This is a genomic window from Thioclava sp. SK-1 (assembly GCF_001705665.1).
Classification (GTDB): Bacteria; Pseudomonadota; Alphaproteobacteria; order Rhodobacterales; family Rhodobacteraceae; genus Thioclava.
Genome location: NZ_MDHA01000032.1, coordinates 1 through 229030, shown reverse-complemented (window position 1 = coordinate 229030; position 229030 = coordinate 1). Strand labels below are relative to the sequence as shown.

Here is a 229030-nt window from a genome sequence, read left to right as displayed (position 1 = left end):
CGCGACGATGTTCAAGGCGCTTGCCGCTGAAAACGTCAACATCAAGGTGATTGCGACTTCGGAAATCAAAATTTCCGTGCTGATCGACCGGAAATATATGGAACTCGCGGTCCAAGCCCTCCATGATGCGTTTGAACTGGAGAAGGCAGGCTAAACCTGCCACCCCAGCTCTGGGGAGAAGGAACAACCGGGATGGCCGAGCGCCGCGATAGCAACAGCCGCAGTCTTTTGCGACGTCTGCGCGACACATTGGCGTTGCAGGGCGATGGCCAGCATCGCCTTGACCGGATCACGCATCTGATCGCGGATTCCATGGGAACCGCGGTCTGCTCTATCTATCTGTTCCGCGATCCAGAGACGCTTGAACTATGCGCGACCGAAGGGTTGAACCCACAGGCCGTGCATCACACCCGCTTGCGTATCGGTGAAGGGCTCGTGGGCCGGGTTGCGCGCATGGGCGCTGCGGTCAACACGGGCAACGCCCCCTCCGAACCCGGCTTCCGTTATATGGCTGAAACCGGAGAAGAGATTTACTCCAGCTTCCTTGGCGTGCCGATCCAACGCGTAGGCGAAAAGATGGGCGTTTTGGTTGTGCAATCCAAAGCACAACGTCAATTCAGCGATGATGAGGTCTATGGCCTTGAGGTCGTAGCGATGGTTTTGGCAGAGATGACCGAATTGGGCGCCTTTGTAGGCGACCATGAAGGCATGGGCCAATCCCACCGTTTCCCGGTACTGTTTCGCGGCACCAGCGGCCAAGAAGGTGCCTGCGAAGGCAATGTCTGGCTGCATGAACCGCGGGTGGTTGTTACCAATCCCGTCGGCGATGATCCCGACGCTGAACAGGCGCGCCTGTCGGAAGCGGTTGAAGAGTTGCAGGCCCAGATCAATGATATGGTCTTGGGGGCCGCAGGGTTGGATGTCGATCATCGGCAGGTAATGGAAACCTATCGTATGCTGGCCAATTCGCGCGGCTGGATGCGGCGGATGTCTGAAGATATCGAAGCGGGCCTATCCGCCGAAGCCGCCGTCGAAAAAGAACAGTCCACCAATCGCGCCCGGCTGGAACAATCCGGCGATGCCTATCTGCGCGAACGCCTGTCCGATCTGGATGACCTGTCCAACCGCCTGCTGCGTCTGCTGACTGGCCAGGGCCGTGATACTGGCGCCGATTTACCCGAAAACCCGGTCCTTGTGGCGCGCAATATCGGCCCGGCAGAGCTGCTGGAATATGGTCGTAGCCTGCGCGGCGTGGTGCTTGAAGAGGGCTCTGTGGGCAGTCATGCCGCGATTGTCGCCCGGGCTTTGGCAATCCCCTTGGTGATCCACACGAAACGGGTCACGACCGAGGCGCTGAACGGCGATCCTATCCTGGTGGATGGGGATCAGGGCGTGGTGCATCTGCGCCCTGAAGACAGCGTGGCCTCCGCCTTCCGTGACAAGATCGCCATGCAAGCCGAGGCGCAAAAACGCTACGCCGATCTGCGGGATCTGCCCGCCACAGATCGCGCCGGGTTGACCATTGGGCTGGATATGAACGCCGGGCTTATGGCTGACCTTCCATCTTTGGCCAATTCTGGTGCCGATGGCGTGGGGCTGTTCCGGACAGAGCTGCAATTCCTTATCCGCACAAGCGTGCCCCGCCGCGATGAGCTGGCACTGACCTATAAACGCGTGATCGATGCCGCCCAGGGCAAGCCGGTCAAATTCCGCACGCTTGATATCGGATCGGACAAAGTGCTGCCCTATATGAAGCCCCAAGACGAGCCCAACCCCGCAATGGGCTGGCGCGCGATCCGTGTGGGGCTCGACAAACCCGGCGTTTTGCGGATGCAACTGCAGGCGCTTTTGCGCGCCGCTCAGGGTCGACCGCTGCAAGTGATGTTCCCCTTTATCGCATGTCCTGAAGAATTTTACGATGCCCGCGATGCATTGCTGCGCCAACGCGACCGCGAAGCCGCAATGGGCCGCCCCGTGCCCGAAGACCTGAAAATAGGTGCAATGCTGGAAACCCCATCTTTGGGATTCGCCCCCGACAGCTTTTATGAAACCTGCGATTTCATTTCGATCGGCGGAAATGACCTGAAGCAATTCTTTTTCGCAGCAGACCGCGAAAACGAACGGGTGCGCCGCCGCTATGATACGCTCGACACCAGCTTCCTGACGTTCCTTGAACGGATTATCGTGCGTTCCGCCGCGTATAATACCAAACTCAGCTTCTGCGGCGAAGATGCCGGTCGACCTGTCGAAGCTCTGACCTTCGCCGCCCTTGGCATCCGCACATTGTCGATGCGCCCCGCCTCCATCGGCCCGGTCAAACACCTGATCCGAAGGGCCGATCTTGCACAGCTACGCCAGATCATTCACCGCGCCCGTAACGAAGGACACAAATCCGTCCGCAACGCAGTCACCTCATATCTGGCGCAACTGTAACGGCCACCACAGCCCGACAATGTGAAACGCTGCGCTTTCATCTTGCCGATAAATATCCCGGGGGATCGCCTTATCCGGGGCATCGAGCCCCGGATAAGGCGGTCGGGGCAGAGCCCCTCCTAGCCGCGCCACCCTGGCACCACATCTTAAAAATGGGCACAGAAAAATTCGTTCAGCAAAATCGCTCTGGTCCGAAATTTTGCCCCTCAGAGTAACGATCACCCGCGGCCCATCCTACTGGCAAAACCGTCTCAATCTGCGCGAGCTCTTCTGCGCTTAACACACGCCCCGCGCCACGCGCCAATTCGTGCAAATGTTGAACCGACCGCGTCCCCGGAATTGCCAATATATGCTGGCCCTGCGCCAGAACCCAGGCAATCGCCAAACCAGATGCCGACATCCCCATCTGCGCAGCCAATCGGCGGAACCCATCTGTCATTGCCATATTATCTGCGTGGTTTTTTCCCACAAAACGCGGATTGACCGACAGAAATGAATTGCCCGAAATACGCTCACCTATCGGTGGGCTGTCCGTCAACATACCGCGCCCGACCGGCGAAAACGCCACAAACGCAGTGCCTTGGCGCGCGCATTCCTGCACCATCCCCAATTCAGGCAGCCGCGTTGCCAGCGAATATTCATTTTGCACCGCATCCACTGGTGCCACAGCACAGGCCCGGCGCAGCGACGCTGGCGCGATCTCAGAGAACCCAAAGCCACCGATTTTCCCTTCGGCCTTCAGATCCACAAGCGTCTGCATCACCTCTTCGATCGGGCGCCACGCGTCACGGCGGTGAATATAAAACAGATCCACCTGCTCCACCCCCAAACGGCGCAGACTGCCCTCTAGCTGCAAACGCAAATGGGCGTCCGAATTGTCGTAGCACCGCGCGCCGGTCTGCGGGTCACTGGTGATCCCGGCCTTAGTTGCAATGGCAAACGGGTTGCTGCCATAGGCTTTGATAAACGCACCAATCGCAGTCTCGGATCGGCCCATCCCGTAGATATTTGACGTGTCAATGTGATCGACGCCAAGCTCCAGCGCGGCTTCCATCACCGCGAAGGAGTCTGCCTGCGTCGTCGCACCGTAAAAATCGGCAAAGCTCATACCGCCCAAGCCAAGGCTAGACACGGTCTTACCCATGGTTCCAAACCGTCGATGTTCCATCGGCAATCTCCTGAAACTTACACTATGTTCTATACAAAATGTTCTATACAAATCCGCGTTGCCGCTTGGTCCGGCGCAGCACTACTGCAATGCGGTAATCCGCGTCACAAGCTCCTCACGCAGATGCCCCTCATCCGCGCCACTGTCTTGTGCCAATTGCTTAAGGCCGAAATGCACATGCGCGATCTCTTGATAGTAATTGGTAAAGGCATAATTGACCGCAGCGCCCGCCACCGCACCCAAGACAGGCGCCGCCTGTGCCGCAAGCTTTTGTCCCAGCACAGCGGCCAATCGCGGGGCTACTTTGGCAATCATGCCATGCAGGCTGGGCCCGGTCAGGGTCACACGCGCAGCAATCAGCGCCAAATCGGCCCCATCATCATCTTTCAACGGACCCGCAGAGGCCAGGATACGCAGGCATTCAAGCTTGACCGCATCAGAGGCCGGGTCGAACCCATGCCCTGCCGCAATCGCCTGAATAGAGCGCAGCAACATCGTCACTGTGAAGGGCAGCTCGGCCGTGGCCCCGGCCAGACCGCCAAATCCACCTGCGGCCCCCATCGCCGTGGTCAGCGCCCGATTCACCCAATCAGAGCGATCATCCACCACCCCGCGCGACCGCTCTGCAGCATCAAACGCAATTTCCAGCGCCCGCGCGGTGGCCCCATCCAGACCGTCACGCAACGGCCCAGGAAATTTCGCCATCAGATTTTCTGCCGATCCCCCCACCCGGTTCAGCAATTGCATCCCAGGTCCTGATGCTGCCCGGTGCCGCGCGGCCAACGCATCAAGGCGGGCAAGCAGCATCGGATCCTTCAATGGTTCAAGAATATCGGTTTGCATCACTTCGGTCCTTTATCAGGCGGCGGCCCCAACCTATGCACGGGCCTGCCCTTAATATGGTCCGTCTGAGCGGATCTGCCAATGCGTCAGCAGAACTTCTCGACAGGGCCGCGCACATCCTCCCAGCCGCCTTGGATCAGCTCTAGCGCCAATATCCGATCAGGGTTTGTCGGTGGCGGCATCTCTACCCCCGTAATTTTTGCAAAACCAAACCGGCGGTAATAGGGTTCATCCCCCACCAACAGCACGCGCGGCCAGCCCAGACGACGCCCCTCGTTCAGGCTTTCAAGCATCAAGATACCGCCCAAACCTTCGCCCTGCCGGGTCGGGTGAACCGCCACTGGACCAAGCAGCAGCACTTCGGCTCCGCCGACCAACACTGGCCAATATCGGATCGCCGCCGCCAGAACGCCATCCTGGCGCAGGTTCAGGCACAGATCACGCACCGGTTTCACCCCATCGCGCAAACGATAGGAGCTTAGCGCTGTGCGGCCCGGGGCGAAGCACAGATCATACAGTGCCTCCACTTCCCACCAATCCGCTTCGGTTTCTTTTGCAACCTGATACATCTGGACCCGCCCTCTTCCCTTTGCGCCTAGCACGCGTCAAGATCAGGTTCAAACCGATCCCAACGGGAGTTTCCAATGTTTTATCGCCCCGCCGATGGCCACGGCCTGCCCCATAACCCGTTCAATGCCATCGTCGCCCCCCGGCCCATCGGTTGGATATCCACGCGCGGCACATTGGGGGATAATCTGGCCCCCTATTCATTCTTTAATGCGGTCGCTTATGTGCCGCCACAGGTTATGTTTGCCTCTACCTCAGCCAAGCCCGACCGGGACGGCACAAAAGACAGCGTCGCGCAGATCCATGAAACCGGAGTGTTTTGCGTAAACTTGCTTGGGTCCGATCAGAAAGACGTGATGAATGCCAGCTGTGCGCCCTTCCCCGCAGGCACTGATGAATTTACCCAAGCCGGGATCGCAAAAGCCGAAGCTGAGACAATTGACTGCCCGCGTGTGGCACAGGCGCAGGCCACACTGGAATGCCGCGTGGTACAGGTCATCGCACTGTTGGGAGAGGCCAATTTCATGGTCCACGGAGAGGTCACGGGCGTTCATATCCGGCCCGATTGCCTACGCGATGGGCGCTATGCTCCCACCGATTGGCTGACACGGATGGGCTACCGCGATTATGCGGCGGTGAAAGACCTGTTTGAACTGGAGCGCCCTGACTAGGTCCGCCGCCCGCCTATCACGCCCCGCGCCGTAATGTATAAACGCCGGAGACCACAATCAGCGCAGCGCCCACGATCATCAGTGCATCGGGGCGTTCGCCGAACACCAATGCGCCAAGAATAATCGCGAATAATAACCGGGTATAGCGAAACGGCGTCACAACCGAAATATCACCCATCCGCATCGCCGCCGTCAGCGCCCAATAGGCCAGCACACCAAAAACCGACGCTGCCAACACCAGCCCGATCACCGCTCCAGACATTGCGCGCGGCTCTCCTTGCACCAGCAAAATCAGCGCGCCTGCCGGGATCAACGCAGCAAAGCCATATATCCCCAGCTGAAAATTCGTCAGGACTTTGGGTGCGCCGCGTGTCGCCAGATCTCGTCCGGCAAAGCCCAACATCCCCATCAGGGTAAATAGCGCCGCCGGCCGAAACCCATCAAGCCCCGGACGCAAGATCAACAATACGGCCAGGAACCCAACACCAATGGCCGCCCAACGCCGTGGGCCCACTTTTTCTCCAAAGAACATAGCGGCTCCAGCCACCACCACCAGCGGCGTGGCCTGTAAGATCGCGGATGCATTGGACAAAGGTGTCAGCGCAATGCCCAGCGTATAGCCCACCCGGCCGATGATCTCAAACGTGGCTTTCATCAGCATGAACCGAGAACCAATAGCGCGGTGCCACAGGGCTTGCCCACGCGAACGCGCCAGCGCCATAAAACCCAACATGCCGACGAAACCAAAGGCCATCAGCACCTCGCCAATCGGCGCCTGCTGACTGGCGGCTTTGATGAACATATCTTCCATCGCAAAGGCCGCCATCGCGGCCACCATCAAGATCGCGCCCCGTGTATTTTCCATGCTGGCCTCCGGTTTTGTCGCAGCTAGCCTGAATCTCTGCGCCCCCACCACGAGATTTTTGTACCCGTATCATTTTTTCCACCCCACAGGCGCCGCGCATCCGGGGGTTTTCCTTTGACGACGGTCGTCCTAGGCTTGCGCAAAATCAGATGGGGGCACGAATGCAGCAGAAAATAGGAATTATCGGCGGGTCGGGCGTCTATCAGATCGATGGCCTAGAAGCCGCGCAATGGATCACCGTGGACACACCCTGGGGCGCGCCCTCCGATCAGCTTTTGACCGGGACCTTAAATGGTAGCCAAATGGTGTTTTTGCCACGTCACGGGCGCGGCCATGTGCAAACCCCGTCTACCGTGAATTACCGCGCCAATATTGCGGCGATGAAACAGCTGGGTGTAACAGATCTGGTAGCCGTTTCTGCCGTTGGATCGTTAAAAGAGGATTATGCGCCGGGTGATTTCCTGATTGTCGACCAGTATATCGACCGCACATTTGCGCGCGAAAAGACGTTTTTTGGACCCGGCTGTGTTGGTCATGTCTCGGTCGCGCATCCAATTTGTGCGCGACTTGCCGACGCCTGCGCACAGGCTGCGCAAACCACCGGGGTCACCGTGCATAAGGGCGGAACCTATGTCGCAATGGAGGGGCCGCAGTTTTCCACCTTGGCAGAAAGTCGGTTGTATCGCAGCTGGGGTGCGGACGTGATCGGGATGACAGGGATGCCAGAAGCCAAGCTCGCCCGCGAAGCCGAGCTATGCTATGCTTGCATCGCAATGATCACCGATTACGATTGCTGGCATCCTGACCATGATGCAGTGGATGTGGCACAGGTCGTGGCAACAGCCACGGCGAATGCAGATAAAGCCCGCGCATTGATTGCTGCATTGCCAAAAATGCTCCCTGCGCGCGACATCCCATGTAACGCCGGGTGCGAGCGGGCATTGGACAGTGCAATCATGACAGCACCTGCCAAACGCAGCACTGAAATGATTGATAAATTATCCGGCATCGCAGGGCGCGTGCTGTAATGCCATCGCGGCAGCACAGGCAAGGACAGCGCACAACTTTGAGTTTTCACCCGCAGAATAAAATCACGAAAAACGCGCAAATAGGTAAATTGACGTAACGCTTCGGAAAGAATTACCATGCTATCCCAACCTTGCTGGTTGGTTCGGCTGCTTGCAAAACACGTGAACCCCAAGCAGGGCGCTCTGTCGTGCATCGACAGGGCGTCCCCCTTTTATTGCAAGAATGTCATGGCCTGTTCAGATGATCTTAGGCGCGCAAGACCGCACCGGGGTTCATGATGCCCTGTGGATCCAGCGCAGTTTTGATCAGCCTCATTGCGTTCAGCTTCCCCGGATCGCTATAGCGTTCCAGATCACCGACCTTAAGCCGGCCGATCCCATGTTCAGCAGATACCGAACCACCCAGCTGGTCGACCACCTCATAAACGCAGTCTTTCACGGCAATACGCAGATCGTCATAGGCATCGCGGCTGCGCCCTTGGGCCGGGAACACATTGTAATGCAAGTTTCCGTCGCCCACATGACCAAAACAATTGATCCGCATATCGCCCAGCCGGGCCAATGCTGCTTGCGCACGCGCGATGAACTCTGGCAACAATGGCAAAGGCACCGAAATATCGTGGCTGGAAATCGCGCCGATCCGCTTATTCGCCTCTGGCAGATGTTCGCGCAACGCCCACATTTCATCGCGCTGGCGTTCAGATTGTGCGATCACACCGTCGATAACCAAATCCTCGGCGGCTTCAAACAGGCCCGCAAGCGCATCCTCTGCCTCCATCCCCTCGGGCAAGCCGATTTCACACAGAACCATCCATCCTGGACGATCTGCGAAGGGCTGACGCAAATCCATGCCCAGCTCATCAATAAACAGCAGCCCTTGCTGTGCGATCAATTCAAAGGCGGACACACAGCCCGGCATCCGCGTCTCTGCCACGCTTAACAGCTGCAAAGCCGCCTCGGGCGAGGGCACGACAAACATCGCCGTGCCCTGCGCCGCAGGCTGAGGGAATAGGCGCAAACTGGCAGCGGTGATGATCCCCAAAGACCCCTCAGAGCCGATCAACAGATCTTTCAGATCATATCCGGTATTGTCTTTGCGCAACCGCTTCAGCCCCGAAGCAACAGAGCCATCTGCCAAAACCGCTTCGACGCCCAGGCACAGCTCACGGGCATTGCCATAGCGCAACACATTGACCCCGCCGGCATTGGTCGCAAGACAGCCGCCGATCCGGGCAGACCCCTGAGAGGCCAGCGATAATGGAAACAACCGCCCCTGCCCTGCGGCGACCGCCTGAACATCTGCCAACGTCATACCGGCTTCGACGATCATGCCATGACTGTCGGCGTCGCGTACCCGTGTCATTTTCTCAAGGCTCAAGATCACCGGTGCAGCGCCGTCTTGCGTGGACATCACCTGCCCGGCCACAAGCCCAGTGCCCCCACCATAAGGCACAATCCCCACACCATTGTGACCGCAAAATTGCACAACCTGCGCGACCTGCTCCACCGTTTCAGGCTTTACCAACACACCACCGGTGCCAAACCAACGTCCACGCGGCTCTTCCAGATAAGACGGGCTGGGCGCACCGATCCACAGATCCGGATTGGCTGCGCGCAAGGCGGTCGAAAAGGCATCATCCGCAGGGTTAAGCATGGTATCTCCCATAAATGGCTACATAAAACGGCCAGGCGCACCAATGCCCTTAGCCAACATCCGTCCGGCCCCGGCGATCTGGTCGCAGATTGGAATATAAAACATGGTTGCGCCAGCGGCCGTTGATCTGCAGATAGCTTTGCGCCACGCCTTCATATTTGAAGCCCGAGCGTTCCAATACGCCACGAGACGCAGCGTTTTCAGGCAGGCAGGCTGCCTCAATCCGGCTGAGGTCCAGAACGGAAAACGCGTAATTCACCACGCCGTCGATCGCCTCGCGCATGAACCCTTGTCGAGCATGGCGCAACCCCACCCAATAGCCCAGCGTGCCGGCCTGTGCCGGACCACGCCGGATATTGTCCAATGTGATAGCCCCCACGACCAGATCATCAGAGCGACGGGTCAAAAAGAACGGCAATGCCGTGCCCGCGCTTTCTGCCCGGGCCGACCAATACACCCGGTTCGCAAAGCTTTTGCGTGACAGGTGGTCGTCTGCCCAAGTGGGTTCCCAGGGCGTCAGGAAGTCCTGGCTTTCTTCGCGCAAATGCGCCCAGTCACGATAGTCGGAATGCTGCGGCAAACGAAGCGTCAAGCGTTCCGTCTCAATCTTGGGCTTCCGACGTCGGCTGAGCATTATACAGTCAGCCTTTCACGCAGCGCCGCGAGTGTCGGCGCGGTTTTCACCGGGCCATAAAGCGCCAGTGCCGTGCGCCCATCACTGGCCAAATGGCCGGCAAAATCGCGCACACCCTGGCGGGTCACGGCATCGATTTTCTCTGCCGTTTCCTCTAGATCAGGCACCCGGCCCCAAATCGCCAAATGGCGGGCCATACGTTCCGCCCGCGCCGAAGGGCTTTCCAGCCCCATCAACATCCCGGCCTTGATTTGCGCCCGCGCCCGCGCGATTTCCACATCCGACATATCATCCGCCGCGCGCTTCATCTCATCCATTGTCAGGTTACACAGATCTGCAATCTCTTCCCCCGATGTCCCGGCATATAGGGTGATCATCCCGGTATCTTCATAGGCCCCAGCCTGCGCGAAAATCGTATAGCACAGCCCGCGCTCTTCGCGAATTTTCTGGAACAAACGCGACGACATGCCGCCGCCCATCGCCGTGGTATAGACCTGCGCAGTATACAGGTTGGGATCCAGATAATTTGGCCCTTCAAACCCCATCGCAAAATGCGCCTGCTCCAGCGTTTTCACGGTGCGATGTTCGCGCCCGCTCCATGTCGCCAGGTCCGCCTCCAACGCAGGACGCGATTTCAAATGGCCAAACAGCTCTTCGGCTTGGCGCACGATCTGCGCGTGATCCACAGCCCCGGCGGCCGATAGGATCAGCTGACTTGGGCCGTAATGTTCTTCCACGAACCCGGACAAATCATTGCGGCCAAAGGAAGACACGCGCTCTACCGGGCCCAAAATCGTGCGGCCAATGGCCTGATCGGGATAAGCGGCCTCTTGCAACCAATCAAAAATGATATCGTCGGGCGTGTCCATCGACTGCCCGATCTCTTGCAAGATCACATGTCGCTCTGTCTCGATTTCACGTTGATCGAAAACCGGGTTCAGAACGATATCGCTGATCACATCCAGCGCCAGTGGCACATCATCGGACAACACCCGGGCGTAATAGGCTGTCACCTCACGCGAGGTATAGGCATTGATATATCCGCCCACATCCTCAATCGCCTCGGCGATCTGTAAGGCCGAGCGCCGCGCAGTACCCTTAAAGGCCATATGTTCCAGAAAATGCGCAATCCCGTTTTGCTCGGCCCGCTCATGCCGGCCACCGGCCATCACCCAGACCCCGATCGAGGCCGAGGCCATCGATGGCATTTGTTCCGTGACAATCCGCAGACCGTTTGAGAGCGTGGTGAGTTCGATCATGTACGGCGTCTTTCTTTTATTAGCGCTTCAAGCGCATCAAGGTCATTGGGGACGCGCGTCACACGTTCTTCACGGTCAAACAGATCCTCCATACGCGGGGGCAGTGGCGGACGAATGCCAGATGCCTTCTCCACCGCATCCGGGAATTTCGCAGGATGTGCTGTGGCCAATGTGATCATCGGCGTCGCGCGGTCACGCGCCAGCGCATCATTGCCAACGCCCACACCAATCGCGGAATGCGGGCACAGCAATTCACCGGTCTGTGCCAGAGTTTGGGCGATCACCTCCAGCGTGCGCTCTTCGCTGATAGAACCGCTGTCATAATGCGCAAGCAACGCGCCCATCGCATTGTCAGATACGGAGAAGCTGCCTGCCTGTTTCAGCTCTGTCATCAACGCGTCGATCGCGGCCCCATCGCGGCCATAAGCCCAGAACAGCGCACGTTCAAAATTCGAACTGACTTCGATATCCATTGATGGGCTCATGGAGGGTTTAACGCCATGCTTGCTGTAAGCGCCCTGTTTGATGCAGCGATCCAGAATGTCGTTCTGGTTCGTCGCGATCACCAACCGGTCAATCGGCAGACCCATTTCCTTGGCCAGAAAACCTGCGAAAATATCACCGAAATTTCCGGTCGGGACACTGAAGCTGACCTTACGATGCGGCGCACCCAGCGCCACGGCGGCGGCAAAGAAATACACGATCTGCGCCAAAACTCGTGCAAAATTAATCGAGTTCACACCGGCAAGGCCGACCTCATCGCGGAATTCAAAGTGATTGAACATGTCTTTCAGCTTGGCTTGGCAATCATCGAAATCGCCCTCCAATGCCAAAGCATGGACGTTATCCTCCACCGGGGTGGTCATTTGACGGCGCTGCACCTCTGACACGCGGCCATAGGGGAACAAGATGAACACATCCACATTATCCAGCCCGCGAAAGGCCTCAATCGCGGCGGAACCGGTATCACCCGATGTCGCGCCAACAATCGTCACCTTTTGGCCGCGCTTTTCCAGCTCGATCTGGAACAGCTGGCCAATAACTTGCATCGCGAAATCTTTGAATGCCAATGTCGGGCCGTGGAACAACTCCAACAGGAAATGGTTCGGCGCCAATTGTTTCAGCGGTGCGCGCGCATCATGGCCGAAACCAGCATAGGCGCGCGTGATAGCGCCGCGCAGCTCAGCATCGGTGAAGGTTTCGGACACGAATGGCTGCATCACCTTAAACGCCAGATCTTCATAGCTAAGGCCCGCCATCGCGGCGATCTCATCCGGGGTGAACTGCGGCACTGTTTCGGGGACATACAAACCGCCGTCACGGGCCAAGCCCGTCAACATCGCATCGCCGAAACCAAGTGCGGGTGCCTGCCCGCGGGTGGAGATATAACGCATGATCGCTCCCTAAATTCCGTCAGCGCCTATTACGCCACAGCAAGAGCGCTGTCATCCCCGACCAGACAATTGCAAGCAAAAACCATGTGATTGCATACATTTTGTGATCATTGGGGATGCCCGAGATCGAAATCGCCTGCGGCGAGATACCTTGCGTATCGCCCTCAACCTGTGCGGCGACGACCAAAATCGGTTCAACTTTCAGCCGGGCCGCCATTGACGGGATATCGCGTGCAAACCATAGATTTTGGTCCAGATCCGGTTCCGGAGTGTAGCGGTCGCTTTCATTAGGGTAGTGAATATTGCCCTGAACAATCAATGCGGTCGGCGGGCGGGGCTGCGACTTATCCGCCTCTGGCAAGAAACCGCGATCCAACAAGATCATCCGCCCCTCACCCGTTTCAAATGCGGAAATCACCCGATAGCCGGCGCCCACACCCTTTTGCCCAGACAAGACCAAAAGGTCATCGCCTGTCGTGCCACCGACCAATTCCACCGGCGTATATTTCAAAGGGCGGGTATCAGCCCCTTTTGGCGGAAGTGGCTGCACCGGCCCGTGGATTTGCGCAGTGATCCCCGCGAGCATAGTCTCTTTCCACTCCAACCGGCGCAACTGCCACAGCGCAAGGCTTAGCAATATCGCGACACCTACGACGCCCAATACAAGCGGAAACACAAAGCGTTTCATCAAACCCCCAAAGGAAAAACGGCGCAGGGGTTGCCCCCGGCGCCGTGACATCAATCTGTCAAAATCAGAGCTTAGCCGCCCCAGACATAAATAGATGCAAATAGGAACAGCCAAACCACATCGACAAAATGCCAATACCATGCAGCGGCCTCAAACCCGACGTGGCGCTCTGGCGTCATCTGCCCCTTCACAATGCGCAGAAGACAGACTGCGAGGAAGATCGTGCCAACGATCACATGGAACCCGTGGAAACCGGTCGCCATGTAGAAATTTGCGCCATAAATGTTGCCCGACAAACCGAAGGCCGCATGACTGTATTCATACGCCTGAAACACGCTAAACAGCACGCCCAGGCAAACGGTCAAAATCAGTCCTTGCTTTACGTCTTTACGGTCGTGCCCTTCAACAAGCGCATGATGCGCCCAAGTCAGGGTCACACCTGACAACAGCAAGATAACCGTGTTAATCAATGGCAAGTGCCACGGATCAAAGGTAACGATACCCTCTGGCGGCCAAACCCCATCCACCGCGGGGCTGTTGGGGCCCATCGGATACATCGCATGTTTGAAGAAGCTCCAGAACCAAGCCGCGAAGAACATAACCTCGGACATGATGAAGAACATAAATCCATAGCGCAGACCAATCTGCACAACGGGTGTATGATCGCCTTGCTGGCTTTCGCCAATGACGTCCGACCACCAGCCATACATTGTGTATAGAACGGTCAAAAAGCCAATCCAGAACATGAATGGCGTACCGCCTGTCATCCAGACAGCTGCGCCAAATAGCATGACGAAGACACCAACGGAGGCTACGAAAGGCCATACCGAAGGGGGAAGTATGTGATAATCGTGGTTCTTTGCGTGCGCCATTGGCTCCTCCTCAAGGCCTCAATTCACGGAACTTGCCGGATTGGGCGCGCGTAAAGCGGCCTGTTCTTCGGGCAGGTCAGTCTCATAAAACGTGTAAGAAAGCGTGATTTCGTGAATGCGACTTGCATCAAAATCCGTCACAATCTCTGGGTCGACATAGAACGACACCGGCATTTCCACCCGTTCGCCGGGCTGCAAAACTTGCTCGGTGAAGCAAAAACACTGAATTTTATCGAAGTAATATCCCGCCAAATCAGGCGCGACATTATACGAGGCCGTTCCAGCAATCGGGCGATCAGTTGGGTTGTACGCCTCATAAAAGGCCAATCCCGTCTCACCGATGCGGATTTCCATTTTGGTTTGCATCGGTTTGAATTCCCAAGGCATATCCTTGGCAATATTGGCATCAAATCGAACCAAAATTGTCTGATCCAACACGCCATCGGCTGCCTGCGAGGCCACCTGCGTCGTGCCACCATAGCCGGTCGTGCGGCAAAACCAATCATAGAACGGAACAGCCGCCCAAGCGCCCGCGCCCATCACAACGACGACGCCCAAAAGCGACAGTACCGTTTTGCGATGGTTGGGCGCGTTGCTCATTTCACTGGCTCCACTGCTGGTGTCATTGATACACGCGGTTCATGGTCAAAGCCCTGCATCATAGAGCCATTTTTGACCTTCACGATGGTCAGGCCAAACACGATAACACAAAAGGCAATCAAAGCCCCACCCAGACCAAGGTTTCGGGTCAGGCGGCGTTTGTGCAATTCATGATCCTTGGTAATCGCCATTAAAACCATCCGAACATTTGCGAAACACCCATCATATCCAAGCATTTTTCGACCAGAAGTGCCGCAAAATGCCCAAATAGATAAAGCAACGAGAAGTAGAAGACGCGCTTTTCGACCTTATAGCTATCGGCCTGGGCCGCAGCTTCATCACGTTTCAAAATGCGCCAGGCACCCTGAATGAACATCAGGTTCAATACAAGCGCGACGGCCAGATAAACCGGGCCACCAATTGACGTAAAGCCGGTGCCAATGGCAATCGGCGCCAAGATCAGCGTATATGCGAAGATGTGTTTACGGGTGGACTTGCGACCATGTGTCACAGTCAGCATCGGCACGCCCGCATTGGAGTAATCTTCCTTCATAAACAGCGCCAATGCCCAAAAATGTGGCGGTGTCCAAAGGAAGACAAGCATGAACATAGCGACCGGTTCGACGCTGATTCCCCCGGTTGCAACGGCCCATCCGATCATCGGTGGGAAGGCACCCGCCGCGCCACCTATCACGATATTCTGCGGCGTCGAGCGTTTTAGCCAAATGGTATACACCACAGCATAAAAGAAGATGGTGAAGGCAAGAAACAGCCCCGAAAACACATTGGTGGCCAGTGCCAACATGACACAAGATATGCCACTTAACCCCAGGCCAAAGCCCAGCGCCTCCCCCCCTGTCATGCGTCCAGCGGGGATTGGCCGATTGGCCGTACGCCGCATTATCTTATCAATATCAGCATCATACCACATATTCAGCGCAGCCGACGCCCCACCGCCCAAGGCGATGAACAAAATCGCGATAAAGCCAACAAACGGATGCACCGGGACAGGTGCAACGACCAATCCTACAAAAGCTGTGAAGACGACCAAAGACATCACGCGAGGCTTCAGCAGGGCGATATAATCACCCAGCTGCGCGTCGCCTTCTTTGGACTCAAGATACCCGATATCGCTCATTCAGCTGCCTTTCTCGGTGGCCGGCGGGCCGTTGGAATTGCGCCTTACTTAGACGCGATCCGAACGTCTTGCGAGTGACCTAATGTCGCAAAGTCGTTTTGCGCACGTAGGACCCAGTCGTCATAGACCTCTTGCGAGACGACTTTTACGACGATTGGCATATAGGCATGGTTTTGACCGCATAGTTCAGAACACTGTCCGAAATACACACCTTCGGTATCCGCGTTGAACCATAGTTGTGCGATCCGGCCCGGCACCGCGTCTTGTTTCACCGCGAATGCCGGAATGGTCCAGGAATGAATCACATCAGCCGCCGTAACCTGCACAACCACTGTCGTATCGACCGGCACCACAACCGCATTATCCGTCGCCAAAAGATATTCATCTTCGGCATATCCATGCTCTGCCAACTCTTCTTTGGTGAGCATGAGCGCGTCAAAGATCAACCCTTGCTCGGGATATTCATATCCCCAATACCACTGATATCCGGTGGCCTTGATTACCAGATCTGCTGGCGGAATTTCCTGTTGTTTCCACAAGATCGGCAACGAGAAGGACCCGACCACGATCAAAATGAACACAGGTACAATCGCCCAGATCGTTTCCAACGGTGCGTTATGTGTAAACCGTGCCGGTGTCGGGTTTGCCCGGCGATTAAAGCGCACAATCGCGTATACCAGCAGCGCCGATACAAACAACGTGATGGCAACAATCAGCCCCAGCAACATCCCATCCAGCCATTGCTGGTCATGCGCCAATTCTGACGATGGTGGCTGAAACCCGGTTGCCCCATCAACGGGCTTCCCGATGACCGGCAAACCAGTAATCATATCCTGCGCCTGTGCTTGGCCCGCGATGAATACCCATGCGATGGCCGTGGCCGCGCGGCGACCGAATCCAGCTGCTGTCATTCTTCTATCCCATTCTCCCAAAGGCGGCTCTCCCTGCCGCGAACGAAATGCGGTGCTTCCCTTCACCACAGGCCGTTGTATGTAGCTACAGAAAAAACCACATTCGGAATTCGCAAACAAGCGTCATTGCGTCACAGTGACCACTGTTGCCCAAGAAATCGTAAAGGAACGCCGATGACTCACGACCGTTTTGCCCCTTTTGAGGATCAGATCGACGAAGCCGCGGCGCTGAGAATTCTGCGCGCCGCGACGGATGGTGCCGATGACGGCGAATTATTTTTGGAACGCCGGCAGTCCGAAGCTTTGGTTTTCGATGATGGGCGCGTCAAAACCGCATCTTATGATGCTTCCGAGGGCTTTGGTCTGCGCGCCGTAAAAGGCGAGGTTGCAGGTTACGCTCATTCGACTGAAATGACCGAAAGCGCCTTAAAACGTGCGTCGCAAACGGCGCGGCTGGCAGTTGGGGATGGGGGCGGACACATCGCCCCCCCGCCCCCCGGCACCAACCACAAGCTGTATGTCGATGACAACCCGATGGCCGACGCAAGCTTTGGCACCAAAATCGAAATTTTGGCCGAAATGGATGCCTTTGCCCGCGACCTCGATCCAAGGGTCGTTCAGGTCTCTGCATCTATGGCCGCCAGCCTGCAAGAAGTGTTCATTTTGCGCCCCGAAGGGGAGCTTGTATCAGACATTCGTCCTATGGCCCGTTTGAACGTCTCTGTCATCGTCGAAGAGAACGGTCGGCGCGAATCAGGAAGCCAGGGTGGCGGCGGCCGATACGGGTTATCGGGCTTGATAGATCCGCAAAGCTGGAAGCCGGTTATCCGCGAAGCCCTGCGCATTGCGCTGGTCAATTTGCGGGCAGAACCTGCGCCCGCGGGGCAAATGGATGTGGTGTTGGGCCCGGGCTGGCCAGGCGTATTGCTACATGAGGCCGTGGGCCACGGGTTGGAGGGCGATTTCAACCGCAAAAAATCCTCGGCCTTTGCCGGGTTGATGGGCCAACAGGTCGCGGCCAAAGGGGTGACCGTTTTGGATGATGGCACGATCCCGGACCGCCGCGGCTCCATCTCTATCGATGACGAAGGCACGCCATCGGCCAAAAATGTGCTGATTGATGACGGGGTCTTGGTCGGCTTTATGCAAGACCGGCAAAATGCCCGTTTGATGGGTGTCACGCCGACGGGCAATGGCAGGCGCGAAAGCTTTGCACATATCCCCATGCCACGCATGACCAATACCTATATGATGGGAGGCACCGAGGATCCGGCGGCGATCCTGGCCGGGTTGAAGGACGGCTTATATGCAGTGGGTTTTGGTGGCGGTCAGGTCGATATCACCAATGGGAAATTCGTATTTAATTGCACCGAAGCCTATCGGGTAAAAAACGGTGTGGTTGGAGCGCCGGTGAATGGCGCTACCTTGATCGGCGACGGGCCTACGGCGATGAAACAAATCCGGGCCATCGGCAATGATCTGGCATTAGACCCGGGTATCGGCAATTGTGGCAAACAGGGCCAATGGGTGCCGGTGGGCGTTGGCCAACCAACCTTGATGATTGGCGGGCTGACTGTCGGCGGCTCTGCGGCCTGATCGCCGCGACACAGCATTTCAAGACGCCCGGCCCGATGGCACGGGCGTTTTTTCATACAAAGTCCTTATTTTTAGGCAGTGATTTTTATTCCCGGAAAAATGTCGACTAATTTTCAGAAAACCACTCCTAATCGTCATCCGGTAACCTTTCGTTAAGATTAACGGCGCACAACGAGAAGGCGAATAAGGCGGAGGATCGGATGAAAACGAGCTTGTTTTCTAACCCCACCCCCTTCACCCCACCCACCACGGAAGACGACAGGCTGTCGATACTCCGTCTTATTCGATCCCGGCGCGTTGGCCCCACAACCTTTCATCGATTAATGGCAGAACACGGATCGGCTCAGGCCGCTTTGGCCGAGCTACCCGCTATTGCGCGTGCTGCCAAAGTGTCCGATTATGCGCCCTGCCCCGAACACCTGGCATTGGATGAGCTGACCGCAGGACAAGGTAGCGGCGCACAGCTGATCTGCTATGGCACCCCCGAATATCCGCAGGCATTGGCAAAAATCGACGATGCGCCGCCCGTTCTTTGGGCCTTGGGCGATATCACCTTACTGCACCGCCCTGCCTTAGCAATCATCGGCGCGCGCAACGCATCCTCGCTTGGGCTACGCATGGCGCGCAGCCTTGCCGCTGATTTGGGGCAAAAGGGCTTTGTGATTACCTCTGGCCTTGCGCGCGGGATTGACACGGCCGCACATCAGGCGGCGCTGGACACAGGAACCATCGCCGTGCAGGCCTGCGGGATCGATGTGATATATCCACGTGAAAATGATGCATTGGCCCAAGAGATCGCGCAGCAGGGGCTGCGGCTGTCGGAAAACCCGCCCGGATTACAACCCCAAGCGCGGCACTTCCCGCAGCGCAACCGCATCATCTCTGGTCTGTCACAGGCGACAATTGTGGTTGAGGCTGCGCATCGCTCTGGAAGCCTGCTGACAGCGCGAGACGCCCTGGATCAGGGACGCGATGTCTTGGCAGTGCCAGGACACCCGTTCGATGCGCGTGCGGCAGGGGGGAACATGTTGATCCGCGACGGCGCCGCGTTGATCCGTAACGCGGAGGATGTCATCGCCGCGTTGTCTGCCACACCAACACCATCGCAACAGCGCCCGACACCAACGCAATCCACCACCGCCCACAGCCCGGCACCGCCAAAGCCCCCCAATGTCACACACCAGCACAGCACACAGCCCCCCAGCACGCCATCACTGGCACTGCGTGAGCAGATCTTGGGGCTGCTTGGCCCCTCCCCCGTGACACAGGACAGCGTAATCCGCGACTTGCAGATTTCTGCCACCGAATTTTCACGCGAAATCGTGCTGCTGGAATTGTCGGGCGCAGTGATTCAGCACCCCGGTGGCCTGATCAGCAAAGCAGTGTAACAGGTGCTGCGACGGCCCACCAACCTCGCCAAAACCCACAGCCCCTGAAAATCGCACAATAGTCCGCATTGACATTCCCCCCATCACTCCCACATGTTCCGCCCGCATAGTCCACAGCCTGATTGAATGAGGTCCACATGGCGGTAGTCGTCGTCGAATCACCAGCCAAAGCCAAGACAATCAACAAATATTTGGGGTCGGACTACACCGTTCTGGCCTCTTTTGGGCATGTTCGCGATCTGCCTCCGAAGGATGGCTCCGTCGATACGGAGCATGAATTCGACATGAAATGGGAAATCGCAGCGGATTCAAAAAAACATATTAAAGCGATCACCGACGCGTTGAAAGACGACGACACATTGATCTTGGCGACTGACCCTGATCGCGAAGGCGAAGCCATTTCATGGCACTTGCAGCAGGCGCTTGAGAAGAAGCTTAAAGGCAAGCATGTCAGCCGAGTGACGTTCAATGCGATCACCAAAAACGCAATTCTGGATGCGATGAAAAAGCCGCGCGAAGTAGACGCGCCGCTGGTCGAGGCCTATCTGGCACGCCGCGCATTGGATTACCTTGTCGGGTTTAAGCTGTCTCCCGTGTTATGGCGCAAATTGCCGGGCGCAAAATCCGCAGGCCGCGTGCAATCGGTATGTCTGCGCCTGATCGTGCAACGCGAGATGGAGATCGAGGCCTTTAAGGCGCGCGAATATTGGTCCGTCATCGCGCAGCTGGAAACCCCTGCCGGCCAAAGCTTTGAAGCACGGTTGACGATGCTGGGCGGTAAGAAGCTTGAAAAATACGACCTGCCTTCTGCGACCGATGCAGAGATGGCCGTGCAGGCCGTGTCCAGCCGGGCATTAAGCGTAACCTCGGTTGAGGCAAAACCTGCGACCCGCAACCCCTACCCGCCGTTCATGACATCGACGCTGCAGCAAGAGGCCAGCCGCAAATTTGGCATGGGCGCCAAGGCCGCAATGTCAGCCGCGCAGCGTTTGTATGAAGCCGGGCATATCACTTATATGCGAACTGATGGCATCGATATGGCGCCAGAAGCCGTGATGCAGGCGCGCGACGCGATCAAGGCGAAATTCGGCGACAGCTATGTCCCGAAATCGCCGCGGATGTATAAGAACAAGGCCAAAAACGCACAAGAAGCACATGAATGTATCCGCCCGACGGATATGCATATGTCCCCCGATGCGTTGAAAGTAACGGCCGATGACCAACGCAAGCTGTATGATCTGATCTGGAAGCGAACGCTTGCTAGCCAGATGGAAGCTGCCCGGTTTGAACGCACTACGGTTTTGATCGGCTCTGGTGATACACAAATCGAGATGCGGGCGACAGGATCGGTCGTGACATTCGACGGGTTCTTGAAAATTTATGACCAAGGCCGCGATGATGACGAAGGCGAAGACAGCAACCGGCTGCCACAGATCGCACAAGGCGACGCGTTAAAACCCCATGCGCAGGCCTATCAGGCGGCATTTGCCAAAGCGCAGGGCGATGACACGCTGGTCGATGCCGAAGCCCCCGGCATTCAACGTTGCCCGGCCGCGGTCATGAGCGAAGACGGCGCCATCTTTGGTGGCCAACACCATACGCAGCCCCCGCCCCGCTACACCGAAGCGACGCTGGTCAAACGTATGGAAGAGCTGGGGATCGGCCGCCCATCGACCTATGCGTCGATTGTAACGACGATTCAGGATCGCGGCTATGTTCTGAAAGACAAGAACCGTCTGGCCCCAGAAGATAAGGGCCGTTTGGTTACGGCCTTTTTGGAAAATTATTTCAGCCGCTATGTAGAATATGATTTCACTGCCGGGCTTGAAGATCAGCTGGATGATATCTCTGCCGGGGAGCGCGATTACAAAGATGTTCTGGCGCGGTTCTGGAAGGATTTCTCGGCGGCGTTGGACGGCACGACCGAACTGCGGATTACCGAAGTTCTGGACAAGATCGACGAGGTTCTTGGCCCACATCTGTATCCGCCCCGCCCCGACGGCAGCAATCCACGCGTCTGCCCGGTATGTGGTGACGGCGCGCTGCACCTGAAAACTGCACGCTCTGGCGGGGCCTTTATCGGCTGCGGCAACTATCCTGAATGCCGCTATACCCGCCCGTTGTCCGCCCCCGATGGGGACGATGCCGCACAGGCGCTAGACGGCAAGATTTTGGGCGAAGAAGATGGTCAGGCCATCAGTCTGCGGGTCGGGCGCTTTGGCCCCTATGTGCAGAAAGGGGAGGCAACCGAAGAGGTTCCTAAACCCCCACGCGCGTCTTTGCCAAAGACATGGCCGCCCGAAGATCTGGATCTGGAAAAGGCGCTGATGCTGCTGCATCTGCCGCGCGAAGTTGGCACGCATCCTGAAGACGGTGTGATGATCGAAGCAGCCATCGGGCGCTATGGTCCCTATGTGAAGCACAATAAGGTCTATGCAAACCTGCCTTCGGTCGAAGATGTGTTCACCATCGGCATGAACCACGCGGTTGAGGTTCTGGCACAAAAGGCTGCATCACGCGGCGGACGCGGCGCGGCTGCCAAACCGCTCAAAGAAATCGGCGATCACCCCGATGGCGGGCCGATCAACGTTATGCCGGGCCGCTATGGTCCCTATGTCAAATGGGAAAAAGTCAACGCGACCATTCCCAAGGACGTAGAGCCTGAAGCGGTAACGATGGAGCAAGCCCTGGAATGGATCGCTGAAAAACAGGCGAAATCCCCAAAGAAGAAAGCGCCTGCCAAAAAGGCACCGGCGAAAAAGGCGGCGGCGAAAAAACCTGCGGCCAAGAAAGCCCCAGCAAAGAAGCCCGCCGCCAAGAAACCGGCAGCGAAAAAGACCACGGCAGCAAAAACATCGGCGGCTGACACAGCATCCGATGATGGGGTCGCAGACGATAGCTAAGATCAAAGCCTGGGCGGTTAATTTCTACCGCCCGGGCCTTTGGCCTGCACTGCCGAAGGCTTGCAACTCCCTATCACCTAAGGCTACGCTGCATTGCAGCGATTGACTCATGGCGCGCAACCTTGGCAGCATGCGCGCGGAAAGGGAGGATTTCATGAAAAAAATATACGGCTCGGCGGCGGAGGCCTTAGATGGTCTTTTGTCAGACGGGATGCTGATTGCCGCTGGCGGCTTCGGCCTATGCGGCATTCCTGAATTGCTAATCGATGCGATCGTGGCGGATGGGGTCAAGGACCTGACAGTGGCCTCCAATAACGCCGGTGTTGACGGGTTCGGCCTTGGCAAATTGCTTGAGACACGTCAGATCAAAAAGATGATGTCCTCTTATGTTGGTGAAAACGCTGAATTTATGCGCCAGTATCTGTCAGGTGAGCTGGAACTGGAATTCAACCCGCAAGGCACATTGGCAGAGCGGATGCGCTCTGGCGGGTGCGGCATTCCCGGGTTTTACACAAAGACCGGCGTCGGCACACAGATCGCCGAAGGCAAAGAGCACAAAGATTTCAATGGCGAGACCTACATCCTGGAAGAAGGGATCTTTGCGGATCTGGCCATTGTAAAGGCGTGGAAAGCGGATGAGACTGGCAATGCCATTTTCCGAAAAACGGCGCGCAATTTTAACCCACCCGCTGCGATGTGCGGTAAGATCTGTGTGATGGAGGTCGAGGAAATCGTGCCCGTCGGCACATTGGACCCCGACAGCATCCACCTGCCCGGCATCTATGTGCACCGCCTGATCCAGGGCGCGCATGAGAAGCGGATTGAAAAAGTCACCACACGCGCGAAGGAGGCCTGATATGCCCTGGGATCGCAATCAGATGGCGGCACGGGCCGCATTGGAATTGGAAGACGGCACATATGTGAACCTAGGCATCGGAATTCCGACCCTGGTGCCGAATTTCATCCCCGAAGGCGTGAATGTCACCCTGCAATCGGAAAACGGCATGTTGGGCATGGGCCCATTCCCCTATGAGGGGGACGAAGACCCCGACCTTATCAACGCCGGCAAGCAGACGATTACCGAATTGCCCAGCACGGTGTATTTCGATTCGGCACAAAGCTTTGGCATGATTCGTGGTGGCAAAATCGCAGCGGCGATTTTGGGTGCCATGGAAGTGGCCGAAAACGGCGATTTGGCGAATTGGATGATCCCCGGTAAGCTCGTCAAAGGGATGGGCGGCGCAATGGATCTTGTCGCCGGCGTTGGCCGCGTGGTGGTGGTGATGGACCACACCAACAAACACGGTGATTCTAAGGTGCTGAAAGCCTGCACTTTGCCGCTGACCGGCACGGGTGTGGTCAACCGCATTATCACCAACCTTGGCGTGCTGGATGTTGTCGAGGGCGGTCTTAAAATCCTGGAGCTGGCCGACGGCGTGACAGAGGCCCAGATGCGAGACGCCACCGAAGCGACCATTGTTGACTGACATCGGTTGATGGCTATGACCGTGCAAACACCAAGGGCAGCCCATGTGGCTGCCCTTGGGCATTAACCGCCAGCAAAAACGCAGCCATCTGTGACAAGCTGCGGCGGCGTGCGGCACAGACCGCGCGCAACAGACCATGCGGCCAAAACCTTGGGAACATAATCGCGGGTTTCGGTGTAATCAGGCACGCCATTGTTGCGTTTGACTGCATTTTCTCCGGCGTTATAGGCGGCGATTACCATCAAAGGATCCCGGTCAAATTCTTGCATCAGCCAATTCAAATAGGCCACACCGCCGCGAATATTTTCTGCCGGATTGGCGCTGTCCGTGACATCGAACCGTTCAGCCGTGGCTGGGATCAATTGCATCAACCCGACCGCCCCGGCATGCGACACCGCATCATGGCGCCCTGCCGATTCGGTTGAAATCATTGCCAAAACCAGCGCCGGAGAGACCTCTGTCCCGATCGTTGCTTTCAATATATCAGTCCCATGCGCCATGGCGATTTTTTGCAAATCGGTCAAACGCGGGCCGCGCACGCCCCGGCCCTGTGGGCCCTGCGACAGCGCGGCCAGGGCCTTTTCAAACCGCCCACTGCGATCGGAAATCGCGGGCGACACTTTCGTCCAGTACCAATCATAGGCCGCTTTGCGCTTGGGCTTATCGGCTGCCTCCCCTGGGGTATCGGGGGTAAGGGGCACAAAGGGCTGTGCCGCCTGCCCGGCCAAGGCACGTTTTTGTTCCTCTGGATCAATCTGAATCGTCAAGAAGCGTTTTTGCCCCGGTGCCGGAGGTTTCACCGTTTTGGGTTTATAATGTTGCACCGTAGGCGAAGCGTTTATCGTCGGCGTTCGATTGACCGTCGGCGTCGTAACCTGCGCATGCCCCATCGCCCCTGACAGCGCATATATCAGCCCAACGGCGCCCATTCGCACCAAATACCGCATGGTGAAACTCCGCTCAATATGCCGAGCGCCCCCGGCCTTGCCTCAATCTTTGGGGTTTGACCCTCTTGTGACCAAGTATCAGGCGTTTCAGCGGCAAAAGCCAGATCTTTGGCCCGCATAGCCCCGTCTTAGGCCCAGTTTGGGTCTTTATGCCACGCTACATCTTTGGCCATGCCTGCGAATCTTCTGTCTGGGTCGCATTATGGTTAATGGTTAAAAAAATATTGAGACCAAGAAATCGTACAAATGCCGCCCTAATCGCGCCACGATTGACCGCAATAAAACCCCCAGACCGCAACACAGCAGGGCCGCTAAACGCCCAATCGACGCGGTCCCTGCAACCGAATTCAACGATGGAGTTATCCAATGCAAATGTTCAAAGTTATCCGCAAAGTCCGTGACGAAGAAGAAGGCGCCGTGACCGTAGACTGGGTCGTGCTGACCGCAGCTGTCGTTGGCCTGGGCGCAGCAGCGCTTGGCTTCATCCGCTCCAGCACCGGCGATCTGACCACCAAAATCGCGAACTATGTCGGCAGCGCAGAAGTCAAAACGACCTTCAGCGAATAAGCGTTCCCGCGACGCATTGGGCCGCAGGAGTGATTGCCAATCGCATGTCAACCCGACGCCCAGACAAGATCAGGCCTGCTACGTTACGCGTAGCAGGCCTTTTCCATTGTTCGATCGTGCAACTTAGCCACGCGCATTTCGCACGCAGAAAACACACTGATTTTTGCAAAACGCACCAATGCGCAAACGCCATGTAATGCCACCGATTTCGACGCATTCTTGCCATGTTTCCCCACCATAACAGAGTCACACCAGACGGGCACCAGCACCCAAGACCCAAGACCCAAGCGCCGTCAGACATAAGTTAACAGTATCCAAGCCAGTGGAGTTATCCCATGAACATGTTCAAAGTCATCCGCAAAGTCCGTGACGAAGAAGAAGGCGCCGTGACCGTAGACTGGGTCGTGCTGACCGCAGCGGTCGTTGGCCTGGGCGCAGCGGCGCTTGGCTTCATCCGCTCCAGCACCGGCGATCTGACCACCAAAGTTGCAAACTATGTCGGCAGCGCAGAAGTCAAAACGACATTTAGCGAATAAGATATCTGGTAGGGCTGACAGCGCAATCGGCGCGCCACCCCGCCAAATTGGAATATAACAAAAGCCCGCCATGTGCGGGCTTTTGCTATTGTGCACCCACGATGAACTGCACCAATATGCAAACGCTGGATGTTACATCCACCATGATAAGCCCAACCGGGTAGAATCTATTTTTCACGCACCCCAATAAATCTTAAATAAAATTTAACACGTCGCGCAAACGTACGAATGCCGCCCAATTTGCGACACGATCTGACGCCAAATTACCCTCAGACCGTGACACATTAAGGGATCGAAGCGATGATGACCCCGACACCCCACGCTACGGTTTCCTGTTAATGCATTCCAATGGAGCAAGTCCTATGAATATGTTTAAAATTATCCGCAAAGTCCGTGACGAAGAAGAAGGCGCCGTGACCGTAGATTGGGTTGTGCTGACCGCAGCCGTTGTTGGCCTAAGCGCCGCGGCCCTTGGCTTCATCCGTTCCAGCACCGGTGACCTGACCACGAAAATCGCGAACTATGTTGGCAGCGCAGAAGTCAAAACGACCTTCAGCGAATAAGCCATCACAGCTGCCGCCATCTGGCCATCGTGATCATCACAAGCCGCGCCTCTCCGGGCGCGGCTTGTTCGATTTTTACCCAACGCGCCAAGCCTGGCCACATCTTTAAAAATGAATATTTGTTCTTGCCTGAATGTTAAATTGCGCCCCTGCCCCGGAAAAGTGCAATTGCCGTATTTGCGCCCCAAAACCGCCCTAACCTCAACCATAAGCCTGCGTTATTTAAGCCCATGTAAAAACGAAGGGATACGCCACTATGCTCGCCCCACACCTCGCGCCGGCGAAAATATATGCCGATGAAACGGGCGCCGTTACTGTCGACTGGGTCGCGCTGACGGCCGCCATCGTCGCAATGGGCATGATTGTCGGTGGCATCATATGGGGCCCTTCGAACAATGCATCTGAAAAGGTGCGGGATTTCATTTCAACGCAAGAGGTCAAAACAACCTTTTGACACCGCGTTGACCACAGCTTCGCCGCCGCACCGTCACGGTTTCGCCTAATTTTTAGTGAAGAGTTGGCGACACAACCGCCACGCAATCAATTCCAAAGATCATAGGATCTTATTCGGAAGGAGCTTCCCATGCGCGCCATTTTTGCACTTGTTCTTGTTCTGGGTGTCGCATTGGCCGGCGCAGCCGTTTATCTGGCACAAGGCGAAATTTCCAATATTCAGGCCCAGCGTGACGCCTTGGCACAGATGAAAGACAGCGCGCCAAAGCTGGTCGACGTTGTCGTTTCAAAAACAACAATGAAATACGGCCAACGGTTCACCCAAAACGATTTAGAAGTGATCAAAGTTCAGGCTGACAAAGTGCCCGAACATGTGTTTCACCTGATCAGCGCGCCGATGGGATCGCCGCAGGCCCCCTATGCCGTCTTTTTGGATGGCGAAACCAGGCCACGCGCTGCATTGCGCTCCATGGAAGTCTACGAGCCGCTGCTGTCGTCCAAAATCACCGAACCAGGTGTGGATGCAGGTATTTCGGCCAGCCTGGGCGCAGGGATGCGCGCCTTTACCATTCAGGTGAACGCCATCTCCAGCGTCTCTGGCTTCTTGCGGCCGGGGCACCATGTCGATGTTTATTGGTCGGGCACGATCGACGGACGCTCTGTCACACGGCTGATTCAGCCAAGCCTGAAGCTGATCGCAATTGACCAGAATTCGGATGCAGATCGCAGCGCCGAGACGCAGCTGGCGCGGACCGTCACTGCCGAAGTTACCCCCCAGCAGGTCGCGGCTTTGACTCTGGCACAATCGACCGGACAGCTGACCTTGGCGCTGGTAGGGGATGAGATCGAAGGCGACATGCCGCAGATTGAAATCGACCGGAACGCACTGCTTGGGATCGAAGTCGCAGAGCAGGTCAAGGTGGAAGCCCCGCGTGTCTGCACAATCCGCACCCGCAAAGGCGGCGACGTGATTGAAACGCCGATCCCCTGCACAAATTAATCTTTTGCGCATCGGTTCTAAGCAAACACAGGGGCTTAACGGCCCCTGTCGTCATTTCAAGACCAAATTTAAAAGTTCAAATAAGCCCGCCTTGTGGCTAAAAACACACATGAAGTTATTCAACTAAGGCATTGTTTGTTGCAAAAAATAAAGCTCTCGGTCATTGTAAAAGCAATTATGGGGCAAAAGATCCCAAAACGGGCATCAGATCCGTATCAAAGAGGCGTGGTCGGAGAGGCAGGATCACCATGAAAATGAAGCGTATTATTGCGGCGGGTATCGTCGGACTGGCGTTATGCCTGTCACTGATTACACCTGTAGCGGCTGAAACATTGCGGATTATGTCGGGGGCGTCATCGTCACCACTCTCCGTTCCCATGAACCGCGCGGTGGTCGTTGAAAGCGACACGCCGTTTGCAGAGCTATCCATCGCGAATCCCGGTATCGCGGATATCACGACATTGTCTGATCGCACGATCTATGTGCTGGGCAAGGTGCCCGGGCGCACAACTATGACGATCCTGGGTGTCGATGGGAAATTGATCACCAATGTGGAGGTTCAGGTCACTCCCGATTTGGGTGAATTCAAAGAACGTCTGCGGCAGATCTTACCGGGCGAAACAATTGAGGTCCGCACCGCCAATGACGGCATCGTAATGTCGGGCACTGTATCTTCGGCAGCCAAGCTGGACCGGGCGCTGGAACTGGCCAACCGCTATGCCCCGGACCGTGTGTCGAATTTGATGTCGGTCGGCGGCACGCAGCAGGTGATGTTGAAAGTGCGCTTTGCCGAAATGCAGCGCTCAGTGTCCAAAAATCTTTCGGCCTCTTTAGGCGTTCGTGGTATCACGGGCAGCGGCGATAGCGCGGTTGGCACCGCCGCAGGCACCGGTTCATTCACCGGCACCGATGCGCTGTCGAACGCGTTTGACGGCGGCACATTCCCGGTTTCAAACTCTGCGCAAGGGGCCTTGGGCCTTGGCTTTACTGCGGGCAATCTTGAATTTGCGGTCTTGCTCGAAGCGTTGGAACAAAAAGGCGTTGTCCGCACTTTGGCTGAACCCAACCTGACAGCGTTGTCGGGACAAGAGGCGACCTTCCTCGCCGGTGGCGAATACCCGATCCCGGTGGTCGAAGACAATTCCGTCACCGTGCAATACAAACCATTCGGCGTCGAAATGGCCTTCACCCCTCGTGTGGTGGATGGCGACATCATCAATCTGGAAATCGCCGCGGCGGTTTCGGGCATTGATACATCTGTTTCAGTCACCGCCTCGGGCTTTTCCGTGAACGCGTTCAAACGCCGCGAGACCCGCACCACCGTGGAGATGCGCGACGGTGAAAGCTTCGCGATTGCTGGGCTGCTGCAAGACGATTTCACCGATCTGAACGGTCAGGTTCCGTGGTTGGGCGACATCCCGATCCTGGGCGCCCTGTTCCGTTCGGCCGAATATGAACGCAACCAGTCAGAGCTGGTGATCATCGTCACACCACATCTGGTCACACCGACCCGTGGTGAGGCCTTGGCACTGCCGACCGATCGTGTGCGCCTGCCCTCAGAATCAGACCTGTTCCTTTTCGGAAGAACAACCGGCGCCAAAACCGGCGCGGCTGCAGAAGTTGCCAAGCAAGACTTCTCCGGCTCCTATGGCTATGTGATGGAGTAACCGATGCAGGTTTATATGAAAAACATGCGCGGGGCTTTGATCACGCTCGGTCTGATCGCTTTGTCTGCTTGCACCTATCAAGACCGAATGGAATTCAATTCCGAAGCCGGGTCTGAACTGTCTGGCACCGGGTTTGGCAACGCCACGATGCAAAACACCATGGTCCAATCGGGTGCGCGCGACTATGCGATCAGCCTGACCAAGAAATTTGCCGCGGACGTGCCCAATACGGTCAACTTTGCCTTCAACTCTGCCGCGTTAACTCCACAGGCCCGCACGGCTCTGGATCGGCAGGCGGATTGGATCAAACAATTTCCAGAGGTGCGTTTCCGCGTCTTCGGCCATACCGATCTGGTCGGATCCAGCGGGTATAACAAGGCGCTTGGCTTAAAACGTGCGCGCGCTGTCGTAGGCTACCTAAGTAGCCGTGGCATTTCACGCGCCCGCCTGGAAGCAGTGGTCAGTTTCGGGGAAACACAACCCTTGGTGCCGGTAAATGCGCCGAATGCGGAAAACCGGCGCACCGTGACCGAAGTATCTGGCTTTGTGAAAAATCACCCCACCGTTATGAACGGCAAATACGCAATGGTCGTATTTCGCGATTACGTAACAAGCGCTTCATCAGCGCCCACTGTTGCGGCGGTATCTGCGCCCTAACCGGTTTTCACCATACTATCGTTAATTCAACAGCGCGGCTTGGAAACAAGCCGCGCTTTTTGCTGCGATCGTCGCCCGATATCCCACAATTGATTTTGTCTGGCCCCAATCTCGCCAAGATTCGAGACGATTTTAACTTCTAACAAGTAAATCCGACGAACGAGTCGGCACTGGGCCTATGGGAACCCCCGACAGATGATTTCGCTCTGTCGCCCGTGGTCGCCCCGAAGGAAAGGAATGAGGCAAATGAGTGCAGCTGCGATCATGACACCCGAACCCGCGCCCATCGTGGCCTGCACGGTGTCGCGTGACGTCTCTAACTTTGATCTTCTGATCGAGGACATGGAATCCGAACTGGGTGAAAGCTGGGGTGACCTTGGCTTTGATGAGGCAATTGCCTTTTTGGACCAACCCGATAGTGAGGCGCTGGAATTTATCGCGCTCGCTCTAGACCAAGATGATGAAACCAACCTTGATGTGATCACCAAAATCATCGCAGCCGCCAAAAAGAAGGGCCTGCGCGTTATCTTGATCGCGGAAGAAGTATCGCCAATCGCCTTGCACCAACTGCTGCGGATCGGTGCGGATGATTTTGTCCCCTATCCCCTGCCCGAGGGCGCTTTGCATGAGGCGATTGACCGCCTTGGACAATCCGACGCCCCGGCACAGATCTCGGCGCATATCGCCCCGCCCAGCTTTGGCTCTGCGACATCGGCCAACGGGTCGATCCTGGCGGTGCATGGCATGTCCGGCGGCGTGGGGGCCACGACATTCGCGACCAATCTGGCATGGGAGCTGGCCAATATGGGCGGCCAGAAAAAGAACCCGCAACCTGCGCCGCGTGTCTGCCTGATTGATCTAGATTTCCAATATGGGTCCGTCGCGACCTATCTGGACCTACCCCGCCGCGAAGTCGTATTTGAAACTCTGACCGATACCGCCAACATGGACGCCGAAAGCTTCCGCGCGGCCCTTCTGACATTCAATGACAAGCTGCATATTCTGACCGCGCCACCAGATATGCTGCCGTTGGACATCATTGGTCCGGAAGATATTGAACGATTGCTGACCGTTGCGCGGTCCAATTTCGACTTTGTGATTATCGACATGCCGTCCACCGTTGTGCAATGGACCGAAACCGTCCTGTCGAAATCGGATGTCTATTTCACCCTGCTAGAGCTGGACATGCGCACCGCACAAAACGCGCTGCGTATGATCCGCGCCCTTCAGGCAGAGGATTTGCCGGTCGAAAAGCTGCGCTTTGGTCTGAACCGTGCACCGAAATTTACCGATCTGAATGGAAAGTCACGGATCAAACGGCTGGCTGAAAGCCTGGATATATCAATCGATCTGCTGCTGCCCGATGGCGGGCGTCAGGTCACACAGGCCAATGACCACGGGCTGCCACTGTCGGAATCCGCCGCGAAATGCCCGCTGCGCAAAGAGCTTCAAAAGCTTGCACAATCCATCTTTGATGTTCATGTCGCGGCTGACGCTGCGGCACGCTGATCCTTTCGTTTGACCCTAAGAGGCTATCATGTTCTCGCGTTACAAAAAGCCTGCCAATGCCCCAAAGGTTGCCCCGATCGCAACCGCGAAGGCCGCGTCTGCGGCACCCGTGGTGGCGGCACATGCGCCAGAAATGACGCCACCTCCGGTCAAAAAAATTCAACGTAAGCAAGATGTTGCATCGACATCGGCAACCCCTGCCCCGTCTGACAAAGAACGTAAACGCAAAGAAAAAATTGCCGAGGTCAAGACCGAGCTTCACAAGCGGCTCTTGGAGGATCTGAACCTTGCTGCGTTGGAAAGCGCAAGCGAAACTGACCTGCGCCGTGAAATTGCGGCCATCTCGGCAGAGGCGGTGCAAGAGCTGTCCTTGTCGATCACTGGGGTCGAACGTCAGGCGCTGAATACCGAACTTTATGATGAGGTCATGGGCCTTGGCCCGCTGGAGCCATTGCTGAAAGACGAGACGATCTCAGATATTTTGGTCAACGGACCAAAGCAGATCTTTGTCGAACGTTCGGGCAAATTGCAGCTGTCGGATGTGACCTTCAAAGATGAACCGCATCTGATGCGCATCATCGATAAGATCGTCTCGGCTGTGGGGCGGCGGGTGGACGAATCTAACCCATATGTCGATGCGCGCTTGCAAGATGGATCGCGTTTCAACGCGATGGTTCCGCCAATTGCGGTGGACGGCTCGCTTGTGTCGATCCGTAAATTTAAGAAAGACAAGCTTGGCATTGATGATCTGGTCAATTTCGGTGCCTTCACCGAAGAAATGGCCGCTTATCTGCAGGCTGCCGTATCAACGCGGCTGAATGTGATTGTGTCGGGCGGGACCGGTTCAGGTAAAACCACAACCTTGAACGCGCTATCGTCTTTTATCGACAATTCAGAGCGGATTTTGACCATCGAAGACACTGCGGAACTTCAGCTGCAGCAGATCCATGTGGGCCGGATGGAAAGCCGCCCGCCCAACGTTGAGGGCAAGGGCGCCGTTTCCCCCCGTGACTGTCTGAAAAACGCCCTGCGGATGCGACCGGACCGAATTATCGTAGGCGAAACCCGCGGCGAAGAGGTCATCGACATGTTGCAGGCGATGAACACTGGCCATGACGGGTCGATGACCACAATCCACGCGAACAATGCACGCGATGGCATCTCTCGGTTAGAAAACATGATTGCGATGGCCGGGATTGACATGCCGCTCAAGGCGGTTCGCTCACAGATTTCTTCTGCTGTGAACCTGATCGTACAGGCGTCGCGTCTGCAGGACGGCTCACGACGGATGACCTCAATCACGGAAATCACTGGTATGGAAGGCGATGTCATCTCGATGCAGGAAATCTTCCGATATGAGCGGCTGGGCCTGACCCCGGACAATAAAATTATTGGTCGCTTCACCGCCACGGGTGTGCGGTCGCATTACTCGGATCGTTTCAAGCAGTGGGGATATGACCTGCCTGCTTCGATTTACGAACCGGTTCAGGATTAAGGGATACCGATATGATCATCTCCCCTACCCCGATTATCTACGGCTTAATTTTTGTAGCGGTTTTGCTGCTGGTGGAAGGCATCTATCTGTTGGTTTTTGGCAAGTCGATCTCGTTGAACCGCAAGGTCAACCGCCGCATTGACTTGCTGGACAAAGGCGGTCGCCGTGACGAGGTTCTGGAACAGCTGCGCAAAGAGGCTACGCAGCATATGGGGGCCACCGGCATCCCATTATACTCCATCCTGTCTAGCAAGGCGCAAAAGGCCAATATCGCCTTCTCCCCGTTGGCGCTGATCGGCGTGATGGGCCTGTTGTCCTTTGTTGCCTATATCGGGCTGACGATCGGCACGCAGGCCGGCGGCATTTTGCGTATCGTGATGGCCATCGGAATGGGCGTGGGCGCGGTGTATTTCTGGGTGAATGGCAAGGCCAAGAAACGTATGGATCTGGCTGAAGAGCAGCTACCTGACGCTGTAGAGCTGATGGTGCGCTCGCTGCGCGTGGGGCATCCGTTTTCCTCCGCCATTCAATCCGTTGCCAAGGAAATTCCCGATCCGATGGGATCGGAATTTGGAATCATCGCGGATGAGGCCGCCTATGGCCGCAACGTCGCGGACAGTTTGCGCGACCTGGCCGAGCGGATGGATATGCAAGATTTGCGCTTTTTGGCCGTTGCCGTGTCCATTCAGCAAACCTCTGGCGGTAACCTGGCCGAGATTCTGGACGGGCTGTGCAAGGTGATGCGGGCGCGTTTCCGTTTGTTCCGCCGTGTCCGCGCGATTACCGCCGAACCCAAATGGTCGGGCATGTTTCTGTCCGGCTTTCCATTGGTTATCTTGCTGATCATCCAGCTTGTATCGCCGCATTACTATGATGGTGTCAAAGAGACCCCGGCCTTTATTCCCGCCGCTATCATCGTCTTTGCCCTGCTGGCCTGCAACGTGATCTTTATGAAGATCATGACCAATATTCGCGTCTAAAGGAAGCTGATGATGCAAAACAATTCCATTTATCAGATGCTTGTAGAGACACTTGGACCAATGGGGCCGTTGCTTGCGCTGGCGGGCATGGGCCTTGTTCTGGTGTTGGCCACCTTGCCGGTCTTGTTAAAAAAACGGGCCGATCCGCTTGATAAGCTACATGCAAGCCGCCCGGGACGCACCAACGCAGGCGCCACGAAACCCCCTGCGAAAAAGCAAGAGCTTCGCCACGGAAGCGGGTCGGATAAGCTTGAAAAATATGCCAATTTTCTTGAGCCAAAGACCCAGGAAGAGATGTCTGAATCCAAGCAATGGCTGGGCCGCGCGGGCTATCGCAGCCCCACGGCCGTGCGCACATTCCACGCGATTCAGGCCGCATGCGGGATTGGCCTGCTGTTTGTCGGCGTGGTCTATACGCTGATCTACAACTCCTCCCATGAGGTGCCGCTGGACAGCACCTTGATGATTGCGGCAATTCTGCTGCCCGGTCTTGCTGGCTATTACGCGCCCAAACGCTATGTCGCCAAGCGGATCGAAGCCCGGACCAATGAAATTCAAGACGGGTTCCCGGATGCGTTGGATATGCTGTTGGTCTGTGTGGAGGCGGGGCAATCCCTTGATCAGGGCATCATCCGCGTCGCACGCGAGCTGGAAGCGTCTTACCCGGCCATGTCCGAAGAATTTTCTATGGTCGCATTTGAGGTCAAGGCCGGTAAAGATCGCGCCACGGTTCTGCGCAACTTCGGTGAACGCACCGGGGTGGCAGATGTGCAAAGTTTCGTGACCGTCATGATCCAATCGCAGCAATTCGGCACATCAATCGCGGATGCGCTGCGCCTGTATTCCGCCGATATGCGTGACAAACGGATCATGCGCGCCGAAGAAGCGGCAAATAAAATCCCAACCAAGATGACACTGGGCACAATGATGTTCACGCTGCCGCCGCTTTTGATCATCCTTGTAGGACCCTCTGTGCATGGTATGATGGAAAACTTCAAATCCATCGGCATGTAGCACAGGGCAAAATTTATATGATCTCTCCCCTGACACGCGTTTGTCTGGTGACGGTTTTGGCACTTGGTCTGTCCGCCTGCTCTTCGGGCGGCTTTTCCGCAGCCAATGACAGCCCCTATGCCCCCGGTGCCGCCGAAGGCGAAAGCGTCGACGGGCTTTTGGTCGGCCATCGCTTGATGGCCGCGGGGGAGTATGAACTGGCCTTGCGCGCCTATTACCGCGCGATGGTGGATCAAGGCGCCACGGTCGACACGCTGTCAGCGATTGGGTCGGCCAATTTGAAATTGGGACGGTTAGGACAGGCTGAACAAATTCTGCGCCGCGCCACCGAAGCAGATCAGACTTTCGTGCCTGCGTGGAACAATCTGGGCGTGGTTTTGATGGAACGTGGCAAGACAGCCGAGGCCGCACGCGTATTCCGAACCGCTTACGCATTGGACAGTGGCCAATCAGACGCGATCCGGGAAAACCTGCGTAGCGCGCTCGCCAAAACCCAAGACCGCGCGTATGATCAGCCGCAGAAGCAAGAATACAAGCTGGTTCGGCGTGGCAAAGGCGAATTTCTGTTGCTGACCCAGCACTGAGGCACGAACAAAAGGACGCACAAATGCGCCACCCGATTTTCTGTGCTGCCCTTCTGGGTGGTGCCGCCGCGCTGTCTGGCTGTATGGGCAACGACGATGCCGAAGTGGCCCGCGCGATGAAAAGCGTCAACGCGATTGACGAAACCAACCTGTCCGACATTATGCTGACGGTGGGTGACCCGCGCGAAGCCGTGACGTATTTCCAACGCTCCTCCGCCGACAATCCTGACCGTATCGACCTAAAGCGCGGTTTGGCGAAATCGCTGGTCCGTGCAGGCCGTGCCACCGAAGCGGTAACCGCATGGCGCGCGGTGACGAAAATGCCCACCGCAGAAGACGCGGACCGTGTGGCATTGGCCGATGCGCAGATCCGCGCGAATGATTGGGATGCGGCGAAAGACACGCTCTCTATGATCCCGCCAACTTATGAAAGCTTCAACCGATATAAGCTGGAGGCCATGGTGGCTGACAGCCGGAAGGAATGGAAAAAAGCTGATAGTTTCTACGAAACCTCTATTGGTTTGACGACCCAACCCGGTGGCGTCTTGAACAATTGGGGTTTCTCCAAGCTGACCCGGGGCGATGCCAAGGGAGCAGAAAAGCTTTTCGCAGAAGCCCTGACCTATGACAGCACCAAATTCACCACGAAGAACAACCTGGTTCTGGCGCGTGCCGCACAGCGAAAATATGATATGCCGGTCATCGACATGACCCAAACCGAGCGCGCACAGCTTTTGTATACGGCCGCGCTATCTGCGATCAAACAAGGCGATGTGACCATCGGAAAATCCCTGCTGCAAGATGCGGTCGACACCCATCCGCAGCATTTTGAAGAGGCTGCGCGGGCCCTCGCCGCGCTCGATGCGAATAAAGTAAACGGGTAACGGTATGCTGGGATTGTCCTTCACCACCTCAACTTTCATCTTTTTTATCCTAACATTGCCGGTCTGCATCTGGGTGATTTTCACCGATTTGCGCGATATGAAAATCTATAACAAAGCGGTTTTGACACTGATCGCAATCTTTGCTGTCGCCGGGCCGTTTCTGCTGCCAATTGATGTCTATCTGTGGCGCTGGGTGAACCTTGTGGTCGTATTCGTCGTGATGCTTTTGTATATGATGATCCGCGATTACGGCGCGGGGGATCTGAAATTCTTCTCGGCCACAGCGCTGTTTTATTCGCCCAGCAACGCCAGCTTTTTGATTTTCCTGCTGGTAGCAGCGATGATTGCCACGGTGGTGCAAATCAAAATCTGCCGTGCGCTGCCCTCTGTCCAGCGTAAATTCGGCCATTGGAAGACCTTCGAAAAGGGTAAGAAAACCTATCCAATGGGTTTGGGATTTGCGATGACATTGATCTTGTATCAAGCCTATCTGACCTATCAGGCCTATCTGCAACACGGTTGGTAATCGCGACCCAAAGCATCGTAAAAAGGGGCCATCCGGCCCCTTTTTTAGTGCGCTATGGATCTGTGGCCCTCGCCGTCATCTGCGACAGATCTGGGCGAAGCAGCACCCAAAGCGATGTGCGCGCCACCTCTGTCAGCGCAACATTGTGATCTTCCAATGTTTGCAAGATCAGCTTGCGCCGCCCCTCGCCCGTTGGACAAATCGGCACCAAAACATACTCTGCATGTGCCAACCCGGGCAGCCCGGAATAATACCAAGGTGCGGCGCCATTCAGCGGTGGAAAATCCCCATAGAGCCAAAGCGCCGAGAACAAATCGGCGACAAAGATCCGCGCGGTGCCAAACCCTTGATCTTGCAATTGCTGCGCGGCGGATTCGAACCATGCATTATAGCCGGTCACCAATTCACATTTCGGCAGCGGCGCACCATTCAACAACGCCGGGGTCAAACGGTCTTGCGCGGCCTGGGTTGCACTGGCAAGCGCCTGCCCCGTCAGCCCGTCAGCTACGACCGGTTCCAACTGCGCTGAGAAATCATCGTAACCGTCACGACTGCTGTCGATTGTGATGCCGTGCACCACCTCATAAACCCGCTTTGGCACCACGAAAACATCTTGATCCCCGCCGCGATAGCGCGTCAAAAATGGCGCCATACTTGCCTCAACCGCCGCGAAATGCCGAAACGGGCTCCAGGCCATATTGATGACCGAAGGCGTGGCAAAGACCAGCGCTGCTACGGCTGTGATCGTCACCGCCTGACGCATATCCCAGCCAAAGCCGTTGCGCGTTCCTTCGGCAGGACGCAGCACCAGCAACAGCAGGCCCAACAACACCAGCCATTGCGGATCATTCCCATAGTTTTGATAGGTCACATAGACAAAGCCCGGCATCAAGAACAGCAACACCATGCCTTCGGTCATCCGTTCGCCCTGGCGCAGCAATACAACCCCGGCCAGGACACAAAAGGTCACACCCAGATAAGCCGGAGCCGTCAAAACACCCACAAGGCTTTCGCCGGGTGCCGCGCGGGTTTTCGACCCTGCAACCGTCAGTAGATCATGGATATAGGCCAGCCAGAATTCCACCCCCAACAGCGCGGTCAAAATGGCTGCCACTAATACTCCGGCCGCCAGTGCAATCCCCAGCGTGGCAAATGCACGCCGCGCCACAAGCGCCACGATAATCGCGGGAAGAAACGCGACGAAATAGGTCACTTTGATCAGCGCCATTCCCGCCAGCATCACGCCGATCACCACACCATCCAACACGGCACTGTGGCGCCCGGCCGATGGCATCATTGCCAACGGAACGGCAATATAAACCAAAGCCCAGGCCCAGCGATTGTAATGCATGGAAATAGACACCGCAGATTCGGCATTTCCAAACACGATAGCCAGACATAGGACAATGATATAAAATGCCAGCGCCCACCCAAGGCCGCCTGGGAACCGCGTCCGCGCCACCCAAAGGATCGGCAAAAATAGCACGGCAAATAGGGTGGCCTGCGCGGCAAAAACAGCCAGTCCAAAGCTCAGCCCATGCTCGACGAAGACGGCAATCGGCCATGTCGCGCCAATGCCAATCGGCGTGGTGAAATCGAAATGCGGCATCTGCCCTGCCTGTGCCATGCGCAGCACGACATCCATCAGGTGCAGCGTGTCCCCTTCATGCTTGCCCAAATACAAGCCGCCCTTGAGGAATGGCAAAACCGCCAAAAGCCCGCCAAACAGAAACATCCCCAAGGCAAGCGCGACAGGGTTTCGCGCTAAATTCTTGCCTGTCATCCCAGCCTCTCCGCTGTTTTTCCAATTTTTGGCCACAATACGCCTGCATCGTGCCAGTTGAAACCTTGATCAGCGACAATTGCGCCCAGCATATGGCCACGCCGCGGCAAGGACATGAAGAGGCCCGAAGGAACCGCTCAGATGAATATGATGGCCAATCCCGTGATTGCCCCTGCCGCGCCCAAGACCCTCCAGGACACCGGAATTTCTGTGGTCATGATGCGCGACATTTTGTTGAAAACGATGTTCCGCACGAACCAAGACACCATTAGCGCCTTATCGGCCTTGGTCTGTCTGCCAAAGACCCTGACGCAAGAGCTGGTGGACCTGTGCCGAAGCCAAAAACTGGTAGAGGCAACAGGGACGTTACATGCCAATTCGGGCGGCGAAATGGGCTATCAGCTGGCAGATGCCGGTAAGGCGCGCGCGCTGGATGCGCTGGCGCAATCGGAATATTATGGCGCGATGCCAGTGCCACTGGACATGTATCAACAGCAGGTCAAGAAGCAATCTGTGCGCAACCTGCAACTGACGCGTACGCAGCTGACGGGGGCGATGGGCCATTTGATTTTGCCCCCAACTTTGATTGATCAGCTGGGGCCGGCCGTTTCATCCGGCCGTTCTATCTTGATGTATGGCCCGCCTGGAAACGGGAAATCCTCAATCTCGAACGGGATCCGCGATGCGCTTGGCGACCGGATCTATATTCCGCGCGCAATCGAATATGCGGGTCAGGTTATCACCGTCTATGATCCGATCGTGCATACCGCCGCCACGCCAGAGGCCGAAGACCCCACCGCCCTGCGCAAAACCGGCACCCGTTTTGACACGCGCTATGTTCTGTGCGACCGCCCCACAGTGATCACCGGGGGTGAGCTGTCACTGGATATGCTGGACCTGAAATACAACGCCACAGCGCGCACCTATACTGCACCGCTGCAGTTAAAATCCTCGGGCGGGGTATTCATCGTGGATGACCTTGGCCGTCAGGCCGATCCGCCGCAAAAGCTGGTCAACCGCTGGATTGTTCCCTTGGAAGAAAGCCGCGATATTCTGGCGCTGCAATCGGGCGAGAAATTCGAAGTTCCTTTTGATACATTGGTGATCTTTTCAACCAACTTCCACCCGAATGAGATCTTCGACAAAGCGGCCCTGCGCCGGATCTTCTTCAAGATCAAAATTGACGGGCCTGATCAGAAGGACTTTTTGAAAATCTTTCAGCTGGTGGCAAAGAAAAAAGGGATGCCGCTGAACGAGAAAGCGTTGATCCATCTGTTAAAGGTGAAATACCCGACCATCGACAACGTCTATGCCAATTATCAACCGATCTTTTTGATCGATCAGATGATGGCAATCTGCGATTTTGAGGGGATTCCCTATCAAATGTCGCCCGATCTGATCGACCGCGCATGGGCCAATATGTTCGTCAAGGATGAGACGATCATCCACTGACCTGACAAACCCTCAACGTGCGGGGGTTTGAAAGCTTCCGCCGGGCAAGCGCTCTCCAATAAGGCCGCGTTCCATGGCGTCGCGTAGATAGGTGCGTGAGACAGGCACCTGCGCGCCATCCGTGGTGACGATCACGCCCTTGGCACCCATGTTTTGCCCCTCGACAACGGCCTCTTCGGCCACCCAATGGGAGCGATGCACCCGCAGCCCCGGCAGGCCTTCCACCTCGACCAGCGCATCGGCAAACCGCATAAGGACGCTGGAGGTGCCGCTTTGGGTCACAACGTCGACATAATGATCGCGCACCTGCATCCGCAAAATCGTGCCGCGCATGTCAGGATCCAGCCGTTCGACCAATCTGGGTTCTGCTGGCGTGACGGGGGGCACATCCTCTGAGTCATTGCGCGTTTCTTGTCTTGGCTCAGACGCGGCCTGCACAGGGGTAGCCGCCGCGCGCTGTGCCGCAACAGGTGTAGCCTCCGCTGCGCTGCTTGTCGGACGATCCAAGGACAAACCATGGCGCAATGTCGAATTGATCATCGCAACCAAGAAGATATACAGCGTGATTTCAAACAAATCCGGCTGCAGCCCCTCATCATTTTCGGCCAACCAGTGAAAGAACAAATCATAGGGCGGGGCTAGGATCAACGCCGCCAAAATCGACAAAAGCGGCGCTTCGATAATATAGCGCTTGATCCCAAGCACATCGCGCAGCACCGCCCGCAACAAAGACCCAACCAAAAATGCGACCAAGATGATGATGGGCCAGTAGATCAGACGTTGACCAATGGTTAGCAGATCGCTTGTGCCGAATGGGCCGCCGATAACGCCCAGCAGTGACATCAGTGGCCACATCAATGCGACCATGGGGTTGAACAAAGCCCGTCTATAGAACGTCCAAAATTCCACCATCCGCCTTTCATCAACAGCTGTCAGATCGATTAGTTAATGAAATTACACACAGAAGGCAATTATCCCTTAGTTCAAGTCACTGATCTTCTTAGTTATTTGACCAATCAATAAAAACACACCGCCAAGCAAATGCATGGCGGTGTAAATTTTTCAAAATCAATGCACTAGCCGTGAATTACGCGGTCAGGCCTTCGGGTTCCGGCAAGCCATTTGCCCGTGCGCAGGCCGTCACAGTATTGGCCAACAAACACGCGATTGTCATTGGCCCAACGCCGCCCGGCACCGGGGTGATTGCGCCCGCAACCCTACAAGCCGATGCAAATTCAACATCGCCGACCAATTTCATTTTCTCCGGCCCGCGCTCTGGTGCCGCGATCCGGTTGATACCGACATCAATCACCGTGGCACCGGGCTTGATCCAATCCCCCGTTACCATCTCTGGCCGGCCCACTGCGGCAACAACGATATCTGCGGTGCGGCACAGCTCTTCGATATTCTTCGTACGCGAATGTGCAATTGTCACCGTGCAGCTATCGCGCAGCAGCAATTGCGCCATCGGCTTGCCCACGATGTTCGACCGGCCCACAACCACCGCTGTCAGCCCCGACAATGATCCATGCTGTTGGCGCAGCATCATCAGGCAACCAAGCGGTGTGCAAGGCACCATCGCCTTTTGCCCCGTGCTCAGCAATCCTACGTTTGAGATATGAAACCCGTCTACATCCTTGGCCGGATCAATGGCGTTGATCACCAAATCACTATCCAGATGATCTGGGAGCGGCAATTGCACCAAGATACCATGCACCGTCGGATCGGCATTCAGCTGTTGCACCAGCGCCAGAAGATCAGCCTCCGACGTGTCATCGGGCAGCTTATGCTCATAGGAATTCATCCCACATTCCAGCGTCTGCTTGCCTTTGTTGCGGACATAGACCTCGGATGCAGGATCATCCCCGACCAACACAACCGCCAACCCCGGTGTGATGCCATGCACCTCTTTCAGGCGGCTGACATGGCTGGCCACCTTTTCACGGACTGTTGCTGCAAATGCTTTGCCGTCAATGATCTGAGCGCTCATAGCGGATCTCCTTTTCCAAGAACAACTTCTTCGCGCAGGATCGAGGTCTCTATCATATCCCGATACATCCGCTCCGTCAGCGCAATATCGGCCCCGGCCTTCTGGGCATGGGCAAGAACCTTGGCAACTACATCTTCCACCCGTGCGTTGATCCGGGCCGGCAGCCCTTCGGCAGGTTTCAACTGCGCTGCGCGGTCAATGTGACGCATCCGAAACGCAAGCAGGTCAACGATCTGGCGATCCAACCTGTCAATCTGTGACCGCAGGTCGGTCATACTGTGAATATCGTTCGGATCTGTCATGGTCTGCTCCACAAGTCGCGAATGCGCTTCATATCGCAGGCCCGCCCCCGAAGGACAAGTCCAACGGCGACCTGCGGCACTGCAAACCGGACATGCAGCGCCGCTTTTCAGTCAGATCAATTGCGCTGGCCCACCATCGGGTGGAATGCAGGGACCATGGCCAGGGTGTCGTTATGGTTCGCTTGCCACCGCCGCCGGCCCTGATATGCCAGCGCAATAATTTGAACGATCAAGATCGCAAAAAGCATTTCGCAGAGCTCTTCAATACGTGCAGCACGGCTTTCAAACAGTGGTGAAAACTCTACCCCAAACGGTGCAAGCTTTCGGCCGATCCCGTCAATCGCCTTGGCAAAGACCAACAGCCCAAAGGCCGCAACCATCAACCATGCCTGTAACCGGCCTGCCCGCAGCCCGAATAACCACGGCGCCACATCACGGCGGATTAACCGCCAAACCGCCGCCAAAATAACCGCAATCACAATCAGGCCGATGATCTTTTCGATCAGTGGGCCATCAGCGGTATACAGGCGCAGTTGCAAAACACCGTTTGAGGTGAAGCGCTTGTCAAAATCCATCTCCCGCATCGCCATCAGCGCAAGAATAGTGGCGATATGCCAGCCTTGCACCCGATCCGGGCTGGTACGTGCCCAAACGACCAACGCAAAGCCGAACAGAACGACGGTCACAAGTTCAACCCCCTGCCCCTCTGCAAAAAGTTCATGCAAGTCATGCGCCGCAATCAACGATGACGACAGCGCCGCCAGCGACAAGATCAACGATACAATCAAACAGTCTTTTGGATGGCTCATGGCCGACCTCCCGATATCTAGGGGGCCGTTATAGCGTTTCTTACAGAATTGTCACGAAACTGTCTTATCTGTAAGAATCACGCTTTCGCGTTGGGCTTAAGTTAGCGCCTCATCCGCTTTATTCCACCGCCGCTGATCCGGGACGTGCAAGCGCAGCACATCGCCCAGCTTCAACCGCCCGGGCCGTTCCACCCAGCCCGTCACACCGCGCCGCCCCCCCGCAGCTGGCTTATAGCGCGCACCTTTGCCGGGGTGTTCCATCTCAATTTGCTTGCCCGGCAGCACACAGGGACGGTTTTCCATATCGACGATCAACGTGGTGCCATCAGGGGCCTGCAGCCGCGACGACGGCGGAATATGGCTGAAATCCGGAATGCCGCGTAAGATGATCGACGCCCCGACCCATTCGGGTTTCAGCTCTGGCAGGCCCATCGCGAATGCGGTCTCGGCCATTTCTTCGGCTGATAAAATCGTCACCTGGCGCGTGTTACTGATCTCGGTTCCGCGCGGATGCTGCGCAAGAACGCGCGAGCATGAGGGGCGCGTATGGCCGCGATGCGCTTCCAAGATCGGACCTTCAAAATCCAGCTCCATCTCGGTCATTGGTGCCGCTGCAAATCCGCCTTGCGGCACGGCACCAAGCCATACGATTTCGCCGGAAAATTCAGTCGGTTTCAAGGCAGCAGACATGTAAAGAACCCTAAGATTTGGCAGCGCGATATGCGCCTACATCGTCCCTTCACAATCGGGCAACGTCAAGCCATGTTCGCCCCCGATCCCTGTGGTCCAACGCAAACGGGCGGCCCATGACAGGCCGCCCGTAAATTACTTGCGTCAAAATCGCTTATGACGTGGGCTCTGGCGCCTCACCATCAGATTTCGGGCTATCTGATTTCGGCGCCGGTGTTGTTTTCGGCATGGATGTGACAGAGGGCAGATTGCCCGTTGGTCCGTCATCATCATTGCCGGTCAGCGGCTCGCCTGCCATGACCTTTTTGATCTCATCACCGGTCAGCGTCTCATATTCCAAAAGGCCCTGCGCCAAACGTTCCCATTCGGCTTCATGCTCGGCAATCAGACGGACGGCATGGCGATAGCCCTCGTCGATCAGATCACGCACTTCGCTCTCAATCAGCTCTTTGGTGTTGGCCGAGACCGAGAAACCACCGGTATTGCCCTGATAGCCTTCATGCGCTTCGGCATAGTCGATATTACCGACCTTCTCTGACATGCCCCAACGCATCACCATTGCACGGGCAATGGCCGAGGCTTGCTGAATATCACCCGCAGGGCCGTTCGAGACATGCTCGGGTCCCCATTTGTGAATTTCAGCCGCTTTCCCCGCCATAGTCATGGCGATTTTTTGCTTCGCCTCATCCTTGTGGTAATTCAGCTTATCCATCTCCGGCAAGCTGACAACCATACCCAGGGCCTGACCGCGCGGAATGATCGTGGCCTTATAGACCGGATCACATTTGGGCAGCAAAAGACCAACCAGCGCGTGACCGGCTTCGTGATAGGCCGTCATTTCCTTCTGCTCTGGGGTCAGCACCATTGAGCGGCGCTCCACACCCAGCATGACCTTATCTTTGGCGCTTTCAAAATCTTCCATCGTGACATGGCGACGACCAACACGCGCCGCCATCAAGGCTGCTTCGTTCACAAGGTTCATCAGATCCGCGCCCGAGAACCCCGGCGTGCCGCGCGCAATGGTGCGCAGATCCACATCAGGCGCTGTCGGCACTTTGCTTGCGTGTACAGACAGAATCTTTTCGCGGCCCTTGATATCAGGATTTGGAACGTGGATCGTGCGGTCAAACCGACCCGGACGCAGCAAGGCAGGATCCAGCACATCTTTGCGGTTGGTTGCGGCGATAATGATGATGCCCTCATTGGCCTCAAAACCGTCCATCTCAACCAACAGCTGGTTCAGCGTCTGCTCACGCTCATCATTGCCGCCGCCGATGCCAACGCCACGGGCCCGGCCCACGGCGTCAATTTCATCGATGAACAAGATACATGGCGCATTCTTCTTTGCCTGTTCGAACATGTCGCGCACACGGCTTGCACCAACGCCGACGAACATCTCTACGAAATCCGACCCGGAAATCGTGAAGAAGGGCACGCCGGCCTCCCCTGCGATTGCGCGGGCCAGAAGCGTTTTACCGGTGCCGGGTGGGCCGACCAACAAGCCACCTTTGGGGATCTTGCCGCCAAGACGTGAGAATTTCTGCGGGTTACGCAGGAATTCAACGATCTCTTCCAGCTCTTCCTTGGCTTCGTCGATACCGGCCACATCGTCAAAGGTCACGCGACCTTGTTTTTCGGTCAGCAGCTTGGCTTTGGATTTGCCGAAGCCCATCGCGCCGCCTTTCCCGCCGCCTTGCATCCGGTTCATAAAGAAGATCCAGATCCCAATAAGCACAAGGAATGGCAACCAGACACCCAGCAATGACATAAAGCCAGATTGCGCCTGTTTCACGACATTCACCTGAACGCCCTTGGCAATCAGCGTTTCCGCAATCGGATCGCTCAGCGGCTTGACCGTGGAATAGGTCGTGTTGTCGGCGGCCTGATAGCGAACGTCCTCGCCATCAATCTGAACGCTTTGCACCTCGCCATTATCGACTGCGGTGATAAAATCTGAATAGGCGACCTGCTTCGAGCTGGATGAACCCTGTCCGTTTTCGAACAGGTTGAACAACGCCAGGATCAGCAGGAACAGCACAGCCCAGAAGGCGAAGTTGCGCGCGTTACCCAAGGAAAGACCTCCAAATCAATTTGGCTGCCTGCAGTGGCAAACAGCCTGTCGCAAGGAAAATAGGGATTCCCGCCCAAGGTTCAACGCCTGAATAGCGAAGAAAGCAAAGACACTTGCACAAGTGTTGTATTCCACCCTGTGTTAACGCCCGCCAAAGGGGCGAAAATCAACTGTGCGCCGCACCACACAGACGGGCTTGCAAGCAAGCTGACACGGGGGATTTGCGCCTGTCGCCACTCAGGACATTGTAACAAACCATCGGCCCCAAGCGCACGAATGGTGGCGTGGGGTAAAGCTGGACCGTCCACCTGCCAACGATCCCATACAGCGCCGGGTTCGTAGGCTGTTTGCATCTGTGCGACCGGTCGCAACTCTCGGGTGATTCGGATTTCTGTGTCATTGCTGGCAATATGACAGCCATGCACGGTGCGCACCCCCGGCTGTGTCAGCACAGACAGCAGGCCTTCGACCTTGGCAGCGCGGGGCACATATTCCGCGCCTGATACCCAGCAAAGCGCGGCATTCATCATGCGGCGGCGCAATTCATGGTCCAGCCGCGAAAACCCGGACTGGGCAATGACCACATCCCCCAAAGGCGTTTCAACATGGTCCGTCACAAACTGGGCCAAAATGCCATTCAACGCGGCCTCAGACTGTTTTATGTGCCCAATGACATGCGAAATCGCAGCAGCATCCAATCCCATCGGTCCCAAGGCCTGCATCGCGTGGCGTGCCTTGACCCGATCATAGGCGCGATTGTCATTTGAGGGATCATCCACCCAAACCTGCCCCTGTGCCGCAAGGTAAGCGCGCAGATCACTGCGGGCATGGGCCAAAACCGGGCGATGAAACATCACGGCGTCAAATTCAAAACGCTGTCGCATACCAGACAGCCCCTCTGGCCCCGCACGCCGAGCCAGACGCATCAGGAAAGTCTCGGCCTGATCATCCAGCGTATGCCCCAACGCGACATGACCAATCCCGTTTTGCTTGGCCCAGCCTGCGATCAGCCGCAGCCTCGCGCGCCGGGCCTGATCCATCAGGTTACCGGTCGGCGCGGGGCCGTCCCATTGTAAAACCTCATGTGGGATGGCGTGGCGGGCGCAAAGCGCGCTGACAAAAGAGGCTTCTTGTGCAGCTTCTGGTCGCAGACCGTGATCAACCGTTACAGCGGCCACCTGCCGAGATTGCGCCAGCAATAACAAGGTCGCAAGTGAATCCGACCCGCCCGACACGGCGACCCCCACCCGCCCGGTATCACAGGCAGGGGGCAGCGCCGCATCAACCGTTTTGCATAATGCAGCAGCCTCTACGGGGCCCTGTGCCCCGTATGTGTCGCCGCCAAGCTGCATTCAATAGCAGCCAAGCGATGTCATCTGAGTGCGCGCCGATGTCGCGGCAGAGGCATCACCATATCGGGTTGTCACCTGCGCAAGCGTCGCGCAGGCCTCATTTTTTTGTCCCAGCTTCCCGAGTGCGGCCCCTAAGGCCGTTAGGCTGTCTGGCGCGCGATCACTTTCAGGATAGGTCGAAAATGCCGCCAGCCAAGCCCGCGCCGCAGCAGAGGTCTGACCCAGTTTATCAAGCGCCGCCCCCTTCAAGAACAGCGCATCATCCGACAGTGGCCCACCCGGATAAGCATTGGCGAAACTGTCCAGTTGGTCGGCCGCCGCTTGCCAGTTGCCATTGTCAAATTCGGCCTTTGCACGGTCGTAATCGGATTGCTCATTCATCGCCAAATCCGCCCCCGGGGACGCGGTTGTATTCGGCGCAGGCGCCGTCACAACCGCTGCGGGCGTCCCGCCCAACGGTGCTGTCTGCCCGATGCTGGACAGGTCGCAGCCCGGTTCAATCTCACACAGGCGGAATTCCAGATCGCCCACCCGATTGGTGCCATCGGCCACAACCTGGTTCACCCGATTTTGCAATTCCTCTGTCTGCGAAGTCAGCCGCGACAGCGATGCTTCCATCGTGTCCATCCGCTCCAAGGCGGAGGATCCGCCCGCCGCTTGCAGCCCCGCCGCGCCCGAGGATTGCAGCTCGGAGCGCAGGCTTTGCACCTGCGCCGACAATTGCCCCAGCTGTGATCGGATATCGGCCAGCGTTTGGGCGTCCTGCGCAGCGGCAGGCAGACCCATTAGGCAGGTGATGCCAAAAATTGCCCCTTTCAAGACGCCCCGCATGCTTATGCCCCCGCGCCCTGAGCGATCACGGTGACCGCACGACGGTTTTTGGAATAGCAGCTTTCGGTCGAGCAAACCGCCAACGGCCGCTCTTTGCCATAGGACACGGTGCGCAAACGGTTCGCACTGACCCCTTGCGAGATCAGGAATTGCTCAACTGAATTGGCGCGGCGCGCACCCAGTGCAAGGTTATATTCGCGCGTGCCTTGCTCATCAGCATGGCCTTCGATGATCGCGGTATAGCCTGGGTGGGCGACAAGCCAGCTTGCCTGCTGCATCAAGATCGTGCGGGCATCTGGAGAGATCGTGGATTGATCGACCAAGAACAAAATCTTATCGCCGATGGTCTGCTGGAAATACGCAGGCGAATTTGGATCGCTGATCCCCGCCTGATCAATCGTCCCATCGCCATACATACCACCGGGATCGTTGACCCCCATACCACCGGCACCGCCGAATTTATCTGGGTTGTTACAGGCCGCCAACGCCAAAACGCTGAGCACCATTGCCGCCTTGATTGCGAATTTCATTTTAGTCCGCCTTTAATAGTTCCGCCCGTTTGCAGGGACGATAACAGGTTAGCCTTGTCTTGGGAATCCACCATGCTTAGGGCAGCAGCGGCGACCACGCGGGATCCGATGCCTGACCTGGTGTGCTCACCTGTTTCAGGTTCCGGCCCGAAATGTCCACCGACCACAATTGCGCCCCACCTTGGGCACCAGGCGATTCGCGGGTGAACATGATCACCCGCCCATTGGGCGACCATGTCGGCCCTTCATCCAAGAAACTGGCGGTCAGCAAGCGTTCTTCGGACCCATCGGTCCGCATCACACCGATATGGAACCGGCCGGCATGTTGTTTTGTAAAGGCGATCATATCGCCGCGCGGTGACCATACCGGGGTGGAATAGCGCCCTTCCCCAAAGGACACTCGTGTTGGCTCGCCACCGTTTGCATTCATGATATAGATCTGCTGCGTGCCAGACCGATCGCTTTCGAACACGATCCGCGACCCATCGGGGCTGTAGCTGGGCGCGGTCTCGATCGCAGGACTATTGGTCAAGCGCTGTGGATTGCCACCGTTCACGCTCATTTTATACAGGTCGGTATTACCGCCTTCTTCCATCGAATAAACGATGGATTGCCCATCAGGAGAGAACCGCGGCGCAAATGTCATGGTGCCTGGTGTTTCAGGCAAAAGCTGACTGGAGACCGTGCCAACATTTAGCATTTTGATCCGCGGGAAGCCGGTTTCAAACGTCGTATACAAAATCCGCTGCCCATCGGCAGAGAACCGCGGCGCCAAAACGATGGTGCTGCTATCGGTCAGGTAATTCACGTTTGCGCCATCATAATCCATGATCGCAAGACGTTTTTGACGATTGTCTTTCGGCCCGGACTCCGAGACCAGCGCGACGCGGCTATCGAAATACCCACCTTCGCCGGTGATCCGGGAATAGATCGTATCGGCAACCTTATGTGCCAAACGACGCCAGCTTTGCGGGCTGGCTGCCAGCTGCTGACCTTCGCCCAGCTCTTGTCCCGAGAAAACGTCATACAGGCGGAATTTTACCACCAATTTCCCGCCAGAGTTCGACACAGCCCCCACAATCAACGCCTGCGCATTGATGGCTTGCCAATCTTGATAGCTGACCGATGTGCCAAAGCTGGAAAATCGTTGGATATGGGCGCTTTCGGGAATTTCGCGGAACAGGCCGGTGCCCGACAGATCGGACCGGATCACCGACGCGATATCGGCCGCCGCCTGCGTTGCATCACCGGTTTCGGCAATCAACGAGGGCATCGCATAGGGTAATGGCTCGATTACGCCATCGGTAATTTCAATCCGCAGCGGGCCATCTTGTGCCAAAGCTGGGGCGGTCATTGCGGCGCAAAGGCCGCTTGCGGCCACAAGGGCCATTAAAAAACGCGTCATAGTGAACCTCCCTGAATTGGGTCTGCCCGTGTTGTAGACGATGCCGGCTCCCCCACGCATCACAAGCGTAAGAGATAGTGCGAACTTTTGCCAATTCAGGCGCAAACTCATTATCGCATCCTCATTTGGTCAGGATTGAAGACGATTTCGATCGTCTTCCATTGCTCATATTTCTCGCTGGGAAGTGGGAACCCATCGGACCCGCAACGCACGATCGCACGGCGTCCGGCCTCATAGGCCTGACGGGCCGCCGCATCCGATCCGCCAGAGCTGCCAATCATGCGGATCGAACCGATGATCGGCTTGGCATCAGGCGTCATATCGACTGCCACAGTGACAACGGTCCGCAAAGCCTCAGAGGACAACGCACCCACGTTCCAACAGCGTTTCACATCGACGATCAGCGCCTCTTTTTCACCCGCGGTGATCGGGGGGCCGGATACAGCCTGACCAGACCCGCCAGATCCTGCCCCACCCAACGCCTGTGCCAGCGCGTCATCGACCGCGCTGTCAATCGCCCGATCCGAAGTCGCGCTTTGCGTTTGCTGCGGAGTTGGTGTTGCAGGCTTGGAAGGTTGCGGTTTGCTTGGCTCAGGCTTGGGCGGCTCTGGTTTGGGTGCAGGGGGTGTTGGTTTGGCGCGCGGACGCGGGCTGGACGCCGGAGCAGAGGTCTGCGGCGGCTCAACCGCTGTATTGGCCTCTGTCGCGATTTCCGTTCCTGCCTCTTCGGGGGCTGTCGGTTCAACTGCGTCTTCAACAATTTCGGGTTCAGCCGCATCATCGGGCTGGGTTTCCGCCTGCACCGCCTCGCTGGGCTGTGCATCGGGTTCGGGCGCAGGCGCCGGTTCCGGCGCCACACGGCGCGCAGGTTTCGGCACCGGCCGGGGCGAAAAATCAGGCGCCGTGGTTTGCTGCGGTTCCTCAACCGGAGGCATCATCTCGGGCGGCACCTCGACCACCTCTGCCGGTTCGGGCGGGGTCGTCAGGTCGGTCATATCAGGCTGGGCTTCGGGTTGTGCATCGGGCTGTGCCATCGGCTCGGGCACTGGTTCGGGAACCGTTTCGGCGGGTGGCTGTTCAACCTGCGGTGTGTCTTCCGCCTGCGGCTGCGCCATCGCATCGGGCGCTGCCTGCGACGGTGCGGGGGCCGCCGCCATCATCGCAGAAAACTCCGATTCCGATATGACCGAAACCTGCGACATCGTCACGGTCTCTTTGGGTTCTGGCTGAAACCATTCGGTGCCGACGATCGCCCAAACGATCACCCCAAGGTGAAGCGTCGCAGACACCCCAAACCCGATCTTTTCCGACCTATCCATGTCCGCCCAAGCGATCATCGCGCACCGTGCCGATCAATTTGCCGAGGCGCCGGTCAGGCCCGGGCCTCCGGTTTCGGTGACAAGTGTGATGTTGGAAAACCCGCCCGCGTTCAGCGCACCCATGACCTGCACAACACGGCCATATTCAATGCCGCCATCTGCGCGCAAAAAGACCTTATCCGAAGACCGTTCTTCCGCCACGCCGCGCAAACGCGTTACCAGATCATTCTCTGGAACCGCTTCATTCATCAAAGACACAGTGCCATCCAACTGCAAAGACACCGTCAGCGGCTCTTCTTGTTCTGTCGGCACCGCCTTGGCAGCCGTCTTTGGCAGCTCCAACGGGACGCCAACCGTCATCATCGGTGCCGCAACCATGAAAATGATCAACAACACCAACATGACATCCACCATAGGTGTCACGTTAATTTCGGCCATCGCAGCGTGTTTACCGCCCCGGCGACGACGGCGCGACCCGCCACCGCCCTTTTTCATAACACCACCACCCATGTATCAGGCGTCCAGCTGGCGCGAAAGAATGGTGGAAAATTCGTCGGCAAATGCCTCATACCCACCGCCAAGCTTATCTGCATCGGTGGAAAGCTTATTGTAAAAGATGACCGCAGGAATGGCCGCCAACAGGCCCAAAGCGGTGGCAACCAGCGCCTCTGAGATCCCAGGAGCGACAACCGCCAAAGAGGTGTTTTGGGAAATCGCGATTTCTTCAAACGCCACCTTGATCCCCCAGACCGTGCCGAACAGGCCGATGAACGGCGTGGTTGATCCCACCGTGGCCAGAAAGGACAGGCCGTTGTTCAGCTTGTCGATCTCTTTGGTGATCGCAACATCCATAGAGCGTTCGATCCGTGATTGCGCACCCGCGATCAAATTGCCATCTTGCCGATGGCTGCGACGCCACTCCGTCATACCGGCCGCAAAGATCTTTTGGCTGGCACCATCCGGGGTCGGCCCGATTTGGTCATAAAGCTCATCCAGCGGTTCACCCGACCAAAAGGCGCGATCAAACTGATCCGCCTCCGCACGCGCCGCGCGATAAGAAATGACTTTACGAATGGTAATTGCCCATGACCAAAAACTGGACATGATCAGGATTAACACCACGAGTTTCACTGTAATTGAGGCACGGGCAAAAAGAGCCAGCAGCGAGAAATCCATCTGCTGCGCCGCACCAAGCACTTCTGTTTCCATAGTCCACTGCTCGCCAAATAAGGGGCCGCTATCTTGCGGTTCTGATTGCCAGTGAAGATAGCGCAGGGAAAGACCTCACGCTATAACAACTCCGTCAATTTTATGTCGACACCGCGCGTCAATGCACCTTAGGCGCAAGTTTGCGGCGTATTTCGGCAGAAAGGCGCTGAGCGCCACCGGACTCATTCACGCAGACCAAAATGATCTGTGCGGCAAACAGCTTTTCACCACCTCGAAGCACCTCTTGATCCAACACGATACGTGCCCCCGTTTCGGCCACAAGCGCGGTGCGCACGACCAGCTCATCATCAAATTTCGCGGGTTTAAGATAATCGGCCTCAACCCGGCGCACTGCAAATACCACGCCCTCTTCGGCCTTCATCCGCAGCTGATCAATGCCCAGTGCACGCACCCATTCGCTGCGGCCCCGTTCGATAAATTTCAGATAATTCGCATAATAGACAATGCCGGCCAAATCAGTGTCTTCGTAATACACACGCAGCGCAAATTCATGGGCCATTGTCACTGCTCCCGATCTTGTGGTGCGGCCTCATGTTTGGGCATTTCGGGCAAAGGCGGGTCGGCGACCTCTGCCACATCGCGCGTCATTTGCGCCGCGGCCGCCTCTGCATTTTCTCGCAGCACCGCTGCCCGCGCCGCCAACCGCAACGCGTGGCTCGCATCCGTGGCAGCCACTGGCATGACCGGGTCATAGCCCGCCGCGATCAGCGCAGCAACTTCAGGGCGCAATACCGCCGCACCTTGCACCAGCCCCAACGCAGAACGATCCGCCCACGCCCCGTCACCCCAGGCAAAGATCATCCCAACCGCCTGCCCCAGTGCGATCGTCTCTGCCGGAATATCCGCCATCTCTGGTGACATGCGTACAAAAGAAAAACAGGCCCGAACCGCGCCAGCCTCGTCAAAACGGAACACCCGATACTGATGCGCCCCGGCATCGTCCAAACGCACAACCAAATCTTGCAGACCCTCAATCATCTGGTCCAGATTGGGCACTTCCAACAGCTCTTGCCAATCCCGGAAGAAAAAGATCATCAAGTTCGCGCCAAGCTCCGGGTCCGTTTCTGCCATTTTATGGCCAGACAGTGCAACAACTGCCTCTACCGCCCCCTTGACCACCTGCAACGTATCCGCCTCAACACCGAACACGATAGGCACAATGGGTCGCCCCCAACGCGCAAACGCATAGCCCCCATCAGGGCGGGAAAATAACGCGGTGATCTGCTCATGGCTCAGGCTGGGGATCTCGGTCATGGGTTCTCCTTTGGCTTGGACATAGCCTACACTGCGCAGCGCGGGGTTTGAACTCCCCCAAGCTCACTACATCAGCTTCAAAATCCGGAATAGGTCTTCAAAAATTCGATCTCCTCGGCCGTACTGGATCGGCCAATCACCGCATTGCGATGCGGAAAACGTCCAAAGCGCTCAATGATGTCTTGATGCGCTAAAGCAAAGCGCAAACTTTGCGCATCCCCTAAGGCACGGTACAATTCAACTGATTGTGCCTGAACGGTCCGGTCCTCTGCATGCATGTAGGGAAGGTAGAAAAACGGCGCAAGATCACGATCAACCCGATGATCATAGCCCAGATCAACCGCACGCCGTGCATGCGATAACGCCAAAGGATCATTCGCCCAAGAACGCGCTACCCCACGGAACATATTACGTGGGAATTGGTCCAGCGTGATACACAGCGCCAAGGCAGAGGACGACGCCTCCATCCAATCCTCCAAATGCCCATCAACCGCTGCCGTATATGTCGCGAAGAATTTGTCGCGAATGTCTGCATCGAACTCCGGGTCTTTGGAAAACCACAATGCTCGGGCGCGATCTGTGCACCAAAATTCCAAAACCTCTCGTGAAGAACATACGCTCATGTCACCCTCCCAAACGGCATATGGACCACTCCATAATGCCTCTGTTTGGAAATCTAGGGCGATATCACACCAGCGCCAGCGCTCTGGCATTTCATCTTGCCAAAAATATCCAAAAGAACGCCGCAGGCGTTATCTTACGTAACAGCCTCGCAGCGCACCCTTAGAACAGCGCATCACCGCTCAATCGTTATAATATCCGTAAAGACGTTCCAGCGCGTCTGCGGATGCTGTCAGCTGCGGTGCAGGCTGCGCGGTTTCGACTGCCGGCGCTGGGGTGTAATAGGTCAGGGCGTCTTCTTGCGTCTCTATGCGCGTCGCTGGGCTGGGGAATTGGACAATCTGGTTCATGGCACTCTCCATAGATCTCAAACCCCTCCCTTCAGCGCATATAACGCTTCATTAACGATGGCGGGAGCCACGCTGACGCAAAACCGACATGCGTCCTGTGCAACCTTGCGCCAAACCCTGACGACCAGCCAGCGCCGCTTCATATAAAACGACAGCCGCCGGAACACCGGCGGCTGTCGTAAAAACTCTTTTCCCCGCGCGCCAATAATGCGCGCCGGAAATCACACCACGCGGTTGACCATCATCTTTTTGATCGCTGCGATGGATTTCGCCGGATTCAAACCCTTCGGGCAGGTCTTGGTGCAGTTCATGATCGTGTGGCAGCGATACAGTTTGAAAGGGTCTTCCAACTGATCCAAACGCTCACCCGTGGCCTCATCACGGCTGTCAATGATCCAGCGATAGGCATGCAACAACGCCGCCGGACCAAGATAGCGGTCCGAATTCCACCAGTAGCTTGGGCACGAGGTCGAGCAGGACGCACACATTACACATTCATACAGGCCGTCCAGCTTCTTGCGATCCTCGATTGACTGACGCCATTCCTTTTCGGGACGGTTGGTCTTGGTTTCCAACCACGGCATAATCGACGCGTGCTGCGCATAGAAATGTGTCAGATCGGGGATCAGATCTTTCACCACCGGCATATGCGGCAATGGATTGATCTTGACCGTATCGCCCTTGATCTCATCCAGACCATAGATACAGGCAAGCGTGTTGATCCCGTCGATATTCATCGCACAAGACCCGCAAATGCCCTCGCGGCACGACCGGCGGAACGTCAGTGTCGCGTCAACCTCGTTCTTGATCTTGATCAGCGCGTCCAGAACCATCGGACCGCATTTGTCCATATCAAGGAAATAGGTATCCACCCGAGGGTTTTCACCGTCTTCTGGGCTCCAGCGATAGATCTGGAATTTACGGGTGTTCTTGGCACCCTCTGGCTTTGGCCAAGTCTTCCCGACGCGGATTTTGGAATTCTTCGGAAGCGAGAACTGAACCATGGGCTAAACCTTTCAGTTTTGGCGAGAATAAAGCGGCTGTGTCGGAAATTCGCCAGACCGGTCGTAAACACAGCGGGTGTAAAGCGCATTTGAGTCGTAACCCATCCGCGTCGAAAGACTGACATTCATATCAATGTCGTGGATCACTTTTCCATCCTGATTGATCCCCATCAGGGCTTCGCCACGAATGGGCGAGGTATTGACCATGCGCTGGGCGCAAATACGTTCGGCCTGTGCGACAGTGACCGGACCACAGGCGGATAAGGACAGCGCCGCAAGGCCAGACATCAACACGCCAGAACGTGCCGGCGAAGATTGAGGCCGGTCCGCTTGCAATTTTTGCAAAATTTGCCCGGCGCGATTGTGGAAACTGTGGTGCTCGCGCACATATGCGGCCACGTCGCAGTCCGGTTTCGGCGCTGCCAAGGCGTGTTGCACCGCATCAGGGGCCTGCTGCACCCCGTCATAGCTGAACACAACATCGCGCAGATCGGCTGGAATACCCGCCATGCAATCGGTCACAAGCCGCGCGCCAGATGCCAGAACATCGTAAACTCGGTTCGAGGCAAAGCACCCCCGCTCCATCTGCGACTGATGATCGTTCAAAACCACCGCAGCCGATGCGTAATAGGCGCCCAGCTGATCATTAGGGATATGATTGCCCACATGCGCACCATGCGACAGATCTGCGTCCCAACCAGTGCCCCAGATTGCCATCGGTACGCCAGAGGCCGCAGTGGCCACAGCTGCATCCCGCGCAAAGCCGCCACGGCGATTGCCTACAAACAGCACCTGTTGCGCAAGATCGTCACGCGCATGTTCGGGGCTGAAGACATCCCGGTCCGTGCATTGTGGCAAGAAAGACGCTGATAAACCGCGCGCGCGCAGATCCTGTGCATGCGGTTCCGAAGCGGTAAAGACATGTTTAGCCCGACGCAATTCGGCGTCGCTAACATGTTCGTAATTTGAAATAATCCAAAGATAGTGCGGCCGCCACAGACTGCGATGTCCGCGTTTCCCGCGTATCACCAGATCAATTCCCTGCCCCAGATGCGGCAAAGCAACCGATTTTTGGCGATATTTCACCCGAACGGTCGCACCAAGTTGACGCAGCGCACGCGCCAGGGACTGTCCGAAATAGTGGTCACCCCAAATCTTATCCCGCTCTGGCTTTGAGCAGGGCAACAGCAGATTGATCGTCGGTAGGCCCATCCGTTGCGTCATCATATCCCCCCGCAGGCGATAAGAAAACGAAGCGGGCAAAGACGCCGCCCCCGTAGGCCCACGGGAACTGCATCCCCGATCAGGGATGCAGACAAACCACAGGTCATGGTAGGGACGGCGCAGATCATTAGAACGTCCGCGCTTTAGGGGCGATACGTTTCAAGCTGATGCCACCTTCCTCTTCGGTGGTGAGCGGGTCATGAATGATCGGACGATAGGTAAGATCGACATTTGCCCCGTCAACACGCGAAATGGTATGGATGCGCCAGTTTTCGTCGTCACGCGTCGGATAATCCTCATGCGCATGAGCGCCGCGCGATTCCTTGCGCGCCTCTGCTCCGTGGATCGTTGCCAAGGCGTTGGGCATCAGGTTCGTCAGTTCCAGCGTTTCCATCAGATCCGAATTCCAGACCAACGTGCGGTCGGTAACATGGATGTCCGACATTTTATTCGCAACTGCGTCCATCTTCTCGACACCCTCTTTAAGGGTTTTGTCGGTCCGGAATACAGCCGCATCCGCCTGCATCGTGCGCTGCATTTCAAGGCGCAGCTCGGCAGTTGGGGTGCCGCCATTGGCATTACGGATCGCATCGAAACGATCAAAGGCTTTGTCGATCGACGCCTGGTTCAGCACCGGATTGGCCGATTCAGGATCCACGACCTTGCCTGCCTGAATTGCCGCCGCCCGACCAAACACCACAAGGTCAATCAACGAATTGGACCCAAGGCGGTTTGCCCCGTGAACCGATGCACATCCCGCCTCGCCCACAGCCATCAGGCCGGGAACAACTGCGGTCGGGTTTTCGGCAGTCGGGTTAAGCACCTCACCCCAATAGTTGGTTGGAATGCCGCCCATATTGTAATGCACGGTGGGCAGAACCGGGATCGGCTCTTTGGTTACATCTACACCGGCGAAGATTTTTGCCGATTCCGAGATCCCGGGCAAACGCTCTGCCAAAGCTTCGGCAGGCAGGTGCGACAGGTTCAAGAAGATGTGGTCTTTATGCTCGCCCACACCGCGCCCTTCACGGATTTCCATAGTCATGGAACGCGATACATAATCGCGTGGCGCAAGGTCTTTATACTGCGGCGCGTAGCGTTCCATGAAACGCTCACCCTCGGAGTTGGTCAGATATCCGCCTTCGCCGCGTGCACCTTCGGTGATCAAGCAGCCAGACCCATAGATGCCGGTCGGGTGGAACTGAACAAATTCCATATCCTGTAGTGCCAGACCCGCACGGGCCACCATACCGCCGCCATCGCCGGTGCAGGTATGCGCCGATGTCGCTGAGAAGAACGCACGGCCATACCCGCCCGTCGCCAGCACAACCATCTTGGCGTTGAACACATGCATCGTGCCGTCATCAAGCTTCCAGCAGACCACACCCTGACACTGCCCATCTTCGGACATGATCAGATCAATCGCGAAATACTCAATGTAGAACTCGGCGTTGTTTTTCAGCGACTGACCATAAAGCGTATGCAAGATCGCGTGGCCAGTCCGGTCTGCAGCCGCACAGGTCCGCTGCACAGCAGGGCCTTCGCCAAATTCTGTGGTATGACCGCCGAAGGGACGCTGATAGATTTTGCCCTCTTCGGTGCGCGAGAATGGCACACCGTAATGCTCCAGCTCATACACCGCTTTGGGTGCTTCCCGTGCAAGGTATTCCATCGCATCGGTGTCACCCAACCAGTCAGAGCCTTTGACCGTGTCATACATATGCCACTGCCAATTGTCTGGACCCATATTCGACAGCGACGCGGCAATGCCGCCCTGTGCCGCAACCGTGTGGGAGCGGGTCGGGAAAACCTTGGTCACGCAAGCGGTGCGCAGGCCCTGTTCAGCCATCCCCAAGGTCGCGCGCAGACCGGCGCCACCGGCACCGACCACCACGACGTCATAATTATGCGTCTCGTATTCGTATGCAGCCATTTATCTTGTCCCGTTTTGTCTTATGCCGAAGCCATCAGGCCCATGAGCACCATCTTGCCCAATGCGAACAGCGTGGCCGCGGACAGGACGTAGGAAAGCGAATAAACAAAGATCACAAGGATCTTACGCGTGGTGCCTGCAGCATAATCTTCGATCATGCTTTGCGCACCTTTGGCGAAGTGGCGCATCCCAACCAAGAAGGTCAGCGCGATCACGATCGCCGCGAAAGGATGGGACAGCCGCTCGATCACCTCAGCTTGCGGACGGCCAAGGGCACTGCCAAAGATATAGACGAAGCACGGCACCAAGAAGGCAAGGCCAACGCCCGATATCGTCATGAACCAATGATGTTCGGTCCCGGTGCCCGAGGCGCCTTTGCCAACAGCGCGTTGACGATCAGTCATATACCGCATGGGTTAGCCTCCTCAGACAATAATGATGGTCAAAAGCGTCAACACGACCGAACCGATCATGCAGGCCCAGCCCAGCTTTTCAGCTGTTTCGATCTCAAGCCCCTTGCCCGCATCAAAATACAGGTGACGCAAACCGGCAAGGTAATGATACCAAAGCCCTAACGCCGAGAGGGTAAAGATCAGATCGCCAATGAACGAGGTCATCAGCCAATTGATCGAGTTGAAATAATCTTCATCGGATGCCGCAGCCAAAAGCCACCATACCGCCAAAATCGCACTGACCGCGAGCGCGTTGCCAGTGATCCGTGTCAGGATCGACGACATCGAGGTCATCTGCGGGCGATAATATTGTCCGATCATGAAAGGGGAAAGGGGCCGTTCAACCCGTTTCGTTTCTGCCATTTTGGGTCCCTCTGTCGCTGGGCCCCTCGGGCGTCCGGCGTGGGTGCGGGCGCGTATGGGGCTGGCCGAAGTGCTCTTATGCTTTAGTCCCATCCGTCAGGGAAGTCACGGCCTCTGTCGGCGTTAAAGTCGCTTTTTCATACCCAATTTTCGCTTTTTTACAATGTTGTGATCACAAAAATAACGCCGTGATCACAAAAGCAAAAACGTCAGGAATAAATGTGAGCGGTAACACATTCCCCCGGCGCCAAGCCAAAACTGGGCATCTTTGCGCCGGGATGTTTGCCGCTAAAAAGTAAATTTTCTATGCGTCTTGGGGATCACAAAGGAATCAACGCCCAGTAATCCAGATCCAACAGCACCTCTGGCAGGTATTTGCCATCCTCGCCCTTCAGTGCGAATTCCGCAGCACCTTGTTTCACAGCAACCAGACGCAAACGAATGGCCCCGACGCCAGGCGCACCGGTTTCAGCCCGGTCCAGAACCTCGGACCATGCCTTGACTGTATCGCCAGCGAAACAGGGATTGGCATGCGCCCCGCCATTCAACGCGACAATCATCTGTGCATTGGCTAGGCCATTAAACGACAGCGCACGTGCCATCGAAATGATATGGCCACCATAGATCAGGCGCTGACCGTCGGGGCGGAAGGTCGCATCAAAATGCACTTTGGCCGTGTTCTGCCATAGACGCGTGGCCAGCATATGCTCAGCCTCTTCGATGGTCACACCGTCGACATGGTCGATTTTTTCGCCAATCTCATAATCGGACCAGCGATGCGGCTCTCCGGCAAGGTCGAAATCATAGTCTGTAAAATCGAGCCCCTCTGGAATGACCAGATCCTGTGGCGCAACCGTCTGTGACAGTTCTGGGATATGTGTTTCAGGCGCGGGCGCATCCAGGTTGCCTTTGCGTACCATTACCCACCGCACATAGTCCAAGACCGGTTCATCGATCTGATTGAACCCGCGCGTACGCACATAGACAACGCCGGATTTTCCGTTGGAGTTTTGCTTGACGCCGATCACCTCGGACTCTGCGCGCAGCGTGTCGCCGGGATAGACAGGCTTTAGCCAACGCCCTTCGGCATAGCCCAAATTCGCAACCGCGTTTAATGAGACATCAGGCACAGTTTTGCCAAACACCACATGAAACGCGGCCAAATCGTCAATTGGCGCCCCTTCCAGCCCACAGCGCGCCGCGAATTCATCCGAGGAATATAGCGCCCCGCGTGCCGGATAAAGCGCGTGGTACAACGCGCGCTCCCCTTCCGCCACGGTGCGCGGCACCGCATGGCGGATCACATCACCGATCTTGTAATCTTCGAAAAATCGGCCTGGATTGGTTTTGGCCATGCGGCGCTCCTTTTTCAGCTTTTGAACGATGGGCGCTTAAAGTTGCCCCAGCTTGATATCGGGGGCATAAGACCCCTCCGCCTGCTTGATCACGGCCTGACCGCAGCGCATCACACCTTTGTCCGTATCAAACGCGTATTGCGGCGGGCCATACAGCTCCCAGCCTTTGGACAGCGCTTCTGTGACCTTATGGCAAAAGGCGCTGGTGTCATCTTCGGTCAAGAAACGATAAGCTTGCATGTCTGTACTCCTTTTACGCGGACAGGGGCATCATCCAAACGTCGGATAGCCAAGCGCGTAATGCACCCCGACGATGGCACCGTAAACAATCACTGTGCCAAGGATCGCAAAGATCTCCATTTTCGGACCTTTGCCAATGGGTGGCACCCAGACAGAACGGTTGATCAAGACAATCTCGACAATCGCCCAGATGCCAACCCCGCCGAACAGTACGAAGCTGGGCGTATCACCATTCACCAGCAGATGCGCGCAAGCCCATAGGATCACACCCAACAGCATCGGGTGGCGGAATTTCTGTGCAAGCTTGGTCTTCATGCCCGATGCCGCAAACAGATAGACCGACAGCAGCATCAGCAGGTTATTGATACCAACCATCGCCGGCGAACGGCCCCAAAACACCGTGCCATCTGCACCGCGATAGCCGATGATCATTAATGCGATGGACAGGAACAAAAGCCCCGATACCATCGCCCGCCCCTGCGCCCCCATTTTCGCACGCGCATGCGGCGCGAGCCGTTTAAACAAATGTGCCGCCGCCCAAATTAGGACGCCAAGGATCAACAGGGTCATGGCTCGCCTTTCGCTTGCTTTATGTCAGCGCGGCAATTGCATCCGCTTTCGCAAGGATCTGCCGCGCCGTCACGATATGCAGATTTTCAACAATCTTACCATCCACAACGGCAACGCCCTGCCCTGCGGCCTCGGCTGCGGTAAAAGCATCAATCTGGCGACGTGCAAGGTCAATTTCGGCCTCGGACGGGGCGAAGGCGGCGTTGCACACCGCAAGCTGCGCCGGGTGGATCAAGGTTTTGCCATCAAACCCCATATCACGCCCCTGATCACATTCAACTTCCAATCCATCATCGTCTTTAAACGCATTATACACGCCGTCGATAATCACCTTGCCATAGGCTTTGGCCGCCATCAGGCACAGGCCCAGACCGGCCATCATCGGCAGGCGATCGGCACGGAACCGCGTGCCCAGCTCTTTCGCCAGATCATTGGTGCCCATCACCATCCCCGCCAAACGCGGATGCGCCGCAATCGACTGCGCGTTAAACATGCCGATCGCCGTCTCCATCATCGCCCAAAGCGGAACATCTGGGATAAGGTCAGCAACAGCATCCAAATCTTGTGTCGTGTTCACCTTGGGAATCAAGATCGCATCCACCTGTGCGCCGTCGCGAATCGCGCGTGCAAAGGCCAAAATATCATCCCGGCCCCATTCGGTGTCTAAAGCGTTGACCCGGACAATCCGTGCACGATTGCCGAAATTTCCCTCTTTCAAGGTGGTGGCCAGCAGCTCCCGCGCGCGGGGCTTTTCGTCAATTGCAACAGCGTCTTCCAGGTCAAAGATGATCGCGTCACAGGTCAGGCCCTTGGCCTTTTCCAAAGCGCGCTCTTTTGAGCCGGGAATATACAATACAGATCTATAGGGGCGTGCGGACATGATTCCCTCCCTCGCAACATTCTTTCGCCAAAGACCACATTAGGGACACATTCAGCAAGGATTAATCTGCCGCATTGCAGCGAAAACACTCCGCGCGTAGCGAAATATCGCGCTAAAGTTGTGCAATGTCCGCAATATTAACGTTATCTTCGTCACCTGCTCTCAGCCTAGCTGGATCAACCTTCCACCATGGAGGACGCTATGCAGAAGACATTCTTTGCGCTTTCATTCGGACTTTTGGCCGTTCTTTTGGCAGCGCAACAACTTCACGCCGCGGAAGATGCCTGTGGGGTACGGCAGAAAATCATCGGTCAACTGAACGACAAATATCAAGAAACCCGCCGCGGAATCGGTCTGGCGGCCAATAATTCGGTCCTTGAGATTTTTGTGGCCGACACCGGCAGCTGGACCATCCTGGTCACAAAACCGAGCGGGATGAGCTGCCTGATCGCCTCGGGCCAGAATTACGAAACTTTGTCGGAAAAGCTGCCCGCCGGTGGCAAAGATATCTAGGTGCGCTCAGCCGATCACCGCATCCCAAAGCAATTTGATCGACAGCACCAAAAGCACCCAAATCAGCAGTTGATAAAACAACTTTTGCGGGATAACTCGGACCAATCGCACGCCGACAAACACCGAGAGTGATGCGGGAATCGCCAAAAGCACCGCAAGAGAAAGCGAATCAAAATTGATTTCCCCTAAGGCGATATAGGGGATCAATTTGATCGCATTGACATATGAAAACAAGATTGTCGCAGTCCCGGCGAATATTGTCGAAGGCATATTCAACGGCACGGCATAAGCCTGAAAGGGCGGACCGCCTGAATGGCTCACGAAACTTGTGAACCCGGCAATTGTCCCCCAGACAAGCCCCGGCACTGTGCGCGCCTCGCGCCGCGCCCCCAGCGAGGGGCGAAAAATCGCGTTAAGGGCAAAAACAAGCCCGATCATCCCTACCAATCCCAGCACAAATCGCTCTGGCACGACATCGGCCATCAGCCAACCGACACCGACGCCAAGCGTGGTGGCGGGGATCATGATTTTCAGCACACGTGGGTCGAAATGCTTGCGATAAGCCCATAGACCAAAGAAATCAGCGATCACGTAAACGGGCAGCAAAAGCCCCGCCGCCGCAACCGGATCCATGACCGTAGCAAGGATGGGAACGGACAACGCACCGGCCATGGGGATACCGCCCTTTGACAAACCGACCGTCACCGCGGATGCGATGGCCACCAAAATCCAAATGTAGTCCATTCTTCCCCCTTTGGCGCGTGCCGCTGCAGTGCAACATGACAAACATTGGCCGCGCAGCATGACAAAAACACCACGCGCCCCTACGTCACCTTTAGCGCAAACATCAGGTTAATTACAGTGCACAACGGTATGCAAATCACAGGATGCTGCGGATGCATCCCCGCCTGCTCTTGCCAGAATGCTACAAAAGGACTACCCATCCCCTCGTCACATATCCATCCCGATACCGGAGGACTTCATGGCCCGTACTAAAATCGCCCTTATCGGCGCAGGCCAGATCGGCGGCACACTCGCCCATCTTGCAGCTCTTAAAGAACTTGGCGACGTCGTATTGTTCGACATTGCTGATGGCACGCCACAGGGCAAGGCGCTCGACATTGCTGAATCAGGCCCGTCCGAGGGCTTCGATGCGGCGCTGAAAGGCACCACAGACTATGCCGATATCGCAGGCGCAGACGTTTGCATCGTCACCGCAGGTGTTCCACGCAAGCCCGGCATGAGCCGCGACGACTTGCTTGGCATCAACCTGAAAGTGATGAAATCGGTTGGCGAAGGCATTGGCAAATACGCGCCGAACGCATTCGTGATCTGCATCACCAACCCGCTGGACGCAATGGTTTGGGCACTGCAGCAATTCTCCGGCCTTCCGGCAGAGAAAGTCTGCGGCATGGCTGGCGTTTTGGATTCGGCACGTTTCCGTCACTTCTTGTCGACAGAATTCAACGTATCGATGAAAGACGTCACCGCCTTCGTTCTGGGCGGCCACGGCGATACAATGGTTCCGCTGGCGCGCTACTCAACCGTTGCGGGCATTCCATTGCCTGATCTGGTCAGCATGGGCTGGACCACGCAGGACAAGCTGGATGCAATCATCCAGCGCACCCGTGACGGTGGCGCGGAAATCGTTGGCCTGTTGAAAACCGGCTCTGCATTCTATGCACCGGCGACATCGGCGATCGAGATGGCAGAAGCCTATTTGAAAGATCAAAAACGCGTTCTGCCTTGTGCAGCCTATGTCAAAGGCGCGCTTGGGCTTGACGGCATGTATGTCGGCGTTCCGACCGTGATCGGCGCCGGCGGCGTTGAAAAGGTTATCGACATTCAGATGACCAAAGACGAGCAAGCGATGTTCGACAAATCCGTCGACGCCGTGAAAGGCTTGGTTGAGGCGTGCAAGGGCATCGACCCTTCGCTGGCCTGATCGCTGCCGCAATCGCATAATTTAAAGGGCGCACCATTGGTTGCGCCCTTTTTCTTTTGCCCCTTTTACCTTAGCCGCCTACATGCCGTGTCAGCGTATTGCCAAGGCCTGCGCATCAAAGCCAAACCTGTCATATGCTTTCGCGATCAGTGCCGCTTCATGGTCCAAAAGCGCGGCGTCAAAAGCGGCCGCTGAAAAATCCAGTTCAGGGAACAGCGCCTGCGCATTTGCCAGCACTGGCGACCCCTGCCCCGCCCAAGCGCCTTGCGCCAACAGCGCAGCAACGGCAGCGGCATCCATCCCCTGAACCAACCACCACAGATCCATCAGCGCCGACGGCAAATCCGCAATTTTGACGGCATGGGCAAATTGGGTCTGGCGCGGTGTGGACATCGGGATCGGATCCCCTTTAACGACGGTCATCGCACGGCGCATCATTTTCAGCAGATAATGGAGTGGCGTCAGCCCGTCGAAATGCAAAATTCGGGCATTCGTTGCCCGCCGATAGGGCAAAGTAAGCTTGCGCGTATTCCAATCCTTCAGCGGATAATGAACACCGATGGCATAGCCTTGCCCGGCACGGGTAATCGATTTTCCAGCAGTATGGCCGCAACAGCCTTGGTTCAGATAACGCTGACGCGGGCCGTATACCCGCGCGCCCTGAGTGTCAAAACCCGGCCAATGCTGCCGGAACCCCCCCGCAAAAATATCGTTTCCCCGCCCGACAGTATCACGCGACAGGTAGCAGCGTTCATCCACCGCCAGACGCAGCCATGCCTTTTCCGTCACACTGGCCAATTCGCGATCTACCGGGCCGAAGATGTGGATGAATTCATCTGCATCGCAATGCGCCACCCAGTCCAACCCCGAGTCGGACAGCACCCGCGTCGCATTATATTTCTGCCGGGTTTCTACGCGATCAGGTCGTTTTCCCCGCCAATGCCGCCGCCAGCCATCATCGCCGCTGAAATATTGAAAACAGCCCGCAACCCCCGCCAACAGCGTTTGGGCCTGCGGATTGGGCCGATCATGAAACACATGCACCTCGCTGGCCCCGACAGCCAAGTGATGCGCCACCCATGCAGCCAGTAAAATCGCGGGCTCATCTACGGTTCCAACCACACCCCAACGGGGTAATCCCGGTTCCGTTTTGCTATAATTGCGCAAAACCGGCCTCCTTCATTCCAAATCAGCCACAATTTACATCAAACTGCCCCATCTGCACCAGTTGAGTCGTTTAGGTTAATACCGCGGCGAAAATGTGATCACACGATCATAAGCTGTGATCACAAAAGTCATTTTTATGCTCACAATGGCTTGCGTCAACGATTTATCAGTTTTTTGCTAGGCAGGGATGTGCGATCACCCCAAGGAAATCGCACCAGCATGGGACGGAAGCCATGAACATTCATGAATATCAGGCGAAGCAGCTCCTTAAGAGCTACGGCTGCCCGGTGTCAGACGGCCGCGCGGTTCTTAAAGCCGACGAAGCCAAAACCGCAGCAGGCGAGCTTGACGGCCCGCTCTGGGTTGTCAAAGCACAGATCCACGCGGGCGGCCGCGGCAAGGGTCACTTCAAAGAAGCCGAAGCTGGCGAAAAGGGCGGTGTTCGTCTGGCCAAGTCGGTTGAAGAAGCCGAAGAAATGGCCAAGCAAATGCTTGGCAAGACGCTTGTGACGCACCAGACAGGTCCGGCCGGCAAACAAGTCAACCGCATCTACATCGAAGACGGTTCGGACATCGACCGCGAGCTGTATCTTGCGCTGTTGGTCGACCGCCAGTCGAGCCAGGTCTCCATCGTGTGCTCCACCGAAGGCGGTATGGACATTGAAGAGGTCGCAGAATCGACCCCTGAGAAAATCCTGTCCTTCTCGATCGACCCGGCTGCAGGCTATCAGGCCTATCATGGTCGCCGCGTCGCGTTCTCGCTTGGCCTTGAAGGTGGTCAGGTAAAACAAATGGTCAAGCTGCTGGGTCAGCTGTACCAGGCGTTCATCGAAAAAGACATGGAGCAGCTGGAAATCAACCCGCTGATCGTCATGCCCGATGGCAACCTGAAAGTTCTGGACGCCAAAGTCGGCTTTGACGGCAACGCGCTGTATCGTCATTCGGACATCATCTCGCTACGCGATGAGACCGAAGAAGATAGCAAAGAGCTGGAAGCGTCGAAATACGACCTTAACTACATCGCACTTGACGGTGAAATCGGCTGCATGGTGAACGGTGCCGGTCTGGCTATGGCCACGATGGACATCATCAAACTTTATGGCGCAGAGCCTGCGAACTTCCTTGATGTTGGCGGCGGCGCCACCAAAGAGAAAGTAACCGAAGCATTCAAAATCATTACCTCGGACAAAAACGTCAAAGGTATTTTGGTCAACATCTTTGGCGGCATCATGCGCTGCGACGTCATCGCAGAAGGCGTTATCGCCGCGGTGAAAGAAGTTGGCCTGCAGGTTCCATTGGTTGTCCGTCTTGAGGGCACGAATGTGGAGCTGGGCAAGGACATCATCAAAAGCTCCGGCCTGAACGTTATCGCCGCCGACAACCTGTCGGATGGTGCAGAAAAAATCGTCAAAGCGGTGAAGGGCTAAGATCATGGCAGTTCTCGTCAACGAAAACACCAAAGTCATCTGTCAGGGCCTGACCGGCTCGCAGGGGACGTTCCACACCGAACAGGCAATCGCATACGGCACCAAAATGGTTGGCGGCGTGACCCCGGGCAAAGGTGGCCAGACCCATCTGGACCTGCCGGTGTTCAATTCGGTCCACGAAGCCAAGCATGTGACGGACGCAAATGCGACCGTGATTTATGTGCCCCCGCCCTTCGCAGCCGATTCGATCCTTGAGGCGATTGACGCCGAAATGGAGCTGATCGTGTGCATCACCGAGGGCATCCCGGTTCTGGACATGATGAAAGTCAAGCGCGCGCTGATCGACAGTAAATCGCGCCTGATCGGTCCGAACTGCCCCGGCGTCATCACGCCTGATGCGTGCAAAATCGGCATTATGCCGGGCCACATCCACCGTCGTGGTTCGGTTGGTGTTGTGTCGCGTTCGGGCACCCTGACCTATGAGGCGGTCAAGCAGACCACCGATATGGGCCTGGGCCAGTCTTCGGCGGTTGGCATCGGCGGCGACCCGATCAAGGGCACCGAGCATATCGACGTGCTGGACATGTTCCTGGACGATCCGGAAACGCAATCGATCATCATGATCGGTGAAATCGGTGGTTCGGCGGAAGAAGAAGCTGCGGAATTCCTGGCAGAGCAGCGCAAAAAAGGTCGTTGGAAACCCACGGCTGGCTTTATCGCAGGCCGTACGGCACCTCCGGGTCGCCGCATGGGCCACGCCGGCGCAATCGTCGCAGGCGGCAAAGGTGATGCGGAATCGAAGATCGAAGCCATGAAATCGGCAGGTATCGTCGTTGCTGACAGCCCCGCAACGCTGGGCGAAGCCGTGATGAAAGCCATCAAGGCCTAATGGAATTTGCCCGCGCGGTATGCACCGCGCGGGCACCCACGGTGTGCAAAGACCGGCTCGAAAGAGCTGAGCAGAGTATCGTAACACTCTGTTTTGCCCTTTCGAGATAGGAATAAGACCCGTGACAGTGGCGGCGCGGTCGATAAGGTGCAAGGATTGCCCAATATCGGATCGAAAGGATTTAACGTTGAAGACCTTGTTTCAGACCACAGCGGCCCTTTTGGGAGTGTTGGTATTGTCTGCGTGCAATAACAGCTATAACGCGCCCGCCGCACTGACTTTTGATGACACGGTGCATGGTGACCATGGCCCGATCACCACGCCACCGATCATTGGCCGATACAAGGTGCCTGCGGGCACAACCCCGACAGGCGACACCGGTTATGCCGTTGCGAACACCACGCGCACCAATGGCTCCATCGTGAACGGAACCGCAGCGCAATGCGGCCCGGCTAACGATTACTCGAAATATTCAGATGCCTGTGCACATGCGGCGGGTTTGCCCGCTGCCAGCCAGCCCTATATCTCGCCCTATACCCGATAGGGTCGGGCTTCACACATGTTCGGGGCAAATGCTTTGCCCCGACGTACGTCCCTCGCCACCTACCATCAGGTGAACACCATGACCGAACACTCCAGTAACGACCAGTTCCACGCATCCAGCTTCCTTCAGGGCGGCAATGCAGATTATGTGGAACAGCTTTATGCCAATTACGCCAACGACCCTACATCGGTCGACGCGGCCTGGGCAGAGTTTTTCAAGCAGCTCGCGGATGACGAAGCCAGCGTTAAGAAATCTGCAAGCGGTGCAAGCTGGGAGCGTAGCGACTGGCCGCCGATCATGCCCGATGAAATTCTGGGCGCACTGACCGGCGAGTGGCCGGCAGCCGAGGTCAAAGGCGCGGGCAAGAAAATCGCCCAAAAAGCGCAGGAAAAAGGCGTTGAAGTCTCGGATGAGGCGATCAAACGCGCCGTTTTGGATTCCGTTCGTGCGTTGATGATCATCCGCGCCTACCGGATCCGCGGTCATTTGGTTGCGGACCTGGATCCGTTGAATATGCGTGGCAATGAACCCCACCCCGAGCTGGAGCCAAGTTCCTACGGCTTTAACGAAGCAGATATGGATCGCCCGATCTTTATCGACAATGTTCTGGGGATGCAGGTTGCGACGATGCGCCAGATCATCGCCATCGTGAAACGGACTTATTGCGGCACTTTTGCGCTGCAATATATGCATATTTCCAACCCCGAAGAAGCCGCCTGGCTGAAAGAACGTATTGAAGGGTTCGACAAGGAGATCAAGTTTACTCAGGAAGGCCGCAAGGCGATCTTGAACAAACTGGTCGAGGCCGAAGGCTTTGAGAAATTCCTGCATGTGAAATACATGGGCACCAAGCGCTTTGGTCTGGACGGCGGCGAAGCCCTGATCCCGGCGATGGAGCAGGTGATCAAACGCGGCGGAAATCTGGGCCTGAAAGATGTCGTATTCGGGATGCCGCACCGGGGTCGTCTGTCGGTTCTGGCGAATGTGATGCAAAAGCCCTATCGCGCGATTTTCCACGAATTCCAAGGCGGCTCTTATAAGCCTGAGGATGTTGATGGGTCGGGCGATGTGAAATATCATCTGGGTGCCTCGGCGGATCGGACATTTGACGATCACACAGTTCACCTGTCGTTGACGGCGAACCCATCGCACCTTGAAGCAGTGAACCCGGTTGCGTTGGGTAAGGTGCGTGCCAAACAAGATCAGCTGAACGACACCGAGCGCAATCAAGTATTGACCGTGTTGTTGCACGGTGATGCGGCCTTTGCAGGTCAGGGTGTTGTTGCGGAATGCTTCCAGCTTTCGGGCATTCGTGGCCACCGCACCGGCGGCACGCTGCACTTTGTCGTCAACAACCAGATCGGCTTTACAACGGCGCCGCATTTCTCACGTTCGTCGCCCTACCCGACCGATATCGCCTTGATGGTTGAGGCCCCGATCTTCCACGTCAACGGCGATGATCCAGAGGCCGTGGTTCACGCCGCCAAGGTTGCAATCGAATTCCGCCAGAAATTCCACAAAGACGTGGTGATCGATCTGATCTGCTACCGTCGCTTTGGTCACAACGAGGGCGACGAGCCCATGTTCACCAACCCGGCGATGTATAAGCGGATCAAAACGCATAAAACAACGTTGCAGCTTTATACCGAACGTCTGGTGAAAGATGGCCTGATCCCCGAAGGCGAGATCGAGGACATGAAAGCCGCGTTCCAATCCATGCTTAATGATGAATTTGAGCAGGGTAAAAATTTTAAACCCAATAAAGCCGACTGGCTGGACGGGCGTTGGAAACATCTGGATCGCCAGAGCCCCGATTACGACGCAGGCGTCACTGCGATCAGCGCAGAAATGTTGCAAGAGGTCGGCACCGCGCTGACCACCGCGCCGGAAGGGATGGAAATCCACAAGACCGTCAAACGTCTTTTGGACAATAAATCCAAAATGTTTGAAACCGGCCAGGGTTTTGACTGGGCAACCGGCGAAGCATTGGCTTACGGTTCGCTTGTGTCCGAGGGCTTCCCGGTTCGTCTGGCTGGCCAAGACAGTACGCGCGGCACATTCTCGCAGCGTCATTCGGCCATTATCGACCAGAATACTGAAGAACGTTACTACCCATTGAACAACATCAAACCGGGTCAGGCAAAATACGATGTCATCGATTCGATGCTGTCGGAATATGCGGTGCTTGGGTTTGAATACGGCTACTCTTTGGCAGAGCCAAATACGCTGACCCTATGGGAAGCGCAATTTGGTGACTTTGCCAACGGCGCACAGATCATGTTCGACCAGTTCATCAACTCGGGTGAGCGTAAATGGCTGCGGATGTCGGGTCTGGTGATGTTGTTGCCGCATGGCTACGAAGGTCAGGGACCGGAGCACTCTTCCGCGCGTCTGGAGCGGTTCTTGCAGAACTCTGCTGAAGACAACTGGATTGTGGCCAACTGTTCGACACCGGCAAACTATTTCCACATCTTGCGCCGTCAGATCCACCGGAATTTCCGGAAGCCGCTGGTGTTGATGACACCGAAGTCGCTGCTTCGCCATCCCATGTGTGTCTCGAAGGCAGAAGATTTCACCACAGGCTCTTTCTTCCGCCGCGTGATGTGGGATGACGCCCAATCGGGCAATACCGAGATGACGCTGAAGCCGGATGCGGAAATCAAGCGCGTCGTGCTATGCTCGGGGAAGGTCTACTATGACCTGCTGGCCGAGCGCGACAAACGCGGTCTTGAAAACGTGTATTTGCTGCGCGTCGAACAGTTCTATCCGTTCCCGGCGCATTCGCTGGTCAATGAGCTGTCGCGCTTTAAAGATGCAGAGATCGTCTGGTGCCAGGAAGAGCCCAAAAACCAGGGTGCCTGGACCTTTATCGAACCCAATCTTGAATGGGTTCTGTCGAAAATCGACGCCAAACATGCCCGCGCTCGCTATGCTGGCCGTAATGCTTCTGCCTCGCCCGCGACGGGTCTGGCCAAGTCGCATAAGGCCGAGCAGGACGCGCTCGTAAATGATGCACTGGAGGGTTAATCCATGAGTACCGAAGTTCGCGTTCCCACCTTGGGCGAAAGCGTGACGGAAGCGACCGTCGCGACTTGGTTCAAAAAATCCGGTGACACAGTGGCCGCAGATGAGATGCTGTGCGAATTGGAAACCGATAAGGTAACTGTCGAAGTGCCCGCCCCTGCGGCTGGCACTTTGGGCGAGATCGTGGCCAATGAAGGTGACACGGTCGGCGTTGATGCCCTGCTGGCAATGATCGAAGAAGCCGGTGCTGGGGCAACTTCGCCCGCGCCGAAGAAAAGCGAACCCGCAGCCCCGGCGGCTGCCCCCTCAGGTGAGGCAAAAATGACCGATGTGATGGTTCCCGCCCTTGGCGAATCCGTTAGCGAAGCCACGGTTTCGACCTGGTTCAAAAAGGTTGGTGACACAGTCGCGCAAGACGAAATGTTGTGCGAACTTGAAACCGACAAAGTCTCTGTTGAAGTGCCCGCACCGGCGGCCGGCGTTTTGACCGAGATTGTGGCGGCCGAAGGCACCACCGTTGATGCTACGGCAAAATTGGCCGTAATCTCGGCCGGTGAGGGCGCGGCAACCGCAGCCCCTGCCGCAACTGCGGCACAGGCACCTGCGCAAGCCGCCAGCGGCGCGGGTGTTAAAAATGCCCCTTCCGCCGATAAGGCCATGGCCGAAAAAGGCATCGACCCGGCATCGGTATCGGGCTCGGGCCGCGATGGTCGCATCATGAAAGAAGACGTTGCGAAAGCGGCATCTGCCCCTAAACCCGCGTCGGTTTCGGTTGCAACCGCACCTGCTGCGGCCCCACGCGGTCCGGTCAATGCCGACGACGCATCGCGCGAAGAGCGCGTTAAAATGACCCGCCTGCGTGCGACCATCGCCAAGCGTCTGAAAGACAGCCAGAACACCGCTGCGATGCTGACGACCTATAACGAGGTCGACATGACCGAGGTCATGGCACTGCGCAAAGAATACAAAGACATGTTTGAAAAGAAACATGGCGCGCGTCTTGGCTTTATGTCCTTCTTCACCAAGGCATGCTGCCATGCGCTGAAAGAGGTCCCGGAAGTCAACGCCGAAATCGATGGCAATGAGATCGTTTATAAAAACTACGTCCATATGGGCGTGGCTGCGGGCACGCCGCAGGGTCTGGTTGTTCCGGTCATCCGCGATGCCGATAGCATGTCTTTCGCGGATATCGAAAAAGCGATCGCTGAAAAAGGCAAGCGCGCCCGTGACGGCAAGCTATCTATGGCAGAAATGCAAGGCGGCACATTCACCATCTCGAACGGTGGTGTTTATGGGTCCTTGATGTCCTCACCCATCTTGAACCCGCCGCAATCGGGTATCTTGGGAATGCATAAGATCCAAGATCGCCCCATGGTCATCAATGGCGAAATCAAGATCCGTCCGATGATGTATCTGGCGCTGTCCTATGATCACCGCATCGTTGATGGCAAAGGCGCCGTAACCTTCCTTGTGCGCGTTAAAGAAGCCCTGGAAGATCCGCGCCGCATGCTGATGGATCTGTAATCCTCGCAAACGCTTGGGCCCGGGGGCGCGCGACGCGTCCGGGCCCCCTACCCGGCTTGTGTAAGCCCCAGTTGGAAGAAACGGCCTGCCGATGACCCAACCACACCCCAATCTGGAAACTGATCAGACCGCTGCGGCCTCTGTGGCGACGCTGAAGACTGCGGCTGTTAAACCGCTGCGTGACGTGCTTGTAACCTGGGCCGCCCGCACGGTTGTTTTGGCCGCAATGGTCTGGGGGCTGAACAAATGGGCCGGCCCTGTGCCCGACTGGGCATGGATGGCCTTTGGCGGTTGGGTGATCTTTGATCTGTGCACCACTGTATCGCTGCGCGCAATGCGCGGGCGCAGGGTTGAACAGGTCACGAAGGAGGTCGAGACCTGGGCCGCAGAAGACGAACGGAACTCTGACGCATGACGCCTGAACTCGCTGCCCTTGCCGCAACCGCTTTGATCCATGTCGTAGCCGTTATGTGGTCGCAAAGCTCACTGGAAGCAGATGTGGGGCGCAAAGCCAATGTCGGCACGCGGCACAATCTGGACCAACGGCTGAGCGAGCGCACGTTGCGCCTGCGCCGCGCCTTGCACAACCATGTTGAGAATACCGGACTGTTCATCATTGCGGTGATTTTGGTGCAATTCACTGCGTCCAGCGGGTGGTTTACTGGGCTCTGCGCGTGGGTATTCGTAGTCGCACGCGCAATCTATTTGCCCGCCTATGCGTTTGGCTGGGTGCCTTGGCGCAGCTACATCTTCATGGCCGGGTTTATGGCCTGTGCGGCGATGATCGTCGCCTCGTTCTTCTAAGGGGAGCTCATTATGCCACCTGTCGTCACTGCCGAGCTGCTTGCGCTGGGGGTTGCGTTGATCTTGCATATCGCGCTGATGTGCCTGTTCGCGCTACGCGCCAATTTGGAAATTGGGCCCGGATATACGCTTGGCCCCCGCGATGGCGCGCCCAAACACCCGCTTTCGGTCGTAACGGCACGGTTGCAGCGCGCAGTGAACAATTCCTTTGAGAGTTTGATCTTGTTCGCACCTGCGGTGTTGATGAATGTCGTGTCGGGCCAGTCAGGGCCGATCACCACGGCCCTGTGCGGCATCTTTTTGGTCGCCCGCATCGCCTATATCCCCGCCTACGCTTTTGGGCTGACGCCCTGGCGGTCGCTTGTTTGGGCGATCGGTCTTTTCGCAACGCTGGCAATCGTGATCGCCAGCCTGATCTGAAACACTTATGGCGGGGATATGCCCTGCCAAGCACCTGACATTTAGGAGCAAACCAATGGCAGAATTTGATGTAATCGTGATCGGTGGTGGCCCGGGTGGCTATGTCTGTGCCATCCGCTGCGCGCAGCTGGGTCTAAAAACCGCCTGTGTCGAAGGGCGCGAGTCGCTTGGCGGCACCTGCTTGAATGTGGGCTGCATCCCGTCCAAAGCCCTGCTGCATGCCACGCATGAACTGCATGAAGCAGAGCATAACTTCGCCAAAATGGGCCTGAAGGGCAAATCGCCTTCGGTCGATTGGAAGCAAATGCAGGCCTATAAACAAGAGGTCATCGACGGCAACACCAAAGGTATCGAATTCCTGTTCAAAAAGAACAAAGTCACCTGGCTGAAAGGCTGGGGCTCGATCCCCGCGGCCGGTCAGGTCAAGGTCGGTGACGACGTCCACACCGCGAAGAATATCATCATCGCGTCAGGGTCCGAGCCATCGTCGCTGCCCGGCATCGAAATCGATGAGAAAACAGTTGTGACCTCCACCGGTGCGCTGTCGCTTGGAAAAATCCCGAAAACCATGGTCGTGATCGGCGCGGGCGTAATCGGGCTGGAAATGGGCTCGGTCTATGCGCGCTTGGGCACCGAAGTGACTGTTGTGGAATATCTGGACGCGATCACCCCAGGAATGGATTCCGAAGTTGCGAAAAACTTCCAGAAAATCCTGACCAAGCAAGGGCTGAAATTCGTGCTGGGCGCAGCGGTTCAGGGCGTCGACACATCGGGCGGCAAGGCCAAGGTCAACTATAAACTGAACAAAGACGACAGCGAAGCGACGATTGAGGCGGAAACCGTCTTGGTTGCCACCGGTCGCAAACCCTTCACCGATGGTCTGGGCCTAGAGGCCTTGGGCGTTGAATTGATGCCGCGCGGGCAGATCAAGACCGACGGCCATTGGCAGACCTCGGTCAAAGGCGTTTATGCGATTGGCGATGCGATTCAGGGTCCGATGCTGGCGCATAAGGCCGAAGACGAAGGTATGGCCGTGGCAGAGGTTGTCGCGGGCAAACATGGTCATGTCAATTACGACGTCATCCCCGGCGTGATTTACACCACGCCAGAGGTATCCTCGGTCGGGAAAACCGAAGACGCGCTGAAGCAAGAAGGCGTGAAATATAAGGTCGGAAAATTCTCCTTTATGGGCAATGGCCGCGCAAAGGCCGTGTTCCAATCGGATGGTTTTGTGAAGCTGATCGTGGATGAAAACGACCGTATCCTTGGGTGCCACATCATCGGCCCAGGCGCGGGCGACCTGATCCATGAGGTCTGCGTGGCCATGGAATTTGGTGCATCCGCCGAGGATCTGGCGCTGACCTGCCATGCGCATCCAACCTTCTCAGAAGCCGTGCGCGAAGCTGCGCTGGCCTGTGGCGATGGCGCCATTCACGCCTGATTGTATCACATGCACGACACAACAAAGGGCGGCCAATCTGGCCGCCCTTTTGCATAAAAACATTTAGGTTTCAGCTTAAAGCTTGGACTTACTGGCCACGGCAGCCATGCGGGCGGCATGTTCCTTACGCAATTCTTTGCGCAGGCTTGCAGCCTCCCAGCGGCGCTTTTCGGCCTCGGTTTCGGCCTTAAGAGGCGGCACTTCCATCGGCTTTCCGATCTCATTCACCGCGACCATCGTGAAATAACAACTGTTGGTGTGACGGCGCCAGCCTGCGGTAATGTTCTCTGCCTCAACCCGGATGCCAATTTCCATTGACGAGCGCCCGGTATGATTGATCGCCGCACGAAACCGGACCAATTCCCCGACCAAAATCGGCTCTTTGAATGTCACCTGATCGACCGACAGCGTCACCGCATAGCTGCCCGAATAGCGCGACGCCAAGGTAAATGCCACGCGGTCCAGCTCGGCGAGCAGCGCACCACCATGCACCTTGCCCGAAAAATTCGCCATATCCGGCGTCATCAAGACATTCATCTCAAGCGTCTTGCGTTCGTCTTCGGTCAATCTATTGGTCATTTTGGGGGCCGCCTCCGGTTGTCTACTGCTATAAGACACGCGACCCGGGGATTGAGAACCCCCGGACCGCATGTCAGCGGAACACCACCCTGACCGTGTGACGAAAATTCACCAATTTTCAGGCAGGGCTGCGCGATTACCACGCATTATATTGCAAATACTTGCCAGACATCTCGACCTTGACGCGGTCGCCTTTGGGCGATGCAACGCGGGTCACTGACATATCGAAATCGATCGCAGACATGATCCCGTCGCCGAATTTTTCATGGATCAGGGCCTTAAGCGTGGGACCATAGACACCGACGATTTCATAGAACCGATAGATGCAAGGATCGGTGGGCACGGTATAGGCGAATTCTTTGGTCGGGCTTTCGGTCAACACATCCACCGCCTGAGCGGGCAATTGCAGCAAATCAGCCAGTGCTTGGGCCTTTTCTTGCGGAAAGGCGTTCATACCAGCACAGGCGGAATGGGTGAACACCGGCGACATACCAATCGCCACCGCGATATCCTCCCATTTCAGGCCCAGCTTTTTCTTCGCTGCCAAAATCATCAGGCTTACGTCGTCTTTGTCCAGCATGTCGGGGATAGCAATCGTCGTCATCATCATCTCTCCTGTTGAAAGTCCTGTGTTGATCGTCATCGTCCAAGCTGGGCAGCCAGAATGACCACCACCAGCGCCAGTACCCCCGACACGGTTTTCCAAAATCGCACCGGATCGCGCTCGGCAAAGGGGATATGGCGGCTGAAATCGGCCCTAGGTTGGCGCAGCGCCCCAATAAATTCGCTAAGCGCATCAAAGCGGCGCAGCGGATCGGGGTGGGTGGCCTGGCGCAGTGCATCATCCACCCATAGCGGCACGGCGCGGCTGTCATCATCATGTGCCGCCCGATAGCGCAGCCGGTCGCGGTCCCTGCGCGAGCCGATCCGCGCCACCTGTGCCCCATAGGGCAGATTGCCTGTCAGCATTTCATAAATAATCACGCCAAGGCTGTATTGATCGCTGCGCCAGCTGATCTGATCGCCCGACATATATTCCGGCGCGGTATATTGGAACGTGCCAGGCAATGCGCCCGACAGCCCCGGCGCTGCCTCTTCCAACCCAGCCACAGCGGTGGATCCCAGATCAATGATCTTCACCGTGCCGTCGCGATCAATCAAAATATTTTCGGGCCGCAGATCCTGATGGATCATTTCACGCCGATGAAAAGCCCGCAATCCACGCGCAAGCTGTTCGGCCAGATCGCGGATCTGACCCAAATCTGGGCGCGGCGTATCCGTCATCCACTGGCGCAGGGTCTGGCCCTCGATATATTCGCTAAGCACATATAGGCCGGTGCTGGGCTGCACCCCCTTGCCGGCGCGGATCACATGGGGTGAATGGATGCGCCGGGCGATCCAATCCTCTAATACGAAACGGCGCATCTGCAGGGGATCATCACGCAAATCACTGGCTGGGATTTTTAACGCCATACGCGTGCCATCCGGCGCCTCAACCAGAAAGACATGACTGCGCGAGGTCGTGTGGATATTGCGAATAACCCGCAGCCCGTCGATCACTTGCCCCGCCTGAGGCAGCGCCGGTATTGGTCGCGCCAACGCATCCGCCAGCAGCGCGGCCCCCGTTGCATCCGGCAGGGTTTCGACCCTCAGCAATTGCACGGTGACATTGTCACGCGCGCCCAAATCCAATGCCGTCTGCACCAATGCGTTGGCCGCGCCTTGCAATGTGGCGCATTGCGCAATCGCATTGGCCACCAGCGGCGCCGACAAAACGTCATGCGCCCCATCGGTCGATAAAACGAACACATCGCCAACGGCAACCGGCACGACGCGGCGTTCCACCTGCACCGGTTCACCAATTCCCATAGCGCGGTCCAGATAGCTATGCGCTGTGCCCAATCCCGCGCGGTGATCATCGGTCATCGGCTCAAATGACCGGCCCGACAATCGCGCGATACGGGTGTCGCCAATGTGGAAAATATGCGCCTCGCGCCCCTTCAAGATCAGCGTCGAAAGCGTGCAGACATAGCCCTGATTGGCATCAAAGATCCCGTGGTGGGTGTTTTGTGCCGCAAGCCACGCATTCGTGGCTTCGATCACGCGCATCGCGGCTGTATCAACCGGCCACAGTTCAGAGGCATCGTAGTAATCGCTAAGCACCGCATTGACCGCTGTCTGGGCGGCCAGATGAGACACCGGGCTTGTGGAAATCCCGTCGGCAATCGCCACCACAATCCCTTTGGTTAGCAAATCCACAGCCGTTTTCGGAATAGACGCGCCACAAAAATCTTGGTTTTCGGGTTTACACCCCGCGACAGAGCATTGCCCAAAGGCAATCGTCAATCCCGGTTGCTCCACGCCGTCATTTCCCATGCGCCCCCCAAATAAAAACGGCCCCCGCAGGTTAGCAGGGGCCGCCGGTATCATGCCTTATTCTGCAGGCATACGGTCTGTCATGTCGCCATTGGCACCAAGTACGGGCTTGCGTGAGGGCGATTGTTTGAAATGCGTGGCATAGATCATGCCGCCGACAAAGGTCAGGCCACCAACAAGATTGCCAATAACCACCGGGATTTCATTATAGGCCAGATAATCGAACCAGGTGAATTCACCGCCCAGCATGATGCCCGATGGGAACAAGAACATGTTCACGATGGAATGTTCAAACCCAAGGTAGAAGAACACGATGATCGGCATCCACATCGCCATAATTTTCCCTGACACGGACGAGGACATCATTGCCGCGACAACCCCTGTCGACACCATCCAGTTGCACAGCACAGCGCGGGTGAACACGGTCAGCATCCCTGCCGCACCAGCCGACGCATAGCCCAGCGTGCGGGCCTCGCCGATTTGGCCGATTTTTTGGCCAACAGCATTGGGTTCCGCCGAAAAGCCGGTTGTGAACACAATGGCCATCATGACAGCAGTGGTGAGCGCACCGGCGAAATTACCACAAAATACCAGACCCCAATTGCGGAACACGCCGCGCCAGGTGCAGCCCGGCCGCTTGGCAACTACCGCAAGCGGCGCCAGGGTGAACACCCCGGTCAACAGGTCAAACCCCAGAAGATAAAGCGTGCAGAACCCAACCGGGAACAGCAGCGATGCCACAAGGAAATTCCCTGTATTCACCGCAATCGTCACCGCGAATGCGGCGGCAAGTGCCAAAATGGCACCGGCCATAAAGGATCGGATCAACGTGTCCTTGGTGGACATGAAAATTTTGGATTCACCGGCGTCAACCATCTTGGTCGAAAACTCGGCTGGCGTGATATATGACATGGTTTTGTGTCCCTAATTGGAAGGTTGGTTTAAAGGCCAAGAAAGACGGTGCCGTCCTCGATCTTGATCGGGAAGGTCGCTGTCTGCCCTTCGTCGGCCCCCTGTGCTGCCCCACTTTCAAGTGAGATGACCCAGTTGTGCAGGGGACAGGTGACACAGCCGTCATGCACGATCCCTTGGCTTAGTGGCCCGTTCTTATGCGGACATTTATCTTCGAGCGCGAACACCCGGTCGTCGCTGGTGCGAAACACCGCGATGGTCATGTCCCCATTTTTGACGCAGCGCGCGCCCTTGCGGGGAATGTCGGAAACCTGACCGATGGCGGACCAACGTAGGGTGGTTGAGGTGGCGTTCATTCTGCTGCCTCCAGTTTGATATCTGCCATAGGGGTGAATTCATGCGCGTCTTTGCCGGAAACAAATTCGGCCCAAGGATCGATCTGCGCGAATTTTTGCGAATAGAGGAACCGCTCATAGAAGCCCTTGCGGGCCTCGGCGTCATTGATGATCAGGTCATTGATCGCGTCATAGCCAAGCCGGTCTGCCCATTTATAGATCCGCTCCAGGTAGAACCCTGTCTCGCGATAATACTGGGTCAGCGCGCCAACATATTCAAACACGTCCTCTTCGGTCGGGACCGTGCACATTTTGGTGGTGCCTTGAATATGCAGACCCGCCGCCCCGCCATAAAGAATTTCATAGCCGCTATCGACACAGACAATCCCGATGTCTTTGCAGGTGGATTCCGCACAATTGCGCGGGCAGCCAGACACCGCCAGTTTCAGCTTCGCCGGGCTCCACGAGCCCCACAGCAGCTTCTCAAGGCGCACACCCAAACCAGTGCTGTCTTGTGTGCCAAAGCGGCACCAATCCGTGCCCACACAGGTTTTCACCGTGCGCAAACCCTTGGAATATGCCGCGCCAGAGATCATGCCGGCCTTGTTCAAATCGTCCCATACCGGGATCAGAGCTTCTTTCTTTACCCCCAAAAGGTCGATCCTCTGACCACCGGTGACCTTCACCGTAGGAATGTCGAATTTATCGGCCACATCGGCAATTGCGCGCAGCTCATCAGGGGTGGTCAGGCCGCCAAACATCCGGGGCACAACCGAATAGGTGCCATCTTTTTGGATATTGGCATGCACGCGTTCATTGATGAAGCGCGATTGCTGGTCGTCTTGATATTCACCTGGCCATTCGGACACGAGGTAATAATTGATCGCGGGGCGGCATTTTGCGCAGCCCTCAGAGGAGCGCCACTCCAGCGTTTGATACACATCCTGGATGGATTTCAAACCGGCGCGTTTGATCGTCTCACGCACGACCCCATGGCCATGATCGGTGCAGCCACAGACCGGGGTGACCGACTTTTGCTCAAATGCGTCACCCAGCGTCGCGGCCATGACACAGGCCACAAGATTGGTGCACGTGCCACAAGACGCCGATGCTTTGGTATGCGCACGCACCTGATCCAATGTGGTCAGGCCCTGATCATTGATCGCCGTGACAATTTGCCCTTTTGAGATCCCGTTACAGCCACAGATCTCCGCGTCATCCGACATTGCGGCCGCTGCTGCGACCTCATCAAAGGCACCACCGCCCTGATGGCGCTGGCCAAAGATGATCGTCTCTCGCATGTCCGAGATATCGGTGCCGGCTTTCAGCATTTCGTTGAACCAGCCGCCATCGACGACATCGCCATACAAAACGGCGCCGATGATCTTGTTGCCATCCAGGATCAGGCGTTTGTAGCTGCCACGTGTCGCATCGCGCAGCACGATTTCTTCGTGGCCTTCACCGAATTGGCCCACGGAATACAGATCGCATCCGGTCACTTTCAGCTTGGTCGGCGTATCGACGTGTTTAAAGCCTGCTACCTCGTGTCCCGCCAGATCTGCGGCGACGATTTTCGCCATATCATAGAGCGGTGCAACCAACCCGTAGACCATGCCGCCCACTTCGGCGCATTCGCCCAACGTATAGATCGACGGATCCGAGGTGCGCAGGTGATCATCGGTTACGATCCCGCGATTGACCTCCAGCCCTGCATCTTTGGCAAGCTGCACATTGGGGCGAATCCCTACCGCCATAACAACCAGTGACGCATCAATCACGGTGCCATCGTCCAGCTCCACGCCGGTGACCTCGGTGTCGCCCAGAATTTGCTTTGTGTTGGATTGGCAGCGAACGTCGATACCGCGGTCTTCCAATGCCTTTTGCAGCAGGTGACCTGCCGCCGGATCCAGCTGACGCTCCATCAAGGTCGGCATCAGGTGCAACACGGTGACATCCATGCCCTGATTTTTCAGCCCGGCCGCAGCCTCCAGGCCCAGCAGGCCCCCACCGATCACAACCGCGCGCCCGCCACGATTGGCTGCGGCGATCATGTTTTGCGTGTCATCCAGATCACGATAGGCCAATACGCCTTCCAGCTGATGGCCCGGGCATGGGATGATAAACGGGTTCGACCCGGTAGCAATCACCAGCTTGTCGTAATGCACAACCCGGTCACGTTCTGACGTAACGGTCTTTGCAGCACGGTCGATGCCGATGACCTTTTCGCCCATGTGCAATGTGATGCCATGGCTGGAATACCAGTCTTCGGTGTGAATGATAATGTCTTCATAGGTTTTGTCACCCGCCAGAACCGGCGACAACATGATGCGGTCGTAATTCACCCGCGGTTCGGCGTTAAAGACTGTGACGTCATATTCCGCGCTTGCGTCGAAAAGATGTTCGAGCATCCGACCCGGCGCCATGCCGTTGCCTACGATAACCAATTTTTGCTTGAGCGAACTCATGGCTGTCTCCATGTCATCTGGGGGCGCAAACGCCGATCCAACTGTGGCGTTAGTGAAAACGCTGGGGCTGAAAAAAGGACACGGATCAATAAGACGGATGCCGCATCCTCGCGAACTGCCAATGTCAGTGCGGTTGCGCAGCCCCGTTGCTGCTGCCCATATTCGGGCCTTGATCTTGGAAAATGCCACGCCTTTGTGGCCATCAAAGGTCAGTCAACGACCTTGTTGTTCTTGTGATAACCGTGTCGCGCAGGCTGCGGCAACAGGTTTCTGTCAAAACTGCGGCAATGCAGCAAATGGGACGGCTGCGCGCGCAAACCACGCTCAGCGCACAACCAAAGCCCCAAAAACGATGATTAAATTTTCCGCTCTGTGAAAACTTGTCCACCAAGACCGAATACGCCCGGCGGCGAATCCCTGCGCCTTTATTGTGCCAGATGCCGCAGTCCGTTGCTGACATCGGTACGGATGGCCAGACGCAGTCCGGGTTCATCGCCATGGCGCAGTGCCGATAAGATCATCCGGTGGTGGCGCGGCGGCTCGGCCCGCATCGTGCGGCCATACAGGGCACGCATCGTCGGACCCAATTGCAGCCAGACCGTTTCAATCACCGCCAGTATCGCCGGGGCTTGCGCGCGCAGATACAGCGTGCGGTGAAATTCCAGGTTGGTGCGAATATAAGCGACGGCGTCTTGTTTCGCCACAGCTTCGGCATTGGCCGTGTTGATCGCCGACAGCCGATCAATCAACGCCAAATGCGCACGCGGCAGGGCGCGCGACGCCAGCTCTGGCTCGATCAGGGCGCGCAGGGCTGCCAATTCCTCTATCCGTTCATTCGACAGTTCCGGCGTCATCACACGTCCAGATGATGACAAGAACAACGCCCCTTCCGCCACCAACCGGCGCAGGGCCTCGCGCACAGGTGTCATAGACAGATCATGGTCTTTGGCCAAACCGCGCAGGGTCAGGGCCGTGCCCGGTGCAATTTCCCCATGCATGATCTGCTGGCGCAATTTGCGATACAGTCGGTCATGCGCAGCGGTTTCGATTTGGCGTGTGGTGATCGTGGTCATAGCCGTTATGTGATCACAAACTGTGATCAAGTCAATCTGTCGCGCAGATCAATCCGCCGTGTCAAAGCGGATCGCATGCAGCGCCGATCCCTCGCGGCGCAGCCAGGCCCGATGCGTTGCGTAATCAGGACAAATTGCCCCCACCACCGCCCAAAATGCCGGTGAATGATTCATCTGTGCCAGATGTGCGACCTCATGCGCGGCCACATACTCCAACACCACCGGCGGTGCCATCACCAGCCGCCAGCTGTAGCTAAGCGATCCGTCCGCACTGCATGACCCCCAACGCGACCGCGTGTCACGCAACGTGATTTTGCGAAAGCTGCGGCCAATCTGGGCGGCATACTGCTCGCTTGCGGTCTGTAACCGTTGCCGCGCAATATGGCGAAACAAGGTCTGCACTCGCAGGGCCAGCCGCGCAGGATCCTCGGGCACAAGGATCTGACCGGCTTCGATACGTGGCGCGCGCAATTTAGCGGGAACGATCAGATGCTCAACCCCGTCGAATGGGATCATCTGCCCAAATGCGACCTGCCGCACCGGCGCGATTTGTCCCAGCGCTTTAATCAACCAATCGGTTTGCGACACCGCAAAAGCAATTGCATCCCGTTCCTTGGCACGCACAGGCAAGGTCAATGTGACCCGCCCATCGGCACGCGACACACGCAACCCATAGCGGCGCGCCCGCGCGGAAGGGCGCAACGTGATTTCAACCCCCGGCAAGCCCGGCAATTCAATGTTTTTCACGCGATCCCGGGTCACAATGGCCCCTTTATGCAATGTTGACAGCGAACCCACGCAATCCTTTGCGAAAAGGCTTTGACAGGGGGCATTCCTTGTGGCAGTTGGCTGCGACTCTCATTTTACTGAGTGCAGCCAGGAGAATTCCATGCCCAAAGAGGAATGGGGCGTCAAGCGCCTCTGCCCGCATTGCGCCAGCCGGTTCTATGACCTGTGCCGCGACCCAATGATCTGCCCGGTCTGTCAGAACAGCTTTACGCTGGAAAGCATGGCAGGCGGACGCGGTCAGGTGCTTGTGGCCGACAAGAGCGGCACCAAGAAAGACGATCTGGAAGTTGAAGAACTGCCAGATGACGATCTGGACGACGATGCAGCCGATGTTGATCTCGATGATGATCTGCTCGACGATGACGATGATGACGACAATGTCTCGCTGGACGAGATTGCGGATGTCAGCACAGATGACGACGACAATTGATCGCAATGATCTGGTCTTGAATAAGGCGCGAGGGGTTCTTCGCGCCTTTTCTTTTTGTCTATGGCGGCGCGCGTGCTAAGCGCATATGCTTGGATTATTCCGCCCAAGCGACAATATAATACGCATGACCGGACCTGCCCCCGACACCCGCCGCATTTTACATATCGACATGGACGCGTTTTTCGCGTCGGTCGAACAGCGCGACGATCCGCGCCTGCGGGGCAAACCGGTGGCGGTCGGTGGCAATCGCGCGCGTGGCGTGGTGGCCGCCGCCAGCTACGAAGCGCGGCGCTTTGGCGTGAAATCAGCCATGCCATCAGTGACCGCCGCGCGCCGGTGCCCCGAATTGATCTTTGTGCCGCCCAAATTTGATACCTATCGCAGCGTCTCTGACCAGATCCGAGCGATCTTTCTGGAATATACCGATCTGGTCGAACCGCTTAGCCTTGATGAGGCCTATCTGGATGTCAGCGCGGCCTGCGCACAGGGCACAACCGCCACCGCAATCGCCCAAGACATCCGCCGGCGAATCTTTCAGGACGTGCAACTGACCGCGAGCGCTGGCGTCAGCGTCAACAAATTCCTTGCCAAGCTTGCCTCTGATCAGGACAAGCCGGACGGGCTGACCGTCATCCGTCCGCATCAGGTGGCGGATTTTGTTGCCGGCCTGTCTGTCAGCCGCTTTCACGGCGTAGGCCCTGTGACCGAAGCCAAGATGAAGGCGCTTGGCATTGTCACCGGTGCGGATCTGCGGACATGGGCGCTGGCAGATCTGGCACGCAATTTTGGCTCTTCTGCCGAACATTATTGGCGCATTGCGCGCGGTATCGACACACGCCCCGTCCAACCGAACCGAGAACGCAAATCCATCGGTGCTGAACAGACGTTTGAAACAGATATCACTGCCCTGCCCGACGCCTGTGCGGCATTACAGCAAATCAGCGACAAGGTCGCACAACGTGCAGCCCAAAAGCACATGCGCGGCCATACAATCACGGTAAAGGTGAAGTTTAACGACTTTCAGCAAATCACCCGGCAAGTCACGCTGCGTACACCCACACGGGAAAGTGCCGAAATCATGCAGATTGCGGGCAAGCTGATGGCGGACATCTTCCCCTGCCGCCCCATGCGTCTGCTGGGCATCAGCCTTTCCTCACTGCTTGACGATGCGCAAATGGCCGCGCCGGTGCAACCCAGCCTGTTTGATTTGCCCCCCGGCGATTGGGCGTAGGGGCGATTGGGTGTAAGGTAGGCAGCCCGATCATTCTGCCGCCAATCGTTGATCGGCGCGACGACCCACATCCACAATTTGCGCAACGGCCTGATCCATCAGTGCCGCGAAACTGTCGAAATTCGGCCCCGGCGCGACGACGCCTTCTGTCAGATAAAGGGCGCGGTTGATTTCTACCTGCACGACATGATGCCCTGCCATAGGACGCCCATAATGCTGTGCGATATAAGCCCCGGCAAAGGGTGAATTCAGCCGCACAGACAGCCCGGCTTGCGTAAAAATCTGTTCCAACTGCTGTGTGATCCGGGCGCTTGCAGCCCCGCCATGGCGATCCCCCAGAACGATATCGGGCTTATGCGCCCCGAAGGCTTCTAACGCTTCACTGGGCATCGAATGCATATCAACCAAAATCGCCTGACCAAAGCGCCGGTGCAGGCGTTCCATTTGCCGCCTGACCTCATGATGGTAAGGTCGCCAGATATTGACCAGACGGTCCTCGGCCTCTGCGCGGGTGATTTTGCCACTATAAATCGCCCGCCCTCCTGAAACGACACGTGGAATCACCCCAAGCCCGGCGGCGATTCGTCCAGAAATTGCCCGCGGCACCACATCATCAATAACGGCTGGGTCCAGCTCGGTTTCATCGCGGTTCAAATCCACATAGGCACGCGGATAACGCGCGGTGATCGCCATTGCGCCATGATCCGGCGCGCTTTGCACGAATCGATCCACATAGGCATCTTCCGACGATCGAAGCCGCGGCAGATCCAAAACCGACCGCGCCTGAAAAGAATCGGGATAGTCACGACCGCTATGCGGTGATGCAAACAGGACCGCTGTGCTGTGATCATGTGGTGCATGCAGCGTGTAACTTGGGGCGAATGGCGATAAACGGGTCATGCAGGCTCCTATTCAGGACATTTATTGTAGGCTTATTGAAATTCGTTTCAAAACCCTCTTGAAAGCCGCGCAAAGTCCTTTTATAGACCGCCCACACCGATGAAGAACGGCAGATCGGACCGAGCAAATGCATGGTAACGAGGTCGAGACGCAGAGGAAAGTGGGCGGTTAGCTCAGCGGTAGAGCACTACGTTGACATCGTAGTGGCCACTGGTTCGATCCCAGTACCGCCCACCATTAAATTCATCGCCCCCATCCTTCGGGGGTTTTCGTATTCAAGGCGCACGCGCGCCGCGACAAGGAGACCGGACCATGAAAGTTCGCAACTCACTCCGCTCGCTCAAGCAGCGTCACCGCGATTGCCAGGTCGTGCGCCGCAAGGGCCGCGTCTATGTGATCAACAAGACGCAGCGTCGTTTCAAAGCCCGTCAGGGCTAAGATCGACCGAGCTAGTTATATTAAAAAACCGCGCTGTTCATTCAGCGCGGTTTTTTAATATTTGCACCGATGATATTGGCTGCGGTCCGCAGCAGGTCTGCTTATACACGCAGCGCTATCCAAGCCCGCCGTTTATAAGCCCCGCCGCGACAGGGTGTAATTTAGGCTAAGCCAAGAACACATACCGACCACCCCACCTATCGCCGCAAGCAATAAGTTCAACGCCAGCCGATCGCTGTTGACGTCCAGCGACGCATGACGCGCGAGCCACACAAATACCAATGCAGCCCCCCAACCTGTCACAAATAAAATCGAACATAATTTCATTCTTAAAGCCTCCCGTCTTTGCACGACTGTCCCGTGTCTTTGACTATCTATATGCTGCCGATCCCATGCGAACGCGGCCAGGCGGGCTGCGCAGACAGGGATCACACCGCGCCGGACCTCCCCTTCCGTTACGGCATATTCAAAGCCTGCCTTAGGTTTTCCCATCCTTCAAGACTATTCCCACCGTATAATATGCATTTTTCGGTGGCGCGATGCCTGCGCTTCTGATTCTGTCGAACGGAAATGAACAACCGGAAGGCGCTGCCATGCTGACCATGATTTTACACCGGGGCGCCGCGCGTCGGTTTTATCGTGTTGAAGTCACCTATAACCTGTTTGGGGAATATACCGTTTTGCGCGAATGGGGGCAGTCGGGGCGGTCAACAGGGATGCGCAAGGTATGGTTTGGCAACCTGCGCGACGCCGTGCAAGCCGCAGATAACTGGAACCGCCGCGCCCAGCGGCGCGGATATGATCTAACCGAAACCGCGGCCTTTGGCGGATGATCCTCCTGCCCGGCTGAATGCGCTTGCGCCCACCATCCCCCGGCCCTAGCCTGTGGCGCAAATACCGCAGATTTCCCCCAATACAGGACCATACCAATGTCAAAAATCGACGCCCGTCTGGCAGAGCTGTCGCTTACATTGCCCGCCGCCCCCGCCCCTGCGGCCAATTATGTGCCCTATGTGCAAAGCGGCGCACAGCTTTTTGTCTCGGGTCAGATTTCGGCGGATGCCAATGGGCTGGTCACCGGGAAACTGGGCGCCGACCTAGATGTCACCGAAGGTGCCGCCGCAGCCCAGCTGTGCGCGTTGTCACTGATCGCGCAGGCCAAAGCGGCCCTGGGGGATCTGGACCGTGTTGCGCGGGTCGTAAAATTGGTTGGCTTTGTGAATTCCACCGCCGATTTCACTGATCAGCCCAAGGTGATCAACGGCGCCTCTGACCTGATGGTTCAAGTTTTTGGCGAGGCTGGTCGCCACGCACGTTCTGCCGTTTCTGCGGCGTCTTTGCCAATGGGTGTAGCGGTCGAAATCGAAGCGATCTTTGAGATCGCCTGATGCCTTTGCATCCCGATTTTCTGCGCCTGCCCTTGGCCCATCGTGCCTTACATGATCGCGCCAAGGGCAGGCCCGAGAACAGCCGCGCAGCCATCTGCGCCGCGGTTGAGGCAGGCTATGGGATTGAAATTGATCTGCAGCTCTCCTGTGATGGCGTGCCAATGGTTTTTCACGACTACACGCTGGACCGATTGACAGGGCACTCTGGCGCGGTGCATGCGAAGACAGCAGCACAGTTAGGCGCGACAGGGCTGCGCGACGCGCAAGACGGCATCCCCACATTGTCACAAGTCTTGTCCCTTGTGGACGGCAAAGTCCCCTTGCTGGTTGAGCTGAAAGACCAAGATGATCCGCAAGGCGCGGGCGGCGGGCCCTTGGAACAGGCGGCGGCACAGGTATTGACGCAATATGGCGGGCCGCTTGCCGTGATGTCTTTCAGCCCGCTGGCGATGGCCCGGTTTCACGCAGCCGCCCCGCAGATTGCTACCGGGCTGACCACCTGCGCCTATAGCGCCGAACATTTCCCCGATATGCCTGCGGTCCTGCGCAGCCGCCTTTCACAGATTTCCGATTATAACGCGATCGGCGGCAGTTTCATCTCACATCAGTGGCAGGATCTGGATATGGCACGGGTACATGATCTAAAGGCGCGCGGGGCGGCCATCCTGTGTTGGACCATTCGGACATCAGAACACGCGGCACAGGCCCGGCAGATTGCGGATAATATCACCTTTGAGGGCTTTCTTGCCTAACCCGTCGATCACTTTCGTCTGTGCTCCCTTGACCCAGGGCGCGGACAATCCAAGATATGCACAATGACTGGCCCTGACCCCCTTTTGGACCCCACCGATGCCGTCGATATTCGGCTGGCCGACGGTGTCACGTCGATTCCGGCACAGACATGGGACAGTTGCGCCTGCCCCGAGGCCAACACAGGCCGCCCCCTGGACCCGTTCACCACCCATCGGTTCTTATCGGCGCTGGAGCGTTCAGGCTCGGTCGGGCGCGGCACAGGCTGGGACAGCCGCCCAATGATCGCCATGCGCGGCGATACGCTGCTGGGCGTTGCTCCGTGCTATGTCAAATCCCACAGCCAAGGCGAATATGTGTTCGATCATGGCTGGGCGGATGCATTTGAGCGCGCAGGCGGCGACTATTATCCGAAACTGCAACTGGCCGTACCGTTCACCCCATGCACCGGCCGACGCCTGCTGACCGCGCCGGATCACGCGGTAAAGGGCCGCGCCGCCCTTTTAGCCGGCTTGTCGCAGATTGTCGAAAGCGCGGGCCTATCATCGGCGCATATTACCTTTTGTCAGCCAGATGAGGCCAAGTTAGCGGCTGCCGCAGGCTATCTGCACCGCATCGGCCAACAATTCCATTTTGAAAACCGCAACTACTCCAGCTACGATGATTTCCTGGCCGAGCTGTCGTCACGCAAGCGAAAGGCTCTGCGCAAAGAGCGGCAAAAGGCGCAGGCCTTTGGTGGCACTATCGTGCAGCTGACCGGCGATCAGATTCTGCCCAGCCATTGGGACGCGTTCTGGACATTTTACCAAGACACCGGGGCGCGCAAATGGGGCACACCCTATCTGACCCGCGCGTTTTTCGACGAATTGCACCAAATGCGCGACGATGTGCTGCTGATCCTGGCGCTGCGCGACGGCGAACCGATTGCAGGCGCGTTGAATATGATCGGGCGGGAAACGCTGTTTGGCCGCTATTGGGGTTGCACCGAAGATCACCCATTTTTGCATTTTGAACTATGCTATCACCAAGCCGTGGATTTCGCGATTGCCCATGGCATGGCGCGGGTCGAAGCCGGGGCGCAGGGCGATCACAAGTTGGCGCGCGGCTACCTGCCAGTTACCACACATTCGGCCCATTGGATCGCCCATCCCGGTCTACGCGCCGCTGTTGCACAGTTTGTAGAGGCCGAGCAGGCCGCCATCGACGAAGATATTGAGGTTTTGACCGATCTGGGGCCATTCCGCACCACAATATAGGGAACCTGACGGGAACTGGCGACGTTTGTCACATGACATATGGGCAAATGAGGATCAGTATGAATTTAGACGAACTTAGTCAGGTCAGCACATGGTTGACCGAAGATCGGATTACCGCCGCTATCGCCGGGGCGCTGAACGTGCTTATGGCCTTGGCAATTTTGATCGTTGCTTTGATCGTAGCCGGTTGGGCACGTGCGCGGATCAACAATCTTGCCTTACGTCATGCGAAGCTGGATGCCACCCTGTTCGGGTTCTTGGGCAATTTGGTAAAATATTTGATTTTGGCGATTGGGTTTATCTTTATTCTCAACCGATTTGGGATTCAGACAACGTCGTTGGCGGCATTGATCGGTGCGGCTGGTCTGGCGATTGGTCTGGCACTGCAAGGCACGTTATCTTCACTGGCGTCAGGGGTGATGATCATCATGTTTCGCCCCTTCCGCGTCGGCGATTACATTGATGCGGGTAGTCAGGGCGGAACTGTCACCGAAATCTCATTATTCTATGTAAACCTCAAGACCTATGACGGGATCCATATCGTGGTTCCAAACTCCGACATCTGGTCTTCGGCCATCACCAACTATTCAGAAAACCCGACCCGGATGATGGATCTGACGGTGGGGATTGCCTATGACGCCGATATCAAGACCGCCCGCGACATCTTACAGCGGATTGCCAATGACGACACGCGTGTTTTGGCAGATCCCGCGCCACAGGTAGGCGTGCGCGAGCTGGGCGACAGCTCGGTCAATTTAATGTTTCGCGCCTGGTGCAACACATCCGACTATTGGTCGTTCCGCTGGGAAGTGTTTGAAATGGTGAAGACTGAATTTGATGCCAATGGGATCGGCATTCCCTTCCCCACACGCACCCTAGTGCTGGAAGGTGGAAAAGAAGTGCAAGAAACCGTCAAGCCACGTTTAAGCTAAGGGAAAATGCCCCTGCCACGCGCCCATCCAAAGGAGCCCACCATGGTCAGCCGCCTCAGTGACGACGAACGCAATGCCTTCCTGCCCGCCTTGCAAGACAGTGGCTGGCGCGTGCTATCTGAACCGGACCGGTTACAAAAAATCTGGAAGTTCAGCGGATTTGCGGATGCGTGGTCCTTCATGTCTCACGCCGCGCTTTGCGCCGAGAAGATGGATCATCACCCCGATTGGAGCAATTGCTACAACACAGTCGATGTGACGCTTTCAACGCATAGCTGTGAGGGGCTGTCGATCTTGGATATCGAACTGGCGCGCGCATTCGATGCCACGCCTATCCCCGGCAAGGTAATCCGTCCCGCAGGTCAGGCCGCCGCACCCGACACGCAACCCGGCAACAGTGATGCCCCGGATCTATCGGATGATTTTCTGGACTGATCGTGGTTGGCGCAGGGCCTGGCATAAAAAATGACATAAAAAACGCGGCACCCCTTCCAGGAATGCCGCGTTTTTTGTGGTACCATCTGGCGTTGTGGCTCAGATGGCGTCCAAAAGGCCTTCGCCGGCGGAAATCTCACATGTGCCGGGGCTTTCTTCTTGGTGCAGAACCTTGACCACGCCATCTTCCATCAGCATCGCATAGCGTTTAGAACGTGAAATCAACCCGGCGGGCGGCGCCGTGAACTCCATGCCAATCGCGGTGGTAAACGCCGCTTCGGGATCCGCCAACATGGAAATTCCCGCCTCGGTCGCGCCGGTGGATGCACCCCAAGCCGCCATGACAAACGGGTCATTGACGGAAACGCAGATGATCTCATCCACGCCCTTGGCTGCGAATTGATCCTTGGTACGGATAAAGCTGGGCACATGCGCGGTCGTGCATACGCCGGTATACGCGCCGGGCACAGCAAAAATCACGACCTTACGGCCCTTCATCTTGTCGCCAAGGCTTACCGCCGTCGGGCCTTCATCGCCCAGCACCAGCAAAGTCGCGCCGGGCAAAACATCGCCTTGTTGAATGGTCATCTAGATCTCCCTGTCGTGTTGCACTTACAGACCTGAAAGATATAGGGTCAGCCCGACCAAGGACCAGAGGAAAAGCCAATGTCAGGGATCGTGATCGTTGGGGCCGGACAGGCGGCGGCCTCTATGGCAGCGAAATTGCGCAGCGAAGGGTATACGGGCGCAGTGACCGTGATCGGGGACGAGCCCTGCCCCCCCTATCAACGCCCCCCTCTGTCCAAAGCCTATCTTTTGGGCGAAATGCCACTGGAGCGCCTGACCCTGCGCGCCGATGAATTCTGGACCGACCAAAAGATTACCATGCGCACCGCAACCAATGTGCAGGCGATTGACCCAGCCGCCAGAGCCGTCACCTTTGGCGGCGAAACGCTGGGGTATGACCAATTGGCACTGTGCACGGGCGCCCCTGCGCGCCGCTTGCCAGCAGCAATGGGCGGGGATCTGCCTGGTGTGTTCACCGTCCGCGAACTGGCCGATACCGATGCGATGGCCCCACATTTCCAGCCCGGCAAACGGCTGGTGGTGATCGGCGGCGGTTATATCGGGCTGGAGGCGGCAGCCGTGGCACGCAAGCTGGGGCTGTCAGTGACCGTGGTCGAGGCCGCGCCACGGATCTTGGGCCGGGTGGCCTGCGCCCAGACCGCAGATACGATCCGCGCGCTGCATATCGCCAATGGCGTGATATTGCATGAAGGCACCGGGGTCGAAATGCTGCTGGGACAGGACCATGTCACCGGCGTTGAACTGTCCACCGGAGAGGTGCTTCCAGCCGATCTGGTCATTACCGGCATTGGTGTTACCCCCGCTACGGCGCTGGCGCAGGCGGCGGGTCTGGCTGTGGGCAATGGCATCGTTACCGATTCCTTAGGCCGAACATCGGACCCGCAGATCTGGGCGGCGGGCGATTGTGCTGAGATCGCGCTGGACGGGGGACGGGCCCGCCTTGAATCTGTTGGTAATGCCATCGATATGGGGGAGCTGGTCGCGCAGAACATGCTGGGCGCCAATATCGCCTATACGCCCAAGCCTTGGTTTTGGTCTGATCAGTTTGGTTCCAAATTACAAATCGCCGGGTGGAATGCCGGGGCGACGCAGATCATCACCCGCGCAGGCGATGGTCAAAGCTTTTGGTATTTCCGCGATGGCCGCCTGATAGCCGTCGACGCGCTGGATGATCCGCGCGCCTATATGGTCGGCAAACGACTGATCGAGGCGGCATCCTCCGTCACCCCTGAGGACATCGCGGACCCGAAAGTCGACCTGAAATCATTGATGCGGCGGTAAATCATGAGAATCATTGGCGGCAATAAACGCGGGCTGAAACTGACCGATGTGGGAGAGGGCGATGCCCGTGGCCATCTGCGCCCCACAACCGACCGCATCCGCGAGAGCATCTTCAACCTTCTGATAAACGGCACCCATGGCAATCCAATCCCGCAGGCCCGCGTCCTGGATCTGTTCGCAGGCACCGGCGCGCTGGGGTTAGAGGCACTGTCGCGCGGTGCCACCCGCGCCGCCTTTGTCGATGAGGGCACGCCAGCCCGCATTTTACTGCGCAAGAACATCGAATTGATGCAGGCGATGGGCACCACCGATCTGTGGCGCCGAGATGCCACCCGGATGGGGCCATGCCGGGGTGCGGGCTATGATCTGATTTTTCTTGATCCGCCCTATGGCATGGGTCTGGGCGAACGCGCCATGGCGTCATGTCTGGGAAACGGCTGGATCGCGCCTGGGGCGATGATCGTATGGGAAGAGAACACGCCGCCGCTTGTGCCTGCGCCGCTAGAGCAGATCGACCAGCGCAGCTACGGCGACACAATCGTAACCTTGGCACGCATGCCAATGTGATCGGCCACCGCAAGGCGGGCCGATACCATAAGGAATGGAGACAGCTATGACCGTCAAAGCGGTGTTATTTGACTGTGATGGGGTGCTTGTCGACAGCGAGCCACCCACTTTTGCGCTTTTGCATGAAGATTTTACCCGCTACGGGCTATCTCTCGACCCCCAGGACATGGAGCCATTGTTCATCGGTGGCACTATCGAAGGCTGCGCTGCGAAGGCGCGCGACATGGGCGCAACCCTGCCCGACAATTGGGCGGAGGATTTTTATCAACGGCTTTATGTACGGTTACGTACCAATACGCCCCTGATCCCCGGCATTCCTGCCCTGCTTGATCGGCTGGACGCGGCCAACATAGGCTATGCAGTGGGCTCTAACGGGCGGCTGGCAAAGATGGATGCGACGCTGGGCCAGCATCCCGCGATCAAAGCCAAGCTGGAAGGGCGCTTATTTTCAGGCCAGGAAACTGTGTCCAATCCAAAACCTGCGCCAGACCTGTATTTACATTGCGCCAAAGTGTTGGGCGTTGATCCCAGCGATTGCGTGGTCATTGAAGACAGCGCCACCGGCGCGCAAGCAGCCGCCAATGCCGGCATCCCCTGCTGGGGCTATGCCCCGCATGGCGACAACCCGGCGCTGGCAGCAACCGGTGCGCGGCTGTTCCACGATATGGCGCAATTGCCCGCGCTGATCGGCCTGCGCGATTAACTGAAATATTGCACAGGGCCGTCCTTGGGTGTGCCCTGTTCCAACACCATCGCAATAGCCTGTGCCAAATCCTGCAATGCGAAGGGTTTGGCCAGGACCTTGCGCGCCCCCAGCGATTTTACGATATCAAAGAAATGTGACGAGGCTTCGCCACCCACCGCGCCAGAAATCACAATCAGTGGCAGCGCGCCGCGCGGGTCAGACCCATCCATCGCGCGAATATTGCTCAGCCGTCCTGCAAGGGTGATCCCACCGTCACTGGTCAGCGCATCCCCACGACGAATGAAAATATCCGCGACGACGACATCAAACTGACCTTCGCGCAATGCGTCAAGCGCCACGGCGGCGCCTGAAACAACCGTGACCTGATGCCCAAAAATGGCAAGACCAGATTTAAGCGCCTCACTAAAGGCGACATCGTCTTCTAACAGCAAAACGTTGGCCATGCGGTCCTCATCGCTAAACACCACCATCAAACCTTGGGCGATTGCACCTTTACCCGAAGATCACCCCCAGGTGGGATAGAATTTCCCGGTCGGGCTTGTGGTGAAAATTTCGCACCCGCTCGCTGTTACACCAACGCAATGTTCAAACTGCGCCGACAACGATTTGTCGCGCGTCACAGCCGTCCAGTCATCTGCCAGAACCTTAGTATCAGCACGGCCCAGATTGACCATCGGCTCAATGGTGAAAATCATGCCTTCTTCCAGCACGGCACCCGATCCGGCACGCCCGTAATGCAAAACATTCGGCGGCGCATGAAACACCCGGCCCACACCGTGGCCGCAAAAATCACGCACCACGCTCATTCGGTTGCCTTCAACAAATTTCTGGATCGCATGGCCGATATCGCCAAAGGTATTGCCCGGCTTGACCGTCTCAATCCCGATCATCAGCGCATCATGGGTCACTTCGATCAGACGCTCGGCTTTACGCGGCAGGCTGCCGGCGACATACATCCGGGAACTATCGCCGAACCAGCCGTCGACAATCACCGTCACGTCAATATTCAGCACATCGCCATCTTTAAGCTTTTTATCGCCCGGAATGCCGTGACAGACCACATGATTGACCGAGATACACGAGGCATGCGAATAACCGCGATAGCCAATCGTCGCCGAGGTCGCGCCCAGCTCTTCCACCCGCTTGGCGATGAAATATTCCAGCTCTAGCGTGGTTTTCCCCGGAGCGACATGTTCTGCCACCTCATCCAAAATCTGCGCCGTCACCTGACAAGATTTACGGATGCCGTCAAAATCACTGGTCGTATTGTAGATACGGATCCCATCCTTGGTCACCGTTGCTTTGGGATCGTCCACGAGCATTCTCCTAAGTGTCTGTGCCCTAGATAATCACAAATGCGCAGCTTGGCCAGTGGTCGGGCTTTCCCATGCGGCACAGCCGTCCTATAGATTCGAAGCAAAGGAGAGCCCCATGTCAAACCCCACAGCCGCCATCCTCATCATCGGTGATGAAATCCTGTCCGGTCGCACCCGCGAAGGCAACGCGTATTTCCTGTCACAAGAGCTGACCAAGGCAGGCATCGACCTGCGCGAAATCCGCGTGGTGTCCGATGATCAGGCGCAGATCATCGACGCTGTGCGCGCGCTATCAGAACAATATGATACGGTGTTCACCTCTGGTGGGATTGGCCCAACCCATGATGACATCACCGCCGATGCCGTGGGTGCAGCCTTTGGCGCAAAGGTCGATATCCGCGATGATGCCCGCGCCTTGTTAGAGGCCCATTATGCCTCTCGCGGGACAACGGCGACGCCTGCGCGCCTGCGCATGGCGCGGATCCCGGATGGGGCACGACTGATTGACAATCCGGTATCGGTCGCGCCGGGTTTTAACATCGGTAATGTCTATGTGATGGCCGGTGTGCCAAATGTATTTCAGGCCATGGTGGCCTCGGTTCTGCCGACACTGACCGGGGGGGCTCCCGTTTTATCACGCAGCCTGCGCGTGCCACGCCCGGAATCAGAAATTTCAGAGCCGCTGCGCGATGCAGCACAGGAATATTCCGATCTGTCTTTTGGCTCTTACCCCTTTGTCGCAGATGGCGCCTATGGGGTGAACCTTGTGGTGCGCGGCCAGGATGAACCCCGGTTGGAGGCTGGCTTCGCCAAGCTGAAATCCCTGTTCCCGGAGGGCGAATGACCTCCCCTTTTGCCACCATCGACGCGACCTGGCCTGCCGCCCGGATGGTGCAGGCGGGCGGGTTCACAATCCGCGAAGGGCTGGGCGGCGGTAGCCGCGTCAGCTGCGCCAGTGTCACAGATGATCCGGGCACGACCGATATCGATGCCGCTGTTACCGCCCATCATGCGATGGGGCAAACGGCCTGTTTTCAAATCCGTCCGGGCCAGGACGCGCTGGATGCGGATCTGGCCCAGCGCGGCTTCCTCTTCTATGATCGCTCCAGCGTGTTTGACATCGCACTTGCAGATATGCCGACACAGGCGCCACATCTGTCGGGGTTTGCGCATTGGCCGCCCTTGGCCATCACCTGCGATTTGCTGGCCGAAGGTGATATAGGCCCACAACGACAGGCAGTCATGCACCGCGCCATTGGTCCCAAAGCCGTGGTATTGGGCCGCCATGACAACCGCGCCGCCGGAGCCTGCTTCATCGCAGCCCATCACCGCGACGATGGCATCACCGTCGCGATGGTGCACGGTTTGACGGTCAGCGTGTCGATGCGTCGTAAGGGGCTGGCACGGTCAATCCTGATAGAAGCCGCGCGGTGGGCCCGCGACATCGGCGCGACGCGTTTGATGCTGGTGGTTCGGGCCGAAAACCAGCCCGCCGTAGCGCTGTATCACAAGCTGCAGATGCAACAGGTGGGCCAATATCATTATCGCAAGGAACCTCACGCATGATCCGCCCCCGCTGTGTCTTCGTGTCCAAATGCCTGTCGCTTTATGCGCTGATGCTATGGCCAGGCACGATCTGGGCCCAAAGCTTTGCGCTGACCTTGCCGCAAGAGGCGACCATATCCGCCCAAGACAGCGATCCTGCTGCAAGCTACCGCCTGCTGATCGGGCCTTTCGCGCCGGAAGGCGGTCTGGCAGTGGACCTGGAAGGCGCGCGCAGCGACACCGCTTGGCGTTTGCCATCCAACCAACAGACGATCTTGCAGATCACCGCCCCGCTGCGGGCGCAATTGGCGGATGCCGGGTTTCAAACGCTTTATGAATGCGATGGGATGCATTGTGGCGGGTTTGATTTCCGATATGAGCTGGACCTGCTGCCCGAGCCGCAAATGCATGTGGATCTGGGCGATTACCACTATCTTGCAGCACGGCGCGGCGATGAATTCGCCGCATTGACGGTAAGTCGCTCGTCCAATTCGGGGTTTGTGCATCTGACAACCCTGTTCAGCCACCCGATTGATACGCCCGACACGTCCAGCCCGTTGGCGCAGCCTGTGGCCTCTGACCCCTTTGCGCAGACTTCGCAGATTGGCCAGACGTTAGAGCAGGACGGCTCTGCTGCGCTGGATGATCTGGTATTTGACAGTGGCAAAGCCACCCTAGAGGCCAAAACCTACGACAGCCTTAGCGGGTTGGCCGATTATATGGCTGCAAACCCCGCCGCGCGTGTGGCGTTGGTGGGACATACCGATACGGTCGGCGGGCTGCAGGTGAATATCACCCTGTCTCGGGCCCGCGCGCAGGCCGTGCGACAAGCATTGATCGCGCAATTTGCCATTGCCCCGGACCGGATCACCGCCGAAGGGGCCGGTTGGCTGGCCCCGCGCGATACCAACCTGACAGAGGCCGGGCGGCAAAATAACAGACGGGTCGAAGTGGTGCTCACTTCGACCCAAAGTTAGGGGAACAATAGGAGATGAGCACGCGGGGGGGGAGGTATCAGTGACCCGGCCTGCGCAAACGGTTTGATGGCTTACCAGCTCTCGGGACCGCGGGTTGCGAATGTCTGCGCAAGAAAATCAATAAAGGCGCGCACTTTGGGCTGGGTAAACCGGCCCGGAGGATACACGGCATATATGCCCAGTGTTTCCATCGGCAGATCCGGGATTGCCTCTTGCACCAGACCTTGCTGCATCGCCTCGGCATAAAGATAGCTGGGCAGATACGCGATCCCCAGACCCGAGATCGCAGCATGTAACAGCGATTGCCCATCATTCACGGTCAACCACCCAGCAGAGCGGACCTGACGCCGCTCCCCTGAGGGGGCCGTGATTTTCCACACATTGCCCGCCGATTGGTTGGAGTAATGTAGCAGCTTATGCTCGTTCAAATCATCGATCTTTTGCGGCCGGCCGTATTTCTCAAAATAGGCAGGCGAAGCGATCATGCGTTGTGACGTCTCGGTCAGTTTGCGTGCCCGGAGGGAACTGTCTTCCAGCTCTCCGACGCGGATGGCCATATCGAACCCTTCCGAGATCAGTTCAACATAGCGGTTATTCAGCACCATATTTACAGTGATATCAGGGTATTCACCAAGGAAGTCGCCCAGAACCGGTGACAACAGGTTCACCCCGAAATCGGTCGCAACCGAGATCCGCAACATCCCGGAGGGTGCGATCTGCATAGATGTGACAAGCGCATCTGCCTCGCCAGCATCGTTAAGAACCCGGCGCGCCCGGTCATAATAGGCCAGACCAATCTCGGTCGGGCTGACGCGGCGTGTCGTGCGGTTCAAAAGACGCGCACCCAGGCGGGCCTCCAACGAGGAGACATGTTTGGAAACGGCGGATTTTGAAATCCCCATTTTCTTGGCGGCGTCTGTAAATCCCCCTTGGTCCACAACAGTGGCGAAGGCTTCCATTTCGGTCAGGCGGTCCATGCAGGTTACCCTTCGGATCGTTTCTTGTTGTCCCTTTGATCGCGGTCAATAAGGGCCGAAATGGGGCCAAGCGTGGACAATATAGGGGAAAATTAAGTCTTTTGCCGGGCTGATGAAACGATTGTCGCGCAGATAAGAACGGCGACGCGCCAAGGAAACGCAGGGTCAACCCGCTGAAATATATATAAAATGACCCCCTCCATCGCGCGGCAGTGGGGCATAGAACGCCCCCGCCCCCGCGATACAAAACGGCGCAGCACGGGCAGGGAGGGAAATACCACCCCAATCACATTAACCGAAGTTAGGGCACGATGCGCCTTACAGTGCCGCGCCCAAACGCGTGCCTTGATCAATCGCGCGCTTTGCATCCAGCTCGGCTGCGACATCGGCACCGCCAATCAAGTGAAAAGGTTTATGCGCAGCCGTCAGTGCCTTAGCCAAGCCGGTCTCACTCAGCTGTCCGGCGCATAGGACAACGGTGTCCACGGGCAGAATTTGCCCCGCACCCTGTTCGGGGCCAAAGTTGATATGCAACCCCTGATCGCTGATCTGATCATAGTTGACGCCGGACAGCATTTTCACCCCTTTGGCCTTTAGCGCGGCGCGGTGAATCCAGCCGGTTGTGCGACCAAGGTTTTTTCCCGGCCGTTCTGCCTTGCGTTGCAGCAACCAGACTTGACGCGCCGCAGCCTCGGGTGCGGCCGTGACCAATCCGCCGCGCGATTGCGCCGGATCGCCCACCCCCCATTCCCGCCGCCAGGCCGCCAAATCCAAGGTCGGGCTGTGCACCGTTGTCAAGAATTCCGCGACATCAAAGCCGATCCCCCCTGCCCCGATGACCGCAACCCGTGCCCCGGCGGAGACGCGCCCCGACAAGAGATCGGGATAGGTCACAACATGGCCCCCATACACCGGGATCTGCGGATCACGCGGGCGCACACCGGTGGCTACGATCACCTCATCATACCCGACCAAATCGTCAGGTCGCACATCACAGCGCAACCGCAGATCAACACCCGACACCACGAGCATGGTCGCAAACCAATCGGTCAGCCCGTGGAATTCTTCTTTGCCAGGGATGGCACGTGCGTAGATCAGCTGACCACCGATCTGATCGGCGCGGTCAAACAACGTCACCTGATGGCCCCGCCCCGCAGCCGTGATCGCTGCCGACAGGCCCGCAGGCCCGGCCCCTACAACCGCAATCCGGCGCGGCACCTGTGTCGGTGTAATTGTCAGCTGCGTTTCATGCCCGGCACGTGGGTTCACCAGACAGCTAGAGGTCTTGCCGGCAAATGTATGATCCAGACAGGCCTGATTGCAGGCGATACAAGGGGCGATCTGTTTTGCCCGCCCTGTCTGCGCCTTGACCACGAAATCAGGATCCGCAAGCAAAGGCCGCGCCATTGAGACCATATCGGCCTCCCCTGTCGCCAGGATTGCCTCTGCCACCTCGGGCGTATTGATACGGTTTGAGGCAATAACCGGGATTGTGACCTCTGGACGCAGCCGTCCGGTCAACCATGAAAATGCCTGCCGTGGCACAGAGGTTGCAATGGTCGGCACCCGCGCTTCATGCCAGCCAATCCCGGTATTCAGCACATTGGCCCCCGCCGCCTGAACCGCGCGCGCCAGCTGCACCACCTCTGCCCAACTGGAGCCATCTGGCACAAGGTCCATCAAAGATAGTCGGAAAATCACCAAAAAATCCGCGCCAAGCATGGCACGCACCCGTCGCATCACCTCTACGGGCAGTCGCATACGGTTTTCATAGCTACCGCCCCATTCATCATCGCGGTGATTGCTGTGGCGCACAAGGAACTGATTCAAAAAATAGCCTTCTGATCCCATCAGCTCTACGCCGTCATAGCCTGCGTCGCGCGCCCGTGCGGCTGCCGTCGCGATATCGGCAATCTGCTTTTCGATTCCCATGCCGTCCAACGCTGTCGGCCGAAAGGGCGAAATCGGTGATCGTATCGCTGATGGTGCGACACAATCCTTGCCATAGGCATAGCGCCCAGCATGCAAAATTTGCATCGCGATCTTCCCGCCTGCGGCATGGACACGCGATGTCACCATACGGTGGTGGACGATATCTTCGGCGGTAAACAAGCCTGACGCCCCCGGAAAAACACCGCCTTCAGCATTCGGCGCCATCCCCCCTGTCACCATCAACCCCACACCGCCACGCGCACGTTCTGCATAGAATTCCGCGACCCGGTTCCAATCGCCTCGCTCTTCCAGATTGGTATGCATTGACCCCATCAACACCCGGTTGGGCAGCTGCAATGGCCCCAAATCAATCGGCTGCATAAGATGCGGATAATGGCTCATGGGTGTTCCTCCCCCTTGGCATGCAAACCGCCCGACCCGGCCTGCCTAACGTAAGCTATCATGGCAATATGCCCCACCGAAGTCATGTGAAACGCCGCGTTACAGCCAATTGCGCGTAATAGACCCCCGTTCGACGTGGTCAAAGCGTCAGATCCGCTTGCCCAAGGGCGCACGCCCGCCTATAACGCGCCAATGATCAACGCGGCTCACATCCTACGAATTATCAGCCCGGCGCTCTGACGCGTCAGGGTAGCCGGGAGCTATGAGCCAAGCGACAGGTCGCCACCTGCGCGACCCTTCCCCGTTCCAAGGATTTTCCACATATGTGCGCCGACACAACCGACAAGACCGTCGATTACCGCGATACCGTCTTTCTGCCCGAAACCGATTTTCCGATGCGCGCAGGCCTGCCACAGCGCGAACCCGAATGGCTGGCCCGTTGGGAACAGATCGGGATCTATGATCGTTTGCGTGACAAGGCGGAAGGCCGCGCGCCGTTTACGCTGCATGATGGTCCCCCCTATGCGAATGGCCATCTGCACATCGGTCACGCCCTGAACAAAACGATCAAGGATATCATCGTGCGCAGCCATCAGATGATGGGCCATGACGCGCGCTATGTTCCGGGCTGGGATTGCCACGGCCTGCCGATCGAATGGAAAATCGAAGAGCAGTATCGCAAAGCCGGCAAAGACAAAGATGACGTTCCGGTCATCGATTTCCGGCAAGAATGCCGCAAATTTGCCGAAGGTTGGGTGGATATCCAACGCGAGGAATTCAAACGTCTGGGCGTATATGGCAATTGGGCAGACCCCTATCTGACGATGAACTTCCACGCAGAACGCGTAATCGCAGAAGAGTTCATGGCGTTTTTGATGAATGGCAGCCTGTATCAAGGGTCCAAACCCGTGATGTGGTCGCCGGTTGAAAAGACCGCCCTGGCCGAGGCCGAGGTCGAATACCACGACCATACCAGCCACATGATCTGGGTTCGGTTCAAACCAAAATCCGACGTGTTGGACGGGGCAAGCGTTGTGATCTGGACAACCACGCCTTGGACCATTCCGCAAAACCGCGCCGTGGCTTTCGGTCCGGGCATCGCCTATGGCCTGTACCGTGTCGACACGGTCGAAGACAAATCGACCGCCGTCGCAAGCGAGCTTCTGGTGCTGGCCGATGTGCTGGCCGAGGGCGTTCTGAAATCGGCGAAGGTCGAGGGCTTTACCCGCGTCCGTGACGTGGCAGCGTCCGAATTCGAAGGCATCTTGCTGAACCACCCTTATGCCGGTGTCGATGACGCGAATGGTGAATGGGATTACGATGTTCCGATGTTGCCCGGCGACCATGTCACCGATGACGCGGGCACCGGGTTTGTGCATACTGCGCCCAGCCACGGCGATGACGACTATCAGCTTGGTCTGCAATACAAACTGCAAATGACCTATAACGTTGAAGCCGATGGATCCTATCGCGCGGATCTGCCGATCTTTGCCGGTCTGAAGATCGTCAATGACGATGGGAAAGACGGCCCGGCCAATGTCGAGAATATCAAACAGCTGGCCTATGCGGGCGCGCTGTTGGCCAAAGGCAAATTGAAACACTCTTACCCGCATTCGTGGCGCTCGAAGGCGCCGCTGATCTATCGCAACACGCCGCAATGGTTTGCCGCAATTGATGAAACCCTCAGCGATGGGATGGGCGAGAACGGCGACACGATCCGCAAGCGCGCGCTGAAATCCATCGAAGATTTGGTCGAATTCACGCCGAAATCCGGTGAAAATCGTCTGCATTCGATGATTGAAACGCGCCCCGATTGGGTTTTGTCACGCCAGCGTGCTTGGGGCGTGCCACTGACCTGCTTTACCAAGGTTGGCGCGAAACCCACCGATGCAGATTTCTTGTTACGCGATGCCACAGTCAACGCCCGGATTTGCGACGCGTTTGAACAGGGCGGCGCAGACGTGTGGTATGAAGAGGGCTTCAAGGCGCGCGTGCTCGATGGTATCGTGAACCCTGATGACTACGCGCAGGTCTTTGACGTGCTTGATGTGTGGTTCGACAGCGGCTCCACCCATGCGTTCGTGCTGCGCGACCGTGCGGATGGCACACCCGATGGTATTGCCGATGTCTATCTGGAGGGCACCGATCAGCACCGCGGTTGGTTCCACTCGTCGCTATTGCAGGCCTGTGGCACCAAGGGCCGCGCGCCCTATCGCAATGTCGTCACCCACGGGTTCACGCTGGATGAAAAAGGCATGAAAATGTCCAAATCCATCGGCAACACCGTCGCACCTGAACAGGTGATCGAACAATATGGCGCCGATATCTTGCGCCTATGGGTGGCGCAGGCCGATTACACATTGGATCAGCGTATCGGTCCAAAAATTTTGAAAGGCACGGCAGACAGCTATCGCCGCCTGCGCAATACGCTGCGGTTCATGCTGGGGGCACTGGACGGGTTCGACGCATCCGAGCGCCTGGATGTCGCCCAAATGCCAGAGTTGGAACGCTATATCCTGCATCGTCTGGCCAAGCTGGACGCACAGGTGCAAGAAAGCTATCGCGCTTTCGACTTCCAAAACGTCTTCCAGATCCTGTTCAATTTCTGCACTGTGGAATTATCAACGCTGGAATTTGATATCCGCAAGGATGCGCTTTACTGCGACGGCAAGGACAGCACCGATCGCCGGGCAGCACGCACCGTTCTGGATTTGCTGTTCCACCGCCTGACAACCTGGTTGGCGCCGATCTTGCCGTTCACGATGGAAGATGTGTGGTTGTCGCGCTTCCCCGGAGACGATAGCTCGGTCCATCTTATCGACTTCCCGGCCACCCCCGCCGATTGGGCGGACGAGGCTTTGGCCGCGAAATGGGACGGTATCCGTCGCGCCCGTCGCGCAGTGACCGCAGCTCTGGAAATGCAGCGCAAAGACAAGGTCATCGGCTCCTCACTTGAGGCCGCGCCGGTGGTCCATGTCGAAGATCCAGCCTTGCTGGATGCGCTGCAATCGGTGCCATTTGCCGATCTGTGCATCACATCTGCGCTGGCGCTGACCGCCGATGCGGCCCCCGCCGAGGCCTTCCGCCTGCCCGACATTCCCGGCATTGCCGTGGTGTTTGAAATGGCCCCGGGTGAAAAATGCGAACGCTGCTGGAAAATCCTGCCCGACGTTGGCACCCATGCACATGCGGCCACATGTGCCCGCTGTGACAGCGTGCTCAGCTAAGCACTGGGCTGATAGCGGATCAGATATAAAAGCCCCGCCGGATCGCATCCGGCGGGGCTTTTTCATGCGCCATTGGCGGAGTCAGCTTTTGTCAAAACTGTCCAACTCTGGCCGCGTGCCGATTGAGATATGATCAATATCTTCTTGCGCAAAACCTTTGATCAAAGACGGGATCATCATACAGACCAGAATGAAGATCGGCAGGCCAACAACGGTGATCACCTGCTGCAACGCGTTCAACCCCGCATCGCCCGCCAAAATGATCAAAACCATGGCCACCATTCCTTCGGCCACGCCCCAAAATACACGCTGATGCACCGGTCCCGGTGCAGCCGTGCCAGTGCAAAGCATATCCACAACCAGCGACGCCGAATCCGATGAGGTCGCAAAAAAGATCGCAACAATCACAACCGCGATCCCTTGGATGAACGTGGTAAAAGGGAAATGTTCAAAGAAAGCGAACATGGCCAGCGGCACACTATCGGCCACGGCGGCGGAAATTTGCCCGGCTTGATCGCCCAATGCCGCACGCGCGGCCAAGCCAAGCCCGTCAAATTCCATCGCCTGCCAGCCAAAGATCGAAAACCAGATCAACGTGAACAAAGACGGCGCCAACAGCACCCCCAGAACGAATTCACGCACTGTGCGTCCGCGCGAAATCCGCGCCACGAACAGGCCGATGAAGGGCGACCATGTCACGGTCCATGCCCAATAGAACACGGTCCACGATCCCTGCCAGCCCCAGCTGGCAGTGCTGGGGTCCTCATCTGCCAACATATCGTTCCAAAAGGCCAGCCGCGGCAGGTTCTCAAAATACAGTCCAAAAGTTTCCACGATTCCGCGCAGCAAAAACAGCGTAGAGCCAGTCACAAGCACAAAGACCATCAAGGCCACTGCCATGCCGATATTCAGGTTCGACAGCAGCTTCACGCCCTTATCCAGCCCCGCCACAATAGAGATCACCGCAACAACCGTCAAAACAGCTAGAATGCCAACCTTCATCACCGTGCCATCCGCCCAGCCGAACAACGCGTTCAACCCCGCAGCAATCTGCAATGACCCAAGCCCGAGCGACACGGCCACGCCAAACAACGTCCCAAGGATCGACGCGATATCAATTGCCTTGCCAATCGGGCCGTGGATCCCCTCGCGCAGCAGGGGATAAAACACCGAAGACACGCGGACCGGCAGATCATAGCGATTGATGAAATACGCAAAGGCCAAGCCCGGAAGCGCGAAAATCGTCCATGTATGAAGGCCAAGATGGTAGATCGCGATGGAGATCCCGTCTTGCGCCGCCTCTTTGGTGAATGGCTCTACGCCGGGCAGTGGCGGGTTGGCAAAATGGCTGATCGGCTCTGCCACGCCCCAAAACATCAGCACCGTGCCGATACCACCGGCGAAAAGCATCGTGAACCAGCTAAGGTTTGTATATTCGGGCCGCGATCCTTTCGGCCCAAGTCGGATATGACCATGCCGCGAGGTTGCCGCCCAAATCAAGAAACCCAGCCAGACATTTACGCCAAGGATAAAAAACCAACCAAGATTGGTGACAATCCATGAGCGGCCTGAAGCAAAGCCATCCCCGATCGCATTCGGGAACAGGGTCAATAAAATTACGAAGGCGACGGTGCACCCTGCAGAGACGAAGAAAATTGTGGGATCTGTGCGGAGGCCAAGGCGGCGCGCAAGTTCTTGCAAGACGGGCTCCTTCTATATCGCTTGAGCGGATCGCTCGGAAAAATCTGATGAAACGCGTCATCTTGGCGCGATCGACACAGCCGTGCCCGCACCCATGTTCCGTTTAGCCTGGCGCGCAAATGTGGTTTTTCAACCCCGGGCACGAAAAAACCGGGCGAATACCGCCCGGTTTTATTTAAATGCTGCACCTCTGCCCATTCACAGGCTGGTGACGCAGGCAATCTGTCGTGTCAGGGCGCCGATGAGCCGCATGCAGCGGCAGGGGCAGCCCCTTTGCCTTACTTCAGCTTGGCTTTTTCCGATTGCAGGCCTTTGACGATGCTCCAGCACATCAGCAACAGCACCAAGGTGAACGGCAACCCGGTCGAGATAACCATTGACTGCAGCGCCGACAGACCGCCGCCAATCAACAGCACAATCGCCACGCCACCTTCAAAGGTCGCCCAGAACACACGCTGCGGAACCGGCGCATCGACCTTACCACCGGCCGTGATCGTATCGATCACCAAGGAACCGGAATCCGATGAAGTGACGAAAAACACGATGACAAGAACGACCGCCAAGATCGACGTGATAGAAGACAGCGGCAGCGCATCCAACATACGGAACAATTGCAACGGCAGTTCCGCATCTTGCGCAGCGGTATAGCCATCCATGATCACCTGTTGCAGCGCAGCGCCGCCAAAGATCGACATCCAGATCACACAGGCCAGCGACGGGATAATCAACACACAGGTGATGAATTCCCGCACTGTGCGGCCCCGCGACACGCGGGCGATAAACATACCCACGAACGGCGACCAGCTGATCCACCACGCCCAGTAATACGAGGTCCAGCCCTGCACAAAATTGGTATCCGTCCGTCCGAAGGGGTTGGACAATGCCGGAAGCTCGGTCAGGTAGGACCCCAGCCCCATGCCAATATCACCCAGCAGGATCAATGTTGGCCCAGTGAACAGCACGAATAGCAGCAACGCCAGTGCCAGCACCATGTTAATTTCGGACAGTTTCTGAACGCCGCCTTCCAGCCCGCGCAAAACCGAAATCAACGCCACAGCTGTGATACAGGCAATCAAAATCACCTGTGTGGTGATACCGATCGGAATGCCGAACACCGCATTCAAGCCTGCATTCGCCTGTGTCGCGCCCAAACCCAGAGATGTTGCCAAGCCAAACAAAGTTGCGAATACCGCAAGGATATCAATGATATGTCCCGGCCAGCCCCAGATCTTCTCTCCAAACAGTGGATAAAAGGCCGAACGGATCGTCAGCGGCAAACCCTTGTTATAGGAAAATAACGCCAGCGCCAGCGCAAGAACCGCATAGATCGCCCAAGGGTGCAGACCCCAGTGAAAGATCGTGGCCGCCATACCAAGGCGCAACGCGGCCTCTTGGTCGCCTTGCGCGCCACCCAATGGCGCCCAATCGGACCCCGACATGGAGCTAGAGTAATGCGACATGGGCTCTGACACGCCATAGAACATCAGGCCAATGCCCATCCCGGCCGCAAACAGCATTGCAAACCAACCCGGATAACCAAAATCAGGCGTCGCATCCGAACCACCAAGGCGGATCTTTCCCCATGGGGACACGATCAAAAACAGGCAAAACAACACAAAGATGTTCGCCGCGCCCAGGAAGAACCAATCAAACCCTTTGGTCACGGAAGAAAACAACCACCCGAACAGGCTGTCCGCCGCATCATGGAACACCAAAGTGAAAATGATAAAAGCAACAATCGAAATGCCTGAAATCATGAACACTGGATTGTGGATGTCAAAGCCGAACTTACCGACTTTGCCTTCGACGTTATCTTGGCCGATCTCATATTCTGTATCAATCGGCGCCGCGATACCTTCGGGCGCGGGAACCCCTAAATCTGTGTCTTCCTCTGCCATGCAGTAACTCCTGTCCTATTCCATTTTTATCGTTTCACGGTGCCCTTGGGGCACTGTCTATATTCACGCTTGCGACATAGCGCGTGATCGCATTGTGCCAAGTCGACGGCGCGTCAACTGCCTCGCCCTACTGTTTAAGGGCAATCGTGCCCCAGGGCATAGTCACGCAGATGTGACATCAGGTTTGGCCTGCACTTGCGTCTGGGTCATGGTGACACCACCCCACCGTAAGGTTACGGCAAAGCCGACACTTTGGCAGCGTATTGCGTCAGTTCTTGTGTCTTACCTGAATCAGCTGCTGTGCGATACCGACGAACAGCAAGTAGATTGAGCTAACAACCAACAGCCCATGTGCCACCGATCCGGTGTTGAAATCCGTCCACGCCGCCCATGCCGCGCAGATTGTCCACAATAGCGCGATTGGCAGCGACAGCTTGCGCCACCGCTGCGTGCGTGTGGGATGAATGAATTTCAACGGTAGGAACATCGCAACCGCCAAAACAAGCACGGTGATCAACACCACCCATGTCTCGGGCCGCAATGCAAATAACACCAAGACCAGCATATTCCAGCATGCGGGGAACCCAGCAAAGGAATTATCCTTCGTTTTCATCCGTGTATCCGAAAAATACATGACGCTGGCATAGGTGATTGCCACCACGGCCAGCCATCCCGTCCAATCTGGCAACATGCCGGATTTGAACAGCGCATAAGCAGGTATGAAAACATATGTCAGGTAATCGACGATCAGATCCATCAACACGCCGTCATAGACAGGGAAGTTGGTCTTTACGTCATATCGCCGTGCCAATGGGCCATCGATCCCATCCACAAACAGCGCCACCACAAGCCATAGGAACATCAGGCTCCATTCACGCTCCACTGCGGCATCCAACGCCAAAAGCGAGAACACTGCACCCGTTGCAGTAAGAAGATGAACCAGAAGGGCCTTGATGCGAATATCCATAGGATCACCTGATGCCGCAAACCAGTCCGCAACGCAAGCAACAGCCCAATGATGCATGGCCTTCGTGCAGGGGCGGTTCGCACGACATGGCCAGAACAGGACGTTGGGGGCAGCACAAGGCCGCCCCCAACGAAGATCCGTTCAGGATCAAACAGGCGCCGTCTCGCCGGAAATCTGACTCAAGAGCTCCGTGAATTGCTCGTTACGCTGTTGATTGATGACCGCTTCGTCACTTTCGCTTTGGGCAGTTTCCGAAACCGTCATCACTTCAAACAAGGACTCATACATGGATTGCGATGCGCTTACGCTGCCATTCGGGCCATCAGGCCCACCACCTGGGGGTGGCCCGCCCGGTGGTGGCCCACCGGCGGATGGCTCATTCGCGAGCGAGGCTTCTGCCTCCTCTAGCTCCGCGATTCGGGTCGAGACGTCATAAGCGGCCTGTTCTACCGCTGAAAGCACACCGTCATCATCCAGATCAAATGCGGCTTCTTCCGTGCTTAGGGTTGATTGCGTGCTGGCAGAGCTACTCTCTGCGGCCGCAGTTGGCGGGGCCCCACCCGCCGGAGGTGCCGCTGTTTCGGCGGCCCCCACTTCTGTACTGCTTAATGCACCATTGTTATTTGCGTCATATTCACTGATCGCATCTGCCAATAGCGCGGCGGCGGACGTGTCTTCAACCTCGGCCAGCGAGAGTTCTCCATCCCCGTTCACATCATCATTGGTTACAAGAGCCTGAAATAAGGATTGCGCCTGTGCCCCAGAGCCGGAGCTTTGGGCATTGGTCGCATTCTCACCCAGGCTCGCCTCCGCCGCGGGCGGGGGCGCCACGGGCAAAGTGATGCCCGTAGTATCATTGGTCTGTTCGGCCTGAGTGGTCGAACCTGCCGCCATCGTCTGATAGGCGGCCTGCAAGCTAGAGTAGCCTGCTGTGGCGTAGACATTCATGGCAAGTTCCTTTCTGAATGTGGAACACCACTCTGGTCTGCGCCTGCTTTATGAAAGAAACCTTGCCAGAATGTGGTTAATGGATCGGGTTCTCTGATAGTTGATCTGGAAGTGAGAACAATTCTATCAGTCGATCACTATTTCCTTGCGCAATTATAAGCTGGCATCAGGATCGTGGATGTGCCGCCTTATAGACATCCATTAACCGGGCCTGATCAACAGCTGTATAGACCTGCGTTGTGGCCAAACTGGCGTGGCCCAGCAATTCCTGGATGGTGCGTAAATCGCCCCCGGCTGATAATAAATGCGTTGCAAAACTATGGCGCATCGCATGCGGGGTCGCCGTTGAGGGCAGGCCCAGCGCCATCCGCGCCCGTTCCATTGCTTTGGCAATCAGCCGCCCGCTAAGAACGCCGCCGCGCTTGCCGCGAAAGATTGGATCACTGGGTCCAAGGTCAAACGGGCACAACTGCAAATAGGCATCCACTGCACGACGCGCGGCCGGCAGCACTGGCACCATACGTTCCTTGCCACCCTTACCGCGAATGCACAGCACTTCAGGCAGCGGGATTTCTTCGGCGGTGATCGACAGCGCCTCGGAAATTCGCAAACCACAGCCGTAAAGCACGGTGATCACCGCAGCATCGCGCGCGGCGATCCATGGCTCATTGGCCTGAAAATCCACTTGCTCAATCACCGCACGCGCCGCATCCTCGGCCAAAGGCCTTGGCAATTTGCGCTGAAATTTTGGCGCCCGGATCGACAGTACCGCTGTGGCATCAAACCCCTGACGATCCGACAACCACCGCGTGAAGCTTTTGACACAGCTAAGGCTGCGCGCCAGCGACCGCGCTGACAATCCCCTGCCGCGTTCATGCGCCATCCATGCCCGCATATCCGCAGCCGTCAACGCCGCAATACGCGCAACGCCAAAGCCCTCACCATGATGAAACTGCATAAAGGTCAAAAAGCCGCGCATATCGGCGCTATAGGCCTCAATCGTTTTCTCGGATGCGCCGTCTAAACCACGCAGATGCGACAGCCATTGCGCCATCGCATCGCGTAAGCCCGGTGTCAGCCCCAGCGTCATTTATCCCAACCAACGCCGCATAGCACGTTCAAACACGCCAGCGAAAAACGCCAGCAAATCGGTGCCCTGCGACGGTTTGAACTGATGCGGATCTTCGGCCCCCATTACCAGCATGCCTGGCAAACGGTTCTTTCCCAAATCCAAAAGCATCAACGCCTCTGACCGGACCCAAGACGCGGTTTCACCATAGATCGCCGCCGATTGCGGCTGTGTCTGGCGCAGCACCACCGGGCGCGGCTGTGCGGAATAGCCTGCCGACATATATTCGGCCACAAAGCCCGGCTCTGCGACGCAAAGCACATCGCCCAGCTTGCGCAGCGCCGGGTCATCCTCGGTCTGCTGCGTTTCCAGCACAAGGCGCACACAATCCACCCGCAGCGTTTGCGCCACATCTGTGTTCAGCGCCTTGAGGAAATCGGCAAATTCATGCGGATCAAGCATACGCAAAACAGCCCGGTGAATTTGGTTCGTGCCGGCCAGATTGTCATAGGCTGCTGCAATCACCGACCGGTGCGTATCTTCCAATCGGTCCAGCCGCGTTTCCAAACGCTGCATTGCAACACCGCGCAGATCGACGATATTCGTGCCCATCGCCGCCTCATTGGCCGCAATCAACGCGTTCATCAGATCGCGATCATCAAGAATCATCTCCGGGTCGGAAATGATCTTTTCACGTAATTGATTAGCCAGTGCCGGGTCGCTCATGCCTGTGCCTTGCTTCAGATTATTTTCCGTCACCATAGCGGCATTCTTTCACAAGTTCAGCAGGATTTTACCATGATCTGCAAAAGCGGCAAAGCCGTGACGCTCAGATATGGTCTGACGCCACGCGATTTGAATATGCGCCTGCTTGGGTGGGGATACAAAACGCCCTGCCAGCGGGTCACCGGCAGGGCGTATTTATATGCGTGTTAGGGCGCGCCAAATGCCTGCCCCAACATTGCCAGATGTCTTAAATATCAGACGATTTTCTGACCGGTTTTTGCCCAGTCGGCCATGAATTGCGCAAGGCCCTGATCGGTCAGCGGATGTTTGACCATCGATTTGATAACCGCGGGTGGTGCCGTGATCACATCCGCGCCGATACGGCCACATTCGGCGATATGGTTGGTGCTACGGATCGACGCTGCAAGAATTTCTGTCTTGTAATCATAATTGTCATAGACAGTGCGAATATCATCGATCAGCTGCATACCATCCAGGTTGATATCATCCAGACGACCAATGAACGGCGAGATAAACGTCGCGCCCGCTTTGGCCGCCAAGATCGCTTGGCTGACAGAGAAGCACAGCGTGACATTGACCATATGGCCTTCGGATGCGAAAGCCTTACAGGCGGTCAGGCCATCCCAGGTCAACGGCACCTTAATCGCGATATTGGGGGCAATTTTGGCAAGTTTCAGACCTTCTTCGATCATGTCTTTGGCGTCGGTCGCCACAACCTCGGCGGAAACCGGGCCAGACACGATGTCGCAAATCTCTTTCGTGACTTCGAGAATGTCGCGCCCCGACTTCATAATCAGCGACGGGTTGGTGGTTACACCATCCACCATGCCAAGATCGTTCAGTTCCTTGATGGCGGCCACATCGGCCGTATCGACGAAGAATTTCATGGGGATCCTCCTGAATGTCCGGGTGTGTGATAGCGCAAAACCTACAGGCGCGAAAGGGAGGATTGCATCCGCCCTTTCCCAAGGCGTCACCCAAAGGAATGCCGCATGACTCAGCACAGCGACTGGTTCGCCCCCGGCACCCGCTGCGCCGTATTGACCGCAGAGCCGATCGGCAGGCCCTTGGACTATTTAGCGCCTGATGAGGGCTGCTTCTTGGGCGCCTTTGTTGAGGTGCCCTTAGGCCCACGCAAGGCTCTGGGTGTTGTCTGGGGCGCGGGTGATGGTCAGTTTGACAGCGCCAAACTGCGCCGCATCACCCGCGTGCTAGAGGCCGAGCCGATGCGCGAAGAACTGCGGCATTTCTTGCTCCGAATGGCCGATTATACGATGACGCCATTGCCACAAATCCTGCGCTTGGCCACGCGGGCACCGGGCCTTGCAGATCCGCCCGGCATGCGCAAAGTCTATCGGTTGGGCGCAACACTTCCCACGCGGATGACAGACCCAAGAGAGCGGGTGATCGCAGTCTTACGCGACCATGGGGGTGCGGGGTTCCAGCTGGGCGAATTGGCGGCGCTGGCAGGCGTTACAACACAGGTGGTCAAAGGTTTGGCCAAAGCCGGGGCGGTCATCGAATCGGATGTGCCCCGCGATGCACCGTTTGTGCGGCTGGACCCGTCGCGGCCCGGCAAGCATTTATCCCCCGCCCAAGATGCGGCCGCGACCACCCTGCGTGACAAGGCCGGGGCTTTTGGCACGGTATTGCTGAAAGGGGTCACCGGATCGGGCAAGACAGAAGTCTATCTGGAAGCGGTGGCCGAATGCCTGCGGCAGGGGCGGCAGGCCTTGGTCATGCTGCCTGAAATCGCGCTATCGGCAGAATTTTTGTCCCGGGTGCAGGCACGGTTTGGCGCGCTGCCGGGTGAATGGCACTCTGGCGTGACGCAAACGGAGCGGCGGCGACTGTGGAAAGCCTGCGGCACAGGAGAGGCGCAAATGGTTGTTGGCGCACGCTCATCGCTGTTCTTGCCGTTTCGCGATCTGGGTTTGATCGTTGTCGATGAAGAACATGACACGTCGTATAAACAAGAGGAAGGCGTGTTATATAACGCCCGTGACATGGCGGTTTTGCGCGGTTCATTATGCGGGGCGCAGGTGGTGCTGGCATCGGCCACGCCATCATTGGAAACTTGGGCGAATGCCGATAGCGGCAAATATGACCGTGTCGATCTTGCGGCCCGATTTGGCGCTGCTGAGCTGCCCGCGATGGGGGCCATCGATATGCGCGACGAGCAGATCCAGAGCAACCAATGGATCGGTTCAACTTTGATGCGCGAGATCACAGCACGGATCGCACGGGGCGAACAATCCATGCTGTTCTTGAACCGCCGGGGCTATGCGCCCGTGACAATCTGTCGGGCCTGCGGCCACCAGATCGGCTGTGATCATTGCGATGCCCGCATGGTGGAACATCGGTTCCAAAACCGGCTGGTGTGCCACCAATGCGGCGAAGAAAAGCCAATCCTGCAAACCTGCCCCAGCTGCAAGGTGGAAGGGAAACTCGCGCCGGTTGGCCCCGGCGTGGAGCGTCTGGCAGAAGAGGTTGCGCAGCGTTTCCCTGATGCCCGTCTAGCGGTACTTAGCTCTGATCTATTTGCCTCGGCCCGCGCGCTAAAAGCGGCAATCGCAACCATCGCAGACGGGGAAGCCGACATCATTATCGGCACACAAATTGTCGCCAAAGGGCATAATTTCCCCAAGCTGACCTTGGTAGGTGTGGTGGATGCAGATCTGGGGCTGCAGGGCTCTGATCTGCGCGCGGCGGAACGCACGTTCCAATTGCTGCGCCAGGTTGCCGGCCGCGCAGGGCGTGCCGAAACCAAGGGCATCGCCCTGTTGCAAAGCTATCAGCCCGAGCATCCCGTGCTGCGCGCCATCTTGGCCGGTGATGAGGAAGAATTCTGGCGCGCCGAAGCCGCACAGCGCAAATCCCAAGCCGTGCCACCCTATGGGCGCATGGCCGGGATCATCCTGTCTGGCCCGGACCTGAAACCACTGTTCGACATTGGCGAGACATTGGCCCGACAATCGCGCCCTTTACAGCAGATTGGCGCGATGATCTTTGGCCCCGCTCCGGCCCCGATTGCGCGCGTGCGCGGTCGTCACAGGGTCCGCATGTTGATCAAGGCCGAAAAGGCGGCACCGCTGCAAAAAGCGTTGGCGGTCTGGGTCGCGCAGGTCAAACTGCCCAGCAACGTGCGGCTGGCCATCGACATCGACCCGCAAAGCTTTTTCTAAGCACGGGGCCTTTTAAATACCGGGCCTTCTTACCCCCCGTCGATTAACTGTCGTTATTTTCGGTATCGGCACAATGGCGCCGGAACGCCCGCTTTAGCAGATCCAACTCGGCACGCAGAAAATCGACTTCGGATTGCAGATCACCCGCCAGTGGCGCGCCGGCCACCAGGGTCATCTGCGCCAATGTGTCATCGCGGTCGTGACGGCGCAGCAGCAAAGTATGCACACCATCGGACAAGATATCTGCCGGCACCGGAACGCTGACTTTCCACCTGTCTGAGGATTTTTGTTCAACCGTCAGCCCATCCAGAGCCTGCCCCAGATATGAGGCGATCACATTCGGCTCTCCCTCACAGCCGATCAGGATATCCCATACCCCGCCCCGCAGATATGTTTTTTCGACGTTCATGGCCGCTCCTTACAATTCCGCGCGGGGGTGCCGCAAAAACGTGAGGTCGCGCATATTAATCGCATTCATCCGCGCGCCTTCAAAAATAATGTCCACCCATGCCCGTTCCAGACGTTTCTCATTCATCCGGGTATAGGCCAGATCAAATTCCACGAACCCGCCGCTGCCATCCATCGGCAATTCACGCACCAATTGCTCTGTGTTCGGGCCGTGCATGACGTTCAAACGGCAAAACACATCCAGCGGCCGCTCTGCCACCAGATCGATGCCCAACCGGACCAGATGATTGACCCGCAGCCCCGCAAGCGCGGCGTCGGGCAAGTCCACCACCAAAGACAGAAACGATCCGCTAAAGCTGAACACGTCCAGTTGCAGACCGAATGGCGCAGCCCCTTGGGCATTACGCTGTTGCTGTAAAACCAGCTCTGCGCTCTCACCGTCATGAAAAATCGTCAGTTCAGATCCCAGCTTATCGCGGGTGTTGGCAGGGGCCAGACCACGCGGGCGCAGCGGGGCCGTCCATGCCTGCGGTCGCCATGTCCAATCACATCCCAAGGGCCGTTCGATGCCGACATCATCGGCCTCTGGTGCCATAAGGCGGCGATCTGTTTCTAATAAGAACCGTTCTATTTCGGCTTTGACACTGCGGGCTTCTTTGCTGACCGATTGCAGATCGGTAACCGCCAAGTCATCCACCAGTGCTGTCGCATGGCGCCACCGCTTTAGGGCGCGTCCCTGCGCCACACGATCCAGAAAACCGCTTGGCAATCGACTCATTTAGCCCTCCTGAAACGCAAATTGGTCACAGCGCTGTGCAAAATTCCAAACATATAATAGGTTCGGACCTTGTCGCAGCGCCGCCGACGCTGCAAGTGCTAACACACGATTTTGGCAGATTTTATTGCCACCTTTGCCAGACATCATCCGCTTAATTCGCCGCCTGCGTCGATGCCACAAATTCACGCAAAAGTTGCTTTTGCCGCGCATCCGACAGTGACGTATCGGCCAGTGGCATCACCGAAAACGCGACAAGGTGGCCGTTCACGCCTGCGATTGCGCGCCAATAATCCTTCGCAACCGGCACTTTGTCGAATTTTGACGCATCCGAAAGCTTAAGCATCAGCACATCACCAGAGACTTCTGCGGCAAGGATCTGAACATCATCCGCCACCCCCGATCGCGCCAAAGCCGCCCGCCCCGCCTGAGAGCGGAAAAATGCCTCAACTGCGGGGAATTTCTCGGGGATGGAGCCTGTCATAACCGGCCCTACCGTCGTGCCAAGAACCGCCTTATATGGTGCGGCGGGCTGCGAAGGATCATTGGAAATCGCGGCACAGCCACCGAACAGGACAAATGTTGTCTCACCGCGGGCGCGCAATGTACCCTCATCCACACAATAGCCGCGCGGCGCGACCAGAACTGTGCCATCGGCCACGTTGATCGCATTGCTGGCAGGAACCGCAGAGGAGGTGCCTGACAACTCCTCTGGCATTACACAGCCAGACAGACCCATCCCGATGATTGTTAATGTCACCAAGGGCCGTATCGCACGTGCAAACATCTTGGGCATGTCCACTCTCATTCCATCCACAATTACCGTGTGATAGCGTCTTTTGTCAGGCGTGGGCAAGGTGATCACCCCTGACACCCAGGCACAATCGGCTGCGTAAAATCTGCGGCGGCGGCATCTTGCGCATCATGGCTGACGATCAGCGCAGGGATATGGCTTGCGCGGATATGATCAAAGGTAAAGTTGCGGATGTCATCGCGCAGCTCTGGGTCGAGGGCGGAGAACGGCTCATCAAGTAGCAGCGCTTTGGGTTGCGCCAATAGCGCGCGCATCAGCGCCACCCGGGCACGCTGGCCACCAGACAGGCTGGCGGGGTCGCGATCCGCCATTCCTTCCAGCCCAGCCTGCTGCAAGCTGTGGGCAATACGGGCGCGGCGATCTCGGATGTGGGCCGGCAAACCAAAGGCCAGATTTTGCCCGACTGACAAATGTGGGAACAATTGTGCCTGTTGGAACAAAACGCCGATGTCGCGGTATTCGGCAGCGCGGTGTAACATATTGACCCCATTTAACGAAACCATCCCGCCCACCTGACAGCGCGGCGGAAGATGCCCGCCGATCAGCGCAAGCAACGTTGACTTTCCAACACCTGATGGCCCGGTCACGCAGGCGATTTGCCCCGCCGAGACCTGCAAATCCACCGGGGCAAAAACCGGATGCGTGGCACTATGAAATATCACGTATGCCTGTGTTGCTACCAAGCTCATGCCAGCCCTCCGCGCAATCCGCGCCTGTTATGTGATGTGACCCACGCCAGACCAAGGGCCCAACCAAAGCCGATTAAGGGCAGAGCCGCCTGTAATACGCCTTGTACGCCCGCCTGCGATCGGCTGGCCCCTGACGCCAGTGCAATCCCTTCGGTTGTGACGGTCACAACCCGCCCCGCCCCGGGCAGCAAGACCGCCAAATATTGCGCTACGGACACTGCAAAGCCAATCGCTGCCGCCAGCGCAATCGGGCCTAGTAAGATGGGCAGCTTCACCGCCCATAGCCTGCGCCACGGGCCCGCGCCCAATGCTGCCGCCTGTCGCAACATCTGAGGATCCAACCTGCGCCAAGGCCCCGACAGTGAAATCATCACATATGGCAAAACAAACACCAACTGCGCCCAAAGCACCGCCATAGTCCCCGGCGGAACCTTCAACAAAAGCTGCAAAGTCACAAAACCCGGCACAAAACCCATCTGCGGCAAAACCAAGGGCAAGATGATGACCGGCCATAGCCCAGCGCGCCGCGCCAGACGGTCTTCGGTTTCCAGCCACGCGATGCAGATACCCACCGATATCAGTGTCACCACGGCGCCAAGCCAGACTGTCGAAAGCGCAGGCCGATGCCAGCCATCGTGGCCCAACCAATGCTGCACAGTCCAGGCCTGCGGCCAGATCAATGGCCACGACCATCCCCGAAGCAAGGACCATATTGGCAGCGCCATAAGCGCCAGTACGGCCAAAATGGCCAGCCCGATATAAAGCCCATAGATCGGGGCAACCAACCCGTTCAGCACAGAACGGCGGACCCCGCGCTCAAGCCCCCATCGGTTCACCACCCCGCACAGGCGCACCATCCACATCCCGGCGATTACCACCCCCGCCATCACCACAACCAGAATAACGGCCATGGCCGACGCTGGGGCAATCATCGCCGGATCTGGCGCGGTGAACAGGCGCAAACTTTGCACCGCCAATACCGGCGGGTGGGACGGCCCCAACAAAAGCGCCATATCCACATTTGAAAGGCCATAGGCCAGCACGATAAACATCGGCAAACGCAGCGCTGGCAAAATCTGTGGCCAAATCACCCGGGCCCATAGATAGGCGCGACTGTATCCAAGGCTACGCCCGGCGGCCACCTGTGCGGCAACCGGCACCTGCCCCGCGGCCGACAAGGTCATCAACAGCATGAATGGCAGCTCTTTTAAGACCAGCCCGACAATCAGCGACAGCCCCCAGGGATCACCCGGCGTCAGCCACAGGGGCGGCAAAGCCCACTGCGCGGCAGGGGCGATCAGCCGCGCCACCCAACCCGATGGCGCGATGATAAATGCCAGCCCGATGGCCAACGCCGCATGGGGAACCGCAAGCAATGGCGCAATCGCCGCCCGCGCCCATGCCCGCGTCAACATCCATCCTGACAAGGGGATCGACAGCACCACGGTCAAAGCGGCACTGCCTGCGCCCGTGGCAACCGTCAGCCACAGCCCGTGGCCCATGCCCGGCTGTGCCACTGCGTGCACAAACCCCGCGCCGAAGGGCTGCGCCTGTGCGCCCAGTGGCCCGAAACAGGCCATCCAAAGCGTCAGCCCCGCCCCCGCCACAACCGGACCGCCCACCAGCATAAGCAAGAGCAAACGCAGCCAGATCATTGCGTGTAACGCGCGCTCCAGGTCTGGGTCAGTGCGGTCATCCAGCTGGGATGAGGTTCAGGCAATGTCCTGCCCAAATCGGCGAGGGTCGGCAGCGCTGGCGCGGTGGGAAGTGCCTGAAATGCCGCCTGTGCATGCCCGTCCAGACGGGTCGGATCCAGCACAGAATAACTGCCCAAAACCGTGATATCTTGCATATGCGCCTGTGTCGTCGGTGCCAGCAAGAAATTTGCCACCACCTGCGCGCCAGCCTGATGCTGCGCATTATAAGGGATCGCAACAAAGCTGATATTGCCGATCGTGCCACCGTTGGGGGTGAACACCCGCGTTTCTTCAGGCAACACACCTTGTTCGATCAGCGACGCGGGGGCTGCAGGATCAAAGAACATGGCGATATCCACCTGTGCATCCGCCAAAAGCTGCGCCTGTGCGCTTTCATTTTCAGGATAGGACCGACCGCCCCGCCATAAATTGGGGCGCAGCGCATCATACCACGCCCAAAGCGGCGCCGTCTGTGTGGCGAAGGCTGCGTCGGTCACAGGCTGCGACAGCGCCTCTTGATCGGGGGCCAGCTCCACCAGTGCTTGCTTCAAGAAAGTCGCACCGATGAAATTTTGCACGTTCGGATGGGTCATCCGCCCTGGGTGGGCCTGTGCCCATTCCACAAATCCTGCCATTGTCTGCGGCGGATTGGGCGCCCGCGTGCCATGATGGGCAAAGACAAATTTCGCCAACCGCCACGGCGATTCATACCCCCGTGTTGGCACCGTAAAATCAGTGGTCGCGGCAGAGCCGTCCGTCAGGTCCAATAACTGCGCGTTGGGTAGGTTTTGCAAAAACGGACCAAACAGCAGGCCCGCATCTTGCATGGCGACAAAGTTCGGCCCGTTGATCCAGATCAGATCAATCGCGCCATTATCGTCTTCGCCTGCGGCTTTTTCCGCACCAACGCGTGCCACCGCCTCTGCCGTATCTGTCAATTTGACATGATCTACCGTCACGCCAAACCTGTCTTGTGTCTGTTGTGAAACCCAGTCCAAAAAGGCATTCGTACGCGGATCCCCGCCCCAGGCATTGAAATAGACTGTCTGTCCCTTTGCTTCTTCCAGGGTCTGATCCCAATCGGCAAAGGCCGGGCTGGCCAGTGCGGACAAAAGAAAAGCAGTTAAATAGCGCATCATCTCCCCCTTTTCATGCGAAGACCCGCCAGCCCATATGCCAGCGGGTTAATGTGGTCACGGCACAGCCCGCCGCAAAGATATAGGCTAGGATGGCAAAGCCCGAAGGCCAAACACAGCAGGCCAGCAAAAATGCGATCGTCTCGGCGCCCTCGGTCAAGCCCCCAAGGTAATAAATCCCCTTGGTGGGATAGGCATCGGCGTGCAAGCCGCGCCGTTGTGCGATCACGGAAAAGGCCAGAAAGCTGGAACCGGTTCCGATGAAGCTGGCCATCAATACCGCCGCCGCAAGGGCATTTTGCGCCGGATCTACCAAGGCAAACCCCAAAGGCACCAAAGCGTAAAACATGAAATCCAGCGCAATATCCAAGAACGCGCCGCGATCGGTGGGTTGGGTCAGCCGCGCGACAGCCCCATCCAGTCCATCAGCCAACCGGTTCGCGACAATGGCCGCAAATGCCAATCCATAAAGCCCGGCAGCCAGGGCCGGCAGCGCCAGCAAACCAATGACGAACCCCACGACGGTGATATGATCGGCGCGAACACCGCGCGCGGCCAAAACCCGTGCAGGCCCGTCCAGAACCCGCGATTGAAGCGGCAAAATCAATGCATCGATCATCCACGCCTCCATGCCATAAACCGCGCAGCCAGGGCCAACAGGCGCGGACTGGTTTGCGCCTGCCGCCAGCGTCCGGCGGCGTTCTTGGCCCCCTCTGACCAGCTGGGATATATATGCGGGGTCGACAATATCTTACCCAGCCCCAAACCATGACGCATCGCCAAGGTGAATTCGGGCAAGATCTCGGCGGCATGTGGACCAACCACCGTGACACCAAGAATTTTATCGCGGCCCTTTTGGGTCAGGATTTTCACCAGCCCCTCCGCCTCCCCCTCGGTTACGGCACGGTCGATCTCGCCCAAAGGCAAGGTGGTAACGTCATAGCTGCCCTTGTTCGCCTGCGCCTGCGTCAGACCAACCCGCGCGATCTCTGGCGCGGTGAAAACCGCTGCGGGGATCGGCGCGGCATCCGCCCGAAAGCGCCAAAACGGGCGGGCCAAAGCATTGGCCGCTGCAATCCAGCCCTGATGACCGGCGGCATTGGTCAATTGCGCCCCGCCCGACACATCGCCAGCAAACAAAATATGGGGCATGGCGGATTGCAATTGGCTGTTCACCAAGGATGATCCGTCACGGATAAGGCCCAGTGCCTCTAGCCCAAAACCCGTCAGCCGCGGCGCACGCCCGGCCGCAACCAACAAAGCATCAAAACGCAGCTTCGTGCCATCCTCTAGCGCGACCCAGCCGGTACCGTCTTCATCCTTGCCAAACTGCGCAGCTTTGGCGCCTGTCTTAACGGTGACACCATCTGCTAGCAGCGCTTTTTGCAACGCCTGTGAGGCCTCGGGCTCCTCGCGCGCGATCAGCCGCGGCGCGGCCTCGATCACGGTAACGCCCGCCCCAAGCCGTGCCAAGGCCTGTGCCAGTTCACATCCGATCGGGCCACCACCCAGAATCAGCAGATTCTGCGGCGGCTGGTCTTGCGCGATCAACCACGGCCAAAAGGTTTCCGATGTCATTGGCGCCACCAGATTGATGCCCGAAATCGGTGGGATCACCGGGGCCGCCCCTGTCGCGACGATGATACTGCGCGTGGTCAACCGTGCGCCATGCACCTCTACAGTCCACGGATCAATGATCTGGCCGTAGCCTTGGATCACCTCCACCCCTAAGCCACTGTAGCGTTCGACAGAATCATTGGGCGCGATTTGATCAATGACATCGCGCAGGCGCGCTGTAACGGCCGGAAAATCCACGCATGGGGCAGCATGCACACCCAGTCGCGCTGCGCGCGTAGCATCTGCAGTAGCCCGCGCCGACGAGATCAGCGCCTTGGACGGCACACAGCCTGTGTTCAGGCAGTCACCGCCCATCGGGCCGGCCTCAATCAAGGTTACTTTGGCCTGCGCTGCCGCCGCGACATATGAGGCCACAAGACCCCCAGCCCCGGCCCCGATCACGATCAGGTTTCGGTCAAAAACCTTGGGTTTCGTGTAGCCCGACAAAGCCTTGCGACGCCGTATCACCGCAACCACAGCCCGCGCGGCCCAAGGCAGCACCCCCAGCGCGACAAACGCTGCAAGCATTCCGGGCTGCACAATATCTGACAGGCTGGAGATCTGCGCAAGCTGAGTCCCCGCAAAGACAAAAACCGCCGTAGCCGGCAACATCGCGATCTGGCTAATTGCATAAAACCGCCATGCGGGCATGGGCACCAACCCAAAGATCAAGTTGACCACAAAGAACGGCACCACCGGGATCAGCCGCAAGGAGAACAGAACGAACGGCCCCTCGGTCTCCAGCTTTTGATGATATTGCGCCAATTTTTCGCCGTAGCGTGCGCGCACCCAATCGCCCATCAAATAGCGCGACACAAGGAAAGCCGCCGTCGCCCCGATTGTCGAGGCAAAGGACACCAGCGCCAGCCCCCCCCACAGCCCAAATAACGCACCACCGATCACCGTCAGCCATGTGGCAAAGGGTAGCGAAAGGGCTGTAACCGCAACATAAATCGCAAAGAACCCACCTGCAAAGGCCATCGGATGGCTGGCTTTCGCACCGTTGAACTGCGCGAATAGGTCGCGCAGCCCGTCAATACTGGGATCAGCAACCGTCCAGCTGGCCGCAACCGCCACCAAAATAACTGCAATAAAAACCATCGGCTTGCGCATGACATATCCTCCGTGACGCGCGGGGCATCATGCCATAGGCGTCTTGCGTAATCGTCCATACGCGGGGCTTCACCGCCACATTACATACGATCACGCGGACGTGATCGAAGCTTAGGCGAATTCGTCACGCCCATAGCCCTGCACGAACAGCAGCGCAGTTAGATCGCCATGATTGATACGGATGTCACATTGCGCCGCAACTGCGGGCTTGGCATGCAAGGCAACACCGGCGCCGGCCAGTTTCAACATTCCAAGATCATTGGCGCCATCGCCCACGGCCATCACCTGTGCCGCTGTCAGCCCAAGACGGGCCGAGATATCATGAAATGCCTGAACCTTGGCTTCGCGGCCCAAAATCGGCAGCCCCGGCTTGCCCGTCAGCTTGCCATCCTCGATCAAGAGCGTATTCGCACGGTTTTCATCAAAGCCAAGCGCCTGCGCCACATATCCCGTAAAGGCGGTGAACCCGCCCGAAACAAGCGCACAATAAGCCCCGTCGCGTTTCATCGTCGCCAACAGCGCCTGCGCGCCGGGCATAAAGGTGATGCGTTCATCAATCACTTGCTGGATCACGCCATCGTCCAGCCCCGCCAACAGGCCTACACGTTCCGTCAGCGCACCGTCGAAATCCAGCTCTCCGTTCATCGCCTTCGCGGTGATTTCCTTGACCCGATCGCCAACCCCGGCCACATCAGCCAGCTCATCAATACATTCTTGTTGGATCATCGTACTATCCATATCGGCCAGCAGCATCTGTTTGCGCCGCCCCTGTGTGGGCACAACAACCAGATCAATGCCGATCATCTGCATATCGTCCCACACCTGCCAGCGATTCGATGGTACGGTTTCAACCTGGAACTCTGCCGCGACACCAAAGGCCAACCAGCGAATTTGCCCCCCACCCCAAGCGGAGCGCAGCGCGTCCATCGTCGTCGCATCCAGCGCAGGCTGGTTCGGGTTGGTCATAAGAATGACGGTATACATTGGGTAGCCTCCGGACAATCAGACGCAGGTGTCATAGCCCATTCGCCTGCGCAAAGACCAGCACCGAACCTGACCACGCTGTCGCGAAAACGTGATGATCGTGGAATACGAACAAATTATCCGATTATCTTGGGCAAAAGCGATAGATCACGCCCGGAATGTCGGATTTGAAAACCATTTGTTCGCTCTAAGACGTTTTTCCTGTTGCGCGACAGATCGGGCGGGCCTATGTCCGTCCACGGGACACCCTTCCCCAACGAAGGGCGATTATCTGAGAGGATACCAGAAATGGCTATTCAAGCTCCGGCCACGCTGCCGGCAAATCCGCGTTTTTCTTCGGGCCCCTGCACGAAGATTCCAGGCTTCTCCCTCAATATGCTCGACGATGCGCCTCTGGGTCGCTCGCACCGCGCCAGCGTTGGCAAAGCCAAGCTGAAAGAGGCGATTGAAACAACCCGTGACATTCTTGGCATCCCGGCTGACTATAAAATCGGTATCGTTCCTGCCTCTGACACAGGTGCTGTGGAAATGGCACTGTGGTCGCTGTTGGGCGAACGCAAAGCCACCATGTGCGCATGGGAAAGCTTTGGCGCAGGCTGGGTCACCGATGTTGTGAAACAGCTGAAAATCGATGCCGATGTTAAAACCGCCGAATATGGCGACATCGTCGATTTCAACACAGTCGATTTCGACACAGATGTCGTGTTCACATGGAACGGCACCACCTCGGGCGTGCGTATGGCCAATGGCGACGTGATCCCGGCGGACCGCGAAGGCCTGACCATTTGCGACGCAACCTCGGCTGCATTCGCAATGGACCTGCCGTGGGACAAGCTGGATGTAACCACCTTCTCGTGGCAAAAGGTCCTGGGCGGTGAAGGCGGTCACGGCGTGATCGTCTTGTCCCCGCGTGCCGTTGCCCGTTTGGAAAGCTACACACCTGCATGGCCGTTGCCAAAAATCTTCCGCATGACCAAAGGCGGCAAGCTGATCGACGGCATCTTCACCGGTGCAACAATCAATACGCCGTCAATGCTATGCGTTGAAGATTACTTGGTTGCGCTGAACTGGGCGAAATCTATCGGCGGTCTGAAAGGTCTGATCGCACGCGCGGATGCCAATGCGCAGGTTGTCTGGGATTTCTGCGCCGCGAAACCGTGGATCGCAAACCTGGCCGCGGATGCGGCCACGGCCTCGACCACCTCGGTTTGTGTAAAATTCACCGACGCGCGGATTAAAGACGGCGCCGCATTTGCCAAAGCCGTTGCAAAGCGTCTGGAAGCAGCTGGTGCCGCATTGGATGCAGGTGCTTATCGTGATGCCCCTGCCGGTCTGCGTATCTGGTGTGGTTCCACCGTTGAGACCGCCGATGTAAAGGCCCTGATGCCTTGGATCGAATATGCCTTTGAAGCAGAGATCGAAGCGCAAGCTTGATCTGACGTGAAAGCGTTATGGGCGGCCCGAATTTGGCCCCGGGCTGCCCATACTTTCCAAATTCCTGAAAATTCAAGGAGCCCAGAAAATGGCACCTAAAGTTCTCGTCTCGGACAGCTTGTCGGAAACCGCCGTTCAGATCTTCCGCGATCGCGGCATCGAAGTCGATTTTGAGCCCAAGCTGGGCAAAGACAAAGACAAGCTGGCCGAAGTTATTGGCAAATATGATGGCTTGGCGATCCGTTCGGCGACAAAAGTCACCGCGAAGCTGCTGGAAAGCGCGACAAATCTGAAAGTTGTCGGCCGCGCCGGTATCGGCACCGATAACGTGGACAAAGAAGCGTCGTCGAAAAAAGGCGTGATCGTAATGAACACGCCGTTTGGCAACATGATCACAACCGCAGAACATGCGATTGCGATGATGTTCGCAGTGGCACGCCAAATCCCAGAAGCATCTGCATCAACACATGCTGGAAAATGGGAAAAATCGAAATTCATGGGTGTGGAGCTGACCGCCAAGACGCTGGGCGTGATTGGTGCCGGCAACATCGGTGGTATTGTTTGCGACCGTGCCCGTGGTTTGAAAATGAAAGTGGTCGCATATGACCCCTTCTTGTCCCCCGAAAAGGCCGAGAAGATGGGTGTTGAGAAAGTGGAACTGGACGAGCTGCTTAAGCGCGCCGATTTCATTACCTTGCATGTGCCGCTGACGGATCAGACCCGCAACATCCTGTCGGCTGAGAACCTTGCGAAAACCAAAAAAGGTGTGCGGATCATCAACTGTGCCCGTGGTGGCCTGATCGACGAACCCGCTTTGGCTGAATTGCTGAAATCGGGTCATGTGGCCGGTGCCGCGTTGGACGTTTTCGCAGAAGAACCCGCGACCGAGAATGTCTTGTTCAACCTGCCCAACGTTGTGTGCACCCCGCATCTGGGCGCATCCACCACCGAAGCACAGGAAAACGTGGCCCTTCAGGTCGCAGAGCAGATGTCCAACTACCTTCTGGACGGTGCCGTTGAGAACGCGCTTAACATGCCGTCGATGACCGCCGAAGAAGCCAAGGTCATGGGCCCATGGGTCGATCTGGCGAAACATCTGGGTGGTTTCATCGGTCAGATGACCGAAGACGCGATCAAAGCGATCAACATCACCTATGATGGCGAAGCGGCTGGCATGAACCTGAAGGCGCTGGATGCAGCGACCATCTCTGGCATCATGAAGGCATCGCAGCCTGATGTGAACATGGTATCGGCGCCCGCTTTGGCGAAAGAACGTGGCATCCAGATTTCGACCACGTCGCAGGACCAATCCGGCGCATTTGAGGGCTATATCAAAGTCACGGTTGTGTCCGAATCAAAAGAGCGTTCGATCGCAGGCACCGTATTCTCGGATGGGAAACCGCGCTTCATTCAGATCAAAGGCATCAATATCGATGCCGAAGTGGGCGAGCACATGCTCTACACCACCAATGATGACAAGCCGGGCACCATCGGCAAGCTGGGCACTTTGCTGGGCGAGCATAACGTAAATCTTGCGAACTTTACGTTGGGCCGTGCAGCATCGGGTGGCGAAGCAATCGCGATCTCTTACCTGGACGAAGCGATCAAACCAGAGGTGATTGAGGCGCTGAAAGCCACAGGTTTGTTCAAGCAGGTCAAGCCGCTGGAATTCTCTGTAGCCTGAGCCGGTTAAATCAGTAAGCTGAAGGCCCCTGCCATTGGTGGGGGCCTTTGCCATTTGTAACGACGCTTTCACAAGGACAGACCATGCGCGCATATGCGATCGGAGACATTCACGGCCATACCGACAAGCTGAAACAGGCACATGCGTTGATCGCGGCAGATCAGGCCGCATATGATGGTGCGAACGTGCCTGTGGTTCATGTTGGGGACATGGTGGACCGCGGACCAGACAGCAGCGGCACAATCGAATATTTGATGCAAGGCATGGCCAGTGGCAAAAACTGGATTGTGCTGAAGGGCAATCATGACCGCATGTTCTCTATGTTCATGGACGACCCCTATGACCATGACATGCGGCTGCGCACCGACCTGAACTGGATCCACCCACGTTTGGGCGGGAACACTACGTTGGCCTCTTACGGTGTCGAAAACGCAGAAGAGCGTGAGCACGGCGAGGTCCATGTTGAAGCGATGCAAAAGATCCCTGCATCACATCGCGCCTGGCTGGCCGCGCGCCCCAGTTATTTCCTGCATGGCGATTTGCTGTTTGTGCATGCGGGCATCAAACCCGGGGTAAAATTGGGCGAGCAAATCGAAGACGATCTACTTTGGATTCGCAAAGGCTGGCTGGAGCATCCCGGCCCACATCAGTGGCTGATCGTGCACGGTCATACCGCGCTAGACGATGTAACTCATTACGGCCACCGCCTGAACCTTGATTCCAGCGCAGGCTATGGCGGCCCGGTGTCAGCCGTTGTCATCGAAGGCCGCGATGTATTTTTGTTGACCGCGCAAGGCCGCGTGCCCCTGCAACCAACAGAAGAAACCTAACCGCATTCAGACATCCGCAACGGGTTTCGCGTAATGTGTTGGCTACAACATATAAGGACAGCGCGATGACCCGACCAACAGTGACCCTGACATGGGTCAAAGCGCCAGCGGTTGATACACTGCTGGCGCATTTGCTTCCGCCATCACAGACGCTACAGCCGATCTGGTGCCGCCCGCCGGCGCCGGCGCCCCGCGGTCACGGCCCATACGCAAAACCACCACCACAGCCGCAAGGATGATCTTTCATCCATAACCTGTTGGTCGAGAATCAACCTAAGGTTGATCTGCAAGTCGCGGATTTATTTAAAGAACATCTACAACAAAGGTCGCAGAGGCGCGGCGATTTTAAGTATAAATTCACGCGATCGCGTCAGAACTTGAATATCCACGATGAAGGAATCAAGACTCATGCCGACCCGCACCAGCTCCATTGCTGATAAGCTGGCCCAAGAACGGCGTGCACGGCTGGCCGCAGAGCGCTTGCTTGACCAGAAGAAACGGGAATTGTTTTCCGCGAACCAGAAACTGTCATTGCATGCGCGCTCCCTGTCCAATCAGATCTTAGAGCAACGCGATGGTTTGCAGCGCGCCCTGACAGAGGCCGCGTCCCTGAAAGGGGAGAATAGCCGCGTGCGCGTCGATCTGGAGCGCGCGCATTCCGTCGCCTTGATTGCGCAGCGCCGGCTATGGGATGCGTTGGAAACGCTGCCGGATGGGTTTGCGGTTTATGACAGTGATCTGCGGCTGGTCGCGGCGAATGAATCCTATATGGAGTTCTTTCGTGGCGAAATTGCTGTGACAACCGGTGTCACTTATGATGCGGTTTTAAAAATCGTGGCGAAACATCAAATGATCGATCTGGAAGGCCGCGACCCGCTGGATTGGCATCAAGAGATGCTGGAAATGATCCGCCGCGATAAAATTGACCCAGTGACGATGAAAACCGCCAAGGGCCGCTATATCCGGATTTTAAATCGTTGGGGGGACAGCGGCGATTTGGTGACAGTGGTGCGTGATGTCACTGATATCGTGGAGCATGAGGCCGAATTGCAAGAAGCCCGCAGCCGTGCAGAGGCTGCAAACCGTGCGAAATCGGCCTTCCTTGCCAACATGAGCCATGAAATCCGCACACCTATGAACGGTGTTGTCGGCATGTCAGAGCTGTTGGCCGAGACGGATCTGACAGAAGAACAACGGCTTTACGCGGAAACCATTCGTTCCTCTGGTGAGGCTTTGCTGACAATCATCAACGACGTCCTAGATTACTCCAAAATCGAAGCCGAACGATTGAAGCTATATCCAGAAATCTTTGATCTGGAACGCTGTTTGCATGAAATTATGGTTCTATTGCAGCCCTCGGCCCGCGATAGGGGCCTGAAATTGATCGTGGATTATGATCTGTTCTTGCCCACACGGTTTATCGCGGACCCCGGTCGTGTGCGGCAGATCCTGACCAACCTGATCGGCAATGCGGTGAAATTCACCAAAAAAGGCCATGTTCTGGCACGCGTTGTTGGCTTTGAACGCGACGGCGAAACCTATGAGCTGCATGTCACGGTCGAGGACACTGGCATCGGCATCGCGCCCGAGAATATAGAAAAAGTATTTGGCGAATTTGATCAGGTTGAAAGTGCCGAAAACCGCGCCTTTGAAGGCACTGGTCTGGGGCTTGCGATCACCAAACAGCTTGTGGAAATGATGGATGGGCGCGTCTGGGTCGATAGTGATCTTGGCAAAGGCTCTTCCTTTGGTTTTGCCATCACCGTTCCGCGTGCCGAAACCGGCGACCCGATGGCGCAGAAAACCTCCCCCCCTATCACGCTGAAGGCAGCATTGGTGGTCGATGACCTTTTGGTCAATCGGGTAATTTTGGAGCGTCAGCTAGAAACATTCGGCCTTGAAGTCACCCTGTGTCGCAGCGCCGCCGATGCCCTACAACAGATCGAAAAATCAAACAAATTCGATGTTATCCTGACCGATTTTAAGATGCCGGATATGGATGGCCTGGCGCTGTGCCAACAGCTGCGTACGCAGGGGTTGTCGACCCCGGTTGTCTTGCTGAACGGTGACACCGATATCATCAGCGACGAAGATGCACAGGCGGCGCAAATCGAATGTCTGCAAAAACCGGTACTTCGGTCGGAATTGTTCCAAACCTTGCAAAAACTGTCGGGCCCTAAGCCCAAGGTCGCCGCACGCCCAGCGCGGCCTACGGCGCCCGTGGCCAATCGGCAGATGATCGTTTTGGCGGCCGAAGACAATCGCACCAATCAGCTTGTGTTTGGCAAAATGGTGAAGGATTTGGATATCGCTTTGCATTTCGCAAACAACGGTCGCGAGGCGTTGGAGCTGTGGCGCAAGCTAAAGCCGGATTTGATTTTCATGGATATTTCCATGCCGGAAATGGATGGAAAAGAAGCCACCCGCGCCATTCGCGCGGAAGAGCCCAAAGACGCGCACGTTGCGATCTGTGCCCTCACGGCCCATGCGATGTCAGGTGATAGCGAGGAAATTTTCGCCTGTGGTATCGACCACTACCTGACAAAACCATTGAAGAAAGCGGCCATCACCGAGCGTATTCAAGCCCATCAACCGAAAGAAGCCCGACCGGTGAAGCCGTAATCAGCCGGTGAAGTCTGTCACGATCTGCAAGAACCTCGGGCCAAAGCGATCGAGCTTCGGCTCCCCCATGCCGCTAATCTGTGACATTTGATCCAATGTCTGCGGTTTGCGTTCCGCGATTTTACGCAAAATGGTATTTGGGCAGTTCAGATACCGATCGACACCGCTATCCCCATGCGCCAATTCCAACTGTGCGGCCTGGAGCGCGTCAAATAACGCGCCCTCATCACGGCCTGCCAACGCGCGCCGCGCCGGATGGATTTTCACACCACCCGCCCCCGTGACAACCCCCAAAAAATCTTCGCCATAGCTTTCCAGTTTCTTCGCGCCGACGCCGTTGATATGGGCCATCTGGTCCAAGCTTTGCGGGCGGGCTTCGGCCATCTCGGCCAGGGTGCGATCTGGAAAAATCATATATGCGGGCAGGCCCGCAGCCTTTGCCAAAGCGGAACGTTTTGCCTTGAGCGCGGACATCAGGGGGGCGTCCTCTTCTGACACCAATGCCTTCACCACAGGGCCGGATTTGGCGTTGCGAACTGGATCACGGCGGAAAGTCACGGGTTCTTCACCCCGCAAGACCGGACGGGCGCGTTCGGTCATGAATAATGCACCATGGCGCTCGGCATCTGGGCGCAACAAATCATGCCCCATCATCTGCCGGAAAATCGCTTGCCATTGCGGTCGCGGCGTCGCGCGTCCGACACCAAAGGTCGGCAGTTGATCATGGCCACGTGCCTTGATCCGATCATTGCTATTGCCCACCAAAATCTCAATAAGGTGCTGCGCACCATAGCTTTGATCCGTGCGCAAACAGGCCGAAAGCGCCATGCGCACGACCTCTGTTGCATCGAACAGATCCGGTGGATTGTCGCAAATATCGCAGTTTTGGCACGGCTGCGCCTCTTCTCCGAAGTAGGACAACAATCGCTGACGTCGACATCCCGTCGCCTCGGCCAGGCCCAACAGTGCGTTGAGGCGACCATGATCTGCCGCTTTGCGCTCTGACGGGGCTTGCCCCTCGTCCACTTGGGTGCGGCGCAGGCGAATGTCTTCTGGCCCATAAAGGGTCATCGTCTCAGCCGGGGCGCCATCGCGGCCTGCACGGCCGATTTCCTGATAATAAGCTTCGATGCTTTTGGGCAGGTCCGCATGTGCGACCCAGCGGATATCAGGCTTATCAACGCCCATTCCGAAGGCCACAGTGGCACACACAATCAGACCGTCTTCTTGTTGAAATCGCGCTTCGACATGGCGGCGATCATCGGCCTCCATCCCGCCATGATAATGGCACGCCAGATGCCCGGCATCATTCAATGCCTTGGACAGGCTCTCGGTTTTCGCCCGCGACGCACAATAGACAATGCCCGATTGCCCCTTGCGTGCGGCAGCGAAATTCAACACCTGCGCGCGGGGGCTATTTTTCGGCGCGAAAGCGAGATGAATATTGGGGCGGTCGAACCCATGCAAAAAGGTGGACGGCTGCACGCCTGCGAACAAGCGGGTGACCATTTCGGCCTGCGTTTCTTCATCCGCCGTTGCGGTGAAGGCTGCCAATGGCACGCCCAGTGTCTGCCGCAATTCTCCGATGCGCAGATAATCGGGACGGAAATCATGCCCCCACTGGCTGACGCAATGTGCCTCATCTACCGCAATCAGATTGACGCCCGCACGGCGCAGTAAATGGACCGCCGCCCCCGAGGCAAGCCGCTCTGGCGCCATATACAACAGCTTCAGGCGCCCCGCATCAATCGCCGCAAAGACCTCTTCGGTTTCCTCATCGGTATTGCCGGAGGTCAACGCCCCCGCCTCAACCCCGGCTTGTTTCAGCGCCCGCACCTGATCACGCATCAGCGCGATCAAGGGCGAGATAACCACCGTCAGCCCGGGCCGGCACAATGCTGGCAGCTGATAGCAAAGTGATTTTCCGCCACCCGTAGGCATGATCGCCAGCGTATTACGCCCATCAATGACGGACTGCACGATCGTCTCTTGTCCCGGGCGAAAGGCATGAAAACCAAAGACCCGCGCCAGAACCTCCTGAGGATCATGCACCGGTGGCTCATCTGTGGGGGCAGCGGCGGTCATGGATCAATATCCGTAGAAGAAGCCTGCATTATTGATCAAAGCACGTTGCAAGATCATCAAGATGATAAAGGCGACCAATGGCGCCAGATCCAACCCGCCAGTTTGTGGCAAGATACGGCGGATCGGCTGATAAATCGGCTCTAACAAGTTGTTCAAACCATACCAGATCTGGCCAACAATAGGCTGACGCAGGTTCAGAACGTTGAAGTTGATCAACCAACTCATGATAATATGAGCAATCATAACGAACCAGACCACATCCAAAATGATGTTAAGCGCCTGAAAAAGCGTGACCATGCGTGTTTTCCTATCCGTTAGCTTCAGCCAGATCGGCGCAAAGCGCCTGTTATAAAACTTGCATCACTAGGTAAGTCAGCGCCGCGGGCCATGCAACCTTTCACACAGGCGTTAACCGTGCAAACCCTGCGGATGTGAACGCCACGTTTGGGTTGACGGCTTAGGCAGACAGGTTAACTGACGCAAAGGTCAACAAATCGGCACGGCTTTCGGAGAATACGATGTATCCCTATATCCGGCTGTTAAAGGCAGCTTTGCGCGCGAAATCCCAACCTTCATTGAAGGTCCTGGACACACATATAAGCCACCATATCTGCTGGCCCTGGGATATCGATCCATGGCAAGAGCTGAACAACGGCCGCATCTTGACCCTGTTTGATCTGGGCCGCGTGCCTTTGGCACTGCGCACCGGATTACAATCTGTGCTGGCCAGACGCGGGTGGGGCATTGTCGTCGCCGGAAACACCACCCGCTACCGTAAACGTGTTACGATGTTTCAACGCTTTGCCATGCGCAGCCGCTGTATCGGCTGGGATGATCGTTGGATCTATATGGAACAGTCCATGTGGCGCAATGACGTCTGCACCTCGCATATTTTGATCCGTGGTGCGGTGACCTCCAAGGCGGGCATCGTCGCACCCGCTAATGTGATGGCGGAAATGGGGCTTGAACGCCCTTCCCCCGCGCTGCCAGATTGGGTTCAGGCTTGGGTGGCCGCAGATGCGCTGCGCCCTTGGCCGCCAGAAATGTAACGCCCTTCAGAACTGCTTGCCTCAGCGCGTGTTTTCAGGCCTTATCCCCCTGCGATTAAGGGGCAAATTAATGACAAATTCACGCAAGAAAATTTGGGGCTGGTTCTTTTTCGATTGGGCAAGCCAACCCTACAATACATTGCTTTTGACATTTATTTTTGCGCCTTTCATGACGGACCTTCTGGGCGATGGATCCAGCGCGCAGGCCGTTTGGGGATATGGCGTTGGCATTGCCGGGATAATCATCGCCCTTGCCTCCCCGTTCCTGGGCGCAATCGCTGATCGATCCGGGCGGCGCATCCCCTTTGTTGCTCTGTTTTCTGTGCTGTATATAGTCGGGGCCGCAGGGCTATGGTTCGCCAACCCTGAAGGCTATTCGCTGCTGCTGATCATGGGTAGCTTTGCCGTCGGCCTGATCGGCATGGAATTTGCGACGACATTCACCAATGCGATGTTGCCCGACCTTGCCCCAAGGAATGAGCTGGGACGAATTTCCGGCTCTGGATGGGCGTTCGGATATGTCGGCGGGCTGATCTTGTTGTTAATCATGTTGACGCTGTTTCAGGTGAACCCGGACAACGGGCGCACATTGATCGGACTGCCGGTGCAGTTTGGTTTGGATGTGGCCACCCGCGAAGACACGCGGATTGTTGGCCCGCTGACAGCCCTGTGGTTTGCCGTCTTCATGATCCCATTCTTCGCTTGGGTTAAAGAAACGCGCCGCCCCGACGCGATCCCGGTGCGTGCCGCCGCCCGATTGGCCTGGCCCGAGCTGCGCGCGACGCTGAAAACCCTGCCTGCGCAGCGCAGCCTCAGCGCGTTTTTGCTGTCATCTATGTGCTACCGCGATGCGCTCAATGGGATTTACACCTTTGGCGGGCTGTATGCGGCGGGCGTGTTGGGCTGGTCGATTACGCAAATCGGAGTATTCGGCCTGCTGACGATCATCGCCGGGGCCGTCTTTGCATGGCTTGGGGGGCGTGCTGATGACCGGTTTGGCTCCAAATCTGTGGTCACGATCAGCGTTGTTATTTTAATCGCTGTGGTCTTGGGCATCATCACGATCAATCGCACACATGTTCTGGGGATCACAGTCGCGCCGGGATCTTCGCTGCCTGACATCGCCTTTTTTGTCTTTGGCGCCTTTATCGGGGCGTGTGGTGGTACCTTACAATCGGCCAGCCGCGTGATGATGGTGTCTCAGGCGGAGCCGGCGAAAATGACCGAACATTTCGGCCTTTACGCCCTGTCTGGTAAAGCGACTGCCTTTATCGCCCCCTTATCCATTGCGGTGGTGACAGATATCACAGGTGTGCAATCATTAGGGATGATTCCTGTAATCGTGCTATTCATGCTCAGCCTAGGCCTTCTGGGCTTTGTGAAAACCGCCCCCAAAGGCGTGAAGGATATTTTATGACGTTTCGTTCCCACCTTATTGCCCTGTCATTGATTGCACTGACGGCCCTGCCCGCCGGGGCAGAGCCCCTGGCACGGCAGCTTTTTGGCGCCAAATCTCAGCCCTCCGCCCACGCGCCACAGCCAATTGGCTTTTATTCCCGCGGATGTGCCGCCGGTCTGCTGCAAATGCCTGAAACCGGAGCGACATGGCAGGCGATGCGCCTGTCACGCAACCGCAACTGGGGCCAGCCCGAAATGCTAGGCTTTCTACAAGATCTGTCGCGTTTCGCCGCCCGTCAGCCCGGCTGGAAAGGGCTGTATGTGGGGGATATTGCGCAACCACGCGGGGGGCCGATGACAGGGGGGCATGCCAGCCATCAAACCGGTTTGGACGCCGATATCTGGATGCTGCCGCCGAAATCATTGACGCTAAGTCGCCAGCAACGTGAGGCTATCTCCTCTATCTCTGTGCGCAGTGGTGATCAACGCCGCACCAACAGCAATTGGACCGAGGCCCATAAACAGATTTTGCGCGCCGCCGCGATGGATGATCGGGTTGATCGGATTTTCGTCGCAGCCGCTGTGAAGATTGATATGTGCAACTCGACCCCGCGCAACGACAGGAAATGGCTGCAAAAGATTCGTCCCTATTGGGGGCATAACACGCATTTTCACGTGCGTTTGAACTGCCCGAAGGGCGCGCGCTATTGCGAAACCCAGAAACCCACTGTTAGGGAACTTTCTAAAGGGGGCGATGGTTGTGATGCGACGCTGAACTGGTGGGTGACCGATGCGTTGAACCCACCAAAAACTGCCCCAAAACCGGCTCAACCCAAGGGTCCGCCAAAACGTAACGCCAAGACCTATGTAATGTCGGACCTGCCCACACAATGCCGTTCAGTTCTCTCTGCAAATTCGCCCTGATATGTTTGACCGCTGCGGCCCCCCTTTCGGCCGCAGCTCAAACGGCAGAGTTTTTGCAATCCTATAAATGGACCCACCCCGATCCTGCCTTTGGCGGGTTTTCTGGCTTTGACTTTGAAGACGGCAGCCCGGGGCAAGATTTTGTAACAATTTCAGACCGCACGACACTGTGGACTGGCACAATTCAACGCGACGAAGCTGGTGCGATTTCAGACATTACGCTGCGCGATGGTCCAATGCGCCTGCGTGACAGCAAAGACGCGCCGATGACAAACGCCGTTGGTGACAGCGAGGGATTGGCTCTTGGTCCTGACGGGCGGCGCTATATCTCGTTTGAGGGCAGTATCGCGCGCGTGTCTTTTTACGATCCAGGCAGCTCAACTGCACATTTGTTGCCCCGCCCGCGCGAGTTTAACGGGCTGCAAAACAACTCCTCGCTAGAGGCGCTGGCGATTGATGACCAAGGGCGACTATATACGATGCCCGAACGTTCTGGCCGCAAAAATCGCCCCTTTCCGGTCTATCGCTATGATGGCACGGATTGGAGCGTGCCGTTTTCAATCCCCCGCGATGGTGATTGGCTGCCGGTGGGGGCAGATTTCGGCCCGGATGGCCGCCTATATGTGCTTGAGCGCGATTTTTGGGGTCTGCTTGGGTTTTTGACCCGCGTGCGTGTATTTGATGTCAGCGGCGATCGAATCAACAGCCAAAGCGTCTTGTTTCAAACCCGCGCGGCACGCCATGACAACCTTGAAGGGATTGCCGTGTGGCGCGATACGGCAGGCGCGATACGGTTGACCATGATTTCTGATGACAATTTTCGGTTTTTTCAGCAGACCGAAATCGTAGAATACCGCCTGCCCCCGTAAATTGCACGATTTTCCTTGACCGTTTTTGCGCACAGGCTTATCGGGCGGACTTGCCCGACTGCTTTGGGCCATGTCCCCGCGACCATGTAAAAACGGTGAAACCTGATGAAACGCTTCCTACCTGGCATTCTTGCCATGGCCCTTATTGTAGTGGCCTCAAATATTCTTGTGCAGTTCCTACTGGGCGATTGGCTCACTTGGGGTGCCGTAACCTATCCTTTTGCCTTTTTGGTCACCGACCTGATGAACCGCCTATATGGCGCACAGGCCGCACGGCGCATCGTGTTGGCGGGATTTTGTGTGGGTGTGATCTGCTCGCTGATCGGCAGCCAGATCATACTGGAGTATGGCCCTGCGGTAACATTACGTGTGGCCTTGGGCTCGGGTACGGCCTTCTTGATCGCGCAACTGCTGGATGTGTCGATTTTCGACAAACTGCGCGGCAATGCATGGTGGACAGCACCTTTGGTATCCTCGTTGATCGGATCTGTTCTTGATACGACAATCTTTTTCACCATCGCATTTTCCGCCGCGCTGACGCCGATATTCCCCTCTCACGATGTCGCCTGGGCGAATGAGGTCTTGCCATTGCTTGGCATCGGCCCGCAGGCGCCGCTTTGGGTATCGCTCGCAGTGGCCGATAGCGGGTTAAAATTTGGACTTTCACTGGTTGCGCTGCTGCCTTTCAAGGCAGTCGTCGCAAAGATGTCGCCAAAGATCGCGTGAATTTACTTGCCATATACCAAATATGTGGCACGCTACCTGTAACGGCAACGCAGTGAAAGGAGGTGATCCAGTGTCTAGAGGGATATTGGAGAGAGGTATCGGGACAGTCGGAGGGGCCGTGGCCTGAGGGCAATCCCTGGGGCAAAGAACTTTGACTGGGAACCGGATGGATCTTTGACCAGACCCTAACCGGACCATCTCCTTAGAACTCGGGGGCCGTCTGACCTATCTACCCAGACGGCCCTTTAAATTGATCGAACCCCGTCGCGGCCAAGTCCCGGCGGGGTTCGATTTTTGGCCTATGCTGTGCGCCAGAAACCGTAGGCAGACTGCATTTTTATGCTCAAACCCTATGCGCATGCGGCGTGGGGCTGGACCCTGCGTCGATTTGGTGGCATCCCATTACAAGATGAAGGAGTGGGCAGATGGCTGAGCAAAACAACATCGCAGAAATGACCTTTGAAGAGGCGATGAAGGCGTTTGAGCAGGTGGTGAACCAGCTTGATCGCGGCGATGTGCCGCTGGATCAGCTGATCGCACTGGGTGAACGCGGTGCCGTGCTGAAAAAACGCTGCTCTGACCTGTTGAAAGAAGCCGAAGAGCGGGTCGAAAAAATCACGCTTGGCATGGATGGTCAGCCCACGGGCACGACCCCGGTTGAAGGACTGTGATGTTTCAAGATCGGCTGGCAGAGGTTCAAGCGGCAGTTCAAGATGCGCTGAACACCCAAATCGCACGCTATCCCGATAGTCAGCTGCGCGATGCAATGGGATATGCCGCGCAGGGCGGCAAACGTTTGCGCGCATTGCTGGTGCTGGAAACAGCCGCACTGTTCGACATCGATCCAAAGGCCGCCTTGACCGTTGCAGCCGCCGTCGAGGCCCTGCACGCCTATAGCCTTGTGCATGACGACATGCCGTGCATGGATGATGATGATATGCGCCGCGGCCTGCCGACAGTGCATATTCAATGGGACGAGGCCACAGCGACCTTGGCGGGCGATGCGCTGCAAACGATGGCCTTTGAATTGCTGACCGCCGATGCGATTGGCCCGGCGACGCGGCCCCTGGTGCGCGCCCTTGCACAAGCCTCTGGCGCAGCCGGCATGGTCTATGGTCAAGCACTCGATATCGCAGCTGAAACCGCAGCACAGCCGCTGTCTTTGGATGACATCACCGCGCTGCAAAACGGCAAAACAGGTGCGTTGATTACTTTTGCCGCCACCGCAGGCGCCATCCTTGCAGACGAAGACACTGCCCCGCTTGAAACCTATGCACATGCTATCGGGCTGGCGTTCCAGATTGCCGATGACATTTTGGATGTTGAAGGCAGCGAAGAAGCGACCGGAAAGCGGTTGAACAAAGACGCCGATGCCGGCAAAGCGACCTTTGTCTCCCATCTGGGGATTGACGGTGCCAAAGCGCGCGCAGAGCAGCTTGTCGCGGACGCATTAGAGGCCCTGCTCCCCTATGGAGATCGTGCCGACAGGCTCCGCGATGTGGCCCGTTTCATCATCGCGCGCAAAAGCTAAGAAAGACCGAAGCCATGACTGACCAGCTGTCCCGCACACCGCTTTTGGATCGCGTGCATCTGCCTTCTGACATGAAAGGGCTTAGTGACCGCGAGCTGGTGCAGCTGTCACATGAATTGCGCCAGGAAACGATTGCGGCCGTGTCGGAAACTGGCGGGCATCTTGGCGCGGGCTTAGGCGTTGTAGAGCTGACCGTGGCCCTGCACGCGGTGTTTGATACCCCGCGCGATAAGATCATCTGGGATGTCGGCCATCAGTGCTATCCGCATAAAATCCTTACAGGGCGGCGCGACCGCATCCGTACCTTGCGCATGGAAAACGGCTTGTCCGGTTTCACCAAACGTTCGGAAAGCGCTTATGACCCATTTGGCGCAGGCCACAGTTCGACCTCGATTTCTGCCGCCGTCGGGTTTTCTGCCGCGCATGAATTGGGCGCAGATACCGGCGATGCAATCGCGATCATCGGGGATGGCGCAATGTCCGGCGGCATGGCATTTGAGGCACTCAATCACGGCGGCCACCTGAAGAACCGTATGTTTGTCGTGCTAAATGACAATGAAATGTCGATCGCCCCCCCCGTTGGCGCATTATCGACCTATCTGACACGGCTGTATTCCGAAGCTCCGCTGCAAGACCTGAAAGAGGTCGCCAAGGGCGCCGCCAAAACCTTCCTGCCAGAGCCATTTAAAGAGGGGGCTCGTCGTGCAAAAGAAATGCTCAAAGGTATGGCGATGGGCGGCACCCTATTTGAACAATTGGGTTTCACCTATGTCGGCCCGGTCGACGGCCATGATCTGGACAGCCTGCTGCCGCTTCTGCGCACGCTCAAGGCCCGTGCCACCGGCCCTGTCCTGATCCATGCGTTGACCCGAAAAGGCAAAGGCTACTCCCACGCCGAAAGCCGCCCTGACGGAGGCCACGCCACGGCAAAATTCAATGTGGCGACAGGGGAGCAGAAAAAATCCCCCTCCAACGCCCCGCAATATACCAAAGTCTTCGCAGAAAGCCTGATCCGGGAAGCAGAAAAAGACGAAAAAATTGTTGGCGTCACGGCCGCCATGCCCGATGGCACCGGGCTTAAACTGTTTGGTGAACGGTTCCCGCGCCGTACCTTTGACGTTGGTATCGCAGAACAACACGCCGTGACCTTCTCGGCCGGGCTTGCCGGTGCAGGGCTTAAACCATTTTGCGCGATCTATTCGACATTTCTCCAGCGCGGCTACGATCAAATCGTGCATGATGTGGCGATTCAGAAACTGCCGGTCCGCTTTGCTATTGATCGCGCCGGGCTTGTCGGCGCAGACGGCGCCACTCATGCAGGCAGCTTTGATGTCTGCTTCCTTGCTAACCTGCCCGATATGGTGGTGATGGCCGCCGCCGATGAGGCAGAACTGGTCCATATGGTCGCCACCGCTGCCGCCATCAACGACCGTCCGTCCGCTTTCCGCTATCCAAGAGGCGAAGGCATGGGGGTCGACATGCCCTCCGAGGGAACCCCGTTGGAAATTGGCCGTGGCCGCATCATCGAAGAAGGCGCGAAAGTTGCCATCCTCAGCTATGGCACGCGCCTGAGCGAAGTGCTTAAAGCCAGCGAAGCACTGCGCGTGCGTGGAATCGTTCCGACTGTGGCCGACGCCCGCTTTTGCAAGCCACTCGACAAAGATCTGATTTTACAATTGGTGGCCAACCATGAGGCGCTCATCACCATTGAAGAAGGCGCAATCGGCGGGTTTGGCAGCCATGTGGCGCAGTTCCTTGCGGAAAAAGGTGTTTTCGACCACGGCTTCAGCTATCGTTCAATGGTTTTACCAGATGATTTCATCAATCACGCCTCTGCCGAATCCATGTATCGTGCAGCCGGGTTAAACGCCGAAAAAATTGCGGCCAAAGTCCTCGAACTGCTGAACATCCCGGTTGCCAAACGCGCCTAAATCCTTACTTTAGCTTGCCGAAAAATATCCTGGGGGGCCGGTTTTGCTGGGGCGTCGAGCCCCAGCAAAACCGGTCGGGGCAAAGCCCCTCCAGCGCCAGACACCATCACGCCCCAATCAGTCAAATCGCTTAAAAATCAACTGCAATACCTTTGCGTTCCCAATCGCCGAAGCGCGTGGCTTCTGGGCCGTCGCGCCCGCCCAGCTCGACCGGCAAGGCAGCATCTGCTGCGGCCTCTCGGCGTGCCTTTGCTTCAGCCAACGCACGCTGAGCGGCAGGCGGTAAATCAACCGCGGCTTGGGGTGTTTCATCAGAATCTGACATGGGGCACTCCTTGTCTTGGGGTCCATCATGATATAGGCGCCTAAAGCAATCGTCACAAGCAGGAGGCCGACATGGCCAGACCCGACCCCGCACGCCGTGCGGCCCTTGCTCTCATTGTGGGAACGTTGGAGGACCGCGAAAGCCTGGCGGAGCAGATCGCGCAAGAGGCTCTAGATGGGCTTAGCCCGCCGGAGCGCGCCCGCGCCCAGCGTCTTGCCACCTCCGTCTTGCGCCATTTGCAAGACGCCGATGCGATGCTCAAGCCCTTTCTTAAACGCAAGCCGCCCACAGATGTCATAGCCCTTCTGCGCCTGACCACTGTTGAAATCTGCGTGGAGGGCGTCGCTCCATATGGCGCTGTCGATGCGGCGGTGACACTGTGCCGATCTGCGGGGCAAAAGCTCTCGGCTTATTCAGGTTTGGTGAATGCCGTCTCGCGCAAAGTGGCGGAGGACCGGGCGCGCTGGGACACCCTTCCCGCCCCACAGCTGCCCAGCTGGCTGCGCGGGCGACTAAATTCCGCATATGGCAAGGTCGACACGCAAAAGATCGAAGTCGCACATCACGCAGGCGCACCCGTCGACCTGACGGTGAAATCAGATGCGGCCGATTGGGCGGAGCGGCTGGAAGGCGAGGTCCTGCCCACCGGCTCAGTGCGGTTGGCGCATGTGGGGCAATTGTCCAAACTGCCCGGCTTCGACAGTGGTGACTGGTGGGTACAAGACGCCGGTGCCGCAATGGCGGCTCGCGCACTTCATGCGCAACCGGACGAGCATGTACTGGATCTCTGCGCAGCCCCGGGCGGCAAGACATTACAATTGGCGCAGACCGGCGCACAGGTTACAGCCTTGGATATTTCAAAACCCCGCCTGGAAAGGCTGCATGAGAACCTGTCGCGATGTGGGCTATCAGCGCAGGTGGTCGCCGCCGATGCGATGCATTGGACCCCAGATACGCAATTTGACGCGATTTTGCTGGATGCCCCTTGTTCGGCCACCGGCACTATCCGCCGTCATCCCGAACTGCCTTTGATCAAGGATTCGGCCTCGATCAAGCCATTATTCGCGCTGCAAGCCCAGATGTTTGATCGAGCGCTGACCTGGCTGAAACCAGGCGGGCGCTTGGTCTATTGCACCTGTTCCTTACTGCCCGAAGAAGGTGAACTGCAGCTGCATGCCGCCTTGGAACGCAATCCTGATCTGACGGTCCTGCCAATCGACCTTCCCGGCGTGGAGCCGCACTGGCAAACCCCGCAAGGCGGATTGCGCCTGCGGCCCGATTATTGGGCGGATCGTGGCGGAATGGACGGGTTCTTTATCGCAACCGTGCAACGCTCATCCATTTAAGCCTGCGGTCAGGTGACTCCATTGCGCCTTGGCGCTAGGTTGCACCAAGATTGGTGGTAGGCGGAATATTCCTTCCGTAACGGGCAACATGGCAGGCATGACACAAGGCGTAAAAACAGGGCAAAATCAAGCCCGTATCAGCTATATCCTGAACCGTTTTGCAGCGCGTCGCGCAGCACGCGGTCAGGCCGCATCCGGATTCGTCTCCCAGCCAGAACCCCGCACCATAGGATCCTTCGCCAAGGGCCGGCAACTGATGGCCGGAAACTTTCTGTTCGCGGGTTTCCTGATCGAGGCACCCGATCAATCCATATGGAATTTGCCGGTGCCCGATCCCGCCTTTGATGAGGCCCTGCATGGTTTCACCTGGCTTGATGATCTGGCCGCCGTCGGTGACCGCCAAAGCCGCGTTTTATCACAAGACTGGGTCGGTGACTGGATCACGCGATTCGGCGATGGTTCTGGCATGGGATGGCAGCCTGACCTTACAGGGCGGCGGGTGATCCGTTGGATCAACCACGCATTGATGCTGCTGAACGGGCAAGAGCGCAGTTTTGCCAATCAGTTTTTCGCAAGCCTTGGCGCACAAACCCAGTATCTGTCCAGACGGTGGAAATCTGCCCCGCCAGGCCTGCCCCGGTTCGAGGCCCTGACCGGGTTGATTTATGCCAGCTTGTCGCTGACAGGCATGGAAGCGCTTGCCGATCCCGCCATTCAGGCGTTGTCACGCGAATGCGATGCACAGATTGATGCGCAAGGCGGAATCCCCACCCGCAACCCGGAAGAACTGCTTGAGGTGTTCACGCTGCTGGGCTGGGCGCGGATTGCCCTGCGCGAAGCCGGGCGGAACATTTCGGTTGAACATCTCTCTGCGATTGACCGCATTGCGCCAACACTTCGCACATTGCGCCACGCCGATGGCACATTGGCGCGGTTCCACGGTGGCGGGCGCGGTGCCGAAGGCCGGCTGGATCAGGTGTTATCGGGGTCGCAGACCAAAGGCGCGGCACAGCCAGGCCCGGCAATGGGATTTGCACGGATGCAAGCCGGGCGTTGCACCGTGATCGTTGATGCGGCCACCCCGCCCAAAGGCGCGGCATCGGCTGATGCGCATGCGTCCACCTTGGCGTTTGAACTAAGCTCCGGCCGCCGTCAGGTTATCGTATCTTGTGGGTCGGGCGAACAGTTTGGCCGCGAATGGCACCGCGCAGGGCGGGCCACGCCCAGCCATTCTACCTTGTCGATTGAAGGATTTTCTTCGTCCCGGTTAGGGCCCGAACGCGGGCTTGGGCGCTCTCCGGCGATCTGGTTGGACGAAACGCCCAGCCAGACATGGGCCAAGACCGAACATGACCCGTTCCATCACCGCATTTTCGGCCATGATGGCTACGTGCCCACCCATGGTATGACCCATATGCGGGAATTGCTTTTGTCGCCCGATGGTAGGCTGCTGAAGGGCTGCGACACTTTGGGTGCAATGACAGCGCAAGACCGCCGAAGGTTTGAAACCATCTTTGAACGGGAAAAATTGCGCGGCATCCCATTTGACATTCGTTTCCATATTCACCCCGATGCCGATGCCACATTGGACATGGGCGGGCATGCGGTGTCTATCGCGCTGAAATCCGGTGAGATCTGGGTCTTTCGCCATGATGAGGTCGCCCAGCTGGCGCTGGAACCTTCCGTTTATCTGGAAAAAGGCCGCATTCGCCCGCGTCCAGCGCTGCAAATCGTGCTTTCCAGCAAGGTTCTTGACTATGCGTGCCAGATTAACTGGACCTTCGCGAAAGCACAGGATACCCCCGCAGCCATCCGCGATCTGGAAGACGACTCGGATCGCGTCTGATTTGTAAACTGATGCTAGGATGCTGCCCGTGACCCAAGCCGCCACCCGTCCCGTTCCGCTGACCCGCGCCCTGATCTCTGTCTCTGACAAGACCGGGCTGATCGATTTCGCCCAAAGCTTGGCCGCGCGCGGCGTTGAGCTGCTGTCGACAGGCGGCACAGCAAAAGCCTTGCGCGAAGCCGGTCTTTCGGTGCGCGATGTTGCCGATGTAACCGGCTTCCCCGAAATGATGGATGGTCGCGTGAAGACCCTGCACCCCAAAGTGCATGGTGGCCTGCTGGCCCTGCGCGACAATGACGAACATCTGGCCGCCATGAAGGCGCATGATATCTTGGAAATCGACCTGCTGGTTGTGAACCTGTATCCGTTTGAGGCCACGGTGGCCAAGGGCGCCGCCTATGACGACTGTATCGAAAATATTGACATCGGCGGTCCTGCCATGATCCGCGCCGCCGCCAAGAACCACGGCTTCGTGGGTACCGTTGTCGATGTCGAAGATTACAGCGCCGTGCTGGCGGAATTGGATGCGAATGACGGCAAGACCACATTGCCCTTCCGCCAAAAGCTGGCGCAGACCGCCTATGCCCGCACCGCCGCCTATGATGCCGCGGTCAGCACATGGATGGCCGGCGCCATTGGCGAACCCACGCCGCGCCGCCGCGCCTTTGCCGGTGAGATCGCGCAGACTCTGCGTTACGGCGAAAACCCGCATCAGCAGGCGGCCTTCTATCTGGACGGCACCAATCGCCCCGGCGTCGCCACCGCGACACAGCTGCAAGGCAAAGAGCTGTCATATAACAATATCAATGACACTGACGCGGCGTTTGAGCTGGTGTCCGAATTTGGTACAAACACACCTGCCGTCGCCATCATCAAACATGCCAACCCATGCGGCGTGGCCACAGGAAGCACCGTAATTGAGGCCTATAAGCGGGCATTCGATTGCGATCGGACTTCGGCATTTGGGGGGATCATCGCGTTGAACAAAACGCTGGATGCGCCCACGGCAGAAGAAATCACTCAGATCTTCTCTGAGGTGATTATCGCGCCCAAAGTCGATGAAGATGCGAAGGCGATCATCGCCAAGAAGAAGAACGTGCGCCTGTTGGAAACCGGCGCCTTGCCTGATCCGTTGTCGACCATCACCACCTATCGTCAGGTCGCTGGCGGCTTCTTGGTGCAAGGTAAAGACAATGGTGTGATCACACTGGATGATCTGAAAGTCGTGACCGAGCGTCAGCCCACCGAACAAGAGCTGAAAGATATGCTTTTCGCGTGGAAAGTCGCAAAACACGTCAAATCTAATGCGATTATCTATGTCAAAGACGGTGCCACCGTTGGTGTGGGCGCAGGCCAAATGAGCCGGATCGATTCCACCCGGATCGCCGCGCGCAAGGCCGAAGATATGATGGAAGCCTGCGGTTTCGAGCAAACGCCCACCAAAGGATCAGTCGTGGCGTCGGATGCGTTCTTCCCCTTCGCTGACGGCCTGATTGCGGCAGCCGAAGCAGGCGCCACCGCGATCATCCAGCCCGGCGGCTCGATGCGCGACCAGGAAGTGATCGATGCCGCCAATGAGCGCGGACTGGCGATGGTGTTCACAGGAATGCGCCACTTCCGCCATTAAGCGGGCATGATCTACGCTATTGGGGCGGGTTGGCGACAACCCGCCCCTTTTTTATGGTTTTTCGACTTTTCCCCAAGGGTTCAGCCACGGATGGCTTGCCCCGGCGTCGCGCGGTCGCTAGATCATTTTGACGTCAAAAGCGGAGAACGGCTACATGCGTATTGCAGCACGATGGGCGGCTGGGATCTTGGTCTTGGATCAGATCACAAAATTTGCAGTGGTGCAGGTATTGGGGCTGAAAGATCAGCTGGCAATTGATGTCATCCCCCCGTGGCTGAATTTTCGCATGGCGTGGAACCAAGGGGTGAATTTCGGACTGTTTTCCGGGGAAACGGAATTGACCCGCTGGGTGCTGATTGCGCTGGCGTTAGCGATTTCGCTGTGGGTGTGGCGTTGGATTTCGCGCGAACCCGTCTCTTTCAAAGTGCAGGTCTCCGCCGGGTTCTTGATCGGTGGCGCGCTCGGGAATGTGATCGACCGTGTGGCTTATGGTGCGGTTGCGGATTTCATCAACATGTCCCTGCCTGGATGGCAAAATCCGTTTTCTTTCAACGTTGCAGACATTGCGATCTTTGCCGGTGCGGCGGGGCTTGCCCTGTTTACGACCGGCACAGATCGTGCCACGACAGAATAAGCGACCGACGCAATCGGGTGGTGACGCCGCGCGGGTGATCGGTTATGAGGAACAAAGACGTTTGAAGGAGATGACCATGCAGACAGGCAGAATGCTGGGGATCGCAGTTGCGGCTGTGCTTTCGCTGTCCGCATGTGGATCGGACCGCGCGCCCAAACTTATGTTTTTGAAAACGGCAACCGGGCCGGATGAATTTGCCATCTTACCGACCAAGCCGTTGGAGATGCCAACCGATCTGGCCAGCCTGCCCGCACCAACACCCGGTGGCGGCAATATCACGGATCCTACACCGGAACGCGACGCAGTTGCGGCGCTTGGCGGAAATCCCAACACGTTCAACGTTACCGGCAATGTGCCCGATAACGGCATCGTCGCCTATGCCAGCCGGAATGGCACAGATCCGGGCATTCGCCAGACCTTGGCCGCCGAGGACCTGGCCTATCGCAAGGCCAATGATGGCCGCTTACTGCAGCGCCTGTTCCAAAACACCATCTATTACCGCGCCTATGCGCCGATGGCTCTGGATCAGGAAGCCGAACTGGAGTTCTGGCGCAAAGCCGGGGCCAAAACGCCCAGCGCACCGCCCTCCGCTGCGGCCCAGCAGTCGGTTCAGTAAAATTTGATATTCCCATCGAATGGTTCATTGCCATGCCCCTTGGCTGTGTGGCGATGGAACTGGCATGGATTTAGGGAATATTTACCAAGCTCGCGCTCTGATCAACTCCGCGTCAAGCGGGTTCCCGATCGGCAAGATCTCGCGTAGCGTGGCGCAAAATTAACAAGAGGTGCCCATGTTACGCGCATTTTTCGCCACTGCCCTGTCCGTTGGCGCGATGTCCCTGGCCCCAGCGGTTCATGCGGCAGACGTCAGTTCGTTTACATTGGACAATGGCTTACAGGCGGTTGTAATCGAAGATCACCGTGCCCCGGTTGTTGTGCAGATGGTTTGGTACAAGGCAGGCTCCGCTGATGAGGTGCGGGGAAAATCTGGCATCGCGCATTATCTGGAACATCTGATGTTCAAGGGCACAGATGACCTTGCCGCGGGTGAATTTTCCAAGACAGTTTCGGCCAATGGTGGGTCGGACAATGCGTTTACCAGCTATGATTATACCGCTTATTTCCAACGGATCGCCGCGGATCGTCTGGAAATGGTGATGAAAATGGAAGCTGACCGGATGCGCGATCTGCAAATCTCGCCCGATGATTGGCAAACCGAACGCGAGGTGATCTTGGAAGAACGCGCCCAACGCACCGATAGCGACCCGCGCGCCCTTTTTGCTGAACAACGCAATGCCGCGCAATATCTGAACAGCCCCTACGGCACGCCCATCATCGGCTGGCGCCAAGAGATGGAGCAACTGACCCGCGATGATGCCATCGCGTGGTATCAACGCTATTACGCGCCCAATAACGCGGTTCTGGTTGTCGCCGGCGATGTCACGCCAGAGCAGGTCAAAACCTTGGCCGAGCAATATTACGGCCCCCTTGCCCCATCCGACAATCTGCCCCCGCGTGCGCGGCCACAAGAGCCACCACAATTGTCCGAGCGCCGGATGACATTGGAAGATGATCGCGTGGCGCAGCCGGCTGTGACACGCAGCTATCTGGCGCCGGAACGAGATCCTGGCGATCAGTCTCAGGCTGCGGCATTGACGGTCTTGGCAGAGCTGTTGGGCGGCAATGCCCAAACCTCAGTTCTGGGGCAAAAGCTGCTGTTTGGCACCGGAGAGGCGATTTACGTGGGCGCGTGGTATAATGGCATGTCCATTGACGACACGACCTTTGGCCTGTCGGTTATCCCTGCCGCAGATGTCACCCCAGCCGAGGCCGAAGCGGCGCTGGACCGCGCTTTGGCTGAATTCCTGCAAGAGGGCATCGACCCTGATCAATTTGCCCGGATCAAAACCCAGATCCATGCCGCGCAGATTTATGCCGAAGATGATGTAAACGGGCTGGCGCGCCGCTATGGCGAAGCCCTGGCATCGGGGTTCACCATTGCAGATGTGCAGGCCTGGCCGGATGTGCTGACCGCCGTTACGGAAGAGGATGTTATGGCCGCCGCGAAATCGGTCTTTGATCGCCGCCATGCCGTTACAGGCATCTTGATCCAACCTGCTGCCGCACCGGAGGTCTCGCAATGATCCGCGCCCTGATCGCACTTATGTTTGTCACGCTGACAACATTGCCCGCCCGCGCGGTGGATATCCAAGAAGTCACCTCCCCCGGTGGGATCACCGCATGGTTGGTCGAGGCGCATGATATCCCCTTTACGGCACTGGAAATCCGTTTCAAAGGCGGCGCCAGCCTGGATGCGGAGGGAAAACGCGGTGAAATCAACCTGATGACCGCCACGCTGGAAGAAGGCGCTGGCCAGATGAACAGCCAGGATTTCGCGGCCGCCCAAGAGGCACTGGCGGCGCAATTCCGTTTCAATGTCGGGGATGACAGCCTGTCTGTGTCCGCCCGAATGCTTAGTGAAAATCGCGATCAGGCCGTCACCTTGCTGCGCGAGGCTTTGGTGAACCCACGGTTCGATCAAACAGCGGTGGACCGGGTGCGCGGTCAGGTCCAATCCATTATCGCCTCGGAACAGCGCGACCCCAATGATATGGCTGGCACCGCGTTCAACGCGCAGGCCTATGGCGACCATCCCTATGCCACCTCATTGAACGGCACGGCACAAAGCGTGAAGGCCCTGACCCGGGAGGACATGTTTGACGCCAAGGCCCGCGTAATGGCTCGAGATCGCATGGTGGTTTCGGCGGTGGGGGATATCACCCCACAAGAGCTGGGGCCGATGCTGGACCGCCTGCTGGGCGATCTGCCAGAAGCCGGTGCACCCATGCCGCCCGCGGCCACGATTGGCCTGACCGGTGGCGTTACCCAGATCGATTATGACAGCCCGCAATCCGTTGTTGTCTTTGGGCAAGCAGCCATCGGCATGAATGATCCCGATTTCTTTCCGGCCTTTGTGTTAAACCAGATCATTGGCGCGGGTGGGTTTTCGTCAAGGTTGATGACAGAAGTGCGCGAAAAACGCGGTTTGACCTATGGCATCTACACCTATCTGGTCGACAAGGATCTGGCGCAGACATGGCAAGGCGGGTTCTCGTCTGCAAATGAAAAGACGGCAGAGGCGATTGATGTCGTAAAGGCAGAATGGGCCCGCGCGGCCACTGGCGAGGTCACCGATGCCGAGCTGGAAAACGCCAAAACCTATCTGACCGGCGCCTATCCGCTGCGCTTTGACGGCAATGGTCAGATTGCCTCGATCCTGGCCGGAATGCAGCTTTCGGATATGCCTATCGACTATATCAACAGCCGCAATGACAAGGTGATGGCGGTCACGCGTGAAGATATTTCACGGGTTGCGAAACGCTTGCTGGCCGCCGATGCGCTGAGATTTGTTGTGGTGGGGCGCCCTGTCGGGCTGAATTAACACCGACAAGATATCCATTTGAAACCGGCGCCGAATCCGTTTCAGCGCCGGTTTATTTATGCTAGGGCTGGTGGCATGAGCATATCCACCCCCCATATCAGCCAAAAACGCCCTATTATTCGTCAGCTGGACGATCAGGCGGCGAACCGGATCGCCGCCGGCGAGGTCGTGGAACGGCCTGCAAGCGCGGTAAAAGAGCTGGTAGAAAACGCACTGGACGCGGGCGCAAAACGCATTGATGTCGCCTATGCCGATGGTGGGAAAACCCTTATCCGTGTGACCGACAATGGCTGCGGTATGACGGCGCAGGATTTGCCTTTGGCCTTGTCACGCCATGCCACGTCAAAGATCGACGGCTCTGACCTGCTGAACATCCATACCTTTGGCTTCCGCGGTGAGGCCTTACCAAGCCTTGGCGCCGTGGGCCGGCTGACCATTCAGTCCCGCGTCGTGGGCGAAGATGGCGCCACGATTACCATCAGCGGCGGCGCCGCCAGCCCCGTCAAACCCGCAGCCCTGAATTCCGGCACGGTGGTGGAGCTGCGCGACTTGTTCTTCGCCACCCCTGCCCGTCTGAAATTCATGCGTACCGACCGCGCCGAGGCACAGGCGATTGCCGATGTCATCAAACGGCTGGCCATGGCCGAACCCAAGGTCAGCTTTACGCTGCGCGATGTGTCGGATGGAAAACGTGAACGCGAGATTTTTCGCGCCGATGCCGAACAGGGCGAAATGTTTAACGCGCTACAGATGCGGCTGGCCCGTGTGATCGGGCGGCAATTCGCGGATAACGCCATCCAGATCGATGCCGAACGCGACGGGGTCCGCCTGACCGGCTATGCGGCGTTGCCGACCTATTCGCGCGGCGCTGCAGTCGAGCAATTTCTATTCGTCAATGGTCGTCCCGTGCGCGACAAAATGCTGATCGGGGCCTTGCGCGCCGCCTATATGGATTTTCTGTCGCGTGACCGCCATCCCGCCGCCGCGCTGTTTGTGACCTGCGACCCAGAGCGCGTGGATGTAAACGTGCACCCCGCCAAAGCAGAGGTCCGGTTCCGCGATGCTGCGATGGTGCGCGGATTGATCGTGACTGGGCTGCGCCATGCATTGGGCAGTGTGGGCCACCGTGCGTCGACCACCGTGGCAGAGGCCACATTGGGCGCGATGCGCCCCGAGCCGGTGCGCGAGCCGATGGCGAATCACGCCGCCGCAGGCATGCGGCCGCGGATCTATCAGATGGACCGCCCGTCCGTCGGGGCCACCCGTGCCAGCTACGCAGCACAGGCACCAATGATGCAGCCCGGGTTTCAGCCCGCGCCCAGTTATGCCCAGACCCGCCCTGCCAGTTTTGACGAAGGGGCGATGGCCTTTGACGCCCCGCTGACCTCGGCCAGGATGGAAGACGGCGACAGCGCCCAAACCGATGCGCCATTGGGTGCCGCCCGCGCGCAGGTGCATGAAAACTATATCATCGCGCAGACGGCCACGGGCATGGTCATTGTCGATCAACATGCGGCGCATGAGCGGCTGGTCTATGAAAAGCTGAAACGTCAGATGGCCGAAAACCGCGTGCCTGCGCAGGCCTTATTGATACCAGAGGTGGTGGACCTGTCCGCCGGTGATGCGCAGCTGCTGCTTGATCATGCCGAGGCGCTGACCGCACTGGGGCTGACGCTGGAGCCCTTTGGCGGCACAGCGGTTGCGGTGCGTGAAACCCCGGCCTGTCTGGGCGAAATCAACGCCGAGGCGCTGGTGATGGATGTGCTGGATGAACTGTCCGATTTGGGCGACAGCCAGCTGGTGCAGGCCAAGATCGAGGCAGTCTTGTCGCGCATGGCCTGTCATGGCTCTATCCGTTCGGGTCGACGGATGCGTGCAGAAGAAATGAACGCTTTGCTGCGCGAAATGGAGGCGACACCACATTCAGGTCAGTGTAACCACGGCCGCCCCACCTATGTGGAACTGAAGTTGGCCGATATTGAACGATTGTTCGGCCGCACATGATTCAAATTGGCACATTCGTCCTGGATCTGAAGGATCCGTTGGCACAGGCTGTGATCGCCTTGCTGTTGCTGGCGGTTTTTTTGCTGATCTTGTGGCAATCCACCCGTCGCCGCCTGTCGCAGGCCCGGCAGGATTTGGCACAGGCCGCCCCCTATCGCGCGGAGGCCACCGCCCTGCGCGAAGCCCTATTGATGGAAGAGGTGCAGGCCCAGCGTGTTCCCGACCTGGAACGCGATCTGGCCACCACCCGCGAACAGCTGAAAGGCGAATTTCAGCACCGTGTCCAGGTTGAGCAGGCGCTGCACAGTCTTCGCCGGGAACATGAAGCACGGCTGGAAGAGCTGCGCGGAATGAAGCAAGAGATCACCGATAAATTCTCTAGCGTGGCCACTGGCATTCTGACCCAAAATTCTGAGGCCTTTTTGAACCTTGTCTCAGAGCGGTTCAAAACCCACGAGCAAGTGGCCCGCGATGATCTGGACCGCCGTAGGATCGCGATTGAAACCTTGGTCAAACCGCTGAACGAACGGCTTGGGCAATTTGGGCAGCAAATCTCGGACATCGAAAAATCGCGCGGCGAAGCCTATGGCGCGATCCATCAACAGGTGCAGATTTTGGCGCAGGGGCAGGCGCACTTGGGGCAGGAGACTCGCAAATTGGTGCAGGCCCTGCGCGCACCCAAAACCCGGGGCCGCTGGGGCGAGATGCAATTGCGCCAGGTGTTTGAAATGGCCGGCATGTCAGAGAATGTCGATTTCCATCTGGAACATCATATCGCGACAGAAACCGGCGCATTGCGCCCGGACGCCGTGGTGCATATTCCCGGTGGCCGCTCTATTGTGGTCGATGCCAAGACCCCGCTAGAGGCGTATCTGGACGCGCTGGAGGCAGAGACGCCTGACCAGCAATCTGCCGCCATCGCACGCCATGCTGGCCATGTGCGCGCCCATGTGAAGGCGTTGTCGTCAAAATCCTATCAGGCCAATATTGATGGAACGCCCGATTTCGTTGTCATGTTCATCCCCGGCGAAACCTTTGTGGCCGCCGCCGCCGAGGCTGATCCAGGCCTGATAGAATATGCGTTCCAAAACAAAGTGCTGATCGCCAGTCCCACCACATTGATGGCCCTGATCAAAGCCATCGCATATGGCTGGCAACAAGACAAAATGGCCAAGAACGCACAAGAAGTCCAGAAGACTGCTAAAGACCTGTATGATAGGCTGAAACTCTTCGGCAGCCATGTCGATGGGATCGGGCGTGCCTTACAACAGTCGGTTGAACGCTATAATCGCGCCGTAGGCTCGCTTGAGACCCGCGTACTGCCCGCAGCACGGAAATTTGAAGCCATGGGCGTGGTAGGCGAAGATCAGGTGTTTGAAGCGCCAAATTCAGTAGATATCAGCCCACGCGCGCTGTCCTCGCCGCTGCTGACCGGGCAAGAGTGACGCATTCGCGCTTGCGTGGCACGCTAAGCCGCGCAACAGTGAACTCCCATCGGAGGTGTTTAAAATGCTCACGCTTAGCCCCGCGAAAATCGCACATGTCATCCACCGCGCACGCAAGTTCGATTCTGGCATGCCTGGTTCAGGAAAATCAAATGAAATCAGGGCTTTCATTGCAGGGCTGAATGACGATGAAAAGGCAGAGCTGACCGCCGTGATGTGGATCGGCCGCGAGACATATGACGTCGACGATTTTGCGGATGCCAAACTGCAGGCGCAGTCCGAAGCCACCATCCCCACCGAGGATTATCTGCTGGATAATCCGCTGCTATCCGATCAGTTGGAAGACGGTTTAAATGCGTTGGGGATTACCCTTGAAGACGCCGAAGATGGCATCTATCCGACCGTATAACTGTGCAGCTTTGATAGGGTTGCACCTGCCGCGAATGTGCCGATGATGGCGGCATTCACTCTCCCTATGGATTATTCATGCGTGTTCTTCTTGCAGCTGCGGCGATTGCCTTTGCCCTACCCGCAATGGGCTTGGCGCAAACCGCACCCACCACATTGCCCGACGGCGCCTACGCGCTGGTGGACCCTATTTTCAATTCGGCAGAGGTGTCTGACCGATATGTGCATTTGCAGGTGAATGGTGCAACTTTGACAGTTGGATTTGCGTCAATGGCGCTGCCTGATGCCGCCTCCTGCGAAGATGCGAAATATTGCGATCCAATGTGGGATGGGCTGGTTCTGGATTATCGGGTGACGAAAGACACACTGCGAATCACCAGCCGCCATTTGACACGCGAAGATCGCCCCAGCGCCGAAAATACCCGCCGCTCTGATCCGGCGGCCGATCAACGGCTGTTATTTTCACCGATCAATGCCGTGCTGAATGGTTCCAAAATCACGCTGGACAAAGGTGGTTTTATCGCCGCAGGTCCTGATACGCAGGTAGAATTTGTCCCGATGAGCCACGCGGATCTGGGTCGCCTGATGGTCTGGACACGTAGCTTGGGCGAAACCGTCAAGGATCTGAACGGCTGCGAGGTCACGCAATATGCCGCGCTGATCACAGACCCACGTGCCAAGCCGTTCGAAAATGTCATCGATGTCTTTGCCTTTGGCGCCCAATCCGAAGCCACAATCGCCCAGATCCCTGATCCCAAAGCCATGCTTGACCTACCCAAAGAACAATTTGACCGTGTGGCGTTTAACGATGCGATTCGGGCGCGTCGCGCCACCACCCGCCCGCAGAATTTCGTCAATATGATGTTGCATGCGCTGCAAGATGATCCTGACCAAGATCGCGCCACCTTGCGTGATACTGTCGCCAAAACCCTTCGGATCAGCGCTGCTGACGGGCCGGAAACCGAGCTGGTGCTCAGCGATGAGTTTATCGCCAAGATTGCGGATGCGGCATTGTATATGACCGCATATCGCCAGTTGATCGACAGCGATCAGGACACTGTGCCAACCCTATGCGCTGATATGACCTTGGGGCTACGCCTGCCATCATAAACACAACCCCCGGACAATGCCGGGGGTCATATTTAGCTTACAGCTTATGCCACCAGACGGTAGCCGCCGCTTTCGGTCACAAGCAACCGTGCGTTTGAGGGATCGGGCTCAATTTTCTGGCGCAGGCGGTAAATGTGGGTTTCAAGCGTGTGGGTGGTGACCCCTGCGTTATATCCCCAGACCTCATGCAGCAAAATATCGCGCGGCACGACGCCATCGGTGGCGCGGTAAAGGAACTTCAAAATATTCGTCTCTTTCTCGGTCAGACGAACTTTTTTGTCCTTATCATCGACCAGCACTTTCAGCGCGGGTTTGAACGTATACGGGCCAAGCTGAAAAACAGCGTCTTCGGACTGTTCATGCGTGCGCAACTGGGCACGCAGACGCGCCAAAAGCACCGGGAATTTGAACGGTTTGGTGATATAATCATTGGCACCTGAATCCAGCCCCAAGATCGTATCCGCATCGGTGTCATGCCCGGTCAGCATAATGATAGGGCATTTAACCCCTTGTTTGCGAAGCTTTTTACACAGCTCACGCCCGTCGGTATCAGGCAGGCCAACGTCCAAAATCACCAGATCATACAGCCCAGCCTTGGCCTTCTCTACGCCGGCCGCGCCGCAATCTGCCTCGAATACATCGAAATCTTCCGTCGCAACCAGCTGTTCAGCAAGCGCTTCGCGCAGATCGTCATCATCATCTACCAAAAGAATTTTCTTAAGTCCTGGCATGTCAGCCTCCTGAGCCTCACGGCGCGTTTCTTGTCGTTCTCGTGACAGAACTTGTGCCTTTCGTGCACAACAGCAAGGGGGGTGAAATCTTCCTCACGCGGACGTGTCAAATCCACGGCCTATGTTTCAATTTGTTTCATCCCCGGCTATCTGGTGTATATGACATCGCGATTTTCCCTTGGGCCAACGCCCACCGAACGTCTGAACCGCGCGCGCGCCGATCTGCGGATTGGGGTGCCGGTGCAGCTTGGTGCCGATACGATTGCCGCCGCCGTTGAAACTCTGTCGCCAGAGCGGCTTGATGCAATGCGCGCGTTGGGGCCGCTGACGCTGACGCTAACATCATGGCGTGCGCAGACATTAAAAGCGCGGGCCTATGATGGCGATCTGGCGCGGATTGTGGTACCTGAAGGGGCCGATCTAGCGTGGTTGCGTGCCTTGGCTGACCCGGCGGATGACCTTCGCATCCCGATGAAAGGGCCGCTACAATCCCAGCGCGGCGGGGCGGCGGATATGGCCCGTGCTGCGCTGACATTGGCGAAATCAGCCCATCTTTTGCCAGCCGCGCTGTTGGTGCACACCTCTGCGCCACATCCGGGCCTAACCTGTATCACCACCGCCGAGGCACTAAGCCCGCAAAATGTTGGCTTTGCGCCGATCTCCGCCGCCCGGGTGCCGATGCGCGCCGCAGAGGCAGGTCGGTTGCATATTTTCCGCCCCGACAACGGCGCAGAGGAACATTATGCCGTTGAAATCGGCACGCCAGATCGGTCACAACCCGTGCTTGCACGATTACATTCGGCCTGTTTTACCGGCGATGTTCTGGGCTCGTTGAAATGTGATTGCGGGCCGCAATTGGATGCGGCTTTGACACAGATGGGGCAGCAGGGCGCCGGGATCTTGCTGTATCTGAACCAAGAAGGCCGCGGGATCGGGCTGGCCAATAAGATGCGGGCGTATTCCCTACAAGATCAGGGGTTTGATACTGTTGAGGCCAATCACCGCCTTGGGTTTGAAGATGACGAACGTGATTTTCGGATTGGTGCCGCATTGCTGCGCAAGCTTGGGTTCAGTGCAACGCGACTGCTGACCAATAACCCCGCCAAGGTGAAAATGCTTCAGGCCAATCAAATCGAGGTGGTGGAACGCGTGCCGCTGAAGGTCGGGCTAAGTCGTCATAACGCGCAATATCTGGCAACCAAAGCGGCCAAATCGGGCCATATATTATGATCCGTCTGACAGCGAGCGGCCTGCTGTATCGTGGCACAAACTACCCTGCGCAAATCGGGCGCGCAGGACTACGCCATGACAAATGCGAAGGCGATGGGGCGACACCCATCGCGACACTGGCAATCATCGATATGCTGTATCGCGCCGATAGACTGGCTGCGCCGCAACAATGGGCACGCCCGATTGGGCCGCGTGACCTGTGGTGTGATGATGTGGCCCACACCGCCTATAATCACCGCGTCACCGCGCCCTTTGCGGCCAGCCATGAAAGGCTGCGCCGTCCCGATCCGCTGTATGATATCGTCTTGATCACCAGCTGGAATTACCCCGATGCCGTGCCGGGATTGGGATCAGCCATCTTCATCCACCAACGCCGCAGAGCGGGCTATCCAACGGCGGGTTGCATTGCACTGCGCCGCGATCACCTGATGTATTTGGCCCAAACCATATCACGCGCGGAAACGATAATCGTGCCACCGATCGCGGCCTTTGCGGGTGCAGGCCGCGGGCCGCGCGCCGCCCTGGCCCATGACAAGGCCTAGGCGCGCAATCCGATCATCGTGCAGCATACTCCCGTGCGCCAAAAATGGCCGAGCCCACCCGGATATGGGTCGCACCCGCAGCAATTGCTGCCTCAAAATCCGAAGACATGCCCATCGACAGAGCCGGCACCCCTTCCTGGGCGGCCATTGCTGCAAGTTGGGTGAAATGTGGGCCGGCGTCCTCGCCTTCAGGCGGGATACACATCAAGCCTATGACAGGCAGATCCATCTGACGGACATCTGCCATAAAACCCGTTAGATCACCGGGAAGAACGCCCGCCTTTTGCGGCTCTTGCCCGGTATTAACCTGCACGAACAGCTTCGGGCAATCCCCGCGCGCCTGCGCTAAATTCGCCAGTTTGCGGGCCAAAGACGGGCGGTCCAATGTATGGATCGCATCGAACAGCTCTACGGCCAATTTCGCTTTGTTGGTTTGCAATGGTCCTATCATATGAACGCGGGCCTGTGGGAAACGTTCACGCCAGGCGGGCCATTTGCCCTGAGTTTCCTGGACGTAATTTTCACCAAACAGCGCGTGGCCGGCTGTCAGCACCGTCTCGACACGCTCATTCGGCTGCACTTTGGACACGGCAATCAGTTGCACATCATCAAGGGCACGGCCTGCTGCCGCCACTGCCTGCGCAACGCGTGCCTGAATATCTGATAGTCCCATAAACCGCCCCTTCTGATTTTGGGACAATTCATCACGGTCTGCACAAAAAGAAAAGAGCGGGCACAAGGCCCGCTCTTCGCTTCGAAATAATCCGGTTGGATTAGAACGAGAACTTCACGCCGAAGTCTGCAACGGTGTCGTCCATGACTTTACCAACGCCGCCTTTAACGGTCGCGCCGCCAAGGTCGTATGCTGCGTCGATGCCGTAGCCTTCGTCGTCAGCGTCGTTTTTCGCGTAAGCAGCTGCCAAGGTCAGTGCACCGGTGGTGTACGAACCGTAGACGCCGTAGGACGTGTCGCCCGCGTCGGAGTCAGCAACATACAGCTCTGCGCCGAATGCGTCGAACGAACCACCAACGGTCAACTGAACCGAGTTGTTGTCCATGGTCGCTGTGTAGTCTTCGTCATGCGAGTAAACCAATGCGCCCCAGAACATGCCTGCGTCGTATTTCGCGCCCAGGTCATAGTCTTCGGAAACGGTGTCAGCCGAAACGCCCAAGGTCACTGCGCCAACAGCGTAGTCCCAACGGATGTCTGCCGAAGTGGTGTAGCCCGAAGAATCTTCTGCAACATCGTCAACACCGATGCCGTCCAGACCGATGTCCGACAGACCGTAGTCGTCGCCGATCGGGTCCAGCTCACCGATGGTGAACGTACCGAACGAACCCGACATGAACACTTCGCCGTCTTGCGATTTGTTGTCCGAGTCGGAGTCGGAGTCGAGGTCAACCGACGCACCGAAGGTCAGGCCTGCATCGGATTCGATGGTGCCGACAACGTCCATGTCGATTTCGTACCAAGCAGCTGCTTTTTTGCTCGGTGCATAGCCCAGGCCGCCTTCATCGTATTTGAAGCCAGCGTTAGCCGAACCAGAGATGGTCACGTCTGCAGCAGCGTAGCCAGCGGACATCACAAGTGCGGTCGTCGCGAAGAGAACTTTTTTCATCGTTCGTTTTCCCTCATTGTCTCTAAGGTAAACCCCAATCCGGGGAAGTCCGGTCTGGGTATGACGCTGTTTTCACCCCACAGCCCCCGCAATGCAATCAAAAGCAAACCCGCGTGATGATTGCCCGATTTCATGGTGCAGTCTTGCCACAGTTGCCGCGATCGCCCGCCCCGGCCTGCACGGCTGTGACCGCCCCGCCGGGGACATTTCCGTGGCTCCGATTATACCGCCTTATATACAATGTGTTGCGCAGCACCCCTTCGCGCGCGGGAAAAACCTTGTCCGCTTTGGGGCCATGGGCTAGAGACGGGGCAACCCCCCGTTTGACCGGGGTGCAAAGATGCGAAGGGGCTGTGTTGCAATGACGATTCTAAATAGCATCCGTGCCGGAGCCATGCTGGGTCTGATTCTTGTGATCTCTGGCTGCGGCATCTCCAGCGGGAATATGTTTTCTTTTGGAAACCGCGCGTCGCAGGGCGATACTCAGGCGGATGCCTATTTGGCGCAGCGCGAAGAACGTTTGCGCGCACGCACGAACAGTCGCAATGATCGCACCATCTGGGATGCGTTTTCCCAAGACGATCCCAATGTCACGGTTGAGGTCAACAAATACCTTTGGCAGGCTTCTTTGGATGTGCTGGACTTCCTGCCTATCCAATCGGTCGATCCGTTCTCGGGCGTGATCGTCACCGGATATGGCACCCCGCCCGGCGGTGGCCGCGCCTATCGCGCGACCATCCTTGTGTCCGACCCGGCACTGGATGCGCGGTCATTGAAAGTGTCACTGCAATCACGCGGCGGCACGGTCAGTGGCGACACAGTGCGCGCAGTCGAAGACGCGATCTTGACCCGTGCGCGGCAATTGCGTGTGACCGATTCCAATCTGTAATCAGACCCAAATGTTATCGCTGCGCCCGGCCATCGTGCCGGGCGATTTCATATCTTCCTCAATTTTTGGGCGAAAATTCACTGCTATGCCCGCCCTCTCTGGACCTTGGCCCCTTGCACAGTGTAGCAAGCTGGCAAGCATCAGACGCATGAGAGGCCAAGGCATATGGCGCGCTACGCACCCGGCGAGACCGAAAAAAAATGGCAATCCGCATGGAATGAGGCGGGCACGTTCCTTGCCTCTGCCGATCCAGCCAAAGAAAAATACTATGTGTTAGAGATGTTCCCCTATCCATCGGGGCGCATCCACATGGGCCATGTCCGCAATTATACGCTGGGCGATGTTGTCGCGCGCACGAAGAAAGCACGCGGTTTTTCCGTGCTGCACCCGATTGGATGGGATGCGTTCGGCATGCCGGCGGAAAATGCCGCAATGGCGTCGGGCGGTCATCCCAAGGACTGGACCTATAAAAACATCGAAGACATGAAGCGTCAGCTAAAACCGCTGGGCTTTAGCTGGGACTGGACACGCGAATTCGCCACATGCGACCCGGACTATTACGGCCAACAACAGGCGATGTTCATCGACATGTTGGATAAGGGCCTGATTTACCGCAAAAATGCTGTGGTAAACTGGGACCCGGTCGATATGACCGTTCTGGCAAACGAACAGGTGATTGATGGCAAAGGCTGGCGTTCAGGTGCCGCCGTCGAACGCAAAGAGCTGACACAATGGTTCTTCAAAATCTCAGAGATGGCCGGCGATCTACTGGACAGTCTGGATGACCTGGAGGGTTGGCCCGAGAAAGTGCGCCTGATGCAGGCCAATTGGATCGGTAAGTCTCAGGGGCTGGAATTTGGCTTTGAAACGCTCAACGCTCCAAAAGGGTTTGAACGGATCGACTGCTACACCACCCGCCCCGATACGCTGATGGGCGCGGGCTTTGTCGGGATTTCCCCCGACCACCCGCTGGCCAAAGCGCTGGAAGCACAAGACCCCGACATGGCGGCCTTCTTGGCGCAATGCCGCAAGGGCGGCACCACCGAAGAGGCCATTGAAACCGCCGAAAAGCTGGGCCGTGACACCGGCATTCGCGTCAAACACCCGCTGAACCCAGATTGGGAACTACCCGTCTGGGTCGCCAATTTCATCCTGATGGATTATGGCACCGGGGCGATCTTTGGCTGTTCTGCCCATGATCAGCGCGATTTTGAATTTGCGACAAAATACGACCTCCCGATCATTCCGGTGTTTGAACCCATTGAGGGCAGCGAAGGCTTAAGCGCCGCCTATTCGCCCCTGAAGTCAGAGACCGTGCGCTATATCCGCGGCTTTGCCGGTGCGCAGGTCCAGACGGGCGAAGATGGGGTCGCCGCTGCGATTGCCGCCTGTGAAGACAAAGGCTTTGGCACAGGTGTGACGAAATTCCGCCTGCGCGATTGGGGCCTGTCGCGCCAACGCTACTGGGGGTGCCCGATCCCTGTCGTGCATTGCGCCGATTGCGGTGTGGTGCCCGAATCCAAGGACAACCTACCGATCCGCCTGCCCGATGATGTCAGCTTTGATGTGCCGGGCAACCCGTTGGATCGTCATCCGACATGGCGCAATTGCAGCTGTCCGAAATGTGGCGCGCAGGCGTTACGCGAAACAGACACGATGGACACATTCGTCGACAGCTCATGGTATTATTCTCGCTTCACTTGCGCAGGTGCGGACACGCCAACCACCGATGAAACGCGCTATTGGATGAATGTCGACCAATATATTGGCGGCATTGAACATGCGATTTTGCATTTGCTGTATTCGCGTTTCTTCGCTCGGGCGATGAATGACACCGGCCACTTGCCCGACACCGCGCGTGAACCGTTCAACGCGCTGTTCACCCAAGGCATGGTGACCCACGCGATTTACAAAACCACCGGGACCGATGGACGCGCCGTTTATCACTATCCCGAGGATGTGGATCAGCGCGAAGACGGGGCCTTTCTTAAATCAGATGGCTCCAAAGTCGACGTCATCCCGTCTGCAAAAATGTCGAAATCCAAGAATAACGTCGTCGACCCGATGAATATCATCCAAGAATTCGGCGCCGATACCGCGCGCTGGTTTGTTCTGTCGGACAGCCCGCCGGAACGGGATGTGGAATGGACAGCAGCCGGGGCGGAAGCCGCATCGAAGTTTCTTGCCCGTGTCTGGCGGATTGCCAATGACATCGCGGAAGGGGCCGATGGCGATGCCAAGGCCGATCAGGATTTGTTGAAAGCCACCCATAAGGCGATTGATGAAATCACCAAATCCATCGACAGTTTCGCGTTCAACAAAGCACTGGCGAAACTGTATGAACAGGCCAATACGCTGCAAAAAACCAAGGCCAGCAACGCCGCCCGCCGCGAGGCGATGAAGCTGACCGCACAGCTGATGGCCCCGATGGTGCCCCATATTGGCGAAGATATCTGGGCGCTGATGGGGGGGGATGGTTTTGTCGTTGATGCCCCCTGGCCCGTCGTCGATCCTGCGATGCTGGTCGAAGATGTCGTGACATTGCCGATCCAGATCAACGGCAAACGCCGCGCTGAAATCAGCGTGCCCAAGGACATGCCAAAAGAAGAGATTGAAAAGCTGGTGCTGGCGCAGGACAATGTTCTACGCGCGCTTGATGGCGGGCAACCCAAGAAACTTATTGTTGTGCCGGGGCGGATCGTCAATGTGGTCATCTAAGACCTTCTCACGGCGCGGCTTTATCGCCGCGCTGGCCTCCACCGGGGCGCTGGCCGCGTGTGGCTTCACCCCCGCATATGGGCCCAAGGGCGGCGCCAGCAAATTGCTGGGCCGCATCAGCATTGATGACCCGCGTGACCGCAACGATTTTCAGTTCCGCCGCCGGATTATCGAACGTTTCAGCCCTGTGCAGGCCGCACGCTATCGCCTGTCCTATAAAATCTCCAGCACGGTCGCGGAACAGGCCATCACCACAAGTGACATCACAACGCGCTACTCTTTGCGCGGCAGCGCCGAGTATCAGCTTCGCGATATCACCACGGATGCGGTGCTTTTGACGGGCAAGGTCAGCTCCTTTACCTCATGGTCCGCAACCGGGCCCGAAATCGCCACAAGTGCCGCGAAATTGGATGCCTATCGCCGGTTGATGTATATTTTGGCCGATCAAACCGTCACCCGATTGATCGCGCAATCGGGATCATTGCCGGAGTAACCAGCGATGAAACTGACCGGGATCGCCGCCACACGATATTTTGCTTCCCCCGATCCCGAACGCGCCGGGGTGCTGATCTTTGGTGCGGATGCAATGCGCGTAGCGCTGCGCCGGCAAGAGATCATCAAAGCGCTTATCGGTCCACAAGGCGAAGAAGAGATGCGCCTGACCCGGATGCAAGGCGGCGAATTGCGCCGTGACGCGGCGCGTTTGATGGATGCGGTCAAGGCGGTCGGATTTTTTCCCGGTCTACGCGTTGCTTTTGTAGAAGACGCGACCGAAGGGCTGACGGATGTGATCGCCGCAGCGCTGCGTGATTGGCGCAAAGGCGATGCGCAGATCATTGTCACGGCTGGGACACTGAATGCGAAATCCAAACTGCGCAAAGCGTTTGAAGGCCATAGCAATGCAGTGGCTATCGGCATTTACGATGATCCCCCCTCACGCGAAGAGATCGACGACATCTTGCAGAAATCGGGCCTGCGCGACATCTCACGCGAGGCGATGACCGATCTGCTGAATTTGGGTCGCGCGCTTGATCCCGGTGATTTCCGCCAAACCATTGAAAAGCTGGCGCTGTATAAACATGGGGATCATACGGCGCTGACGCCTGAGGATGTCGCCGCTTGCGCCCCTGCAACCATTGAGGCCGGCATTGACGATCTGCTGACCATCGTCGCAGAGGGGCAAATGAAGGCGCTTGGCCCAATGATGCAGCGGCTGGAGGGGCAAGGTGTGCAGCCCGTCGCATTGGCAATTCAAAGCCTGCGCCATTTCAAGGCATTGCATGCTGCGGCCTCCGACCCTGGTGGCCCGGGCGCAGGAATTGCCAAGATGCGGCCTCCGATTTTCGGGCCGCGCCGTGACCGGATGCAACGTCAGGCACAGGCCTGGGGCATGTTCCGGCTGGAAGCCGCGCTTGCCGACCTGATCCAGGCCGATCTGACACTGCGCTCCACCTCACGTGCCCCGCAAATGGCATTAATGGAACGCACATTGCTGCGGTTGGCCCATATGGCGTCGCGCCGATGACGGCGGTGGTGATCGGCGGTGGTCCCGCCGGGCTGATGGCCGCGCAAGAGCTGGCGCAGGCCGGATATCCCCCGATTGTTCTTGAGGCCAAACCGACCCTGGCCCGGAAATTTCTGATGGCCGGGAAATCCGGGCTGAACCTGACCAAGGCCGAAGATCCCGGCAAATTTCAAGGCGCCTATCCGCAAACATGGCTGCATCCGCTGATCGCCGGCTTCGGTCCGAAACAGATGCAGGATTTTGCCGCTGATTTGGAAATTGAAACCTATGTCGGCTCTACCGGCCGGGTGTTTCCCACAGGGATGAAGGCCTCGCCCTTTCTGCGTGCTTGGACGGCCCGGCTGCGCAACATGCAGGTCGATATCCGCACCCGCTGGCGCTGGACCGGGTTGGCGGCCAATGGGCAGTGGCGATTTGATACGCCCGATGGTGCGCAGTTCCTGACGCCCACCACCTGCGTGCTGGCCCTTGGGGGGGCGAGCTGGCCGCGACTGGGCAGCGACGGCAGTTGGGCCCAGGTTTTGGCCGAGCGCGGCGTGGCGTTATCCCCGTTTCGTCCCGCCAATATGGGCTTTTATATTGAATGGTCCGAACATATGCGTCCGCTTATGGGCCAGCCCGTCAAAGGCACGGCGCTACATACCAATCTTGGCATTTACCGTGGTGAATATATTATTTCAGACAAGGGGTTAGAGGGCGGCGGCATTTATGCCATTTCCGCACAGCTACGCGATGGCAGTCCACTATGGATCGACCTATGCCCAGATATCGCACTGCCCGATCTGACACAGCGGCTGGCGCAAAAACGCGCCAAGACGAGCCTGTCAAATCACCTTAAGCGCGCGGTGAAATTCAGTCCCGCGCGGCTGGCCTTGCTCAATGAATGGGGTCGGCCATTGCCAACGGATCCAGATGCGCTGGCGCTTAGGATCAAGCACCTGCCGGTGCCGCTTGGCGCGCCCCGCCCGCTGACCGAGGCGATTTCCACCGCTGGCGGCATCGCGCACAAAGCCGTGTCGCAAGATCTGGAACTGACCGCGTTGCCCGGCGTATTCGCTGCCGGTGAAATGCTGGATTGGGAGGCTCCGACAGGGGGATATCTGTTGACCGCCTGTTTCGCCACCGGCCGCCATGCAGGCCGCGCCGCCGCAGCGTATCTAGCCACGCACAGCCATAAATTGTGTCCCGAACAAAAACACGATTGACGAATGTCCAGCCTCCACCAATGCTAAGCCAGCTTACAGGAGGCGGCAATCCATGACCCGAGCACGCTTATTCACCCCGGTTTTGATCGGCGGGGCATTCATCTTGATGCTCAGCTTCGCCGTGCGGGCAAGCTTTGGCGTGTTTCAAATTCCAATTGCCACCGAGTTCAATTGGCCGCGCGCCGAATTCAGCCTGGCGATCGCCATCCAGAACCTGGCGTGGGGCCTGGGCCAGCCGATTTTCGGCGCAATGGCAGAACGGTTTGGCGACAGGCGCGCCATCATCGCGGGGGCATTTTTATACGCGATCGGGCTGGTGCTTTCTGCGGCTGCCGTCACGCCATTACAGCATCAATTGCTGGAAATATTGGTGGGGTTTGGCGTCGCAGGCACCGGGTTTGGTGTCATTTTGGCCGTCGTGGGACGTGCCAGCTCGGATGAGAACCGCTCGCTCGCGCTGGGTATTGCCACGGCAGCCGGCTCTGCCGGGCAGGTATTTGGGGCGCCCGCAGCCGAAATCCTGTTGGGGTTTATGTCCTGGCAAAGCGTGTTCTTGATCTTTGCTGTCGTGATCTTGTCCAGCCTGGCTTTTTTACCATTGCTGCGCAGCCCCGAACCGCCAGCAACCCGCGCCGAGCTGCAAGACAGCATGGGCACAGTCTTGGCGCGTGCATTGCGTGATCCCAGTTTTACGCTGATCTTTCTTGGCTTCTTTTCTTGCGGGTATCAACTGGGCTTTATCACTGCGCATTTCCCGGCCATGATTACCGAAATGTGCGGCGCCATTGCCCCAAATTCGCTTCTGGCCGGGCTGGGGATTGAAACAACTTCTGCGCTTGGTGCGGTGTCCATCGCCCTGATCGGCGTGGCAAATATCGTCGGCACGATCTATGCGGGATGGGCGGGTAAACGGTGGTCCAAGAAATACCTATTGGCGGGAATTTATGTGGCGCGAACCGTTGCCGCAGGGGCCTTTATCTTATTGCCGATCACACCGGCCAGTGTTGTGATCTTTTCGCTGGTGATGGGGGCGCTGTGGTTGGCGACTGTCCCGCTGACCTCTGGGCTGGTCGCGCATATCTACGGGCTACGTTATATGGGCACGCTGTATGGGATCGTATTTTTATCACACCAAATCGGTGCATTCCTGGGGGTTTGGCTGGGCGGTCGCCTGTATGACACCTATGGCGATTACACTATGGTCTGGTGGATAGGCGTGGCGGTTGGGGCGTTTTCGGCGATCATCCACCTACCCGTGCGCGAGCGCCGCGCACAGCTAAGCCCGGCCTGACGCACATCCGGGCCGCGCGCAGATCAGGCAAGGGACGCCCCCTGCCGTAATCAGGCCCAGCCGCAATCAGCTTTGCAAACGGATCATCGGGGCGTCCACGCTACCGCTCTTGCGTCATCAGTGCCTGCAACCCGGCACGGTAATCGGGATAGTGCAGGGTTACGCCCAGCTCTGATTTGATCCGATCATTGCGCACGCGTTTGGATTCCGAATAAAAGCTGCGCGCCATCGGGGACATATCGGCCGTGTCGAACTCCACAACCGGTGGGCGCGGAAGACCCAGCAATTGCGCTGCAAAACTTAGCACCTCACCGGGGTCAATCGGACAATCATCGCATAGGTTCCACACCCGCTGCGCGCCACAATAGCCCATCGCGGCAACAACCACCTGTGCAATATCCTCCACATGGATTCGGGAAAACACCTGCCCCGGCTTATTGATGATCCGCGCCTGCCCATTGCGCACCTTTTCAAATGGCCCGCGTCCGGGGCCATAGATCCCGGCCAGGCGGAACAGATGCGCGGGCACCCCCGCACGTTGGCCCAACGCCGCCCAGGCATCTTCAGCATGCAGCCGCGCAAGGCCACGCCGGGTCGCAGGCAAGCGCTGTGACATCTCATCGACCCAGCCGCCCTGTCGGTCGCCATACACACCCACCGTGGACAAATATCCCAACCATTGCAGCCCCGGGGCCGTGGCAATCGCATCGGCTGCACAGGCCAAGACCGGGTCTTGGTCGTGATCCCCACGTTCTGGCGCGACAGAAGACAACACATGCGTGACCTGATCCCAGGGCAATGCCTGCGCATCGCCCGGCGCTGTCCAAACCACCGGCTCAACGCCGCTGTCGCGCAGCGCACGCGCCCCGACATCGCTCCGCGTGGTGCCGATCACCCGCCACCCCTGCGCCAAAAGCGGCCGTGCAATCGCTTGCGCGGAAAAGCCGTGGCCGATGGACAAAAGCGTGTTCATGCGCTGTCTCCCGCGTGACGATCAATATGGCCCATATCACGCGATGGATCGATGACATCGCGTATCCGGCGCTTGATTTCTTTGGCGTCGGGGAAGCCGCCGTCACGCTTGCGCTCCCATATCAGGTCGCCATTCAGATGGATTTCATAGATGCCACCATATCCTGGGATCAGGGCCACTTCGCCCAAATCTTCGCCAAAGCTTTGCAGTAGCTCTTGCGCCATCCAACCGGCGCGCAAAAGCCAGTTGCAACCGGTGCAATAGGTGATTGTGATGCGGGGTGTTCTTGCCTGTGTCATACGGAAGATGTAGCGCGCGTTTGCAAGCTTCACAACGGATCTTGCGGAAGTTCACAGGCAAAGGCAAAGTGGGACATGGATATGAAAAAACTGAAATCTTGGCCCGAAGCTGCGCCGCAATTGATTGCCGTGGCTGCCGGGCGCGCCCCCGCCGATATGGTCGTTACCGGTGGGATTTGGGTGAATGTTCACACGCGTGAACTGCTGGAAGGCTATGACGTGGCCGTGGTCGATGGTCGGTTCGCCGCCGTCGCCCCCGACCTGTCGGCCTGTATCGGCCCCGACACGCAGGTGATCAAAGCCAATGGCCGCTATATGGTGCCCGGCCTATGCGATGCGCATATGCATATTGAATCGGGTATGCTGACACCTGCGGAATTTGCCGCAGCCGTCATCCCGCATGGCACGACATCAATGTTCACTGACCCGCATGAAATCGCAAATGTGCTGGGCCTTGAAGGCGTGCGGATGATGCATGATGAGGCGGCTTTGCAGCCTGTCAATATCTTCACTCAGATGCCCTCTTGCGCCCCATCCGCGCCGGGATTGGAAACCACCGGGTTTGAAATTACACCCGAAGATGTGGCGCAGGCTATGACATGGCCCGGTATTGTGGGCCTTGGCGAGATGATGAACTTTCCCGGTGTCACCCATGGCGACCCGAAAATGCTCGCAGAGATCGCCGCCACGCAAAATGCCGGAAAAACAGTTGGCGGCCATTATGCCAGCCCCGATCTGGGCGCCCCGTTCCGCGCCTATGTTGCTGGCGGCCCTGCCGATGATCATGAAGGCACCTGCGAGGCCGATGCAATCGCACGGATGCGTCTGGGGATGCGCGCGATGGTCCGGCTGGGTTCAGCGTGGTATGATGTGGAAAGCCAGATCACAGCAATCACCGAAAAGGGGCTGGACCCGCGTAATTTCATCCTGTGCACGGATGATTGCCACTCGGGCACATTGGTCGAAGACGGGCATATGAACCGGGTTTATCGCCATGCGGTGGACTGCGGCTGTGATCCGATTGTTGCGCTGCAAATGTGCACGATCAACACCGCCAGCCATTTTGGACTGGAACGAGAGCTGGGCTCGATCACTCCGGGACGGCGCGCGGATATGATTTTGACTTCGGATTTGAAAACCTTGCCGGTAGAGCAGGTGATTGCCCGCGGTGTCACTGTCGCGCAAGATGGAAAATTGCTGGCCGATTGCCCACATTACGATTGGCCAACGGCCGCGCGAAACACCGTGAAGCTGGGCAAAGCCCTATGTGCGGCGGATTTCGACATCGCCGCCCCTGCGGGCGCGACCCAGGTCAAGGCACGCGTCATCGGCGTGGTGGAAAATCAGGCACCGACGAAGGCGCTGACCGCGACGCTGGCTGTCACCGACGGACATGTCGGCCCAGATCTGGCGCAAGATGTGTGCCAGATCGCCTTGGTCGAACGTCACCGCGGGACGGGTGCCGTGACGAATGGTTTTGTCTCTGGCTTTGGCTACAAGGGCCGTATGGCAATGGGATCGACCGTCGCACATGACAGCCATCATATGATCGTCGTGGGCACAGATCGCGAGATGATGGCAAAATGTGCCAATCGTCTGGGCGAAATGGGCGGCGGTATCAGTGTCTGGCAAGACGGGGCTGAACTGGCAAATGTGCCCTTGCCCATCGCCGGGCTGATGTCTGACGATTCCGCCCAAGTGGTGGCCGAACGCGCCGGCAAAATGGTGCGCGCGATGGAGGCCTGCGGCTGCACGCTCAACAATGCTTATATGCAGCACAGCCTGCTGGCGCTGGTGGTCATCCCAGAAATCCGGATCTCGGATCTTGGGCTTGTGGATGTGACCAAATTCGAACTGACGGAGCTGTTTGAATGATTGACCTGACAACGACCGAAAGCCCGAAAAATACCGGGTTTGACAGCTTTACCGATGCCGCACAGGCCGTCGACCGGATCGAAGCGCTTTATACCCAAGCGACCGAGTTTCTATTGGAGAAATTCAACGATACGCTTGCACTGGGACAGCCAAGCGCGCGAGTGCGTGCGTTTTATCCGATGGTTCGGATCACGGTGCCATCCCATATCAAGGCCGACAGCCGGCTTAGTTTTGGTCATGTGCCGGTGCCGGGGGTCTATGCGGCCACGATCACCCGGCCAGATCTGTTTCGCAACTATCTGACACAACAATTGGGCCTGTTGATCCGTAATCATAATATCGCGGTAGATGTCGGCATGTCCGATACGCCCATGCCGGTGCATTTCGCTGTGGCCTCGCGCCCAGATGTCACAATCCCACAAGAAGGCGTGCTGGATTTCAGCCTTCGCGATGTGTTTGACGTGCCCGATTTGGCAAATATGAACGATGACATCGTCAATGGCACGGCCCCGCCTTCCGTGGATGGGTCGCGACCCTTGGCGCCGTTCACTGCGCAGCGGGTTGATTATTCCTTGGCCCGGCTGTCGCATTACACCGCAACCGCCGCCGAGCATTTCCAAAACCACGTCCTGTTCACCAATTACCAATTCTATGTCGATGAATTTGAACAGGTCGCGCGGAAAATGTTGGCCGACCCGAACTCTGGCTACACCAGCTTTGTTGCACCAGGTAATTTTGAGATCACCGATGCGCAGGCTGAAATCCCCGGCTTGGCAAAATTGCCGCAGATGCCAACATACCATATGAAAAAGCCCGATGGCGGCGGTATCACGTTGGTCAATATCGGCGTCGGCCCATCAAATGCGAAAACCGCGACCGACCATATCGCCGTTCTACGCCCGCATGCATGGCTGATGGTGGGCCATTGCGCCGGGCTACGCAATTCGCAGGCCTTGGGCGATTTCGTTCTGGCCCATGCCTATCTGCGCGAAGACCATGTGTTGGACGACGATCTGCCGACATGGATCCCGATCCCGACGCTGGCGGAAATTCAGGTCGCACTGCAAGAGGCCGTAGCCGAGGTCACAAATCTGGAAGGGTATGAGCTGAAAAAGATCATGCGCACCGGCACTGTGGCCACGATCGACAATCGCAATTGGGAACTGCGCGACCAATCTGGCCCGGTGCAACGGCTGTCGCAGTCACGCGCCATCGCGTTGGATATGGAAAGCGCGACGATCGCGGCCAATGGCTATCGTTTCCGCGTTCCATATGGCACTTTGCTATGCGTATCCGACAAACCATTGCACGGGGAGCTGAAATTACCCGGTATGGCAACCGAGTTTTATCGCACCCAAGTCGCCAATCATCTGTTGATTGGGATTCGCGCCATGGAAAAAATTTCTCAGATGCCGCTGGAGCGAATTCACTCCCGGAAACTGCGCAGCTTTGAAGAAACGGCGTTCTTGTAACCGATGCGCGAGATGCCGCGTATTTACGGCCTGAAATTCGCTTTTCCTTTGCGAAAAACCCTTGCCACCGCCTGAAAACTCGTGTGTTACAGGCGGCACACGCGCATTTTGCGCAAATAACGGACCCCGGAGAGCGGGGCGTATAAGAGGAAATGTTCATGAATAAACCCATGACCAAGACCCAGCTCGTGGCTGCTCTGGCCGAGACAATGGGTTCGGATAAGAAGACCGCGACCACGGCTCTGGACGCGATTGCAGATGTAATTACAAAAGAAGTTTCGGAGGGTGGCGCCGTCACGATCCCGGGCATTGCAAAATTTATGTGCAAAGACCGCCCCGAGCGTATGGTCCGCAACCCGGCAACCGGCGAAACCATGCCAAAGCCGGCGGACCGTCAGGTAAAGGCAACAATCGCCAAAGCCCTGAAAGACAGTGTCAACATCGACTAATCCGCATTTGCGGAATCAATCGGGGGTCGCGCTGATATGATGTCGGCGCGGCCCTTTCCTTTGGCACTGAACGCCACTGCCAAACCTACGGAGCAAATTATGGATCTGCGCGCCATTTTCATGGGCATCGTTTTTGCATTGATGTGGTCTTCGGCCTTCACATCAGCTCGCATGATTGTCGTGGATGCGCCGCCCCTGATGGCCCTGTCCGCGCGTTTTTTCCTGTCTGGCGCGATTGGTGTCGCGATCGCACTGGCCCTTGGCCAGACATGGCGCCTGACACGCGCACAATGGAAATCGACGGCCATTTTCGGCCTGTGTCAGAATGCGCTGTATTTGGGGCTGAATTTCGCAGCGATGCAATGGGTTGAGGCCTCTTTTGCTTCAATCATCGCGTCCACAATGCCGCTGATGGTGGCAGTGCTGGGGTGGGCCTTGTTCCGCGATAAATTACCAATGGTGGGCGTGGCTGGGCTTGTTCTGGGGGTGATCGGCGTTGGCGTTATTATGGGGGCGCGCCTGTCTGGCGGAGCCGATCTAATGGGCGTGGCCTTTTGCTTTGCCGGAGCGATGGCCTTGTCTATCGCCACATTATCAGTGCGCGGTGCCAGTTCTGGCGGCAATGTATTGATGATCGTCGGGCTGCAAATGCTGGTGGGCGGCGTGATACTTGCCGTGGTCTCAGCTTTGATTGAGGTCCATACGATCAACTGGAACACCCAATTGATTTTGGCATTCCTGTATACCACACTGGTGCCCGGACTGATCGCGACATGGCTATGGTTCAAACTGGTGGGCCGTATTGGCGCGACACGCGCCGCCACCTTTCACTTCCTCAACCCGTTCTTCGGTGTCTTGATCGCCTGGATTGTGCTGGGCGAACAGATGGGCTGGTCCGATCTTCTGGGGGTTGCGGTGATCTGTGCGGGGATCCTGGCGGTGCAGCTGTCAAAGCGCCCCACCCCGGTCCCCGCAAGCTGACTGGGTTTAGCGGAACGCCTCGGCAAAGGCCTCTGGCATGGTGAATTCTGTCAGGGCCTTTGCCCGCGCCTCGGGTGACATTTTCCGCGCGGTCTTTTGCACAATATCCAACAGATGCTCTGGCGTCTGCGTTTTGGCAAAATCCCCCAGATAGTGACGCACGAACGTAAAGCAGATCACATCTTCCAGGGCTTGCACCTGAGGGTCGCGCTTGATCCCTTCTTTGCGCAGCATCTTTTCAACCTGCGTCACGTCATCCGCGCTATAGCCAGCGTCGGTCATGATCTGCGCCACGCGTTCGGCATGGCGCCGCCCCTGTTCGCGCCGCCAGCTCAGATAGCCGGTCTTCCCTTCGGGATACTCACTGCGCGGTAAGGTCCATCGTTCAATATGCTGGCCCCGGGCGGCAATCTTCAAATGATCCGAGGCATCAGGGAACAACAATTCCTGCTCCACGGTCATTCGCTGGCCATACAGCAATTCGCTGGGCTGGCCATCTTCAAGGTTCGGGTCTTTCGCATTTGCGGCATCAATTGCGACAATCGCGGCGCTAAGGCTGGCAGTCATGGGCGGGCTCCTGTTCTTTGCGCCATCAAGACGCAAAGCCCGCCCATGTGCAAGTCACTGACCCTTAGCGAAGCGTCTGCAGCAGCTCTAATGTGGCATAGCCATCCGCTGGCAAGCCGGCCGATTTTTGATAGGCCACAATTGCCTTGGTTGTGTTTGCGCCAATTTTGCCATCGGTGCCATCCGTATCAAAGCCCCGCGCGGTCAGCCGTTCTTGCAGTTCGACTTTTTGCTTTTCGCTCAGCGGTTTGCCCGTGCGCGGCCAGTCATTGATGAAGGGCCCGGCCCCGCCGATGCGATCCGCCAGATGGCCCACACCCAAGACATAGCTATCTGCGTTATTATAGCGCGAAATCGCTTTGAAATTGCCAAAGATCATAAAGGCAGGTCCCTTTGCCCCGGCAGGCAGCAAGATAGACGCAGCGCCGTAATTGCCCACACGGCCACCGCCTGCGGCCTTCACACCCATTGCGGCCCATTGGGCCGGTGTGCGGGTCGTGCCTTTCCCCGACAGGTTATAATTAAACCCGCTGGGCAGCGTGACCTCAACACCCCAAGGCTGACCTTTGGTCCAGCCCGACCGCGCCAAATAGGCCGCCGTCGAGGCCAATGCATCCGTTGGGTCATTGGACCAGATGTCACGGCGACCATCGCCGGTGAAATCCACCGCATAGGTCAGATAAGAGGTCGGAATGAACTGGGTATGCCCCATCGCCCCTGCCCAAGAGCCTGTCATATGTGCAGCATCGACATCCCCCGATTGGATGATTTTCAGCGCCGCAATCAACTGCTTGGCAAAGAATTCTCCACGCCGCCCGTCATAGGCCAGCGTCGACAAAGAAGAGATGACACCCATCGACCCACGCGTCGTGCCGTAATTTGTCTCCATGCCCCAAACCGCCACAACGATTTCTTTGGGCACTCCGTATTTTGCTTCGATCCGTTCTAACACGCGGCGGTTCTTGGCCAACATGGCGCGGCCATTCGTGATCCGGCTTTCGGAAACGGCACCATCCAGATAATCCCAGATGGATTTGGTGAATTCCGACTGATACCGGTCACGCTCGATCACCTTGGGATTGTAATGCACCCCGGTCATGGCACGCCGCCATGTGGCCTCGGTGATGCCATTTGCCAAGGCGCGCGATTTAAATCCCGACACCCATGCGTTGAACCGCGCCTGTGTCGCGCTGTCCACGTCCGGCACAGCGTCGGCCACGGGTGCCGCGCCACGCGCCATCGGCCGCGGCGAGGTTTCCAATGGGCCAGCACAGGCCGAAAGCCCCGTGAAGGCCAAGAATGAGATAGAAAGAAGTCTGACTGCGCGTTTCATGATTGCCCGATTCATTTGCCCGTTTCCGGTTTTGAAACAGTGTATCAAGCCTATGCGCCAGTTCAATCAACCCATGACATAACCGACAAAATAAGCAGGCTTTCGCCGCCGCTATCAGTGTTTTTTTGTATCGAAGAAGGGCGTAAGCTGGGCGACCACGACAGAATTTTCATCCAAGGCGCGCTGCATCAATTCGCGTTCTTCCGCGTCGATCTCATGACCCATTTTCTCACGCTCGGCGATGGTGCCATAGCTATTGACGTCCAACGGCGCCAATTCGGCCTGTTTTAAGATCGCAACGGTTTCGCGCACTGCCTCTGCCTCATCCACGCCCGAAGAATAGCACATCAACGCGCCACCTGTTGCCCCTTTGGGAAGGCCATCACCCTGCGAGCGGCCAACTTCGACCACCAGCGTATAGACCTGCTGACGGCTTGTTTTTTTGACCTTGGCGGGTTTATCGCCCGTTGGCTTTGCGGGTTGGTCTGACATGATGCGCACTCCTTCGATCCTATGGGCAGTAGGCAAGCGTTGCGCCACCGTCAAACGAAAAAACCTGGCCGCAGGGGCCAGGCTCTTCCGAGACAATAAGGGCGGGGGTCTTTAGACGTGGGACCGACCACGGATCGCACGGGTCACGGCAATCAACAAGCAAGCGCCGATAACACCAACGATCAACTGACCGATCCAGCCACCCAAGGTAGAGCCGATGATCGCGACCAGCAAAAAGTTCAAGACGATCGCGCCAACAATACCCAGCACGATATTCATCAACAGACCCATATCGGATTTCATAATTTTTTCTGCAATCCAGCCTGCAAGTGCGCCGACGATAATTGCAGCCAACCAACCTAAACCAGCCATGCTACGTTCCTTTCAATATCCAGTTGAATAAAGAACGCAGGCAAACAAACATCGGTTCCGCAACTTTGTAAATTTAGCGCTAAGCATGTTTCGCAGCGCGTGGGCCCCCGCAAGGCCCCGGCGAGTGCGAGCAGCACCTCAGCCGGGGGGAAAGGGTGCGGCCTGGGTTCAGGCCATCACCCCTGTCACACAGGCAGCGGCCCAAAATGATGGCCGCGCCCAGTCTGTGCCGGCTTAGTCGCGCAGCAGCTCATTCACGCCGGTCTTGGACCGAGTCTTTTCGTCAACGCGCTTCACGATCACCGCGCAATACAGATGCACGCCGTTTTTCGATGGCATTGAGCCCGACACCACGACCGAGTAAGGCGGCACTTCGCCATACATTACTTCGCCGGTTTCACGATCAACGATCTTGGTCGATTGACCCAGATACACGCCCATACCCAAGACAGAGCCTTCACGGACGATCACGCCCTCAACAACTTCGGAACGCGCGCCGATAAAGCAGTTATCTTCAATGATGGTCGGCCCCGCCTGCATAGGTTCCAATACGCCACCAATGCCGACACCGCCCGACAGGTGCACGTTTTTGCCGATCTGCGCGCATGAACCAACGGTGGCCCATGTGTCAACCATCGTGCCCTCGTCCACAAAGGCGCCAAGGTTCACGAAAGACGGCATCAAAACGGTGCCTTTGGCGATATAGGCCGATTTGCGCACAACACAGTTTGGCACGGCGCGGAAGCCAGCCGCCTTCCAATCCGCCTCGGTCCAGCCTTTGAACTTGCTGTCGACCTTATCCCACCAGCCGCCGCCTTGTGGACCGCCTTCTTGCAGCTCCATGTCTTTCAGACGGAAGCCAAGCAGAACGGCCTTCTTGGCCCATTGATTGACATGCCAGCTGCCATCGGCCTGCTTTTCAGCCACACGCAGTTTCCCACTGTCGAGCATGTTCAGCGTGGTTTCGATGGCCTCACGGGTTTCGCCCGTGGTTGCCGGTGTGATCGCATCACGGGCGTCCCATGCGGATTCGATGGCGGTTTCAAGCGCGGAATACGGCATCTGTGCCTCCTAATCGGTTAGGTTTGCGCTTCTATGGACCAGCCTTGATCGTTTCTCAACGGTTATTCGGTCTTGTCCTTGGGGTTCACCGGAACATATAGCGCAAATCCTCCTTGCGCATCTCCCGTGTGGCGGAGCCGGTAAAAAACAGTCATACCAAGACGAAAGTAGAGAGGAGCCCCCGATATGGCCTCACATGAGACCACTGAAGAATTCGGCCAAGAGCCCCACCGCACGACCCTGCGTGACAGCGTCGAAGATGCCCGCAGCGCCGACCGCGTGCCCGATACCCCACAGACCAGGTCCCCCGCTTATCGGCTGGCATTTACCGATGATGATTTCATGATGCGCGAAGAATTGCGCCCCGTGCGGCTGCAATTGGAATTGCTGAAGCCGCAGATGATCATGGATGAACGCGGTATCGAATCCGTTGTGGTGATGTTTGGTGGCGCGCGCATTCCGTCACCCGAAAACAAAGGCACCGCCAAGACCCCCTATCTGGCAGAACTGTCGCATTACTATACCGAAGCAGAGATATTTGCGCGCAAAATGACCGAACGCTCTATGGCGGAATATGGTCGTCAGCATGTGGTTTGCACCGGCGGTGGCCCTGGCGTGATGGAGGCCGGAAATAAGGGCGCACATGAGGCGGGCGGCCAAACCATCGGCCTGAATATCGTGCTGCCACATGAGCAGGCGCCCAACCCCTATGTCACACCGTCGCTGTCGTTCAATTTCCATTATTTTGCGATCCGGAAAATGCATTTCTTAATGCGCGCCTCTGCAATCACGGTGTTTCCCGGCGGGTTCGGTACGCTTGACGAGATGTTCGAGGCCCTGACACTGATCCAAACCAAACGGATGCAGCGCGTGCCGTTCATTCTGTTTGGAAAGGCCTTCTGGGCTAAAATCATCAATTGGGACGCGTTGGCGGATGCCGGCACAATCTCGCGCGATGACCTGAAGCTGATCTCATTTGTCGAAACTGCAGATGAGGCCCTGGCGGTAATTGACGCCTTTAATCCAGAGGGCTGTTAACCCTGCCTTTAGCACGAATAGGAATGGGCCACCGCAGCGCCCATTCCTATGCTATACTGTGGTCTTATTCGGTGACAAAGCGAGGAGGCCATGACCACGATCCCTGCGCTGATAGAGCGCTACATTGATGCCTATAACGCGATGGATATCGGGGCCATGTTGGCAATGATGCCCGAAAACATCCATTTTCGCAGCATCGTGGATGGCGCAACCTACGCCCAAGCCCATGGCAAATTAGAATTCAGCCAAATGGCAACCTTTGCCATCAGCGCATTCAAATGGCGCAGACAGGTCATTACCCATGCGATCACCGTGGCGGATCATACATTGATTGAGGTCGATTATTTCGGTGAGCCAGCGATGGATCTTCCCAATGGTTGGAAAGCGGGACAAGAGATTGCCTTTAAAGGCCGATCCAGCTTTCGCATCAGCGGGCAACATATCACGCAAATTATTGACCAAAGCTAACCCGGTGAAAGCCAGGTCCCTCAGTGGCGTGCCACCGCACTGACTTCGGCCAATTGTGCGCGATCTTCTGACCGTGCACGAGAAGCCGCGACCAGGGCACGAAACAACGCCCGCTGACGCCGTGCATAGGTCAGATATTCAGGATGCCATTGCACGCCTAGGGCGAAAGGCTCTGATACGCGTTCAATGGCTTGAACCATGCCGCTGGGATCACGCGCCGCAACCTGCAGCCCATCGCCCAGCCTGTCCACCGCCTGCGAATGCAGCGCATTGACCCGCATCGGCTGAACCCCCGCCAGATCTGCCAGCCGGGTATCCGCGCATATCTGCACGTCTTTCTTTGGCAATATAGTTGAGAATTTTCGCTCCCCATAATGTTCATAAGCGTTCTGATGCAGGTTCCCGCCCAGCGCGATATTCAGCATCTGCGCGCCGCGGCAAATCCCAAGCACGGGCTTGCCATGTTTCATCGCCTCTTCAATTATGCAGGTTTCCAGCGCATCACGTTCCGGGTCCAGAACTGCAGTGGTGATCAGCTCTGCGCCATATAATTCGGGCGAGATATCATCCCCGCCGCCCACGATGACGCCGTCCACCCCGGCGACCTCGGCCCGGGTTCCGGCAGCCCAACGGATGGCACGTCCACCCGCCAAGGCAACCCCTAGCGCGATAAAGGGAAACACCCTCCACCCTGTTTTCAGCGATGTGGTGACGCCGATCAGCGGTCGCTGTGTCATACCAGCCCCGCGCCTTTTAACATCGCATGCGCCTTATCGGGCCAGCCAATGCCCAGAAACTGCATCCCGGAATGCTGGTCCGTCCATGCACGGCACAAACGGCGCAGAAGGGCCGTATTCCCGGCCACCTGTTCAACCAAATGCCAGCGCCGCCATTCAGTTTCAATAGACCAGTCCGGATCGGAAATCCGGCAATCCGGCAGGCGAAAGTGAAATGCAGGCCGGGGTTTAACAGTGCCGCCTTTGCCATCTTGTGCCGCGATGATTTCTGGATGCAGTTCCACAAAGACTGGCAGCATATCCAGCCCATGGTTGCGCGACAATGTGGCCTCGCGGTAGCAGCGGATCACATCGGGCAAGGGCGCATCCGGACCCAGCTCCACCAAGGCACGGATCAGCTTCTCGGGATAGCGGTCAGTGAATGGCAATGTGGCCCGCGTTGCTTCGATCGGCCATGTCTTGCGCATCCAATCTTCCAGCACAGCATAGGCCAAAAGTGGGCGCACGACCGCGTCCGGCCCCGCAATTTCAGGGTTCAGATGCAAGCCAAACCCATAAAACGCGCTTTGTTCTGTACCCTTTGCCCCGTGCGCGCGCAAAACGGCAATCAACCGATCCAGCTGTGTCATCTGGTCGCGCGTCAGTGGCTCTGTCACGATTTCTACCGGGACAACTTCACGCCCCAGCCGCATCCCCAGATCCTTTAGCGGGCCTTGGATATGCTTGCGTAGCGCAAGGTCCAGATAGATCTGTAAGGTGCCAATGCAGGACCCTTCAACCACCCAATCCTTATCATTGACCATCCGCGCTGTGCCCCCCAGCGCCTGAACGGCAAGCTGGGCTGTGCGGCCTTCGTCAATTCCGGCAAATTCGACCTCGACTCCGGTGCGCCGCGGTGCACCATCGGCATTTAGATCTTTGGGAAGCGCCGCGAAATCTGGCGAAGCATGCATATCTGTCGGCGTCTGATTTGTCATAGGTCTCTCCGTATCACAGATAGAACGCGGCTCATCACAATTGCGTTCCCACCTGTGTTCAGGATTTTCGGCCTGATACAGACCCCCGACCGGCACGCACCATAAAAAACTCCTCGCACAAGCATGAGCGAGGAGTTTTGAAAACCTACCTGGTCGTGATCAAATTACAGCCCGGCCTCAGCCGCAATATCTTTGCGCGATTTTCGGCCACGTTCGGTTTCGGATTTCAGCTGCCCACAGGCCGCCATGATATCTTCACCACGCGGTGTGCGGATCGGGCTGGCATAACCGGCCTTATAAATAATATCCGCAAAATTTTCGATCCGCTCCCAGTCAGAACGGGTATAGGGGGAGCCAGGCCATTCATTAAACGGGATCAGGTTGATCTTCGCCGGGATGCCACGGATCAGCTTCACCAGCCGACGCGCGTCCTCATCCGTGTCATTCACATCCTTCAACATCACATATTCAAAGGTAATCCGCTCCGAATTCGACAGGCGCGGATAGTCGCGCAGTGTATTCAGCAGGGTTTCAATATTCCACCGTTTGTTGATCGGCACCAGCTTATCACGGACCTCATCCGTAGTCGCATGGAATGATACAGCCAGCAAACAGCCGATCTCTTCTGCGGTTTTCGCGATCTCTGGCACAACACCAGATGTCGATAAGGTGATCCGGCGACGTGACAGCGAAATCCCCTCGCCATCCATGACGACCTGCATTGCGTCGCGCACATTGTCAAAATTATACAAAGGCTCGCCCATGCCCATCAAAACAACATTCGACACAAGCCGCGGCGCATTTTCATTTGGTGCGCCCTGCTCAGGCCATTCACCCAGATCATCGCGCGCCAGCATCACCTGACCGACGATTTCGCCGGGGGTCAGGTTGCGCACCAGCTTTTGCGTGCCTGTATGGCAAAATGAGCAAGTCAATGTGCAGCCAACCTGGGAAGAAATACACAACGTCCCACGGTTTTCTTCGGGAATATAGACCGCCTCCACCTCGTGGCCGCCTTTGATTCGCAGAAGATATTTGCGCGTCCCATCCATCGATACCTGTTTGGTAACGACCTCAGGCAAAGCAATTTCGAATTTTTCATCCAAAAGCGCACGGTAATCTTTTGACAGATTGGTCATCGCGTCAAAGTCGCGCACGCCCCAATGGTAGATCCACTGCCAGATCTGCCCCAGACGCATCTTTGCCTGCTTTTCCGGTGTGCCAGCCTCGATCAGCGTAGCACGTAGCTGGTCGCGGGTCAGGCCCACAAGATTGATCTTACCGCCCTCGGGCAGTTTACGCGGGATCGTCATCACGTCTTGCGTGATGGGTGCAGATGCATCGGTCATGGCGATTTCCTGAGAATGAGCGGCCCCTATACCGCATTTACATCCTAAAACAAAGGGCAAAACACGTTGGATATTTGCCAAAATACAACCATAGGATTTATTAGGATTATATAAATCACCCCATGGCAGATTTGATTCAACCTAAACGGGTGTATTATGGCCTTAGTGACCGTCACACCATATCAGGGCGCATTGCTAGCGCCGCATTTGCTCAGCTCAGCTCAGACGATCATATTGGGCAATTTCGGGACGCCGCTGACCAATCAGCTGATCACAGAAACGCAGCTACCATTAGGGGAACCAGTGGATGTCGGCGGCACAGATTATGTGACAATCGGGTCTGGCACCGCGCAGCCCGGCATCAGCATCTTGGGGGTGACGCTTCCGACCGGTTTTCCGGTGGATCTGGTTGTGGTGCAAGATGGCGCGGGTGACGTGTTTTTCCTTTATCCCGATGGGGAACCCTTTGCTACCGGGATGATCGCCCTGATCGTCGATATTGATGAGATCGGCTATAATTTATTGACCAACGGACCACTGTGTCTGGCACAGGGCACGATGGTATTGACCTGCGCCGGACGGGTGCCCGTAGAACATATCGCACCAGGCATGCATATTGCGACATCCCAATATGGCTTTCTGCCGGTGCTTTGGCGCAAACAAGAGATCTTGCCGCGACATGGCTTGGCGATGACTCTGCCGCCGGGCAGCGTCCCGGGCATGACCCACCATTTGACCACAACGCTGCAACATCGGGTGGTCTTGCTCACCGACTTGCCCGGGTTTGAACGCGCCCTTGTGGCGGCGCGCCACTTCAGCCAGCGCGATATTGCCGCAATTCACCGCCATGTAGGGTCCAAAGGTCATGCCGCGCCCGCTGCCACAGCCCACACGGTTTTATTCGTTCCTACTGCCACGTCACGCCAGCTTTATGGCCAATGGGGTCGAAGTGGAAAGCCTGCTGCTGGGCCCGATGGTGCTACTGCGTTTTCCCAAACTTGCCCAAAAGGCCCCAGACGCGATGCAACCGGCTCTGCCAATTTTAAAACCGGGCATCGCGCGCAAAGAATTACGCCGGGCGCAAATACAAAACGCGCCCCATTGGGACGCGTCAAATGCCTGATCCAGCAATCGCTTGTGGCAGCGCAAACTGCCAAAATACTAGTGCTTATTGGCAGCGCTTTTGCGCTTCTTCCATCGCGGCGGTAAAGCCCATCAATGAGAATGTGTCCTGTGTCTGCGTTCCACGTGCAGACCGCCCGGTCAGCGTCACGTCAGCCCCGGCCTTTAGTGCGGCGACGATTTTGCTGTCTTCGGAAGGGGAACCGGCCCAAGCGCCCTCCCCATCAGTGAACAAGGTGAATTCCGTGCCGCCGACGTTCATCCCAACCGTGGAATCGGGTGCGAAAGGATAGCCCCCCATAAACGAAATCTCGCCTTGGTTGCCCGGACGATAGGTCACAAACAATAAGATATCGCCGCGACGCACCTGTACCGGTTTGCCATCTTTGGAATTGACCGTATTTTTCGGCGCTGCAACGCCCCAGCATTCCTGCGGAGATGTCTCAACGAAAACGCTCCAATCGGTCTCTGCCGCGACGCGATTGGTGGTTTCCTGTGCAAACGCCGGCATGGTCACTGCCATGGTCGACGCAGTCAGGATCGCGGCTCCGCGCAGAAGGTATTTGATCATGATTACAGCCTCCAGCTGCCTTGTGCCTCTGTCCCGCCTGATTGGCTTTTGCCGTTTTTTACGATGGCGGACGTGAATTCAACTCGATAGGAGGATGATAACGCATTTGTGGCCCAATGCGAAAGCCCCCACGGCAAATTTCCGCCTAATTGTGTTGGGTTTTCCGGCGCCCTGGCGCGAGAAGGAAGGGAAAAGGCATGTCGACTGCAATACCGATGATCGAACTGTGGCGCGGTGGAATGTTGGAATCCGTGCATCATGGCCACGCGGTGATTTGGGGCCCCGGCGGAATTGAGGCGGCATGGGGCGACCCGGACGCGGTCATCTACCCGCGCTCCTCATGCAAGATGTTGCAAGCCCTGCCCCTGATTGAAAGCGGTGCCGCAGACGTCGCGGGCTTGGGGCAGGTACAACTGGCGTTGGCCTGTGCCAGCCATTCCGGCGGGGCGATACATACAGATGCAGTGCAAGACTGGATAGCGGGTCTGGGCCTATCGGAGGCAGATTTCCGTTGTGGGGTGCATATGCCATGGGACAGCGCTGCAAAGGCACGCTGCCAATGTGGGCAAGATCACCCAAACCAGTTTCACAATAATTGTTCTGGCAAACATGCGGGATTTTTAACGCTTAACCAGCATTTGAAAGGCGACAGCGACTATGTCGCGCTGGATCATCCGGTCCAGCAAGCGTGCCGGGCCGCCTTTGAAGACATGGTCGGACAGACCGCGCCGCATTGGGGTATTGATGGCTGTTCTGCGCCAAATTTTGCCTGCTCAATCGGCGGACTGGCGCAAGCGATGCAGCGATTTGCCTCGGCGCGGTCGGGTGGCTCGCGCAGGGATGCTGCGGCAGAGCGGCTGACCCAGGCGATGATGGCCCATCCAGAGCTGGTGGCCGCAGCCCCGCGCGCCTGCACCCGACTGATGCGCGCGGCCAAAGGACAAGCAGCGGTAAAAACCGGAGCAGAGGCAGTTTATGTCGCAATTTTACCGCAACAACGCAAAGGGATCGCGTTAAAAATCACCGACGGCGCCACCCGCGCATCAGAGGCTGCCATTTGCGCATTGTTGTTACGCTGCAAGGTGATTGATCCGGCCGATCCAGTTGTTGAAAGCCTGATCCCATCCGCCCAGACCAATTGGCGCGGCAAAGTATTTGGAGAAATGCGCTGCGCAGATGGGTTTGCCTGACGCCAACTCACGGCCAAGATCGCGCAAGCCGCGGCATTGAGCCCCGGCCCGCGCGGTCAGCGCCTATCAGCGCCTCCACTGCGCACTGCCTGACCCTCAGATCAGATCCCAGATCAGTTTCAACGCCAAAAGGCCCGAGGTTGCCACCAACAACGGCTTAATCAGCCGTGATCCAATACGCATTGCCAATTTTGACCCCAAACGCGCGCCCGCAATCTGAGCCATACCCATAGCCAAGCCTAACACCCACCACGGCGCGCCAACCGCCGCAAATGCAATCAGCCCGCCAAAATTAGACGCGAAATTTAACAGTTTCGTATGTGCAGTGGCCTTTAGCACGCCATAGCCACCTAGCGTGACAAAGCCAATCATATAGAAACTGCCCGCCCCCGGCCCCAACAAGCCATCGTAAAACCCGACAAGCGGCACCACGAAAGCTGTGAACATCGCAGGCGAGATCCGCTGCACCCGGTCATCATCATTCAACCCGCGCCGAAAAGCGAAAAACGCCGCGATCGCAATCAACACAACCGGCAAGACCCAACGCAGACCTTCGGTTGGGATCACCGACACCAATAACGCACCCGCAAGCCCCGCCACACCGGCCAATAACGCAGGGCCGATTTGCTTACGAAACTCCACCATTCCGGATTTCGTATAGGAATATGCCGAGGTGGCCGCGCCAAAGACCGCTTGCACCTTATTGGTTGACAGCGCCTCCAGCGGGGACGCCCCTGCCAGCATCAAGATCGGCACCGTAATCAGCCCGCCGCCGCCTGCTATCGCATCCACAAAGCCGGCCGCGAATGCGGCCCCGATCAGCATGAGCGCCAGCTCTAACGACGTTTCAAACATAACATGCCCCTTATGATGCAGGTTGTCTTCGGCCCTCCATCGGCAATTGTAAAGTCTGTCACCACGCCACGCGCAGGGGTCATCCCCCCTGTAGGCAGATGCTTTTTCGCGCAGCCGGTGAAAAGAAGCCCCATAACCTGTGCCGGGCCTGATTGCATTTCCTTGGCAGCGCGCGTATCTCAGGGACCAAAGGTGCAAAGGGGCCACTGGCATATGAACTGGATTTCGAACTACGTCCGACCGAAAATCAATTCGCTGTTCTCTCGTCGGGAAGTCCCCGAGAACCTGTGGACCAAATGCCCTGAATGCGGCTCAATGTTGTTCCATCGGGAACTGAGCGACAACCAAAATGTCTGCACCAATTGCGAACATCACATGGCGATCACGCCGCGTGAACGGTTCAACGCGCTGTTTGATGCGGGGATTTTCACCGAAGTCACCGTGCCAGAGCCGATCCATGATCCGCTGCATTTCAAAGACCAGAAAAAATATCCCGACCGGATGAAAGGCGCGCAGCGCAAGACCGGTGAGAAGGAAGCGATGCTTGTCGCGGAAGGCGAGATCGGTCGCACCCCGATTGTTGCTGCGGCGCAAGATTTCTCATTCATGGGCGGGTCTATGGGCATGTTCGTGGGCAATGCGATCATTGCCGCAGCCGAGCGGGCCGTGGCGCTGAAACGCCCGCTGGTGCTGTTTTCTGCCGCCGGTGGGGCACGCATGCAGGAAGGTATCTTGTCCTTGATGCAGATGCCGCGCACCACGGTTGCGGTGGAAATGCTGCGTGAAGCCAACCTGCCCTATATCGTTGTCTTAACCCATCCGACCACAGGTGGCGTCACCGCCTCTTATGCGATGTTGGGCGATGTGCATATTGCCGAACCCAATGCGTTGATCTGTTTTGCCGGGCCGCGCGTGATTGAACAGACAATCCGTGAAAAGCTGCCCGAAGGTTTCCAACGCGCCGAATATCTGTTGGATCACGGCATGTTGGATCGCGTGACCCATCGTACAAAGCTGCGCGATGAGCTGATTACAATTTTGCGCATGATGATGGGGCTGCCGCCTGCGGTGATGGGCGATCTGCCTGCGCCAGAGCAAAACCTTGCGATTGAAGCCACCCCAGAAGGCGAAGCTGCATCCCCGGCGGTCGACACTAAACCGGCCTGATCTATATTGGGGGTGGCCCCGGTGTTCACCCCTAACCGTTATCCGCCCGCCACATGAGGCGCTGACCATGTCCCAGACCTCCGATGTTATTTTGACACGGCTGATGCAACTGCATCCAAAGGTTATTGATCTGACCTTGGATCGGCTAGAACGGCTGTTAAGCGCGCTGGACCATCCCGAACAGACCATTGCGCCCGTGATCCATATTGCGGGTACGAATGGCAAAGGCTCGACGCAGGCAATGATCCGCGCCGGACTGGAGGCTGCGGGGGAACGTGTGCATGCCTACACTTCGCCGCATCTGGCCCGATTTCACGAACGTATTCGTCTGGCCGGAACCCTTATTTCCGAACCAGATCTGTCCGCGCTGCTGGATGAATGCGCCGAGAAGAACGCAGGCGAGCCGATCACATTCTTTGAGATCACAACCGCCGCCGCGTTTTTGGCATTTTCGCGCAGCCCCGCCGATCATACTTTACTAGAAGTCGGCCTGGGCGGCCGTTTGGACGCCACCAATGTGATCACGCCACAGCTGTCGATCATCACGCCTGTAGATTTGGACCACCAGCAATTCTTGGGTGACACGCTGGAAGCGATTGCGGGCGAGAAAGCCGGAATTATCAAACGCGGCATCCCTGTAATCGTCGGGCCACAGCAAGATTCGGCCCTGGAGGTGATCGAGGCCCACGCCGCCCGGATGGGCGCACCTGTTCTGGCCTATGGTCAGCAATGGCAGGTTTGGGAAGAAAATGACCGGCTGATTTATCAAGATGAGCGCGGGCTTCTGGATTTACCCCGTCCCGCCCTGCCCGGCCCGCATCAGATCATGAATGCCGGGGCTGCGATCACCGCGCTGCGATACCTTGGACATGGCGAAGATATTATGGAGGCCGCGGTGACCCGCGCCACCTGGCCCGCACGGATGCAGCGGCTGAAAACCGGGCCGCTGGTCAGCGCCGCACCGCAGGCGGAAATCTGGCTGGACGGCGGGCATAATCCCGCAGCGGGCGTGGCCATCGCTGCCACGTTGGGCCTTCAGCCTGCACGCCCAACCCATTTGATTTGCGGCATGCTAAATACCAAAGATGTCACCGGCTATATGCGCCCACTGGCCCAACATGCGCGCAGTCTGCATGCCGTCGCCATCCCGGATGAACCCAACACCTTACCTGCACAAAGCACCGCTCAGGCCGCGCACGAGGCGGGCTTTGCCAATGTAGAACAGGCCGATAGCGTTGCAGCCGCATTGGCGCAGATCACCGCACAAGACCCGCAGGCCCGGGTTTTAATCTGCGGATCGCTCTATCTGGCCGGTACGATTTTGCGCGAAAACGGCTAAGCCCGATCATTGTCGAACAGGGTCTGTGCAATGGCTGCGATAGGCCCTCGACCTGTTGCCGCCTATCTTACGGTCAAGTTTTCACGGATAGGAGGCCCAAATGGCACTCGAACTTGGGCTGGATACATTCGGCGATATCAGCACCGATGATACAGGCGCGCGGCTGTCGGCTGCGCAGGTGATCCGCAATACCGTCACCGAAGGTATTTTGGCCGATCAAACGGGTGTTGATTATATCGGGCTCGGAGAACATCACCGCCCCGATTTTGCGATCTCTGCGCCAGAACCGATCATGACCGCGATCTTGACGCAAACACAGCGGATCAAGGTCGGCACCTCTGTGACGGTGTTGTCATCAGACGATCCGATCCGCCTTTATCAACGGTTTGCCACGATGGATGCCATCGCCCCGCAACGCGCCGAAGTGACGCTAGGGCGTGGATCTTTCACCGAAAGCTTCCCGCTGTTCGGGCTGGATCTGCATGATTACGAGACCCTGTTTGATGAAAAATACGATCTGTTCTTGCGGCTGATCCGGGATGAGCAGGTCAGCTTTGACGGGCAGCACCGCGCGCCCTTACACAATGTCACCGTGCATCCGCGCGCGCAAACCCCGATCCGCACATGGCGCGGCGTCGGCGGCTCGCCCGAGTCGGTTATTTCGGCTGCCGTCAATGACCTGCCGTTGTTGATGGCCATCATCGGTGGCAACCCCGCCCGCTTCGCGCCATTGGTGGATCTCTATAAGCGCGCCCACGATCAGGTCGGCACTCCTTCGCAACCCATTGGGGTGCACAGCCCCGGCTTTGTCGCGGCCACCGATGAAGAGGCCCGCGAGACCTATTTTGAAGGCTATCAGAAAATGCATGCCGCGATCGGTGCGTCGCGGGGGTGGCCGCCCCTTCGCCGCCAAGATTACCTGCATGAGATCGAAAACGGGTCACTTTATGTCGGCAGCCCGGAAACCGTGGCGCAAAAAATTGCGTCAACCGTCTCGGTGCTTGGCCTTAGCCGGTTCCAGCTGAAATACAGCTCCGGCCCGCAAAAAGCCTCGGCGTTGCTGCGCAACGTGGAACTTTATGGCCAAAAGGTCATCCCACGCGTGCGCGAAATCCTGACGCAAATCGACGCGCTTTAACCTAGCTGATCACACCAGTGTCGCGCGGCCATCAGGCGGCGCGGCTGCGGTTCACCCGCCCTCGACAGATGTTTCACATAGCACAGCCCCAAGCAAAACGGGACCAACGCGGCCCATTCCTCCTCTGGAATCACTTGGCTGGCGCGCAAGGCGAATGCCTCGGGCGCTGGCGTGCCATAAAAACTCCCGTCGCGCGCGATAAACCGCCCCGCGCGGGATGCCAGATAATGCGCAATATCCAAGGCAAGCGGCCCTTGCGTATTGCGTTCCAAGTCCACGCCCCAAATCTGCCCATCCGTTGTTGCGAACAGATTGTGATCGGCAAAATCGCCATGGGTAATACCGCGCCGTACCGGAAAATCCTGTAACCCTGCGCGCAATCCGTTCATCCGGGCAAGGACATCTTGCGCCTGACGCCGGTGATCCGTGGGCATATCAGGGTTCATATAGCCGTGCGCGATATCCATCCAATACCCCGGCGCAAACCGCCCCACCTGCACCTGCGGCGCAGCATAAGCGCTGAGCCAATGCCCCACCGCCCGCAGTATCGCGCTGGTTTGGGCCGAGTTGGCATGTGCCAACGCATCACGTACCGGTTGCCCAGGCGCGCATTCCATCACCAAAAGCCCATGAGCATGCTCTAACAGCGCCGGAACACGGTAGGTCGGCCCGCTTAAATCGCTATGGGCGCGGCGCAATTCCTGCGCCGCCATCTGCGCCAATGTCTCATCGCGGTACAGTTTGGCAATAACGACATCACCGCCCAGTCCAATCCGCGCCACTCGGCGTGGTCCCGGCTTTAGAACATCAAGTACCTGCCACTGCGCAAAACCGGCTGTTTGCTGCAACGCCACGTGAAGTGCCGCGCCTGCCTCGGCCTCCCGCGCTGCCTTTGACACTTGCCGCTCCAGCCAGTCCATCGCGGTCTATCCTTCGGATTTAGCCCAGCTTTCCGATTGCATTTCACGCAAACGCGATGCCGTGCGTTCAAATTCAAAGCTGCCACGGCCTTCATTATACAAATGTTCCGGGATCGCCACAGCAGAGCAAATAAACCGTACATGCGCCTCATAAAGCGCGTCAATCAATGTCACAAAACGCTTAGCTTCGTTGAAATTCGACACAGACAGCTGCGGGATATCATCCAGCATAAGCACGCGTACCGCCTGTGCGATTTCCAGATAATCCCCCGGCCCAAGCATCGCGCCGCATAGGTCCCAAAACCCGGCGCGCCCGACGCCATTGTGAAATTGCGGGATCACAACATCGCGCCCTTTCACCGTAAGTACAAGCTTTTCGCTGTCATCACTGCCGCCCAGCGCATGCCACAGCGCGTCCATATGCGCCCGCCCTTCCCGGCCTGCAGGCGTAAAATAGACCTGCTGCCCGGACAGACGGTTCAACCGATAATCCGTTTCCGACTGAATTTCATGCACCTGCAAACGCTCTTGCAACAGGGTAATAAAGGGCAGGAACAATTGCCGGTTTAGCCCATCTTTATACAGATCGTTTGGCACCCGGTTCGACGTCGTAACCACTGTCACGCCCTGTTCAAACAACAGCTCAAACAAGCGCCCGACGATCATCGCATCGGCAATATCGGTGATCTGCATTTCATCAAAGCACAGCAAACGCAGCTGGGATGCGATCTCTATTGCAACAGGGCGGATTGCATCTTCGGCCTTTGCCCGGCGGGCGACCTCAATCTTGGACTGAACCTCTTGCATGAACCCGTGAAAATGAACCCGGCGCTTGGGCACATCCACCGCATCACAAAACAAATCCATCAACATGGACTTGCCACGCCCGACCCCGCCCCACAGATATAGCCCCTGTATTGCGGCAGGCGTCGCCTTGCGGCCAAACAGGGCCTTCAGCCCGCTTTTGCGCTCGATTGGGGCCTCCAAGGCCTGGCGCACACGTTCCAGCATCGGCAATACCGCGCGCTGCGCCGCGTCCGCATTCAACGTGCCATCCGCCACGCGGGCGTCATAGATCTCGGTCAAAGATTTTTTCATGGATATTTACGTAACTTCAAGCTGAGGGGTTGAAAAGCGATACACACGCAGAGCTGAACACCTCATTACCTTGAGAACCCGGCCCGCTTCCCCTACTCTTATGACAGCGTCATTTCCAGAGGTCCATCTAATGTCAAAAACCACTCCACAACGTTTACATCTGGTCTTCGGTGGCGAACTTGTCGACCCACAGAAAACCGTTTTCAAGGATGTCGAAGACATTCACATTGTCGGTATCTTCCCGAATTACGAAACCGCCTATAATGCGTGGAAATCCGAAGCCCAGCGGACAGTCGACAATGCTCATATGCGTTATTTCATCGCCCATTTGCACCGTCTGCGCGACGAAGAGCTTGAAGTCGCCGCCACCGAAGAGTTGGGCGGCTGATCGCGCCTAACGATGCCGCTACCACTTTGGTTGCATCTTAAACTTTCGGCGCTGCAACCCCGGTCGGGGGATCAGCCGCCGATCCAGCCTGTGACCTCGGGTCGCAGGCTGTGGTTGCGTGTGTCCACACAGTCTGATCCCGATGTCGCACGGTTGCTGATCGACCGTTTGCTGGATCACGAACCCGATATTTCCATCATATTGACCCTTGCGACGGGCCTTCCGCCCAGCTTTCCACTGCCCGATGGGGCCACGTTATGCGCCCATCCTGACGCGACAGCAGCGCAGACAAAATCCGTTCTGGCGGCGTGGCAGCCTGATTTGATCTTGCTGATCGGAATGGATCTTCCGCCCGCCCTGATCACCCAGGCCTCTGCGCAACATATCCCACTTGTATTGATTGATGCCGCCGTCGCGCAGGGCACCCGGCCGCCACATTCAAAATCGCTGCTTCGGCGGATGCATCGGATCCTTGCACGCAGTGATTCGGACGCACGGAAATTGGTGCAAATGGGGGCTGCGCCCAATCGTATTGGCAGTAGCGGTGCGATCTGTGATTCCGCCAATCCGCTGAAATGTTCTGAACGTGAACGCGCAGCAATGTCGGCCAATTTGCGCAACCGCCAGATCTGGCTTGCCGCCGCAGTGCCCGACGCCGAGGTAGACGCTGTTCTGAACGCGCATACCCATGCGCTGCGCCATGCCCACAGGCTGTTGCTGATGCTTGCCCCGGCGGATGAGATGTCAGGCGCGGCATTGCAAAAGCGTCTGTCCTCCAAAGGATGGCGTGTCAGCCGGCGCACATTGGAAGGTGAGCCAGAGGAAGAGACACAGATCTTCATCGCCGATGACCCCGATGAATTTGGCCTGTGGTATCGCTTGGCACCAATCACCTATATGGGCGGAACCCTAAGTGCGCCCACGCCCTATTCCCGCTCCCCGTTAGAGCCGGCGGGACTGGGCTCTGCGATTTTGCACGGGCCCACCGCCGCACCGTTTACAGAAGACTATCGCAGGCTGGACAAGGCGCATGCGACCCGCCGTATCGTCTTACAAGACACATTGGGTGATGCCGTTGCTGATTTGATTTCGCCGCAAAAATCTGCGCTTTTGGCCCATAATGCCTGGGCCGTCTGTTCTGAAGGGGCGGGCGCGACAGAGCTGGCAACGTCTACGATCATGGCCGCCCTGTCCAATGATGAAAAGGTCCGCTGATGCGCCCCCCACAGTTCTGGTTTACCCCCCCGTCACGCCCCGCAATGGCCGCAAGGCTGCTGACACCGCTGGCGAAATTAACGGCACAGGCTACCGCGCGCCGGATCGCAACGCCAGGGCATCATCTTCCGATTCCAGTGATCTGTATTGGCAATATCAACGCAGGCGGCACGGGAAAAACACCGACTGTCATCGCCGTGGTACAACAACTGATCGGTCGGGGTCACAGGCCCCATGTGGTCAGCCGTGGTCATGGTGGCAGCCTGATTGGCCCGGTGCAGGTCAATGAACGCCATCATAGCGCCGATGAGGTCGGCGATGAACCATTGCTGATTTCGGCCTTCACGCCAACATGGGTCGCCAAAAACCGTGCTGAGGGGGCCATTGCCGCACATCAGGCGGGCGCGGATGTGATTGTTCTGGATGACGGGCACCAAAACCCCGCACTGCACAAGGATCTGACAATTATCGTCGTCGATGCGGTGAAGGGCTTTGGCAATGGTCGATGCATGCCCGCCGGACCGCTGCGCGAACCTGTGCCTGCGGGCCTTTCGCGTGCCGATCTGCTGCTGTCCATCGGGCCGCCGCCTGCGCAAGACAGCTTTGCGGCGATATGGTCCGATCAGATCACCGTGCCACATATGCAAGGCGCGCTGGCACCGTTACCCACCGGGATGGATTGGGCTGGCCTACCCGTTTTGGCCTTTGCAGGCATCGGACATCCGGAGAAATTTTTCATCACACTCAAAGGTCTAGGCGCAGATATTTTGCGTGCCGAAGCCCTGGAAGATCACCAACCTTTCACCCCTGCCTTGCTGAAACGGTTGCAATCAGAGGCAACTCTGCTTGGCGCCCAGCTTGTCACAACCGAAAAAGATGCTGCGCGCATGCCCGCTGATTTCCGGCCCAATGTCGTGACGCTGCCGGTGCGGTTACAGATCCTTGACTATGCAGCATTGGGGGCCGCGTTAAGCGCACTTAACATGTAACACCCAGGCACCAAAAAAAACGGCCGGGCGACGATGCACCCGGCCATTGCTGATCTGCGACACAGCCCGCGGGCCTTGGCACTAGCCGGCCAATTGCTCATCCAGAACGGCTTTCAGCTCATCCCACGGCATGTTGGAATATTTCTTACCGTCGATGACCAAGGTCGGAGTCGAGTCCACCTCATCCGCACTGGCGTTTTTCTGGAAGGTCGCAACCATACGTTTGGCGCGTTCCTGATCATTCAGGCAGGTTTCCAGTTGTTCATCCGAGAACCCGGCCTTGCGGCCCAGCTTCCGCAGATTTTCGGCAATGGTTGCCTGCTGCCCGTCACCAATCCATGATTTCTGTTCATCATAGATCATGCCGCCTACGGCGTAATATTTCATGTCACCGCCACATTGCGCGATCATGCCTGCCCACAGACCAAATTTATCGAAATAAACTTCGCGGTGGATGAATTTGACTTTGCCGGTGTCGATATACTCTGACTTCAGCGTCGGATAGATCGTCTTGTGCCAGTTGGCGCAATGCGGACAGGTGTAAGAGGCGTATTCGATCAATGTGACCGGGGCATTTTCATCACCCTGAATGATATCGGGTAGCGGTTCAACCCCTGCATCTTGCGCTGCTGCAGGAGTTACAAACCCCGTTTCGACACCGCTTTGACGGGAGGCAATCCAGCCACCGGTTACGGCTACAATGGCAGCCCCTGACACCCCAAGGAGGAAGGAACGACGGTTCATAACTTAACCTTTCTTCTGCTCAGCCCGTTTCGCGGACTTGGTAAGAACATTTTGTGCAAGCATTTCCAACGCAGCTTTCAAACCGGGGTCCCCGATCTGCTCTGCTGTTTTTTGCGCTTGCGCCTGAATTTCGGGTGATGGCGCTTGGGCTACTTTGGGTGGCGTAAGAAATTCGGCCTGGCCATCGGCGAACCCTGTGGGCGCGGTTTGGGTTAACACGATGCGTGAGATCGCATTATAGCCATAGCAGGCGTTGACCTTATCGCGCATCTTTGGGATCTGCATCTGCATCATCGGGCCAGATGCGCCCAGTGTCAGCACGGTCAAGGTCGCCCCGAACCCACCTTTGGCATAGCCGATTTTGACCGGGCGGGTTTGTGCTGCAATCTCTGGCCCCACGACCTCGGCCCAATGGGTCAACAGGCGCGACACGGCGAAACCACGGGCCTCTCCGACATTGCGGATACGGTCCTTCAGCAGCCCAGAGGCCGGTTCAAAACCGCGCATCCGTCGCTTTGACGGACCCGGTTTGAATGTGGCTTTTTTACCCGTTTTCGCGGCCATACTGTCTTTCCAAATGCTAGGCACTAACTTAGGCATTCACCGTCGCAATACCAGCAGTTCCACGAATATGGAGCCTTAAAGCAAGATGGAGGTCATAAATATTGCGTGACGACACTGCGATAAGCGCCGATATTTTGCACTGGTACGACCACCATGCGCGGATTTTGCCCTGGCGGGTTTCGCCTGCCGACCGCGCGGCGGGTGTGCGTCCTGATCCCTATCGGGTGTGGCTGTCCGAAGTAATGTTGCAGCAAACCACCGTTGCCGCTGTGCGCAGTTATTTTCGGACCTTTACACAGGCTTGGCCTACAGTTTCTGATCTGGCCGCCGCCGATGATGGGGATGTTATGGCCGCGTGGGCCGGGCTTGGTTATTACGCGCGGGCACGTAATTTGCTGAAATGTGCGCGGGTTGTCGCGGATCAGTATACTGGGCACTTTCCCAACACGGCGGCCAAGCTACTGACATTGCCGGGAATCGGCCCCTATACTGCGGCGGCAGTCGCATCCATTGCTTTTGACGAACCCGCCACAGTGGTTGATGGCAATGTGGAGCGGGTGATTTCGCGCCTGTTCGCGCTGACTGATCCGTTGCCCGGATCGCGGCCCCGCATTGCGCAACTGGCCGCCACAGTCACGCCGCGCGAACGGCCCGGCGATTATGCACAGGCAATGATGGATTTGGGCGCGACGATTTGCACCCCGCGCAACCCGGCCTGCGGCATTTGCCCGCTGCGCCCTGATTGTGCGGGATTTGCCCAAGGAATCGCGGCCGAGTTGCCGAAAAAAACACCGAAACAACCCAAGCCGACACGCCATGGCTTTGCCTATGTCGGGCGCGCATCGGATGGCGCAATTTTGCTGGAACGCCGCCCCGACAAAGGTCTTTTGGGCGGCACACTGGGGTTTCCCGGCTCGGATTGGGGGGCAGACCCTGACCCGGTGCCGCCCCGGACTGCCGATTGGACGGTTAGCGGCGAAGTGCGGCACACATTCACCCATTTTCACCTGATTTTAACGGTGATGGTTGCGCAGATCCCTACAGAACCTGCACTGACACCTGCGGCACAGTTCAACCCTGCCTCTTTGCCCACAGTGATGCGCAAGGTCTGGGACGGCGCACAGCCGGGCATCTGCGAATTGACCAACGACACCTGATTTGCGCACCGATTGCACTGCACGCCGCTTGGGCTATGGTGGCATAACCCGTATGAAAGAGCCGCCCATGTCCGCCCCAGCCACGAATATCAGCCCCGTCCGCGCCCTGCCGTTTTGGCTCTCTGTGCTTACGTTGCCCCTTGCCGCGATTGAAGCAGTCTATGGCGGCTGGACATTGATTTTGCTGCCTTTTTACGCGTGGTGGCTGATCACGTTTTTGGACAAAATCCTGGGCCGAAATTTGCAACAGCCCGACCCACAAACCCCCGATAGTAGTTTGTTTTGGTACCGGGCCGTGACCCTAATCTGGTTCCCGTTACAGGCCTGTGTGATCTATGGCACGATCTATTGGGTAACACGCACGGACCATCTAAGCGGATGGGAAATCGCCGGCCTTGTTTTTGGGGTCGGGGTGATTTCCGGCACGATCGGCATGGTCTACGCCCACGAGCTGCTGCACCAAAAGCCGTTGGTGGAACGCTGGCTTGGGGATCTTTTGCTGGCCTCTGTGATGTATGGGCATTTCCGCACCGAGCATCTTTTGGTGCATCATCTTTGGGTTGCCACCCCGCGCGATGCCGTATCGGCACGATATAACGAAGGCTTCCACCGGTTCTTTTTCCGCGTTTTGCGCGATGGTTTGACCTCGGCCTGGAGGGCAGAGCGGCGCAAGCTGGCCCGCGCTGGCCGCCCAGCCTTTCACCAAAGCAACCCGTTCTGGCGCTATGGCGCGCTGCAATTGGTGGCGGTTGCTCTGGCGGCGATTATCGGCGGCTGGTTGGGCGTTATGATCTTCGCAGCCCAAGCCTTTGTTGCGATCTGGCAACTAGAGCTGACGAACTATGTTGAGCATTACGGGCTGACGCGCGAATACATGGGCAATGGCCGATATGAGCATGTCAAACCCCATCACAGCTGGAACAGCGATCAAACGGCATCAAACTGGTTGCTGATCAATCTACAACGCCATTCAGACCATCATTATAAACCTGATCGCCGCTTTCCGCTGCTACAAACCTACAGCTCGCAAGAGGCACCGCAACTGCCCCTTGGCTATCCGGCAATGACCACGCTGGCGATGATCCCGCCGCTGTGGCGCCGCCGGATGAACCCGCGTGTGCGTGCCTGGCGCAAACAGCATTATCCCGGCATCACGGATTGGACCGCCTATAACAAGGGGCTGAACCCTATGCCCAAAAACGCGCTGTAACCCAACGATCATGTCACCACGCGCAAGGTGATATTAATGCGCCCGCCTTTGGGCAACAGCAGGGACGTATCAGGCGCAATCCGGTCCACGCCATGATAATACAGCCGCGCTGCCCCACCCATCACCATCACATCCCCTGAACGCAACCACAGCGTTTCGGTTGCGCCCCCGCGCGTGGCATTTCCAATACGAAACCGTCCGTCATCCCCCAACGAGATCGACACGACCGGTTGAGTGAAATCCGTCTCGTCTCGGTCCTGATGCATGCCCATTTTTGCCTCAGGTCCATAGAAATTCACCAGGCAGCTTTCAGGTGCCCGAGCGCCGGGCGCGACCGCCTCCCACACCGCCAAAATGCTGCGTGGAATCGCCGGCCAGCCCATGCCCGACGGGTGCCGCGGGCTGTAGCGATAGCCCGAGCGATCGCTGACCCACCCCAACGATCCGGCCGATGTCATCCGCACGGACATCGGCTTTCCCGACGCGGTGACCGGCGACATCAACGGAGCCTGCGCCACAATTTTGCGCAAATCCGCGACCATCGCGTATTGTTCCCCCGCCGTCAGCCAGCCCGAATAGTGCTCAAAGCCGCGAATCGTTACCGCCAAATGCCTGTTTTTCGGCAGATCGGAAGAATCCATCATTTTCTTGTCCTTTCTTACTGGTCCGGGTTCTTGCAGCGCCAAAACTCGCTCCTTATATACCCTTCCGAACCGGTTGCGGGTCCGTCCCGTGCCAAACATTGTTTTAACTACCACCCAACGGGATGGGGGACGGGGGCCAAAGTTGCGGACCCGACCCCGACCATCGCCAAAGAAGAGGTACTGATATGGGTAAAGTCATCGGGATTGACCTCGGGACCACCAACTCCTGCGTCGCCATCATGGACGGGGCGCAGCCTAAGGTCATCGAGAACTCTGAAGGGGCGCGCACCACGCCGTCCATCGTCGCCTACACGGATGACGAGCGTCTGGTAGGTCAGCCGGCAAAACGCCAGGCCGTTACCAACCCGACCAACACGATTTTCGCAGTGAAGCGTCTGATCGGTCGCCGCACGACTGATGCCGAAGTGGAAAAGGATAAAAACCTTGTTCCCTACTCCATCGTCGATGGTGGCAATGGCGACGCATGGGTTGAAGTGCGCGGCGACAAATACTCCCCCGCGCAGGTTTCCGCCGTCACTTTGCAAAAGATGAAAGAAACCGCTGAATCCTATCTGGGCGAAGAAGTCACCCAGGCCGTTATCACGGTTCCAGCCTATTTTAACGATGCTCAGCGTCAGGCCACCAAAGATGCAGGCAAAATTGCCGGTCTGGAAGTGTTGCGCATCATCAACGAGCCGACCGCAGCCGCACTGGCCTATGGTCTGGACAAGAAAGAAACCAAAACCATCGCGGTTTATGACCTTGGTGGCGGTACATTCGATATCACCATCTTGGAAATCGACGACGGTCTGTTCGAAGTAAAATCGACCAACGGCGACACATTCCTTGGCGGTGAAGACTTTGACATGCGCATCGTGACCTACCTTGCGGATGAGTTCAAAAAAGAACACGGCGTTGACCTGACCAAAGACAAAATGGCCCTACAGCGTCTGAAAGAAGCCGCTGAAAAAGCCAAAATCGAATTGTCTTCGGCCAACCAAACCGAAATCAACCAGCCGTTCATCTCGATGGGATCGAACGGAACGCCGTTGCACATGGTCATGAAATTGACCCGCTCCAAGCTGGAACAGCTTGTCAGCGAGCTGATCAAGAACTCGATCAAACCCTGTAAGGAAGCGTTGAAAGACGCGGGCCTGACCACAGCGGAAATCGACGAGGTTGTTCTGGTCGGTGGTATGACACGTATGCCGCGCGTCGTCGAAGAAGTGACGAAATTCTTTGGCAAAGAGCCGCACAAAGGTGTGAACCCTGATGAGGTTGTGGCCCTTGGTGCCGCCATTCAGGCAGGTGTTTTGCAAGGCGACGTGAAAGACGTTGTTCTGCTGGACGTGACCCCGCTGAGCCTTGGCATTGAAACGCTGGGCGGCGTGTTCACCCGCTTGATCGACCGCAACACCACAATTCCGACGAAGAAGTCGCAGGTGTTCTCGACCGCCGAAGACCACCAGAACGCCGTAACGATTCGCGTGTTCCAAGGTGAGCGTGAGATGGCTGCCGACAATAAAATGCTCGGTATGTTCAATCTGGAAGACATTCCGCCCGCACCGCGCGGTATGCCACAGATCGAAGTGACCTTTGACATCGATGCCAACGGTATCGTCTCCGTGTCGGCAAAAGACAAAGGCACCGGCAAAGAGCAGAAGATCACGATCCAGGCGTCGGGCGGTCTGTCCGATGAGGACATTGAGCAAATGGTCAAAGACGCCGAGGCAAATGCCGACGCCGATAAAGCCCGCAAAGAGCTGGTGGAAACCACCAACGAAGGCGAGCGTTTGCTGCATTCGACCCGCAAGTCGCTGGAAGATCATGGTGATAAGGTCGACGGTTCTACCGTCGAGGCGATCGAACTGGCTGCCAATGCCTTGGAAGAATCGTTGAAATCCGACGATGCAGCCAAGATCAAAGGTGGCATCTCCAACCTGACCGACGCAGCAATGCGCCTTGGCGAAGCCATCTATAAGGCCGAGCAGGAAAAAGCGGGTCAGGGCGAAGACAAAGCCGATCCCGAAGATGATCCGAACTCGGTCGATGAAGACATCGTTGATGCCGATTTCGAAGATCTCGGCGAAGACAAGCGCAAGTAAGCGCCCGGAACTAGGAAAAGCGGGCCCCCTGTGGCCCGCTTTTTCCTTTGTTCCCTCAAGGGGATAATTGAATGGCAAAACGTGATTTCTACGACGTGCTTGGCACTAAGAAAGGTGCGTCGCCCGAGGAGATCAAGAAGGCCTATCGGACGAAAGCGAAAGAGCTGCATCCGGATCGGAATTCCGACAATCCAGATGCCGAAGCCCAGTTCAAAGAGGCCAATGCGGCCTATGAAGTGCTGAAAGACCCAGAGAAAAAAGCCGCCTATGACCGCTATGGTCATGCAGCTTTTGAAGGTGGTATGGGCGGTGGCCAACGTCCCGGCCAGGGCGGTTATGGCGGCGGCCATGGTGATTTCGGATCGGCATTCTCGGATGTGTTCGAGGATCTGTTCGGTGATTTCATGGGCGGCGGTGGTGGGCGTCAGGGCGGCGGTGGCCGTTCGCGTGCGACCCGCGGTTCTGATCTGCGCTACAACCTGCGTGTTACGCTGGAAGAAGCCTTCAAGGGCGCGCAGAAATCTATCACTGTTCCCGGCTCTTCCAGCTGCGAGTCGTGCCACGGGACGGGCGCAGAAGGCGGTGCCGAGCCGCAAACATGTCCAACCTGCTCTGGCATGGGTAAAGTTCGGGCGCAAAACGGCTTTTTCACCGTAGAGCGCACATGCCCAACCTGTGGTGGCCAAGGTCAGGTTGTTAAGAACCCTTGCCGGGCCTGCGGTGGCGCGGGGCGGGTCGAAAACGAACGCACCTTGTCGGTTAATATTCCGGCAGGCGTCGAAACCGGCACCCGTATTCGTTTGGCGGGCGAAGGCGAAGCCGGACTGCGCGGCGGTCCTTCGGGTGATCTGTATATCTTCATCGAAGTGCGCGAACATGAGCTGTTCCAACGCGATTCGATGAGCCTGTTCTGCCGTGTGCCTGTGTCTATGGCCACCGCCTCTTTGGGTGGTGAAGTCGAGGTGCCAACGATTGACGGCGGGCGATCCCGCGTCAAAATCCCGCAGGGCAGCCAATCTGGTCGCCAGATGCGTCTGCGCGGCAAAGGCATGCCGGCACTGCGCGGGGGAAGCGTTGGCGATATGCTGATCGAACTTGCAGTCGAGACACCTGTCAATCTGACAACACGTCAGAAGGAAATCCTGCGCGAGTTTGAAAAAATAGAAGCCGAAAACAATCCGCAAGGTGCGTCTTTCTTTAAGAAAGTCAAAACCTTCTGGGATGGGATGACCGGGTAACACCGCCAAATTTGATTGGGCCAGCCTTCGGGTTGGCCCTTTTTTATTCACCCACTGTGCCGAAGATCTGCGCATACTCTGCGGCAGCTGTGTTCAACTGCCGGTCAAACGCTCGGCGCAGCCGCTGCGTATCGCCAAACCCGCTGCTATGCGCCACCTGCTTCAACGGCAAGCGCGCTTCCAATAAGCTGCGGGCATGATCCACGCGGACCCGTTCGACGAATTGGATCGGCGTGACATCCATATGTTGACGAAACCTGCGCGATAATGTGCGCGCGGTCACCCCAGCCTCCTGTGCCAGCATCGGCAGATCCCAGCGCCGCCTTGGATCGGCCACGATCGCTTCGATCAGCTGTGTCAAAAGATCATCATCGGTAAATTGTCCGGCCAAATGCATGGCATACTGGCTTTGCCCACCTGAACGACGCAGCTGCACCACCAGCTCTCGTGCGACGTCCAGCGCGACGGCCTTGCCGCAATCCGCCCGGATAATTGACAGCGCAAGATCTATTCCCGTGCTGACACCGGCGGAGGTATACACCCGTCCATCATCCACGCAAATCCGATCCAGATCCCACTGAACTTTGGGCCATTGCGCAAGCTGTGCGGCGCGTGCCCAGTGGGTTGTGGCCCTGCGCCCGTCCAACACACCGGCCGCAGCAAGGACCAACGCCCCGGAGCAGATAGAGATCAGCCGCTGATCGCCCGGCCGGGCCACCCAATCACGCAGGGTATCCAGCACCTTGGGGTGTTGGCACATGTGCCCCGCGCCCTCGCCACCCGGGACCAGCAGATCATCGGCGGGGCTGTCGCTGCGCAGCCGGTCTTGCACCCCCATCACCAATCCGTTTGACGCGCGGACACTGCGCCCATCCACCGAGACATAGCGCGGCTGATACACCCGGCGCCCGTCATAAAAGGCGGTATCAAATGCCTGCACCGCCCCGGCCACATCCAGCAGGTTCAGATCCTCATATAGCAGCACATCGATCACACGGAGCTTCGGCAGACTGTCCATTTTTGACGCCCATTTGACATTTGAGACATCTTTCTTCGCGGCTATACCCAATCAAATCAACCCAAATAATGGAGCCTGCCAATGTCCGACGACACGCATCGCAGCGCATATATCGGCTTATTATGCGCAAATACGCTTTTATCCTCCGTCATGCCCATGTTGATCATTCTGGGTGGCTTGGCCGGGTTGATGTTGGCGCCCAGCCCAGCATTCGCAACATTTCCCCCGTCAGTGCAAACACTTGCAGGCCTTCTTGTTACAGGGCCGTTTTCGTTGCTGATGGGGCGCTATGGACGAAGGGTCGGGTTTATATGCGGCGCGGGCCTTGCAATCTTTGGCGGAGCACTGGCCGTTGCCGCGTTTTATACCAGCAGTTTCGTATTACTGTGTATCGCGCATATGGGCTTCGGCGCGGCCTTGGCCTGTTATCAATACTTCCGCTTTGCTGCCGCTGAAACCGTGCCACCGTCGTGGCAACCTGTGGCGATTTCCATCATGTTGACATCTGGTCTGGTGGCCGCGCTGATTGGCCCGCAGATCTTTATTTGGACCAAGGATGCGCTTGCACCACTGCCGCTGGCCGGTGCCTATGCTGCAATAGGTCTGATCAGCCTTTTAGGAATTTTACCATTGGGCCTGCTGCGTTTGCCGCGCCCTACCGCGCCTGCGCGCGCAAAGACAGACCACAGCAGTCTGCGCAGCCCAAAAGTGCGCACCGCCATCACCTTGGGAGCGGCGTCACAAGGCATTATGGTGCTGCTGATGGCCCCTACCCCATTGGCCATGCTCAGCTGCGGCCTGACCGAAGCACAGGCAGGCGATGTAATCCGCTGGCATGTCGTCGCGATGTTTGCACCCAGTTTCCTGACCGGGATCATTATCCGCAAATTTGGTGCATTGCGGATCGCTTGCACTGGGCTGTGTTTGTTGATCCTTGCCGCCAGTATCGCCGCCAGTGGGATGCAATTGGACATATTTTACGCCAGCCTGATCATACTTGGCGTAGGGTGGAATTTCGGCTTTATCGGCGCGACGTCGCTATTGGCACAGGCAGTCCCGGTTGAAGATCGCGCATCGGTTCAGGGGATCAACGATACAATCTTGGCGCTGGCCGCGACGCTCTGCGCCTTTGGCTCTGGCATATTGGTAACCGGACCGGGATGGTCCGCAGTCGCGCTGACCGCTATCCCGATTGTACTGGCAGCATTGGCGGTGGCCACATGGGGCAAGCGCCAGCTTATGACATCTTGACAAGCCAAATCGCGAACTTCAGAATTCAATCCCATAAAAAACGAAATAGAAGGTGTAGCTGATGGCCAACCAACCGCTGAAAACCGAAAACGTCGCCTCGGTTCTGAAAGTTTTCGCGGTATTGGAAACTCTGTCAGATGAGCGCAGCGCCAGCCTGGCCTCTATCGCGCAGCGGGCGATGACGTCAAAAAGCACGACGCATCGCCTGCTGCAAACCATGGTCGAACTGGGCTATGTGGAACAACATGAAGATACCGAACATTATGGGCTGACGTTGAAACTGTTTGCGGTTGCCGCCCGCGCGATCAAGGATCAATCTGCGCTGATCCAGACCGCGGATAAGGCCATGGGCGTGCTGTCACGCGCAACAGGGGAATCGATCAATCTAGGCATTTTAGACGAGGTAGAACAACGTGTTGTCTATATCCATCAACGCCGTTCTGCCTTTAGCCTATCAATGAACTGCACAATTGGTCAGCGAAATCCAATCCACTGCACATCCCTTGGCAAGGCCCTTCTGGCCTTTCGCGATGAAATCGAAACCGACGAACGTATGTCGAAAATGGACTTTACACCCTGTGCCCCGCGCACGATTGCCAATGCCGAGGCCTTTCGCGCCTGCCTGCAGAAGGCCCGGACCCAGGGGTTTGCCGAAGAGGTCGAAGAGGCCGAGGCCGGTGTGCGCTGCATGGCAGCGCCTGTTCTGGATCATCTGGGCCACTCGATCGCGGCTATTTCCATGTCTTTCCCACTCTTCAGATATGCCGAAGACAAGCGCGACGAATATATTGACCTGCTGACGTCGCAGGCGCGCGCAGCTTCCCACGCAATGGGTTGGGACGGTTAATCCGCATCAATCCGCGCCCAAAAGCCGGTTTTGCGGCTATGCGCAAGCCGCAGGCGTTCCATGAAATCAAAATGATCCACATGGCCAAGATAGTCTGTAATCTCGGCATCCAGACGGGCATTGGTGCGCAGGTGATCGGCCGCATAGCCATAGCGTTTCACGCGCCCCTGATTGAGCGCATCAAGGACCATAGACCGGCGCAAAAGCACTGCGGCCAAAGGAAATGACCCCTCCAGCAGATCAGCGGCAGGTGTCAGCAGCTCATAGGCGTCGCCATCCAGTTCTCGCCCGCGATCCAATACAAACTGCGCCGCCGCGTGCATGTCAGGCCAATTTATAAAAAAAGCCAAGGCGGATTCGGCTTTGTGATGCGTTCTTGCATGGGCTTTGGCCCGCTCTTCGGCATCGATATCGTCAAACTCAGGCAACATGGACAGATAGCGCCGCAAACTGTCTGCATTCAAGTTGTCTAGAAAATCTTGCAGCAAGAATGTTTTTAGATCCTCTTTGCGGCCAAGCGCGGTCAGACAGGCGATATAGGCCGCGTCCAGATCGGGTGTGCCAAGGATCGATCGCCGTGTTGCCTGCCGATACTGCGCGGCTTCGACGATATGCAACGCCTCCTGCACACGATTGGCGGCAAGCAACCGCGCCGCTACATCTGGTGCAATAGTATGGAATGTAAGCTGCTCGGCGCTGTATCTAGAGATATAGGCATCCACATCGCCCTGCAGATCCGCAATCGTTTGCAAAACATGACCCGCCATCCTGCGCCGCATATCCTGTTGCGCAGCGCTGTCTCTGGTTTTTGCGGTTGGCACCCGACGCAGGCGCGATATATCCGGTGCAGGCGCATCAGCTGCGGCGCGGGCACGGGTTTTCAGCGCCTCAAGCCCTGATGCGCCCAACGCCTCCGAAAGGGCCACCACCACACCATCAAACACGCCATATTCGTCACCCATAACCGCATCAAACACCTCCTCCGCCAAGGCATTTTGATCGACCTGAGCGCGCGGCGCCAAATCTTGCAAGGCCTGCATCGCAGCAGCAAAAACATCGGCCAAAATATCATTATGATCGTCGATACGGTCAAATATACCATCGGCCAATTGCAGCAGTGACCATAGCAGGTCAAACCCTTCATCAGGGGCCGGCCCGCTGATTTTATCCGCGATCAACGCAATATGTCCGTGAAGCTCTTTTGCAAATGTCTTTCGCGTCTTACGCGGAATACGCCCCTTCGCCTGACGGATCGCGGCAAAGCGTTTGCGCAGGTCCAACGCGACCTCCTCCGGACCCTGATGTGCGCTAAGCTCCATTCGCACACGGCGTTGTTGCGCTGCATTGCCCTTCGTCACCTCAATCAACAGGGCGGCCAAAGGCTCTGCACCAAGGGCGGCAAGGTTCTTCACATTCAACGTTTTCTTCGACATCGGCATTCTCCTGCCTGATCCCTGTCAGATAACACGAGAATGCTCAATAAAAACTGGTCCCGGCCGAAAGCGCGCGGGACCAGTTTGCGCCTACCATGCGGCCTGATATAGCGCCAAAATATCTGCTTCAGAGATATCCACCGGGTTCCAATCCAGCAGGCGCCGGATCGCATGCGCGTCTTTGGCCATCTGGCGCAGATCATCTTCGGGCACGTTATGGGCACGCAGGCGCATGTCCAGACCAAGCGATTCGCAAAATGCAATTGCGCCGGCGCGCACGGTTTGCGCATCCCCAAAGGCGATCCCAAGCGCCGCACATACCGCGCATGTCTTTTCTGGAACCGCAGCAGCATTTACCGCCAAAACATGCGGAAAAATCAGTGCGTTGGCGATGCCATGTGGCAGCTTGTGGCGGGTCCCCAACGGATAGGCCAGGGCGTGTCCAGCGGTGGTATTCACCGGCCCAAGGCAGACACCGCCGTAAAACGCCGCCAGCGACAGGCCGGCGCGGGCCTCAATATCAGTGCCATCTTCGACAGCACGCCGCAGATATTTTCCGACCAGCTGCGTGCCCTGCAACGCATAGGCGTCGATCACCGGATGCGCCCGTTTAGACGTAAATGCCTCTACGCAATGCGCCATCGCATCCACACCCGTCGCCGCCGTCACAAAGCCCGGCACGCTGAGTGTCAGCGTCGGGTCAATCAACGCCATATCCGCCAACATATGTGGGCTTTCGGTTGCAATCTTTGCCTGAGTTTGTGGATCGGTGATAAGCGCACGCGTGCCCACCTCGGATCCGGTGCCAGCCGTGGTAGGGATCTGCACCAACCCAACTTTGCGCGCAGGGGCCCGATTGGGGCCGGAGATTTCGCTCAGCCCAAGCGACTGCCCTGTCATCACGGCCACCAGCTTCGCCAAATCCATCGCAGAGCCGCCCCCAAAGCCAATGACAAGATCACAACCGGCAGAGGCGTCTACCGCAGCTGTCAGATTGTGAATATCTGGCTCTGGCACGACATCCCCAAAACAGGCCACATCGCCCAGACCCAACAGCCCCAACCGTTTGGCATTTACCGGATCCGCGACGACAAAAATCTTTGAATATCCTTTTGATTCCACCCATTTTGTAAGCCCATCAAGGGTATTTTCACCGAACCGCAGCACCGAAGGCCGCAAAAGTTCAATCGGGTGCATAAGGTCGTGCATTTCAATTCTCCAAAGCGACTGGGACGGACAGCCAGCGATGCCGGCACTCCTTTCGATTTAGAAAATCTAATAAATTACAAGTTGTCAACACGACATTTAAGAAGGATCTCCTTGCGGCCGACAATAAAATTGAGATTTATTACAATATAAACAATGGATTAAATTTGCTTGCCTCTTCACAAAAACAAATCCAATGCGGCAATATCTGCCGGAATATCAACAATCATATTGACAAGATAACCAATAAACCGCAAACCAGCATACAAGATCATATATCAGGACAGGATCAAAATGCTTGAACGCAAAGGCGACATCTGGATCGGTTGCGGCCTCTTGGCGTTTTGCGCCTTTGCCGCCTGGCGCTCAACAATGGTTAAATCCGTGTCGGCCGGGACATCTGCAGGACCAACATTCGTGCCTTGGCTGATGATCGCTGGCATCGCAATTTTGGCGCTTGCGTTGGTTATTCGTGCCTTGCGATCGCAAGACCTGTCCCGCGTGGATCTGCCCGAAAAAGCGGTTTTCATCAAAATGGCCGCGCTGGCTGTATTGATGGTGGCCTATGCTGCGGCATTCATGGCCATCGGGTATCTACCCGCCACACTGACCGTTTTTGTCATCGGCCTGTGGCTGTTTGACGAGCGGCGCTGGCTGGTTCTGACGCTTGTCCCAGTGGGAATTACAGGCGTTGTCTATCTTGGTTTTACCGAATTTCTGAACGTCTGGCTGCCCTGAACGGCAGACAAGACATACTCATGAATGGGAGGTTTTCATGAAAAAAATCAGCACACTTGCGGCTGCTGCGGTTGCCTTTGCGACCCCTGCCTTGGCCGATTATCCAGAACGCCCTATCCAAATTATCGTGCCATATTCCGCCGGAGGCAGCACCGATCTTTCAATCCGTTTGGTTGCTGAAAGCCTTGAAAAACATATGGATGGGGCGACAGTTGTGGTGCGCAACCAACCCGGCGGCGGCGGCACAATCGGCACGTCCGCCGCCTTGCATGGGCGCCCTGACGGCTATGTTCTGGGGGCCGCGGCGCAAGGGCCGCTTGGCCTCGCGCCCCATTTGGGTGGCACTGATTACACATTGGCGGATGCCGATTTCATCGGCCTGTTCGCACGCTCACTTCAGGTGCTTGTAGCCTGTGCAGATGCGCCATTTTCTGATTTTGACACGATGATCAGCTATGCGCAAACCACGCCGGTTCAGGTGGGCAATTCCGGCGCGGGTGGTGCCAACCACATTTCGGCAGAAGCCTTCGCCAAGGCCGCCGATATTCAAGTTGAAAGCATCCCCTACCCCGGGTCAGCGGATGCGCGCACTGCCTGTGTGGGCGGGCATATTGATGCGATGGTCGCCTCCCCCGCTGAGGCGCTAGCCGCTTCGCAGGCGGGTCAAATGACACCAATTTTCGTGATGGAAGACGCCCGTATTGATCTGTTCCCAGATGTGCCCACGGCCGTTGAAAAAGGTGTGGATTTCACCTGGTCGTCGTGGAAAGGGCTTATCGCACCCAAAGGAATTGACGCCGCGATATTGGCCAGCCTACGCAGCGCCGTTGAACAAGTGGCAACAGATCCAGAATTTGTAAAAAAGATGACGGATATGGGTGAGTTGGTGACCTATGAAGACGCCGACACATTTGCCCAACGCGCGGCACATGACAGCGAAACCGCCGCCGGCACGATCGAAGATCTTGGCATGACCGGCATGAACAACTGACCCCTAGGCCCCACCCAATCGGGCGGGGCCAAATGTGCTTACGCAGCCCACGACAAGCTGCCCTGAAAAAGATACGGCCACCAATGGAATTCGCCTCTTATCTGCTTCCTTTGTTTCAGCTGAATGTGATTGGCGCGATTGCGCTTGGCACATTGGGCGGTTTGATCGTGGGCGCGCTGCCCGGTTTAACGGCCACGATGGGCGTTGCGCTGCTGATCCCACTGACATTTGGCATGACGCCCGTAATGGGCCTGAATATGCTGATCGGGATCTATATCGGCGGGATTTATGGTGGCTGCGTCTCTGCGATTTTGTTGCGCACGCCGGGAACGCCGGCCTCTGCTGCCACCGTGCTGGACGGCTATCCCATGGCCGCGCGCGGCGAGGCCGGTAAAGCCCTTGGCATGGCCACGATTGCATCCACAATCGGGGGGCTGTTTGCCGCTGTGGTTTTGGCCACTCTTGCGCCGCAACTTGCCGGAATAGCGTTGAAATTCGGTGCTCCAGAATATTTCGCGCTGGCGTTTTTTGGCCTGACCATTATCGCATCCTTATCCGGCGATATCTTGAAAGGTGTGCTGTCAGGCATGGTCGGCATCTTGATCGCCTGCGTAGGCGCGGATCCGATTTCCGGCGTCTTACGCTATACGTTTGGGGTGTCAGGATTTGCCTCGGGCTTTGCCTTTACTCCTGCACTAATTGGACTTTTCGCTTTGTCAGAAGTGTTTACCCAGATGGAACGTCTGGCGCTTGACCCCGGTCGGGCCATGCCCGTGACAGGGCGCTGGCCATCGCGCCAGGATATGTCCGAGAGCAAAGGCGGGCTTATCCGTGGTTCACTTATCGGTACGATCATCGGCATTATTCCAGGAACTGGTTCGGGCACGGCCTCTTGGATCGCTTATAATGAGACACGCCGGTCGTCAAAGCAGCCGCACAAATTCGGCACAGGCTATGCGCCCGGGATCGCCGCAACTGAAAGCGCGAATAATGCCGTTTGCGCCGCCGCATTGATCCCGCTTTTGGCGCTTGGCATTCCCGGCGATGTTGTCACCGCCGTTTTGATGGGGGGGCTGATGATCCAAGGGCTGGCACCGGGGCCGATGCTGTTCCAAACCAATCCTGACGTGATCGTTGGGATCTTTGGCGGCACGTTTCTTGCCACGATCTTCATGTTTATCTTTGGCATGCTGTTAATTCCGCTGTTCTCGCGCATCCTTTTGATCCCACGCCATATCCTTGCCGTCTCTATCGTCATTTTCTGTTTTATCGGGGCGTTCGCGATCAATCTGAACGCGGTTGATTTATATACGATGGTCGGTTTTGGCGTGCTGGGATGGGGCATGCAGAAATTCGGCTTTTCGCAGCCCGCGGTTTGTATCGCGCTGATCCTTGGCCCAATGATGGAATCCAACCTGCGCCGTGGATTGCTGCAAACCGGGGATGACGTGCTGGCCTTTGTGTCGGGACCGATCACCTTGCTTTTCCTTGGGCTGGCGGTTCTGTCGCTGGTCTGGCCGCTGATTGCCGCCCGGATTGCGCGCAACGTCACCTTGCCCTCTGAATAATACACCCTTTGAACGAACGGACAAATCATGACCCGGAACGCACATGTCGCCCTTGTCACTTGTTTCAACGAAGATGAAACCGTCAATTATCATGCCACGCGTGCGCAGGTGCGCCGTCAGGTTGCTGCAGGCAATGACCTGATGGTATGTGGCACCAATGGTGATTTTTCGGCCCTGACACATGATGAGAAAATTCGCCTGTGTGAAGAGGTAATGGATGAGGTCGCAGGCAAGGTGAAGGTGATCGCCAATATAGGCTGTCCCGCGACCTATGAAACATTGCAACTTGCGAAAGCTGTGGATGGGTTGGGGATGCATGGCACCGCCGTGATCACGCCCTATTTCATCGCCTGCACGCAAGACGGGCTGATCCGGCATTTCACCACGATTGCCGATGCGGTTCAAACCCCGGTCTATCTGTATGACATCCCGGCGCGCACGCAAAACCACATTGAACCCGAAACGGCAAAGGTTCTGGCGAAACACGGAAATATTGCTGGCATCAAGGATTCAGGTGGCTCGACCGAAACGGTGAAAGACTATCTGGCGGTCGCGCAAGAGGTTGGAAACTTTGAGGTCTACTGCGCGCCCGATCATCTGGTGTTATGGGGGCTGCAAGAGGGATGTGCCGGCGTTGTATCGGGCCTTGGCAATGTCGCGCCGCAGATCCTGGCTGATATTATCAACGGGTTTAACAGCGGCGATATGGCTGCGGCCACCACCGCACAAGAGCAATTCGCCGGGCTGCGCAAGGATCTATATGCGCTTGGCTTCCCGCCCGCATTGGTCAAACGCGCCCTATATATGAATGACCCGTCTGTTGGGATGTCGCGCCAGCCTGCGCTTTTGCCCGATGCCGCACAAGATGCCCAGATCGCGCAGATCCTAACCGCACGGGGCCTGAAAGAATGACAGTTGTTGTCACCACATCGCCGGGGTTCGGAAAACACGGGCGTGTCCCAGAAAAAATCGCAGAACTAGGTTGGGAACTGCTGCGCGCCGATGATCCGGCGCTGCCCGACGGGGGGCTATCAAAGCATATTGCGCGGGCCGAATATCTGGTGGTCGGTCTGGTCCCTGTCACAGCGCAGACGTTAGCGGCGGCCACTTCTTTGAAGGGCGTTTTGAAGCATGGCGTGGGGGTCGATAATATCGACATTGCCGCCTGTAGCGCGGCTGGACTTCCGGTCACCAACACGCCCGGCGCAAATGCCGACGCGGTGGCTGAGCTGGCGGTAGGGTTGCTGTTCTCACTTGCACGGATGATCCCCCAAGGGCACGGATGCGTGACGCGTGGCGACTGGAACCGCCGTGTAGGCACGCAGCTCGGCGGCAAGGTTCTGGGAATTGTCGGGCTGGGAACGATTGGCAAACGTTTGGCCAAATTGGCCCGCGGGATTGGCATGTCTGTCATTGCCACCGACACATATGAAGATGCGGCCTTCGTCGCCGAACATGATATTCGCTACCTGCCGTTGCCAAAACTTTTGGCCAAGGCCGATTATGTGTCACTGCATGTGTTCGGTGGGGCGGATAATGCCGCGCTGATCAATGCTCACACGCTGGCACAGATGAAACCTGGTGCGCGATTGATCAATCTGGCGCGTGGCGAAGTGGTCGATCTGGATGCCGTTTCCGATGCGCTGATATCTGGCCAACTGGGCGGCGTGGCAATTGACGCCTACGTTACAGAACCGCCAGACACCCGCCATCCGGCGTTCGCCCATCCTAACGCGATTTTTACCCCGCATTCGGGGGCCGATACGAAGGAAGCAGCGGAAAACGTCGGCTTGATGGTGATCGAAGATATCCAATCACTGATCGCCGGGCAGACCCCCGCGCGTGCTTTGAACGCCAAAGATCTGTAATATAGCCCCCCGGGCGCATTTCGCGCGCCGGGGGCTACGCTCAATTCAGGTTGTTACTGATACCCACCAAAGAGCCCAACAGGCCAAAGATCGTGCGCACGCTGGCCACAGGGGATTCCGTCGACAGCACAGTGTCACCGGGGTAAATCGGGAATTTCCGTGCTGCAAACAAACCATCGGCTGAGGTCAGGTCGAAGACGAACACGGCCTCTGTCTTTTGCGGCCCAGCCTCATCGAAGCTCAGCTGATCGGGCGTATACTCGCGCAGCACCAAGACCCCTTTCGGATCGGCTCGGGCGTCATTCAGCCCGCCGATCAATGTCATCGCTTCCATCACGCTGACATCATCACGCGGAAAGGTCACGCTGGTTTCCTGTCCGCTGGCACCCAAAGCGGTGAAGAAGCGCGCATCTTCTTCCACGATAATACGGTCGCCGCCGGTCACCAAAGCATCGAAAGAAGCCTCTGAGAACAGACGGTCGGTGCGGATTTCATAGGTGTTTCGCCCACGGATCAGACGCAAAACCGGGTTGTTCAGCGATGGCGAAACACCACCTGCCTCTGATAGAACGGCCAGAACCGTGCTGTTGCGATCCAATAACGGATATTGCCCGGGCTTGCCCACGCCAGACACGACATTCACTGCATTTTGCCGCCCCGGCGTGACGGACAACTGCACCTGAGGCGAGGCCACAAACTCTGTCAAAGCTTTCTCTACCCGTGCCCGCGCGGCGGCGGCTGTCAGGCCAGCAACGCGCACCTCTCCGACATAAGGCACAAAGACGGCGCCGCCGCTTGTTACCTGCAGTCCTGTGATGCTGGCGTCGGGCGCCGCCGGACCGCTTAGCAAAGGAGTTTCGCTATTGTCCCAAATCCGCAGGGTGATCAGATCCCCCGTGCGGATCAAGCCAGAGCTGGAGCCCTGACCCGCGGGCAACCACCCATGCCCGTCCGACCCGCTGGTATCAGGCCAGGCGCGCAGCGCGTTGATATTATCATGGCTGACCCGGACCACCTGAAACGGAGCATTTTCGTCACCCGAAGATGCCAGAACCTCGCGGGACATGCCCGCGCCACGGGGCAACGAACAGGCCGCGGTCCCTAAAATACAAAAAAGAATGGCGCTGATGCGGGCAGCTCGCGTCATGGTCATCATAGGTAAATCCGTCAAGAACTCTGGCCACCTTGTCTAAAGACCCAACCCCCATCTTCACAAGCAAAATCCGGATTTTCCGCCAAGGTTCCTTGCAGAGGTATCACCCTAAATGGCCCGATAGCAGCAAAAGGCCCGATATGGTCACGAAGGACAGCACAGTCGCCGCAATCAAAGAGGTGGCCGCGACATCTTCGCGCCCGAACCTCGACCCAAACAACATATAGGTTGCCATCATCGGCAAAGCCGCATTTACCACCCCCGCCAACATCAGTGGCTCTGGCAGCGTGCCAATCGCAAGCATGGCAAAAAATGTCATCAGCGGATGGCCAATCAGCTTACCCAAAGTGACCCGTACCACACCCCAACGCTGGGCATTCGCCCGCAGCTCTGCCACCGCGCCGCCGATGGTCAACAGCGCGATCGGCGCCGCAACCGGGGCCATGATTTCCAATACACGTCGCGGCACGGCAGGAATATCCCAACCGGTAAATGACCACACCACCCCCGCCGCCGCGGCAATCAGGATCGGGTTTCGGATTACCCCGCGCAACAGCCCGCTAAGTTTCGACCATGACACCCCCGCAGAAGCCTCGATCACCATCACCGAAAACGGGATCATCAAAAGGTTCTCGATCAAGATCGCCACGGCAAAGTTTTGCAAGGCAACCTCTGGTCCCACCACCATCGTAATGATCGGCAAGCCAAGGAATGCAGAGTTTGAGGCAGACGCGCCCATTCCCTCAAATGCTGCGACGCCATGTTCTTTGCCCGCCAGCTTGGCCATGACATAGGCCAAACCATAACTGAGTAAGGAGCCCAGCGCATAGGCGAGGATGAAATCGAAACGCAACACCTCACCGCCCGGGCTGGATCCAATGGCAAGGAACACAACGGCGGGCAAGAACAGGCTTAGCACCAGCCGGCCGGTTGCCCGCAGATCACCGCCCTTCACATAGCCCAAACGCACCGTCAAAAAGCCGATCCCGATCACCAGATAAATCGGTAGCAACAGTCGGATAATCTCGATCATGGGCGGTCTTTCAGCATGGGAGTGAAGATGAAGTCAGGGCCCAAGCGCGGCTGCGTCTTAACCCTTGGTCAGCAATGTGCAGATCCGCTTGACGCAAAAGCCATACCCTTCGATGCCGAACCCGGCCAACACACCCTCCGCGCGCGGTGAGATAAAGGAATGATGGCGGAACGCTTCGCGCTTATGCACATTCGAGATGTGGCATTCCATCACCGGGCCTTCAAACGTGTTTAACGCATCAAAAATCGCGGCCGAGGTATGTGTATACGCGCCAGCATTGATGACAATGCCACAGGCTTTTTCGCGCGCGTCATGGATCTGGTCGACCATGCCGCCTTCGTAATTGGATTGAAACAACGCTACGTCAAAGCCTTCAGCCTTGGCCACTTTGGCACACAGCGCTTCAACATCCGCCAGCGTCTCATGGCCATAGATCTCTGGCTGGCGCTTCCCCAAAAGATTTAGATTGGGTCCATTGAGGATATAGATCAGACGGCTCATTTCACTCTCCAAAGGTTGCCACCAGGGCATCTTACGTCGTCTATTGTGTATCCCAGCCGCAAACCAATTGCGAGAGGCCGCATTCGCGCTTGACCTTCGCACAGGAGGTCGCAATTTTCGCGCCACCTCGCATCTTGGCCGGGGCAACTTGACCGGGCATCTATCATGCAGCTGAATTTCGATCACGGGCCGCTTGGAACCGGAACATGCTTTGCCCAGCCGATCGCGCTACTACGGGCCGACACATTGGATGAGGTTGTGCCGGTTTTACACGCCGCGCAAGACGCGCAAAAGGATGGGCATTGGCTGGCAGGGTTTCTAAGCTATGAGGCAGGCTATGCCTTTGTGGACCGTCTGCGCAAGGTGGCACCTAAACCCGGGGATACCCCCTTGGTGCAATTCGGCGTCTATGCCAAACCCGTTGTCCATGAAATGGCGCACCCCGCCGCGGCGTCACTGCAACCGCTGCAGCCAGTCTGGTCACGCGCGCAGTATGCGCCGGCGTTTGATGCGATTAAGGCCAATATCGCGGCTGGGGAGTGCTATCAGATCAACCTGACCTTCCCGCTGACCAGCCAATTGCGTGGCCAGCCCGCGATGCTTGCCAACCATCTGGCGCGGACCGCACCCTTGCAACATGGCGTCACGGTGCAGTGGGATGATATGTGCATCATCTCACGGTCGCCGGAGCTGTTTTTTGAAACTGATGCGAAGGGCATGATCCGAACACGGCCCATGAAAGGGACACGACCACGCGGCCAAGATGCGCCGCAAGATGCCTTGCAACGCGCGGACCTGCTGGCTTCGGAAAAGGACCGCGCGGAGAACCTGATGATCGTGGATCTGCTGCGCAACGATCTGTCTCGCGTGAGTGTCATCGGATCCGTGCGAGTGCCTGATCTGTTCCGGATTGAAACATATCCGACGGTGCATCAGATGGTGTCGACGATCGAAGCCAGGCTGCGTCCCGGCACGACCCTATGCGACATATTTGAAGCGCTGTTTCCGTGCGGCTCGATCACCGGGGCACCCAAAATTCGCGCGATGCAGATCATCCGCGACCTGGAACCGATGCCGCGCGAAATTTACTGCGGCACGATTGGTTGGATCGCCCCCGACGGGCGCAGCAGCTTTAACGTCGCCATCCGTACGCTGACCTGCCGGGGGCCGCAGGTCACATTGAATGTTGGGGGCGGGATAGTGCATGACAGTGCCGTCGACGACGAATATGATGAGGCCGTGTGGAAAACCCTGTTTTTAGAGGCGGTCACCGAATGACACAGCCTAACGATGGCGCATTCCGCATTATTGAAACCATGCGCGGCGGCGCAGACGGCCTGGTTCATCTGGACCGCCATTTGGCCCGGCTGCGCCGAAGCTGTGCGGCCTTCGACATTCAACTGAACGCGCCGTTGCTCGATGACCTGCTGGCCAGTATCCCGCCCAACGGTCTGCGCCGCGTGCGCTTCACCGTGGACCTTAATGGACATATCGACATGATCTGCCCTGAGGTCGCACCCATCACAGGCCCTTGGACAGTTGCGTTGTCGCCCACGCGGTTGAACAGCGCCGATCCCTGGCTGCAAATAAAAACAACCAATCGCGCACTATATGATACCGCTCGCGCCAGCTTGCCTGCGACGATTGATGAGTGGATTTTTGAAAACGAACACGGCGCGCTGTGCGAGGGCACGATCACCAATATATTCGTGCAAAAAGATGGACAGCTGTTAACGCCGCCACGGACCAATGGCCTTTTACCCGGGATCTTGCGCGAGACATTATTGGCGCAAGGAGCCGCGCAAGAAGCGCAGCTTCGGCCCGATGATCTACTTCAGGCCGAAGCGTTTTTTGTTGGGAATTCCCTTCGTGGGCTGATCCCGGCCGTGCTGCGCTAAAAGTAGCTTCGAACCAAGGCGCCCGAAATCAGAACCCAGCCATCGGCCACGACGAAAAAGGCAAGTTTGAACGGTAGCGCCACCACGGCTGGCGGAACCATCATCATACCCATCGACATTAGCACCGCCGAGACGACAAGATCGATGATCAAAAATGGCAAATACACCAAAAAGCCAATTTCAAACGCCCGCGTGACCTCTGATAGCATGAAGGACGGCACGAGTGTCGAAAGCGGGGCTTGTGGAGTTAATCCCGACGCGGCCGTAGGATCTTGCAACACCGCCAAAGACCCAAATGTATCCGCATCCGTGCGCTGTGCCATGAACACTTTAAAAGGCTCTAGCGCTGCCAGAATGGCATCTTTCAATTCGATCTGATTGTTCACCAGCGGTTCAATTCCGGCGCTATAGGCCTCCATGAACACCGGCTCCATGATAAACCATGTCAGGAACAGCGCCAGGCTGATGATCAGCATATTTGGTGGTGCTTGTTGCAACCCGATGGCTTGTCGAAGGATCGACAAAACCGTGACGATGAAAGGAAAGCAGGTGATCATGATCGCAATGCCCGGCGCGAGGCTGAGCAGTGTCACCGCCGAGATCAGCAAAACGGATTGGTTTGCCAGGCTCCCTTCCCCACCTAGATCCAGCGTAATTTCCTGCGCAGCAGCGGGCCCGGCCAAAGTCATTAACGTTAATGCCGCAAGGCTGGCGAAAAAGGCCTGACGCATGGTCAAAGCCCGTTCCGCAGATCGACAACTTCAGTCAGGCGCACACCAAGCTGGCCGGCATGTTCGCCCTGCATCTCGGTCAATTCGCCCCGCGCGATTAGCTTATCTCCGACGTACAGCTCGACCGGATCATCGACGCGGCTATCCAATGGCATCACGGCATCGCGCTGCATCCGCAACAGATCGCGCACCATTGGCCGGGCTTTTCCGACAGAAATAGTGATTTCGATCGGAACCTGCGTGAAAGGGTTCTGCATGTCTTTGTCGTCGGTATCAGCCATGGTTGGCCTCCTGCGGTGCAATGTTGAAGTAACCGTTGATTGCTTCGGCAATCAGCCCGATCATCCCGTCCATATCGATATGAGTTTCTGTTTCGCCAAAGCGCAGATACACCTGCCCTTCGCTTAATGTGTCTTCGGCTTCAAAACGCAGTGGGAGCGCGACCTGCCCTGTCAGCGTTTCTTGCACCTGAGCCAGGCTTACAGGGCTGACAACGACCGTGATCGGCGTATCCCCAAGCTTCTCCGCAATTGGCGTTATCTTTTCCAAGATCATCTGCGGAAGCGAGGCGCGCGCAATTTCGGGCATGACTTTGGCGCACATATCAACCAACAGCGGTTTCATCGCCTCAAGCACATGTTGCCGCGCCTCTTGAAAGGTGAAGGACATCGCTTGCAGGTTTTGGCCCAAATCGGCATGCAGCCGCGCCGTTTCTGCATTTTGGGCCGCAACAGCATCCTCCCAACCTGCCGAATACCCTTTTTCAAAGGCGGTCAGCTTCACCTCTTCCAATTCGGCAACACCAAGGTTCACGCGCTGCGGGGTATGAGCCGGTGAATCAAACGATTCCAATTTCAATCGCTGTATCACGCGCGTTCCTCTTTCTCGTCCATCCAGCTCCGCAAGATTTCAACGGTTTCGCCACGGCGTTCCTCAATCATCCGTTTCAGGCGATCAACGGGATCGGCATCTGCTGCGGCGGAGTCATCGAACGCGTTTCCCATCGCCATCGGAAACCCCATGTCATCATCGGCCCCGAAGCCGCCAACCAAAGGCATATCGCCATCCATGCCATCGTCCTCAGCGATTTCACCGGTCAGCGCGTTGCTGCTGGCCGCCTGGCGTGGTTCAGGTGCTGGCAAGCCAGCCGCCTCTGCTCCACGCTGCGTCAAGATCGGCTTCATAACACCAAGACCAAGAACCAAGGCCACAACGGCCGCCACACCAATTTGGATTAGCTGCATAATATCAAGCGGCGTCCCAAAACCACCGGAGGTGACCTCGGTTCCGGCGACGGCCGTGGGTTCAAACTCCATCGATTGCAAGGTGATCACGTCGCCACGGCTTTCATCCAAACCAACGGCCGAAGACACCAAACTGCGCAATGCATCCAATTCTTCCGCCGGGCGTGGTGCCCATGTTGTTGTGCCATCGGCAGCGGTGGTCGAGATGCCGTTAACCAGCACGGCCACTGTCAATCGTTTCAATGCCCCCGGTTGGCGAACCACTTCACGACGGGTCTCCGATACTTCATAATTAGAGCGCTCGCGTGTTTCGGAATTATTGCTGGAGGATTGCCCCCCACCGGCTGCGTCACCCGCCGGCAGATTGGATGCCACGGTAACATTAGCCGGGTCCTGATCTTCCGAACTGGACGTTTTTTCCTGCGTATCTATCGAAATTGCGATCCGGCTATCGGGATCGATGCGGCGCTCGGTGATCGATTCGCTTTCGGTCAATGTCTCGACGGACACCTCAACGACCGCATTGCCATGGCCGACCCGCGCCTCTAGCAGACGTTCTACGTTGCGCTTCAAATCTGCCGCACGATCGTCTGTCGAGGACGATGCCGGGTTTTCATCAGCTGTCGCAATCAGCCCCGCATTGGCATCAATGATGGATACGTCCTCGGGCTGCATCCCAGCCACGGCGGAAGCGACGAGATATTTGAACGCTTTGGCCTGCTGAGCATTGATTGCACCCCCTGATCCGGTCACAAAAACCGACGCGGTTGATTTTGCGCTGCGGCGAAATGCGTTGTCAGAGCTGACCGCAAGGTGAACCCGCGCACTGCGCACGCTTGGGTTGGCAACAATCGTTCGGGCCAATTCCCCTTCTTTTGCACGCCAATAGGCCGCATCGAACATTTGTGATGTCGTGCCAAACCCGGACATCGAATCAAGCAATTCATAGCCCGCTCCGCCGATCGCGGGCAGACCTTCTGCCGCAAGCGTCATACGCAGTTCGTCGCGGCGCGTAGCCTCCACGTAGATCGAATCGCCCCGCACATCATATGTGACGCCGCGCTGTTCCAGCGCTGTCACAATGTCACCAGATTGCTGGTTCTCTAGCCCCGCATAAAGCAAAGACATGCTCGGTTTCGATGCCATGTTCGAAAGCACTAATACAGCGGCAAATACTACTACCGTCGCCGCCAGTACTATGAACCGGCGTCGGGTATCCATGGTCTGCCAGACGGCCGTTACTTGTTCCAAGACGCAACCTCCATTGAGCGGACTTTCTGCCCTGTCGTCGGAGACCATGTTTCGCCTATCGCCCTTAACAATCGGTTAGTGCCTGACAGCTATGACTCATTTCATCGAAGCAAACGGGTAGCGCGATGGCTGATGTAACCGCAGATGAAATGACAAATGACGATGAGCCGAAGAAAAAGTCGAAACTTCCGCTTATTATTGGCCTGGTGCTGATGTTGGTTGGCGGCGGCGGAAGCTTCTTTGCTGTGTATTCAGGTATGATTCTTGGTGCCGACACGGAAGCAACGTCCGAGCCGGAAGAACCGCCGATGCCGGGCGTGCCCGACATTGCATATGTCCCGTTAGACCCGATGGTAATTTCATTGCCAAATTCTTCCGCAAGGCATCTGCGTTTCACAGCACAGCTGGAGGTTCCCGCGCAGTATCAGGCCGATGTCGAACTTCTTCGTCCACGCGTTCTTGATGTTTTAAACGGATACCTTCGCGCCGTTGGATCACAGCAGTTGGAAGACCCTACAGCCCTGATCACCATGCGCGCGCAGATGCTGAGAAGAATTCAAGTCGTCACAGGCGAGGGTCGCGTTAACGACCTTCTTATTATCGAATTTGTCCTGAATTAAAGGAGAGCTAGAATGGATCTCATCGCGGATATACTGCTTGGAGCAGGCGCCTTTGGCGCAGCCATTTACTGTTATGTGCTGTCGCGCCGACTGAAGAAATTTAATCAGCTTGAAGGTGGCATGGGCGAAGCCATTGCGACTTTGTCAGTCCAGGTCGACGATATGACCAAGGCCTTGACTGCAGCGCAAACCACCGCGAATGGCTCGGCGGAGCAGCTGAAAGCACTTACTGAACGCGCCGAAAAAGGCGCCGAAAAGTTAGAGATCATGCTGGCATCTCTGCACGATCTGCCCGCCGAAGTAGAAACTGACGGTAAACGTCAACGAGTCGTTCGCCGACGCACCCGGACACATGAGATGGAGAGTGCTGAATGACCAAAAAACCGACGAAAAAAGCCAAGGCGCCCTCCCCCGATACAGGAGCGCCCCCGCAAGCCAAGGCGAATAAGAAACGAAGATCATATGGTGCACGAAATAGCCTGCTTATCGTCGCATCGCTGTTAGCGGGGTCGGGAATTTTGCGCCTTGGTGGTGAAGTAGGCTCGGCCTTTGCCTTGGCGGCTGATGCGCCAGAGGCGACGACGACCGCAGCAGACGAATGTACGACGGAGGAAGGTGTTTTCGCGTTGCTGGAGGAAGTACAAAAACGCGAATCCAGAATCACCGAGCGTGAGAGCGTCGTTGCAGAACGCGCCAAGGCACTTGAAGTATTCGAAGAGCGGGTCAATCAGCGCCTGCAAGAAATGAAAATGGCCGAAGAAGAATTATCGCGCACGATCGAAATCGCAGATCGTGGCGCAGAGGATGATGTCGCACGTTTGGTAACGGTTTACGAAAATATGAAACCGAAACAGGCCGTTCCGTTGTTTGAGACAATGGATCCTGAATTTGCAGCAGGGTTCCTGGCCCGAATGCGCCCAGATTCAGCAGCGTTGATCATGGCCGGGTTGATGCCCGATACCGCCTATTCAATCAGCGTTTTAATGGCAGGGCGTAACGCAAATGCACCCAAAAATTAGTCCCGTCAGGGGTTTCGTAACGATGTTATGCAAATTTAGAAGAAACGAAACGGAGCACACCAGATGGTCGGGATTGTAGGTATCGTAATCATCTTTGCGATGGTCTTCGGAGGCTATGTCGCCGCCGGTGGCAAAATGGGAATTATTCTAAAAGCGCTCCCGTTCGAAATGATTATGATTTGCGGCGCAGCTGTAGGTGCGTTTGCTTTGTCCAATGACATGGCATCGATCAAACATACTGTAAAAGATGTTGGCAAGGTATTTAAGGGCCCAAAATGGAAGCCCGAAGATTACCGTGATCTTTTATGTCTGCTGTTCGAAATTATAAAGCTCGCGCGGCAAAACCCCGTCGCAATTGAAGAGCATATCGAAGACCCTGAAAATTCGTCTATATTCAGCAAGTATCCTAAGATCGTTCATGACCACGAAGCGGTTGAAATGATCTGTGATACTATGCGATCGGCATCGATGAACTATGATGACCCTAATCAAGTTGAAGAAATTCTAGAAAAGCAATTAGACGCAAACTTTAAACATGCGTCGCACTCCAGCCATGCAGTTCAAGCGGTTGCTGATGCGATGCCCGCACTTGGCATTGTTGCTGCAGTTTTAGGTGTTATTAAAACAATGGCATCGATTGACCAGCCGCCTGAGGTTCTGGGGAAGATGATCGGCGGGGCACTGGTTGGTACGTTCCTGGGTGTTTTTCTAGCGTATGGATTTATCGGTCCATTTGCCATGCGCATTCAGGCAGTTGTTGATGAAGATTCGCATTTCTACAAGCTGATCAGAGAAGTATTGGTAGCGAACCTACATAACCATGCTACGAATATCTGTATCGAAGTTGGACGACAAAATACACCACATCACATCCGTCCAAGCTTTGGCGAGCTTGAAGAAGCATTAAAAGCCGTTAAATCGGAGGCCGCATGATCAGGTTATCCATAATTGCCGTCGCTGCGTTTTCTAGCGTAGCTGCCGCACAAGAGGTAAATATTTTATCTGGTGAGCATGGGGACTTTACTAGACTAGTCATCATGTTTGCGGATGATCAACAATGGAACCTAGAGAAAACGAGTTTCGGTTATTCTATTACGACTGAAAACAACATCACAGAATATAGAACCGATAGAATATATCCACGTATTGGCCGCAGTCGATATCGCGACGTTCAGCAATTCGGAAGCGGCGGTGCATTAAACATCGCCCTAGAAGATGATATTGATGTCACAACATTCGAACTACGATCTGGGGCACTGGTGATAGATGCAAAAACATCTAACACGCCGATTGATCATCAGGCGTTGCCCGTCGCTGACCTGAGACCCGATGCTCAAAATCCACCGGCGGTATTAGAAACATTGCCACAACACACCCCGGTCATCGAAATTTCTGAAGATGTACAACCGACAGTCACACCGAGCACCGCCCCACCACCTGTCGTATCAATAACTCTGCCTCAGTTAACCCTGGCTACGCCGGATATAAGTGTCTATTGGGATTCAGACAGTCCCGCGCCCACTCAAGAAAGTAAAGCCATAGTGCCCTCGACGGTTGCAAACCCGTTGAGTGACTTGCTTAAGAAACCTGACAGCAGAGTTTCAATCGCCGAGGAGGAGCTACTGCGCCAATTGGGCCGCGCGGCGTCTCAAGGGCTGGTAAAGTTTGACATGCCCACGACGGGGTCGAAGCCGACGGTTTCCACAAATTTGAGCATACCAGAGCCCGAACCCGTTCTAGACGACCACTTAGCCGTTCACTCCGAAACGGTGATCGACAGAGATTCCTCCTCACTCGCGAGCGCAATAGAAAATTTATCGGGTAGGGCCTCTTGTCTACCCGATCAGTTATTTTCGCTGAGGGACTGGGAAAAAGAAGGGGATGCGTTCGAAATGATCTCAAACGCGCGCCGGTCTTTGGTCGGCGAGTTTGATAAACCTAACACGAATAGCGCCTTAGAGCTTGCGCAGATTTATCTCGCATTTGGCTTCGGCGTTGAGGCGCGAGCGACCGTTGATGCGTTTTCGCTCACCAATAGAAACTCAGATGTTGTGCGTTATCTAGCCGGAATACTAGAGCAATCAGCCGCGGATGATAAGTTAGAAATTGTGCAAATGGCAGGGTGTGATAGTGACGTCGCACTTTGGGCACTATTAGGTTCAGATATAATAGACGATCCGAAAGCTGTAAACGTTAAGGCAATAGCGCGCGCATTTTCTGACCTTCCTATGACGGTTAGGAAGCAGATTAGCGTTCCCCTTACGAAAAAGCTTCTATCCATTGAAGCGGGCGCCACGGCAACATCCATTCAACATGCTCTTGCGCGAGGCGAGCTTAGTCAGAGCAACGAGTCAAGATTGATCAACGCAACCATCAACCAAGAAATACTTTCAGCTAACACGACGTCCGACACTCTGAACTCAATTGTTTCTCATGATTCTGAACTAACGCCGGATGCGATATTGCTAACTGTCGAAACGGCTTATCGCGACGGCCAATCAGTTGATGGGTTGGTCATTGAAAACGCGGTTGCGTTAGCCAACGAATTGAAACCCAGCATTGAATCTGACAAGCTACTTCGCGCGGCAGCTTTGGGATATGCGGCAAATGAAGAACTGCCTGAAGCAATGCGCATGTTAAAGAATTGGCCAGCTAAAGCGAACATCTCTATCAAGGATGAAACTGCTGTTGACATTTACACAAAAATAAAAAACATCATAGATAATAATGATTTTTTATCATTTTATTTTAAAAATAAGAACGACATAAAGTTCAACCTCATGCCTGATAAAGATCTTATGGCGAATGCTGAACGCTTGCTGGATCTTGGCTTCGTGTCTGACGCACGTATATTGTTGTCTAGCACAAAACAAAAAGATGATGATTATAATATTCTAATGGCGAAATCATCAATACTACAAGGAGACGCCCCCTCGGCACTTTCATTCTTGCAAGACCTTCCTGGACCGGCTGCGGAAAAATTACGTGGAATGGCCTTCGGCTACCTTGGAGAGGACAAATCTGCAATGGAGTCATATTCACTGTCTAGCGATGAAGATAGAGAAGCAGAACATGCGTTTCAGGCAGGTATTTGGAAAGAGAATACGGACACGAATAATCTTCCTAGAAATACCTTCTCTGAGGTATTCTTCGACCAAACAAGCGAACCACAAATCGACATGGAGAATAACCCCATTTCGTCTGCTAAGAGCATTCTAGAAACAACCAGCCGGGAAGTGGAATCTTTCAACATATTAAATTCTGCATTAAAAAACAGCGACCGACTGATGCGATAGCATTGGAAATACATGCTTGTGACTTTTCATAAAGTTTATTACTAGCCTCAAAAGACCCGGCAGTAAGTCGTTTTCCGGACTATCTTTGGGAAACGACCTCCACCACTTCAAGGGAAAATCCACGGTTTATGATGCCGGTGCAGTTCTAAATTTTGACGTCTCCCAGTCAGGTAATGCCAATGTTCGGACGGTCGCTGTCGTAAGTTTAGAGCGATCGTGTGGCGTGATCTTGGTGACCGCCCCCTGCTTGTCCCTCATTCATAGTGAGAGCCTGCAAGTTGAATTTGGGTATTGGGCTTCGCCGTCTGGCGCAAGAGTGCCGGGTGCTGGCCCTCAAATTGTGCAAGCGTTCAGCGCGCTTGCTGTAGTGTCTGGTCGGCCCGAGAAGAATGCGGCCGGACCGCAGGGTCGGATCGGCTCGACCCCGTGTGGGCTGCGATGAAACCCGCCATCACGTCGACCGGCGGTCGAGCTCCGCCATCGCAAAATATGCGCTCGCCTTGCGCAAGATTTCGTTGGCCTGCCGAAGCTCCCGGTTCTCCCGCTCAAGCGCCTTCAGCCGCTCAGCCATGTCTGTCAGGATGCAAGCGCACTTGCCGATGTTGACCTCGGCCTTCTTGACCCTATCATTCAGCGTTTGCGGCGCGCAGGCAATTGAACCGCCCCGGGTTTACCGGAAGGCAAAACTCTCGGAGGAGAGCCCTTTATGGAACAGTCACACAACAAGAAGACCTCGAAGCGGTATTCACCTGAGTTCCGCGAACGTGCGGTGCGGTTGGCGATGGAACATTGCGATGAATATCGTAGCGATGCTGCTTTATTCTCAGTGATCACAAGCAAATTGGGCTGTTCGCCAGACAGTCGTCGCACTTGGGTCCGCCAGGCCCAGCGTGATGGCGGCGAACGGCCAGGCCAACCCAATGACGAGAAAGTGCGGATCGAGGAGTTGGAGCGCGAGGTGCGCGAACTTCGGCAGGCCAATGAAATCCTGAAGAAAGCATCAGCGTATTTTGCCCAGGCGGAGCTCGACCGCCAATTTCGCAAGGTTCGCCCCGAACGCTTTCATTGAAGAACATCGCGCTGAGTTCGGGGTCGAGCCGATGTGCAAAATGCTGCAAATCGCCCAGTCCACCTATTATGAACGGCACGCCATCGCGCGTGATCCTGATCGAGCTTCATCCCGGGCGAAATCTGACGCTGATCTGTGCATCAAGATCAATGCCGCCTGGGAAGATAACCGCAAGCTCTATGGCGCGCGGAAGATCTGGCATGTCTTACTGCGCGACAATTACGAGATCGCACCATGCACGGTGGAGCGGTTAATGCGTAATTTTGGCATCAAAGGCGTAAGCGTTCGCTGGCCCTCACCTTTTGCCCGCTTGTCTGACCTGCGATGCCATGTCCGATGGAGATCGGTGCAGGGGTTTCGCGATGGTGACTACGTTGGAGTTTCTCCGGGATTACGGGGTGGAGATAAGGACCAACGGACAGCGACGCTGGCC

At 57.1% G+C, this 229030-nt stretch carries 223 protein-coding genes, 1 tRNA gene, 2 pseudogenes and 2 other annotated features (1 of these 228 cut by a window edge); of the genes and pseudogenes, 118 read left to right on the top strand and 108 right to left on the bottom strand.

Features of this window, described 5'->3' with window-relative positions:
* Window positions 1-154 carry the end of an aspartate kinase gene (locus BFP70_RS07265; protein WP_066010688.1) on the top strand. Its footprint begins 1106 nt before the window's first position, so only the last 154 of its 1260 coding nucleotides appear in the window; the start codon falls outside the window, past its left edge; its stop codon occupies window positions 152-154.
* 38 nt (window positions 155-192) lie between these two features.
* The gene (ptsP, locus tag BFP70_RS07260; protein WP_066010687.1) at window positions 193-2433 is read left to right on the top strand and encodes a phosphoenolpyruvate--protein phosphotransferase; all 2241 of its coding nucleotides are present in this window, start codon (window positions 193-195) and stop codon (window positions 2431-2433) included.
* 172 nt (window positions 2434-2605) lie between these two features.
* Here the strand turns inward: ptsP and BFP70_RS07255 are convergent, their stop codons facing one another.
* The 3 genes from BFP70_RS07255 to BFP70_RS07245 form a co-directional block, all read right to left on the bottom strand.
* The gene (locus BFP70_RS07255; protein ID WP_066010686.1) at window positions 2606-3601 is read right to left on the bottom strand and encodes an aldo/keto reductase; all 996 of its coding nucleotides are present in this window, start codon (window positions 3599-3601) and stop codon (window positions 2606-2608) included.
* Window positions 3602-3682: 81 nt separating this feature from the next.
* Complete coding sequence (locus tag BFP70_RS07250; RefSeq protein ID WP_066010685.1) at window positions 3683-4444, bottom strand: EcsC family protein; 762 nt, start codon at window positions 4442-4444, stop codon at window positions 3683-3685.
* A gap of 86 nt (window positions 4445-4530) precedes the next feature.
* The gene (locus BFP70_RS07245) at window positions 4531-5013 is read right to left on the bottom strand and encodes a GNAT family N-acetyltransferase (protein WP_066010684.1); all 483 of its coding nucleotides are present in this window, start codon (window positions 5011-5013) and stop codon (window positions 4531-4533) included.
* Between the two features lie 75 nt (window positions 5014-5088).
* On the opposite strand from BFP70_RS07245, the gene BFP70_RS07240 reads away from it, so the two are divergent.
* Window positions 5089-5682: a flavin reductase family protein gene (locus BFP70_RS07240; protein WP_066010683.1), complete on the top strand. Its 594-nt coding sequence runs from the start codon at window positions 5089-5091 to the stop codon at window positions 5680-5682.
* A gap of 16 nt (window positions 5683-5698) precedes the next feature.
* On the opposite strand, the gene BFP70_RS07235 is transcribed toward BFP70_RS07240, so the two are convergent.
* Window positions 5699-6547: a DMT family transporter gene (locus BFP70_RS07235; RefSeq protein WP_066010682.1), complete on the bottom strand. Its 849-nt coding sequence runs from the start codon at window positions 6545-6547 to the stop codon at window positions 5699-5701.
* A gap of 161 nt (window positions 6548-6708) precedes the next feature.
* Between BFP70_RS07235 and BFP70_RS07230 the strand changes: the two genes are divergently transcribed.
* On the top strand, window positions 6709-7575 hold the full coding sequence (locus tag BFP70_RS07230) for an S-methyl-5'-thioadenosine phosphorylase (RefSeq protein ID WP_066010681.1): 867 nt from the start codon (window positions 6709-6711) through the stop codon (window positions 7573-7575).
* A 247-nt stretch (window positions 7576-7822) separates the two neighbouring features.
* Here BFP70_RS07230 and BFP70_RS07225 read toward each other — a convergent pair whose 3' ends face one another.
* The 10 genes from BFP70_RS07225 to coxB all read right to left on the bottom strand — a co-directional run bounded on the left by BFP70_RS07225 (window position 7823) and on the right by coxB (window position 16725).
* On the bottom strand, window positions 7823-9229 hold the full coding sequence (locus tag BFP70_RS07225) for an FAD-binding oxidoreductase (RefSeq protein ID WP_066010680.1): 1407 nt from the start codon (window positions 9227-9229) through the stop codon (window positions 7823-7825).
* A gap of 49 nt (window positions 9230-9278) precedes the next feature.
* Complete coding sequence (locus BFP70_RS07220; protein ID WP_066010679.1) at window positions 9279-9863, bottom strand: GNAT family N-acetyltransferase; 585 nt, start codon at window positions 9861-9863, stop codon at window positions 9279-9281.
* Entirely contained in the window at window positions 9863-11122 is a 1260-nt protein-coding gene (locus BFP70_RS07215; RefSeq protein WP_066010678.1) for a pitrilysin family protein, read from the bottom strand. Before BFP70_RS07215 ends, BFP70_RS07220 begins: the two co-directional genes overlap by 1 nt.
* Window positions 11119-12516 (bottom strand): threonine synthase, encoded by a 1398-nt coding sequence (thrC, locus tag BFP70_RS07210; protein ID WP_066010677.1) that lies wholly within the window; start codon window positions 12514-12516, stop codon window positions 11119-11121. Before thrC ends, BFP70_RS07215 begins: the two co-directional genes overlap by 4 nt.
* Before the next feature lie 19 nt (window positions 12517-12535).
* Window positions 12536-13204, bottom strand: a complete 669-nt coding sequence (locus BFP70_RS07205) for an SURF1 family protein (RefSeq protein WP_141693126.1) — start codon at window positions 13202-13204, stop codon at window positions 12536-12538.
* Between the two features lie 71 nt (window positions 13205-13275).
* A complete protein-coding gene (locus BFP70_RS07200; RefSeq protein ID WP_066010676.1) occupies window positions 13276-14076 on the bottom strand; it encodes a cytochrome c oxidase subunit 3 in 801 nt (266 codons plus the stop codon).
* An 18-nt stretch (window positions 14077-14094) separates the two neighbouring features.
* The gene (locus tag BFP70_RS07195; RefSeq protein WP_066010675.1) at window positions 14095-14676 is read right to left on the bottom strand and encodes a cytochrome c oxidase assembly protein; all 582 of its coding nucleotides are present in this window, start codon (window positions 14674-14676) and stop codon (window positions 14095-14097) included.
* On the bottom strand, window positions 14673-14867 hold the full coding sequence (locus tag BFP70_RS07190; RefSeq protein WP_066010674.1) for a hypothetical protein: 195 nt from the start codon (window positions 14865-14867) through the stop codon (window positions 14673-14675). Before BFP70_RS07190 ends, BFP70_RS07195 begins: the two co-directional genes overlap by 4 nt.
* Window positions 14867-15814, bottom strand: a complete 948-nt coding sequence (cyoE, locus tag BFP70_RS07185; RefSeq protein WP_066010673.1) for a heme o synthase — start codon at window positions 15812-15814, stop codon at window positions 14867-14869. Before cyoE ends, BFP70_RS07190 begins: the two co-directional genes overlap by 1 nt.
* Before the next feature lie 44 nt (window positions 15815-15858).
* Window positions 15859-16725, bottom strand: a complete 867-nt coding sequence (gene coxB / locus BFP70_RS07180) for a cytochrome c oxidase subunit II (RefSeq protein WP_066010672.1) — start codon at window positions 16723-16725, stop codon at window positions 15859-15861.
* A gap of 174 nt (window positions 16726-16899) precedes the next feature.
* Here coxB and tldD point away from each other — a divergent pair, with 174 nt between their 5' ends.
* The 5 genes from tldD to BFP70_RS07155 all read left to right on the top strand — a co-directional run bounded on the left by tldD (window position 16900) and on the right by BFP70_RS07155 (window position 24099).
* Window positions 16900-18321: a metalloprotease TldD gene (gene tldD, locus BFP70_RS07175; RefSeq protein WP_066010671.1), complete on the top strand. Its 1422-nt coding sequence runs from the start codon at window positions 16900-16902 to the stop codon at window positions 18319-18321.
* A 200-nt stretch (window positions 18322-18521) separates the two neighbouring features.
* Window positions 18522-19709, top strand: a complete 1188-nt coding sequence (dprA, locus tag BFP70_RS07170; protein WP_066010670.1) for a DNA-processing protein DprA — start codon at window positions 18522-18524, stop codon at window positions 19707-19709.
* Window positions 19710-19846: 137 nt separating this feature from the next.
* Window positions 19847-22612 (top strand): type I DNA topoisomerase, encoded by a 2766-nt coding sequence (gene topA / locus BFP70_RS07165; protein ID WP_066010669.1) that lies wholly within the window; start codon window positions 19847-19849, stop codon window positions 22610-22612.
* Between the two features lie 154 nt (window positions 22613-22766).
* Window positions 22767-23468: a CoA transferase subunit A gene (locus BFP70_RS07160; protein WP_066010946.1), complete on the top strand. Its 702-nt coding sequence runs from the start codon at window positions 22767-22769 to the stop codon at window positions 23466-23468.
* A gap of 1 nt (window position 23469) precedes the next feature.
* Window positions 23470-24099 carry a 3-oxoacid CoA-transferase subunit B gene (locus BFP70_RS07155; RefSeq protein WP_066010668.1) on the top strand — a complete coding sequence of 210 codons (630 nt, stop codon included), beginning with the start codon at window positions 23470-23472 and terminating at the stop codon, window positions 24097-24099.
* Between the two features lie 62 nt (window positions 24100-24161).
* On the opposite strand, the gene BFP70_RS07150 is transcribed toward BFP70_RS07155, so the two are convergent.
* Entirely contained in the window at window positions 24162-25046 is an 885-nt protein-coding gene (locus BFP70_RS07150) for a lytic transglycosylase domain-containing protein (protein WP_255356629.1), read from the bottom strand.
* Between the two features lie 372 nt (window positions 25047-25418).
* On the opposite strand from BFP70_RS07150, the gene BFP70_RS07140 reads away from it, so the two are divergent.
* The 14 genes from BFP70_RS07140 to BFP70_RS07075 all read left to right on the top strand — a co-directional run bounded on the left by BFP70_RS07140 (window position 25419) and on the right by BFP70_RS07075 (window position 37481).
* Complete coding sequence (locus BFP70_RS07140) at window positions 25419-25613, top strand: hypothetical protein (protein WP_066010944.1); 195 nt, start codon at window positions 25419-25421, stop codon at window positions 25611-25613.
* 341 nt (window positions 25614-25954) lie between these two features.
* Entirely contained in the window at window positions 25955-26149 is a 195-nt protein-coding gene (locus BFP70_RS07135) for a hypothetical protein (RefSeq protein WP_066010943.1), read from the top strand.
* Between the two features lie 362 nt (window positions 26150-26511).
* On the top strand, window positions 26512-26712 hold the full coding sequence (locus BFP70_RS07130) for a hypothetical protein (RefSeq protein ID WP_083217386.1): 201 nt from the start codon (window positions 26512-26514) through the stop codon (window positions 26710-26712).
* Between the two features lie 256 nt (window positions 26713-26968).
* The gene (locus BFP70_RS07125) at window positions 26969-27166 is read left to right on the top strand and encodes a hypothetical protein (protein ID WP_066010666.1); all 198 of its coding nucleotides are present in this window, start codon (window positions 26969-26971) and stop codon (window positions 27164-27166) included.
* Between the two features lie 129 nt (window positions 27167-27295).
* The gene (gene cpaB / locus BFP70_RS07120; RefSeq protein WP_066010665.1) at window positions 27296-28165 is read left to right on the top strand and encodes a Flp pilus assembly protein CpaB; all 870 of its coding nucleotides are present in this window, start codon (window positions 27296-27298) and stop codon (window positions 28163-28165) included.
* A gap of 248 nt (window positions 28166-28413) precedes the next feature.
* Window positions 28414-29832, top strand: a complete 1419-nt coding sequence (locus BFP70_RS07115; protein ID WP_066010664.1) for a type II and III secretion system protein family protein — start codon at window positions 28414-28416, stop codon at window positions 29830-29832.
* A 3-nt stretch (window positions 29833-29835) separates the two neighbouring features.
* Window positions 29836-30489 carry an OmpA family protein gene (locus BFP70_RS07110; RefSeq protein WP_083217385.1) on the top strand — a complete coding sequence of 218 codons (654 nt, stop codon included), beginning with the start codon at window positions 29836-29838 and terminating at the stop codon, window positions 30487-30489.
* A 246-nt stretch (window positions 30490-30735) separates the two neighbouring features.
* Window positions 30736-31998, top strand: coding sequence for an AAA family ATPase (locus tag BFP70_RS07105; RefSeq protein ID WP_066010663.1), 1263 nt, complete (start codon window positions 30736-30738; stop codon window positions 31996-31998).
* Window positions 31999-32026: 28 nt separating this feature from the next.
* Window positions 32027-33493 (top strand): CpaF family protein, encoded by a 1467-nt coding sequence (locus BFP70_RS07100; RefSeq protein ID WP_066010662.1) that lies wholly within the window; start codon window positions 32027-32029, stop codon window positions 33491-33493.
* 11 nt (window positions 33494-33504) lie between these two features.
* On the top strand, window positions 33505-34473 hold the full coding sequence (locus BFP70_RS07095; protein WP_083217384.1) for a type II secretion system F family protein: 969 nt from the start codon (window positions 33505-33507) through the stop codon (window positions 34471-34473).
* A 12-nt stretch (window positions 34474-34485) separates the two neighbouring features.
* Window positions 34486-35487 carry a type II secretion system F family protein gene (locus BFP70_RS07090; protein ID WP_066010661.1) on the top strand — a complete coding sequence of 334 codons (1002 nt, stop codon included), beginning with the start codon at window positions 34486-34488 and terminating at the stop codon, window positions 35485-35487.
* Between the two features lie 17 nt (window positions 35488-35504).
* Window positions 35505-36071: a tetratricopeptide repeat protein gene (locus tag BFP70_RS07085; protein ID WP_066010660.1), complete on the top strand. Its 567-nt coding sequence runs from the start codon at window positions 35505-35507 to the stop codon at window positions 36069-36071.
* Window positions 36072-36094: 23 nt separating this feature from the next.
* Window positions 36095-36955, top strand: a complete 861-nt coding sequence (locus BFP70_RS07080) for a lipopolysaccharide assembly protein LapB (protein ID WP_066010659.1) — start codon at window positions 36095-36097, stop codon at window positions 36953-36955.
* A gap of 4 nt (window positions 36956-36959) precedes the next feature.
* Window positions 36960-37481 (top strand): prepilin peptidase, encoded by a 522-nt coding sequence (locus tag BFP70_RS07075; RefSeq protein WP_066010658.1) that lies wholly within the window; start codon window positions 36960-36962, stop codon window positions 37479-37481.
* A 52-nt stretch (window positions 37482-37533) separates the two neighbouring features.
* On the opposite strand, the gene BFP70_RS07070 is transcribed toward BFP70_RS07075, so the two are convergent.
* Entirely contained in the window at window positions 37534-39264 is a 1731-nt protein-coding gene (locus BFP70_RS07070) for a hypothetical protein (protein WP_066010657.1), read from the bottom strand.
* Window positions 39265-39405: 141 nt separating this feature from the next.
* On the opposite strand from BFP70_RS07070, the gene BFP70_RS07065 reads away from it, so the two are divergent.
* Window positions 39406-40716, top strand: a complete 1311-nt coding sequence (locus BFP70_RS07065; RefSeq protein ID WP_066010656.1) for an ATPase — start codon at window positions 39406-39408, stop codon at window positions 40714-40716.
* A gap of 12 nt (window positions 40717-40728) precedes the next feature.
* Here BFP70_RS07065 and BFP70_RS07060 read toward each other — a convergent pair whose 3' ends face one another.
* The 26 genes from BFP70_RS07060 to BFP70_RS06940 all read right to left on the bottom strand — a co-directional run bounded on the left by BFP70_RS07060 (window position 40729) and on the right by BFP70_RS06940 (window position 63491).
* Complete coding sequence (locus BFP70_RS07060; protein WP_176715510.1) at window positions 40729-41583, bottom strand: LytTR family DNA-binding domain-containing protein; 855 nt, start codon at window positions 41581-41583, stop codon at window positions 40729-40731.
* A 220-nt stretch (window positions 41584-41803) separates the two neighbouring features.
* Window positions 41804-42706: a bifunctional methylenetetrahydrofolate dehydrogenase/methenyltetrahydrofolate cyclohydrolase FolD gene (folD, locus tag BFP70_RS07055; protein WP_066010654.1), complete on the bottom strand. Its 903-nt coding sequence runs from the start codon at window positions 42704-42706 to the stop codon at window positions 41804-41806.
* Window positions 42703-43008, bottom strand: a complete 306-nt coding sequence (locus BFP70_RS07050; protein ID WP_066010653.1) for a chorismate mutase — start codon at window positions 43006-43008, stop codon at window positions 42703-42705. Before BFP70_RS07050 ends, folD begins: the two co-directional genes overlap by 4 nt.
* 116 nt (window positions 43009-43124) lie before the next feature.
* Window positions 43125-43817 (bottom strand): hypothetical protein, encoded by a 693-nt coding sequence (locus BFP70_RS07045; protein WP_066010652.1) that lies wholly within the window; start codon window positions 43815-43817, stop codon window positions 43125-43127.
* Between the two features lie 96 nt (window positions 43818-43913).
* Window positions 43914-44507, bottom strand: coding sequence for a sulfurase (locus BFP70_RS07040; protein ID WP_066010651.1), 594 nt, complete (start codon window positions 44505-44507; stop codon window positions 43914-43916).
* A 154-nt stretch (window positions 44508-44661) separates the two neighbouring features.
* Window positions 44662-46578 (bottom strand): ATP-dependent zinc metalloprotease FtsH, encoded by a 1917-nt coding sequence (gene ftsH, locus BFP70_RS07035; protein WP_066010650.1) that lies wholly within the window; start codon window positions 46576-46578, stop codon window positions 44662-44664.
* 80 nt (window positions 46579-46658) lie between these two features.
* Window positions 46659-47930: a tRNA lysidine(34) synthetase TilS gene (tilS, locus tag BFP70_RS07030; RefSeq protein ID WP_083217383.1), complete on the bottom strand. Its 1272-nt coding sequence runs from the start codon at window positions 47928-47930 to the stop codon at window positions 46659-46661.
* On the bottom strand, window positions 47931-48761 hold the full coding sequence (gene ybgF, locus BFP70_RS07025) for a tol-pal system protein YbgF (RefSeq protein ID WP_066010649.1): 831 nt from the start codon (window positions 48759-48761) through the stop codon (window positions 47931-47933).
* Between the two features lie 2 nt (window positions 48762-48763).
* Window positions 48764-49291 carry a peptidoglycan-associated lipoprotein Pal gene (gene pal / locus BFP70_RS07020; RefSeq protein ID WP_066010648.1) on the bottom strand — a complete coding sequence of 176 codons (528 nt, stop codon included), beginning with the start codon at window positions 49289-49291 and terminating at the stop codon, window positions 48764-48766.
* A 76-nt stretch (window positions 49292-49367) separates the two neighbouring features.
* On the bottom strand, window positions 49368-50681 hold the full coding sequence (gene tolB / locus BFP70_RS07015; protein ID WP_255356645.1) for a Tol-Pal system beta propeller repeat protein TolB: 1314 nt from the start codon (window positions 50679-50681) through the stop codon (window positions 49368-49370).
* 125 nt (window positions 50682-50806) lie between these two features.
* Window positions 50807-52015, bottom strand: a complete 1209-nt coding sequence (locus tag BFP70_RS07010) for a hypothetical protein (protein ID WP_066010938.1) — start codon at window positions 52013-52015, stop codon at window positions 50807-50809.
* Between the two features lie 33 nt (window positions 52016-52048).
* Window positions 52049-52525: a protein TolR gene (gene tolR, locus BFP70_RS07005; protein WP_066010646.1), complete on the bottom strand. Its 477-nt coding sequence runs from the start codon at window positions 52523-52525 to the stop codon at window positions 52049-52051.
* A 3-nt stretch (window positions 52526-52528) separates the two neighbouring features.
* Window positions 52529-53224 carry a protein TolQ gene (gene tolQ / locus BFP70_RS07000; RefSeq protein ID WP_066010645.1) on the bottom strand — a complete coding sequence of 232 codons (696 nt, stop codon included), beginning with the start codon at window positions 53222-53224 and terminating at the stop codon, window positions 52529-52531.
* A gap of 118 nt (window positions 53225-53342) precedes the next feature.
* Complete coding sequence (gene ybgC / locus BFP70_RS06995; RefSeq protein ID WP_066010644.1) at window positions 53343-53744, bottom strand: tol-pal system-associated acyl-CoA thioesterase; 402 nt, start codon at window positions 53742-53744, stop codon at window positions 53343-53345.
* Window positions 53745-53746: 2 nt separating this feature from the next.
* Window positions 53747-54499, bottom strand: a complete 753-nt coding sequence (locus tag BFP70_RS06990; RefSeq protein ID WP_369820191.1) for a hypothetical protein — start codon at window positions 54497-54499, stop codon at window positions 53747-53749.
* A gap of 77 nt (window positions 54500-54576) precedes the next feature.
* Window positions 54577-55122: a DUF924 family protein gene (locus BFP70_RS06985; RefSeq protein ID WP_066010643.1), complete on the bottom strand. Its 546-nt coding sequence runs from the start codon at window positions 55120-55122 to the stop codon at window positions 54577-54579.
* A gap of 180 nt (window positions 55123-55302) precedes the next feature.
* Window positions 55303-55470, bottom strand: a complete 168-nt coding sequence (locus BFP70_RS20980; protein ID WP_176715509.1) for a hypothetical protein — start codon at window positions 55468-55470, stop codon at window positions 55303-55305.
* A 221-nt stretch (window positions 55471-55691) separates the two neighbouring features.
* Window positions 55692-56474, bottom strand: coding sequence for a succinate dehydrogenase iron-sulfur subunit (locus BFP70_RS06980; RefSeq protein ID WP_066010642.1), 783 nt, complete (start codon window positions 56472-56474; stop codon window positions 55692-55694).
* 12 nt (window positions 56475-56486) lie between these two features.
* Entirely contained in the window at window positions 56487-57698 is a 1212-nt protein-coding gene (locus BFP70_RS20310) for a glycosyltransferase (protein WP_083217382.1), read from the bottom strand.
* 127 nt (window positions 57699-57825) lie between these two features.
* Complete coding sequence (sdhA, locus tag BFP70_RS06970) at window positions 57826-59631, bottom strand: succinate dehydrogenase flavoprotein subunit (protein WP_066010641.1); 1806 nt, start codon at window positions 59629-59631, stop codon at window positions 57826-57828.
* 20 nt (window positions 59632-59651) lie between these two features.
* Window positions 59652-60044, bottom strand: a complete 393-nt coding sequence (locus BFP70_RS06965) for a succinate dehydrogenase, hydrophobic membrane anchor protein (protein ID WP_066010640.1) — start codon at window positions 60042-60044, stop codon at window positions 59652-59654.
* A 12-nt stretch (window positions 60045-60056) separates the two neighbouring features.
* Window positions 60057-60446, bottom strand: coding sequence for a succinate dehydrogenase, cytochrome b556 subunit (gene sdhC, locus BFP70_RS06960; protein ID WP_066010639.1), 390 nt, complete (start codon window positions 60444-60446; stop codon window positions 60057-60059).
* Between the two features lie 320 nt (window positions 60447-60766).
* Window positions 60767-61801 (bottom strand): MaoC family dehydratase, encoded by a 1035-nt coding sequence (locus tag BFP70_RS06955; RefSeq protein WP_066010638.1) that lies wholly within the window; start codon window positions 61799-61801, stop codon window positions 60767-60769.
* A gap of 36 nt (window positions 61802-61837) precedes the next feature.
* The gene (locus tag BFP70_RS06950; protein WP_066010637.1) at window positions 61838-62041 is read right to left on the bottom strand and encodes a DUF1737 domain-containing protein; all 204 of its coding nucleotides are present in this window, start codon (window positions 62039-62041) and stop codon (window positions 61838-61840) included.
* A 30-nt stretch (window positions 62042-62071) separates the two neighbouring features.
* Window positions 62072-62611 carry an NnrU family protein gene (locus BFP70_RS06945; protein WP_066010636.1) on the bottom strand — a complete coding sequence of 180 codons (540 nt, stop codon included), beginning with the start codon at window positions 62609-62611 and terminating at the stop codon, window positions 62072-62074.
* 19 nt (window positions 62612-62630) lie between these two features.
* Entirely contained in the window at window positions 62631-63491 is an 861-nt protein-coding gene (locus BFP70_RS06940) for a CoA ester lyase (protein WP_066010635.1), read from the bottom strand.
* Window positions 63492-63692: 201 nt separating this feature from the next.
* On the opposite strand from BFP70_RS06940, the gene BFP70_RS06935 reads away from it, so the two are divergent.
* Window positions 63693-64004: a hypothetical protein gene (locus BFP70_RS06935; RefSeq protein ID WP_066010634.1), complete on the top strand. Its 312-nt coding sequence runs from the start codon at window positions 63693-63695 to the stop codon at window positions 64002-64004.
* Between the two features lie 6 nt (window positions 64005-64010).
* Here the strand turns inward: BFP70_RS06935 and BFP70_RS06930 are convergent, their stop codons facing one another.
* Window positions 64011-64748 (bottom strand): sulfite exporter TauE/SafE family protein, encoded by a 738-nt coding sequence (locus tag BFP70_RS06930; RefSeq protein ID WP_066010633.1) that lies wholly within the window; start codon window positions 64746-64748, stop codon window positions 64011-64013.
* 238 nt (window positions 64749-64986) lie between these two features.
* Here BFP70_RS06930 and mdh point away from each other — a divergent pair, with 238 nt between their 5' ends.
* Window positions 64987-65949 (top strand): malate dehydrogenase, encoded by a 963-nt coding sequence (gene mdh / locus BFP70_RS06925; RefSeq protein WP_066010632.1) that lies wholly within the window; start codon window positions 64987-64989, stop codon window positions 65947-65949.
* Window positions 65950-66039: 90 nt separating this feature from the next.
* Here mdh and BFP70_RS06920 read toward each other — a convergent pair whose 3' ends face one another.
* Window positions 66040-67116 (bottom strand): glycosyltransferase family 2 protein, encoded by a 1077-nt coding sequence (locus BFP70_RS06920; RefSeq protein ID WP_066010631.1) that lies wholly within the window; start codon window positions 67114-67116, stop codon window positions 66040-66042.
* Between the two features lie 233 nt (window positions 67117-67349).
* Here BFP70_RS06920 and sucC point away from each other — a divergent pair, with 233 nt between their 5' ends.
* The 9 genes from sucC to lpdA all read left to right on the top strand — a co-directional run bounded on the left by sucC (window position 67350) and on the right by lpdA (window position 77189).
* A complete protein-coding gene (sucC, locus tag BFP70_RS06915) occupies window positions 67350-68543 on the top strand; it encodes an ADP-forming succinate--CoA ligase subunit beta (RefSeq protein ID WP_066010630.1) in 1194 nt (397 codons plus the stop codon).
* Window positions 68544-68547: 4 nt separating this feature from the next.
* Window positions 68548-69432 (top strand): succinate--CoA ligase subunit alpha, encoded by an 885-nt coding sequence (gene sucD, locus BFP70_RS06910; protein WP_066010629.1) that lies wholly within the window; start codon window positions 68548-68550, stop codon window positions 69430-69432.
* A gap of 187 nt (window positions 69433-69619) precedes the next feature.
* Entirely contained in the window at window positions 69620-69976 is a 357-nt protein-coding gene (locus BFP70_RS06905; RefSeq protein WP_066010628.1) for a hypothetical protein, read from the top strand.
* A gap of 78 nt (window positions 69977-70054) precedes the next feature.
* The gene (locus BFP70_RS06900; protein ID WP_066010627.1) at window positions 70055-73003 is read left to right on the top strand and encodes a 2-oxoglutarate dehydrogenase E1 component; all 2949 of its coding nucleotides are present in this window, start codon (window positions 70055-70057) and stop codon (window positions 73001-73003) included.
* 3 nt (window positions 73004-73006) lie between these two features.
* Window positions 73007-74524: a 2-oxoglutarate dehydrogenase complex dihydrolipoyllysine-residue succinyltransferase gene (gene odhB / locus BFP70_RS06895; protein ID WP_066010626.1), complete on the top strand. Its 1518-nt coding sequence runs from the start codon at window positions 73007-73009 to the stop codon at window positions 74522-74524.
* 91 nt (window positions 74525-74615) lie between these two features.
* Complete coding sequence (locus tag BFP70_RS06890; RefSeq protein ID WP_066010625.1) at window positions 74616-74939, top strand: hypothetical protein; 324 nt, start codon at window positions 74616-74618, stop codon at window positions 74937-74939.
* On the top strand, window positions 74936-75328 hold the full coding sequence (locus BFP70_RS06885) for an MAPEG family protein (protein WP_066010624.1): 393 nt from the start codon (window positions 74936-74938) through the stop codon (window positions 75326-75328). The genes BFP70_RS06890 and BFP70_RS06885 overlap by 4 nt, the downstream gene beginning before the upstream one ends.
* 12 nt (window positions 75329-75340) lie before the next feature.
* A complete protein-coding gene (locus BFP70_RS06880) occupies window positions 75341-75748 on the top strand; it encodes an MAPEG family protein (protein ID WP_066010623.1) in 408 nt (135 codons plus the stop codon).
* A 55-nt stretch (window positions 75749-75803) separates the two neighbouring features.
* Window positions 75804-77189, top strand: coding sequence for a dihydrolipoyl dehydrogenase (gene lpdA / locus BFP70_RS06875; RefSeq protein WP_066010622.1), 1386 nt, complete (start codon window positions 75804-75806; stop codon window positions 77187-77189).
* Window positions 77190-77264: 75 nt separating this feature from the next.
* Here the strand turns inward: lpdA and BFP70_RS06870 are convergent, their stop codons facing one another.
* From BFP70_RS06870 to BFP70_RS06830, 8 genes are all read right to left on the bottom strand, one after another.
* The gene (locus tag BFP70_RS06870; protein WP_066010621.1) at window positions 77265-77768 is read right to left on the bottom strand and encodes an acyl-CoA thioesterase; all 504 of its coding nucleotides are present in this window, start codon (window positions 77766-77768) and stop codon (window positions 77265-77267) included.
* Between the two features lie 136 nt (window positions 77769-77904).
* Entirely contained in the window at window positions 77905-78372 is a 468-nt protein-coding gene (gene cynS, locus BFP70_RS06865) for a cyanase (RefSeq protein WP_255356628.1), read from the bottom strand.
* Between the two features lie 35 nt (window positions 78373-78407).
* Window positions 78408-80144 carry a bifunctional protein-serine/threonine kinase/phosphatase gene (locus tag BFP70_RS06860; protein WP_066010619.1) on the bottom strand — a complete coding sequence of 579 codons (1737 nt, stop codon included), beginning with the start codon at window positions 80142-80144 and terminating at the stop codon, window positions 78408-78410.
* 57 nt (window positions 80145-80201) lie between these two features.
* Window positions 80202-81056: a formate/nitrite transporter family protein gene (locus tag BFP70_RS06855; protein WP_066010618.1), complete on the bottom strand. Its 855-nt coding sequence runs from the start codon at window positions 81054-81056 to the stop codon at window positions 80202-80204.
* Between the two features lie 29 nt (window positions 81057-81085).
* On the bottom strand, window positions 81086-81412 hold the full coding sequence (gene nirD / locus BFP70_RS06850; RefSeq protein WP_066010617.1) for a nitrite reductase small subunit NirD: 327 nt from the start codon (window positions 81410-81412) through the stop codon (window positions 81086-81088).
* Window positions 81409-83856 (bottom strand): nitrite reductase large subunit NirB, encoded by a 2448-nt coding sequence (gene nirB, locus BFP70_RS06845; RefSeq protein ID WP_066010616.1) that lies wholly within the window; start codon window positions 83854-83856, stop codon window positions 81409-81411. Before nirB ends, nirD begins: the two co-directional genes overlap by 4 nt.
* 425 nt (window positions 83857-84281) lie before the next feature.
* The gene (locus tag BFP70_RS06835; protein ID WP_066010614.1) at window positions 84282-84929 is read right to left on the bottom strand and encodes a GntR family transcriptional regulator; all 648 of its coding nucleotides are present in this window, start codon (window positions 84927-84929) and stop codon (window positions 84282-84284) included.
* 48 nt (window positions 84930-84977) lie between these two features.
* The gene (locus BFP70_RS06830) at window positions 84978-85691 is read right to left on the bottom strand and encodes a M48 family metallopeptidase (protein ID WP_255356627.1); all 714 of its coding nucleotides are present in this window, start codon (window positions 85689-85691) and stop codon (window positions 84978-84980) included.
* A gap of 127 nt (window positions 85692-85818) precedes the next feature.
* Between BFP70_RS06830 and BFP70_RS06825 the strand changes: the two genes are divergently transcribed.
* Together BFP70_RS06825 and dinB are read left to right on the top strand one after the other, a co-directional pair.
* Window positions 85819-86148 carry an FYDLN acid domain-containing protein gene (locus BFP70_RS06825; protein WP_066010613.1) on the top strand — a complete coding sequence of 110 codons (330 nt, stop codon included), beginning with the start codon at window positions 85819-85821 and terminating at the stop codon, window positions 86146-86148.
* 124 nt (window positions 86149-86272) lie between these two features.
* Window positions 86273-87379: a DNA polymerase IV gene (gene dinB, locus BFP70_RS06820; RefSeq protein WP_066010612.1), complete on the top strand. Its 1107-nt coding sequence runs from the start codon at window positions 86273-86275 to the stop codon at window positions 87377-87379.
* A gap of 30 nt (window positions 87380-87409) precedes the next feature.
* Here the strand turns inward: dinB and BFP70_RS06815 are convergent, their stop codons facing one another.
* Window positions 87410-88279 carry an N-formylglutamate amidohydrolase gene (locus BFP70_RS06815; protein WP_066010611.1) on the bottom strand — a complete coding sequence of 290 codons (870 nt, stop codon included), beginning with the start codon at window positions 88277-88279 and terminating at the stop codon, window positions 87410-87412.
* A 162-nt stretch (window positions 88280-88441) separates the two neighbouring features.
* On the opposite strand from BFP70_RS06815, the gene BFP70_RS06810 reads away from it, so the two are divergent.
* From BFP70_RS06810 to BFP70_RS06770, 8 genes are all read left to right on the top strand, one after another.
* A tRNA-Val gene (locus BFP70_RS06810) sits at window positions 88442-88516 on the top strand.
* Window positions 88517-88591: 75 nt separating this feature from the next.
* Window positions 88592-88717, top strand: a complete 126-nt coding sequence (gene ykgO / locus BFP70_RS06805) for a type B 50S ribosomal protein L36 (RefSeq protein ID WP_038065693.1) — start codon at window positions 88592-88594, stop codon at window positions 88715-88717.
* A gap of 593 nt (window positions 88718-89310) precedes the next feature.
* Complete coding sequence (locus tag BFP70_RS06795; RefSeq protein WP_066010935.1) at window positions 89311-89550, top strand: WGR domain-containing protein; 240 nt, start codon at window positions 89311-89313, stop codon at window positions 89548-89550.
* 96 nt (window positions 89551-89646) lie between these two features.
* Window positions 89647-90105, top strand: coding sequence for a RidA family protein (locus BFP70_RS06790; RefSeq protein ID WP_066010609.1), 459 nt, complete (start codon window positions 89647-89649; stop codon window positions 90103-90105).
* Complete coding sequence (locus BFP70_RS06785) at window positions 90105-90857, top strand: glycerophosphodiester phosphodiesterase family protein (RefSeq protein ID WP_066010608.1); 753 nt, start codon at window positions 90105-90107, stop codon at window positions 90855-90857. Before BFP70_RS06790 ends, BFP70_RS06785 begins: the two co-directional genes overlap by 1 nt.
* A 63-nt stretch (window positions 90858-90920) precedes the next feature.
* On the top strand, window positions 90921-92111 hold the full coding sequence (locus BFP70_RS06780) for a GNAT family N-acetyltransferase (protein ID WP_066010607.1): 1191 nt from the start codon (window positions 90921-90923) through the stop codon (window positions 92109-92111).
* 59 nt (window positions 92112-92170) lie between these two features.
* Window positions 92171-93043, top strand: coding sequence for a mechanosensitive ion channel family protein (locus BFP70_RS06775; RefSeq protein ID WP_176715508.1), 873 nt, complete (start codon window positions 92171-92173; stop codon window positions 93041-93043).
* 42 nt (window positions 93044-93085) lie between these two features.
* Window positions 93086-93478 carry a 4a-hydroxytetrahydrobiopterin dehydratase gene (locus BFP70_RS06770; protein WP_066010606.1) on the top strand — a complete coding sequence of 131 codons (393 nt, stop codon included), beginning with the start codon at window positions 93086-93088 and terminating at the stop codon, window positions 93476-93478.
* Between the two features lie 99 nt (window positions 93479-93577).
* Here BFP70_RS06770 and BFP70_RS06765 read toward each other — a convergent pair whose 3' ends face one another.
* Entirely contained in the window at window positions 93578-94066 is a 489-nt protein-coding gene (locus BFP70_RS06765; RefSeq protein ID WP_066010605.1) for a peroxiredoxin, read from the bottom strand.
* Window positions 94067-94144: 78 nt separating this feature from the next.
* Here BFP70_RS06765 and BFP70_RS06760 point away from each other — a divergent pair, with 78 nt between their 5' ends.
* Genes BFP70_RS06760 through BFP70_RS06750 form a run of 3 tightly spaced genes read left to right on the top strand, consistent with a single transcriptional unit; the run spans window position 94145 to window position 96617 of the window.
* Entirely contained in the window at window positions 94145-95347 is a 1203-nt protein-coding gene (locus BFP70_RS06760) for an NAD(P)/FAD-dependent oxidoreductase (RefSeq protein WP_066010604.1), read from the top strand.
* 3 nt (window positions 95348-95350) lie between these two features.
* Window positions 95351-95914 (top strand): 16S rRNA (guanine(966)-N(2))-methyltransferase RsmD, encoded by a 564-nt coding sequence (rsmD, locus tag BFP70_RS06755; protein WP_066010603.1) that lies wholly within the window; start codon window positions 95351-95353, stop codon window positions 95912-95914.
* A 46-nt stretch (window positions 95915-95960) separates the two neighbouring features.
* Window positions 95961-96617: an HAD family phosphatase gene (locus BFP70_RS06750; protein ID WP_066010602.1), complete on the top strand. Its 657-nt coding sequence runs from the start codon at window positions 95961-95963 to the stop codon at window positions 96615-96617.
* On the opposite strand, the gene BFP70_RS06745 is transcribed toward BFP70_RS06750, so the two are convergent.
* Together BFP70_RS06745 and map are read right to left on the bottom strand one after the other, a co-directional pair.
* On the bottom strand, window positions 96614-97063 hold the full coding sequence (locus BFP70_RS06745; RefSeq protein WP_176715507.1) for a response regulator: 450 nt from the start codon (window positions 97061-97063) through the stop codon (window positions 96614-96616). The two genes, BFP70_RS06750 and BFP70_RS06745, sit on opposite strands and share 4 nt — an antisense overlap.
* 60 nt (window positions 97064-97123) lie before the next feature.
* Window positions 97124-97936, bottom strand: a complete 813-nt coding sequence (map, locus tag BFP70_RS06740; RefSeq protein WP_369820190.1) for a type I methionyl aminopeptidase — start codon at window positions 97934-97936, stop codon at window positions 97124-97126.
* A gap of 115 nt (window positions 97937-98051) precedes the next feature.
* On the opposite strand from map, the gene BFP70_RS06735 reads away from it, so the two are divergent.
* The 3 genes from BFP70_RS06735 to BFP70_RS06725 are packed head-to-tail and all read left to right on the top strand — an operon-like array spanning window position 98052 to window position 100458.
* Window positions 98052-98780: a competence/damage-inducible protein A gene (locus BFP70_RS06735; protein WP_066010599.1), complete on the top strand. Its 729-nt coding sequence runs from the start codon at window positions 98052-98054 to the stop codon at window positions 98778-98780.
* Entirely contained in the window at window positions 98777-99502 is a 726-nt protein-coding gene (locus tag BFP70_RS06730) for a GNAT family N-acetyltransferase (RefSeq protein WP_066010598.1), read from the top strand. The genes BFP70_RS06735 and BFP70_RS06730 overlap by 4 nt, the downstream gene beginning before the upstream one ends.
* Complete coding sequence (locus BFP70_RS06725; protein WP_066010597.1) at window positions 99499-100458, top strand: OmpA family protein; 960 nt, start codon at window positions 99499-99501, stop codon at window positions 100456-100458. The genes BFP70_RS06730 and BFP70_RS06725 overlap by 4 nt, the downstream gene beginning before the upstream one ends.
* 71 nt (window positions 100459-100529) lie before the next feature.
* Here BFP70_RS06725 and BFP70_RS06720 read toward each other — a convergent pair whose 3' ends face one another.
* Both BFP70_RS06720 and BFP70_RS06715 read right to left on the bottom strand, forming a co-directional pair.
* The gene (locus BFP70_RS06720; protein WP_066010596.1) at window positions 100530-101435 is read right to left on the bottom strand and encodes a LysR family transcriptional regulator; all 906 of its coding nucleotides are present in this window, start codon (window positions 101433-101435) and stop codon (window positions 100530-100532) included.
* 318 nt (window positions 101436-101753) lie between these two features.
* Window positions 101754-103769 (bottom strand): NADPH-dependent 2,4-dienoyl-CoA reductase, encoded by a 2016-nt coding sequence (locus tag BFP70_RS06715; protein WP_066010595.1) that lies wholly within the window; start codon window positions 103767-103769, stop codon window positions 101754-101756.
* A gap of 323 nt (window positions 103770-104092) precedes the next feature.
* Between BFP70_RS06715 and ileS the strand changes: the two genes are divergently transcribed.
* Window positions 104093-106996: an isoleucine--tRNA ligase gene (gene ileS, locus BFP70_RS06710; protein ID WP_066010594.1), complete on the top strand. Its 2904-nt coding sequence runs from the start codon at window positions 104093-104095 to the stop codon at window positions 106994-106996.
* Between the two features lie 81 nt (window positions 106997-107077).
* On the opposite strand, the gene BFP70_RS06705 is transcribed toward ileS, so the two are convergent.
* From BFP70_RS06705 to fsa, 7 genes are all read right to left on the bottom strand, one after another.
* Window positions 107078-108697, bottom strand: coding sequence for a BCCT family transporter (locus tag BFP70_RS06705; protein WP_066010593.1), 1620 nt, complete (start codon window positions 108695-108697; stop codon window positions 107078-107080).
* 278 nt (window positions 108698-108975) lie between these two features.
* On the bottom strand, window positions 108976-110595 hold the full coding sequence (locus tag BFP70_RS06700; RefSeq protein ID WP_066010592.1) for a BCCT family transporter: 1620 nt from the start codon (window positions 110593-110595) through the stop codon (window positions 108976-108978).
* A gap of 268 nt (window positions 110596-110863) precedes the next feature.
* Window positions 110864-111562 (bottom strand): phosphatidylcholine/phosphatidylserine synthase, encoded by a 699-nt coding sequence (locus BFP70_RS06695; protein WP_066010933.1) that lies wholly within the window; start codon window positions 111560-111562, stop codon window positions 110864-110866.
* A 147-nt stretch (window positions 111563-111709) separates the two neighbouring features.
* Window positions 111710-112510: a hypothetical protein gene (locus tag BFP70_RS06690; RefSeq protein WP_066010591.1), complete on the bottom strand. Its 801-nt coding sequence runs from the start codon at window positions 112508-112510 to the stop codon at window positions 111710-111712.
* Window positions 112511-112676: 166 nt separating this feature from the next.
* On the bottom strand, window positions 112677-113600 hold the full coding sequence (locus tag BFP70_RS06685) for a tyrosine recombinase XerC (protein ID WP_066010590.1): 924 nt from the start codon (window positions 113598-113600) through the stop codon (window positions 112677-112679).
* The gene (locus tag BFP70_RS06680; protein WP_066010932.1) at window positions 113601-114305 is read right to left on the bottom strand and encodes a DUF484 family protein; all 705 of its coding nucleotides are present in this window, start codon (window positions 114303-114305) and stop codon (window positions 113601-113603) included.
* A gap of 254 nt (window positions 114306-114559) precedes the next feature.
* Window positions 114560-115213, bottom strand: coding sequence for a fructose-6-phosphate aldolase (gene fsa / locus BFP70_RS06675; RefSeq protein ID WP_066010589.1), 654 nt, complete (start codon window positions 115211-115213; stop codon window positions 114560-114562).
* 105 nt (window positions 115214-115318) lie between these two features.
* On the opposite strand from fsa, the gene BFP70_RS06670 reads away from it, so the two are divergent.
* Window positions 115319-117511 (top strand): primosomal protein N', encoded by a 2193-nt coding sequence (locus tag BFP70_RS06670; protein ID WP_066010588.1) that lies wholly within the window; start codon window positions 115319-115321, stop codon window positions 117509-117511.
* 43 nt (window positions 117512-117554) lie between these two features.
* Here BFP70_RS06670 and BFP70_RS06665 read toward each other — a convergent pair whose 3' ends face one another.
* The 9 genes from BFP70_RS06665 to serB form a co-directional block, all read right to left on the bottom strand.
* Window positions 117555-117920: a hypothetical protein gene (locus tag BFP70_RS06665; RefSeq protein WP_066010587.1), complete on the bottom strand. Its 366-nt coding sequence runs from the start codon at window positions 117918-117920 to the stop codon at window positions 117555-117557.
* Window positions 117921-117929: 9 nt separating this feature from the next.
* Window positions 117930-118697 (bottom strand): DUF6478 family protein, encoded by a 768-nt coding sequence (locus BFP70_RS06660; protein ID WP_066010586.1) that lies wholly within the window; start codon window positions 118695-118697, stop codon window positions 117930-117932.
* A gap of 151 nt (window positions 118698-118848) precedes the next feature.
* Entirely contained in the window at window positions 118849-119490 is a 642-nt protein-coding gene (locus BFP70_RS06655) for a hypothetical protein (RefSeq protein WP_066010585.1), read from the bottom strand.
* Window positions 119491-119555: 65 nt separating this feature from the next.
* On the bottom strand, window positions 119556-120197 hold the full coding sequence (locus BFP70_RS06650; RefSeq protein ID WP_066010584.1) for an ATP-binding cassette domain-containing protein: 642 nt from the start codon (window positions 120195-120197) through the stop codon (window positions 119556-119558).
* The gene (locus tag BFP70_RS06645; RefSeq protein ID WP_066010583.1) at window positions 120194-121852 is read right to left on the bottom strand and encodes an ABC transporter permease; all 1659 of its coding nucleotides are present in this window, start codon (window positions 121850-121852) and stop codon (window positions 120194-120196) included. The genes BFP70_RS06650 and BFP70_RS06645 overlap by 4 nt, the downstream gene beginning before the upstream one ends.
* On the bottom strand, window positions 121849-123030 hold the full coding sequence (locus tag BFP70_RS06640) for an ABC transporter substrate-binding protein (protein ID WP_066010582.1): 1182 nt from the start codon (window positions 123028-123030) through the stop codon (window positions 121849-121851). The genes BFP70_RS06645 and BFP70_RS06640 overlap by 4 nt, the downstream gene beginning before the upstream one ends.
* Before the next feature lie 13 nt (window positions 123031-123043).
* Complete coding sequence (locus BFP70_RS06635; protein ID WP_066010581.1) at window positions 123044-123649, bottom strand: CDP-alcohol phosphatidyltransferase family protein; 606 nt, start codon at window positions 123647-123649, stop codon at window positions 123044-123046.
* Entirely contained in the window at window positions 123646-125760 is a 2115-nt protein-coding gene (locus BFP70_RS06630) for an FAD-dependent oxidoreductase (protein WP_066010580.1), read from the bottom strand. Before BFP70_RS06630 ends, BFP70_RS06635 begins: the two co-directional genes overlap by 4 nt.
* A 111-nt stretch (window positions 125761-125871) precedes the next feature.
* Entirely contained in the window at window positions 125872-126744 is an 873-nt protein-coding gene (serB, locus tag BFP70_RS06625) for a phosphoserine phosphatase SerB (protein WP_066010579.1), read from the bottom strand.
* 288 nt (window positions 126745-127032) lie between these two features.
* On the opposite strand from serB, the gene BFP70_RS06620 reads away from it, so the two are divergent.
* The 4 genes from BFP70_RS06620 (at window position 127033) to BFP70_RS06605 (ending at window position 133314) form a co-directional block, all read left to right on the top strand.
* The gene (locus BFP70_RS06620; protein ID WP_066010578.1) at window positions 127033-128178 is read left to right on the top strand and encodes a phosphoserine transaminase; all 1146 of its coding nucleotides are present in this window, start codon (window positions 127033-127035) and stop codon (window positions 128176-128178) included.
* Window positions 128179-128266: 88 nt separating this feature from the next.
* Window positions 128267-129862, top strand: coding sequence for a phosphoglycerate dehydrogenase (gene serA, locus BFP70_RS06615; protein WP_066010577.1), 1596 nt, complete (start codon window positions 128267-128269; stop codon window positions 129860-129862).
* Window positions 129863-129945: 83 nt separating this feature from the next.
* On the top strand, window positions 129946-130692 hold the full coding sequence (locus tag BFP70_RS06610; RefSeq protein WP_066010576.1) for a metallophosphoesterase: 747 nt from the start codon (window positions 129946-129948) through the stop codon (window positions 130690-130692).
* Between the two features lie 408 nt (window positions 130693-131100).
* A complete protein-coding gene (locus BFP70_RS06605) occupies window positions 131101-133314 on the top strand; it encodes a response regulator (RefSeq protein ID WP_066010575.1) in 2214 nt (737 codons plus the stop codon).
* On the opposite strand, the gene recQ is transcribed toward BFP70_RS06605, so the two are convergent.
* The gene (recQ, locus tag BFP70_RS06600; RefSeq protein ID WP_066010574.1) at window positions 133315-135399 is read right to left on the bottom strand and encodes a DNA helicase RecQ; all 2085 of its coding nucleotides are present in this window, start codon (window positions 135397-135399) and stop codon (window positions 133315-133317) included. It abuts the gene before it with no gap.
* Window positions 135400-135402: 3 nt separating this feature from the next.
* Window positions 135403-135696, bottom strand: a complete 294-nt coding sequence (locus tag BFP70_RS06595) for a YggT family protein (RefSeq protein WP_066010573.1) — start codon at window positions 135694-135696, stop codon at window positions 135403-135405.
* Window positions 135697-135917: 221 nt separating this feature from the next.
* Here BFP70_RS06595 and BFP70_RS06590 point away from each other — a divergent pair, with 221 nt between their 5' ends.
* The 8 genes from BFP70_RS06590 to dxs all read left to right on the top strand — a co-directional run bounded on the left by BFP70_RS06590 (window position 135918) and on the right by dxs (window position 143827).
* Window positions 135918-136448: an acyl-CoA thioesterase gene (locus BFP70_RS06590; protein WP_066010572.1), complete on the top strand. Its 531-nt coding sequence runs from the start codon at window positions 135918-135920 to the stop codon at window positions 136446-136448.
* A 70-nt stretch (window positions 136449-136518) separates the two neighbouring features.
* Window positions 136519-137865, top strand: coding sequence for an MFS transporter (locus BFP70_RS06585; protein WP_066010571.1), 1347 nt, complete (start codon window positions 136519-136521; stop codon window positions 137863-137865).
* Window positions 137862-138770, top strand: a complete 909-nt coding sequence (mepA, locus tag BFP70_RS06580; protein WP_066010570.1) for a penicillin-insensitive murein endopeptidase — start codon at window positions 137862-137864, stop codon at window positions 138768-138770. Before BFP70_RS06585 ends, mepA begins: the two co-directional genes overlap by 4 nt.
* Window positions 138771-138823: 53 nt before the next feature.
* Window positions 138824-139639, top strand: a complete 816-nt coding sequence (locus BFP70_RS06575; protein WP_255356626.1) for an esterase-like activity of phytase family protein — start codon at window positions 138824-138826, stop codon at window positions 139637-139639.
* Window positions 139640-139774: 135 nt separating this feature from the next.
* Complete coding sequence (locus tag BFP70_RS06570) at window positions 139775-140365, top strand: queuosine precursor transporter (protein ID WP_369820189.1); 591 nt, start codon at window positions 139775-139777, stop codon at window positions 140363-140365.
* Between the two features lie 425 nt (window positions 140366-140790).
* On the top strand, window positions 140791-141036 hold the full coding sequence (locus tag BFP70_RS06565) for an exodeoxyribonuclease VII small subunit (RefSeq protein ID WP_066010567.1): 246 nt from the start codon (window positions 140791-140793) through the stop codon (window positions 141034-141036).
* Window positions 141036-141896 carry a polyprenyl synthetase family protein gene (locus tag BFP70_RS06560; RefSeq protein ID WP_066010566.1) on the top strand — a complete coding sequence of 287 codons (861 nt, stop codon included), beginning with the start codon at window positions 141036-141038 and terminating at the stop codon, window positions 141894-141896. The genes BFP70_RS06565 and BFP70_RS06560 overlap by 1 nt, the downstream gene beginning before the upstream one ends.
* Before the next feature lie 14 nt (window positions 141897-141910).
* Complete coding sequence (gene dxs, locus BFP70_RS06555; RefSeq protein WP_066010565.1) at window positions 141911-143827, top strand: 1-deoxy-D-xylulose-5-phosphate synthase; 1917 nt, start codon at window positions 141911-141913, stop codon at window positions 143825-143827.
* A 130-nt stretch (window positions 143828-143957) separates the two neighbouring features.
* On the opposite strand, the gene BFP70_RS06550 is transcribed toward dxs, so the two are convergent.
* On the bottom strand, window positions 143958-144152 hold the full coding sequence (locus BFP70_RS06550) for a DUF1674 domain-containing protein (RefSeq protein ID WP_066010564.1): 195 nt from the start codon (window positions 144150-144152) through the stop codon (window positions 143958-143960).
* Window positions 144153-144223: 71 nt separating this feature from the next.
* On the opposite strand from BFP70_RS06550, the gene BFP70_RS06545 reads away from it, so the two are divergent.
* The 11 genes from BFP70_RS06545 to BFP70_RS06495 all read left to right on the top strand — a co-directional run bounded on the left by BFP70_RS06545 (window position 144224) and on the right by BFP70_RS06495 (window position 158014).
* The gene (locus tag BFP70_RS06545) at window positions 144224-145498 is read left to right on the top strand and encodes an RsmB/NOP family class I SAM-dependent RNA methyltransferase (RefSeq protein ID WP_066010563.1); all 1275 of its coding nucleotides are present in this window, start codon (window positions 144224-144226) and stop codon (window positions 145496-145498) included.
* A gap of 97 nt (window positions 145499-145595) precedes the next feature.
* Window positions 145596-147344, top strand: a complete 1749-nt coding sequence (locus BFP70_RS06540; protein WP_066010931.1) for a heparinase II/III family protein — start codon at window positions 145596-145598, stop codon at window positions 147342-147344.
* 28 nt (window positions 147345-147372) lie between these two features.
* Window positions 147373-148971, top strand: a complete 1599-nt coding sequence (purH, locus tag BFP70_RS06535; RefSeq protein WP_255356625.1) for a bifunctional phosphoribosylaminoimidazolecarboxamide formyltransferase/IMP cyclohydrolase — start codon at window positions 147373-147375, stop codon at window positions 148969-148971.
* A gap of 154 nt (window positions 148972-149125) precedes the next feature.
* Window positions 149126-149605 carry a signal peptidase II gene (gene lspA / locus BFP70_RS06530; RefSeq protein ID WP_066010561.1) on the top strand — a complete coding sequence of 160 codons (480 nt, stop codon included), beginning with the start codon at window positions 149126-149128 and terminating at the stop codon, window positions 149603-149605.
* Window positions 149606-149681: 76 nt separating this feature from the next.
* On the top strand, window positions 149682-150221 hold the full coding sequence (locus tag BFP70_RS06525; RefSeq protein WP_066010560.1) for a DUF3035 domain-containing protein: 540 nt from the start codon (window positions 149682-149684) through the stop codon (window positions 150219-150221).
* 175 nt (window positions 150222-150396) lie between these two features.
* Window positions 150397-151749 carry a pitrilysin family protein gene (locus tag BFP70_RS06520; protein WP_066010559.1) on the top strand — a complete coding sequence of 451 codons (1353 nt, stop codon included), beginning with the start codon at window positions 150397-150399 and terminating at the stop codon, window positions 151747-151749.
* Complete coding sequence (locus BFP70_RS06515) at window positions 151746-153047, top strand: pitrilysin family protein (RefSeq protein WP_141693125.1); 1302 nt, start codon at window positions 151746-151748, stop codon at window positions 153045-153047. Before BFP70_RS06520 ends, BFP70_RS06515 begins: the two co-directional genes overlap by 4 nt.
* A 75-nt stretch (window positions 153048-153122) precedes the next feature.
* Window positions 153123-155051 carry a DNA mismatch repair endonuclease MutL gene (gene mutL, locus BFP70_RS06510; RefSeq protein WP_066010558.1) on the top strand — a complete coding sequence of 643 codons (1929 nt, stop codon included), beginning with the start codon at window positions 153123-153125 and terminating at the stop codon, window positions 155049-155051.
* The gene (locus BFP70_RS06505) at window positions 155048-156496 is read left to right on the top strand and encodes a DNA recombination protein RmuC (protein ID WP_066010557.1); all 1449 of its coding nucleotides are present in this window, start codon (window positions 155048-155050) and stop codon (window positions 156494-156496) included. The genes mutL and BFP70_RS06505 overlap by 4 nt, the downstream gene beginning before the upstream one ends.
* A gap of 64 nt (window positions 156497-156560) precedes the next feature.
* Entirely contained in the window at window positions 156561-156905 is a 345-nt protein-coding gene (locus BFP70_RS06500) for a DUF3775 domain-containing protein (protein ID WP_066010556.1), read from the top strand.
* 77 nt (window positions 156906-156982) lie between these two features.
* The gene (locus tag BFP70_RS06495) at window positions 156983-158014 is read left to right on the top strand and encodes a hypothetical protein (RefSeq protein ID WP_066010555.1); all 1032 of its coding nucleotides are present in this window, start codon (window positions 156983-156985) and stop codon (window positions 158012-158014) included.
* 44 nt (window positions 158015-158058) lie between these two features.
* On the opposite strand, the gene BFP70_RS06490 is transcribed toward BFP70_RS06495, so the two are convergent.
* Window positions 158059-158745: a response regulator transcription factor gene (locus BFP70_RS06490; protein WP_066010554.1), complete on the bottom strand. Its 687-nt coding sequence runs from the start codon at window positions 158743-158745 to the stop codon at window positions 158059-158061.
* A 159-nt stretch (window positions 158746-158904) separates the two neighbouring features.
* Between BFP70_RS06490 and ribA the strand changes: the two genes are divergently transcribed.
* Window positions 158905-159975, top strand: coding sequence for a GTP cyclohydrolase II (gene ribA / locus BFP70_RS06485; protein ID WP_066010928.1), 1071 nt, complete (start codon window positions 158905-158907; stop codon window positions 159973-159975).
* Window positions 159972-160517, top strand: a complete 546-nt coding sequence (locus BFP70_RS06480) for a L,D-transpeptidase (RefSeq protein ID WP_141693124.1) — start codon at window positions 159972-159974, stop codon at window positions 160515-160517. The genes ribA and BFP70_RS06480 overlap by 4 nt, the downstream gene beginning before the upstream one ends.
* Window positions 160518-160530: 13 nt before the next feature.
* Here the strand turns inward: BFP70_RS06480 and BFP70_RS06475 are convergent, their stop codons facing one another.
* Window positions 160531-161190, bottom strand: coding sequence for a YggS family pyridoxal phosphate-dependent enzyme (locus tag BFP70_RS06475; protein WP_066010553.1), 660 nt, complete (start codon window positions 161188-161190; stop codon window positions 160531-160533).
* Window positions 161191-161290: 100 nt separating this feature from the next.
* Window positions 161291-162136 carry a porin gene (locus BFP70_RS06470; protein ID WP_066010552.1) on the bottom strand — a complete coding sequence of 282 codons (846 nt, stop codon included), beginning with the start codon at window positions 162134-162136 and terminating at the stop codon, window positions 161291-161293.
* Window positions 162137-162497: 361 nt separating this feature from the next.
* On the opposite strand from BFP70_RS06470, the gene BFP70_RS06465 reads away from it, so the two are divergent.
* From BFP70_RS06465 to BFP70_RS06440, 6 genes are all read left to right on the top strand, one after another.
* Window positions 162498-163025 (top strand): DUF3576 domain-containing protein, encoded by a 528-nt coding sequence (locus tag BFP70_RS06465; protein WP_066010551.1) that lies wholly within the window; start codon window positions 162498-162500, stop codon window positions 163023-163025.
* Between the two features lie 165 nt (window positions 163026-163190).
* The gene (gene leuS, locus BFP70_RS06460; protein WP_066010550.1) at window positions 163191-165743 is read left to right on the top strand and encodes a leucine--tRNA ligase; all 2553 of its coding nucleotides are present in this window, start codon (window positions 163191-163193) and stop codon (window positions 165741-165743) included.
* On the top strand, window positions 165730-166236 hold the full coding sequence (lptE, locus tag BFP70_RS06455; protein ID WP_066010549.1) for an LPS assembly lipoprotein LptE: 507 nt from the start codon (window positions 165730-165732) through the stop codon (window positions 166234-166236). The genes leuS and lptE overlap by 14 nt, the downstream gene beginning before the upstream one ends.
* A 6-nt stretch (window positions 166237-166242) precedes the next feature.
* Window positions 166243-167268, top strand: coding sequence for a DNA polymerase III subunit delta (holA, locus tag BFP70_RS06450; protein ID WP_066010548.1), 1026 nt, complete (start codon window positions 166243-166245; stop codon window positions 167266-167268).
* Window positions 167265-168473, top strand: a complete 1209-nt coding sequence (locus tag BFP70_RS06445; protein WP_066010547.1) for a TIGR03862 family flavoprotein — start codon at window positions 167265-167267, stop codon at window positions 168471-168473. Before holA ends, BFP70_RS06445 begins: the two co-directional genes overlap by 4 nt.
* 52 nt (window positions 168474-168525) lie before the next feature.
* On the top strand, window positions 168526-169764 hold the full coding sequence (locus BFP70_RS06440) for an MFS transporter (protein WP_066010546.1): 1239 nt from the start codon (window positions 168526-168528) through the stop codon (window positions 169762-169764).
* A gap of 100 nt (window positions 169765-169864) precedes the next feature.
* Here the strand turns inward: BFP70_RS06440 and BFP70_RS06435 are convergent, their stop codons facing one another.
* Both BFP70_RS06435 and BFP70_RS06430 read right to left on the bottom strand, forming a co-directional pair.
* Window positions 169865-170737 carry an SDR family oxidoreductase gene (locus BFP70_RS06435; RefSeq protein WP_066010545.1) on the bottom strand — a complete coding sequence of 291 codons (873 nt, stop codon included), beginning with the start codon at window positions 170735-170737 and terminating at the stop codon, window positions 169865-169867.
* A complete protein-coding gene (locus BFP70_RS06430) occupies window positions 170734-171036 on the bottom strand; it encodes a SelT/SelW/SelH family protein (RefSeq protein WP_066010927.1) in 303 nt (100 codons plus the stop codon). The genes BFP70_RS06435 and BFP70_RS06430 overlap by 4 nt, the downstream gene beginning before the upstream one ends.
* 75 nt (window positions 171037-171111) lie before the next feature.
* Here BFP70_RS06430 and ade point away from each other — a divergent pair, with 75 nt between their 5' ends.
* The 4 genes from ade to BFP70_RS06410 all read left to right on the top strand — a co-directional run bounded on the left by ade (window position 171112) and on the right by BFP70_RS06410 (window position 175813).
* Window positions 171112-172911, top strand: a complete 1800-nt coding sequence (gene ade / locus BFP70_RS06425; protein WP_066010544.1) for an adenine deaminase — start codon at window positions 171112-171114, stop codon at window positions 172909-172911.
* Window positions 172908-174383 (top strand): AMP nucleosidase, encoded by a 1476-nt coding sequence (locus tag BFP70_RS06420; protein WP_066010543.1) that lies wholly within the window; start codon window positions 172908-172910, stop codon window positions 174381-174383. Before ade ends, BFP70_RS06420 begins: the two co-directional genes overlap by 4 nt.
* A gap of 158 nt (window positions 174384-174541) precedes the next feature.
* A complete protein-coding gene (locus tag BFP70_RS06415; RefSeq protein WP_066010542.1) occupies window positions 174542-174832 on the top strand; it encodes an HU family DNA-binding protein in 291 nt (96 codons plus the stop codon).
* A 99-nt stretch (window positions 174833-174931) separates the two neighbouring features.
* On the top strand, window positions 174932-175813 hold the full coding sequence (locus BFP70_RS06410) for a DMT family transporter (RefSeq protein ID WP_066010541.1): 882 nt from the start codon (window positions 174932-174934) through the stop codon (window positions 175811-175813).
* Between the two features lie 6 nt (window positions 175814-175819).
* On the opposite strand, the gene BFP70_RS06405 is transcribed toward BFP70_RS06410, so the two are convergent.
* The 5 genes from BFP70_RS06405 to dapD all read right to left on the bottom strand — a co-directional run bounded on the left by BFP70_RS06405 (window position 175820) and on the right by dapD (window position 179639).
* Window positions 175820-176380 (bottom strand): DUF4202 domain-containing protein, encoded by a 561-nt coding sequence (locus BFP70_RS06405; RefSeq protein ID WP_066010540.1) that lies wholly within the window; start codon window positions 176378-176380, stop codon window positions 175820-175822.
* A 64-nt stretch (window positions 176381-176444) separates the two neighbouring features.
* Window positions 176445-177713: a lytic murein transglycosylase gene (locus BFP70_RS06400; RefSeq protein WP_066010926.1), complete on the bottom strand. Its 1269-nt coding sequence runs from the start codon at window positions 177711-177713 to the stop codon at window positions 176445-176447.
* 114 nt (window positions 177714-177827) lie between these two features.
* Window positions 177828-178205, bottom strand: coding sequence for a hypothetical protein (locus tag BFP70_RS06395; protein WP_066010539.1), 378 nt, complete (start codon window positions 178203-178205; stop codon window positions 177828-177830).
* A gap of 111 nt (window positions 178206-178316) precedes the next feature.
* Window positions 178317-178577 (bottom strand): GlsB/YeaQ/YmgE family stress response membrane protein, encoded by a 261-nt coding sequence (locus tag BFP70_RS06390; protein WP_066010538.1) that lies wholly within the window; start codon window positions 178575-178577, stop codon window positions 178317-178319.
* A 234-nt stretch (window positions 178578-178811) separates the two neighbouring features.
* Entirely contained in the window at window positions 178812-179639 is an 828-nt protein-coding gene (gene dapD, locus BFP70_RS06385) for a 2,3,4,5-tetrahydropyridine-2,6-dicarboxylate N-succinyltransferase (RefSeq protein ID WP_066010537.1), read from the bottom strand.
* 186 nt (window positions 179640-179825) lie between these two features.
* Between dapD and BFP70_RS06380 the strand changes: the two genes are divergently transcribed.
* Window positions 179826-180677: a TIGR00730 family Rossman fold protein gene (locus BFP70_RS06380; protein WP_066010536.1), complete on the top strand. Its 852-nt coding sequence runs from the start codon at window positions 179826-179828 to the stop codon at window positions 180675-180677.
* Window positions 180678-180767: 90 nt separating this feature from the next.
* On the top strand, window positions 180768-181145 hold the full coding sequence (locus BFP70_RS06375; RefSeq protein ID WP_066010535.1) for a nuclear transport factor 2 family protein: 378 nt from the start codon (window positions 180768-180770) through the stop codon (window positions 181143-181145).
* A 20-nt stretch (window positions 181146-181165) separates the two neighbouring features.
* On the opposite strand, the gene BFP70_RS06370 is transcribed toward BFP70_RS06375, so the two are convergent.
* From BFP70_RS06370 to rlmN, 3 genes are all read right to left on the bottom strand, one after another.
* Window positions 181166-181882 carry a gamma-glutamyl-gamma-aminobutyrate hydrolase family protein gene (locus BFP70_RS06370; RefSeq protein WP_066010534.1) on the bottom strand — a complete coding sequence of 239 codons (717 nt, stop codon included), beginning with the start codon at window positions 181880-181882 and terminating at the stop codon, window positions 181166-181168.
* Entirely contained in the window at window positions 181879-182859 is a 981-nt protein-coding gene (locus BFP70_RS06365) for an amidoligase family protein (protein ID WP_255356624.1), read from the bottom strand. Before BFP70_RS06365 ends, BFP70_RS06370 begins: the two co-directional genes overlap by 4 nt.
* Before the next feature lie 164 nt (window positions 182860-183023).
* Window positions 183024-184208, bottom strand: coding sequence for a 23S rRNA (adenine(2503)-C(2))-methyltransferase RlmN (gene rlmN / locus BFP70_RS06360; protein ID WP_066010533.1), 1185 nt, complete (start codon window positions 184206-184208; stop codon window positions 183024-183026).
* Between the two features lie 156 nt (window positions 184209-184364).
* Here rlmN and BFP70_RS06355 point away from each other — a divergent pair, with 156 nt between their 5' ends.
* Window positions 184365-185417: a Hint domain-containing protein gene (locus BFP70_RS06355; protein WP_066010532.1), complete on the top strand. Its 1053-nt coding sequence runs from the start codon at window positions 184365-184367 to the stop codon at window positions 185415-185417.
* Here the strand turns inward: BFP70_RS06355 and BFP70_RS06350 are convergent.
* A complete protein-coding gene (locus BFP70_RS06350; protein WP_066010531.1) occupies window positions 185377-185901 on the bottom strand; it encodes an invasion associated locus B family protein in 525 nt (174 codons plus the stop codon). The genes BFP70_RS06355 and BFP70_RS06350 overlap by 41 nt on opposite strands.
* A gap of 197 nt (window positions 185902-186098) precedes the next feature.
* Between BFP70_RS06350 and BFP70_RS06345 the strand changes: the two genes are divergently transcribed.
* Complete coding sequence (locus BFP70_RS06345) at window positions 186099-187091, top strand: asparaginase (protein ID WP_066010530.1); 993 nt, start codon at window positions 186099-186101, stop codon at window positions 187089-187091.
* Between the two features lie 96 nt (window positions 187092-187187).
* Here BFP70_RS06345 and BFP70_RS06340 read toward each other — a convergent pair whose 3' ends face one another.
* A complete protein-coding gene (locus BFP70_RS06340; RefSeq protein ID WP_066010529.1) occupies window positions 187188-187946 on the bottom strand; it encodes a TSUP family transporter in 759 nt (252 codons plus the stop codon).
* 213 nt (window positions 187947-188159) lie between these two features.
* Between BFP70_RS06340 and accD the strand changes: the two genes are divergently transcribed.
* The 3 genes from accD (at window position 188160) to BFP70_RS06325 (ending at window position 191590) form a co-directional block, all read left to right on the top strand.
* Window positions 188160-189113 carry an acetyl-CoA carboxylase, carboxyltransferase subunit beta gene (gene accD / locus BFP70_RS06335; protein ID WP_066010528.1) on the top strand — a complete coding sequence of 318 codons (954 nt, stop codon included), beginning with the start codon at window positions 188160-188162 and terminating at the stop codon, window positions 189111-189113.
* A gap of 67 nt (window positions 189114-189180) precedes the next feature.
* Window positions 189181-190452, top strand: coding sequence for a folylpolyglutamate synthase/dihydrofolate synthase family protein (locus BFP70_RS06330; protein ID WP_066010527.1), 1272 nt, complete (start codon window positions 189181-189183; stop codon window positions 190450-190452).
* Between the two features lie 100 nt (window positions 190453-190552).
* Complete coding sequence (locus tag BFP70_RS06325; RefSeq protein ID WP_066010526.1) at window positions 190553-191590, top strand: LLM class flavin-dependent oxidoreductase; 1038 nt, start codon at window positions 190553-190555, stop codon at window positions 191588-191590.
* Here BFP70_RS06325 and BFP70_RS06320 read toward each other — a convergent pair.
* Window positions 191587-192510, bottom strand: a complete 924-nt coding sequence (locus BFP70_RS06320; RefSeq protein ID WP_066010525.1) for a phosphotransferase — start codon at window positions 192508-192510, stop codon at window positions 191587-191589. The two genes, BFP70_RS06325 and BFP70_RS06320, sit on opposite strands and share 4 nt — an antisense overlap.
* A 6-nt stretch (window positions 192511-192516) precedes the next feature.
* On the bottom strand, window positions 192517-193608 hold the full coding sequence (gene zapE, locus BFP70_RS06315; RefSeq protein WP_066010524.1) for a cell division protein ZapE: 1092 nt from the start codon (window positions 193606-193608) through the stop codon (window positions 192517-192519).
* Between the two features lie 130 nt (window positions 193609-193738).
* Here zapE and BFP70_RS06310 point away from each other — a divergent pair, with 130 nt between their 5' ends.
* From BFP70_RS06310 to lpxK, 3 genes are read left to right on the top strand one after another with little or no spacing between them, the layout of a single operon-like run.
* Complete coding sequence (locus BFP70_RS06310) at window positions 193739-193996, top strand: DUF4170 domain-containing protein (protein ID WP_066010523.1); 258 nt, start codon at window positions 193739-193741, stop codon at window positions 193994-193996.
* A gap of 12 nt (window positions 193997-194008) precedes the next feature.
* A complete protein-coding gene (locus BFP70_RS06305; RefSeq protein ID WP_066010522.1) occupies window positions 194009-195211 on the top strand; it encodes a 3-deoxy-D-manno-octulosonic acid transferase in 1203 nt (400 codons plus the stop codon).
* Complete coding sequence (lpxK, locus tag BFP70_RS06300) at window positions 195211-196200, top strand: tetraacyldisaccharide 4'-kinase (RefSeq protein WP_066010521.1); 990 nt, start codon at window positions 195211-195213, stop codon at window positions 196198-196200. The genes BFP70_RS06305 and lpxK overlap by 1 nt, the downstream gene beginning before the upstream one ends.
* Window positions 196201-196281: 81 nt before the next feature.
* Here the strand turns inward: lpxK and BFP70_RS06295 are convergent, their stop codons facing one another.
* A complete protein-coding gene (locus BFP70_RS06295) occupies window positions 196282-196944 on the bottom strand; it encodes a DsbA family protein (RefSeq protein WP_066010520.1) in 663 nt (220 codons plus the stop codon).
* Between the two features lie 3 nt (window positions 196945-196947).
* Entirely contained in the window at window positions 196948-197508 is a 561-nt protein-coding gene (locus BFP70_RS06290) for a DUF721 domain-containing protein (RefSeq protein ID WP_255356623.1), read from the bottom strand.
* 101 nt (window positions 197509-197609) lie between these two features.
* Between BFP70_RS06290 and mutY the strand changes: the two genes are divergently transcribed.
* Entirely contained in the window at window positions 197610-198665 is a 1056-nt protein-coding gene (gene mutY, locus BFP70_RS06285; protein ID WP_066010519.1) for an A/G-specific adenine glycosylase, read from the top strand.
* A 67-nt stretch (window positions 198666-198732) separates the two neighbouring features.
* Window positions 198733-199875: an alkane 1-monooxygenase gene (locus BFP70_RS06280; RefSeq protein WP_066010518.1), complete on the top strand. Its 1143-nt coding sequence runs from the start codon at window positions 198733-198735 to the stop codon at window positions 199873-199875.
* Between the two features lie 8 nt (window positions 199876-199883).
* Here the strand turns inward: BFP70_RS06280 and BFP70_RS06275 are convergent, their stop codons facing one another.
* Window positions 199884-200519: an alpha-ketoglutarate-dependent dioxygenase AlkB gene (locus tag BFP70_RS06275; RefSeq protein ID WP_066010517.1), complete on the bottom strand. Its 636-nt coding sequence runs from the start codon at window positions 200517-200519 to the stop codon at window positions 199884-199886.
* Window positions 200520-200704: 185 nt separating this feature from the next.
* Here BFP70_RS06275 and dnaK point away from each other — a divergent pair, with 185 nt between their 5' ends.
* Together dnaK and dnaJ are read left to right on the top strand one after the other, a co-directional pair.
* Window positions 200705-202624 carry a molecular chaperone DnaK gene (gene dnaK, locus BFP70_RS06270; protein ID WP_066010516.1) on the top strand — a complete coding sequence of 640 codons (1920 nt, stop codon included), beginning with the start codon at window positions 200705-200707 and terminating at the stop codon, window positions 202622-202624.
* 71 nt (window positions 202625-202695) lie between these two features.
* A complete protein-coding gene (gene dnaJ / locus BFP70_RS06265) occupies window positions 202696-203862 on the top strand; it encodes a molecular chaperone DnaJ (protein ID WP_066010515.1) in 1167 nt (388 codons plus the stop codon).
* Window positions 203863-203905: 43 nt separating this feature from the next.
* On the opposite strand, the gene BFP70_RS06260 is transcribed toward dnaJ, so the two are convergent.
* A complete protein-coding gene (locus BFP70_RS06260; protein WP_066010514.1) occupies window positions 203906-204880 on the bottom strand; it encodes a GlxA family transcriptional regulator in 975 nt (324 codons plus the stop codon).
* An 81-nt stretch (window positions 204881-204961) separates the two neighbouring features.
* Between BFP70_RS06260 and BFP70_RS06255 the strand changes: the two genes are divergently transcribed.
* Together BFP70_RS06255 and BFP70_RS06250 are read left to right on the top strand one after the other, a co-directional pair.
* Window positions 204962-206131, top strand: coding sequence for an MFS transporter (locus BFP70_RS06255; protein WP_066010513.1), 1170 nt, complete (start codon window positions 204962-204964; stop codon window positions 206129-206131).
* A gap of 61 nt (window positions 206132-206192) precedes the next feature.
* Window positions 206193-206978, top strand: a complete 786-nt coding sequence (locus tag BFP70_RS06250; RefSeq protein WP_066010512.1) for an IclR family transcriptional regulator C-terminal domain-containing protein — start codon at window positions 206193-206195, stop codon at window positions 206976-206978.
* Here BFP70_RS06250 and BFP70_RS06245 read toward each other — a convergent pair.
* A complete protein-coding gene (locus BFP70_RS06245; RefSeq protein ID WP_066010511.1) occupies window positions 206975-208411 on the bottom strand; it encodes a DUF6880 family protein in 1437 nt (478 codons plus the stop codon). The genes BFP70_RS06250 and BFP70_RS06245 overlap by 4 nt on opposite strands.
* A gap of 90 nt (window positions 208412-208501) precedes the next feature.
* Window positions 208502-209620 carry an iron-containing alcohol dehydrogenase gene (locus BFP70_RS06240; RefSeq protein WP_066010510.1) on the bottom strand — a complete coding sequence of 373 codons (1119 nt, stop codon included), beginning with the start codon at window positions 209618-209620 and terminating at the stop codon, window positions 208502-208504.
* A 291-nt stretch (window positions 209621-209911) separates the two neighbouring features.
* On the opposite strand from BFP70_RS06240, the gene BFP70_RS06235 reads away from it, so the two are divergent.
* The 5 genes from BFP70_RS06235 (at window position 209912) to BFP70_RS06215 (ending at window position 214782) form a co-directional block, all read left to right on the top strand.
* Window positions 209912-210355, top strand: a complete 444-nt coding sequence (locus tag BFP70_RS06235) for a tripartite tricarboxylate transporter TctB family protein (protein ID WP_066010509.1) — start codon at window positions 209912-209914, stop codon at window positions 210353-210355.
* Window positions 210356-210392: 37 nt separating this feature from the next.
* Window positions 210393-211346 carry a tripartite tricarboxylate transporter substrate binding protein gene (locus tag BFP70_RS06230; protein ID WP_066010508.1) on the top strand — a complete coding sequence of 318 codons (954 nt, stop codon included), beginning with the start codon at window positions 210393-210395 and terminating at the stop codon, window positions 211344-211346.
* 83 nt (window positions 211347-211429) lie between these two features.
* Window positions 211430-212914, top strand: coding sequence for a tripartite tricarboxylate transporter permease (locus BFP70_RS06225; RefSeq protein WP_066010507.1), 1485 nt, complete (start codon window positions 211430-211432; stop codon window positions 212912-212914).
* 27 nt (window positions 212915-212941) lie between these two features.
* The gene (locus BFP70_RS06220) at window positions 212942-213826 is read left to right on the top strand and encodes a dihydrodipicolinate synthase family protein (RefSeq protein WP_066010506.1); all 885 of its coding nucleotides are present in this window, start codon (window positions 212942-212944) and stop codon (window positions 213824-213826) included.
* Window positions 213823-214782, top strand: coding sequence for a phosphoglycerate dehydrogenase (locus BFP70_RS06215; RefSeq protein ID WP_066010505.1), 960 nt, complete (start codon window positions 213823-213825; stop codon window positions 214780-214782). The genes BFP70_RS06220 and BFP70_RS06215 overlap by 4 nt, the downstream gene beginning before the upstream one ends.
* A gap of 40 nt (window positions 214783-214822) precedes the next feature.
* Here the strand turns inward: BFP70_RS06215 and BFP70_RS06210 are convergent, their stop codons facing one another.
* The 3 genes from BFP70_RS06210 to aroQ form a co-directional block, all read right to left on the bottom strand.
* Complete coding sequence (locus BFP70_RS06210; protein WP_255356622.1) at window positions 214823-215848, bottom strand: polysaccharide biosynthesis/export family protein; 1026 nt, start codon at window positions 215846-215848, stop codon at window positions 214823-214825.
* Between the two features lie 190 nt (window positions 215849-216038).
* Window positions 216039-216968: an AEC family transporter gene (locus BFP70_RS06205; RefSeq protein ID WP_066010504.1), complete on the bottom strand. Its 930-nt coding sequence runs from the start codon at window positions 216966-216968 to the stop codon at window positions 216039-216041.
* Between the two features lie 57 nt (window positions 216969-217025).
* Entirely contained in the window at window positions 217026-217469 is a 444-nt protein-coding gene (gene aroQ, locus BFP70_RS06200) for a type II 3-dehydroquinate dehydratase (RefSeq protein ID WP_066010503.1), read from the bottom strand.
* A 165-nt stretch (window positions 217470-217634) separates the two neighbouring features.
* Between aroQ and BFP70_RS06195 the strand changes: the two genes are divergently transcribed.
* On the top strand, window positions 217635-218747 hold the full coding sequence (locus BFP70_RS06195; RefSeq protein ID WP_066010502.1) for an aminodeoxychorismate synthase component I: 1113 nt from the start codon (window positions 217635-217637) through the stop codon (window positions 218745-218747).
* On the top strand, window positions 218744-219367 hold the full coding sequence (locus BFP70_RS06190) for an aminotransferase class IV (RefSeq protein WP_066010501.1): 624 nt from the start codon (window positions 218744-218746) through the stop codon (window positions 219365-219367). Before BFP70_RS06195 ends, BFP70_RS06190 begins: the two co-directional genes overlap by 4 nt.
* Here the strand turns inward: BFP70_RS06190 and fliP are convergent.
* The 4 genes from fliP to fliF are packed head-to-tail and all read right to left on the bottom strand — an operon-like array spanning window position 219364 to window position 222641.
* A complete protein-coding gene (fliP, locus tag BFP70_RS06185; RefSeq protein ID WP_066010500.1) occupies window positions 219364-220098 on the bottom strand; it encodes a flagellar type III secretion system pore protein FliP in 735 nt (244 codons plus the stop codon). The genes BFP70_RS06190 and fliP overlap by 4 nt on opposite strands.
* A 2-nt stretch (window positions 220099-220100) precedes the next feature.
* Entirely contained in the window at window positions 220101-220379 is a 279-nt protein-coding gene (locus BFP70_RS06180; RefSeq protein ID WP_066010499.1) for a FliM/FliN family flagellar motor C-terminal domain-containing protein, read from the bottom strand.
* Window positions 220372-220956 (bottom strand): hypothetical protein, encoded by a 585-nt coding sequence (locus tag BFP70_RS06175; RefSeq protein WP_066010922.1) that lies wholly within the window; start codon window positions 220954-220956, stop codon window positions 220372-220374. Before BFP70_RS06175 ends, BFP70_RS06180 begins: the two co-directional genes overlap by 8 nt.
* Before the next feature lie 8 nt (window positions 220957-220964).
* Entirely contained in the window at window positions 220965-222641 is a 1677-nt protein-coding gene (gene fliF / locus BFP70_RS06170; RefSeq protein WP_066010498.1) for a flagellar basal-body MS-ring/collar protein FliF, read from the bottom strand.
* A 77-nt stretch (window positions 222642-222718) separates the two neighbouring features.
* On the opposite strand from fliF, the gene fliL reads away from it, so the two are divergent.
* From fliL to BFP70_RS06145, 5 genes are all read left to right on the top strand, one after another.
* Window positions 222719-223213, top strand: a complete 495-nt coding sequence (fliL, locus tag BFP70_RS06165) for a flagellar basal body-associated protein FliL (RefSeq protein WP_066010497.1) — start codon at window positions 222719-222721, stop codon at window positions 223211-223213.
* A gap of 12 nt (window positions 223214-223225) precedes the next feature.
* Window positions 223226-223588 (top strand): hypothetical protein, encoded by a 363-nt coding sequence (locus tag BFP70_RS06160; RefSeq protein ID WP_066010496.1) that lies wholly within the window; start codon window positions 223226-223228, stop codon window positions 223586-223588.
* Complete coding sequence (locus BFP70_RS06155; protein ID WP_255356621.1) at window positions 223585-224232, top strand: MotE family protein; 648 nt, start codon at window positions 223585-223587, stop codon at window positions 224230-224232. Before BFP70_RS06160 ends, BFP70_RS06155 begins: the two co-directional genes overlap by 4 nt.
* A gap of 63 nt (window positions 224233-224295) precedes the next feature.
* A complete protein-coding gene (gene motA, locus BFP70_RS06150; protein WP_066010495.1) occupies window positions 224296-225165 on the top strand; it encodes a flagellar motor stator protein MotA in 870 nt (289 codons plus the stop codon).
* The gene (locus BFP70_RS06145; RefSeq protein WP_066010494.1) at window positions 225162-227528 is read left to right on the top strand and encodes a hypothetical protein; all 2367 of its coding nucleotides are present in this window, start codon (window positions 225162-225164) and stop codon (window positions 227526-227528) included. The genes motA and BFP70_RS06145 overlap by 4 nt, the downstream gene beginning before the upstream one ends.
* 387 nt (window positions 227529-227915) lie before the next feature.
* Window positions 227916-228022 (bottom strand) — a sequence feature (AL1L pseudoknot).
* Here BFP70_RS06145 and BFP70_RS21365 read toward each other — a convergent pair.
* Window positions 227957-228183 (bottom strand): annotated as a pseudogene (locus BFP70_RS21365) (IS3 family transposase); the annotation flags it as partial. Its footprint overlaps the feature before it by 66 nt.
* A gap of 51 nt (window positions 228184-228234) precedes the next feature.
* On the opposite strand from BFP70_RS21365, the pseudogene BFP70_RS21565 reads away from it, so the two are divergent.
* Together BFP70_RS21565 and BFP70_RS20670 are read left to right on the top strand one after the other, a co-directional pair.
* Window positions 228235-228450, top strand: a pseudogene (locus BFP70_RS21565) (transposase); the annotation flags it as partial.
* Between the two features lie 80 nt (window positions 228451-228530).
* Window positions 228531-228655, top strand: a sequence feature (AL1L pseudoknot).
* Window positions 228638-229030: IS3 family transposase (locus BFP70_RS20670; protein ID WP_141693123.1), on the top strand; the 393-nt coding region annotated here is incomplete at its 3' end. Its footprint overlaps the feature before it by 18 nt.

What these genes read in the sequence shown, in the direction of transcription:
- ptsP (WP_066010687.1), top strand. Translation starts at nt 193, where the DNA reads ATGGCCGAGCGCCGCGATAGCAACAGCCGCAGTCTTTTGCGACGTCTG.
- BFP70_RS07255 (WP_066010686.1), bottom strand. Translation starts at nt 3,601, where the DNA reads ATGGAACATCGACGGTTTGGAACCATGGGTAAGACCGTGTCTAGCCTT.
- BFP70_RS07250 (WP_066010685.1), bottom strand. Translation starts at nt 4,444, where the DNA reads ATGCAAACCGATATTCTTGAACCATTGAAGGATCCGATGCTGCTTGCC.
- BFP70_RS07245 (WP_066010684.1), bottom strand. Translation starts at nt 5,013, where the DNA reads ATGTATCAGGTTGCAAAAGAAACCGAAGCGGATTGGTGGGAAGTGGAG.
- BFP70_RS07240 (WP_066010683.1), top strand. Translation starts at nt 5,089, where the DNA reads ATGTTTTATCGCCCCGCCGATGGCCACGGCCTGCCCCATAACCCGTTC.
- BFP70_RS07235 (WP_066010682.1), bottom strand. Translation starts at nt 6,547, where the DNA reads ATGGAAAATACACGGGGCGCGATCTTGATGGTGGCCGCGATGGCGGCC.
- BFP70_RS07230 (WP_066010681.1), top strand. Translation starts at nt 6,709, where the DNA reads ATGCAGCAGAAAATAGGAATTATCGGCGGGTCGGGCGTCTATCAGATC.
- BFP70_RS07225 (WP_066010680.1), bottom strand. Translation starts at nt 9,229, where the DNA reads ATGCTTAACCCTGCGGATGATGCCTTTTCGACCGCCTTGCGCGCAGCC.
- BFP70_RS07220 (WP_066010679.1), bottom strand. Translation starts at nt 9,863, where the DNA reads ATGCTCAGCCGACGTCGGAAGCCCAAGATTGAGACGGAACGCTTGACG.
- BFP70_RS07215 (WP_066010678.1), bottom strand. Translation starts at nt 11,122, where the DNA reads ATGATCGAACTCACCACGCTCTCAAACGGTCTGCGGATTGTCACGGAA.
- thrC (WP_066010677.1), bottom strand. Translation starts at nt 12,516, where the DNA reads ATGCGTTATATCTCCACCCGCGGGCAGGCACCCGCACTTGGTTTCGGC.
- BFP70_RS07205 (WP_141693126.1), bottom strand. Translation starts at nt 13,204, where the DNA reads ATGAAACGCTTTGTGTTTCCGCTTGTATTGGGCGTCGTAGGTGTCGCG.
- BFP70_RS07200 (WP_066010676.1), bottom strand. Translation starts at nt 14,076, where the DNA reads ATGGCGCACGCAAAGAACCACGATTATCACATACTTCCCCCTTCGGTA.
- BFP70_RS07195 (WP_066010675.1), bottom strand. Translation starts at nt 14,676, where the DNA reads ATGAGCAACGCGCCCAACCATCGCAAAACGGTACTGTCGCTTTTGGGC.
- BFP70_RS07190 (WP_066010674.1), bottom strand. Translation starts at nt 14,867, where the DNA reads ATGGCGATTACCAAGGATCATGAATTGCACAAACGCCGCCTGACCCGA.
- cyoE (WP_066010673.1), bottom strand. Translation starts at nt 15,814, where the DNA reads ATGAGCGATATCGGGTATCTTGAGTCCAAAGAAGGCGACGCGCAGCTG.
- coxB (WP_066010672.1), bottom strand. Translation starts at nt 16,725, where the DNA reads ATGACAGCAGCTGGATTCGGTCGCCGCGCGGCCACGGCCATCGCATGG.
- tldD (WP_066010671.1), top strand. Translation starts at nt 16,900, where the DNA reads ATGACTCACGACCGTTTTGCCCCTTTTGAGGATCAGATCGACGAAGCC.
- dprA (WP_066010670.1), top strand. Translation starts at nt 18,522, where the DNA reads ATGAAAACGAGCTTGTTTTCTAACCCCACCCCCTTCACCCCACCCACC.
- topA (WP_066010669.1), top strand. Translation starts at nt 19,847, where the DNA reads ATGGCGGTAGTCGTCGTCGAATCACCAGCCAAAGCCAAGACAATCAAC.
- BFP70_RS07160 (WP_066010946.1), top strand. Translation starts at nt 22,767, where the DNA reads ATGAAAAAAATATACGGCTCGGCGGCGGAGGCCTTAGATGGTCTTTTG.
- BFP70_RS07155 (WP_066010668.1), top strand. Translation starts at nt 23,470, where the DNA reads ATGCCCTGGGATCGCAATCAGATGGCGGCACGGGCCGCATTGGAATTG.
- BFP70_RS07150 (WP_255356629.1), bottom strand. Translation starts at nt 25,046, where the DNA reads ATGCGGTATTTGGTGCGAATGGGCGCCGTTGGGCTGATATATGCGCTG.
- BFP70_RS07140 (WP_066010944.1), top strand. Translation starts at nt 25,419, where the DNA reads ATGTTCAAAGTTATCCGCAAAGTCCGTGACGAAGAAGAAGGCGCCGTG.
- BFP70_RS07135 (WP_066010943.1), top strand. Translation starts at nt 25,955, where the DNA reads ATGTTCAAAGTCATCCGCAAAGTCCGTGACGAAGAAGAAGGCGCCGTG.
- BFP70_RS07130 (WP_083217386.1), top strand. Translation starts at nt 26,512, where the DNA reads ATGAATATGTTTAAAATTATCCGCAAAGTCCGTGACGAAGAAGAAGGC.
- BFP70_RS07125 (WP_066010666.1), top strand. Translation starts at nt 26,969, where the DNA reads ATGCTCGCCCCACACCTCGCGCCGGCGAAAATATATGCCGATGAAACG.
- cpaB (WP_066010665.1), top strand. Translation starts at nt 27,296, where the DNA reads ATGCGCGCCATTTTTGCACTTGTTCTTGTTCTGGGTGTCGCATTGGCC.
- BFP70_RS07115 (WP_066010664.1), top strand. Translation starts at nt 28,414, where the DNA reads ATGAAAATGAAGCGTATTATTGCGGCGGGTATCGTCGGACTGGCGTTA.
- BFP70_RS07110 (WP_083217385.1), top strand. Translation starts at nt 29,836, where the DNA reads ATGCAGGTTTATATGAAAAACATGCGCGGGGCTTTGATCACGCTCGGT.
- BFP70_RS07105 (WP_066010663.1), top strand. Translation starts at nt 30,736, where the DNA reads ATGAGTGCAGCTGCGATCATGACACCCGAACCCGCGCCCATCGTGGCC.
- BFP70_RS07100 (WP_066010662.1), top strand. Translation starts at nt 32,027, where the DNA reads ATGTTCTCGCGTTACAAAAAGCCTGCCAATGCCCCAAAGGTTGCCCCG.
- BFP70_RS07095 (WP_083217384.1), top strand. Translation starts at nt 33,505, where the DNA reads ATGATCATCTCCCCTACCCCGATTATCTACGGCTTAATTTTTGTAGCG.
- BFP70_RS07090 (WP_066010661.1), top strand. Translation starts at nt 34,486, where the DNA reads ATGCAAAACAATTCCATTTATCAGATGCTTGTAGAGACACTTGGACCA.
- BFP70_RS07085 (WP_066010660.1), top strand. Translation starts at nt 35,505, where the DNA reads ATGATCTCTCCCCTGACACGCGTTTGTCTGGTGACGGTTTTGGCACTT.
- BFP70_RS07080 (WP_066010659.1), top strand. Translation starts at nt 36,095, where the DNA reads ATGCGCCACCCGATTTTCTGTGCTGCCCTTCTGGGTGGTGCCGCCGCG.
- BFP70_RS07075 (WP_066010658.1), top strand. Translation starts at nt 36,960, where the DNA reads ATGCTGGGATTGTCCTTCACCACCTCAACTTTCATCTTTTTTATCCTA.
- BFP70_RS07070 (WP_066010657.1), bottom strand. Translation starts at nt 39,264, where the DNA reads ATGACAGGCAAGAATTTAGCGCGAAACCCTGTCGCGCTTGCCTTGGGG.
- BFP70_RS07065 (WP_066010656.1), top strand. Translation starts at nt 39,406, where the DNA reads ATGAATATGATGGCCAATCCCGTGATTGCCCCTGCCGCGCCCAAGACC.
- BFP70_RS07060 (WP_176715510.1), bottom strand. Translation starts at nt 41,583, where the DNA reads ATGGTCGCATTGATGTGGCCACTGATGTCACTGCTGGGCGTTATCGGC.
- folD (WP_066010654.1), bottom strand. Translation starts at nt 42,706, where the DNA reads ATGAGCGCTCAGATCATTGACGGCAAAGCATTTGCAGCAACAGTCCGT.
- BFP70_RS07050 (WP_066010653.1), bottom strand. Translation starts at nt 43,008, where the DNA reads ATGACAGATCCGAACGATATTCACAGTATGACCGACCTGCGGTCACAG.
- BFP70_RS07045 (WP_066010652.1), bottom strand. Translation starts at nt 43,817, where the DNA reads ATGAGCCATCCAAAAGACTGTTTGATTGTATCGTTGATCTTGTCGCTG.
- BFP70_RS07040 (WP_066010651.1), bottom strand. Translation starts at nt 44,507, where the DNA reads ATGTCTGCTGCCTTGAAACCGACTGAATTTTCCGGCGAAATCGTATGG.
- tilS (WP_083217383.1), bottom strand. Translation starts at nt 47,930, where the DNA reads ATGCAGCTTGGCGGCGACACATACGGGGCACAGGGCCCCGTAGAGGCT.
- ybgF (WP_066010649.1), bottom strand. Translation starts at nt 48,761, where the DNA reads ATGCGGGGCGTCTTGAAAGGGGCAATTTTTGGCATCACCTGCCTAATG.
- pal (WP_066010648.1), bottom strand. Translation starts at nt 49,291, where the DNA reads ATGAAATTCGCAATCAAGGCGGCAATGGTGCTCAGCGTTTTGGCGTTG.
- tolB (WP_255356645.1), bottom strand. Translation starts at nt 50,681, where the DNA reads ATGGCCCTTGTGGCCGCAAGCGGCCTTTGCGCCGCAATGACCGCCCCA.
- BFP70_RS07010 (WP_066010938.1), bottom strand. Translation starts at nt 52,015, where the DNA reads ATGGATAGGTCGGAAAAGATCGGGTTTGGGGTGTCTGCGACGCTTCAC.
- tolR (WP_066010646.1), bottom strand. Translation starts at nt 52,525, where the DNA reads ATGGGTGGTGGTGTTATGAAAAAGGGCGGTGGCGGGTCGCGCCGTCGT.
- tolQ (WP_066010645.1), bottom strand. Translation starts at nt 53,224, where the DNA reads ATGGAAACAGAAGTGCTTGGTGCGGCGCAGCAGATGGATTTCTCGCTG.
- ybgC (WP_066010644.1), bottom strand. Translation starts at nt 53,744, where the DNA reads ATGGCCCATGAATTTGCGCTGCGTGTGTATTACGAAGACACTGATTTG.
- BFP70_RS06990 (WP_369820191.1), bottom strand. Translation starts at nt 54,499, where the DNA reads ATGACCGAGATCCCCAGCCTGAGCCATGAGCAGATCACCGCGTTATTT.
- BFP70_RS06985 (WP_066010643.1), bottom strand. Translation starts at nt 55,122, where the DNA reads ATGAGCGTATGTTCTTCACGAGAGGTTTTGGAATTTTGGTGCACAGAT.
- BFP70_RS20980 (WP_176715509.1), bottom strand. Translation starts at nt 55,470, where the DNA reads ATGAACCAGATTGTCCAATTCCCCAGCCCAGCGACGCGCATAGAGACG.
- BFP70_RS06980 (WP_066010642.1), bottom strand. Translation starts at nt 56,474, where the DNA reads ATGGTTCAGTTCTCGCTTCCGAAGAATTCCAAAATCCGCGTCGGGAAG.
- BFP70_RS20310 (WP_083217382.1), bottom strand. Translation starts at nt 57,698, where the DNA reads ATGACGCAACGGATGGGCCTACCGACGATCAATCTGCTGTTGCCCTGC.
- sdhA (WP_066010641.1), bottom strand. Translation starts at nt 59,631, where the DNA reads ATGGCTGCATACGAATACGAGACGCATAATTATGACGTCGTGGTGGTC.
- BFP70_RS06965 (WP_066010640.1), bottom strand. Translation starts at nt 60,044, where the DNA reads ATGCGGTATATGACTGATCGTCAACGCGCTGTTGGCAAAGGCGCCTCG.
- sdhC (WP_066010639.1), bottom strand. Translation starts at nt 60,446, where the DNA reads ATGGCAGAAACGAAACGGGTTGAACGGCCCCTTTCCCCTTTCATGATC.
- BFP70_RS06955 (WP_066010638.1), bottom strand. Translation starts at nt 61,801, where the DNA reads ATGGCCAAAACCAATCCAGGCCGATTTTTCGAAGATTACAAGATCGGT.
- BFP70_RS06950 (WP_066010637.1), bottom strand. Translation starts at nt 62,041, where the DNA reads ATGCAAGCTTATCGTTTCTTGACCGAAGATGACACCAGCGCCTTTTGC.
- BFP70_RS06945 (WP_066010636.1), bottom strand. Translation starts at nt 62,611, where the DNA reads ATGACCCTGTTGATCCTTGGCGTCCTAATTTGGGCGGCGGCACATTTG.
- BFP70_RS06940 (WP_066010635.1), bottom strand. Translation starts at nt 63,491, where the DNA reads ATGTCCGCACGCCCCTATAGATCTGTATTGTATATTCCCGGCTCAAAA.
- BFP70_RS06935 (WP_066010634.1), top strand. Translation starts at nt 63,693, where the DNA reads ATGCAGAAGACATTCTTTGCGCTTTCATTCGGACTTTTGGCCGTTCTT.
- BFP70_RS06930 (WP_066010633.1), bottom strand. Translation starts at nt 64,748, where the DNA reads ATGGACTACATTTGGATTTTGGTGGCCATCGCATCCGCGGTGACGGTC.
- mdh (WP_066010632.1), top strand. Translation starts at nt 64,987, where the DNA reads ATGGCCCGTACTAAAATCGCCCTTATCGGCGCAGGCCAGATCGGCGGC.
- sucC (WP_066010630.1), top strand. Translation starts at nt 67,350, where the DNA reads ATGAACATTCATGAATATCAGGCGAAGCAGCTCCTTAAGAGCTACGGC.
- sucD (WP_066010629.1), top strand. Translation starts at nt 68,548, where the DNA reads ATGGCAGTTCTCGTCAACGAAAACACCAAAGTCATCTGTCAGGGCCTG.
- BFP70_RS06900 (WP_066010627.1), top strand. Translation starts at nt 70,055, where the DNA reads ATGACCGAACACTCCAGTAACGACCAGTTCCACGCATCCAGCTTCCTT.
- odhB (WP_066010626.1), top strand. Translation starts at nt 73,007, where the DNA reads ATGAGTACCGAAGTTCGCGTTCCCACCTTGGGCGAAAGCGTGACGGAA.
- BFP70_RS06890 (WP_066010625.1), top strand. Translation starts at nt 74,616, where the DNA reads ATGACCCAACCACACCCCAATCTGGAAACTGATCAGACCGCTGCGGCC.
- BFP70_RS06885 (WP_066010624.1), top strand. Translation starts at nt 74,936, where the DNA reads ATGACGCCTGAACTCGCTGCCCTTGCCGCAACCGCTTTGATCCATGTC.
- BFP70_RS06880 (WP_066010623.1), top strand. Translation starts at nt 75,341, where the DNA reads ATGCCACCTGTCGTCACTGCCGAGCTGCTTGCGCTGGGGGTTGCGTTG.
- lpdA (WP_066010622.1), top strand. Translation starts at nt 75,804, where the DNA reads ATGGCAGAATTTGATGTAATCGTGATCGGTGGTGGCCCGGGTGGCTAT.
- BFP70_RS06870 (WP_066010621.1), bottom strand. Translation starts at nt 77,768, where the DNA reads ATGACCAATAGATTGACCGAAGACGAACGCAAGACGCTTGAGATGAAT.
- cynS (WP_255356628.1), bottom strand. Translation starts at nt 78,372, where the DNA reads ATGACGACGATTGCTATCCCCGACATGCTGGACAAAGACGACGTAAGC.
- BFP70_RS06860 (WP_066010619.1), bottom strand. Translation starts at nt 80,144, where the DNA reads ATGGGAAATGACGGCGTGGAGCAACCGGGATTGACGATTGCCTTTGGG.
- BFP70_RS06855 (WP_066010618.1), bottom strand. Translation starts at nt 81,056, where the DNA reads ATGTCATATATCACGCCAGCCGAGTTTTCGACCAAGATGGTTGACGCC.
- nirD (WP_066010617.1), bottom strand. Translation starts at nt 81,412, where the DNA reads ATGAACGCCACCTCAACCACCCTACGTTGGTCCGCCATCGGTCAGGTT.
- nirB (WP_066010616.1), bottom strand. Translation starts at nt 83,856, where the DNA reads ATGAGTTCGCTCAAGCAAAAATTGGTTATCGTAGGCAACGGCATGGCG.
- BFP70_RS06835 (WP_066010614.1), bottom strand. Translation starts at nt 84,929, where the DNA reads ATGACCACGATCACCACACGCCAAATCGAAACCGCTGCGCATGACCGA.
- BFP70_RS06825 (WP_066010613.1), top strand. Translation starts at nt 85,819, where the DNA reads ATGCCCAAAGAGGAATGGGGCGTCAAGCGCCTCTGCCCGCATTGCGCC.
- dinB (WP_066010612.1), top strand. Translation starts at nt 86,273, where the DNA reads ATGACCGGACCTGCCCCCGACACCCGCCGCATTTTACATATCGACATG.
- BFP70_RS06815 (WP_066010611.1), bottom strand. Translation starts at nt 88,279, where the DNA reads ATGACCCGTTTATCGCCATTCGCCCCAAGTTACACGCTGCATGCACCA.
- ykgO (WP_038065693.1), top strand. Translation starts at nt 88,592, where the DNA reads ATGAAAGTTCGCAACTCACTCCGCTCGCTCAAGCAGCGTCACCGCGAT.
- BFP70_RS06795 (WP_066010935.1), top strand. Translation starts at nt 89,311, where the DNA reads ATGCTGACCATGATTTTACACCGGGGCGCCGCGCGTCGGTTTTATCGT.
- BFP70_RS06790 (WP_066010609.1), top strand. Translation starts at nt 89,647, where the DNA reads ATGTCAAAAATCGACGCCCGTCTGGCAGAGCTGTCGCTTACATTGCCC.
- BFP70_RS06785 (WP_066010608.1), top strand. Translation starts at nt 90,105, where the DNA reads ATGCCTTTGCATCCCGATTTTCTGCGCCTGCCCTTGGCCCATCGTGCC.
- BFP70_RS06780 (WP_066010607.1), top strand. Translation starts at nt 90,921, where the DNA reads ATGACTGGCCCTGACCCCCTTTTGGACCCCACCGATGCCGTCGATATT.
- BFP70_RS06775 (WP_176715508.1), top strand. Translation starts at nt 92,171, where the DNA reads ATGAATTTAGACGAACTTAGTCAGGTCAGCACATGGTTGACCGAAGAT.
- BFP70_RS06770 (WP_066010606.1), top strand. Translation starts at nt 93,086, where the DNA reads ATGGTCAGCCGCCTCAGTGACGACGAACGCAATGCCTTCCTGCCCGCC.
- BFP70_RS06765 (WP_066010605.1), bottom strand. Translation starts at nt 94,066, where the DNA reads ATGACCATTCAACAAGGCGATGTTTTGCCCGGCGCGACTTTGCTGGTG.
- BFP70_RS06760 (WP_066010604.1), top strand. Translation starts at nt 94,145, where the DNA reads ATGTCAGGGATCGTGATCGTTGGGGCCGGACAGGCGGCGGCCTCTATG.
- rsmD (WP_066010603.1), top strand. Translation starts at nt 95,351, where the DNA reads ATGAGAATCATTGGCGGCAATAAACGCGGGCTGAAACTGACCGATGTG.
- BFP70_RS06750 (WP_066010602.1), top strand. Translation starts at nt 95,961, where the DNA reads ATGACCGTCAAAGCGGTGTTATTTGACTGTGATGGGGTGCTTGTCGAC.
- BFP70_RS06745 (WP_176715507.1), bottom strand. Translation starts at nt 97,063, where the DNA reads ATGGCCAACGTTTTGCTGTTAGAAGACGATGTCGCCTTTAGTGAGGCG.
- BFP70_RS06735 (WP_066010599.1), top strand. Translation starts at nt 98,052, where the DNA reads ATGTCAAACCCCACAGCCGCCATCCTCATCATCGGTGATGAAATCCTG.
- BFP70_RS06730 (WP_066010598.1), top strand. Translation starts at nt 98,777, where the DNA reads ATGACCTCCCCTTTTGCCACCATCGACGCGACCTGGCCTGCCGCCCGG.
- BFP70_RS06725 (WP_066010597.1), top strand. Translation starts at nt 99,499, where the DNA reads ATGATCCGCCCCCGCTGTGTCTTCGTGTCCAAATGCCTGTCGCTTTAT.
- BFP70_RS06720 (WP_066010596.1), bottom strand. Translation starts at nt 101,435, where the DNA reads ATGGACCGCCTGACCGAAATGGAAGCCTTCGCCACTGTTGTGGACCAA.
- BFP70_RS06715 (WP_066010595.1), bottom strand. Translation starts at nt 103,769, where the DNA reads ATGAGCCATTATCCGCATCTTATGCAGCCGATTGATTTGGGGCCATTG.
- ileS (WP_066010594.1), top strand. Translation starts at nt 104,093, where the DNA reads ATGTGCGCCGACACAACCGACAAGACCGTCGATTACCGCGATACCGTC.
- BFP70_RS06700 (WP_066010592.1), bottom strand. Translation starts at nt 110,595, where the DNA reads ATGGCAGAGGAAGACACAGATTTAGGGGTTCCCGCGCCCGAAGGTATC.
- BFP70_RS06695 (WP_066010933.1), bottom strand. Translation starts at nt 111,562, where the DNA reads ATGGATATTCGCATCAAGGCCCTTCTGGTTCATCTTCTTACTGCAACG.
- BFP70_RS06690 (WP_066010591.1), bottom strand. Translation starts at nt 112,510, where the DNA reads ATGAATGTCTACGCCACAGCAGGCTACTCTAGCTTGCAGGCCGCCTAT.
- BFP70_RS06685 (WP_066010590.1), bottom strand. Translation starts at nt 113,600, where the DNA reads ATGACGCTGGGGCTGACACCGGGCTTACGCGATGCGATGGCGCAATGG.
- BFP70_RS06680 (WP_066010932.1), bottom strand. Translation starts at nt 114,305, where the DNA reads ATGAGCGACCCGGCACTGGCTAATCAATTACGTGAAAAGATCATTTCC.
- fsa (WP_066010589.1), bottom strand. Translation starts at nt 115,213, where the DNA reads ATGAAATTCTTCGTCGATACGGCCGATGTGGCCGCCATCAAGGAACTG.
- BFP70_RS06670 (WP_066010588.1), top strand. Translation starts at nt 115,319, where the DNA reads ATGACTCAGCACAGCGACTGGTTCGCCCCCGGCACCCGCTGCGCCGTA.
- BFP70_RS06665 (WP_066010587.1), bottom strand. Translation starts at nt 117,920, where the DNA reads ATGAACGTCGAAAAAACATATCTGCGGGGCGGGGTATGGGATATCCTG.
- BFP70_RS06660 (WP_066010586.1), bottom strand. Translation starts at nt 118,697, where the DNA reads ATGAGTCGATTGCCAAGCGGTTTTCTGGATCGTGTGGCGCAGGGACGC.
- BFP70_RS06655 (WP_066010585.1), bottom strand. Translation starts at nt 119,490, where the DNA reads ATGCCCAAGATGTTTGCACGTGCGATACGGCCCTTGGTGACATTAACA.
- BFP70_RS06650 (WP_066010584.1), bottom strand. Translation starts at nt 120,197, where the DNA reads ATGAGCTTGGTAGCAACACAGGCATACGTGATATTTCATAGTGCCACG.
- BFP70_RS06645 (WP_066010583.1), bottom strand. Translation starts at nt 121,852, where the DNA reads ATGATCTGGCTGCGTTTGCTCTTGCTTATGCTGGTGGGCGGTCCGGTT.
- BFP70_RS06640 (WP_066010582.1), bottom strand. Translation starts at nt 123,030, where the DNA reads ATGCGCTATTTAACTGCTTTTCTTTTGTCCGCACTGGCCAGCCCGGCC.
- BFP70_RS06635 (WP_066010581.1), bottom strand. Translation starts at nt 123,649, where the DNA reads ATGATCGATGCATTGATTTTGCCGCTTCAATCGCGGGTTCTGGACGGG.
- BFP70_RS06630 (WP_066010580.1), bottom strand. Translation starts at nt 125,760, where the DNA reads ATGCGCAAGCCGATGGTTTTTATTGCAGTTATTTTGGTGGCGGTTGCG.
- serB (WP_066010579.1), bottom strand. Translation starts at nt 126,744, where the DNA reads ATGTATACCGTCATTCTTATGACCAACCCGAACCAGCCTGCGCTGGAT.
- BFP70_RS06620 (WP_066010578.1), top strand. Translation starts at nt 127,033, where the DNA reads ATGGCTATTCAAGCTCCGGCCACGCTGCCGGCAAATCCGCGTTTTTCT.
- serA (WP_066010577.1), top strand. Translation starts at nt 128,267, where the DNA reads ATGGCACCTAAAGTTCTCGTCTCGGACAGCTTGTCGGAAACCGCCGTT.
- BFP70_RS06610 (WP_066010576.1), top strand. Translation starts at nt 129,946, where the DNA reads ATGCGCGCATATGCGATCGGAGACATTCACGGCCATACCGACAAGCTG.
- BFP70_RS06605 (WP_066010575.1), top strand. Translation starts at nt 131,101, where the DNA reads ATGCCGACCCGCACCAGCTCCATTGCTGATAAGCTGGCCCAAGAACGG.
- recQ (WP_066010574.1), bottom strand. Translation starts at nt 135,399, where the DNA reads ATGACCGCCGCTGCCCCCACAGATGAGCCACCGGTGCATGATCCTCAG.
- BFP70_RS06595 (WP_066010573.1), bottom strand. Translation starts at nt 135,696, where the DNA reads ATGGTCACGCTTTTTCAGGCGCTTAACATCATTTTGGATGTGGTCTGG.
- BFP70_RS06590 (WP_066010572.1), top strand. Translation starts at nt 135,918, where the DNA reads ATGTATCCCTATATCCGGCTGTTAAAGGCAGCTTTGCGCGCGAAATCC.
- BFP70_RS06585 (WP_066010571.1), top strand. Translation starts at nt 136,519, where the DNA reads ATGACAAATTCACGCAAGAAAATTTGGGGCTGGTTCTTTTTCGATTGG.
- mepA (WP_066010570.1), top strand. Translation starts at nt 137,862, where the DNA reads ATGACGTTTCGTTCCCACCTTATTGCCCTGTCATTGATTGCACTGACG.
- BFP70_RS06570 (WP_369820189.1), top strand. Translation starts at nt 139,775, where the DNA reads ATGGCCCTTATTGTAGTGGCCTCAAATATTCTTGTGCAGTTCCTACTG.
- BFP70_RS06565 (WP_066010567.1), top strand. Translation starts at nt 140,791, where the DNA reads ATGGCTGAGCAAAACAACATCGCAGAAATGACCTTTGAAGAGGCGATG.
- BFP70_RS06560 (WP_066010566.1), top strand. Translation starts at nt 141,036, where the DNA reads ATGTTTCAAGATCGGCTGGCAGAGGTTCAAGCGGCAGTTCAAGATGCG.
- dxs (WP_066010565.1), top strand. Translation starts at nt 141,911, where the DNA reads ATGACTGACCAGCTGTCCCGCACACCGCTTTTGGATCGCGTGCATCTG.
- BFP70_RS06550 (WP_066010564.1), bottom strand. Translation starts at nt 144,152, where the DNA reads ATGTCAGATTCTGATGAAACACCCCAAGCCGCGGTTGATTTACCGCCT.
- BFP70_RS06545 (WP_066010563.1), top strand. Translation starts at nt 144,224, where the DNA reads ATGGCCAGACCCGACCCCGCACGCCGTGCGGCCCTTGCTCTCATTGTG.
- BFP70_RS06540 (WP_066010931.1), top strand. Translation starts at nt 145,596, where the DNA reads ATGACACAAGGCGTAAAAACAGGGCAAAATCAAGCCCGTATCAGCTAT.
- lspA (WP_066010561.1), top strand. Translation starts at nt 149,126, where the DNA reads ATGCGTATTGCAGCACGATGGGCGGCTGGGATCTTGGTCTTGGATCAG.
- BFP70_RS06525 (WP_066010560.1), top strand. Translation starts at nt 149,682, where the DNA reads ATGCAGACAGGCAGAATGCTGGGGATCGCAGTTGCGGCTGTGCTTTCG.
- BFP70_RS06520 (WP_066010559.1), top strand. Translation starts at nt 150,397, where the DNA reads ATGTTACGCGCATTTTTCGCCACTGCCCTGTCCGTTGGCGCGATGTCC.
- BFP70_RS06515 (WP_141693125.1), top strand. Translation starts at nt 151,746, where the DNA reads ATGATCCGCGCCCTGATCGCACTTATGTTTGTCACGCTGACAACATTG.
- mutL (WP_066010558.1), top strand. Translation starts at nt 153,123, where the DNA reads ATGAGCATATCCACCCCCCATATCAGCCAAAAACGCCCTATTATTCGT.
- BFP70_RS06505 (WP_066010557.1), top strand. Translation starts at nt 155,048, where the DNA reads ATGATTCAAATTGGCACATTCGTCCTGGATCTGAAGGATCCGTTGGCA.
- BFP70_RS06500 (WP_066010556.1), top strand. Translation starts at nt 156,561, where the DNA reads ATGCTCACGCTTAGCCCCGCGAAAATCGCACATGTCATCCACCGCGCA.
- BFP70_RS06495 (WP_066010555.1), top strand. Translation starts at nt 156,983, where the DNA reads ATGCGTGTTCTTCTTGCAGCTGCGGCGATTGCCTTTGCCCTACCCGCA.
- BFP70_RS06490 (WP_066010554.1), bottom strand. Translation starts at nt 158,745, where the DNA reads ATGCCAGGACTTAAGAAAATTCTTTTGGTAGATGATGATGACGATCTG.
- ribA (WP_066010928.1), top strand. Translation starts at nt 158,905, where the DNA reads ATGACATCGCGATTTTCCCTTGGGCCAACGCCCACCGAACGTCTGAAC.
- BFP70_RS06480 (WP_141693124.1), top strand. Translation starts at nt 159,972, where the DNA reads ATGATCCGTCTGACAGCGAGCGGCCTGCTGTATCGTGGCACAAACTAC.
- BFP70_RS06475 (WP_066010553.1), bottom strand. Translation starts at nt 161,190, where the DNA reads ATGGGACTATCAGATATTCAGGCACGCGTTGCGCAGGCAGTGGCGGCA.
- BFP70_RS06470 (WP_066010552.1), bottom strand. Translation starts at nt 162,136, where the DNA reads ATGAAAAAAGTTCTCTTCGCGACGACCGCACTTGTGATGTCCGCTGGC.
- BFP70_RS06465 (WP_066010551.1), top strand. Translation starts at nt 162,498, where the DNA reads ATGACGATTCTAAATAGCATCCGTGCCGGAGCCATGCTGGGTCTGATT.
- leuS (WP_066010550.1), top strand. Translation starts at nt 163,191, where the DNA reads ATGGCGCGCTACGCACCCGGCGAGACCGAAAAAAAATGGCAATCCGCA.
- lptE (WP_066010549.1), top strand. Translation starts at nt 165,730, where the DNA reads ATGTGGTCATCTAAGACCTTCTCACGGCGCGGCTTTATCGCCGCGCTG.
- holA (WP_066010548.1), top strand. Translation starts at nt 166,243, where the DNA reads ATGAAACTGACCGGGATCGCCGCCACACGATATTTTGCTTCCCCCGAT.
- BFP70_RS06445 (WP_066010547.1), top strand. Translation starts at nt 167,265, where the DNA reads ATGACGGCGGTGGTGATCGGCGGTGGTCCCGCCGGGCTGATGGCCGCG.
- BFP70_RS06440 (WP_066010546.1), top strand. Translation starts at nt 168,526, where the DNA reads ATGACCCGAGCACGCTTATTCACCCCGGTTTTGATCGGCGGGGCATTC.
- BFP70_RS06435 (WP_066010545.1), bottom strand. Translation starts at nt 170,737, where the DNA reads ATGAACACGCTTTTGTCCATCGGCCACGGCTTTTCCGCGCAAGCGATT.
- BFP70_RS06430 (WP_066010927.1), bottom strand. Translation starts at nt 171,036, where the DNA reads ATGACACAGGCAAGAACACCCCGCATCACAATCACCTATTGCACCGGT.
- ade (WP_066010544.1), top strand. Translation starts at nt 171,112, where the DNA reads ATGGATATGAAAAAACTGAAATCTTGGCCCGAAGCTGCGCCGCAATTG.
- BFP70_RS06420 (WP_066010543.1), top strand. Translation starts at nt 172,908, where the DNA reads ATGATTGACCTGACAACGACCGAAAGCCCGAAAAATACCGGGTTTGAC.
- BFP70_RS06415 (WP_066010542.1), top strand. Translation starts at nt 174,542, where the DNA reads ATGAATAAACCCATGACCAAGACCCAGCTCGTGGCTGCTCTGGCCGAG.
- BFP70_RS06410 (WP_066010541.1), top strand. Translation starts at nt 174,932, where the DNA reads ATGGATCTGCGCGCCATTTTCATGGGCATCGTTTTTGCATTGATGTGG.
- BFP70_RS06405 (WP_066010540.1), bottom strand. Translation starts at nt 176,380, where the DNA reads ATGACTGCCAGCCTTAGCGCCGCGATTGTCGCAATTGATGCCGCAAAT.
- BFP70_RS06400 (WP_066010926.1), bottom strand. Translation starts at nt 177,713, where the DNA reads ATGAAACGCGCAGTCAGACTTCTTTCTATCTCATTCTTGGCCTTCACG.
- BFP70_RS06395 (WP_066010539.1), bottom strand. Translation starts at nt 178,205, where the DNA reads ATGTCAGACCAACCCGCAAAGCCAACGGGCGATAAACCCGCCAAGGTC.
- BFP70_RS06390 (WP_066010538.1), bottom strand. Translation starts at nt 178,577, where the DNA reads ATGGCTGGTTTAGGTTGGTTGGCTGCAATTATCGTCGGCGCACTTGCA.
- dapD (WP_066010537.1), bottom strand. Translation starts at nt 179,639, where the DNA reads ATGCCGTATTCCGCGCTTGAAACCGCCATCGAATCCGCATGGGACGCC.
- BFP70_RS06380 (WP_066010536.1), top strand. Translation starts at nt 179,826, where the DNA reads ATGGCCTCACATGAGACCACTGAAGAATTCGGCCAAGAGCCCCACCGC.
- BFP70_RS06375 (WP_066010535.1), top strand. Translation starts at nt 180,768, where the DNA reads ATGACCACGATCCCTGCGCTGATAGAGCGCTACATTGATGCCTATAAC.
- BFP70_RS06370 (WP_066010534.1), bottom strand. Translation starts at nt 181,882, where the DNA reads ATGACACAGCGACCGCTGATCGGCGTCACCACATCGCTGAAAACAGGG.
- BFP70_RS06365 (WP_255356624.1), bottom strand. Translation starts at nt 182,859, where the DNA reads ATGACAAATCAGACGCCGACAGATATGCATGCTTCGCCAGATTTCGCG.
- rlmN (WP_066010533.1), bottom strand. Translation starts at nt 184,208, where the DNA reads ATGACCGATGCATCTGCACCCATCACGCAAGACGTGATGACGATCCCG.
- BFP70_RS06355 (WP_066010532.1), top strand. Translation starts at nt 184,365, where the DNA reads ATGGCCTTAGTGACCGTCACACCATATCAGGGCGCATTGCTAGCGCCG.
- BFP70_RS06350 (WP_066010531.1), bottom strand. Translation starts at nt 185,901, where the DNA reads ATGATCAAATACCTTCTGCGCGGAGCCGCGATCCTGACTGCGTCGACC.
- BFP70_RS06345 (WP_066010530.1), top strand. Translation starts at nt 186,099, where the DNA reads ATGTCGACTGCAATACCGATGATCGAACTGTGGCGCGGTGGAATGTTG.
- BFP70_RS06340 (WP_066010529.1), bottom strand. Translation starts at nt 187,946, where the DNA reads ATGTTTGAAACGTCGTTAGAGCTGGCGCTCATGCTGATCGGGGCCGCA.
- accD (WP_066010528.1), top strand. Translation starts at nt 188,160, where the DNA reads ATGAACTGGATTTCGAACTACGTCCGACCGAAAATCAATTCGCTGTTC.
- BFP70_RS06330 (WP_066010527.1), top strand. Translation starts at nt 189,181, where the DNA reads ATGTCCCAGACCTCCGATGTTATTTTGACACGGCTGATGCAACTGCAT.
- BFP70_RS06325 (WP_066010526.1), top strand. Translation starts at nt 190,553, where the DNA reads ATGGCACTCGAACTTGGGCTGGATACATTCGGCGATATCAGCACCGAT.
- BFP70_RS06320 (WP_066010525.1), bottom strand. Translation starts at nt 192,510, where the DNA reads ATGGACTGGCTGGAGCGGCAAGTGTCAAAGGCAGCGCGGGAGGCCGAG.
- zapE (WP_066010524.1), bottom strand. Translation starts at nt 193,608, where the DNA reads ATGAAAAAATCTTTGACCGAGATCTATGACGCCCGCGTGGCGGATGGC.
- BFP70_RS06310 (WP_066010523.1), top strand. Translation starts at nt 193,739, where the DNA reads ATGTCAAAAACCACTCCACAACGTTTACATCTGGTCTTCGGTGGCGAA.
- BFP70_RS06305 (WP_066010522.1), top strand. Translation starts at nt 194,009, where the DNA reads ATGCCGCTACCACTTTGGTTGCATCTTAAACTTTCGGCGCTGCAACCC.
- lpxK (WP_066010521.1), top strand. Translation starts at nt 195,211, where the DNA reads ATGCGCCCCCCACAGTTCTGGTTTACCCCCCCGTCACGCCCCGCAATG.
- BFP70_RS06295 (WP_066010520.1), bottom strand. Translation starts at nt 196,944, where the DNA reads ATGAACCGTCGTTCCTTCCTCCTTGGGGTGTCAGGGGCTGCCATTGTA.
- BFP70_RS06290 (WP_255356623.1), bottom strand. Translation starts at nt 197,508, where the DNA reads ATGGCCGCGAAAACGGGTAAAAAAGCCACATTCAAACCGGGTCCGTCA.
- BFP70_RS06280 (WP_066010518.1), top strand. Translation starts at nt 198,733, where the DNA reads ATGTCCGCCCCAGCCACGAATATCAGCCCCGTCCGCGCCCTGCCGTTT.
- BFP70_RS06275 (WP_066010517.1), bottom strand. Translation starts at nt 200,519, where the DNA reads ATGATGGATTCTTCCGATCTGCCGAAAAACAGGCATTTGGCGGTAACG.
- dnaK (WP_066010516.1), top strand. Translation starts at nt 200,705, where the DNA reads ATGGGTAAAGTCATCGGGATTGACCTCGGGACCACCAACTCCTGCGTC.
- dnaJ (WP_066010515.1), top strand. Translation starts at nt 202,696, where the DNA reads ATGGCAAAACGTGATTTCTACGACGTGCTTGGCACTAAGAAAGGTGCG.
- BFP70_RS06260 (WP_066010514.1), bottom strand. Translation starts at nt 204,880, where the DNA reads ATGGACAGTCTGCCGAAGCTCCGTGTGATCGATGTGCTGCTATATGAG.
- BFP70_RS06255 (WP_066010513.1), top strand. Translation starts at nt 204,962, where the DNA reads ATGTCCGACGACACGCATCGCAGCGCATATATCGGCTTATTATGCGCA.
- BFP70_RS06250 (WP_066010512.1), top strand. Translation starts at nt 206,193, where the DNA reads ATGGCCAACCAACCGCTGAAAACCGAAAACGTCGCCTCGGTTCTGAAA.
- BFP70_RS06245 (WP_066010511.1), bottom strand. Translation starts at nt 208,411, where the DNA reads ATGTCGAAGAAAACGTTGAATGTGAAGAACCTTGCCGCCCTTGGTGCA.
- BFP70_RS06240 (WP_066010510.1), bottom strand. Translation starts at nt 209,620, where the DNA reads ATGCACGACCTTATGCACCCGATTGAACTTTTGCGGCCTTCGGTGCTG.
- BFP70_RS06235 (WP_066010509.1), top strand. Translation starts at nt 209,912, where the DNA reads ATGCTTGAACGCAAAGGCGACATCTGGATCGGTTGCGGCCTCTTGGCG.
- BFP70_RS06230 (WP_066010508.1), top strand. Translation starts at nt 210,393, where the DNA reads ATGAAAAAAATCAGCACACTTGCGGCTGCTGCGGTTGCCTTTGCGACC.
- BFP70_RS06225 (WP_066010507.1), top strand. Translation starts at nt 211,430, where the DNA reads ATGGAATTCGCCTCTTATCTGCTTCCTTTGTTTCAGCTGAATGTGATT.
- BFP70_RS06220 (WP_066010506.1), top strand. Translation starts at nt 212,942, where the DNA reads ATGACCCGGAACGCACATGTCGCCCTTGTCACTTGTTTCAACGAAGAT.
- BFP70_RS06215 (WP_066010505.1), top strand. Translation starts at nt 213,823, where the DNA reads ATGACAGTTGTTGTCACCACATCGCCGGGGTTCGGAAAACACGGGCGT.
- BFP70_RS06210 (WP_255356622.1), bottom strand. Translation starts at nt 215,848, where the DNA reads ATGTCCCGCGAGGTTCTGGCATCTTCGGGTGACGAAAATGCTCCGTTT.
- BFP70_RS06205 (WP_066010504.1), bottom strand. Translation starts at nt 216,968, where the DNA reads ATGATCGAGATTATCCGACTGTTGCTACCGATTTATCTGGTGATCGGG.
- aroQ (WP_066010503.1), bottom strand. Translation starts at nt 217,469, where the DNA reads ATGAGCCGTCTGATCTATATCCTCAATGGACCCAATCTAAATCTTTTG.
- BFP70_RS06195 (WP_066010502.1), top strand. Translation starts at nt 217,635, where the DNA reads ATGCAGCTGAATTTCGATCACGGGCCGCTTGGAACCGGAACATGCTTT.
- BFP70_RS06190 (WP_066010501.1), top strand. Translation starts at nt 218,744, where the DNA reads ATGACACAGCCTAACGATGGCGCATTCCGCATTATTGAAACCATGCGC.
- fliP (WP_066010500.1), bottom strand. Translation starts at nt 220,098, where the DNA reads ATGCGTCAGGCCTTTTTCGCCAGCCTTGCGGCATTAACGTTAATGACT.
- BFP70_RS06180 (WP_066010499.1), bottom strand. Translation starts at nt 220,379, where the DNA reads ATGGCTGATACCGACGACAAAGACATGCAGAACCCTTTCACGCAGGTT.
- fliF (WP_066010498.1), bottom strand. Translation starts at nt 222,641, where the DNA reads ATGGTCTCCGACGACAGGGCAGAAAGTCCGCTCAATGGAGGTTGCGTC.
- fliL (WP_066010497.1), top strand. Translation starts at nt 222,719, where the DNA reads ATGGCTGATGTAACCGCAGATGAAATGACAAATGACGATGAGCCGAAG.
- BFP70_RS06160 (WP_066010496.1), top strand. Translation starts at nt 223,226, where the DNA reads ATGGATCTCATCGCGGATATACTGCTTGGAGCAGGCGCCTTTGGCGCA.
- BFP70_RS06155 (WP_255356621.1), top strand. Translation starts at nt 223,585, where the DNA reads ATGACCAAAAAACCGACGAAAAAAGCCAAGGCGCCCTCCCCCGATACA.
- motA (WP_066010495.1), top strand. Translation starts at nt 224,296, where the DNA reads ATGGTCGGGATTGTAGGTATCGTAATCATCTTTGCGATGGTCTTCGGA.
- BFP70_RS06145 (WP_066010494.1), top strand. Translation starts at nt 225,162, where the DNA reads ATGATCAGGTTATCCATAATTGCCGTCGCTGCGTTTTCTAGCGTAGCT.